Raw genomic sequence first — 230,686 nt, 5'->3', positions numbered from 1 at the left:
ATTCATAAGATGATAGTAACAAGATAATTTCTTCATATGTTACAAAATTATGCAATAGCTGTCAGTTGAAAAATATCTATTGCTAAAACTTTTGAAAGTGATTTTTTCGGAATCTCTCATCAATAAATTTTGATGTACTTTATTTAGCGTTTATAATTAAAATTTTATTTATAAAGTTATTTTTATCCTTTTAATTTTCTTAAAAAAGAAGAAAAACAAATTGAAGAGTTATTAAGAGAAATAAATTCAGAAAACGACTTAGAACATACATATTTTAAAAAACGCTCTTAAATTTAAGATATGAAAGCCAAATTTAATAGCTTTAACTTATAATTATTTTAAAAACAATAATTATAAACAATTTTTATATACTTAAGAAAAGAAGTTTAATATTAATACATTTATTTAACCATACTGATTCATGAAAATTTCTAATTTCAAATTTTGATCTCAATCAAATAATTATATTTTAAATTTACTTGGTACAAATTAGAAATGTATTTACATTACTAAACAAAATACAATTCAAACAATTATTATGAAAAAAGTGAGGCATAGAAACATTTATATTTTTTTTATTCTTAGCTATTTGATGTGCTTGAAAAATCTAAATGCGCAAAATCTTTTTTTTGAAAAAATTACAGGAAGAGAAGTAAACCCTGTGACGCAAATACATGGAATTGCTAAAGATTCTGTGGGTTACATCTGGATCGGAAGCTGGAATGGAGCTTACAGATACGATGGCAAAACATTTGACTTTTATTATCACAATCCAAATGATAAGACATCGCTTCCTAATAACCGTATCCGCAATATCTTTTCGGATAAAAAAACAGGTCTTTGGTTTTTAACTTTTGACAAAAAATATGTAAAATTCAATTACAAGCTAAATTCTTTTAAAATTATAGACTCGGTTCATGTTCCAAAATCTGTAATCAGGAATCTTGGCAGTACTTCCAATGCATTAAATAAAAATAAAATTATAGACGGAAAAAGATACTTTTTGTCCTCTCACCTCTTTACTTCACATGATCTGATCTCAGGAAAAGAACATCAGTATACAGCCAATATCAACCACCCCGGACAGTTACTGGATGATTATATAACTGATTTTTTTATTGACGATCAGAATATTATCTGGCTTGGAACCAGAGGCGGAGATATTTATAAAGCAAACCCAAACCGCAATCCTTTTGAACTGCATTACAGTTTTAGAAAAGGAAGTGACAATACCAAATTGGCAACGGTAAGAGCGGTAACAAAATATGAGGACAAAGTCTGGCTGGGGACTGATGAAGGTATTCTGATTTACAAAAACAATGAGTTAGATGCTAACAATCCATTTTATAAGTCCGGCAGCAGTATTAAGAATGTACGCAGTTTACTTAGAGACAACAAAGGCCGAATCTGGATTGGAGGAATCACCGGACTTGAATGTTATGATCCAAAAACAAACCGATGTACTGCTGTAATAAACAAAGTATTGGCTCCAAAATTAGAAACATGGTCGATTTTTACTTTAGAATCTAATGGTTCTGATTACTTGTGGACTGGTCTTTATAACGGAATAGCAAGAATTAATTTAGCCGATGACAGCATTCAGTATTTTAATCTGTCAAAAGAGATTAATCAACACAGTGTAATGGATATTTTATATGTTAATGATCATGAACTTTGGCTGGCCACTGAAGGTAATGGCATTGTTCGTGTTACAATAGACAGGAAAGGCATCGTAAAAAATGCTATTCGACTAAATTCATTTGAGAAAAATCCCAAATACAATTCTTCAGATAATATCATATTTGCATTGCATAAGGATAAACGTGGAAATGTCTGGGCCGGTTCCAGTGAAGGTCTGAATAAGATCTCTCCTTCGACCCATCCTATGCGGATTGAAAAAATACAGCTTTTTTCGGAAACGCCAAACACTTACATATCCTCTATAACCGATGACAATAAGGGGAATCTTTGGATCTCCCATAAACAGGGAATTTCGATGATTGATATTGCTTCGAATAAAATTTTAAATTATCAAAAAGAAGACCGGTTTGGCTTGTGGACATTTTCAGAAAGGGCTTTTTATAAGGATGCTTCAGGTCAGAAAATATATTTCGGGGATAAAAACGGATATGTAGCTTTTAATCCAAATGAAATTAAAACCGTAGAAGCGAATAACAAACTTGTTTTTAAATCTTTGTATTTAGCCAATGAAAAAGTGAGTCCGATGAAGCTCATTAACGGACAAAAAGTACTGTCAGAAGACCTTTCGCAAACCAAAGAAATCCAACTCGATTACGATAACCGAAGTTTTACGATAGAATTTGCCTCGCTGAATTACAACAGAACCAATAAAGAAATCTTCGAATATATGTTCGAAGGTTATGACGATAAATGGATCAAAACCAGTTCAGGCAAAGTAATTTACAACAAAATACCGCCGGGCAGCTATGTTTTTAAAGCCAGAATAATTTCACTGAATGATACTAAATCCCCAATCCAGACTTTAGAAGTAAATATTAGTGCGCCATGGTATGATACCTTATTGGCTAAAGGGCTGTTTTTACTACTAATAATAGGTTCTGTTTATTGGATTTTTAAAGAGATTTTGTACAGGGACCGTCTTAAAAACGAAATCAAATTAGCAAAACTGAATACAGAGAAACAGGAAGAATTAAATCGTGAAAAATTAGAGTTTTTTACCAATATTTCACATGATTTAAAAACGCCGCTAACACTGATTGCAGATCCGATAAAACAGTTGGAAAACAAAGATTTATCAATAAACGAGAAGACACTTTATTTTTCAATCATCAATAGAAATTTAAATTATCTGACCCGATTAATCCAGCAGATTTTAGATTTCAGGAAATCAGAAATTGGAAGATTAAAATTAAATACCAGCACACAGAATTTTAATGTATTCATCGAAGAATGCTATAATACGTTCAAATATATTGCAGATAAACGCAGTATCAATTTTAAACTTGAGACAGAAAAAACGCCTCTAAATTGCTATTTAGATTTTGAAAAAACAGATCAGATTTTAATCAATATAATATCTAATGCTTTAAAATATACACCTGACGGAGGTACTGTTTTACTTTCAGCACATTTGAATAACACAGGAACTGAATTAGAAATCACTGTTCAGGATAATGGTATAGGGATTGAATCAAAAGAACTAGAAAAAATATTTGAACCTTTTAATAATTCAGGGCCTAATCCTTTTCACGGTTATTCTTCCGGAATTGGTTTATCATTAACCAAAAGTCTTGTTGAATTTTTAAACGGAACAATTACAATTGAAAGTATTGTAGATAAAGGAACAACTGTGACTATTTCATTGCCTTTTAACGCTTCATCAGAAACGCCTGTTATCCATAATAAAGAAATATCAGTTGAAACATTAGAAGACAAATCACCTGAGGATTTAGCGTTACAGGATGAAACTTATAAACCTACTGTACTTGTGGTTGAGGATAATCCCGATGTTCAGGCTTATTTAAATAATGAATTATCAAATGAATATATCATAATTCAGGAATACAACGGAAAAAAAGGTCTTGAAACAGCCATACAGACAATTCCTGATCTTATTATTTCCGACGTTATGATGCCTGAAATGGAAGGGACTGAATTGTGCAAAGAACTTAAAATGAACGAAAATACCTGTCACATTCCAATCATTTTATTAACTGCAAAAGGATCTGATGAAAATCAGATTGAGGGTTATGAACTAGGTGCCGAAGCTTATGTAATGAAACCTTTCAGTGTTGAAGTTTTAAAAGCTCAGATTAAAAGCGTGCTGGACAACAGGCTCATTCTGCAAAATAAATTAGCCCACATCAACAGTATCAGTCAGCTACAGGTGGAATCACCGAATCTGGATAAGATTTTTATTTCTAAAACAGTTGACCTGATCAGTTCCCATATCGAAGAAACCGATTTTACTGCTGAAACACTGGCAAATGAATTAAAAATCAGCCAAAGACAATTATACAGAAAAATAAAAGCGGTCAGCGGCTGTACGGTTCATGAGTTTATTACAAAAGTGAGAATGGATCATGCTGAAAATCTTCTGAAAAATTCAGATCTCAGTATTTCACAGATTGCTTATAAAGTAGGTTTTTCAGAAGCGTCTAATTTTTCAAGAACGTTTTCGAAACATTTTGGCTGCAGCCCATCACAATATGGTAAATAGTAATTATCAGTAAGGCACTGCATCTTACATTTTACATTTTTACAGTTTATAAACTACAACAATACTAATAACTCCTATATAATATTAAATATCAAATAGATAAATAATGAAATACAGTTTCTTATCATAACCTGACATGGCAGAATATGATATGAATTGGCAATCTTTGATAGCAGAAAAACAGCGTATAAAACTAAATTTGTTAAAGCTTCTCACGGGTTTTAGCAGAAGCTTTGAAAGATTACTAATTTATTAAGAACTAAAATGAATAGAAAGTTTTTTTATCCTGTTGTCACTTTATTGCTCCTGTTTGTAAACTTTACATTTGCTCAAAAACAAAATTCCGACGGAATTAAATATAATTTCAACTATGACTGGAGGCTTTTTGCAGGTGATGATGATCAGGCAAAAAATGCAACATACAATGATACAAACTGGACGAAAGTAAATCTTCCTTATGCATGGAATCAATCAGAAGCATTCAAAGTAGATATTACAAGATTACCTACAGGTATTGCGTGGTATCGTAAAACATTTCAGCTTCCGGCAAAATTCAAAGATCAAAAAGTCTTTATCGAATTTGAAGGTGTAAGACAGATGGGCGAAATTTATGTAAACGGAAACTTTGTTGGCAGACATGAAAATGGTGCTATGGCTTTTGGTTTTGATATTACTTCCTTAATAAAGCCTTTCCCTCAGGAAAATGTAATTGCAGTTAAAACTGATAATGACTGGAAATATAAGGAGAAAGCAACAGACTCCGGATTTCAGTGGAACGACAAAAACTTCAATGCCAATTATGGCGGAATTCCGAAGAATGTTTATCTGCATATAAAATCAAATGTATACCAGACCCTTCCCTTATTTTCAGGCTTAGGTACAACTGGAACTTACGTTTATGCATCTGACATTGATATTGCAAAAAAGAAAGCAGTAATCAATGTGTCGTCACAAGTTAAAAATGAACATACAGCAGCAGTTAATGCACAATTAAAAATCAGTGTTACAGATATGAACGAAAAAGTGGTTGCTACTTTTTTAGGACAAACTGCTTCAATAAAACCTAATGAAACAAAAGATTTAAAAGCCTCCAAAGTTTTGAATGACCTGAATTTCTGGAGCTGGGGATATGGTTATTTATACAATGTCAAAAGCGAATTGGTTGTAAACAATAAAGTTGTAGATCAAACCACTATTCGCACCGGATTTCGAAAAACCAAGTTCGAAAAAGGTATGATCTGGCTAAACGATCGTGTCATTATGATGCACGGTTATGCACAGCGAACTAGTAACGAATGGCCTTCATTGGGAATGTCCGTTCCGGCTTGGATGAGCGATTACAGCAACAGCCAGATGATCGAAAGCAACGGTAATCTGGTACGCTGGATGCACATTACACCATGGAAACAGGATGTAGAATCATGCGACAGGGTTGGTTTGATTCAGGCAATGCCTGCTGGGGATTCTGAAAAAGATGTTACCGGCAGAAGATGGGAACAGCGTACCGAGTTAATGCGTGATGCCATTATTTACAACCGAAATAATCCGAGTATTTTGTTCTACGAATGTGGAAATGAAAGTATTTCTGAAGAACATATGGCAGAGATGAAAGCCATTAGAGATAAATACGACCCTAATGGAGGCCGTGCGATAGGCAGCCGTGAAATGCTGGACAGCAAAACTGCTGAATATGGCGGAGAAATGCTCTACATCAACAAAAGTGCAAGACTTCCTTTCTGGGCTACAGAATACAGCCGTGATGAAGGGCTTCGCAAATATTGGGATGAATTTACCCCGCCTTTCCATAAAGAAGGAACTGGTGGCACAACCCATACGAATGTTAACGGAACAAAAGTAGCAGATGCAAGCGCCTATAATCACAATCAGGACGCTCATGCCATAGAAAATGTAGCACGTTGGTATGACTATTATCGTGAGCGCCCGGGAACCGGAACAAGAGTTAGCTCGGGAGGCGTAAATATTATTTTTTCAGACAGTAATACGCACTTTAGAGGAGCCGAAAATTACCGAAGAAGCGGTGAAGTCGATCCGATGAGACTTCCCAAAGATGGTTTTTATGCCCATAAAGTAATGTGGGACGGATGGGTAGATATTGAGAATCCTTCAGCTCATATTATCGGCCACTGGAATTACGACAGTGCAGTTACTAAAAAAGTTTCTGTGGTATCCTCTGCTGATACGGTAGAATTGTTTCTTAATGATAAAAGCTTAGGAAAAGGCATTCAGTCTAATCAGTTTTTATTCAGTTTTGAAAATGTAAAATTTGAACCGGGAACTATTCGCGCTGTTGGGTATGACAAAACAGGCAAAAAAATCTGCGAAACGGAAATTAATACCGCTGGTAAACCTGCTGCAGTAAAACTAACTGCCATTCAAAGACCGGGAGGAACATTAGCTGATGGCAGCGATGTCGCAATTGTAGAAGTTGAAGTCGTAGATGAAAAAGGAAACCGCTGTCCGACTGCTCTCAATATGATCAATTTTGATGTTCAGGGGCAGGGCACTTTTATTGGTGGAATTGCCCAGGGACCGGATAATTACATCGGTTCGAAAAACCTTCCTGTTGAATGCGGGGTTAATCGAATTATGGTGAGAGCAGGTGAAAAACAAGGAGAAATTAAAATAAAAGCTTCTTCTGAAAATCTAAAAACGGCTAATCTGGTCATTAAAACCATTGCTCTAGATAATGCAAAACTCACCACAGTTATGCCGGATCATAAACTGCCTTCTTATACTAAAAAAGGCCCATCACCAAGTACACCTTCGTTTAAAAAGACCAGAAAACCAATTGCCATAATTGATGCTAAAACGGCTTCGAACCAGGCTGATGCTGCTAAAAGTTATGACGACAATGAGTTAACAGAATGGTCAAACAGTAAAGACGGAAGTCCGGTAATTGAATTTGAATTAGAACGTGAAGCCGTGATCAGTCAGGCAGTAATCAAATTTGCAGGATGGAGAAGCAAAAAATATCCTGTTAGAATTTTTGTAGACAATAAAGAAGTATTTAACGGTACAACGCCAACCAGTTTAGGATATGTAACGCTGGAATGCAAGCCAACAAAAGGCAAAAAAGTACGAATTGAACTGGCCGGCGCCACTAAGGACAGCAACGAAATCAATCTGGTTGAAATTACAGGAAAGGTCGATCAGGCCGGATTAAAATCAGGAGATAAAAAGAACGGTGAATTGCCAATCGTAGAAGCAGAATTTTATGAGCCTCTTGAAAAATAAAGTTTAGGACTTAAAAAAATATTCAAAAATAAAGTTTGTTTGGTTTAATTGGTTTGCTATCAGGTAACTCATACTTACCTGATAGTTTTTTTACTCATTTAAAACATGAAAAAATACAAGATCATAACTGTTATTTTATTCGTCGTTAATTTTATGTCCGGTCAGTATGAAAAGCCTCCTATTATGGGCTGGAGCAGCTGGAATCATTTTCATATTAATATTGATGAGAATATTATTAAGGCTCAGGCAGATGCTATGGTAGCAACCGGAATGATTGATGCGGGATACCAATTTATCAATATAGACGATGGTTTTTTTGGAGGAAGAGATTCAATTACTGCAAAACTCTATTGTCATCCTGTAAAATTTCCTTCAGGCATGCGGTTGTTATCTGATTACATAAGAAACAAAGGTTTAACGCCCGGAATTTATTCGGATGCTGGAAAAAACACCTGCGGTTCTAAATATGACAAAGACCCTCATGGATTTGGAGTTGGGATGTACAATCACTTAGAAAATGATGCTGCCACTTTTTTTGCAGACTGGAATTTTGATTTTATAAAAATTGACTGGTGCGGAGGAAAATGGCTTGAACTAAATGAAGAAACAGAATATACTAAAATCATAAACGGCATTCATAAAGTAAAACCAGATGCCCGTATCAACGTTTGTCGTTGGGAATATCCGGGAAAATGGGTAGAGAAAATAGCTGACTCCTGGCGGATTTCAGGAGATATCAGAGAAAATTTTGGTTCTATTAAAAAAATTATTGATTTAGCTGCCGATACTTATAAATACAGTTCACCGGGACATTATAATGATTTGGATATGCTTCAGGTAGGTCGTGGAATGAGTTATGATGAAGACAAAACCCACTTTACGATCTGGTGCCTGATGAATTCTCCCCTACTCGCCGGAAATGATTTGCGTAAAATGTCTGCAGAAACAATAGAAATCCTTACCAATAAAGAAATTATTGCTTTGAATCAGGATAAAGGATTTTATCAGGGACGACGTTTAAAAGTAATTAAAGAAAGTGGTTTAGAAATCTGGGAGAAAAAATTGGGTAAAAATCACGACGGATTAGCTATTGTATTGTATAATCCTACTGACAAAGAGATTAGATTCACTTTAAAACCGGAAACTATAGGAATTAAAAAAGATACTCTAATTAGAGATTTATGGCTGCATCAGAATTTAGGTGAATTTGGGAAATCAAAAACGTTCCATATTCCTAAGCATGGTGTTGTGGTTTTTAAAACGCTAAAATAATTATTGGAAAATGAAGAAGATACTCCGTTTTTTTGTATTCACCTTTTTAATGTGTTTTTCAATACAGGGTTTTGCAAAATCTACTGAAATTAGCAATCTTCGGGTAAATTTTATGCACAATCCTGTGGCGTTGGACAAAATGCCCTTATTCAGTTGGGAAATACGTTCTTCAAAACGTGCTGTTCTACAAACCTCTTATGAGATTTTTGTTTATGAAGGTGCTAAAGTGATCTGGGATTCCGGAATTGTAAAATCATCAGAGACTAATAATATTAAATACACAGGCAATGATTTACAATCTTCGACAACCTATACATGGAAAGTTGAAATTGTAATCAATAATTCTGAAAAAATTAAATCTGCAGAAAAAGCCTTTTTTGAAACTGGATTACTAAATTCAGGATGGAGCGGTGCAGCCTGGATTATGTATGATAATGCAGACGACACTTTTGAAAAAGAAAAACAAACGGATAAAGCGATGATGTTTCGTTCGGAGTTTGAGCTTGAAAAACCTGTAAAATCAGCCAAAATATATACGACTAGTATAGGTATTCACGATTTGTTTTTAAATGGAAAAAGAGTCGGACATCAAGCCGGGAATGGAGAAACGGTTTATGATGAATTAAAACCGGGTTGGACTGATGTGCGCAATACCGTTTTTTATCTTACTTATGATGTTACTCCTTATTTAAAAAAAGGACAAAACACAGTTGGCGCTTATGTGAGCAGTGGCTGGTCCAGCGGTGTAATTGCTCATGATCGTTATAAAAATCCTGCTCTAAGTTACAAAGCTAAACTGATTGTGGAATATGTTGGTGGTTCCCAAAAGATTATTGTAACCAATACTAAAAATTGGAAATCTTCCGTTAACGGAGCCATTCGCATGGCTGATATTTATGCTGGAGAAGATTATGATGCCCGTTATACTAATGACTGGACAAAACCTAATTTCAATACAGCCAACTGGCATTCAGTACTTGAGAACAATACTGTTTCAGCACAAACTACTGCCTACATCGGTTTGCCTGTCCGCGTTCGTAAAGATTTAAAAACTATTCCACAGTATATTACTATTTATAAGGACATACAGAAAAATGAAAGTGATTTTGGATCCGTTATCCCAACAAAACAATTAAAAAAAGTCACCTCCTTTACATTAAAAAAAGGAGAAACAGCCGTTCTTGATTTCAGACAAAATCTGGTAGGCTGGACACCTTTGACATTAAAGGGACAAGCAGGTACCAAAATCAAAATCCGTTATGCCGAAATGCTAAATGATTCGGGAAGTAAGAAACGTGGAAATGATGGCCCAAAAGGGACTTTGTATCTTAAAAATTTACGTAAAGCGCGGGCTTCCGTCAATTACATTATAGGAAGTACAATGGCAGAAAGTTATACTCCATCGATGACCTGGTTCGGATTTCGGTATGCTGAAATGACTGCCGATGCAGATGTCGAAATTAAAAATATTTACGCAGAAGTGATCAGCTCTGTTGACAAAGAACAATCGGCTATTGTCACCAATCATCCTGATGTAAACCAGCTTTTCCAGAATACGCTTTGGGGACAACGAGGTAATTTTATAAGCGTTCCTTTAGATTGCCCTCAGCGAAATGAGCGAATGGGCTGGACGGGAGACACTCAGGTTTTTGCTAATACTGCAATGTACAATCAAACGAATTTAGTTTCTTTCTACCAAAAATGGATGGGAGATGTGCGTGACGGACAAGACGAAGACGGTGCTTTTCCAAGCATTGCTCCTCAAACGTGGGGAGCTGTGGGCAAAGCGGAATCCGGCTGGGCAAATGCCGGTGTAATTGTGCCATGGATCGTGTATACTATGAGTGGAAATCAATCTGTTCTGGAAGAGAATTATCAGGCGATGACCCGTTATATGAATTTTCTTTCCACCAAATCAGAAGCAGAATTTAAATACGTTGGCGGAGGAACAAAATATGGTGACTGGTTAGCCTACAAAGAAACTAATAAACGTTTTATCAGTGTGTGTTATTATGCTTATGATGCTTTGTTAATGGCTAAAATAGCGAAGGCATTACAAAAAACATCTGATGCTGATAAATATGATACGCTATACCAAAATATTAAAGCAGAATTCAATAAACGATATGTAATTGCAAAAGGAACTTTAAGCGAAAATACCCAAACAGCCTATTTATATGCATTAAAACTGCATTTATTCAATTCAAAGGAAGAAACAGAAATTGCTACAAGTCATTTAGTGAAATTGCTGGAAGCTAACAATTACAAACTGGCAACCGGTTTTTTAGGAACAGCGATTTTAAATCAGACCCTGAGCGAAATTGGACAGAGTGATATGGCTTACAATCTTTTATTGCAACGAAATAATCCTTCGTGGCTGTACAGTGTAGATCAGGGCGCAACCACTATTTGGGAGCGATGGAATTCGTATACGATTAAAGATGGTTTTGGCGATGCCAGCATGAATTCCTTTAACCATTATGCTTATGGAGTAATAGTAGAATGGATGTATGCTTATATGGCAGGAATTAAAACAGAAGATGCAGGATTTAGAAATATTATTATTGAACCACAGCTAGATTTACGCAAAACATTTCCTCAGGGACAAAAACAAATTACCGAGGTTAAGGGAGAATATGCTTCAGTCAACGGAATGATAAAAAGCCACTGGAAGATCAAAGGCAATCAGGTAGAATATAATATTAGTGTTCCTGCTAATACTATGGCTCAGTTTATTGTGCAGAATACAATGAAAAATATTCCTAAAGAAGGAGATGGAATCCAATCCATTTCGCAAAAAGACAATAAAACAGTGATTGGTTTAGGTTCTGGTGAATATGAGTTTAAGATGAATTTAAAATAGAAAATAATCATGAAAAATATACTAAGATTATGCTTGTTCATTTTTTTTGGTGTCATTCTTAATACTTACAGTCAGACTGCCAATTCAAAACCGTATGATCTTTATTTACTCATTGGGCAATCCAATATGTCGGGACGTGGAAAAGTAGAAACAAAAGACGAAGTTATTCCGGAGAATATCCTAATGCTTGACAAAACCAATAATTGGATACCAGCCAAAGATCCGATGCATTTTGACAGAGATTATGCCGGTGTAGGTCCCGGAATAAGTTTTTCAAAAAAAATGCTTGAAGATCAAAAAAATGTAACAATAGGTTTGATCCCTTGTGCATGGGGAGGCCCCCCTATCAAAGTCTGGAAATACGGAGCAAAGTATTTTAATAATTTTCCCTACGATGAGGCTGTGGCGCGTGCCAAAATTGCGATGCAAAAAGGAACTCTAAAAGGAATTCTGTGGCATCAGGGGGAATCAGACAATGATGCTGAAAAATCGAAAATCTATTTAGAAAATTTAAAAGAACTTGTTGCTAATCTCAGAAAAGATTTAAATGTCCCTGACCTGCCATTTGTTGCCGGAGAAATTGGACGTTTTAACAAAGAAGATTACATCAACAAAATAATAAATTCACTTCCTGATCAAGTCACGAATACAGCTGTAGTTCCTTCAGAAGGGTTGACAGATAAAGGAGATCAATTACATTTTGATACACCTTCGGCTCAGGAATTGGGCAGGCGTTATGCTGTTGCGATGAAAAAATTATTTCAAAATTCTTCGAAAAAAACCTCAAAAAGAAAACCTATTGTAATTCTAACTTTTGATGATGCAGAAATCACCCATTACAATAATGTGGCTCCTTTATTGTCTGAATATGGGTATGATGCGACTTTTTTTGTATGCGAATTTCCTGCTCGAAATCCGGATGAGAAAAAGGAATACATGACCTGGAACCAGATTCAGGAACTTTATAAAAAGGGTTTTGAAATTGGAAATCATACCGGTCATCATAAAAATGTTACCAAATTAAGTCCCGAAGATATTGAGAAGGAAGTTAATTATGTCGAAGAAAAATGTGCCGAATTTAAAATCCCGAAACCAATTTCATTTGCTTATCCGGGAAATCGCTATGACAGTATTTCTCAGCGAATTTTAAAGCAAAGAGGCTATAAATATGCCAGAGCAGGCTCAAGCAAAACATACAATCCCCAAATAGATTCGATACTTGCTATACCCAGTTACACTGTAATATCTTCTGATAAACATATGGAGCGGGTAACAATGGCACTTAAAAATCTCCATGCAGGAGACATTATTGTTTTAACATTTCATGGTACTCCTGATGTGATTCATCCGGATTATTCGACAACCATAGCATCCATGAAGGAATTATTTCAGTTTATAAAAGAAAATAAATACAAAGTAATTGCAATGAGGAATTTAGAGAAAGTAATAACAGAAGGCAATTAAATTTAGTGTTAATAATAAATTTTACAGTTTATAATCTTTAAATTTTTAGAATATGGGTTGTATTACACAAAAAGATATAGCAAAAGTGTTTGGAGTGACTGCTGCAACTGTTTCTAAAGCACTTAATGACAGTTACGAGATAAGTTCAGAAACCAAAAAAAGGATTATAGATTATGCAAGGGCAAACAATTTTAAGCCTAATCCAATAGCCAAAAAACTAAAACTTGGGCACTCAAATACTATTGGTGTTATTGTGTGTTCTATTAATAATTTGTTCGTTACACAAATATTAGAGGGAATTTATGAGGCTCTGGCAGATACTTTTCACGATATCATTATCATGCAGAGCCATGAAAATATTGAGAACGAAAAAGACTGTCTGGAAGCTTTGGTTTCCCGTGGTGTTGACGGCATTATAATGGCTCCGGTAAGCGAGATTTCGAATATTGACAGAATCAGGGATATCAATGAAAATACATGCCCTGTAATATTATTTGACAGAATACAATCAGATTTGAATGTGACTAAAATTGGTGTTCAGGAAATCAAAGGCACTTTTGAAGCAACCAAACACCTTTTCAGTATTGGCAGAAATAATATATTATTTATAACTGGAGATAAATTTACAGACAGACATCCCAGACTGAAAGGATACAAAAGTGCCTATCAGAAATTTGATGTGCCGTTTAATGAAAATTATATACTAACCTGTGACCTGGCAAATCCTGATGCGATGGATGCCAAAATCACCCAGACTTTGACTGAATTAGACCATTTAAATATGATGCCGGATGCTATTTTAGGAGCAACTGATACGATTACTATCCGCACTCTTGGGGTCTTGGCAGCGATGAAGATTGAAGTCCCTAAACAAATCGCTGTCATTGGGTTTTGCAATACTGACAATGCTTCCTCTATGAATCCGTCTTTATCTACTGTACGCCAGCCTGCAACAGAAATCGGTGCATTGGCTTTAAAAAAAATGGTCGAAAAACTGAATTCACCACAAAATAGCATTCAGATGCCGGAAACAATATTATTCGACACTACAATTCAGCTTAGAAATTCCACTACTTTAGAAACAACATACAAGTATTAGATAAACTTTATCAGTTTGTAAGTTTAATCCAAAATATAAAATAAAAAAGCAGACAGTTACAGACTGCCTGCTTTTTTTAGTATCTATGTTAATTAACGTATCCTGTATTCTGCTCTAAAACAGCACCGGTATTTCGTTCAATTTCCACAAAAGGTATCGGCCATAAGTTATGGAAAGTTTCTATTCCGGTGTAATACGGATTAAATCTTGTTACCCTGTCATATAAAAGACCTAACCTTTGAAGCGTTAGCCTGCGTTTTTCCTCCATCCCTAATTCTCTCATCCTTTCATCCAGAATATAATCTATGGTTACTGCTGAAGGATCTATTTGTGAAGCATTTGCCCTCTTTCTGACAACATTAATATCTTCAGCGGCTTTATCTGGCTTACCATCTTTTAAATAGGCTTCAGCTCTCAGCAAATACGTTTCCGCGAGTCTGAACATATATTGATCTGTATAAGTTGCACCAGCTGTACCTTTTAGTGTTTTTTTGGCTAAATCGGCATAAATTCCTGTTGGATGATCGCCCGGTGTAGTAACCTTAGACTGATAAGCATAAAAATTTCTCCCAGGAACTGTAACGCCTGCAGGTGGTGCTTCTGTCGAAATGGTTTTACCAAAAAAAGCAGCCTGTGCCGGGTCATTATAAGTAAAAACCCTGACGAAGTTATGATTGGCATTCCTCATGTCATTGTTAAAATCACTCTGCCAGATCGTATTGCTGAAATATTTGGTTGAAATGGCCCAGCCAATTCCTCTTCCTCCTGTATAATCACTTACAGGATACAGAAAAGGTTTCTTTCCTCCTACAGTCAATGCCCCTATATTGGGTGCATGGTGGCGCTCCATCATAAATGATCCTATTTTATCTGACGAAATGGTTCCACCTCCCAAAACATCGGTTTCGAACTGAATAACCCATAACCCTTCCCTGTTCCCTGAAGCCCTGTTTTGATTATTTCTTCTGAACAAATCCCAATATACGTCTTTACCGGCTTCTGATGAAAAAGTTCCGAAACGATTCTGCATTAAATCGGTATTGGGATCGTCAATAACTTTGCTTGCTTCAGTTACGGCAAGTGCCGGCATGTCATTGGCGAGATAAACTTCTGATAATAAATGCGATGCGGCCAGTTTGTGCAACTCCCCATCTTTTACTTCTGTAATGCCTTTTAAATTTTCTGCTGCAAATTTTAAATCGATAATACACTGATCCAAAACTTCTTTTTTAGTAGCTCTGACAAAATCAAATTTTGAAGATGTAATTTCTGTTAAGCTTAAAGGCACCCCTCCGTAAAGATAAGCCAGTGTTCTGTAGGCCAATGCCCTGAAAAATCTCGCTTGGGCTTCAATCTTAATTTCCTGCTCATTGGTAAGTTCTATTTTTTGAAGCCTTGAAATTGCCAGATTAGCTTCTGAAACAATTTTGTAAAGGTCTGTCCAATGCGTTTCCGGAACCTTATTTCCTCCGGATGGCTGCATTACTGAGGTGTAAGGTGTCCAGCGTCTGGCATCGGGCTGTCCGTCATAAACCAGGTCTGTTCCGTAGGTATAGTCAAAAGGAAAATTGGCGTCCTTACTGTAGAACTCACTTCGTACCCTGCTGTAAAGTCCGCTGATCGTACGATTGAAGTCATCATAGTTATTAAAAGCATTGTCAGCAGCAAAAAAATCTACCGGAGTTTCTTTCAAATATTCGTCACTACAGGAAAGCAGGCAAATTGCCAGAAAAAAAGGAAAAATATGTTTGATTTTCATAATAATAATTTTAAAAAGTTACGTTCAACCCAAGTGAATAGCCCTTAAGAACAGGACGCCCGTTATCTGCAAGTCCGTTACCGGTTTCAGGATCCCAGCCTCTCCATTTTGTCCATGTCGCAAGGTTTTTACCACTTAAATACAATTGTAGGGAGCTTACTCCTAAGTTTTTAAGAATTTCTTTTGGCAAATTATACGAAAAAGAAATATCCTGCAGACGTACAAAATTCCTTGCATACAGTTTATTTGCGGATACTGCCGGAGCGTTAATATAACTTGGATTTACCCCATCCGGATTTATTGGCGACCAGAAATCGGTATTGTTAAGGAAATTAAATACCTGCGCATTCTCATCGCGTCTTCCGCCGTACGTTGGCTCATTTGCGCTTAAATAACTATTTTTGCCTCCCTGGACGGTATTAAAAAAGATGTTCAGCGAAAAATCTTTGTAGGTAAATGTGTTTAAAAGACCTGCCCTGAAATCAGGATCGGTTTTGCCTAATATTTTTCGGTCAGCCTGTGTAATCGTACCATCACCATCCTGATCAATAATTCTTCTGTTTCCTAACGAATATCCTGTGGGAATCACATCTCCAATCTGGTAAATATCGCCAACTTCATAACCATATATGCTTCCTATTGAATGTCCAATGAATAAATCACTTGCTGTAATATCATCTTCTTTTCCATCACCATCTTCGTCTAAACCGTTTAAGGATAGAATTTTGTTGGAATTATGCGAATAATTTACAGTGGTACTCCATTTAAAATCTTTTGTATCAATGTTTTTCGAGGTTAAGGTGAATTCCAGTCCTTTGTTTCTTATGTTTCCAAGGTTTACATTAATGGAATTTACACCTGAAATTGCCGGAATAGGCTGAGGGAATAACTGGTCTGTAGTTTTGGTATTATAATATTCTACGCTTCCGGTAATTCTGTTTTTAAATAATGAAAAATCTACTCCTAAATTGATCCCTCCGGTCTTTTCCCATTTCAAATCAGGTTGTTGCAGACTGTTTAATGTCTGTCCTAAAGAAGTTGATCCTCCATCGCCAAAAACATAGGCATCATAAAGGCTCATTGTAGAAAGCGAAAAATATCTTGTGGTCAAATTTCCAATAGTTCCGTAACCTCCACGAAGTTTCAGGGAATTCACTGCATTAATATTTTTGAAAAAGCCTTCTTCACTAATAACCCAACCCAGAGAAACAGACGGAAAGACTCCCCATTTATTATTTTCTGCAAAGCCTGAAAATCCATCTCTTCTGATAGTTCCCGTTACAATATATTTGTTTCTAAACTTGTAATTTACCCTTCCCATCTGGTAATTCAAAGCTTCATCCCACCCGTCCGAAGTGGTTTTTTGAATAGCAGCCAGTTCAAGACTGTTGTAGCTCAGATTCAAATTGGTAAAACCAGTACCCGTTGCTGAAGTGGATTCACTTTCCCTGTGTGTTACACCATACAGTAATGTTACATCAAGGTCATGATCGTCTGCAATTGTTTTTTTATAGGTAACAATGTTGTCAAAAGTATAATCGTATCTGGTAGAATTATTTTTATAAGCTGAACCAGTTTCTCCGGCACCATAGATATTGGAATTATAATGCCCGGTTGTCGTGTAATTATTTCCAAAATTGATCTTATAACTCAATCCTTTAACAAAAGGTATTTTTATGTCTGATGAAAAATTAGCAAAGAGATACGTGCTTTTATCATAATCGTCAATGGCAAATGTTTTAAAAGGATTGCCCAGAGTATTATTTCCTGTTGGATTTGAAACAATATTCCCTTCATCATCATAAGGGCTAAAGAGACTTGGCATTCGGATGATATTTGCTAAAGTAGGTTCTTCTCCGCTGTAATCGCTGAAAGTAGCAAAAGATTGCATAGAGACATTCCACCAATCGGTTACATCTACACCTACATTTGCTCTTACAGTTGTTCTTTTAAAAAGGTCATTCACTATATAACCAGCCTGATCTGTGTAGGAAGCAGACAATAAGTAATTTACTTTGTTTCCTCCTCCTGCAATACTTACCTTATAATCTTTGATATCTCCCGTTTTAGTACCGTTTGCCCACCAGTCATAGTCGCCTTCAATTATATTTCCGTTTGAATCTACTTCGGTTGTGTATAAATAATCTGCTAAATTGAAAGTGGGATCCGGCTGTGTATATTCTGGAGCCAGATAAGCTTTGTCCCAATACAGGTTTTTTACTTTATCAAGATAGGCTTGTCTTCCCAGAGGCCTGATATTACTTGTTGGTGTCTGTGTTGTATACGAAGTAGAGAAACTGATTTGCGGTGCTTTGTTTTTTCCGCCCTTTTTGGTCGTAATCAAAATTACCCCATTAGCACCCTGAGCACCATATACTGCTGCAGAACTGGCATCTTTCAGCACATCAATAGTCGCAACATCGTCAGGATTTATGTTGTTGATGCCTCCGGGAAAATTCACGCCGTCAACTATTACCAGTACATTACTGTTTCCTCCTAATGAAGTCTGACCTCTGACTGAAATACTCGGATTCTGCCCGGCACTGTTTACCTGTCCTACATTTAAACCTGCTACTGTTCCCTGAAGGGTTTGTGCAATACTCACATTTGGAGCCTCTCTGAAAGGTTCCAGATTGGCTCTTGAAACAGCTCCTGTAAGATCTCCCTTTTTCTGAGAACCGTAACCTACAAGAACAACCTCCTGAAGCTCATTTGGATTATCTTTTAAAATAATATTAATGGATGCTGCCTGTGTTACCATAATTTGCTGTGTCACCATTCCGATAAAGGAAATTACAAGGGTCTCACCCAGATTTGCTTCAATGGAAAACTTTCCGGTATAATCGGATTGTGCGCTTCGTTGGGAACCTTTTACAAGAACATTTACTCCGGCAATGGGCAGTCCATCCTTATCCACAATAGTTCCGTCAATCAATTTCCCCTGAGCCGAGGAAAGTGTTGGTGAGAAGCAGATGATCAACAGTAAAAGTCGGATAGCATAATATCGAACACGTTTTTTCATAAGTAGTTAATTTCGGTTAGTTAATAATAACTCAAAATTAACGTACTGAAATTCCAGACTATCCTGAGATGTACTGCAAGGCAGAAAAATCCTGAATTTCATCAAAACAACAGATTGTTAAAGCCTTATAAATACTGGTTTTACGATTGCTTAATCGTATTCGTAACTTTTTTATTACATTTAACATGAAAGAAAAATACAACTATCGCTATCCATCGGATCAGCATATTTGGCATTAAAACAGTACAATTACATTTCTAACTAATAATTAAAAACTATTTCAATATGGATTAAAGGTTCATTGGTCTCCTTGAAAAAAATGTTGCCGGATTAAAAAATGGAAATTATATAACTCTTTTATAAAATAATGTAAATATTCAAAATTGGTTATTTAACAAATTCGATAATCCCTAAATTGTCTTAAAAACATGATACGAATTGTTTTCTTTTTTTATATAATTTTTCCTGTCCTTTCCTTTTCGCAGACAATTTATGATCCTAAAGTTTCATTTGCTGTCGAAACTTATGCTTTTTTAAAAGGACAGAATGCGGCTCTTGAAAAAGTTTCTGAGGAATTTCCCCGGCTTAAACCTGTGGTTGGCGCCGCTGAAAAAAACTTATATACCGAATTCGGACGGGCTGAAAAAAACCTTAAACAATTTTTAAGTGAAGAACTTAATGATACCCAATTTGATTCATTACATAATCATATTGATTCTCTTTCAAATCATCAGCTTTCCAATCCCATTCAAAAAGAGGAATATGCGCATGAATTCCTTTTGATGGTAAAAGAGAGGTCAAATGAAAACATCAATAATGAATCGCTGTCAAAAGGTATTTTATCCTTCAAATATCACGACAAACCACATCAGGAGATTACAGATGGACATGTCGTTTTTTTTAGCACTGAAAATCATCCTAAAGCAGAGAATGCTTTTCTAAAAATCCCAATACCTAAAAGCTGGCTTGCTCAGGAAGCCTCAATGCCCGAAACGATTCAGCAGTTTACCAGTTATCACGGAAACGGCAATGAAAAAATATTAATTGTCGCATATGATCTTCCGGCAGATCTTAAGGATTTTAAACTTAGCGAAAAATCAATTCCTGCACTTTTGTCTCCTCAAACTAAACTTATTCGCACTGAATATGTAACAATAGATGGCATACCTTCTGTAATGATAGAAGCCGAAGAATCAATAGAATATAACAAAAAGAAGATGAAAATAAGAATGTTACAGTTTATGTTTGTCCAACATACAAAACTATACTGCCTGCAGGGAAGTATCGGCCCAGCTGAAGCAAACGAAGATCTAAGGCTTCAGATTAAAAAATATGAGCCGCTTTTCAGGCTTATTGCGTCAGGAACTGAACTAAACAATTAATAGCATTAAGAGAAAGTATTTTTATTTACTTCATTTGAGATCTTCTCATTCTTTCATGTGTATTTAACATATGCAGGTAAATGAATGCTGCTGAAACAAATTATCAGAAAACACAAAATACTCAATAACAAATAATTACATTTAAAATTAGACAAATTATATAAAGACATACAGTAATTATATAAAACTATTCCAATCTCTTTTATCAATTTTAATAATCATTAAAAATTCTTAATAAAGAACAACTAAAGATTATTACTATGGATAATAAAAATAATATATCGCGACGATCTGCAATTACAGGAATGGGGGCTATTTGTCTTACTACAGCTTTTACGCCTGTGTTAGGTTCTGAATCTGTCATCGATGAGAGACTTTATGCATCACTTCCGGAAGATCCTAAAACCAAATATCCGCGTCCTCCTTTTAAAGAACAAAAGCAGCCCTGGCCAGGTTTAGTAAGTAAAATGGATCCTCGTCCTGATCACGGTGAAAAAAGTTATAAAGGCTCCGGCAGGCTTAAAGGCCGTAAAGCATTAATAACGGGAGGAGATTCAGGTATGGGAAGGGCTGCCGCCATTGCTTATGCAAGAGAAGGTGCAGATGTGGCTATTAACTATTACCCTACCGAAGAGGAAGATGCCAAGGAAGTGATTCAGCTTATCAAAGCAGAAGGCAGAAAAGCAATTGCGATTCCAGGCGACCTGCGAGACGAAAACTTTTGCAAAACATTGGTTGATCAGGCAGTTAAAGCATTAGGAGGTTTGGATATTGTAATCAATAATGCAGCCAGACAGCAGACGCATGAATCGATTCTGGATATTTCGACCGAAGATTTTGATGCCACTATGAAAACCAATATCTATGCTCCATTCTGGATTATAAAGGCAGCGCTTCCGCATCTCAAACCCGGTTCGTCTATCATTGGAACCAGTTCTGTTCAGGCGTATGCCCCTACAGAAGATTTATACGATTATGCACAGACAAAAGCAGCTACTACCAATTATATAAAATCTCTTGCAAAACAGCTGGCTCCAAAAGGAATAAGAGTAAATGGCGTTGCACCCGGACCAGTCTGGACACCACTCCAGGTGAGCGGTGGAGCTACAATGGAAAAGCTAAAACAATTTGGCTCTCAGACTCCTTTGGGCAGACCAGGTCAGCCCGTGGAGCTGGCATCCATTTACGTACAGCTCGCAGCAGAAGATGCCAGTTATGCAACAGGTCAGATTTACGGTTCAAGTGGCGGAGAAGGTAATCCTTAAAAGAGAGAAAATTTTTAAGCTGAAAATTTTACAACTAATTTAAAACTTACAATTATGCCTTGGTATAACGGAGATTATCCTCCATCTTATAAAAATCAGCCTGAAGAAATTAAAGAAAAAGCTGTAGAAATAGCTAACGCTCTGCTTCTGGAGGGCGCTGAAGAAGGAATTGCGATTGCAACCGGACTTAAACAGGCACGGGAGCTCTTAAAAAATCATAGTGAGAAGAATAATCAAAAAATTATAATCATGAAAGACGATAAACAACAATCTGTAAAGAAAAGTTTAAAAGATTACGACCCAAAGGAAAATAAGAGTAATAAAAATAAAAAAAACAGCGAAGGAAAAACTATCGAAGAAGCAACAGATCCTTCCAAACTTTCTAAACTTTAATTATTAAAACACTAAAATTAAATATTATGTCAAGAGAAAACTATGATAACTACGATCAGGAAGATCTTAGTTATCACGCAGCGGATCATTCTGCCAGCGATTCGATCAATTCAGAAATTATGGAAAAAAAAGATCCTGCAATTAACCAGCATCAGGATGAGTCACATCGACACAAGCATATGCCAGAATATGAAGATAGCGATGATATATCAGCTAATAAAAAAGAAAATGATACCTCTGATCCATTCTTTCAAAAAAATGCACCAATTGCACAAGATTTAGATGAAGATCTTAAAAGTGATGATGATGATGATGATGATGATGATGCCAACAGAAGAACTTTAGATGAAGAAAAAGCCGATGAAGATGAGGAAGACTATTAATTGAAAATAATCAAGGATTATAAAAATAACCCTGAAAAAAATGATTACAATTTCTTTTCAGGGTTTTCTATTTATATTATATATCAGAATTAGTAACTGTCAAACTCTCTGCGTCTGTAAAAAGTATCATCATCGCTATCAGACTCAAAACGTGAAGTATCATCAGGATAATAGGATCTTAGTACACTCCTTTCATAGTTTCTGTCAAAATTATGATGTTGGTTATACCTGCTTGTTCTTCTAAATGTATTGTAGTCTATACTATTGGCCATTACAATTTTCGTGTCCTTATTTATACTAACTGATCCAATTGGTATTATAATGTGACTGTCTCCATCCTTATAAACAAACTCCCTCCCATTGTCATTAGCTATGGCATCGTGTACCTCATTTTTACTATCTTCTATTAATGCTTTGTCAACATTTACATCCAGATAAACAACACGCTGCATATCTTTATTGACCCAAAGATTATCAATTTTACCTATAGTACGGTTGTTGGCATCTACTATTTTCCACCCTCGGATATCAGAATAGTCCGAAGCAATCTTATAATCAGAAAGTTCGTCCAGCCTGTATAAATTTCTATCTTTTTCCATATTCATTTAATATTAAAAAATTATTTCTTCCTCAAAGTTTTATTACAGGAAGAGTTTTCAGTTCACTGTGTCTGTACTTGTTGTATTTTCAATTTCTACATTATTGCTATTATCAATTTGCGATTCATCATCTCTTAAAAACACATAATAAACAAGTCCAAAAATTAACAGGATTGCTACAATCCATGGCCATACAGGCTTTTTTTTCTCTATTTTAATTTCTGCCATAACTATTTTTTTTTTAAAATAAACATTTACTTACTTACAATAAATGTACAAATGACATAGAAGTAAGAAGTATTAAATTTCCTTCAAAATTTACACAATTCCCAGTATAGCAAAAACAATATATCCCGTACCTTAATTATTATTTAAGTCAATTGCACAAGGTGCAAAACAAAATTATATAAGCATTTTTACTAATTGTGTAAATAGGCACTGTAATGAAATTCTAAATTTGGCTAACAGATAATGTTATATTATAATTCTTAAATACTTTTATTTAGAAACAATGGAAACACCGAATTCATTAGTACATGTAATCTTAACAGGCGGCGTGGGGAGCCGACTATGGCCTTTGTCACGCAAAAGCCGTCCAAAACAATATTTAGAAATATTTGATGGAAAATCTCTTTTTGAGATGACTGTTAACCGTAACAGCCATTTAGCAGATCAGGTCATGGTTGTGGGGAATGTTGACAATCATCATTTGAGCGAAAAGGTAATGAATAAAACCAATACTAAATATCTCAATATTGTAGAAGCTACACCCAGAAATACGGCCGCAGCGATTGCATTTGCAGCATTTGCAGCAAAACCTGATGATATTTTGATTATTACACCTTCAGATCATATCATAAACGGAATGATCGATTATAATATTGCAATCGAAAATGCTGTATCGAAAGCAAAAGACGGCTTTATTGTAACTTTTGGAATCATACCAACCAAACCGGAAACAGGTTATGGATATATAGAAGCTCAGGGTGATAAGGTAGTTTCCTTTCGCGAAAAGCCAAATGAAACTACTGCAAAAGAATTTATGGCAAGGGGGAATTTTTTATGGAACAGTGGAATGTTTTGCTTTAAAGCAGGTGTCCTTTTAGATGAACTTAAAAATTTTCAGCCTGAGGTTTATGAAAAATCCAAAGCTGCCTGGGAAGCAAACCATAACGGTTTCCTTAATTTTGATTTATCAATGGAAATTCCATCCATTAGTATTGATTATGCCGTTATGGAACACAGCAAAAAAATAAAGGTAGTACCAGCCTCTTTTTCATGGTCAGATTTGGGATCATTCGAAGCTGTTTATGAGTATTTGCTGTCTGGAGATCATCCTGTTGATGAATATGGCAATATGGTTATTGGCTGCGAAAAACACACTACATTCCTGGGACTAAAGAATACTATTTTCGTCTATACGGATACGGCAAATTTGATTTTACAAAAAGAGAACTCACAAGATGTAAAGGATATTTATAGTGCATTAGAAAGACAAAATTCAATGCTGTTAAACTAAGCAAAATAGTTTCTGGCAGTTTAAAACATTACTCTTTTACTAATTGGTAAACTGAATTCAGTTGTAAGACTCAGAAAACAATCTGGTAATTTTAATGCAATAAGTTAGAAAATAAAATCAAAAAAAAACTCAAGGATAGTTTTATAAAAAGAATCAACAATAAATTATTATTCTATTATGATAAATCCTGTTACACCCTGGACTGCAACTGTACAGGCTGATATTGTCAATGGTACAGTTTTGTTTGAAACAACATTATCCCGTTACAAATTACAAATTCATAATACCGGAGACTCTATCTGGCTCACAACAGAATGGCCTGATGCCGGACGAATAACTTTTAGGCTTGCCTTCGGTATGAACAGTGATTTTGAAAAAACTTCTGTAGAAAGAAACCCAGAAAACATCGTGATTAAGGCCTCAACACGATTAGCCAGCTACACCATCACAGTATCTTTTCCCAATAGCAATCCGGCTTTATTTAGATACACTACTACTTTTAAGTGTCTCTTTTCCTTCCTGATACCTTACTGGCCTCGCGATATCGTGCCGCTTACTTTTGACGGAAGAGTTGAAAATACTTCGGGAGTTATACATGCCAAACAAGTAGGGACAAGATCCGGCAATTTATTTTTCAGCATGACAAAACCTAAAAATGGCTCGGTTTTTTATTTTCAGAATCTCACAGCAATGTCTGCATACTGTGAGGCTTCAGAAACAACTGTCAGAGAATCTGTTGGGGGTGAATGGCCGGAAATAGGATTTCAGTTTCCAATAAATAAAACCAAACCAATACCAGCGGGAATTGAATATACAATTTCTGATGCCTATGTTATATTATATGAAGACATTATTGAACAAGATGAGGCCGTTACATCAAGATTTCTTGATAGTTTGTCCGAAGTATATAAAAATATACCAAGGCCAACTCCCACTTATCAGGACTGGCAGGCAATAGCAGAAAATGTGCTTGACGATCTTAATATGAATAAAGCCTGCTGGACAATGGTAAAAAGTACATCCTTTCTGACAGCTTATGCCGGTGATTATGAAACGCCCGCAGAAATTATGGTACAGCTTGCCGTTTTGCTTCCTCTTCATGAATATTTAGAATGGTCTGGTACCAAACATCCTCTCTTTGATACTCTGAACAAAGGTCTTGCTGATTTTTATGATGAAAGGATTAAAACTGTAGTCAGATGGCATCCCGATCGTGTAGACAATCTGGATAAATCAGAAGAGCAAAAACAGGAAATGGTGATGGATTCCTGGTACCTGCACCACCCTATGCTGAACCTTTCACGTTTGGCACACAGAGGAGATAAAGTTGCAGAAAAACTTTTTTTAGACTCTGTAGATTATGTGATAAAGGTAGCTCACCATTTTAATTACGAATGGCCTGTTTTCTACAAAATGACAACACTGGAGGTAATCAAAGCCGAGACATCACCGGGTAAGGGCGGTGAAAAAGATGTACCTGGATCATATGCTCATATCATGATTATGGCTTATAAATTTACAGGGGAAAAGCGATTTTTAACTGAAGCCATAAAGGCCCTTAAAAGCTTAGAAAATCTTGGTTTTGATATTTTTTATCAGGCTAATAATACGGCTTTTACTGCCGGTGCGCTTGCCGAATTATACAGAGAAACCAATGATCAGAAATATCTTGATCTTAGCTATAGTTGTCTGGCCGGAATCTTTAAAAATGTACAGCTTTGGGAATGCGGATATGGGTACGGAAAGAATTTTCCAACCTTCTTTTCTGTATTTCCGCTAAACGATGCACCTTATACTGCCGCCTATGAAGAATTTGAAGTATTTGCAGCGCTTCATCATTATATGGAAGTAACAGAAGGTCTTGATATATTGCCGTCACTCAAAATTCTTATACCCGAGTTTATAAAATATGCTGTTGGAAGAATTGCCTACTACTACCCTCCTCTGCTACCTGCCGAAATGATAAATGAGGATGTAAAAACAGGTGAAATCCAAAAGGAATTATGGGTTCCGCTTGAAGATATACATGACGGGTGGGAAAAATCAGGCGGTGTAGGTCAGGAAGTATATGGAGCCGGAATGCCGTTTGGTGTTATTCCGAGACAATATTTTATGCTGAAAGAACTCAATACGTTCGCTTTTATCAATTATCCGGCTTTGAAATTCCGATTTGGAAAGAAAACAGTGTCTTTTCAAGTAGGCGGTGATCCTCAGTTTAATGCACAATTATTTTTTCCAAGACTTTCAAAGGCTAAAGTGCTTGCTCTTAAAGTTGAGGTCAAAAATAATGGTTCTTATAAGCTGATAAACCCAAATAAGGATTTACAATTCGATTTTCCAGGTGGCTCTATGGTTCGTATAAACTGGTAAAATACCCTTTAATTATTTACATATTAAAACAAGCCTATTAGATTCAGTGACAAAATAATTTTGCTTACATCATTAAATTTTCGATTCTGGAATATGAAATTTCAGGGTTGGCACCAGGAGCTTCAGCCACTAATGCACCTACTGCGCAGGCAAAATCAACAGCATGCTGCGGATCTTTACCAGAAAGCAACGACGTAATTAAAGCAGCCAAAAATGAATCTCCCGCTCCTACTGTATCAGCAACCTGAACTGGATAGCCTGAATTTTCGTACAGCTGTCCTTCCCACATTAATAATGCACCATGCTTCCCTCTCGTAACGCACATTGCAGTTATTGTAGTTTTTTCCGTTATGAAATTCATATTTTCTTCCAGGGTCGTAAATGATGATCCCATAGCTGCTGTAATTTCGAACAATTCTTCATCATTAAACTTAACAAAATCAGCTGAATACATTAATTTTTCAAGGATTCCATATGAATAATGAGGTTTTCGCAAATTCACGTCAAAAACTTTATAGACTTTCGTGTGTAACAATTCTTCCAAAGATTCTCTGGATATTTTGTCTCTGCAAACCAGACTGCCATAAATTAAAACATCTGCATCAGCTACTAATTTTTTGGCCACATCATTGAGTATAATTTTGTCCCAGGCGGCTGGGTAGGTTATTTCGTAGTCAGCAGAACCACTTTTGTTTAAAGTTACATTTACCACTCCAGTAGCAAAATCTTCGGTTTCCATAATACAATTGGTATCAAGACCTAACCTTTTCACCTGATCTAAAATTGCCCTTCCGTCTTTATCTTTTCCTACGCAGCTAATCATGGCCACTTCACAACCGAATGTTTTCATACGTAAAGCCACATTTAATGGAGCACCACCAATCTTTTTCTCATTTCCAAAAATATCCCACAGGACCTCTCCGTATGCCACCGCTTTAAGTTTTTTTCCGTTATTCATTCTAAAATTATTTTAATTAATCTGTCAAAATACACTTTCTCTTGTTTTAAACTCCTAAAAAAAAGTGAACCATTTTGTCATGTATAATAAAAGTAATAAAGATTGCAATCTTTTACAACTTATCCTGTATCAATTGTAATTTAGGATCTGGAATATGCGGTTGAAATAATAATTTTTAAAATCATTATTAATGAAGAAAGCCGCTGTATAGCAGCGGCTTTCTGATTAAGATTAACAAATTATAAAATATCGATCAGCCTTGGAGCCTTTTGTCTGACCTGTTCCATTTTTGGAATTGATAATAATAAAATTCCGTTTTCATAGCGGGCACTTATCTTATCCTCATCGACTACGTTTTTAGGCAATGTGAAACTACGCTGAAAAGATTGGTAGCTAAACTCCCTGCGTGTATAATTTTCTTCGTGGGTGCCGGACTCATTTTCTTTAACTGAAGAAATAACCAGTTGACTGTTGTCCAGGGTAATTTTAAAGTCTTCTTTGTTCATGCCCGGCGCTGCAACTTCTACCTCGTAATTGTCTGCAGTTTCCTTAATGTTCACTGATGGGAGCGTAGTGCTTGTTGTTGAAAAATTGTTGTTTTCCCAATTGAAAAGATCGCGGCCAAAAACATCATCAAAAAACAAACTCGGGAAAGCCGGTAAACGGTTTCCATTTCTTTTAATAAGATTCATAACAGTAATTTTTTAATTGTTATACAATAAATTTTAGAACTTGCACAAACTGTGCATTTTCAAAAAAACAAAAAATATGCCAGCGGATTATTATGACAATTTTTCACAAGATAAGTGAAAAATTGTCAGTTTAAAAAATCAATAATTCTTTGAACGCCCTATTTTACTATAAAAACAATATTAAATCTTCGCAAACTCCATTCTCAAAATGGTTTTAATAATCATGTGTAAATTTTTTCAATGGATTTTTCATATTAGTTATGTCTGACTATATTTTTATGGATTTGAATGGTATAAAAAAATTATAATTGTATTTTTTACACTAATATTTAAAAAATGATTATATTCGGCAAATAGATTAGTAAAAAATGAAAGCAGAAAGAGAGAATGCCGCAATTGATTTGCAAATAAATTCAAGTATACCTAAATATATCCAGATTGCGAATAGCATCGCTGATGATATTCTGGAAGGAAAATTTGTAATTGGTGAACGCCTTCCCTCAATAAGAACTATAAGTAACAAAAACTCTGTTTCGCGTGATACAGCAGAAAAAGCATTTAAAGAATTACGGGATCGCAGCTTGATTTATTCGGTTACAGGACTTGGCAATTTTGTAGAATCAAAAGATCCTGATTCTAATATTAATGTTTTTTTTCTTATAAATAAGCCATGCACCTATAAAATGGAAATTTATAATTCATTTGTAAGTGCCCTGGGAGAAAATGGTCAGGTAGATATGTATCTGTACTATTGCGATGAACAGCTTTTTATTAATGCCATAAAGAAAAATATAAATAATTACAATTACTTTGTCATCATGCCTCACTTCAGGGATGTTAAACAAAGCCACATCAATTATACACCAATAACAATTAAAGCTATTAATTCTATCCCGAAAGATAAATTAGTAATATTGGATAATTCCCATTCAGAGATCTCGGGAAGTTTTCCGGTAGTTTATCAGGATTTTAAATTAGATGTCATTAACGCTCTTAATGAGGGTGTAGAAAAATTAAAAAAATATGAAAAAATAATTTTGGTGTATCCTACCAAAGCTGTTTTTCCTTATCCTATTGGGCTTCTGGAAGGATTTTTAGAATTTTGCTCCGAGCATCAGTTTGAATCCCGAATTATGGAAGAAATCCCTGTCGGTTTGGAATTTGTATCAAAAGATGCCTATATTATTATTGAAGACAATGATTTGGTGAATCTGGTACAGCAAATCAAAGAAAAAAAACTTAAAATAGGAGATGATATCGGAATTATATCTTACAATGATACTCCGCTAAAAGTTTTGTTAGATATTACCGTATTAAGTAGTGATTTTATAACAATGGGACAAAAAGCTGCAGAAGCCATTCTATCTAAAGGAAAAGACAAATTTAAAAATCCATTTCTATACATTGAACGTAATTCGTTGTAAAACTGAAATCTTAGATCAAATTTGAAGCATTAAAAAAATAATAAATACTCAATAGAGTCACTTAATTTTACCTTGCTTTTTTTCCTTCATTTTATGTTCCTTCATCCTTTCATTCGCACCATCATCAATGCCCCTGCCTTCTGGAATTGGTTCGTATAGTGAACCCTGAGTATCCGGAACTTCAGGTCCTGTTTCAATTTGGTATTTATGAGACATATTCCCCCCAAACCATTCCGAAAACCTTGGAAATACATTAGCACTGAAAGATGCTGCCTGGGCCTTTGCTCCTACCGGGACTATTTTTTTAGGTCTTAATGATTTTCTTAAAACTGCATTTACTACCTTATCAGGCTCATCCATCATTGCCATTTTCGGTTCAACACCAGTGTAGTTAGCGGCATGACGCCATATTGGAGTATCAACTGCCCAGGGTTCAATGGTCACCACTTTTATTTTATCATAACCATTAAGACGCAGTTCCTGAGACAGAGCGAGATCCAAACTTCTGATTCCGGATTTGGTGGCCGAATAACTGGTTTGATACGCTAACGGAATTTCACTCATAGCAGATGCGACATTAATCAAAATACCTTTCCGCTGTATGATAAACTGTTCTACAGCTGTTCTGCTTCCATAGAAAAATCCCTTTAAGTTGACATCTATTACGCGCATCTGATCTTCCATAGGAACCTCCCAAAAGCGTCCCATTACAGTAACACCTGCCATATTAATCCATACATCAATTTTAGAAAATTCTTTTAATGCTGCATTTCTCACTCTTTGTAGATCTTCCTGTTTGCTGATATCCGTCGTAACGACAACTGCATTACCTCCTGATTTTCGTATTATAGCAGCAACTTCTTCTAAAAGATCGGTTCTGCGTGCGGCAAGAACAACGTTTGCTTTATATTTTCCGAGCTGTTCTGCTACACCACGCCCCATTCCGCTTGACGCGCCAATAATAACATATGTTTTACCAGAAATTTTCTTTTGTCCTGAAGCTCCGATTTTCCATGTTGTACAGCCTGTTATTAATAATGAAAGGAAAAATATGAGAAAGAATGATTTTAAAATCCTGAAAATAAGTTTAGTTGACATGAGCCCAGATATAAAATTAATAAATGTTAATTGGTATAGTAAGTATTAAACTACACTCAATTTATTATTAAAGCTTATAGGATTTATCTCTTAATTTGTAAAATTTCAATTTAAGTAATTTAAAATCGTGTTAATTATATAACTTTTGATAATAAAGATATAAGCGTGAATTAGATTAAAATTGCAAACTTTAAGCTTTATCATCTTTAATTATTTTTCAGTTGACTCTGCAAAAATTCAATTTATTGTTCAATTTTTTTTAGAATCTCAAAAGTCATATTAGTAAAACATAAAGAGAAGATTATGTTTATTATGAGTTGTGAATAAATTAATCTTACTAAATAAAGAGTTGTCGTTTCCAGATTAAAAACTTTTAAATAATATCCTTAACTTAACAATAAGGAACATTCTGAAATACTTGAAAATTATATTTAACACATCTAAAAACCATAAAACTAAATAAGTCTTTGTTCCGGAATTTTAAAATTACGGTTGACCGTTTATTATTACAATTAAAAATGTTAGAGTATATCAAATTGTTAAGTAGTATTATTATAAATAATATTCTAAAATTGGATTATAAATATTAGACACTTATTTTGCATCGTTAAAAATGCGTATTTAACCGTCAAAAATGCAACAGATCATTTTTATTTTGGTGATAATAAATTCACTAAATAAAATGAATTAAAGCATATCGTTTCAAATCGGATTACCAAAAAAAGCAAAGATGGAAATACCAGTAAATGAAGGAGGATATTACAAAGTACCTTTTTTAAATTCGAAAATAAAAATCACAATTGTCACGGCAATTTTATATGTCATTATTGCCAAGGCATCCGGATTTGCATTTATTCCTGATACAAACATAGCTCCCTTCTTTCCTGCAGTTGGTTTTGGCATTGCTGCCATTATTATTTTTGGAAGAAATGCCATATTTGGAGTGCTATTAGGAAGTTTTACATACTCATTATGGTTATTTGAACCTTACTTTCGAAATGCTGAAAACTTTGAGCAGCTACTAAAACCTCTGTCTTTTTGCATATTCAGGCCTTTTATTATTGGATTAAATGCTATTATAGTATCCTATTTAACACAACTTTGGACTAAAAGCAAATATCCTTTTGAAAAGGCTGTTAATGTATTGTATTTCTCTTTCTCCTGTCTGATTGGAAGTTTTATCAGTGTTTCTTTTGGTGTTATATTACTTTCTTTTACTCCTTACATAAACATGAATAATTTCACAATGATCTGGAGTAATCTTCTTATATCTAATGTTTTGGGAGCTATACTTTTTACTCCATTTGTTCTTTCGTGGTTATACACAAAAAAACAAAATACAAACTGGAAATTCAGTAAAATAGCTGAAGCTGTAATTTTGGCCTTGCTTACAGTAGCTACGTCTGTCTTCGTTTTTACTACAGAAGGTAATAATGAATCTGTTATATTTTTTTTCCTCATTTGGGGAGCATATCGATTCAATTTAAAAATCATAACCTTCATCGCTTTATTAGTAACGATTATTTCTTTATATTACACTTCCCGATATTCATTACAAACCGTTAATAATCAATGGATTTACAGCTACTTCATGTTGCAGCTTTTTCTTTTTGTAAATTTGGTTTCTATCATATTCCTGCATGGTATTCTGGAAGAAAAACGCAATAAAGCAGATAAATTAAGTGAAAGTGAACATAAGCTAAACATCGAAAAAAACATTCTGGAAGCTACCATACAAAGTCCGAATGGCATCAGCATATTTACCTTAGATACTCATTTTAATTACATAAATTTCAATTCAACTCATCAAAACAACATGAGAGAACTGTATGGCTGTGAGATTGAAATGGGCGGTAATTTATTTGAATTTGTCAGTAATCCCGAGGAACAACAACATGCAAGGGAAATTTACCAATATGTTTTAAACGGAAATATTCATACTGAAGAAGATCAGGAAGCAAATCATTTAGGAAATTACTGGAATAGCTTTATCTCTCCAATAATGGACAAGAATAATATCATTATTGGAATAAGTACAATTTCTATAAATACAACCAGACAAAAATTAAACGAGATAGAATTAGAAAAAAACAATAGTATTCTAAACCAACGTATAAAAGAAATAACATGCTTGCAGAACATTTTTGAAATCACCAGCAACAATTCCCTTTCAATGCCTGATATGATTGCCGAGTGCGTAAAAATAATTCCGGATGCATGTCAATTATCTGAAACGACGAATTGTAGAATCATTGTACAAGGGCAGGAATACATTGCCAAAGACAAAGAAACAATTTGGTATATCCGTAAAAAAATAACATTGAATAAGGAAGAATATGGCATTTTAGAAATTGGAAGCTGCATGGAAAAAGAGCATGTAGACAGCTGTTTTCCGGAAGAAAATCATCTATTGGGTGCCGTAATTAATATTTTGTCCAAATCATTTGAAAATCATGTTGCAGAAGAAAATTTAAAAATAAGTGAAGAAAAATTCCGGTCCTTTTTCGAAAACATTATGGATGTCTATTTTATGTCTACTATGGAAGGCAATCTATATGAAGTCAGTCCGTCAATCTTTAATTATTTAGGTTATACGCGACAAGAAATGCTCTCTATAAATATGGGTGATTTATATGTAAACCAAAATGACCGTAAAAAACTCATGCAGGAACTAATTGAAAAAGGAGAGGTAAAAGATTATGAAATTGAATTGATGAAGAAAAATGGCCAGACCAGTTCCTTTGCCATGACTGCAAAATTAATCTCTAACGAAAAAGAAAATGTATCACATTTTGAAGGTTCTGTGCGTAGTTTAGATGAGTGGAAACAGAACCAGTTATTAATTAGGGAACAGCATCAGAAAATTGAAAAAAGCGAGCAGGACTTCCGGATCTTATTTGAAAATGTACAGGATGTTTTTTTTAAAACGGATCTAAAAACGGATACTATATTAGATGTGAGTCCATCTTGCAGCTATTTTAATATCACAAGAGAAGAACTTATCGGGCAATCGATCTACAATATTTATCCAGATATTGAACAATTAAAACAAATGTCAGAGATAATAGCTGTAAAACATGAAATCAGAGATTATAACAATGAAATCATTATAAAAAACCAACACTATTATGTGTCCATCAACGCTAAATTGATTTGGGACAGCGAAGGCAAACCCCAATATCTAGTAGGTGCTTTAAGAAACATTACAGAAAGAAGGGTTGCTGAAGAAAATTTGAAAATAAGTGAAGAAAACTATCGATTGATTTTTGACAGCATTCATGATGTCTTTTTTAAAACAGATTTGAAAACAAAAACCATATTAGATGTAAGCCCTTCTTGCAGGTATTTCAATGGGGTAACCAGAGAAGAATTGATTGGTCAAAGAATGTCCAGCATATATAATAACAAGACCCAAATGTTATTGATGTTTAATGAAGTAGCAACGCATCGAAAAATTATTGATTTTAACAATGAAATACTAATAAAAGGCAAAATATTTTATGTATCAATCAATGCCACAATCATTTATGATGAAAATGGTGAACCGGAATTTGCAGTTGGTGCCATAAGAGATATAACAGAGCGAAGACTCGCTGAAGAAAACCTTAAGTTAAGTGAAGAAAAATTCCGGTCTATTTATGAAAGTTTTGAAGATATCTATTTCAAAAAAGATTTAAACGGAATCATTATTGAAGTCAGCCCATCAGTAGAAAAATATTTCGATTTAGACAGGGAATCCCTAATCGGAAAAAACTTTAGGGATTTCTATTATGACCGTACGGATGTTGACAAGTTACATCAAACCCTTATTCTGGAAAAAGAAGTCAGTGATTTTGAAGAACGATTTGCAAACGCTAAGGGAGAAATACTATTTTTTTCAGTAAATGCGAAGTTACGTTATAACGATAATGGTGAACCTTCCTACGTTGAAGGAACTATGCGTAACATCAATGAAAGGAAAAAAACCGAGCTGGAAATAGCATTAGCCAATGAAAAAATCAAGGAAAGTGAAAAAAAATACAGGACTATTTTTGAAAGTGTCAGGGATGTATTCTTTAAAGCATCATTAAAAGATCAAAAAATAATTGATATTAGCCCGTCATGTTCTTATTTCAATATTAAACAGGAAGAAGTTATAGGTAAAGACTTTGCTGATTTTTATTATAACCCTGAAGACAGGGAATACATACTGAAAGAATTAAAAAATGCAGGAGAAATTAAGAATTATCATGTACAAATAGTCGTTAGTTCTAAATTATATACTGTTTCAGTCAACGCCAGGATTATTTATGACGAAAACAATGAACCGGAATATATTGTTGGCTCTATCCGTGATATATCAGATAGGATTGAAGCAAAAGAAATCCTAAAAGTCAGCGAGGAAAAATTTCGTTCTATCTACGAAAATATACAGGATGTATACATGAAAACGACTATTGACGGTATCCTGCTGGATGTGAGTCCCTCATTTGAAAAGATTTTCCAGCTTCCTCGTTCAGAAATAATGGGTACTCCGGTTTTTGATTATTATTTCAACAAAAAAAACAAAGAGCTATTATTAACCAAATTACATACAGAAGGACATATTTCAGATTTTGATGTACAGCTATATGATCCGTCAGGTAATCCTTTATATTTCTCCATAAATGCCCATATTCTTTATGACAAAGAAGGAAACCCAATAAACATAGAAGGGACTATGAGAAACATCAACGAGCGAAGACAGATGCAGGATGAAATGATCTCCAAAAACAGGAAACTCGAATTTCAAAATACAGAGTTAGAGCAATTTGCTTATATCGCATCCCATGACTTACAAGAGCCTTTAATAACTGTAAGTCATTGTTCGGAATTACTGGAAGAGGAATTAGCAGGAAAACTGGATGAAGACCAGCAGCATTATTTGACCTTTATTCGCAGTTCAACTTCCCGTATGCAGTTATTAGTGAAAGGACTTTTAGATTATTCCAGAATTGGAAAAGAAAGAAAAAAAAGTATAATAGATTGCAATATTATTGTATCAGAAGTAATTTTGGATATGAAAAGCAGCATAGATGAATGCAATGCCATAATAGAATATGAGAACCTGCCAACAATTGAGGCTAATGCTACCGAAATGAGGCAATTATTTCAAAATATGATCAGTAATGCCATTAAATTCAGAAAAAAAGAAAGTAATCCAGTAGTGAAAATAACTGCTGTAATGGAAGAAAAAAAATGGGTGTTTTCAGTTGAGGATAATGGAATCGGAATCAAAAAAGAAGACCTTGAAAAGGTTTTTGTAATTTTTAAACGATTGCATAATCGTAATGAATATCAGGGAACAGGTATTGGGCTGTCTCATTGCAAAAAAATCATTGAGCATCATAATGGAAGGATTTGGGTCGAATCAAAATACAATGTAGGAAGCACTTTTAAATGGACACTGCCTTTTAACTAAAATATAACGGATTTTAGAACAATTAGTTTTTTACAAGATGGAGAAGAAATTAAACTGCGTATTATTGATAGATGATGACTTTGCTACAAATTTTATTAATAAAAAAATCATCCAGAAAGCAAATATAACAACACATATCCAAATAGCATTAAACGGAAAAGAAGCGATTGACTACTTATGCAATAAAGGAAAATTTAAATCTGAGGAAAATTTAAACCCACAACCGGAGTTGATTTTTTTGGATATTAATATGCCGGTTATGGATGGCTGGGAATTTATTAATGCCTACAAAAATCTGATACCGGATGAACAGAAGAAAAAAATTAATATCATAATGCTTACCAGTTCTTTCAATCCGGCAGACAAGGCTAAAGCGGATACCATAAAAGAAATAGCAGATTACAGGCAAAAAACGCTAAATACGGTCATACTGCAGGAAATTATGACGAAGCATTTCTCTAAAAATCCGGAAGAATAAAACTGATAGAAGTTATAAAAAAACTCTGATTTTACTAAATAGATACAGGGAATTAAAAACTTTAAGCCAGAAATAGCAGGATAGTTAACTCATATTAAATTTATAATATAGCATGATTGGACTTAATTTATAATTACATATATGTTTTATAAAACCCGCTTATTCTGCTTCAGCTTTTTTATAATATCCATTTTCACCATTTTTGGACAAAAAAAATCCTCATTAAGTCACGCACTGTATGGTTTTCAGAACCCTCAGGACAGTACACGTACAAAAGTCTGGTGGTTTCATGGTGAAACTGAAACCACCAGAGAAGGAATTACCGCAGATTTAAATACATTCAAAAAAGCGGGTGTTGGCGGTGTTGTCTATTATGACCAGAGTCACGGCAAAGCGTTAAATGCCTCGAAAGCATTTTCTAAATCATGGTGGGAAATGCTGAAATTTGCCGCAGCAGAAACAAAACGGCTGGGTTTAACATTCGAATTGCATTTGTCTAATGGGTATGTTGCAGGGGGACCATGGATTACTAATGAAACCAGCATGAAACGCCTGACAGCTGTAGAAAATTTTGTAAAGGGAGGCACACGATTTTACGGAAAACTGCCTGAACCTCAAAACAAATATAATTTTTATAAAGATGTCGCTGTTCTGGCTTTTCCAGCACAAAAAGGAGCCGGAAAAACTTCTTACACTGAAGATGTAAAGATTACATCAGGTAATGACAATATAGATATTAAAAAACTTTTTGATCCTGCTTCTGTTGCGCCGGTTAAAATTCCGAGAAATGATTCAGGGGTTTATATTAATCTGCAATTTTCTAAAGATTTTGAAGCCCGAAGCATAACCTACAAAATGCAGCCGAGAGGAAAAGCTACATCCAGTGCTACAAATGTCCCTGCGCCACCATCTCAAACGTTTACCGGCACAGGTTATCGAATTCTTCCTGATTTCGGACAATTGGAAGTTTCCCAGGATGGTATACACTACCAAAAGGTTTGCGACCTGAAGCCTATTTACAAGGCACATGAGAGCTGGAGACAAAAAACAATTTCATTTGATGCTGTAAAAGCACGCTTTTACAGACTTTATTTGCACGATTGGTGGGAAGAATCAGAAAAAAACCAGGAACTTCTTCTGAATTCAATTGTTCTGAATTCTGCTGCGAAATTAGATCACTACGAAGAAAAAGCGGGTCTTTTTTCAGAATACATAGAAGCCGACAAGACTCCTCAATATAAGGGTGAAGAAACAATTCGTTCAGCAAAAATCCTGAATATAACGGATAAAATGGATAAAGATGGGGTTCTCAATTGGGACATCCCAAAAGGAAACTGGGTAATAATGCGTTTTGCCTACGAACCTACCGGTGCGTCTACCAAACACGGCCGCGAAAACCTCATTGGCAGGGAGTGTGACAAACTTTCGGCAGAAGCAGCTACAATACACTGGAACCATTATGTAGCCGTAATAGCTGATTCCCTTCAGAGGTCTAATATTGGTCATTTATCAGGCATTGCTATGGACAGTCATGAAGCAGGAACCCAAAACTGGACAGAAAATTTCATAACTGAATTCAAAAACAGAAGAGGATATGACCCCACAGTTAATCTTCCTTCGATGATGGGATATGTTGTGGATGGGATTAAGGAATCAGATGGTTTTTTATTTGATGTAAGACGTACTATTGCGGATATGATTTCTGATAATTATTATGGAACATTTAATAATTTAGCCAAAAAGCGGAATTTGATTTTTACCGCACAAGCCATCGGAAATGCTCTCTGTATTGTTGGAGACCCTATTCAGGCCAAAAGCAAGGTTGAAAAACCACAGGGTGAATTTTGGGTCATACATCCGGATGGAAACTATGATATTAAAGAAAGTTCTTCTGCGGCACATCTATACGGCAAACAAATTGCTTCAGCCGAAGCTTATACCGATGCAAAATATTCCACTTCCCTGGCAAATTTAAAATCACTGGCAGATTATGCTTATGCTTTTGGAATAAATGAGTTTGTAATTTGTGCTTCGGCATATCAGCCATGGCTGGACAAAATGCCGGGAAGTACCGGAGGAGGCCGTCAATATGCAATAAACCGAAATAACACCTGGTGGGACTACAGCCGTTCTTTTTGGGATTTTCAGGCAAGAAGTGCTTACCTCATGCGATTAGGAAAGCCTGTTGCTGATATTTGTGTTTATTTGGGAGAAAATGCTCCTGTAAAAATTCTTACTTATCGACTTCCTGATATTCCGGGAGGTTTTGATTTTGATGCTTTTTCTACTGATGCCCTGCTTACCAGAATGGATGGCGTGAAAGGAAAAATTGTACTTCCTGATGGAGTTTCATATAAAATAATGGTATTGCCTGAAAATGGAGATATAACTCTTGATGCTTTGCGCAAAATAGCATCAATTGTTGAAAACGGAGGTGTTGTTTATGGTTCAAAACCAGTAAGATCAGGATCAGCAAAAGATATCGGTAAAGAAATGGAATACCAAAAAATTACTGATAAGTTATGGGGGAAAAACCCGGATACGAAAGGATTTAACTACGTTGGCAAAGGTAAGGTGTATTGGGGAGGCACTCTGGAACATACACTTCAATCAGCTCAGATAAAACCTGATATCGCTTTAGAAAAATCCGATTGCAAAACTGCCAAATTATATTTTGCCCACAGACAGCTGGAAGATGCTGAAATTTACTTTATTGCTAATCATAAGAACGGTGTCGAAAACAACCTTTTTACATTTGGTGCAAAAGGCAAATATGCGCAGCTTTGGAACCCCGTTTCAGGAAAACGTTATGCGCTTCCAATTGTAAAAAACAATAATAATGAACCAGCCCTGCAATTATCTTTTGCACCCCATGAGTCTTATTTCATTATATTAAGCGATACGCCGGAAAAACTGCCTCAATTAGATACAAAATTAACTGGTGAAACAACAATCATCGAAGGCTCTTGGGAAGTTTACTTTGATGAAAAAACGGGCGGTACCGGTAAAACTGTTTTTCAGAAACTTCAGGACTGGACACAATTTGATAATCCGAAAATCAAATATTATTCGGGAACTGCCATTTATAAAAAAAATGTACGGATAAATCCAAAAGCAAAAAAAATCACTATTGATCTTGGTAATCCAAATTTTGCTGCAAGGGTAAAAGTAAATGGTTCAGATGCCGGCCTTGTATGGTGTTCACCCTGGCAGCTAGATATTACGCCATTTCTTAAAAATGGTGAAAACAATTTAGAGATTTATGTTGCAAATTCTTTGGTGAACAGAATGATTTACGATTCACAGCTTCCGGAAAAAGAAAGGGTTACCTATTCTTATCCTGAAATTGTATCTCCTGCTGATCAACTGGAACCTTCGGGGTTAACAAATGTGAAATTGCTTATTGAAAAGCCTTAATAATGAATTAATAAATTCAATACATAAAGTGATTACACTTAATTAAACTCGATTATCTTTTTGGTTCCATTATTAAATTGAATTGTAACACTATTGCCAGTCTGGTCAATCGTTTTTATGGGAACTAATTCTTTGTCTTTCCAATTTTCGCCTGATTTCTTCCAAAGCATCAGGGTCGCATAAACCGCTGATTTATTTGAGTTGGAATCACTTGAAACATTTATAACCGAGCTTTCATTACTTTCAGGATGTACTCCTTTTGCATTAACAACTTCGGTTTTATCCCATCCTAAAAGCGGAATCATAGCCAATTGGTATTTTCCGTTATCGATTATAGTTACTTCATGTCCTGCCACATTTTTTTTAGTTGTAACTATTTCTTTGTCCAATTTTGGTAAAGCATAATGTCCCATACGCATCGAAACAGGTTTGTCGCTGTTATTTTTATCAACTCTTAAAATTCCGTTAGGCAAAGGAATATCTGTTAAACTGAACTTTATATTTTCATCAGTTTCCAAAATTACATTTCGGTAATAAATACCGTTTTCAAACTTCTTGAAAGTAAATAACCTAAAAGCTTCCCATTGATTATTTTTGTTTTTGATTACATAATTCATTGCTACTTCGCCCTTTTCTCCATCGGCTTGCCAAGGAAAAGCGCTGTTATAAGACAATCTGTTATAGTTTTCTGTAGATCTGAATTTTTGCCAGTCATCTTTTACCTTTTCATGACACCAAGCTCTTACTTCTGAAGCTCCGATATTCGGATAATCTGTTATCAAAATTTGTGAATCTCCCTGAAATTTATTGTAAACTTCATCTTTTTTGAATGTCGTATCCCAATCGCCATTGTTTTCTTTGGCTGTCCAAAATGAATTATTGTCCGGAACTAATAAACCCAAAAAGATTTTACCCATCCAGTACACGCTTCCGCGACAGCTGTAATTTTGAACAGCCGGCTCGAATTCGCCATAAAAACCAAGCGTAGGCACATTGTCTTTCATAAAATCCGGATGTGTGAAAAATTGTTTTATTACTCCGGATGAAATTCTGCGCATCCATCCGTAATTGGTATTGGAATCATTTTGAAATCCCGTCAGCGGAAAAGGAACTACAGCTCCGGTTCTGTAACTGATGCTTCTTCCCCACATAATCATTTCGCCATCTTTGCTAAACAAATAAGGATAATTCGCTTTTAAATCACTAAAATTTGATCCAAACTTAGAAGCAATTTCCGGATAGTATTTCTTTCCGAAAAATTCTGACCAGATATTTCCATACATCTGAAAAGCCCACATACTGTAATAGTCATAAGCAGGACTGTCATTATACCATCCATTGCCACGATAATGTTTTAAGGATTTTTCTAAATATTCGACCAATAATTTTTCATTAACATCATATCCCTGCTCTTTAAAAAAACTCAGTATAAAAATGTTGAAAAACTTCCAGTTCGAATCCACTGTTGGTCCATCACCATAACTAAGCATCGTTTTAGCCAGTTCGTCTTTTTGAGTTTGTGGCAACGGTTTCCATAAAACATCAGAATTGGTAATCAGCGAAAGTGCCAAGGCACCAAATTCAACTAAATTTTGACTTGGACCACCATTTTTAGCACGCGGCTTAATGTAAGATTTACTGGCCGGATCGATTAATTTTGTTATTTGATATCGATAATAATCGGCAACTTTTATGTTATTGATAACTAAAGACGGATTCTCTTTCAGCAAAGGCGAAGCTATAAACAGCGTCCTGCATAGCCCTTCCAATTTTTCTGTAGGAACCTGGCTTTCGTTTCCCGGATAACTTTTTCCTTCCTGTTTAGGGAACTTCATCGGATCATCCAGAGTGTGAATATAACTAAATGCTCCTTCCAGTAAATAGAGTGCAGCATCACGCCAATGTTGTTTGGTCATTCCCGTGTATGGACTGATTTTGTAATCGGGATTTTTTATCTCAAAAACATTTGCAGCATTTTCTTTATGCTGTGCAAACAAAGCTGTACTATAAAAAGTTGCTAAAAACAACATTCTTAATTTATTCATTTCCAATATTTTTGTAATTCTTAGTTCTTAACTTTTACTTTTCTTTAGCCGATTGTATCTTAACTACTGCTTTCTGTAATCCCGGAGAAGTCACTTCGAGATTGATAGCACCGGATTCATTTTTGCTTTTGATAATGACCAAAGCACGACCATTCCATGCTTTTCGGGTGTTGCTGACATACAAATCAGTATCTTTTAAATTGGCATTATCAACTCCGACAATGGTTCCTGCACCAGTCACATTAAAAGTAAGCTGATTGTCTGCGTTTGGATTTAAAACACCTTTTTCATCTGTGATTTCAATGCTTACATACACTAAATCCTGACCATCTGCTTTTATGACTTTTCGATCTGCCGATACTTTAATTTTTGAAGCCTGACCAGCTGTTTTTAATACAACCGATTCTTTTTGTTTGCCATTTTCCAGACCGACTGCTTTTAATTCACCAGCCAGATACGGAATTACAAAGGTTGCTTTAAACTCCTGTGCTTGGATTGTTTCTTTTTCGCCAATATTTTTTCCGTTTAAATACAATCTTACTTTTGGATATTTCGAATATACTTCAACTTCAATATTTTTTCCTTCGTGATTAGGCCAGGTCCAACTTTCCCAGGTTGGCCAGACTGCCCATGAAGTTAGTTTTATGGGACCGCTTTCAGGATTTGGTTCTTTAACAGCCATGTATATTTTTTCAGTATCATTGTAGAGCATGCTTCTATAGTGCGAAATGGGTTTTCTCCAGCCCATTAAATCCACATCTCCACAATAAGCGCCGTGCCAAGGGTGTAAATTCCCAGTCCAGTGTTCTCCTTCGGGCTCACCCGGATAAACGTAGCGCCCGATACCCGACTCGCCAATATAATCCATTGCTGTCCAGACAAAATCTCCTAATATATAATTGTGCTTTTGAACCAGATCCCAATTGGCAAAAGCATCTTTTGGATACGATTCGGTTTGTACAATGATTCGGGATGGTACTCTTTCATGATCGGATTCGGCATGATGCAGCTGATAATTATACCCTGCCACATCATGAGCAGCCATTAGAGGATCAAAAATATCCCAACCCTGATTCCAGGTAGTCATCGCAGAAGTAACCGGACGGGCTGGGTCAATATCTTTAATCGCTTTTGACAACAACTTTGCAGTTTCAACCGCCTCAGGTTTGGTTCTTTCAATAATTTCATTTCCGATACTCCACATAATTATCGAAGGATGATTTCGGTCTCTCAATACCATGGATTCTAGATCATGTTTCCACCATTTATCAAAAATGCTGGCATAATCATAGGTATTTTTTTTCTCTCTCCAACCATCAAAAGCTTCATCAATTACGAGCATTCCTAATCGGTCACAGGCGTCGAGAAAGGCTTCCGAAGGCGGATTATGGGAAGTTCTTAAGGCATTGAATCCGGCCTTTTTCATTAATTCTACTTTTCTTTCTTCGGCACGGTCATAAGCTGCTGCTCCCAACGCTCCATTGTCATGATGCACGCAGCCTCCGTTTAGCTTTATTTTTTTTCCGTTTAATGCAAATCCGTTTTCAGCACTAAAATCAATGGTTCTGATTCCGAAATCTGTTGTTGCTGCGTCTACGGCTTTTGAAGCCGCTATGACCACTGATTTTACACTATAAAGATTCGGCGTTTCAAGTGACCATAATTTTGGGTTTTCTACAGTAAAGATCTGCGTAATTTCTTTTTCTTCACCTGACTCTAAAGTAATTTTGCTTTCAGAAGGAGAAGCTGTTTTGTCTTTACCATGCAGGATTGAAGTTGAGACTACAAAATTTTGTAAAACTGCTGTATCGTTTTTCAAAGTCGTTTTTACCTGAATTTTTGCTTTATTGTTTTTGACTTCTAAAGTAGTCGCTGCAACACCCCAGGTTTTTACATGAACAAGAGATTTCACATTCAGCCATACATTGCGATATATTCCGGAACCGCTGTACCATCTGCAGTTTTTTTGTTGGGAATTATCAACCCTGACGGCAATTGTATTTTTTTCTCCAAACTTTAAATAAGGCGAAAGATCGTATTCGAAAGAAGTATAACCATAAGGCTGTGTTCCTATTGATTTTCCATTGATAAAAACTTCAGCATTCATATAAACACCTTCAAAATAAATAGAAACTTTATTACCAAACCATTCAGCAGGAACTGAAAATATTTTTCTGTACCATGCTTTTCCCATTGGATAAAAACCTCCGTCTCCCTCACTTGGATTATTTTTTTCTGATTTTCCTTCAATACTCCAGTCGTGTGGTAAATCTAACTTTCTCCAATTGTGATCATCAAGATTTATTGTACTGTTTTCCGGGTTATCTCCCAAAACAAATTTCCAATCCGAATTAAAACGCTGTTTTCGCTCCACAGCTTTATTTTGCGCTAAGCTTTTAGAAATTCCAATAAAAAATAGACTAATTAAGAGTAACGTTTTGATATTTTCTTTCATTGTAATCATTTATTCAGATATTTAAAAAACAAGTGTAAAAACAACACTTTCAAATATATAAATATTAATTATAAAGTTCTATTCTAAAATAGAACTTTCGTAATTTAATAAGGTTTTAATACCACTAATTTATCTCCGGACAAATCAACCTCAAATAATTTCGGAATTCTAATCGTTTTATCATGAATTTTTCTATGGCTATGGACCGACATCAACCATTTGCCTTCAAATGTTTGAAACAACATACCGTGACCAAAATTTGGTGGCGTAATTGGTTCTTTTTCCTGAATCCACGGACCATCCAGAGTACCGCTTTCAGAATAGGCTACTCCCTGCGTATAAACATCATAAATCCAGCTCGTCCAAATCATTCCTAAACGTCCTGATACTGTGTTAAACAAATAAGGACCATCGGTAACTTTATTAGGCTTATCATTACCATTAGCATCTTTTTCTCTGCTCCAGGGTGAGTCACTGGCTTTAAAAAGCAATTTTCCTTCTCCAACCGAGCCACTTAAGTCTGGTTTTAGTTCTATTTTTTCCATGGTTCCGTTTCCATTTTGAAGCCATTCGTAACAATAAACCATATAAGGTTTTCCATTTTTGTCAATCCAGAACGTCCCATCAAGTGTTGGCTTATCCGCAGGTAAATAGATATCATCTTTCATAGGCACATAAGGCCCCTCAGCTTTATTGCTGACCAAAATATGACTAGCGCGGCGTTCAATTTTATTTTCGCCAACCGTGTCTATTATTTTATCCCTATTTGTAAAAGTGGCAAAATAGTAATATTTGTTTTTGAACTGATGCAATTCGGCTGCCCAAATCATGGGGTTTGGTCCCATCCAGGAATTGGGGTCTGTTTTGGCAGCATCATACGGGCCATTCCATAATTTTAAATCCTTGCTCTTCCAAAGTAGTCCGCCAGTACCGGTCATGTAATACATACCGGTTTTCTTATCTGCTAAAATAGCCGGATCACTTAACCTAATCGAGTCCAAAGGAACAGCCTCTCTTACGGGTCTCTTTTTTTGAGCATGAACTATTGAAAAATAAAAAAAACATATACACATAGAAAAAACAAGACCTGATTTCTGTTTAAAATAATTTTGCTGCGCTTTCATTTTTTAATCTTATTAGTTTTCTCTAAAATAAGCTAAATTCCATTTATCCAGCCAATTCAAAATTGGTTTTTCTTTATTAATTTTAATTGGCAGCCAAATGTAAGTGCCGTCAATAGGATTATCCGGCTTCCAGCGGTCGGCCATGAAAATGAACTGGTCTTTTTTGCCCAGAACCGGAAAAATATAAGTGCTTTGTGAATGAAAAGTCAGTTCAGCATCTTTTCCAATGCAGGGATTTCCCAAAGATTCCCATGGTCCCCAAATGGATTTCGATTTAAAGGAACGTGCTTCGTTAGGATCCCAGCCCGTACAGCCGGAAGTGATCATATAATAGATTCCGTCTTTTTTAAAAACTGCAGGTGCTTCATTATGTCCTGCAGGTGACATTCTTGTCCATTTATCAGTAAAATCCAGATAATCATCTGTCAATTCTGAAATATGAAGTGTCAAATTTTCCTCTGATGAATGGATCAAATAGGCCTTTTCATCATCATCTACGTAAATTGTCATATCTCTCGACATCTGTCCTTTTTCAAAATCCCTGCGAACGAGCATTCCGTTTTCTATTGCTGTCAGCCACTCGGGAGTCCATGATTTCAGGTTTTTCTGGTCGGCTGAAGCTGATTTCCATTCCTCTTTAAAACCAATTGGCCAGACTCCTTTATTCGGGCGGTATGATTTTTTATACGTAAAAGGTCCTTTTGGCGAATCACTCATGGCAACTCCTGCTCTGGCGGCATCATAACCTTTTCCTTTCAATTCCAAATGAAACCACATGACGTATTTGCCTGTTTTTTTATTGAAAACCACTTTTGGACGCTCCATAATGCACCCTTTTGTTATTTCAGATTTAAGATTCTCTTCTACTTTTAGCACAATTCCTTCGTTATGCCAGTTATACAAATCTTTTGACGAATAACAGCTGACTCCTTTTAGAGCTGTATTTCCGCCCTTGCCTTCGGTTTTAAATTCTCCGTACCAATAATAGATTCCATCAACGAAAATAACACCACCGCCATGAGCATTAATGTGTACGCCATCGGTATCTTTCCACAATTTTCCCGGTTCAAAAGAATTATTTTGTCCGAAAATTAACGAGCACAGGAAACTTATAATTATTGAATATTTTAATTTCATTTTATTTCTTTTTTTGATAAACCCTGATATAGTCTATTATGTATTGTGCCGGTAAATCATCAGTTGTAAATTCACCGCCATTCATTCCTCCTACTGCCAGATTCACCAATAGATAATGAAGCTGCTGGAAAGGTTTTATCTTTTGATTTTTATATTTCATTGATTCATCGACACTAATTTCATTTAGTAACTGATCATCAACATATAATCTGATCCATTGAGCATCCCAATCCATTCTCCAGATGTGAAATTTGTCTGCCCACTCTTTATTAAAATCACTTATGTTTTTTGTTTCACTGTCCCAGACTGTTTCCTTTTTATCTGATTTCCAGCAGGCATTCGCTAATATTTTTCCTGTATAATATTCCATAATATCAATTTCACCATTTGCAGGCCAGTTCCCTTTTGTACCCAAAGTCCAAAAGGCCGGCCACATTCCTTTTCCTGTTGGAATTTTAGCCCGCATTTCGAATCGGCCATATTGCAAGGAGTGTTTCCCACGTGTAATCAAACAGGAAGACGTAACTTTTATAGAATCTCTGCTTTTAGTCCAGTCACGATGTGTTTTAGATACAAAATCCGGATTGAGCCGCTTTTCTTTTCTGGCTTCAATAATTAAAAATCCGTCTTTGCAAACAGCATTTTCTTTTTGGTACCACTGTGCTTCCTGATTTCTCACAAAGCCGGTTTCGTAGTTCCAGTTTTTTTCGTCGGGAATACCGTCTTTAGTAAATTCATCACTCCAGACTAATTCATATTCTTCTTTATATGGTTTCTCTTTAAATGAAACGAAACTATACATCATTGCTGCACTTCCCAAAACCAAAAAACGATTCATTTTAAATTTCATTTAATTATCCATTTACAATTCGGCGGTATTATTGTTTCTTAAGAAAATGGGGGATCGCTCAAAATCCCCCATCGTCCAAAAACACATTATGAAACCAAACTAACTTATTTTTATTTCTTAATAATTCTGATCGTTTTATCTGGGTAAGAATGAAGCTTTACAAAATATAATCCTGAACTATTACGCTCGAGATTCAGGTGAATTTTACCGTTTTCAATCGTATAATCCGATTCAGAAATTACCTTGCCATCTACGGTGTAAATTGTAATTTTTTGCGCATTATCTGCTTCAAGAAAACTAATATCAAATTGACCTGAGGTAGGATTTGGAAAAGCACTAATATTTTCTGCCAATCCTGCCTTCGGTTTGTTTGTTGATAACGTTGTATCGATACTTCCGTAAAATTCAAGTTCTGCTATATTGCCATAACCAGTCGGTGTGTACCAGTAAATGTATCTGTACTTTGGAGTTGCCAAACCACTGTCTGTCGCAAAAAGATCATTGGCAGGCGTTTGCGTAATCACGTGCAAAACATCGTAAACATTCAAATAGTCCTCGCTATTTGAGCCACGAATCTCGCTTCCGGGCATACGATTACCAAATCCGTTTCGGGGAACATATCTGATGTCTGTTAAACTCGCTTTTTTATCCGTTCCAAAATCATATCCTAAATAGCCAATTGCCGTTGGTCCATCCACGAAAGTGGTAATATCCTCATCAAAAGCTTTTTCGATTGTAAAACCACTATTATTATAAGATCCCTGATGACCAATTACACTGCCCGTGATTTTTTGACCCAGTGCCGGTGTAGCATTTAAAATATTTGAATCAGGGCCTTCTCCCAAGGTATTGAACGCAGAGATTTTATAGAAATAAGGATTACCGTTGACAACTGATACATCCTGATATTCATTTGCAGTAACGGTTGCGATAACCGTAAAAGGACCTGAGGCCGAAGTGGCTCTTTTTACATAAAAACCGGCATCATACATAAAATCCCATTTGAGATTAACCCTTGCATCACCGTATGCCAAAGTTGCATTTTCAACGGCAAGCGGAATTGCAAATGCCATTGTCTTAACCTGTAAAGGTGAAGAATACGTACTTTCACCGCCTGTATTTACAGCTGCCAGTTTATAGAAATAGTCTTTATTCTCCTGTAAATTGGTATCGTCGAAAGTTGTTTCTTTTAAATATACAGCTACATCTTCGTACGTTCCATTCACCGTTTCTGATCTTTTAATTGTATAGGATTCGGCTCCTGCAACAGCCGGCCATTTTAAATTAATGATGGATTTCGATAATGCCTTTCCAACGATATCCGAAGGCGTAGCGGCAATTGGAGACTGCTCAAAAACCAGTACCGCCGAGTATGCTGATTCAGTATTGTCTTTACTCACAACTTTAATTCGGTATTCTGCTTTTGAATGAACTACATCAATCTGCTTAATGATTTTATAATCTGTTGTTTCATAAAAAACAGAGAAGTCATTTTCCCCAGTTAATTTTCTTTCGAGAATATATTTATTTACTAAATCATTATTGGTGCCTGTCCAGTTTACGGTAATATTTTGATAATCTGAAGACAGCTGATAGCTCAGTGTTTCTACTTTTGTTTTCCAGGTAGGAATGTACTCTCTATTCGAACTAAAAGCTTTTGCCGAAGCATTATTGGCATAATATTCACCTGCCGGGGTTAAAACCACATAACTGGTAGCGGTACTGGAAATTACCGGAGCCGTCTGAAGCCAAACGTAATTTTGCCAGTTCGGATTTCTGGTTTTAAAAGCATCATCTATAGTGACATACATTGCCCTGGCATCCTGAACCCAGTTGTATATTGAATAACGTTCTACATAATCTGTAGTTTCAAGCAGCGTTAATATGGCAGCCAGATCATTTTTATGCTTAACGGCATTTGCATCTGTTAATAAAGTTGGTCCGTCAGGGAAATTATTGCCTGTCCAGTTGGCTCCTATATTCCATTCTGTAATCCAAAGTGGTCTTTTGTATCGGTCATAGATATTCTGCAAATCACTTTTCCACTGAGCTGCCGTTTTGTACCAGTAACAGTGAATTGCAACATAATCGATTCGGTAATTATTGGCTTCAGCCTGAGCCATAAAAGTCCCCATCCACGGATTAAACGGATCCGATGTTGCCGGAGAACCTAATCGTAATCCCGATTTCATCAATGCCGGCCAGGAAGCTATAGCTGCTTCAACCGTCATATTTGCCTGATCCGGGCGATCTGGTTCGTTGAATCCGAGAAGATGTGTATAACCTTCTTTTGTGTAAGCAGGCGTAAATGAAGGCCAGAAATTAGTCTGTCTTATCGGTACATATTCAATATTTGGCGTAGAACTCATTCCGGTATTCCAATTGTAATACCAGGTGATATTGGTTGCATCCATTGCCTCTGTGCTTCCGCCAGCCAGTCCTTTTTTATTGACTTCGTGCCATTTCATTGTTCTGATGAATGAAATTGTTCCATTTAAATTCACAGGCAAAACCGCAATTTCCAAATCCTGATTTTCTGCGATATAAACCCTGCTATATCCGCTTCCGTCTGAATTTGAAGCAAAAGTCACCATGTAGCCTTTTTTCAGTTTGAAGGATTTGATGGTATTATCAAATGAACTTAGATTATCATGAGGTGTTACGGAAGCATATTGCTGTGAAGTTCCACCAAAATTTTCTGCTGTAAAAACTTCCAGAGGCATTTCGTTTACCGAATAAGGAGCTACTACGGCCCCACTGCCATAATTGGTCACCTGAACATTTGAACCATTATCCGCCGCAACGCCATTTAACGAAATGTATTGTAAATAAGAACTAATAACCTCGCTCGGTTTTTTGTTTTCAAAATATAATCGGGCATTTGCCGAATTTAAATTCACCGTTGCATTAATCAGCGGATTGTAGGCATTTTTCAAATATAAAGAAGCGGATCCGTTCAAAACTACGCTTGATTTTGCATAAGCACCAACATTTAGGCTATTCGTAATTTCAGAGGTTATAGCAGAAGGGCTGATTACTTTTTCAGGAGCATAAGCCGTATTTTCAAAAGTTACAGAGCTCACTTCCATATCTACTGCACCGGCAGCATAATTTTTACCAATTACGATATTCGCCATTTGCTGCGTCTGGATTTTTAAATCGGCTATTCCAAAAAGGGCTTTATCACCTGTAATATTGATGTAATACATACCGGCTGCCTGAGACTGAAAAGATAAATCGCCTTTTTTCAGTTTATTGACATCACCCGTTACAAAACTTTTAGTTGAAAGTATTGTCCCTGCTCCGTTAACCAATGTTGAAACTGAAACATTCATTTGAGAACCCGGAGCTAAATTTGAAATGTACTCATACAGCCATGAAAACTGATAATCTTTTGAAGCTTCCAGTTGTACCGGAAACGAGTAAACCGAATTTTCCTGAGCGCCATCCCAACGGATATACAATAACCTTCCTGCGTAATTAGTATTATCTGATTCTAAAGCATGTCCCGTAGTTACATCCATATAACGTACTCCACTGGCAGCGTTTGCCGTATTAAAAATTGAGGAAGAAACAGAATTTGTCCAGCCATAAACAGCGGGTACCCCTGCATTATCATTCGCAAAACCATCCCAGGTATTGATTAAATTGGAAGATTTAAGTTTTAAATCTGCAATCGCCATAAGCCCGGATCCAGCGGTGATAGTAATATAAAATGTACCATCAGCAGCGGCGATAAAAGAAAAATCTCCTTTTCTTAATTTAGTTGCATTTCCTGTTACAAATGATTTAGAGGCTATAACTCCTGTTCCGTTCGCAGCAGCTGAAATGGCTACATTGATAGGAGTTCCCGGAGCCGAATTCGATACATATTCATAAATCCACGAAAATTCATATTTAATGTCTTTTTCTAATTTTACAGGATAGCTGTAGGTTGAAGTTGAATACGCACTATTATCCCAACGTATGTACATAATCCTTCCGTTGTAAGCGGTATTATCGGATTCGAATGTATGTCCTGAAGTTACATCCAGATATCTGACACCGCTTGAAGAATTAGCCGTATTCCATGGCAGACTTGCAGACGTATTTGCCCAGCCATAATCATTTGGTTTTCCAGAATTATTCCCTGTCACTCCTGCCCATCTTCCCAACAGATTATCTGACCCGTAGACCGTTGGCGTTACAGAATTATCAATTACAAAATCTAATGCTTTTGAAGTTAAAAAATGACCGTCCTGATAAATATTCACAAAACCATTTTTTACAGCATACCTGTATGTCTGCTCCTGAGCATTATCAGCAGAAGTGCTTAAATTTTCTACTGCTGATAATTCTGTAGAATGACTGAAAGTAGTTTTATCCAAAGAAGTCCGAAATCCGAGTCCAGCCGTGTTTTTAACCTCGACATCCAAACCTCTTCCCTGAGCAGCATTTACTTTTGCTTTTACCTCAAGGGTAAACTCGGTTTGATTGGATAAAGGAAAAGATATTACATCCGATGCCGCATTATTACTAAATGTTTTAGGTCCGCTTAATGCTGTTGCTAAAGTTACCTTAACAGGAAGATTAGGAGCCTGTGCCTGTATCCGGAACAGAAAGACCGATAACCCGAAAAATAAAAAGGTGTATAATTTTTTCATATGAAATCTATTTAAAAATTGTTTTAAAATTTTTGTTTTACTCTTTTAGTTAGTGACAAATTAATTTGGTGCAGAAACGAAAAGCTTCCGCGATTATTAACCGGTAAAAATGTATGATTCATGTGAATTTTAACCGGATCGAAGCAGATCTGAAATAGAAAATATCTTTCAGCCTAAAATCCAGGTTCATAAAGACCCCAGCATTATCCTTTTACAGATAATGCTTAGTGGTCGATATTTTAAAACTATTAATTGAGGGGCAAAACTTATTTTTTCTTAAATGAATGTATTGTCGTTTTAAAGCTTAAATGTTAGGTAATTTGAGCTTCTAACTTTGTGGTATTGTCACATTCAAATTGGTATTTCAGCATATTATAATACACTTTCATCGGCAACCGCATCCTGCCATTTATCCCAAACCTTAACGTTAGGATCGTAACCGTCATAACCAAAGTTCTGACTTAATTTACCTTTCGTATTGGCCGTTATAGCGCTATTTGGAATTGGCCAATAGTTGTTACGTTTGTCCATGGTATAAAACTTAGTACCATTTGGCACTACGATTCCGCTTGGGTATTTATTGTAAAGTGTGTAATGTGTAATACGCTGGTACCAGTAACTTCCTCCGGATGCATCGGTGCCAGATTGTTTATCCCAATTGCTTAAGCTGTAGGTCTGACCCCATTCATCCGGTTTTCCGCTTATGGCTAAACAATGGGAAATACGTTTTAATTCTACATTTCTCCATTCCTCCAAATAAAGCTCCCTGCCTCTTTCTGCACAAATATCCCCAATCGTTACATTAGTATACATTTGAGAAGCTCCGGCTCTTGCTCTCACAGCATTTACATCCTGTGCTGCTCCACCTGCATTTCCCTGATAAAAACGCGCCTCAGCTCTTAATAAATACGTTTCTGCTAAACGATATAAATACCAATGCGCTTTACTTCCTGTACTTGCTCCCTGAAAATCAGTTGCATTTGGATTGGTTTCATTTACAACATCATGCAGATAGATTTTATACAGCGGAAAGTCAAACCATTCACGAAGGGTGTCCCTTGATAGCAGAACACCATTATGTTTCATTCTAAAATTTTGCTGATAATATGCAGAAGTTTTATCACTGTATTTAAGATCTTCCATGTTCACCCAGTTACCAACAGTATTGTTATGTCTAAGATCCTGTTTATCTTCAATTCCATTAACAACCCACATAGGATGCTGTGAATAATAGGAAGCACTAATAGTTGCAATACCTCGCCCGAGTGCTCTTGCATAATCATATTTAACCTGATAATTGGCATTGTTTGAGGCAAAACGGGCAGCTGCCTGTTTACCATCTGGTGTCGTTAGTGTACCAGAATTCCAGTTAGGTCCAAAGATCCTCATGGAAGCAAAAGGTAAAAATGATTGTACGCCTCCGTTTGGCATTATCATAATAGCTTCTTTATTAGCAGCAATAACCTTGTTTTCAGGCCTGTGCAAATCCCAGATAACATTTCTGGTAATAGTCCACGTTTGTGGATTTCCTCCCTGATCAAATGTTCCAAAATTACTTTGCATCAGAGAATAACCTGACTGATTAATCAGGATATTGGCCTGTGCTTCTGCTTCTGCAAATTTTCCGGAAGCCAAATAACACTTAATCAATAACTGACGGCATGCTCCTTTATTCACCACACCTAAATAAGGTAGTTTTGACTGTTCCGGAACCCATTCTACAGCCTTTTCCATATCTGCCGTAATCATTTCAATAATAGCCTCTTTTTTAGTAGAATAATAGCTTTGCTTTGGAACTTCTAAAATTTTAGTAATTAAAGGTATATCTCCAAACTGATATACCAGATTAAGATAACGGTATGCCCTGTGAAAGTAAGCCTGACCGATATACTTGTTCTTAACTTCCTGAGTTAAACTGGTCACCTTATCAATGTAAGTCAATATAGTATTGGCGTGTTTAATACCGGTATATGCTTCGTCCCAGTAAAACCCAAGATAAAAATCATCATTTGTTCCCGTTTTAAAACTTCCGGTAGGCACTATAGTATTTGCAAAATCAGAAATAGTACTGGTGTTATCGGTTTTTCCATATTTTGCCATATCAGAGAAAACATATTCTGTACCAATAGGCACACTATTACCGGCATTATTATAATGAATATAATTATTACGCAATTGTTTATCAGCACTTGCTAAAACTGCCTGCAAGCCAGATTCTGTTGAAAATGTAGTTTCAGGTTCGTAAAACGATAATGGATCAGGCTCCAGAAAATCCTCTGAACAAGAAACCAACAGTGCTGAAGCTACTAAAGGCAAAAGTGTTGAGATGCTGTTTTTTATATATTTTTTCATTGTTGAATAATTATTAAAGTGAAACGTTAAAACCTAAATTAAACATTCGTGTAGCCAGTCCGCCTGTTTCCGGGTCTCCATAATACTTCCATTCTCCGGAAGCAGACCATGTTGCAGCATTCTGAACTGAAGCATAGATTTTGAAATTCCTAACATGCAGGCGGTCTAAAAGATCTTTAGGAAGTGTATAAGCCAGCGAAATATTATCTAAACGAATAAAACTGCGATCGTATAATTTTGCTGTTCCGGCTCCTGCAGGTCCTCTTGCATCAAGACGGGCCCAGTCATTCGTAGGATTGTCAATTGTCCAATACGGATTTACAAACGGATTATAGTTGTTTGTGTACAAACTACCATCATTATAAGTATTCATGTAGCGTCCGTCAAGTGATTTGTGTCCCATGTAAGAATACATATTGATTGCCAGATTCCAGTTTTTATAGAATTTAAACTCATTACGCAGCGACCAGTTAATTGGAGGAGCTGTCTGTCCCAAAAATTGCTTGTCTTTTTCATTATAAACAGGTTTTCCATTTACATCATCAGCTGTGTAGCTGTTTTCAACTTTTGGATCTCCAGGACGCTGTCCGTATTTTGCAGCTTCTTCCCACTCCTCTTTTTGCCAGATGCCGATTACTTTATAATCCCAGATTTGAGAGATTGGTCTTCCTATAAACCATCCATTGGTTTTTTCATCAGACTCTTTTTGTCCGATAACATTACCATTGGCATCCTTGATATCTTCCATATTACCATATAGTGCATTAATGATATTCTTGTTGTATGAAAAGGCAGCCATAGTAGTCCATTCAAAATTTGGATTTTTAATATTTATGGTGTTAAGAGCTATCTCAATGCCTCTGTTTTCAACTTCTCCAAGATTGGTTGCAATTGAGCCAAATCCGGTAAAACCAGGTAAACGCTGAATCATTATCATGTCATGAGTAATTGATCTGTAAACATCAATTGTACTTGTAATTCGGTCGTTTAAGAACCCAAGGTCAAGACCAATATTTGTAGCTTCTGTTTTTTCCCACTGCAAATTTGGATTTGCCATACGATCGATTCCTAAATACTTCACATCAACAATGTTTCCTGAAGCATCAATATAACCCATTGTTGCACCGGTACCAGAACTTAAGTTTGCTAAAGCTATGTAGGGATCAGAAAGCGTTCTGTTTCCGTTTTTACCCCAGGACAGACGTAATTTACCTGTACTCATAGGATTCCAATTGAACCAGCTTTCTTTATTAAAAGTCCATGCCGCTGCAACAGAAGGGTAAACTCCATACGGATCTGTAGATCCAAATGCTGAGTATCCATCGCGGCGTATCGTTCCCGTAACCATATAACGATCATCAAACGAATAGAAAAGTCTCGCCATTAATGCATCGGCTGTCTGATGCGTATCGTTGGATGTAAACGTACTGTTTGCAAGTGTTGCATTAGCAATATTATGAAACCCTAATGCATCTGAAGGCAGAATATTATTGGCATCAATACGATCTGACCATGTTCGGAGCTCTTCGGCTTCCTGAACAAAAGTGGCTATAATATGGTGTTTTTCAGCAAATGTATAATCCCATGTTAAGGTGTTATTCAGGTTCCATGTAAAATTTTTACCGTTTTCCCTGTCTACTCCTATGGTTGCAGGATTCCAGCTTTTATGACCTGATGACTGAAAATAACGATTGTAAAAAAATTGATAACGTGGTGCAACATTAAAAGAATAACTAATTCCATAAGGTAAACTTACCTTGGTATTGAAAATGGTATTCAATACCGTATATCCCCTCTCAAGGTCTATAAACTGGCGATCGTAGTAATAATTATACCCACCTATAGTTTGTCCCATTGGCTGTCTCTCATATGCACCGTTTACATCTTTAAAGTTAGAAAAAGGGCTGTTTCTTAACATATTGGCATCCCAGTAATTAGTGCCTGTACCAACAGCAATGTCTCCGTCTGTACGGTCCTGAAAATTAACATTAGCTCCAAATTCCAGCCAGCTTGTAATTTTCGCATCCACTTTCATATTAGCACGAACTGCCTCATAGTCATTACCCTGAATGGCTCCTTCTGACGTTAAATATCCCAAAGACATATAATAATTTACTTTGTCACTTGCTCCGGAAACACTTAGATTATGATCATGATTAATTCCTCTTCTAAAAGTACTGTCATACCAATTGTGTGTTTTCCCTTCTGTAAAATTTTTCAAAAGCATGGGGTCAGTAATTCCTAAACGGAGTCCCCACACTTCATTCAGACTCTTTCCTTGTGTTTGTCCAACAGGCTGATAAGCCAGCCATTGCGCTTCAGTGATGCCATATTGGTCTAATTGGCCTGGATTTGTATAGTATCCCGGTTTGCCGGCAGCTGTTCCTGTTATCCATGCTTCATAATTTCCGGTAGCTGTATTTTGACCATATGTTTTAGCAGTCTCCCAATCCTGACGATATTTTACATACCCTTCAGGAGAATATACATCACGATAAGCACTTTCATTGACAATTGTTGTGTTGGTAGTAACGTTTATGACAGGCTTACCTGTTTTTCCTCTTTTTGTCGAAATAACAATAACTCCTGCAGATGCTTTAGAACCAAATATAGCTGTTGCTGATGCATCTTTTAAAACATCAATCTGACCAACATCATCAGGATTGATTTCTGAAAGCTCTCCATAAAACTGCATTCCATCTAAAATAATAAGGGGTGAATTACGATTTGCACCATCAGGATTGTAAACAGAAGTCTGTCCACGAATCTGCAAAGACCCTCCTCCTTTTGCATCCGCAGAATATCCGACTTTTAAACCAGGAACACCTCGCAATAAATCCTGGACAGTCTGCGGATTCTGATTTGCCAGAGCTTCCGGTTTAACCTGAACAATTGATCCTGTTAAATCTTTTTTCTTCATTTTACCATATCCTACTACCACTACTTCCTCTAAAGAAGCAGCATCTTCTTTCATTTGTACCGTAATATCAGATTTGCCTTTTGCGGAAACTTCCTGTGTAACATAACCTACAAAAGAAACTACCAATATTGAGTTTTCATCACCGGCTAAACTAAATTTTCCGTCGAAATCTGTTATAGTGCTTATTTTTGTTCCTTTTATCAAGACGGAGGCACCGGGCAAAGGCAATCCTTTTTGATCTTTAACCTGTCCGCTTATACTGTTCTGCTGCTGTAGTTTTTCTAATTTCGCTACACCCCCTGAATGGGCAGTGTACGCATGTACCTGTGTCAAAGAAACCAATGCACACATTAATGTGAGTTTCTTTTTAAAATCAAATCCGGATACGCAATCAGGAGCCTTAATCTTCCTAATAAAATTTGTCATCTTTGGTTGTAATTTTGGTTAAATGATTTAGTTAAGTTATAAATCTATAGGGCCATTATGAACAATACAATTGCTTTTAAATTTGTTTTTTTAAATACAGCATTTTATTATAAGTCCAATGATTTACAAGACAAATCTAACATAACACTTACAAGCAAAGGGGGGTAATTACAGCATTATAAAAGGGGCAAATCAGCATATTATCATTTAAATCAGATATTTTTATGACTATCCTAAAAAAAATGCATTAAAAATATTTAATACACAATCATTTAAAATCACCAAAGATTTCTTGAAAATGAAAAACAAATTATTTTCGATATGAATTATACCAATTTATGGCTATTAAAAAGACATAAAAATTAAATTCTAAACTTATATAAATGCAAAAAGCTGTCTATAAAGACAGCCCTTTGCATACACTTATGATAAGTTATTTTACAAAACGAGACATTTCAGATGCTGCTAGTAAAAAAGCACCAACACCAAAATCTGCTGTAGAATTTTTATCTACTACCTGACCCGGAATCGCTTTTTCGCCAATCGGCTGAACATAACCTACCGTTCCATCTTCCTGAAGTGCGAATTTGGTTAGGTAATTCCATGATTTTTCTACCACAGGCAGATATGTTTTTTTGTCTAAAACTCCATTGTTGATTCCCCATAGAAATCCGTAGGTAAAAAATGCTGTTCCGCTGGTTTCAGGACCCGGCGCATGTTGAGGATCCAGGATACTTCTTGTCCAGTAGCCTTCTTTTTCCTGGGCTGCTGCCAAAGCTTTAGCCATGTCCTTAAAACGAGTAATGTATTCTGCCCTGTGTTTGGCTGATTTTGGTAAATCCTGAATAATTTTGGCATAACCGGCAAAAATCCAACCGTCTCCTCTCGCCCAAAAATCTTTTTTACCGTTCGCACTTTTATGTTTTGGATAAATGTATTTTGCATCACGGTAGTATAGTTTTGCCTCGTTGTCATACATAATACTATCCGAATATTGTAAATAAGAATGCAGTTTTTCCAGATACATTTCATTCCCGGTAACGTTGTACAGCTTTGTCATTACCGGCATTACCATATATAATCCGTCAACCCACCACCAGTAATCATTAGCAGAAGTACTCATTTCGTACTCCATCACTTCACGTGCCCGGGCAATTTTACGGGGATCGTTTTTTCCTGTAAAGTTGTACAGATCGATATAAGTCTGAAAACAAATCTGCCAGTCACCAAACAAAACGTGTTTGTCGGTTTCTCCGTAATTGTATTTCCATTCCGATTTATCATTTGATTTAGCTCCCATCCATTGATTTTTCTCAGCCCATGCCAGAGAGTAATCCAGATATTTTTTGTTTTTGGTCACTTTGTAAGCTTCCATGTTTCCGGTATGATAGGCCGAAACATGCCAAAAAGAATTGCCCGGTTCAGGATGTGTTTCCTGCCAGTGATTGTTAACTTTATCAATAATCGAAATCACTTCTTTTTTTGATTCTTTTATTGCAGCTGTTTTTTGGGCTGTACTTTTACAACTTAGTAATGAAGCTGTTGTTAATGCAATAAAAAATGAGTTTTTTAAATTTATCATTATATAAAAATTTGGTTTAAAATCTGTTAGTAATGTTTTTCTAAACACATAAGCGGTGTGATGGAATGTGTTTCTTTTAGATTTCTTTTTAAATTAAATCTATGTTCTATGTATTAAATATTATATCTCAAGTGTCACCCTGAGCGAAGTCGAAGGCTTTGAACCTAAAGGGGCTTCGACTCCGCTCAGTCTGACATCTGTTTTAATTACATCAATCTGATTATTTTATCATTTTTCAGCATGGTCAATCGGGATTTCCTGACCGGACCATATTTTCTTTTGTGTCCACGGCTTATACGCATCACTCCAAAAAGAATCTGTTTCCGGTAAACCCAAAACTAAAAAAGCTTCTGAACACAAATATAAACTTCCTGTAGAGATATATCCTTCGCCAATATTATTCTGATGACCATATAATCCTACCTGAAGCCAGCCATTTTTATCAAAAGTTCCTTTTGCATTTATCTGGTTATGAATCATAGCATAGAGCGCCGAACGAACCTGAGCCGGAGCAACTTCTTTTGGAAGTTCTTTCCAGAGTGCAATTTGGGATAACAGCTGAAAAGCACCAAAACGATACGCTAATGACCTGCCAATTGGTGGATAGGTTCCGTCCGGAGAAATTAATCTTTCCTGAATGGCAGCATAACGTCTGGCTCTTTTTAGCTCTGTTGTGAAATCGGTTTTGTAGTCGTTATTTTTATCTTTCAATACATTGTAAATATCCAGCTGCATTGGATGAATTACAAAACTGTTGTAATAATCCCAGTGAAAATCAGGACCGTCACCGTAAGTTCCGTCACCCAGATACCATTTTTTATGTTGTTCTAAAGCATAACTGAGGCGTTTCTGATCTTCGTCTTTATCAAATTTAATGATAGCGGCTTCTACCATTCCGGCAAAAAGCAGCCAGTTGCTTTGATACGGTTCAATTTTTCGGGATGATTTTAATGCTTTGATTACATTCTCTTTTGTAATGGCATCCAAGGGTTCCCAAAGCTGTTTTGGTGCCCGAAGCAATGCCTGTGCAAAAAAGGCAGCATCTACCAAAGGCTGTTTATCATTGACAAAATTCATAAAATCCAGACTATTCGGATCTGTCGCATTATGAATGGATTTTTGAGCCAAATCAATATATTTCGCTCTTAATTTACCTTCGGGAGTTTCGTCAGTACCCAACTCTAACCACGGAGCCATTCCGGAAAGCAGTCGGCCAAAAGCTTCCAGATACGTTACATTTGTTCTCGCATCCCAGGCACCGGGTGATCTTTCAACAGGCATTTTTACTTTCAATTCATTTTTGCTTAATGCTTCTAAAACAGGATCCCCAATTTTGACCAATGAAGACACAAAAAATTCACGAACCTTTTTAGGCGAATCCTTTTCCAGCTTTTTTGATTGTGCTTGTGAAGTCGTTATTGCTGTAAAATAGATCAATCCTGATAAAACAGTACTTTTAAAATAATTATTCATATGTCTTTTTATTTTATTAACCATTGTTTTAATTCATTATATAAAGTTCTTCGCTTTTTTTGAAAATACTCAATTCTTTTTTCCGTCAGTTCGAGTGTTTTGTTAAAAAAATGCGATAGTTTTTTTTTAACAAAATATATCGAGAACCTTAGTATCAAAAAGCTTCTCGATACAATTTTTAATCCTAAAGCTATCGCATTATGATTAAAAATCACTCGAAGTGACGAATGCGAATTTCTAAACTTAATGACATTTCAGCTAAGCCTGACAATAAATTTAAAATCAAGTCGATTTCCAGAAACTTTCATTTAAAATATATTTATTATCCTTTACGTTTTGATATTTCTTCTTAAATTCCGAAGGATTTAAATTATAAAACTGCTGAAAATGTTTCCTGAAATATTTAATATCACCAAAACCGGCAATGGAAGCCGCTTCACTGATCTGTAAATCTGTGGTAATTAATAATGTGGCTACTTTTCGTAATCGGACATTTCGGGTGAACTCAGAAACTGATTTTCCAGTAATTTTCTTGATTTTTTTATAAACCAAAGAATAACTCATTCCTAAATGTTCTGACAAATCATTTACATTAAAATTCTCCACATCCAGATTCGCATCAATGATATCTACAATTTTATCGATTAGTTTTTTGTCCTCATCAGACAGCTTTAAACTTGTCGATTTTTTTGTTACTGAATTAAGCAGGTAGTTCTGTTCGCTGTCACGTCTGGCAAATATTCCGCTGATTCGGGCTAATAAATAGTCGTTATCAAATGGTTTTGTAATGTAATCATCTGCACCTACTTCGGCACCTTTTAGCTTTACATCTTCTGAAGTTCCTCCTGTGAGTAAAATTACGGGGATATGCTTTAGCTCCTCATCAGACTTGATATGCTTGCAAAAAGCTACCCCATTCATTTCTCCCATAACCACATCAGAAATAATCAAATCGGGCATTACTTTTTTTATTACGGCTAAAGCAGCTTCTGCATTTTCTGCGACTGTAATATGATATTTTAGACTTAAAATCTTTTTTAAATAATTTCTTATCTGCACATTGTCATCAACCACCAAAATGCTTTTTGCATCTTTAACTAAATCTTTCACATTGTCAGGCTCTTCAACAGTTTTCAGTACATTTTCCTGCACTGTGGTATCTTCTAAAGCTTCTTCTAAAAATAAGGTTCTGTCACTTAAATCTTCACGAATTTCGACATCTCCAAAATGCTGTTTTCCGAGTAATAATTTAATTTCAAAAACAGATCCTCCATTTTCATTATCACGACAACTTACACTTCCGTGATGCTGCGTGATAAATTGTTTTACCAGATAAAGACCAATTCCGAATCCTTTTCGGTTATTTCTGATGTTTTTATTGGACTGATAGAACAGATTGAAAATTTTCTCCTTATCATCATCCGAAACGCCTTCTCCATTATCGGTAACATTGATGACAACCTCATTTTCTGAACATCGTAAATTAATCGTAACGGCACCATTTTCTTTTTCGGTAAATTTTAAAGCATTCGAAATTAAATTAAAAAGCGCCATCTCAATCTTTTCCCGATCTACATAAACCAGTACTTTTTCTTCAGAAATACTAAAACTGTAATCAATCTTTTTTGTTTTGGCATGCTGTACAAAACAGCTAAAAACTTCTTTGCAAAGCTCTACAATATCAATCTGACCAATTTTGAGCTTTCCGGTTTCGGTTTCGGTTTTTCTGAAAAGAAGCAGCTGATCCACCAGACTCAATAGTCTTCTCGAATTGCTGTAGACCATTTCTATGGCAGCCGGATCTATCTGCTGGTCTGTACCGTAGATTATTTCCTTTAACGGATTAATAATCATGGTTAAAGGCGACCTGAATTCATGCGAAATATTAGTAAAAAACGTTAATTTCTTTTCATTCAGTTCTTTTTCCTGCTTCGCCAGATCCTGAGAAAGCCTGACTTCGTATTTCAGTTTTTCCTGTTGGCGTTGGTATTTATCCACTACATAAATAATCAATCCGATGAGGAGAAAATAAACGAAATAAGCAAAACCGCTTCTGTACCATGGCGGTAATATGGTAACGGGCAATGAAATGGATTTTGTATTCCAGATTCCCTCTGCATTTGTAGATTTAATTTTGAGTACATAATCACCTTCTGTTATTCTGGAATAATTTGCATTCCGAATATTATCCACATAATGCCATTGCGAATCCCATCCTTCTAAAAAATAAGCATAGGATATTTTTTCAGGCAGACTGTATTCTAATGCCGCAAATTCGATATTGAGCATCGATTCGTCATAAGGCAATTTTAATTTATCAATTCCGAAAGCAGAAAAACCCGATTGATCAAAAAGCTTATTATTTACTTTTATGGAAGTTATAATAAGCTTTGGGAAGTCGTGATTCTGGTTCGTTATTTTGGTATTGATAATATTAAAACCTTTTATTCCGCCAAATACAATTTCGCCAGTAGAAAGTTTCAGTGCAGCATTATAATTAAACTGGTTACTTTGAAGTCCGTCAGCATCATGATAACTTGTTATTTTTCCGCTCGTTGCATTGTATACAAACAATCCGTTATAGGTGCTGCACCAATAGGTTTCTTTATTATCCTGAACAATATTTAAAACAGAATTATTGGGAAGTTTATTTCTCTGAGTCAAAAACTGGCTCTTAAAAGTCTTTGGATTAAAAAGCATCAAGCCTCCGCCTTCAGTACCTACGAGCATTTTTGTATCAGAATGTGAAATAATCGAACGCACCGGATATTTTACATCAATCTCTTTGCGTTTCATCGTTTTTAGATTGAGCTGGTACAATTTTGAAAAATTCCCGATCCAAAGATTACCATTTTTATCTTCTGTCATCGAAATGATTCCTCTGATTCCTGCATCCACAAAATCAAAATGATCAGCTGCTTCATTATATCGGTACAATCCTTCCTCATCCGGAGAAACTGCCCATAAAATGTTATTTTTACTTCGATAAAGCACCCAGATATTCTTTTGATTCCCATTCAGTTTAGGATTAAAAAGATTGTATTTTTTAAAGTTTCGGGTCTGGGAATTGAACAGACAAACTCCTCCTCCGTAAGTTCCAAACCACGTTCCTTTAGTATCTTTTAGGATGGCTGTAACGAAATTATTCGATAACGAATTTGGATTATTTGCATCATAAGAATAATTGGTAAATGAATTACTCCTTCTGTTCCATAAACTTACGCCGCCACCATCTGTTCCAATCCAGAGATTTTCATTATCCTGTTCTGATAATGAAAGGATAAAATCACTTGGAAGTGTGTTTTTTATTTCTTCATTTTTTGAAACTGTCGTAAAAGGGCTTTTTCTTTGTTCAATGATATTAACTCCTCCACGTAAAGTTCCAATCCAGACGCGGTTTGTATTATCCCTGAATAAGGATGAAATTGCATTGCTATTGAGTTTTTCTTCATTCAGATCTGAGTTTAGCAAAGAAAAAGTATCAGTAGCATAATTGTATTTTACAACACCGTTACCATTTGTAGCGATCCACAATTCTTTTGCATCCGGCTTGCACATCAAATCTGAAACAGGATACTGAATCTCCTGATTTTTATAAAGCTGATGTGTTTTATTTTTGACATTGTATTTTAGCAATCCCTGATCAGCCCCTACCCAAATATTTGAAAATTTATCATATAAAAGACAGCCACTGCCTAAAGTAACCGGAAAAACTACTGATAGCTTTTTCGCGGATGCATCCATCGTAACAAGTCCAACACCGGCAACAGAGCACCACAATTTACCGGATGGGTCAAAATCCATTTCCTGCACATGATAATCCCAGAGCAGTTTTCCTTTTGCATAAAGCGGAACCTGAATAATTTTTTCTTCATTTCCTCCATAATAAAGCAACCCCTTTCCTGCAGTCCCGATATACATTTTGGATTTAAAATCCCTGATTTGGTTGACTACAAAATCAATCACTTCAATTTGAGAATTTTTAGCGTTTATGTAACTTTTAGTAGTAAACTTATTTCGCAGATAATCGTAAACACTGATACCTCCTTTAGTGCCAATCCAGATTTCATTTTGAGTGCCGCAAATACTTACAATCCTGTTATTAACTAACGAATTGGTATCATTAGGTTCGTTTCTGAAACTCAAAAAATTATAACCGTCATACCTGCTGATTCCGTCGTAAGTTCCGAACCACATTAATCCCCGTTTGTCTTTGTAGACTGAAGTTACAGCATTATTAGCAAGCCCGTTTTTGATTCCGATATAGCCAATATCATATTTTTCCTGTCCGTATTTTGGAATAGCAGTTTTTACAGCCTGTGAATTAGCCATAAAGCAAACTAAAATCATTAAAAACAGAAGAGTTTTATTTTTCAAAACATTAGGGTATTTAAAGCTAAATATAACTCATTTTTACATAACGAATGACATGCTGAGTTCATTCGTGTTCTCTAAGGATAATCTTATTTGAAGGCTATTTAACTTTGAAGGGCTTCGTCTCCGCTCAGCCTGACACCGATTTAAATTACCTTCAACAATAAAATAGTATTGATAAAACTAAAAAATCAGAAAAACCTATGAGTAAATCATAGGTTTTCTTTCCACACAAACATAAACAAAAACGTCAAATTATTTGATTAATGAAATTACATACGAATAACTGTATTGCTTATCCAGTAAACGGTATGGATCATGAGGCAAACGTCCCCAGCTGTCATCACCGCCTAAGCCTCTTTGTTTGTAATCTAAGTGCAGATACACTGCTTCTTTCGAATCTAAATCCAGATCAGACGGATGGCGCTGAGCCTTCGTTTTGCCCGGATCTAAATCTTCTGTTGAAATATTCAGCGCACTAAACCCAAGAGTCTGCAATCCTTCGATTTTTATACCCTGACCTTTGTTATTTTTTAAAGTCAGCCAGCGGACATCTGTTTTATAACCACCTTCCTGAGGACGTATATAATGGCTTGTATATTGATTGATCACTTTGTCTGAATATTCACCAATAAACGAAGCGGAATTTCTGTCAGAGTAATTTTCCCATGGTCCTCTTCCGTAATAGTTCAGATTATCATAAGAACCATTTAACTTTGAACGCATTCCGAAACGAGGGATTTCAGGCAATTCTTTTCCGTTCATATCAATCGCAGCAGTTACTTTTATCGAACCATCGTTCTGAATCAGATAATTTACAGTGTAAGGAACTTCAACGCCAGCTAATTTGTAAGCCACTTTTACATGTAAGCCTTCTGAAGTATTTTTTTCCAAATTGACACTTACAACGGTTGGATTTTTTGATGCTTCTTTCCAGATTACTAATTTATCCTGCATATTGCTTCCAAAATCATTATCGGTTGGGGCACGCCAGAAATAAGGTGTTGGGAAATGGGTAAAAATAGCATTATCAGCATTTTTCAGATTGTATTTCAGGATTTCACCTTTTATCAAATCAAACTCTCCGGTAATGTTCTCTGTTTCAAAAGAAAGTACATTTGCTTTAACGCTATGTTTCAGTTTTGATGTACTTTTTGCAACGTCAATATTTTTAAACCAGGAACCTTTTCCTATTGCAAACTGTTCTCTGCCAAATTCATGCCCTTTGGCAACCAAAGGCGCATCGTATTTCGAAGCTGCGTAAACATTTAAAAAATATTCTGAACTATCATCAATTGCTCCTAAATCCAAAACCATCTTTTTACTTTCTTGAGGGGCAGCTACTACATTAAATTCGCCTGATTTTGATTTTACTCCATTTTTAATCAATTCCCATTTAAAAGTATAATCAGAAAGATTGGTAAAATTATAATGATTGGTTACCGTTAAATCAGACCCGTTACTGAACTGAAATTGAATGTTTTGATATACCTTTTTAATTTCATACAAAGCCGGTTTAGGGGTTCTGTTTGAAAATATAACGCCGTCTGCACAGCCATTTTCGTCATTTTGAAGTTTATCAGCCCCTAAATCACCACCGTAAGCCCAAAACGTTTTTCCTTCTGCATTTTTGGTTTTAATCCCCTGATCCACCCAATCCCAGATAAATCCTCCCTGCATGTGTTTGCTGCTATTGATAATATCCCAGTATTCCTGAAAATTTCCGCCGCTGTTTCCCATTGCGTGTGCATATTCACACATAATGTACGGACGTTTTTTATCGGCAGCCGCATAACTTTTCATGCTTTTAATTCCCGGATACATCGGGCATACAATATCGGTATTTCTGTTTTCCCCAGCCTGCTCAAACTGAACCGGACGTGTTGCATCTACTTGCTTTAACCAATCGTATGCATCATAGAAAACAGGACCGTTTCCACATTCATTTCCTAAAGACCAAATGATAATCGAAGGATGGTTTTTATCAAATGCAAACATTCTTTTGATACGATCCAGATGCGCTGGTGCCCATTCCGGTAAATAAGCAGGATGTTTTTTCTGATCGAACCAGTTTTGCCATTCGGCACCCATTGCATGTGATTCGATATTAGCTTCGTCCACAACATAAAAACCATACTCATCACACAAATCGTATAAATGGGTATCATGCGGATAATGACTCATTCGGATGGCATTGATATTGAATTCTTTCATTAACTTTAGATCTTTCAAGGAGGTTTTTTCATTTGGAACATGCCCGATTTCATCATCATGCTCATGAATATTGACACCTTTGACCATTACTGCTTTTCCGTTAACCAACAATTGAGCATTTTTGATTTCTACTTTTCTGAAGCCTGTTCTTTTAGAAACAATTTCAAGCGTTTTTCCTTTATCATCCAGTAATGTAATGGTATATCTGTACAGATTTGGCATTTCGGCATTCCATTTTTTTACATTTTCAATCGTGCCTGAAAAACTGATTTTTTCTTCTTTAGCGTTTACCTTTTTGCTTTCAGAATAAACTCTTTTTCCTTCTTTGTCAAATAATTCTACTTTTACAGAAGGATTTTTGATTTTATTATTTTCGAAATATTTTAAAGTGACATCCAGATTGAAAATTCCGTTTTTATATTGATTGTCCAGGTCGCTTTTTACAAAATAATCCCAAACAGTCGTTTTTGGCATTGCCTGCAAATAAACGTCACGTTCAATACCGCTCAGCCTCCAGAAATCCTGATCTTCTAAATAACTTCCGTCATGCCAGCGGAATACCTGAACCGCAATTAAGTTATCTCCTTTCTTTAAAAAAGAAGTAATATTAAACTCAGCCGGAGTTTTGGAAGCTTTGGTCATTCCGACTTCTTTTCCGTTCAGAAATACTCTGGCATAACCAGAAATTGAACCAAAATGAAGTATGATTTCTTTTTCTTTCCATGAATCTGTGACTGTAAAAGTACGTCTGTAAGTAGCTACGGGATTATAATCACCGTCTATAAATGGAGGATTTTTAGGGAAGGGATACGTAATATTCGTATAAATAGGAATGTCATAGCCCTGCAGTTCCCAGTTCGAAGGAACCTGAATGTTTTTCCAGTCTGTATCATTCAGATTTGTTGCATAAAAATCTGTTGGTCTTTGAGACGGATTTTGAACAATATTGAATTTCCAGCTTCCATTCAGACTCTTATACAGCTCTGATTTTTGAGGATTGTTGGCTTTTAATTCGGTTTCGTTACTGAATAAAAGAAAAGAACTTCTGCCCGCTTCTTTTCCCCGATCAATTATCTGAGGATTTTCCCATTCATTATTCTGGGCGTAATTATTTTGCAGGCTCAGAAATAAAGCAAGTGCTAATACAATTTTTTTCATCTATAAAATCAGGTTTAAAATTTAGTACTTCAGATTTTATTTCAATAAACTAATTCAGAAATAAAAGCAGGTTCACAAATTTATATAACGCGCTATATGGCTAAGAGGGGCGATACAATAAATTAGGAGGGACATATCAACATAAACTGTTTTTTTCAAGCCAAAGAGTCAACTGTTTTCCTGATTATTTAAATAAGAACGAAATTGAGGAACATTAAAATAAATTCATGTTTTTTCAAAAATTTCAAAACGAACGTAAAAATCTAAATTGAATTATTCATTTAACCAGAGTTAAATTAAACAGATAATAGCTTAATATTTCCTGAGTAATGCTTGTTTTTATTCTATTTATTTAAAATTGATTAGAGAAAATTGTAATACTATGTTTGGAATTACCTATTTTATTAAATAATAAAAGCTAAATAATTAAATTAGTAATTATTCTACAAAATTAATGGCAAATACATCATTTTAATTTTAAATACTAAAACGATTTAGTATGTTTGTGAATTGATTTTGAATTTGACAGCTATCATTCGAAATATAAAACAATAAAATAATTGTAAATATTTAAGATTATGAACAAAAGGAAAAAAAGTTTAATACTTATTGTAACGGTAATACTATTTTCGGGTTTTGCAGTAGCACAAAAAAAAGGTTCTTCTAAAAAAAATATCTATAAGAGTGAGATGGAACAGCTGCATACTGCAGTCGAAAGTAATTTTCATGATAGAGTTTCAGGGTATTATTTCGTGGATTTAGATCCTGCAAAAAGAGAAACTAAATTTGGCCATAAAAGAGAATACAGCTGGTTATGGGCACTTTGTGCAATGTTTGAAGCCACTAATGAAATCGAAAAAATAAATAAAAATGCTAATTTAACTGATGGTATATTAAAAAGCATGCAGCCTTATTACGATCCGGCGCCGTCTAAGCCTGGCTATGGTGAATATATTGTAAAACTGAGTCAGGGACAGCGTTATTACGATGATAACCAATGGATTGGAATAACAGCTTTAGATATCTACGAAAGAACCGCTAAGAAATCTTATTTTGATTTAGGAAAGTCAATGTATGATTTTATGATGACAGCTTCAGACAATGCACTTGGAGGCGGATTATACTGGAGGGAAAACGATTTTGAAACTAAAAACACCTGTTCAAACGGACCTGGTATTATTGTGGCACTTAAAATGTACAAAGCGACAAAGGAAAAAGTATATCTTGATAATGCATTGAAAATATACAATTGGACGAATGAAAATCTGCAGACACCTACAGGTTTATTCTATGATAATATTAAGGTAAAAGATAAAAGCATTTCAAAAACCATTTACTCTTATAATTCAGGAACAATGCTCCAGTCTAATGTTTATTTGTATGAAATAACAGGTGACAAAAAATATCTGGAAAGAGCTATTAAAATAGCAGACAGTTCTTTGGACTATTTCTACGCAGGTGACAAATTTAGAGACGGCTACTGGTTTAACGCTGTCTTATTACGCGGATATCAGCATCTTTTAAAATACAACAAAGATTTAAAATATATTTCAGGATTTAAAAAATGTCTGGACAATGTCCTGAAGGAAGACAAAAATAAAAAGGGATTATTTGAAGCAAAAGATGGTGTTTATAATTTGGTAGAACATGGCGGAATGCTGGAAATACTGGCTCGATTTGCTCATCTTGAAGGACACTACAATTTGTCCAGACAAAAATAATTTAGTTATATCCAAAACAAACATCATGAATAAATTGCGATTAATGGTTTGCCTGTCATTTATATTTCTTACATCTTTGCTCAGTTTAGATGCATTTTCCCAAAATATGGGTTCGGCTAAAAAATCTTCAATCCACAAAGAGCAAATAGGACAAGTTCAGGGAGAAGATGTTTTTCGATATAGCCTGCAAAGTAAAACCGGTATGCAGGTTGAGCTCATTAATTATGGAGCAGCAATTACAAATATTATAACACCCGATAAGTATGGCAAGATGAACAGTGTGGTACTGGGCTTCGATTCACTTTCGCAGTATGCAGGGAATGATAATTCATTGATGGGCTCTACTGTTGGCCGGGTTGCAATCGTATTTCAAACAAAAAATTCACTCTTGACGATAAAGATTACCCGCTTTCTTCTGATATTCACGGAGGTGTAAACGGATTTGATAAACGCATTTGGAAAGCCAGAGAAATATCAAAAAAGAATGAACCAGCTGTTGAAATGACTTATTTAAGCAAAGACGGTGAGGAAGGTTTCCCGGGTAATCTATTGGTCAGTGTAACTTTTACGCTCAAAAACAACAATGATCTGGTTATTGATTATAAGGCTACAACAGACAAAGCGACTCCGCTCGTGCTAACCAATCATACCTATTTCAACCTTTCAGGCGGAAAAGACAAGAAAGCATTAAATACAGAATTAACTGTTTTCGCTGATCAGTTTCTGGAATACGGAGATGGCAGTATGCCAACCGGAAATATCTCAAATGTGAAAGGAACCCCATTTGATTTTACTTCATCAAAAACTATCGGAAAGGAAATAGAAAAAGTACAGCAATATACTAACGGGTACGATGTCACTTTTGTTTTGCGTAGCCAAACTGGCAAATTAGCCTTAGCAGCAAAAGCTTTTGAACCATTAAGCGGCAGGGAATTAGAAGTATATACCACCGAGCCGGGTATAGTATTTTATTCCGGAAACTGGCTGAGTGAAAAAGTAAAAGGTCGCAACGGAATACCTTATACCAAAAATGGTGCATTTTGTCTCGAAACACAGCATTACCCAAACTCAATTAATACACCTGCGTTTCCAAATACTGTTTTACGACCGAAGGAAACTTTCAAATCTCAGACCATTTACAGATTTCTGGTTCGAAAGTAAAGAAGCATATTCAAACCAAGTAAAAATGCCAGCTCTACTACTTGTTTGTGCAGAAGTAGAAGAGTTGGCTTTCCTATGAATTGGGTCCTGAGCACATCAGAACCTTAAAGTGTAATTTATAAAATTTTAGAAGCCTCGACAAGACGCTTTAATTTTGAATGTGTAATATCAATAGGAACATGTCCAAATCCGCATTCACTGGTGAGTATTAGACGCTCAGCCGGGAAATATTCGAGGGCTGGTCTTATTCTCTCACGGATTTCTTCTACAGATTCCAGTTCATCACTACGCTGATCTATCACTCCTAAAGCTAAATCCCCTTTATAATCCCAAATATCAAACAGCTCCAGCATATTATATCCAAGTGTGCAATGTTCCAGCATGAGTTCATCAACAGGAACTCTTTTAAATGCTTCAACAAGATCAGTATATTTAGTGAAGTAAACTCGCTTTCTTCTCGGATTTCCACCGCAGACATGTAGTCCAATACGGACTTTCTGAGGGAGGGATTCAATCAGTTCAGCAAGTATTTCAGCTGCCCAAAGACTTTCTTCCGGAGATTCTGTCCACATGGGTTCGTCAAACTGTATATGTCTGCATCCCAGTTCTATGGCCTCTGCTATTTCATCCCTCAAAACATTAGCCCATGCACGGCATAAAGCCTGTGCATCCGGGTAAAGATCTTTTCTCTCATTAACGCTGAAACGATAAAGTACATGCGGTCCGGTTACTGTTAGTTTTACATCAACATCAGCAGGCGCTGCATCACGTGCAATTTTCCAGTTACGGGCTGTATCAAAACGTGAATTTTTAAGTTCTCCGATTACTCTTGGGCATTCGATTCCGAAACCGGCTGTACCGAATGTAACCTTAGGCATATCCTCAAAACTTATCCCATCGATACGCTTTTGGTAAAAATAGTACATATTCTCTCTATATCCTTCTCCATCAGTAATTGTATCAAGTCCCAAGCCAGCCTGGTCTTTTGCTGCCCACTTAATGTAATGATCAACTTCCTGCTGATTCATAACCGGGCGTTTCATGGTATCTTCTAATTTTTCCGGACGAGGGTAACTCCCCACGACTGTATTGCGAAATCCTGACATATAATATATTTAAAGTATCAATAAAATTTTTAATAACTGTTTTGCAGCTGCCTCTGACGGGCTTCCTGGATCTGAGCTCTCACCCCTTCCTCCAGAGACCTCGGAATAAATCCAATCTCTTTTTCTAAACGGCTGCTGTCACAACGATCGACTAATGATGTACGCGGAACACTTTCATCAAACTCATATTCTGCATCCGGAATAATGCTTTTAACAGTCTGCATCAGCTCTTCTGCCGTTACAGAATGACCTCCATTGTTATAGGCAAAGTGGTTGAGTTTTGGTTTAAGGGCAAGCCTCACAAACTGCTCAGCTGCATCATCAACATATATCCAGCAATCTCGCGAATCTTTCGAAAAAGGAAGTTTGGCTTTTTTACCTAATGCCGGATTTGTAGCAAACTCACAGGCCCAGAGAACTGAACCTCTCATTCGTCCATCGCCATAGACAATTGGCGGACGCATCGCAGCGATACTAATTCCTTTGTTTTTCATATATTTTTGGGCCGTAAACTCATTAAGCATTTTCATTACCCCATAAGTATAAAAATGATCGTCAGGAGAACAATAGTTTTCTTCTTTCACGGCATAATTCTCATCACCATAGGCACTATGGTTTGCTCCATAAATAGTTTCGCTGCTGGCAAAAACAAGACGTGAAAGCTTGTGCTCAGCAACCATATCAAACATATTAATCATTCCCAGCATATTAACGGATGCACCACGATGGTGATCAGCTTCTACTTCTGCACTCATTAGATATGCGAGATGAATTATATGAGTAATGCCGGGAAAATTAAGAAACACACTGTTAACCTGCTCCCTATTAGATACATCAAGATTGATAAATGATGTCTGATCTATCTGCTCCTGAATCTCAGACATCTTTGCAGAATCTTTTTTATATTTTAAAAGAGCAATCTGTTTGGTCCATTCCATATTCAGATTCAAATCGGCTACTACTACAGGGATTTTACGCTCCCACAAATTGGCTACTACACGAGCGCCAATAAATCCTGTTCCTCCGGTAACTAAAAATTTCATAAAATTATTCTGGTGTTATGTTTAGCAATCCAACAATAAATATTTTATACGATCTAATTAGGGCAAACGGAAATAAGGAAAGCAGAAAACTGAATATATACAAAAGAATACCTGAAAGCCAATTGGTTTTTGGAAGACTTATAATACATATTGATCTGACCTAAGCTCCTTATCGCGAAAGCATCGTCAATTCAAATTAGGCAGGTATCTGACTTGTAACAATTTTAAGTTACTTACAGTTGCGCGACAGTTCGTGATTTTCACACGATTCCCTTTTAAATTTACAGCTAAGTAAAACCTGATTCTATCGATAAAAGAGAAAGAAAAACTGAATACAAATTCAGTTTAATTCTCTATGCAAAGATAATTTATACACCAAAAAAAAACCATAAAATTCAATTAAATAAGACAATTAAGCTATTTAATACTTATAAATAAGCATAATTCACTTTTTTAAATGTATTTTTGACACTTAAAAAGATTTTTACGCCATGGAAGAACTGGATACTACAGACCTGCTTTTATTAAAAATATTGGGAAACAATTCGAATTACACCATCAAAGAGCTCGCTATACAGGTAAATCTTTCCCCAACCCCTGTACTGCAGCGTGTCAAAAGACTGGAAAGTAACGGGTACATCAAAAAATATATTGCTTTAATAGATCATGAAAAATTCAGTCATGGTTTTATTGTTTTCTGTAATATCAAACTGAAACAGCATGACCGTAACATAGGACACAGTTTTGTTGAAGATATAATGAAAATTGATGAAGTGGTAGAATGTTATAATATTTCAGGAGATTATGATTTTATCCTGAAAGTATTTGCTAAAGATATGAAGCATTATCAGAATTTTGTTTTTAACAAACTAGGGGCTGTAGAAAGTATTGGCAGTACCCAGAGCACTTTTGTAATGGCTGAGATTAAAAATATGCACAATATTAATGTTGAATATTGAAGCTTAGCAAAAGGCTTAAACTGAAGATTTAATTTCCTGAAATATCGAGGGAATAATTAATTATATTCGCAAGTAATACCATAAAATATAATAGTACTTATTATCATATAATGCCTGCCTTCATTTAAGAAAATTATAATAATCCAAAAATCCGTTATTGAGTCCTGTAGCTTTAATGAAAAAACTCATCTCCAAATATTTACTTTCTTTTTTAGCTCTTTTTTTTACCTCCTGTCTTTTGGCACAGCAAAATTATGCTGTTAAAAACTATCTGGTCGAAGAAGGACTTCCGCATAATGTAATCAATCAGATATTACAGGACAAAAAAGGTTTTATCTGGCTGGCAACTTATAATGGATTAAGCAAATACGACGGATATACTTTTAAAAATTACAAATCAAGACCTTCTGATAAGGTTTTTATGAAAAAAAACAGGATTGACCGAATTGTTGAAGACAAATACGGCAGAATCTGGATCAGATCTAATTCGGCTCAGTCAAATACTTATTGTTTTAACCCTGAAACCGAATCATTCTGGAGTACATCCCTTATCAAAAATCCTTCTGTTCAGGATTTTCCGCTCACTAAAATAATTTCCCAGAAATCCGGTTACGTCTGGCTTATATCTGAAACTTCAGGTTGTATTCTTGTAAAAGATGCTGCATTTAACACCGAAGTATACAATCAAAAATCCGGCAATCTGCCTGCTGCCAGCGTACGGTTTGTTTATGAAGATAAACAGCAAAATTCCTGGCTGCTGACAGACAACGGAATTACACTCATCAAAAAAAGCAAGCTCGAAAAACCGATTCATTATTTCTCAAATAAAAACACTGTTGCAAAAGCATTTCATACTGCAATTGAACTTGAGGACGAAATCTGGTTTGGTGCTTCTAATGGCAAAATAGTAAAATACTCCAAAACAGACCACACTTTCAGAACCAGCAGACTGGAAATAGATGCCAATATCACCCGTTTTGAAAAGCTAAATGACCAGACTATTCTGGCTATTAGCGATCAGAAAGGTTTTGCAACTGTTGATATTCATAACCATAACGTTCAGATTTATGATTCGAAATCGTATCCGCAATTAAAAACGGCTGATCTGGTTCCTATTTCAATAGTCCAAAACCATTTGTTCTGGTTTGTCAGGGATAATGAAAAAGGAATTTATTTATTTGATTTCAATACCCAAAAATTAAAATATTTCCTTTCTGATTTTCAGGAAACCAAAAATCGTTCGACTTCAGAACATGCCTTTGTTTTTTCAAACAAGAAAGGCGAAATCTGGGTTCAGCCCAATGGCGGAAAGTTTTCAAGATTTGACCCTGCTACTGAAAAACTGGTTCCACTGACCCCTGAGTCTTCTCACAATCAGGTAAAAAATTTCCACTGTGCCTATTTTGACAAACAAGGAAATTTATGGTACAGCTCACAAGCTTCGGGACTTACAAAAATTAGCTTCAGCAATCATAATTTCAAAACGTTTCCGTTGCTCGATTCTGAAGTACGCTGTATCTTTCAGCAAAAGAACGGCAACGTCTGGGTCAGTACCAAAGGAAACCAGCTCATCCTTCTGGATAAAAATTTAAATAAAATAGGTCATCTCTCCCCTTCCGGCAGCCTGGCAGAAAAATCGAACTGGAACAAAACAATCTACAGCATCACAGAAGATTCCAATGCTACTATCTGGATTGGAACCAGAGGTGACGGACTTTATAAATTTGTACCTGTAAAGGCTTTTAACTATAAAGCGACACATTATAAAAACGAAAAATCAAATCCGTACAGCTTATCGAATGATGATATCTATTCTGTTTATCAGGATAAAAAAAATCAGATCTGGATAGGTACACTTGACGGAATAAATCTGCTGAGCAATAATAAATTTATTCATTATAAAAACGACTGGAAATCCTATCCTAAAACTGACTTCAAAAAGGTTCGCTGTATGAGCCATTCAGGAAATTTAATTTATGCCGGAACTACAGATGGTCTGCTTGTTTTTAATCCGAATAAAATAAATGGAAAGGTACATCATTACGAAATTGAACCTAATTCGGATAAAAGCCTTAGTGGAAATGACATTATCGATATTTGTGTAACCCGAAAAAATGACATTTTTTTAGCAACCTCAGACGGTGGAATTGACAAGGTGATCCAAAAAGATGCTTTGAGTTTTCCATTACGTTTTAAAAGTTTCAAACAAGGCGATGGTTTGCCATCAGATAATATTATTTCGCTTCAGGAAGATGCTAATGGGGAAATCTGGGTGGCTGCAGATTATAATCTGACCCGTTTTAATCCGGGCAGGGAGGTTTTTGAAGTTTTTCCTCAGATAAAACTGATTACAAAAGGACAGAATTTTTCTGAAGCTACAAAATTCCGCCTTCAAAACAACGAATTGCTTTTTGGCTATGCGAATGGTATTTTGCACTTTTTTCCGGATCAGATAAAGTCAAATAGCTTCTCCCCTTATCTCGCACTAACCGATTTTAAAGTCATGAACCAAAAAGAACCGGCCAATAAACCTCTTTTTGATACTTCAATTGACAACAGCAAAGAACTTGTTCTGAAACACAATCAAAACTTCTTTAAAATTGAATTTGCTGCGCTGGATTATACAAATTCATCTAACATCAAATACGCCTATAAATTAGAAGGTTTTGATGAAAACTGGAATTATGTTCAAAATCAAAACAGTATTATCTATACAAATGTACCAAAGGGAGATTATATCTTTAAAATAAAGTCAACCAACAGTCAGGGAATCTGGGTTGAGAACAAAAGGCAGCTCCCAATCATCGTTAGACCCTCTATCTGGAACACGACTGTTTTTTATATCTTTTATGTAATTCTGATTCTCGCTATCCTGTTTCTTATCAATTATACCCTGATTACCATATACAGGTTAAAGACAAACGTAAAAGTAGAAAAACGGATGTCAGATATGAAGCAAAAATTTTTCATTGATATCTCACACGAAATCCGCACGCCCTTAACATTAATTTCCGGCCCCATTGAATATCTTATCAATGACAACAGAACACCGGAACCCGTAAAGCAGCAGCTTTCGTATGTTTCACAAAGTTCGAACCGCCTACTGAGATTAGTGAACCAAATTCTCGATCTGCGTAAATTTCAGGATGTCAGCCTTGAGGTTTCAGAAATCAATATAGCCGAATTTGTAAAAGCCATCTTCAATGATTTTGTCGAAATAGCTAAAGAGCAGCAAATCAATTTTACTTTTCATGAAGAAGCTGGCAACACCAAAATCTGGGCAGATAAAAATGGCCTGGAAAAAATAATCATGAACCTGCTGTCGAATGCTTTTAAATATACGCCAAACGGGAAATCTATTAAAGTCAGGATTACAAAAGATGAAAATCAAATTGCTATCGACATCATTGATGAAGGCATCGGAATTTCTCAGGAAAAAATAGGGAGGCTTTTTACACGCTTTGTTTCTTTTAACCAAAAACGAAGTAATCCAAGTACCGGCATTGGCTTATCGCTGGTTAAGGAACTTATCGAAAAACACAACGGTTCTTTAAATCTGATTAGCGAGCCGGATAAGGGAAGTACTTTTTCTGTATACCTCAAACTTGGCAAAGAGCATTTTCCTGAAGATGTTGTTTTCGATTTGGAAGAAAAAAATCCGGAAATACCTGATACAGAAGAAATATCGGTTCTTTCTCTTCCAAAAAACAATTCCGAAAAAATTAAAATCTTAATTGTCGAAGATGATGTCAAATTAAGGAAATTTATAACGAATATCCTCGAAAGCGACTATCAGGTTTTGGAAGCTGAAAACGGAAAAATTGGTTATCAAATGATTATGGATGAGAATCCTGATTTCATCATCAGTGATATTATGATGCCTGAAATGAATGGTATCGAACTCCTGAAAAAAATCAGGACCAATATCGAAACCAGTCACGTTCCTGTCATTCTGCTGACGGCAAAGACCACCATTGAGAGTCAGCTTGAAGGTTTGACATATGGCGCAGATGATTATATTACCAAGCCTTTCAGCGTTTCGTACTTAAAAGCCCGAATCGAAAATCTTCTGAACCAGAGAAAACGGTTACAGGAAATTTTTGGTGCTATTGAAGAAACTGAATTTAAAGAGTTCAATCCGAAGCCGCATTTGATTTCAGATCAGGATGAGGAAATTATGCTGAAAGTAATTCAGATTATTGAAGAAAACATTGATAACAACGATTTTTCCGTTGAAGACCTGGGATCGTTTGTCGGACTGAACAGAACTACTTTTTATTATAAAATCAAAAGTCTTACCGGCTACTCCCCTGTTGAATTTATACGCGATATCCGTATAAAACGTGCCGCTCAGTTAATTACCACCAACCAGCTTTTAATTAAGGAGATTGCCTATATGACGGGGTTTTCGGATATCAAATATTTCAACAAATCTTTTAAAAAGAAATATGGTGTTACACCTATGGAATATAGGAAGCAGCATAAATGATGTTTTAGTTTTGTATTATTGATATGCATGCGTTTAAGCGGGAGAATTTTAGAGTATAAAAAAAATACTAGTTCAAAATCAAAAAATTATATTATTTTTCGGTAAAAATAGAGGGTTTATGAAAACGTTTTTTTATTGTTTTTTTTCGTTACAACATCATCTACGATTTCTGCTTATTGTCAAAATAGTCAATTCTATAATGGCTTATTATCACAAATTCGTAGCAGTTATACAAATGAAAACTTAAAAGATTCTGTAAACTGCACTTATTAGCAATGATATTCGACGAGACTCATACATGGAAGTAGATCGACATGGTAGGATTAAAACACTTTTAGATCAAATTCCAGGTTTTGAATATGTATCTGATATTGATTATAACATTACAGAAGAGTACATTTATGATGACGTCGATTGGGAAATTAAAAATAATTATAGATCACCATTAAAACAATATTATCCTGTAAAAAACCACAATTTGTTACTAAAATTGAATCAAATAAAGTTCAAAAAGAAGAAACAATTGTAAAAAAACAAAGTTTTGCAAGAATATGTAGAAGAAGTATATAAATATATTTATGATAGCATCGGAAGGCTTACTGAGGAGCAGACATATTATGTGCATAGATTCGCTGAAACTATAATAGATAAAAGCATTACAAGTAAACTGTTATAAAAACGGCTGGTAAAACGAAACAAAAACCTGCAATTATAAAACCTTTCCAACTGCCTTTATCGTCTCCTATATGAATGGCAAGTTTACTTGATAAAGCTTTTTTCAACTATCAAAAAAAATGCAACTTTGAATTTTGACTAAAAAATAACCATCCTTTAAATAGCTTTAAAAGAGGTTGGAATTTTACTTTTTTAGAAATGGTTTTAAAATATTGGGAGTTGTGCAACAGCTACCGCTGTTAGGAGCTGGCTTAATTGTTAGAAAAAAGGAAATTATTACTCTCAAATAATTCTGTAATTTCACAATTTATTACTTCAAGTGTAACTATATCTATCAATATTGATGTCCTGTGAATTTCTTCAGGCAAATCATCAATTTCACGATAATTATAAAAAATTAATCTTCCATTTTCTATTCCATCATATTCTCTCACAAACTCGATTTGAGTTCCAAGTCTAGTGAAAAGAATAGTTTTGAAATTTGTTTTGAAAAAACCATAATCATAATAATAACTAATCGATTTTGAGTTGACAATCAAAACCTCTTTACCATAAATATTCCAGATTAAATATCTTAGTGGAAAGATAATTATAATCGCACTGATTATTAATACTGGAATTATTGCAGATGCAATTTCATCTTTCTCAAGGGTTGACAAAACTAATGATAAAACTCCAAGAAATATTATTAAAAAAATTGCGAGTACAATCTTTCCAATTTTACTTGAGTTGATTTTTAAAGTTGAATGAATATTTATTCCATCAAAATGTTTTTCAATCGTGTTTTTCATTAGCAGTGATTTCAAAGCATGCGCCTAACTCATTTATACCAGCCATAAAATGGCTCCAATCCATAAACTTTGAGTCCCCCTTGTGTCATAAGATTACAGATATTAATTCAGCGAATATAATAAAAATTTGACATGCTTTTACACTGACCTCTTAGAGCATGTTTAATGCTTTTAAGACTAATATTAATTTTTGGATACTCCATAAAACTAACTAAAAAAGTAAATATTTAAATATACTTTTAAAATAATTTATACCCATATATGTTTACAATATTAAAATTAAATAAACATATTAATAGACTAATAGTGCGTATTGTACACATATTTGTTTACTTAAACTATTATTTTTAAATAAATATATTTACTTTTGTATAAAATTTATTAAAAATAATATCAATGCGAAATCAGAAAAAATTACTATTAGAGCAGCTCGATAGAAAGCTACAAGTCTTCAAAGAGTCGGAAAAAGTAATTATTCCGGAAAAAGGATGGATTTACAGCATCAGGACAGCACTAAATATGACTCTTGAGCAATTAGGCACAAGAATAAATATGACTAAACAAGGCGTCAAAAAAATTGAAGAAAGAGAAGCTACAGGAGCAATAACATTAAAGTCCCTCAAAGAAGCAGGCAATGCTTTAAATATGAAATTTGTATACGGTTTTGTACCCAAAGATCAAACACTCGAAAACTTAGTTGATTATAAAGCACTCGAACTTTCAAAAAAGATTGTTCTCCGGACAAGCAACAATATGAAATTAGAAAATCAGGGGAACAGTGATGAACAGATCAGTAAAGCTATAAAAGAATTAGCCAACGAAATTAAAAGGGAAATGCGCAGATCACTATGGGATTAGAGCTTATTTATGAAGACGGCCAGACACCTTTGAGTGAAGAAGAAAAGGAAGGGCTTTTAATAAAAACAATTACTACCCATGGAGAACTGGATGAACATGAGCAACTAAATATTGAAAAAGCCATTGAATGGACTATTCGGTTAAAAACAAAAAAAGAGCAAATATTAACTGAAGATTTTATAAAAAATCTCCATAAGAGAATGTTCAACAAAGTGTGGTACTGGGCAGGTGAATTTAGAAGATCGGAAAAAAATATAGGCGTACAATGGATTATGATAGGTATTGAACTCAGACAGCTACTGGATGATACAACTTACTGGATTGACAACAATACATATCCCCCTGACGAAATAGCTATAAGATTTAAACACAGACTGGTTAATATTCATTGTTTTCCAAATGGAAACGGAAGACATTCCAGAATTATGGCAGATATAATAATTGATCTAATTTTTGGAAAAGATATTTTTACCTGGAATCATTCAAATATGGTAAAAGCGAACGAAACAAGAGCAGCATATATTAAATCTATACGAGAAGCGGATAACGGAAATATTGCACCTCTAATTAATTTTGCCCGAACATAAACAAAATTATTTTCATCTGTACAAATTCCGTTAATTTCTTTTACAGATACTCGATTACCCATGAAGCCAAAAGAGCAAAATCTTCGCTTTTAGTCCTGATTGCAGTGTTATCCTTTTCTTTTTTGCTGCCAAAAAAGAAAAGATAAAACGAAGAGCAGGAACCATGCTGCTGAAAATGCCTCAAGATTCCTGCTCCTGAAAAAAATGGATATGCTGTTATTTCAACAGATTCAGTAAAAGCTGCTGTCCTACGATATTGGCTTTGTTTTTAGCCGAAACATTGAATGTTTTCATAGAAGCGTTTTCACCGTCGCCTTCTGCTTTTTTAAGCACTTCGTTTTCTTTTATACAGCTGAAAATGTCCAGTGCACAAAAAATGATTTTTCCTCGTCCGTGCGGCATAACTGTTAAGGCAGAATAGACTTCCTGCTTATGATCAGAAACGCAGCCCACAATCGTTTCACCATTGAACATTCGGAGTCCGATTCGGTTTTTATTGTAGGTAGCAAAACACTGGTATTCCCAGTTGAACACGCAGGATTGCGGCAGGCCTTCGAACCATTTGGTTTCTTTAACAAAATAGTTTCCTCCGTACCACGATGTTCCTAAGGTTTTGAATCCCCTGTAATCAGCAGCTTCTTTTTTGGCAAAATAGGTCGACCAGGTGTCGATATCGTTAACAATAACAATCGTGTTTCCGTTGTTTACCCATTCTAATAAATCGGTTACCAAAGGATTACCGGTTTGCTGTGGTTTGAAACCGCCTATTACCAGGCAGTTTCCGGATGGTGTTCCGCTTTTATAGTTTTTGAAATGTATCTTTTCCGAATCGAAATATTTCCCAACAATTCCGGTCGTATCGGCCACTACAATATTGGAAGCGATTTTTTCTTTGTTCAGTTTTACGGCAAATAATTCGTCGCTTCCTGTCGTAATAACCGAGTTGTCTTTCGAAACTAATTCGGCTGTAATTTTCGTGTATCCTTCTGTTTGCGGTGCAAAAGTATTTTTAGCAGACAATAATTCGCCATAGGTAGTACCTCCGGTTACGGTGACAGGAATTGTTTTGGTCCAGACCATTTGTTTGTTGTCATTGGTCGCTTTCACTTTTAAATCAAATGTGCCTCTGATGTCTTTTTCGTTAACAATGAAAAAATCAATCATTGTAGAATCTTTCACCGATAAGACTTTGTTAGTGAGTTTTACAGCCACATACAAAGGTTTGTTGTAACGCGCAATCAGATCGGCATCTCCTTTTAAATTTCGGTAATTGTCGACAATACCCGAATGGTTTTCCAGTTTCATGCTTTCCCAGCCGTTTACTGCATAGCCGTCTATTGTATTGTTGATTCGTACGTTTTCAATCGTTCTTCCCTGATAATAAAAGGCTACATTCCCCATTTTTCTGGTCAGGCTGTCCACATTTGGAAAAGATTTCTGGAAATCATTTTTCTTCAGGAAATTATCATAAGCATCGTACCATTTCAAATAATCGTCACTTTCCCAGCCAATGTCTTTTCCTTTTTTCAGGATTTCTTCCCGGATTAGCTGTAATCTTGGTGGGGTCCCGATGGCACCTTCTTCACCGTAATACACAATTTCCTGTTTGTTATCAGTGAATTTTGCATACTTTTTAGGATTGCTGTACAAATTATCATGATACACTCCGGGTCCTCCGGCATGATGCTGATCAAACCAGCCGAAATTGTAAAACTGATTACTATATGGAAGCAAATGCAGTTTAAAGCGTGGATCTTTGCCCTCTTTTATTGGACCGTTACTGGAATTATACGTCTTTATTCGGGTTGGATCCAGTTTGTGTCCTGCCAGCATCTGTAGGCTGTCTCTTTTTTGTGGCTCTGCCCCTCTTTCGTTGTGCATGTTGTAAATGACCAGCGAAGGATGGCTTCTGTCGCGTTTGATCATTCTGAAGAACTTTTCGTCACGGGCAGCAAAATAAAAATCGGCCTGCTTTTTTTCCAGTTCATTTTTAGGGTTGAACTGATTCGCCGGAAACTGATTTCCACCCGGTTCCTGATAATACAAAAGCCCCATTTCATCAGCATAATCCAAAACGTTGGTCTGCCCGATAGTACGGTGAAAATTCAACATATTCAAACCAACAGCTTTGGCGTCTGCAATTTGTTTTTTTGCCAGTTCATCACTTGGTGCTATTCCGTTTACTGGCCAGAAGCCCCATGAAATTGCTGTTCTGACTACAATGCGTTTGTTATTCAGGTAAAACTGTTTATCTCCGTCAACTTCTTTGACTTCAAACCAGCGGAAACCAAATTTTTTCTCTACAGCATCTTTTAATTCTTTGTCTTTTTTGAGAGAAGCTTTCAATACATATAAAGTAGGATTATCAACATCCCAAAGGTTTGCATTATCTACTTTAATTGTAAAAGACTGCGGTATATTTTCTCCTTTCCCTGCTTCTATCGGAAAGTCTTTTTTCCAAACTAATTTTCCTGATTTTCTTTCGCTGACTTCTAATAAAACACTTCCTTTAAAAGTTGCTTCTGTGTTATTTGTCAACGAAATTTCAGCATCGATTTCGTTTAATGCTGGTTTGTTTTTGATAAAAACATCATTTACAAAAACATTGTCTGTAGCTACAAGACTTACTTTTCCGGTGATACCACCAAAACCGTGAGTTGGATTGGTACGATAGTCTCCCCACATATAATTCGAACTGTCCCTCCAGTCAAAATTTCCATTCGGATCTGTAATTCGGACCGCTATGAAATTCGATTTTCCTGCAGTTACATAATCGGTAATATCTATGTCAAAAGGAGTTCCGTTGATCAAATCGTAACCGGCCAGTTTTTCGTTTACAAAAACCTCAGCCCTGAAACGGACACTTTCGAAATGCAAAACAATTCGCTTCCCTTTCATTGACGAAGGCACTTTGACCTGTGTTGTAAACCAGGAAATACCCAAATAATTTCCCGAAACCCCAAAAGCATTTTTATTCCATCCCCAATGAAACTCTTCTACCGTCGCCGGAAGATGTACCGTTTTGCTTTCACCCTTTTGAAGTGACAGCCAGCCGCCTGTCGGAATATTTACAGGTAACTTTTTAAGATCAACCGGAGGTGCAAATAAAACATCATTTTGCCATTGTGCTATTGGATCCAGCCAGAGCTTCCAGTCGTTATTGGAGATATCCTGTACGATTCGTTGTTGCTGCGCAAATGAATTTATGACCGTTAAAGCAATAAGAAAAATTGCTGCTCTAATTTTCAGAATATTAGAATCTTTTTTCATCAATTTTGATTGTTAATTAGTTTGCTTTAAAGATATACGTTTTGCCTTTTACGGTATTGAAATCGTACAATTTGGTATCAGGAGATTTATAGCCTTTTAAGCTTGCTTTTTCAGATAGTAAAGGCTCTTTTATTGTTTCCACCTGATAAAACGGATTGGTATTTTCTTCTTTCGCTTCAGCTAAAATAACTTCTCCATTCAGTTGAATATCAGAGGCCAGACGCAGCCTGCAATTCCCTCCCAAAGCTGATTTTACGATTACTTCTTTTAATTTTCCGTTTTCCCATTTAAAAGCCAATTCAAAACCTCCTCTGGCTTTCAGACCGCTTACTTTACCATTTTTGAAATCATCCGGCAAGGCAGGAAGCAGGTAGATTGAGCCATCGTAACTTTGCAAAAGCATTTCGGTAATTCCGGCCGTACAGCCAAAATTCCCATCAATCTGAAATGGCGGATGAGCATCCAGAAGATTCGGATAAGTTCCGCCTGATTGTCCCTTACTTTCTAATGGCGCAGGGCTTAACTGGTCTTTAATCAGTTTAAAAGCCCTGTTTCCGTCTAATAAACGTGCCCACCAGTTTACTTTCCAGCCCATAGACCAGCCTGTCGATACATCGCCTCTGGATACTAATGTGTTCTTTGCTGCTTCGATAAGCTGAGGGGTTCTGAACGGTGAAATCTGTCCTGATGGAAACAAGCCGTACAAATGCGAAATATGCCTGTGATGGTCATTTAGTTTATCCCAGTCATGAAGCCATTCCTGCAATTGGGTATGCTGTCCAATCTGCATTGGAGGAAGCCTTTTTAAAGCAACGGCAACCGAATCTGCAAAGGATTTATCTGTTTCTAAAACCTTAGAAGCATTCAGAATATTAGTAAACGTATCAAAAACCAGCTGATTGTCCATCGTTGTTCCGGCAGAAACGCCAACGCTTTTCTCATACGTATTTTCAGGAGACATTGAAGGAGCTACAACAAGCCATTTATGTTCCGGTTCTTCCTGAAGTACATCAAGATAAAACTGTGCAGCACCTTTTAGAACGGGATAATATTCCTTTAAAAATTCGCGGTCACCTGTGTAAAGATAATGCTGCCACAAATGTTGGGTAAGCCACGCGCCTCCCATTGGCCAAAGACCATAAAATCCTCCATCTACAACGCCTGTCATACGCCATAAATCTGTGTTATGATGCACGTTCCAGCCACGGGCATGATACATTTCTGAGGCACTTTCTTTTCCGGTTACAGCCAAATCTTTCAGCATGCTGAATAAAGGCTGGTGCATCTCGCTCAAGTTCGTTATTTCGGCAGGCCAGTAATTCATTTCAGTATTGATGTTTACGGTGTATTTACTGTCCCAGGCCGGATTTAATTTATGATTCCAGATGCCCTGAAGATTGGCAGGCTGATTGCCCGGCTGTGAACTTGAAATGAGTAAATACCTCCCGAATTGGTAATAAAGCCCTACCAGTTGCGGATCATAAGAAGTGGCAAATTCTTTAATTCTAATATCAGTTGTTTTATTGGACTGAGGCGAATCACCTAAATATAAAGAAACCCTGTTGAAATATTTTTGATAGGCTGAAACATGGTTTTTAAAAGATTCGGCATAACTTTTCTTTGAAGCTTTAGCTAAAACAGCAGTGCTTTTCTCAGACGGATTTGCCGACAGATCTTTATAATTTTTAAAATTGGTTGCAATAGCGATACGAATGATCACCTCATCAGCCTCTTTGATTGTGAGTTTATCGGGCTCAGCAGTTAACTTTCCTCCTTTTAGAGTACAGACGGCCTGTCCGACAAATTTTATTTTGCCTGTTTTGTTATCGGCACTTCCGGTTGTTCCTTCAAAAAACAATTTATTTTCCTGAGTCCTGAAATTCCTCAACAACTGCGGACTGGTTGCTGACAGAGTAAAACTGATGCTTTTTTTTCTGTCTGAAGTTAGCTTTAGCAGAATGACATCATCTGAAAAAGAAGCCAGAACTTCTCTTTTATAAGTTACTCCGTTTGCTTTATAACTTACTGACGAAACCGCTTTTTCTATATCCAGATCACGCTTATAATCCGAATAATTTTCATGCCCCGGAAATTCGATCCATAAGCTTCCAACCGTCTGATAGGGCATTCCGTAGTTTAGATCTTTTGGAGCCTGTCTCGGAAAAGTTTTGTTTGCCAGATCCTGAGCCTCTTTGTTTTTTCCTTCAAAAAGCAGTTTTCGGATTTCTTCAATATTTGGGTAAACATTTTTCGGCACATTATTTCCAGGTTCACCTGCCCAGACCGTTTCTTCATTTAGCTGAAGCTCTTCTTTTTGCGGATTACCGAAAACCATGGCTCCCAAACGGCCATTACCAATTGGCAGGGCCTCGTTCCAGTTTGTTGCCGGTTTGTCATAATGTAATTTTAATTTTTGCTGGGCGTTGCTATGAAACATACTGATTGACAGCAATACAGAGCACGTAATAATTCTGAAATAATTCATTCTTTTTTATTTAATACAAAACCGTTGATTTCTCCATTCTTTTGGAAAACCAATAATTTACGGCTTAAGTGGTTATTAATTATTAAATTCCAAAACCGGAGTCCAGTCTTTAAAAATGGCTTTAAGTGTATAATCTTTCTTAAATTGTTCAGAAGTCAGAAAATGAGACCAGCCTACACGGGAACTGGTATTTGCACCAATACCAGTCGACAGATATTCTGCATAAAAAGTAGTTGCTTCAGCTTCTTTTTTTCCCCAGTTATGCCAGCCCTCGGCTTTAATGTGTGGTCCCATTTCGCATTTAACAAAAACTGTTTTAGCATAGTTTCTCCATGGTCTTCCTAAATAATAAGAATTATTGGGTGCATTGGTTGTCAGTTTACAATTCAGAAATACCAAGCCATAAGGATTGGTTTCGGGAGTACTCGCAGCTGTAATGTAAGAACCTCCTGCTTTTGCAAAAATTTCACATCCATCAAAAACGGCAGTTGATGCACCAAAGATAAAATCGGTTGTTCCTTCTATGTAACAGTTTTTATAATATTGCCTGCTGGCAGTGTCACGAGGATACAGCGTATCCTGAAAACCTAAAAACTTACAATTATCAAAAATCACCCTGTCACCGTCAATGCGGACCGCTACAGCCTGACCCACGGGACCTGATGCGTTTTCAAAAGTAATATTTCTGGCTTTAAAGTCATTTGCGGTCACAATAAAACTGGCCGATCCTGAAGTTCCGATATCCTTACCTTCACTATTTTTTTTAGAAGCATAATCATCATAAGTAAGAATGACTTTCTCTTTGCTTTCGCCAATTAAGGTAATGTGGTTTTTATCTTTCGGTACTTCGAGCTTTTCTTTGTAAGTACCGTTTTTAATGAAAATTTTAGTCTCTTTATTTTTTAAGGAAGCAACTGACGAAATGGCTTCCTGAACCGTTTTAAAATCGGCTGTTCCATCTGCAGCCACTACAATATCATATGATTTGACTTTTTCTATTGGATCATTTTTACTTACTATCGGTTTTGGATTATCATGTGATGAGCTGCTCATAAAAAACACAGAGGCCATTAAAAAACTTAAAATCATTCTTTATATTTATTTATCATTCGTATTCTTAAAAAAATCAAGGGCTGAAATTTACCTGTCTGAAAAAGACATCTCAACCCCTGACATAACCAAATATAGTTAACTATCAAATAACTATTCTATAAACCATGTTTAGCTTTCCAATTGCTGTACTCTGAACCTATTAAGCCATTTGGCCAGTTGCCGTACCAGGAGTATCCTACTCTTCTTTCATTTTCAATTTCTGCTAAAGTCTTTTTTGGAATTCCATCCCTTCCGCAGAATAAAGGAAGATTATTTTCCAAATCATAAAATCTTGCCCAAAGTACGCTTCCCGGAGAAGCAACAACGATAACATCCTGACCTGAAGGCTGAGAGGAATCGGTTATTTTTTTGGTCGCTATATCAAAAAGTTTAGCGCCGTTAAACCATTCAACAGCATCTTTTACAGCTTGTTTTACATCTGCTGATGGCTGCTCTACAAGCATGAGAACACGTACAATTCCCACCGATTCAGAACCACTGAAAGTAGGCAGTTCGTATGCTCTGGCTAATGCCGGCTTTAGAGTAACCTCATCGTGTTGTGCACACCAAACCGTTTTTTTGCCTTTATAAGTAATCTGAGTCTGCAAAATGATATCAATCCCTTTATTGAATGAAGTTACCGCCTTGTCTTTGTACTTCGGATTTACGAGTTCTAAATTATTTTTGCCTTTAATAATATCCCACATTACATTCATAACATTTGCAATTGCTCCGTCATTATAGGTAATTTGATGTCTGTAACCACTTTTATCCGGGTAATATTGAGGCCAGCCTCCATTGGCATACTGAGCAAGAAACAACCAGTCAATTGCTTTTTCTGCAGCCAGTAAATAATTCGGATTGTTTGTTGTTTTGTAATCGGCTAACAGCCATCTTAGTTCTGTTACGACATGCCCGTTATCTATAGTCGTATCGGTATTGTTTTTTGAAGCCAGAGCTGTAGCTTTTTGCTGTGCCGTCTGTTCAGTATTATACAGATTTAAATCAGCAACCGCTTTCCCCCATCCTCCATTGCTTCTTTGCCAAATCAGAATGCTTTCGGATCTGACTGCTGTATTGTAAACTGCCGTAACACCGGAAACCGTAATTTCAATCTGGGTGCTTTTTCCGCTTCCGTCTGTTGTTGTTGCCGTTACGACAACAGTGCCATTGAGTTTAGGAGTTAACAATCCCTCCTGACTAATTGTAGCCATTGCCTGACTTGAAGTACTCCATGTCAATGTTTTATTGGTTGCATTTGCAGGAGCTACCTGAACTGTTAATTGTAGGGGCTGACCATTGGTTATAGTAGCTGCCGGTATAGAAACACTCTCAACAAATATTGTTGGTTCTGTTATTCCGGAAACGGTATAGGTTTTTTCGGCAGTTACACCAGAGCCGTCTTTTGCCGTGGCAGTAACTTTTACAGTTCCGTTTTTTATACCTGTCAAAAGACCTGTTTCTGTAATTGCGGCAATTGCGGGATCAGAAACACTCCAGGTTACCTCTTTATTCACGGCATCATTTGGCTGTATAACCACTGTTAGCTGTTTAGGTGTACCATTCAGCGTATTGTCTCCACTGATGACAATTGTTTTTACCTGAGTCGGTTTTTTGATATCATCTGAAGAACAGGAAAACAGAAAAAGCGAACAAATTAAAATTATTGTATTTTTCATAAATTATATTATTTAATTATAAACCTCAATAAACTGATACTCTTTTATATGACCATCCGCTATTTTACTATAAATCTTTATTTTCCACGGATATTACCAAACTTAAATATTTTATAACCAAATAGAATATTATTCTTAACTAATTTGCGGTTAAAAATTACATTGCCTAACGGACAGTCATAAAAAGATATTGGTTTAAAACCATCTTGGATCTCCTGCAACTCCGGTACCTGCGAAACCAATTCCAGATTTGATACGAAAAATTCCAATTGCGTGCTCAACAAAAAAATCGGCAATATTTAAAGGAACTTCTACAATACTGGTCAAAGGTCTTATACCGATGGTTAAATCTTTGGTTTTGTAATTACCTGCATATGAAATACTGATATTGCTATACGTACCATTCGTACTATTAAGTGCCATTCCGCCATTAGGACCTGCTATAATACAATTTTGAACAGAAACCTGTACAGGATTATTATTATCAAAATTCCACAGGTGCCCCATTCCCATAGTAATGTTTACACAAGTGATATTTTTAAAATTAATGTTTGTTTTAACTCTTACATCGGCAAAACGGGTACTGATTTCCTTTAACGTACAATTTGAAACATTAATAGAACTTACAGTTCCTCCTGCACCTACATTCAGCATACCATAACCTCCTGTTTGTGAAATGTTGCAGTCATTTATATTTATATTATTCACAACACTGGCTCCGCTTACTCTGACAATAGAATTTAGGTTTATAATATGGCATCCTTCTATCTGTATATCATTGACAATTTTTACTGGCAAATCAATCAGGAAATTACCTGCTGAACTCGTAACTAAATTCTGTAATATCAGGTTATTGATTTTATCCTGAACTTTAAATCTGGTATTGTTTAATATTGATAGATGGCCGTTTTCGTCTGCAGAACCCACAAAAGCAATATTATTTACCCCTGTCGGTATAGTAATATCACCGCCAATAGTATAAGCAGTTGACGGAGCAAACTCTACTGTAATATCTTTAGCACCGCCAGCAACAAGACCTTGCAAAGTTGTACCAATACTGGCTGCAGTATCTGTAAGCAGTACATTGTAAATGGTACTATTGGCCAGACCAGTAGTTTTAACATTCAAAATTCCACGAACATTGGTGCCGTTAAAAATTTTGGCTATGTAATTTGTTCCATTTGTCAGATTGTCAAATGTTACTTTACCTGAATTTTTCTGTGAGTCCGTCAAAACAATATCCTTAACTACTACCGAAGTTTCATTATACAAAATTACATTGGTAACCTTAGGTACTGCAGGCAGTATATTCCAGTTTAAACTTACACTTGTAGAGGCAGCAGTAAATCCTTTAAAAAGCTGTTCTGCCGGAGTTGAAAAATAGATTTGATTGTATTTAGACTCTTTTCCTGTTGCTTCATCAATACTTTTCATCCTTACAGAATAACCTGTCGTACCGTCAAGTTCGTCAAATACCTGGCGGTATTCTATTTTAGCCTGATCCGAAGAATTTGCAAATGGTACTAAACTACTAGCGGAAAGCTCTACTGTTTTTACAATTTCTTTAAACTCCAGATTGTCTTTACTAAACTCAAAAACATATTTTGTCGCCGAAATTGATTTTGTAAATTTTATTTCTACAAAAGTTGGTGCAATTGCTGAAGTTTCAAAAACAATTGACTTAAAAAGCCTGTCATGATCTGCATCTACATCCCAGTCATTGTAATCTTTTTCACAGCTGAACAGGGTTATAATAAGGAGTAAAACCTTAAAAATTAATAATTTATTTTTCATATAATTAAAATTAAATTAGTGTGTTGTATGTAATTATTAAAACGGTTCTCGATACATTTTTTTTTCGCTTCTCTGCACAAAAAACACTCGAACTGACGTTTTTAATAATTACATACAATGAGTTTAAATTAGCATCATTACTTAAAATCCGTATGAGTTGGTTATTTTGCCCTTAGACTCAAAAATGTCTTCATAATAAATAGAGAAAAAGTGTCTGTAATTACAACTGTTATTTCCCTTAGAAAACTGAGCAAGGTTGGTTTGAATTTCAGATCCATTAGTCATCGTGCTTAAAAAACCTGAATAATCATAGCTGCTGTTCAATCCGGTACCCGCCAATAAAACCCTTACCGGCCAGTCTATATAATTTTTATTTGTACCAGTAAGAGGTTTCTCTGCATTTTTAGGAAACCAGCTTACACTTTTATACTCCGGTCCCGGGCTTGAAGAAAGCTCTGTGTAATAATTAAGCGAACTTTTATCGATGTATTCAGTGTCCTTTAATTTGTAATATACTGTTTTAGGAAAATCCGTTGGCAGGTACGTTTTATCAAAAATCTTTACCGTTTGTTTATTATCAAGCATCAAACACAATGTTTTTTTCATCGTCTCCATTCTGTCAGATAATAAACCCCAACGAACCAGATCCTGTTTGCGGATGCCTTCGCACCCAAACTCCCAGGCACGTTCGTTGACAATGGCTTCAAAGAAATCAGAATCATAAGCCTGAATTTTAGAAGATCCTGTTCCAAAAGCTCTTTCACGAACCTTTTCTAATGCCTGTCTTGGAGACATTCCTGCAACTGTGTTTACAGCATCTGCTCCATTTAAAGCATTTTCAGCTTCAGCAAACATCAAATAAATATCCGAATAGCGCATCAAAATCCAGTTTACACCGGTTGCAATACGCGAATTAGCCGTTTTATGCAGAGATAAATAAGAGCTTGACATCCAGTAAATTCTCCATTTGGCAAAATTTACACTCAACGGATCATTTTTCACACCTTCAACATTATCTTTTGTATAATTCAGCCAGCTCAGCGTCACATCACGACGTTTGTCTTCCGGAGTAAAAGAATAAAAATAGTAGGCCTGAGACCCCACATAAGTACCACCAAAGCCTCTGCTTCCGTACTTACTGTTACTTGCCACTTCGTATCCCATCAAAGAACCGATGTCTCCATTATTTCCAAGACCAAACGCTACTTCAAACAAATTTTCATTGTTCACATTCTGCTGTAAACCACAAACCGTTTTCCATATGTTTTCATATTGAGGATCTAAACGGTGAGGATTTGCTGTATTGCCAAGCATTTCGGCAGTCTGCAGAGCAGCTATCTGATAATAATCTCTCCAGTTTTTAACTCTTCCAACATAGTAATTACCAGTCTCAGGAATTGAAGGATGGTGTTCCAGATCTTTCCCCGGAAATGCATTCCCATCACGCAAAGACCAGCCTCCCGCAAAAAGGGCTACTCTTGCCAAAAGTCCTTTTGCAAAACCTTTTGTGATACGTTCTACGCTTGAATATTCAGCATCTGTTTTCAACCATGGTAAATAATCTACCGCTTCCTGCAGATCTTTAACCAGACTGGCATAAATAAGATCCCTGTCTACTTTTCCAATGTAAACATTTGACAAATCAGATTTAGAAGTTCCTTCTTTATAGGGTACATCGCCCCAGTTACGAACCAGTTCAAAATAAGCTAGTGATCGCATCACTAATGCTTCACCTAATAACGGTTTCATTTTAGCAGCATTACTTTCAAGAATGGGAGAATTTCTGATACCATCTACTGACGATGAAGCTAATTCTGCCAATTGAAACAATCCCTGCCATTTTGTAGTCTGATTATAAGGATCATCATAAAAGTTTCCTGCTCCCTGATCACTGGTTGTAGAATTATAAGCTGAAGAAGTAAATCCCTGATTGGTTTCAATATCCGAAAATCCCTGCCAGTTAACTGATAATTTCTGACCGTAGATATAACTGTCCGTCATCTTTCCATATACACCCATGACTGCAGCTTTTGCCATAGACTGGGTTTTAAAAACAGTCTCAGAACTCAGCTTCGAAGGTGAAGTTGTATCTAAAAAATCCTTATCACAAGAAATACAAACCAGTAAAAAAATAAGGCCCGAATAGTATAATAGTTTTTTCATGTCTTTTTTATTAAAATGTTACATTAACCCCAAAAAGGAATGTTTTTGCTTTTGGATAAGCAGACCAGTCTACTCCTGGCGTTAATGGCGTATTGCGAATACCGTCAACCTCAGGATCCTGACCTGAATATTTGGTCCAGATCATTAAATTGTTTCCTGTAAAATAACATCGTACATTTTTTACAAATCCTTCTTTTGTAATGCTTTCAGGCAACGTATAGCCTATTGTTAAACTTCCGAATCGTAAAAATGAACCATCTTCAATTGCCCAGTCTGTTAAAATGGTTGAATTAGAAAGAGGATGCCATAAACTTTTCCCCTGATTGATTTCCTGTAAGAGTTGAGGATTTGCATATTCACCAAACATGATATTGTATCCTGTTGCCGGGTCAATTGTTGTAAACCGGTTTTGGATACTCATCTCTGCACTCATATTTTGGTATCTTTTCGAACCGCTAAAAGTGGTATTGTCTATTTTATTGGCATTATAAATATCATTTCCGTAAGACCAGTTGAACATGGCTGACAAATCAAATCCTTTATAAGCCGTGCTTATAGAGAATCCTCCGGTATGTTTAGGTTGTGCCCTTCCGATTACTTTTCTGTCCTGATCCGGAGTGATTACCGTTCCGTCTCCGCTTAATTTTTTAAGTTTGATGTGCCCTGGTCCGAAATAATTTCCTGAAGTGGTTATTACTTTTGAAGCATCAGCCACACCCGGATTCAGAATCCATTTCTTTTGCACATTATCATAAGTAAAGTCATCAAACGTATAATATCCGTCTGAAACATATCCGTACATTAATCCTACAGGCTGTCCTACGATAGCTCTGTAGTCATCTCTTCCCACGGCTGGTGCCCAATTGGAAGCGGCGATCATTTCACTGGAACCGTCTAATTCTTTTACAACATTTTTATTGAAAGCTATATTAAAATTAGCAGATAATATAAAATTTTCATTTTTAACGATATCCCCTGATGCTGTAATTTCCAATCCTTTGTTTGAAGTTCTTCCAATGTTTTGGTATTGTGTATCATAACCTGAATTAGAAGGCAATGCCACTCCCAGGATTAAGTCTTTTGTATCATTTTTATAAGCATCAATAGTTACTCTTAAGCGCTGATTAAAAAAGCCTAAATCGAGTCCTATATTTGAAGATACTGTTGTTTCCCAAGTCAAATTTTCATTTTTCAATACATTTGAAGTAACAAGGGCACTTTGCGGCAGGTCGTTTATGTAATATAAATTTCTGCTGGAAGACTGAAATCCGTATTCCTGTCTCCAGTATGATCCTACTCTAGCATTTCCTACTTCACCATAACTCAAACGCATTTTGGCATTTGACAGCCATTTCGTTGTATTTTTAAGAAATGATTCATCTGATAATCTCCATGCAAATGCAGCACCGGGGAAGAATCCCTGACGATTTTCTTCTGAAAATACATTTTTTGAATCTGATCTGGCTGTTAACGTGAAAATATATCGTTCACGTAAAGTATAATTAGCACGCCCGAAAAACGAAGATGTCCTTGAAGGCTCTTTTATAGTAGTGTATGTAGGCTGTGGAGTACCGTAATTCCACATCGCCAGAACATCTTTTGCAGTAAAATCTACAGGGAAAAACTTTGAATCGTTGCGCATTTCTTCTTCCTGCGAATTATACATTTCCTGCCCGACCATTAAATCCAGTTTATGCGTATTATTTACAAAAGGAACATTATACGAAACTGTATTTTGTATCGTCCATATGTAGCCTTTTGTGTCTGTACGGCGTGCTACTGGCTGACCTCCGTTAGAACTTGCCTCACCTGTTTTATTCAGCCAGATGTTATCTGTATAGTCTCTGTTTGCGGCATAACTTCCTTTAGAAGAGACCGTCAATCCTTTTATTGGCTGCCAGTTTATTCCCGTGTTGATGGTAACATTAAATCTGTTCTGATCTTTATATTCGTTAATAATATTGTAAACAGGATCATTCAGTGAACTTAAAGCCTCTGCTGAAGTAACATCATCTGCTCCTCCCAGTGCATTTCCGGGACCTCCGTTTAAGCTGTAAACCGGAGCATATTTAATTCCGTCCCTAAGTTTGCTTCCGGAGGAAACGCTGGGTCCGGTAATAACCGTATTTGAAATTCTCGGATTAAAATCTAATGTTAGTTTTGGACTTATTTTTTTATTCAGGTTAAAACTCAGATAATCTCTTTTGTAAGCCGAATTAAGCATAATGTACTCTTCGTCATCATGAACATAATTAACCTTATATTTAAGACTCGCATCACCACCTGTAAGCCCAATATCAAAGTGTTTCTGAACTCCGGTGTTGCCATAAATTTTTTCCTGCCAGTCTGTACCTTTTTTAGATTTATAAATATCCACATCATCCCAGGCTCCATACATACTATAAAAAGAAGTACTAGGATTTGCACCCGGATCCAGTTCTTTTTGAAAATAGACATAATCATACGGAGATAATACTTCTGTTAAATTGTAAGTATTCTTAATGCCTGTATAGGCATTCATATTAATTTCTGTCTTGCCAGCTTTTCCTGATTTAGTCGTTATTAGAATAACCCCGTTTGCTCCCTGGGCTCCATAAATAGCAGTCGAAGCAGCATCTTTTAGTGTATCAATTGACTCTATGTCCCCTGGTGCAATATCATTTATATTGTTTACCTGAAAACCGTCAACAATAAACAAAGGAGAGTTATCCTGAGTAATAGAACCGCCTCCTCTTACACGTACTTTAATGGGCATATCCGGAGATCCATCTGCAATAGTTACGTTTACACCAGCCATTCTTCCTGCGATTGCCTGCAGAACTGAAGTCGCCGGAATATCCTTTAAATCATCCATGCTCACTGAGGCTACAGCTCCTGTTAAATCCTTTCGTTTTGTACTTCCATAACCGATTACAACAACTTCATTCAAATCTGTAGATGATTCTTTCATTACGATGTTTAGCGTCAGTTTACCGTCAACAGCAACTTCCTGTGTTACCAGACCTATGTAAGAAAATACTAAAACAGATTTCGCAGGTACATCCTCAATTTTAAAATTTCCGTCAAAATCAGTTGCTGATCCTGTCTTTTTACCTTTTATCACAATGGTAACTCCAGGTATTCCAAGACCTTTATCGTCTGTCACTTTTCCTGTAATGGTTATTCCTTTTTCCTGAAAAGAAGACGTTTTTTTTATGGTTACAGTTTTAGATTTGTCCCTGAAAACTACATTCTCTTCGTTAATTTTCATAGCCTTTTCTTCTTTCGCAGTAAGCGAAAAAGAAAGCAGTAAGTAAATCAGGAGTGTTACTTTGGTTTTCTTTTTAATTCCTTCAAATGAGCCATAGTTCTCCCTTGATATTCTTTTTTTCATACTTTTTGGTTGGTTTGGTTGGTTAGTAAAATTCACATTCATTGTTTTTACAGATAGTATTCCCATACTAAAACCTGCATTTTGATATCATAATTTTTTCTTCATATCGTATTTTTTTTCCATCTCTACTTGTTTTTGTTTTTTCTTCTGAAGTAAAAAACACACTAATTCATCAGCTTTTTTTTGATTTGAAACGATAGCTTCGATGTCATCTGATTGATAGCAAATATAAAATCCAGCTTATCTTAGAGAGGGGACGAAATACAATAATAGGGGGTTCAAATAACACGAAACACCTGTTTTTATTGACATTAGAAAAAAAACGCGCACAAAAACGCCTTCCTTTCAATTATAATTTACAGCAAAAAAATACCCCGGAAAAGAAGCTCCCGGGGGTAATGATAAAAATGAATTTTAAATTCTGAACTTAAACTTTATTCCTTAACCAGTTTGATTGTAGAAGTTCCTTTTTCAGATTTCACAGTAATAATGTAAACTCCTGCTGATGGAGCTATTGATCCGACCTCGGTCTGGTTTTCGCCTTCTCCGGATCCTACTTTTTGACCTGTAAGGTTGTGAATCGTATAGGTAAATTTGCCCGAAGCCATAATTGTAAAAGTCTGACTGGCAGGATTTGGATATAAAACAGCATTGGCTGAAGACGATGCATTTGAAAAATCATCGGTTGCTAAAGTTACATCTGTGGTCATTATGTTGGGTTGCGTTTGCGGAGCCATATCTACCCCCAAATAATAACCTGGATGCGGAGGCTGATTGTAAGCCGAATTTTGCCATGCAATTGCCGTTCTGTACTGAGTATCGTGCATCAAAGTATACAATCTATTGGTAGTAGGAATTTTGGTAGTGTAAATCCTGATAGAAGAATTATCATCTTTTCGAAAAATAACTTCTTCTCTCCAGTCTCCGAAGAGGTCAGCACTCAGGCATGGGGTCGCTTTAGTGGTATTGTTTGAAGAATATCCGGTTGCAGTTAACATATTACTGGTTTTACCATTAAGATAATCCCATTTGTCTATTTTATTTGAATCCAATAACTCCCGATTCAAATCAGCATCCCACCAAATTGAAAAATTCTGTGAAGGTTTTTTATTGCTGATAAGGTTTCCTTTACAGTCCATTAAATAATTTGTGGTAGTCGTAACACCTGATGCATCTTTTATTCCTGCACTGCCAAAACATTCATATCCTTTATAACGTGGATCAATATCTGCTGCATTGCAGCGGCCTACATCTGTATTTGCCGGCATTCCCCATAACGTTGTCCCAGTTTGGGCATCTAAAAAAACAAGGCCATTCGTTTTGTATTTAGCAGGTTCTTCCAGGCACTGCCATATTTCAAGTCCAGGGCGATCAGGATCCATGTCGGTCATGTGCAAAGCATCACCATGTCCCAGTGTGTTGGCGTATAATTTTGTTCCATCATCGTCAATACCGCTGGAGCCATTGAATATTTCATCTTTGCCGTCACCATCTACATCGCCTACGGTCATTTGATGATTTCCCATACCTGCCACAGCAGAATTTCCCGATGCGGCACTATCAAAAATCCACCTTTGGGAAAGGGTGTTGTTTCTCCAGTCCCAGGCCACACGTACTAATCTGGTATAATAGCCGCGACCCATTACCAAACTGGGTTTTGAACCGTCAAGATAAGCGACTGCAGCAACAAAACGTTCCGAACGGCCTCCATAACTATCACCCCATGAGGATACAGTTCCACGCGCAGGCAAATAATTAGTAGAAGCCATTGCTTTTCCTGTAAGTCCGTTGAAAACAGTTAAAAATTCAGGACCAGAAATAACTGCACCATATGTACTTGTTGAAGTTTTACTTCCATTAGGGTTTCTGTAGTCTGCTAATGCATCCCCAATAACAACTCCTGTTCCGTCTATGGTTCCGTCAGCTGTTCTGCAAGCCATTTCGGCTTTACCATCAGAATCCAGATCGTACACCATAAATTGGGTATAATGGGCACCTGCACGGATATTTTTACCTAAATCAATTCTCCATAAACGTGTCCCGTCTAAACGGTAACAATCAATATAAACATTTCCTGTAAAACCCGGTTGGGAATTGTCTTTTGAATTGGAGGGATCCCATTTTACGAAGATTTCATATTGACCGTCACCATCTACATCTCCCACGCTGCAATCGTTTACGTTATAGGTATAAGATCCGTCTACATTAGTTCCGCCTGGTGGTATCTGCATGGCAATATCCAAATACTGATTGGCCCATACTGTGGCAGTTTCAGAATCGGACACTTCGGTACCGTTAATAATCGGACGCACTGAATAAACTCCGTTGGCTGCCGTGTTATGGGTATAATTAGTTGAAGTTGTAAAAGGACTCTCAGCTATTTTAACATTATCACAATACAAATTATAACTTACGTCAGTTGGCTCTGTCCCCAGCATTCTCCAGCCCACGTAAACCTGGTTGGTGTTTAAACGTATGGCAATAAGACCGTGATTTAGTTTTTCAACAGTTCGCTGGGCATTAATCTGAATCGTTATTCCAAAGAAAAACAGGCATAGAAGCGCTGCTTTTTTCAAAAAAAAGCATGTAATTTTCTGGTTCATAAATTATTTGGTTGGTTAGATTAGTAAATTAAATCAAATATAAAATTTTGCCGGACTTTAATAAGGGGACAAAATACAATAAAAGGGAGTACAAATAGCTATATATCCTTAAAATGAAGAAATAACTCCGCGTAAAATTTTAAAAGCTGCCTTTCTATAAAATATTTACATTTCCATCATATTGATATACAAACCTGTGCGAAGTGATTTTAGGGTAGAATAATGTTTCATGCAATTTATTAAAAAAACTGTCCTACATCCTAAAACGATTTGAATCCAAACAATAAAACGGTGAAGATTGATGTTGGAAATCTAATTTTGTGAAGCAGGTAGCCGTAAAAGCTTAAAGCCAAGGAACTATATGGTACTTACCATGACAGCTGGATTTATCGCGAAATAGATTAATGATTTACAGCCTTCAGCCCTAAACTCTGTAAGCTGCCTATTTAATAAATAACAATTTTTCTTCATCGCATACTTGTAATTGTTCAAAAAACTTTATTTATCTAGTTTGCATAGATTCAAAAAACTCGAAAGCTCTTTTCTCTGCATAAGAATAGGTTGAATTTCGCATAGGAAAAGCGCAGTGTCCACCATACTTTGGAGTTTCCAGGTAAACATAGCTACTGTTCCGGGCTATACTTCTGGGATAGCATCTTTCCCCTAAAAAAGGATCATCAAGCGAATTGATAATTAAAACCGGAGTGGTAATATTTTTTAGGGAAAATTCCGGAGAAACACGCTCATAATATTCATCACGGCTGGCAAATCCATGCAATGGTGCTGTAAAATATTGGTCAACTTCATCAAAAGAAGAAATTTTATCAATCTGGTTACGATTTACAAAATCAGGAAACTGTGCTGCTTTATATTTGAGTTTTCTTTTAATATCTATTGTAAAATTCTTTAGATAAACTCTGTTAAAACCTTGTTTGAGAATAGCAGCACTTGTTGCTATATGGGTTGGTACTGAAATTGATACAGCCGCTTTTATGCGTTCATCGATCTTTGTCCAGCCAAAATAATTAAGAAGCTGAACACCTCCCATTGAAAAGCCAATCAGATAAACTTCTTCGAATCCTTTCTTTAAAACAAACTGAACCACTGTATCCAAATCGTCAACTGCACCGTGATGATAAAGTCTAGGCAAGCGATTCATTTCCCCTCCACAGCTACGGTTATTCCATGCGAAAACTGAAAAACCTTTTTGTTGAAAATAAGCTGAACAGCTATTATTGTACGTCCTGCGCGAATCACCTTCTAAACCATGACATAAAATAACTGCTTTTTTAGGATCATTTATAATAAAATCAATATTGATAAAATCTCCATCATTCAGTTCGTGTTTTTCCCTGGTATATGCAGGAACTTCAAACCTTTTAAATAAAGCGGCATAAATAGTAGAAATGTGTCTGTTTCGATGAATAACAGGAGGTAAATTATATTCTGATTGTTCAATTATTGGCATGATACAACTTTTTTATTATGCTTCATACAAATCTAAGAAATCAATCAATATGTAGTTTAATACTGTCTTTTTTATTTCACTTCAAAAATAGTGACCAAGTGAAATTGGCAAAAAAAAATCCAAACACCAGGTTGATTGGCATTTGGATTATATAAATAGTAAAATGTAAATATTTATTCCAGAATAAAACTAACGCTTACATTAGCCATTATCTCAATTTCGCCTATTGCCATAGTTTCATTAGATGGACCTGCATCTGCAGATTCTTTCATTCGCATAGCAGCATACATTGGCTGAGGATGGTATATTTGTGAATTGTCAGAAATAACAAAGGCCTTCCCTACTTTTTGTCCTAAAACAGAAACATAATCTTCTGCTTTTGCTTTAGCATCTTTCATAGCTAATTTTCTGGCCTCTGATTGATGTTGTGCTAATTTAGACGATTCAAAAGAAACTTTATCAATACGATTAATTCCCTGTTGTACTAATCCTTCCATTAATTCATCATATTTTGATAAATCTTTCAACAGAATTTCTACTGTCTGGACAGCATTATAACTGGTTTTCTTTTTTTCATAATCGTACTGCGGATTCAGTGCAACCTGTTTTGTTCTGAAATCAGCCGTTGGAATATTCAGTTTTTTGATGAATTTTAAAACAGCATCAATCTTTTCATCATTTTGTCTTTTGACATCTTTAGCATTATTTCCTTTGGTTTCAACTGTGGCAGATATTGAAACCTGATCCGGGGCTATTTTTACTTTTCCTTCTCCGTTAACATTGATTTGGGGAATTTGCTTGGTTTCCTGTCCGTAAGACATAGTCATAAACACTATTGTTAAAAATAATACTAGTTTTTTCATTTTTGTTATATTTAAAATTATTGATAAGGGCATTTCAAAAGTTGTGCCAGCATTACAATTTCCCCAATTTCGCCATAACAAAAAGTATCAAAATAGGAATCGCGAGTAAAATGGTCATCAAACTATGATCTGTCATCAATGAAGGTTCTTTTATCAAAGTAATCAAATAACCTCCTACAGCTCCTCCAAAATGCGCCGTATGACCAATATTGTCATTCTTGGCTTTCATTCCATAAATAGAATATAGTAAATATAAAATTCCGAAAAGATAGGCTGGAATCGGAATCACAAAAAAGATTCCCAACATCATATCAGGCTGTAATAAAATAGCAGAATATAAAACTCCCGTTACAGCGCCTGATGCTCCAACTGCCCTGTAGCTATAATCATTTTTATGAAAAATCATAGTAAGGAGGCTTCCAAAAATTAAGCTCCCAAAATAAACTAAAGCAAAAGAAAAAGTACCCAGCCAATTTAAGACTACCGGGGCAAAAAACCACAGTGTCAGCATATTAAATACTAAATGCATCATATCGACATGCAAAAAACCCGATGACAACATCCTGATTTGTTCCCCCGAGCGAATGCTTCCTACATGAAATTCGTATTTCCTGAAAAAATAAAGATCATTGAAGCCTTTGTAACTAATCAAAACATTTGCAATGATAATCCCTAATAAAATGATATTCATAAATAATAATTATTGTGAGTTGTAAATATAATCAATCTGCCAGAAAGGTTAGAGAATTACTAAAATTTAAAGCTGGCATTTTTTTTATTTTATCTTTGTGAAAAAAATTTAAATGCAGTTTCTTGTTTACATTTTGGCCTACCCTTTACTTTGGCTTATTTCTATACTTCCCTTTAAAATATTTTACTGGTTTTCCAATTGTGTATATGTACTTGTGTATTATGTTATTGGATACCGTAAAAAAGTGGTCCGTGCAAATCTGACACTTGCATTACCTCATTTGAACGATGCTGAAAGAAAAAAAGTTGAAAAGAAATTTTATCAGCATATGTGCGACATGTTTTTGGAAATGATCAAAACAATGAGTATTTCGCCTGAGGAAATGGAAAAAAGATTTCATGTTACCAATATAGATCTGATACTTGATTATGCAAAAAAAGGAAAAAGCGTAATATTAGTAGCCTCGCATTATGCAAGTTACGAATGGCTTTTAACCATTAATCCAAAACTGGGTTTTCAGGGAGTTGCTGTTTATAAAAAACTCGCTAATCCGTATTTTGATAGACTGATTCGAAAAATCCGTTCAAAATACAATACAGAGTTGATTCCAACTAAACAAGCAATTCCTATGATGGCGCAAAACCAGCGTGATGGGAAATTGAGTTTATATGGCTTAGCAAGTGATCAGTCACCAAAATTAGACCGTATTTTTCATTCAAACGATTTTATGGGAATTGAAGTTCCTGTTCATACCGGCGCTGAGATGCTTGCAAAAAAATACGATTTAAGCGTTATAATGGTAAAAGTAAAAAAAGTAAAAAGAGGTTATTACGAAGCCACTTTTCTTTCTCTTGCAGATAATCCAAAAGATTATGAAGATTTTAAAATTACAGAAATGTATATAAGAGAAGTAGAAAAACAAATTTATGAAGCACCGGAATATTATTTATGGACGCACAAAAGATGGAAGCATAAAAAATAAAAAAGCTCAAAAGGAATAATTTCTTTTTGAGCTTTTTTTTGAGATTCGATTTATTCTTTTACTAAATAAATTCCGTCTTCTTTAATTTCGATTAGTTTTTCTTTATACAAAGCTCCAATTGCTTTTTTAAAGGTTTTTTTACTCATTTTTAATACTGTTTTAATGTCTTCAGGATGTGAATTGTCATTTAAACGCAAAAATCCGCGGTTTGCTCTTAATTCATCTAAAATTTTCTCTGCATTCGGTTCGATACTCTGATATCCCTGTATCTGCAAAGCAACGTCAATTTTATTATCAGGACGAATGTTTTTGATATAACCACGCATTCTGTCTCCTGTTCTTATCGAATCATCGTATACTTCATCTTTATAAAGCAATCCTTTGTGCTGCTCATTGATGATAACGTTAATTCCTAATTCGGTAATGTGCGAAACTATTAAATCAACTTCTTCTCCTTTTTCTACTGTGAGGTGATCGTTTTTCAAAAATTGATTTAACTTACTTGAAGCCACCAAACGTTTTGTCTTTTCATCCATATAAAGATAAACCAGATAACGCTTTCCTTTTTCCATCGGACGGGCCTGTTCCTTAAACGGAACCAGGATATCTTTCTCCATTCCCCAATCCATAAATGCACCAACCTGATTGATATAATTTACTCTTAAAAGTGAAAATTCATTCAACAATATATAAGGCTCAAGTGTAGTCGCAACCGGACGCTGTTCATGGTCCAAATAAACAAAAACAACAAGTTCTTCGCCTATTTCAAATTCATTTGGAACGTATTTATTGGGTAATAAAATATCGTGAATTCCTTCCGGGTCTTTTTCAGGATTTCCTAAAAACAAACCCACTTTGGTATCACGTAATATGGTAAGTGTATTGTATTTTCCTATTTCAATCATATTATGAAGTTCTAAGCCAAGTCAGCTAAGTTTTAAAGTGCAAATGTACGAAGTTTGAAAATGAGTACAGCGAAAAATATGTTTATAAAAAAACGTCTCAATGACGCTCTTAATTATTAAATCAGTTCTTTAAAATATTGTTTTAATATAATATCATTTTCAGAAGTTGGCGTAAATATTTCTAAAATATTCGGAGCATCATTTTTTTCATACAATAATCTGATACTTTTCTCTAATGAATCTGTATCAGTTGCTGTAAAATAATTCATTTGATACATTTTTGCCAGGTGTTCTGCAGTTAAATGATGTGAAGTTTCAAAATAAGTATTAAAAACAGGTTTTTCCTCATGACCTGGCAAGATTCTGAAAATTCCTCCTCCACCATTATTAATCAAAATAATTTTGAAATCTTTAGGAATGTAAGCATTCCACAAAGCGTTACTGTCATATAAAAAACTAATATCACCGGTGATAAAAACGGTTTGTTTTTGACTTCCAACTGCGGCACCTATTGCAGTGGATGTACTTCCGTCGATTCCACTTGTACCTCTGTTGCAAAAAACTTCTATCGAAGAATCAATATCAATTAGCTGCGCGTACCGAATGGGTGAACTGTTACTTATCTGCAACTGACTGTTTTTGGGCAACGATGCTATTACTTTCTCAAATACTTTAAAATCTGAAAAAGGAATTTTATCTAAGTACTTTTGCTTTTTAATTTTTCGCAACTGGTAAACTTCATTGATCTGCTTAAAATAATCACTTTCTGCAAAGGCTGTTTTTGTCAGTAAATCATTGAAAAAATCATTTGGCTGCATCGCAAAATGTTTTGTCAATGCATTGAATGTATCGTAAGCACGTAGAGTATCAATATGCCAATGATGTTGTGGTTTGTATTTTCGCAGAAACCCCTTAATGCGTTTTGAAACGACCATGCCACCGAAAGTCACTAAGATTTCAGGCTCGAATTCCTTAAAATCAGCATCATCAAAAGGTGTGATTAATGTATCGATACTATTAATAAAATTAGGATGATGCAAATTAGACGTTGTTTCTGTAAGAACTACAATAGATGGATCATTAGCAAAATTTTCTATTGTTTTTTGTTCAATTGAATCACCTTCATTTACTCCAACCAAAACAAGTTTTCGTTTAGCTGAATTCCAAATTGAAACAAAATCTGCTACATTTTCGATTGATTTTGTTCCGATGATTTCATCAGAATTTGTGATTTCTGGTTTAATAGAAAGAACATCTGTTGTTTCGTACAAAGGCTCTTCAAAAGGTGCATTGATATGAACAGGCCCTTTTTGAAGAATTGCCGTTTCTATAGCTTCATTTATTTTTAAATCATTTTCGTCAGAAGCTTCTTCTGTTAAATTAGCATTGAAAACCGAATGATTCTGAAAAACGTTTTGCTGACGAATCGTTTGCCCGTCGCCAATATCAATCTTATTTTGCGGACGGTCTGCCGAAATGACAATTAATGTAATCTGACTGTAAAATGCTTCGGCTACAGCGGGATAATAATTTAATAATGCCGACCCCGATGTACAGACAATTGCCGTTGGCTTTTTTGTTTGCTGGGCAATTCCTAAAGCAAAAAAAGCAGCACAGCGCTCATCTGCTATACTGTAACATTTAAAATTAGAATTTTGGGCAAAACCAATTGTTAATGGCGCATTTCTGGATCCCGGAGAAATTATAATATTATGAATTCCTTTTGCTGAACAAATTTCGATAATGCTTTGAGCAAGCGGTATTTTGGGATAAATCATGCTAAACGGCGTATTATTTTTTTAAGAAAATCTATTACTGAAATTTTCTTTTTGCGAACACAAAGTTACAAACTTCACTTCTGATTTTACTTAAAACAACAAGATATTAAATGTATTTTATAAAAAGGAAATACATTTGCAAAACTGATTTTCGATAAGAATGAAGATCTTATTTATCTCCTTTATTATGAGCTTAACACTTAGACCCGCGACAACAAACGATTTAGGTAAAATACTGGAAATCGTAAATCATTCTATTTTGAATACAACAGCAAATTATAGCTATGAAATTCAAAATTTAGAAGTCCAGACAAAATGGTTCGAAGATAAAAAAGCTAAAAACATCCCTGTCATTGTCGCAGATTTGGACGGCGAAGTTGCCGGTTATGGAACTTATGGACAATTCCGGGAGAAAATTGGCTATCAATATACTGTTGAACATTCTGTTTATGTTGTAGATGATGTAATTGGAAAAGGCGTTGGATCAAAATTACTAACAGAATTGATTCGTTTAGCAAAAGAACAAGGCTATCACGTTATGATTGGCGCAATCGACGCTGATAATGCCGGAAGTATCGCTTTTCATGAAAAATTTGGATTTGTTAACACAGGAACAATTCGGGAAGTTGGGTATAAATTCGGTCACTGGCTTGATCTGGTTTTTATGCAATTGATTCTGAAATAATTTCATATAGAATTCAATACTTAAACACCGAAATAAATTAGAAGATAAAAATCATATCCTGAAATCCGGTTTACAAATAGTATCTTTGTGACTTTGCAAATACTATGGATTTCACCTTACTCTCATCGCCATTACAAGGATTTACCGATTTTCGTTTCAGAAATGCCCAAAACAGAATTTTTGGAGGGATTGACACTTTTTATTCCCCATACATTCGTCTGAATGGAAAATTAGTTATAAAAGCATCATATGAACGAGATTTGCTTCCTGAAAATAATATTGGTTTAGAAGTAATTCCACAGGTAATAACGAATGATGCAGATGAGTTTCTATTTGTGGCTAAATATGTCCGCGAATTGGGCTATAAAGAATTAAACTGGAATCTAGGCTGCCCTTACCCAATGGTTACCAAGTCCGGAATGGGTTCCGGTTTGATTAAAAACACCGATCAAATCAATCGTATTCTGGACAGAGCACATTCTGAAACTGATATTATTGTATCCATGAAAATGCGTTTAGGATATGATACTACTGAAGAAATTCTGGATGTTTTACCTATTTTAGATACTTATCCTCTTAAAAATATCGCTATTCATGCCCGAATTGGGAAACAATTATACAAAGGCGGTGTGCATTTGGATGCCTTTCAGCAATGTATTGACAATACCAAACATAAATTGTATTATAACGGAGACATTACTTCGGTGGCTAAATTTCATGAAATGCAGGAACGTTTCCCAACCATAGACCACTGGATGATTGGACGCGGTCTGATTTCTGATCCGTTTTTGCCCGGCATGATAAAAAATAACACTTTTGAATATCCTGAAAACAAAATGAAATTATTCAGCGAATTTCATGATACACTATATGCTATTTACAGCGAATCTTTATCCGGACAGACTCATATTTTATTGAAGATGTATCATTTATGGGAATATTTTGCAGAAACATTTTCAAATCCGCAAAAAATATTAAAACAGATAAAAAAGGCAAAAAGCATTCGGAATTATGAAGTTGCCGTTTGCTCTATTTTTAAAAACGAAAAATGAGATTTCAGTTTCCTAAAATCTCATTTCAAATAATTTATTTTCTAAAATATTATCCTTTTATCCAATTTATAACTTCAGGATCTGTAGGCAATGTTCGTGGTTTTACAACTTTTACCAATTCGCCTTTTTCATTAATTAAATATTTTTGAAAATTCCACTCTACTTCAGAGTCCTGTACGCCGTTTTTAGATTTTTGTGTAAGAAATTTATAAACTTCACACATATCATCCCCTTTTACGGAAACTTTGTCCATCATTGGAAAAGTCACACCATAATTTTGCTGGCAGAAAGCGCCAATTTCTTCATTTGTACCTGGTTCCTGTGATGCAAAATTGTTTGCCGGAAACCCTACTATTACGAAACCTTTATCTTTATATTCCTTATAAATTGCTTCAAGGTCTTTATATTGAGGAGTTAATCCACATTTTGAAGCAGTGTTTACAATCATGATTTTTTTTCCTTTTAGAGAAGAAAAATCAAAAGTATTACCTGACAAATCTTCTACTTTGTACTGGTATATAGTTTCTTTAGCCATAACATTCTCTTTTTTATCCAATTTTGATTTATTTGTCTGTGCCTGATTTTGGCAGCTAAATAAAAAGATAGCACCACACGCTATAAATAATATTTTTTTCATCGTTTATATTTTTTATAAAATTAATTAATTTCTAACTTATAAAGACATCCATGACCTATTTTTAACTAAGGGAATATTAGATAAAAGTGAAGCCTAACGTTAATCAGGCGTTAGGCTTCTACTTACAAACAAATCAAACCATGAAATTATATTAACCTTATATTTTGTCATACTAAATATTATTAAGTACGGAAGACTAAACAGTTCAGCCCTGCTCATCAAACTAAACTGTTCTGCTCCCGTCCCCAAAATTTATTTTTTAAGATTCTCTTTTAAAGTTGATGTTTCGGATGTTAAAAGTTATCATAATAAAGACATTTGAATTCAGGTTATTTACATAAGTGGTATTTGTAAATACGTAATTATCAAAACATATTTTATTTTCATTATAATAAACTTTTCATTGGAAGCCCGAAGACATCAACTATACTTCAGTTAATTTTTATTTAATGTTTTAAAATCAGAATATTTATTTGGACAATTTAAATTTTCTTATACTATTTATGTGTAATTTAATTCGTCTGCTATTAAGCTAACTAAATTATGTTATAATAGCATTTACGTAAAAGGTTTAGCTTTGGTTTTAAAAAAAGTTAAAAAAATACATTTTTTTTCAAAACCTCATATTTTACAAGACTTTCAGGCAATGAAAAAATTGAAGAATAAAAGAAAAAATAAATTATCTTTATAATGAATCCGTAAAAAGTAAATTAAACTTTGTTAAAATTTTAAAATCTAAATTTATGAGTCAGGAAGAATTATTAGCTTTAATCCACAAGAAAGACGAAAGGGCTTTTACTCACTTGTATGACATGTATTCGAAAAGTTTATTTTCGGTCATCAACATTTTAATAAAAAATCGCGAAGAATCCGAAGATGTTTTACAGGAAGTTTTCGTGAAAATCTGGAAGAACATCGATACTTATAACGAAAGTAAAGGCCGGTTCTATACCTGGATTCTCAATATTGCCCGAAATACATCTATTGATAAATTAAGATCTAAAAATTTTAATAACAGTCAAAAAAACCTTTCCTCAGATAATTTCGTACATCTGTTAGATGACAATAACAAAATCAATAATAAAATAGACGTTATTGGAATTCAGGAATTTGTAAAAAAACTAAAACCAAAATGTATCGAGATTATTGATTTGTTATTCTTTAAAGGATATACACAGCAAGAAGCTTCAGAAGAACTGGCTATGCCACTGGGAACTATCAAAACACAAAACAGAAACTGCATTAATGATTTACGTAATTATCTAAAAATCTAATGGAAGCACAAGAATATATAGAATCAGGAATTCTGGAACTTTATGTTTATGGTTTATTGACCGAAACTGAAAATCTGGAAATAGCCACATTGGCAAAAAACAATCCCGAAGTTGAGAGCGAAATTATTTCAATAGAAAAAGCTATTGTTGCTTTGTCATCCAGTTTTTCCCCTTTTCATTCGGTAGCAAATTTTGAAACAATAAAAGCCCGTTTAGAACTGAAACACGGAAAAGTAGTCGAGATGAAGTCTGTATCAAACCGAACGCAATATATTGGTTGGGCTGCAGCAATATTATTATTGTTAGGTTTGGGCTATCAGACTTTAGAACTGACAAAAACAAAAGACGCTATTACCATAATAGGTAACGAAAAAAACAAAATTGAAAGAGACTTTGCTTATCTGGACATACAAAATAAAGAAACAGAAAAAAGTCTTACAATCGTTAGGGATATTAAAAATACAAGTGTTACATTAGGTGGTCAGGCTGTTTCACCAACATCATTTGCAAAAGTGTATTGGAACAAAGAAAGTAAAACAACCTATATTGATGCTGCCGGTCTGCCAAAACCTCCAAGAGGAAAAGTTTACCAGGTTTGGGCACTTAAATTAAGTCCTACCCTGACTCCTACCAGCATTGGTTTATTGAGCAATTTTGAAGGAAATAGCCAAAAGATATTTGCAGTAGATCAGACAGTCTATGCAGAAGCATTTGGAATCACATTAGAACCTGAAGGTGGAAGCGTATCTCCTACTATGGAACAATTATATACTTTAGGAAAAGTTTAATTTCAGAAAAAATAAAACTTTTATTAATCCTCCAAATGCACAATTTGGGGATTTTTTTTTTATAAAAAGTCTCCTGAATAAATGAGGATGTAAATTTCTTACATCTATAAATCAAAAAATTAAAAGTGTTATTATTAAATTATGAAAACTTTATTTTTTTTCATAAAAAACAGGTAAATATTAATTTATTCTTATTAATACTCTCCTATACCTCCCATAACCTTAAAAATATAATATATATTCATAAATATTATACAAAAATATTTTCTATGAATTTAATTAAGTTAAATTTGTGCAATCGATTACATTAACCACTTGTAACAATTAAAAACTATTATAAACTTAGATTTTAAAAAATGAAAAAAACATTACCCCTACTTTTTTTCCTGCTCAGCTTTTCTGGTATTTTTGCACAGAACTATTACATGTCTTCACCTGAAGGTTTTGGTGCTGCTGCCACAGGTGGCGGAACTCCTACCGCTTCTAATACCGTAACGGTTACTACTTACAATGAATTAACAACAGCTCTTAGCTCAAAAACAACTGCTAATTCAGTAATTTTAGTTTCGGGTACGATAGATTGTAATTATTTTAGTGTTCAACTAAACAATAAAACAATTATTGGCTTGCCTGGAGCAAAACTTAGAAATCTACAAATTACAGTTGGAAATTCAACAACATCTGCAGCAAATTCAGGAATTTTATATATAAAATCAGGTTCAAATAATGTTATTATTAGAAATCTAATTTTTGAAGGACCTGGTGCGTATGATGTTGATGGTCGGGACAATCTTACTAACGAAGGAACAAATGTATGGATTGATCACTGTGAATTTCGGGATGGAATGGACGGAAATTTTGATATTAAAGGCAGTGCAGACAACACAACTGTTTCATGGTGTAAATTCACCTATCTAAAAGCCCCAATAGCGGGTGGATCTGGTGGATCTGCTGATCATCGGTTTTCAGATTTAATAGGATCTGGTATTACTGACTTCCCAACAGATGGAAGATTTAGCGTTACCTTAAAGAACTGTTATTGGGCTGAAGGATGTAAAGAAAGAATGCCAAGGGCAAGAAATGCGGAACTGCATATATTAAACTGTTATTACAAAACATCTGTTTCAAGTGCAAGAGCTATTGGATTAGGTGCTGGTAACCAAGGATCAACATGTTATGTTGAAAATTCTAATTTTGAACAAATAGCTACTATATCAAGTCCTGTTAATGAAGGGACAGGGACAGCAGGATTAATATTTGATAATTGTGTAAGAGGAATAAGTTCTACAGCAGTTACCGGACTGAATTATGGAACAGCACCTACAAAACCTTCTTATACCTACACTGTACTTCCTGTAGCCGAAGTAGCAGCTTACGTTTCAAATGCATCCTGTGGTGCCGGAGCTACACTTCAGGTTAGTTCAACTGGAGTAATATCAACAAATTGTCCAAATACTCTTGGAGTAAATGATAATGTAGAAAACTTAGACATTAAATATTATCCAACCCTAATTGATAACATTTTAAATATTGAATTTTCAAGTATCGAGAATGGTAAAGCAGTGATAGAAATTTTCTCTCCAAACGGCTCGAAAGTTTTTACCACTTCTAAAAATGTTACCGGTAACGAGAAATTAGAATTGAATATCGCAAATATTACAAGAGGAGTTTATATCTGCAAAGTCCAAATTGAAAACAGAGTTAAAACTTTTAAGATTTTAAAAGGATAATTCTAAACAAAATAATCATACAATTGAAACAGCAGTAAACTAAGTTTACTGCTGTTTTTTTTAATATTTATAATAGCAAACTATTAAAAATTTCCTTCTGATCCTCCTCCGCTAAAACCACCACCGCCAAACTCCATTGGTGATTCAGATGGCTTGACTTCTGGTTTCATTCCGAATGCTGATGCGATTACTAATGCTTCTGTATTTAAAAATGTATTTGAATTTGAGATTCTGTCTGTTTTGAATGTAAGCCCGCTTTCTTTTGTTCTAAGCTTTCTAATAAAAAAGAAAGAAACTGCAAACATGATTAATCCGCTTAATGTTAATGCTACTTCAATTGGCAAAACCGAGTTGTAAAACCGGAAGCTGTAAAATGAAAATGCTATTGCAAGGAAACTAATCCAGAGCATAATCCTGTCTTTGCCTTTTAATGAATAAACAAGATATAAAACCGGTACAATAAAAGTAAAAGCCCAAAAGAAAAATCCAAACGGAATTTCCGGACTTATCTCATAATAGCCTCCCATTAAACTTGCCGAAAATTCTCTAACTATTAAATAATTGCCTGACGAATAAAACAATATCAGACTGATGCTTTTTATTAAAAGGATTCCATTGTAATAATACGGTTCTGCCAGGTCTTTAGTCAATTTTCTGCATAAAAAATAAGTGCCTGCACCGAAAAACATCATGAAAAAGGGCAAAATTGCCTGTCCCGCTTCCAAATATTCAAATATCGAATATCCTAATGATAATGTCATTGCCAAATAAAAAACCAATACCGATAGCATATGAATATAACGTACAAACATTCCCAATGAAATAATTGCTACAAGAATTGAAACCGGAAGAACATTTTCTAACTTTGTAATAAATGTGACTGCAAAGCCAAAAGTCAATATTGTTCCTAAAATAAAGGCATCATCTAATCCATGATTGTAATAATCTTTTTTAGCTAAAAATTCTGACCCAATTATACCAATTATACCAAAAATAAAAGGAAAAATTTCCCAGTAATAATCTAGTCCTGAAATTGCCAGAAGGGATACAGCACTGCATATGGAAGAATATAAAAATGATCCTAACAAAAAGAAACCAATCCGTACCAGAATATTTTTATGACTATTAAGTGTCGGAAGTTCTTTTTTTATAAAATCCAGTTGTTCTTTGCCGATAAAACCAGCATTTTTTAACGAATCTGCTTCTTCAATTAAAACAGAATTTTCTAACTTATTTTTATCGAATACTATCATTCTGCTGTTTCTTTGTTAAAGTTTTTAATCAATTTTATAAACAAGATTATGGAGCCAATAAAGTATCCCGGAATCAATAGAACAAATAACATCCAAATTTCCGAAAAATCGATATTCTCAAAAACTCTGAAAAGGAAAATATTTATTCCGATATAGACGTACAAAATCATAAAAACATATAACGAAATAGCTTTCTGGTCATAACTGGCTTTATAAAAATAAAAACATGATCCTGCAAGAACTGCAGAGAAAAGAAGCCATAAACCATCATACTCATTAACCATATTACTGATTGAAGCAATACTAATCATGTGCAAGGCAAATGTTAGATAAGTTAAATTAAAATGGGTTTTAAGAGAAATCCCGGAGCTGTAAATTGTCCACAAAATCAACAACCCACCCAGAATTATAGCAGAATAACTTAACTCAAGATGAGAATAGAAATCATTATGAAATAAATCCTGAGGCGTCACAGAAAAGCCTACATAAGCAGCCAAGCCTGTAATCGCAATAGTTAACACACTTTTGTTGTCAAAATAATAGGCACAAATAAAACTGACAATTGTAGGTACCAATGTTGCCAAGCCATAATGCGTTCCAAAAGGCTTATATTGAAATTGCAGATATCCAATAAAAATGCAGGTCAGAATGTTTGCCAGAAGAACCAGATATTCCAAAACAGGACTTTCAAAAGTAGTTTCTGTCTTTTGAAAACCTTTTGAATTTTTAAAACAGAAATAAAAACAAACTACAGTAACAATCAACAAAAAAGACAAAATGGCGACGTGCCCAATAGTATCAATGTTTTGATAAATCAAAATTCCAATACCGGACGTAAAAAGCAAAACTGATAAATATAAAAACATTTTTAATTCAGTGTTTAGAGAAAAAATGCCCAGACTGCGATAACTTTTTATCTGAGCCAATTGCTCTTCGGTAATAAATTTTCTCTCAAAAAGCTTTTGAGTTGACTGCTCTTTAAATCCTGCCATATTTTAAATTTAGGTTAACTAATAAATCAAATGTATATAATTAGGTGGAAATTTGTTAATTTATGACTAATATAATTTGAACAAAAAAACCGATTTGTAATTGATACAAATCGGTTTTCATAGTTTTTTTTCAATGAAGTTAAAAAGCGGCTTTCATTTTTTCTTTTATATTTTCTAAGCACAAATTATTAATACTTCCTTCGTGTGTATGTTTGGTCTCTTTTGGAGATTTATAAGTTCCTGCTTCTAATTGTTCTGCGACAGCCTTATAGGCATCTCTAAACGGCATTCCGTCAACTACCATTTCATTTAAAGTATCAACTGTAAACAAATAATCGTATTTTTTATCTTCTAAAATCTGATCTTTTACCGTAATGTCTTTTATAGAAAAGATAGCAATATCCAGACAAGCTTTTAAATTTTGAATCGCAGGAAACAAACCTTCTTTTAAAAGTTGCAAATCTCTGTGATAACCGCTAGGAAGATTATTTGTAATTAAAGTGATTTCGTAAGGAAGCGCCTGAATCTTATTGCATTTTCCTCTGATCAATTCGAAAACATCAGGGTTTTTCTTGTGAGGCATAATGCTGGAACCTGTCGTAAGATGTGCCGGAAGACCAATAAAATCAAAGTTTTGACTCATATACAAACAAACATCCATAGCAAATTTTGACAAAGTTCCTGCAACGCTTGTCATGGCAAAAGCAACGGTTTTCTCAGCTTTTCCACGGCTCATTTGTGCTGCTACTGCGTTGTATTTTAAGGTTTCGAAACCTAATTCCTGAGTTGTAAATGTTCTGTTGATTGGAAACGAACTTCCGTAACCTGCCGCAGAACCTAGCGGATTCTGGTCAACAATTTTTGAAGCGGCATTCAGCATTATAATATCATCGATTAAACTTTCGGCATAAGCAGAAAACCACATTCCGAATGACGATGGCATTGCGATTTGCAAGTGCGTGTAACCCGGCAATAATACATTTTGATGTTTCTCAGCAGATTCCATCAACAAATCAAAAAGTGTTTTTACCTGTTCTTTTATGGCTTTTAATTCGTCTTTTAAATACAAATGAACATCTACCAGAACCTGATCATTACGGGAACGTGCTGTGTGGATTTTCTTTCCCGCATCGCCCAGTTTTACCGTTAATAAATATTCTATTTTAGAATGTACATCTTCAAAACTGTCTTCGATTTCAAAATTTCCAACCACGATATCGGCAATGATATCGTTTAAGGCATCAACCAAAGAAGTCGTTTCGTCTGCAGTTAACAAACCAATCTGGCCCAACATTTTGGCATGCGCGATTGAACCTAAAGCATCGTATTTTGCTAAAACCAAATCCAGTTCACGATCGTTTCCTACTGTGAATTGTTCGATTTGTTTATCGGTTGGTATTCCTTTTTCCCAAAGTTTCATATTGTAGATTTTTAGACTTCTTAGATTTTAGATTTACAGATAATCTGAATCTCTAAATGTCTTGATTTATACTGGTGTTTCTAGCCCCGATAGCAGTGGAAATCCTTTTGTGCCGGGGTTCGGCACAAAAGATTAGAACGGATAGCGGGATTAGCTCCTAATTACTATTATAATTTAAAGAACCCGGTTAGTATTTTGATATATAACCCGACTCCTTCTTCTATTTCGTTTACAAATATAAATTCGTCTGCTGAATGTGACCGTAAGGTTTCTCCAGGTCCCAGTTTTAATGACTGACAGCTTAAAACTGATTGATCAGAAAGCGTTGGAGAGCCATAGGTTGTTCTTCCTAAGGCAATTCCCGCTTGTACCAAACCGTGCGCAATTGGAATTGACGATGCGTTTAAATGCATGGATCTTGGTTTTACTTCGGCATTTACATTGGCCGAAACTACTTCTAAAATTTCCGAATTGGTATAGCAGTCATTTACACGGATGTCCACTACCAAATCACATTCTGAAGGAACTACATTATGCTGTTTTCCTGCGTTTATTTGAGTTACGGTCATTTTTACCGGACCTAATACTTCAGAAATTTTGTCGAATTTATAATTTTTAAACCATTCCATTACCGAAATTGATTTGTATAAGGCATTATCATCATTTTGATGTGCAGCGTGGCTTGCAGTTCCTTTTACTTTGACATCCAAAACTAAAAGACCTTTTTCAGCAACAGCCAATTGCATTAAAGTCGGTTCGCCTACAATGGCGCAATCCAGCTCCGGCAAATGTTTTAAAACACTGTTTAAACCGTTTTTTCCGCTGCTTTCTTCTTCTGCAGAAGCTACGATTACCAAGTTATGTGATAAATTTTGATTTTCGTAAAAATGTACAAACGTTGCTAATAACGAAACAAGACATCCTCCTGCGTCGTTGCTCCCTAAACCGAATAATTTACCATCTTTTTCGATAGCTTTAAACGGATCATTGGTGTAAGCCTGATTAGGCCTTACCGTATCATGGTGTGAATTCAGTAAAAGTGTTGGTTTATTTTCGTCAAAATATTTGTTGAAAGCCCACACATTATTGTTTTCTCTTTTGAAAGGAATCTCGTTTTGAGTAAACCAATTTTCTATTAAAAGAGCTGTTTGATCTTCTTCACTTGAAAATGAAGGCGTTTCAATCAGGTTTCTTAATAATTCAATTGCCTCCCGGGTAAGCGTTTCTATATCTTTCATTTTAATTAGGTACTGAGATGCTAAAATTCTGAAATTCTAAGACTGCAAAAGTCTTGGTTTCTTTGAAACTTAGCAACTTTTTCTTTTATAAAGTAATCGTTGTATGCAGAACATCTGAATTCTGAAGCATTCTGTGATGCCCAATTTTGATTTTCTGTACACCTCTTGATAAACTATTGAAACAGTTGTCCAGCTTTGGAATCATTCCGGAATGGATTACTTTCTCTTCTTTTAGTTGATTGTATAATGTTTCATTGATTTCTGTAATTACAGAGGAATCGTCTTCTGAATCCTGTAAAACACCCTGTTTTTCAAAACAATACGTAAGTGTCACATCAAAAACCTCAGATAACGCAATTGACAATTCGCTTGCAATGGTATCAGCATTTGTGTTTAATAACTGTCCGTTTTTATCGTGCGTAATCGCACAGAAAACCGGAACAATTCCGGCTTTTAACAAAGTTGCCAGCAATTTTGTATTGACTTGTTTTACATCGCCTACAAAACCATAATCAATAGTTGGATGATTTCTTTTTGTTGACTGAATTAAATTTCCATCAGCTCCGGAAAAACCGACTGCATTATTGTCTTTTGCTTGTAATTCCGCCACAATATGCTTATTAATCTGACCTGCGTAAATCATTACCACAACATCCAGCATGGGAGCATCTGTGATTCGTCGTCCTTCAATCATTTGCGGAACTAAACCAATACTTTGTGCCATTTTGGTAGCCGATTTTCCACCGCCGTGAACTAAAACTTTGTATCCTTCAATTTTAGAAAAATCAGTTAAAAACTGTTCTAATTCTACAGGATTATCGATGATGTTTCCACCTATTTTTATTACGGTTACTTTTTGCATAGCTTCTAAGGGGCTAAGATTCTAAGCTGCTAAGTTTTTAGATTCTGAATACTTAGCAGCTTAGTAACTCAGAATCTTAACTTTGAAAACTACAGCTTTTTCAGAATCTTCTGTAAAACTATTTGAGCTGAATAAGTTCTGTTATTTGCCTGTTCGATTACGATTGAATTTTCACTGTCAATTACTTCATCACTTACAATTACGTTACGACGAACCGGAAGACAATGCATAAATTTTCCCTTATTAGTTAAAGCCATTTTTTCGGCAGTAACCGTCCAGTTTGGATCACTGTTTGTTACTTTTCCGTAATCATTGAAATTGCTCCAGTTTTTTACGTAAACAAAATCTGCGTTTTCAAAAGCTTTACTTTGATCGTATTCTATTTTGCAGTCTTTTGTAATTTCTGGGCTTAATTCATAACCTTCAGGATGCGTAATAACAAAATCCATGTCTTTTTGCATCTGCATCATTTCTACGAATGAATTCGCAACTGCCTGTGGCAAAGCCCTCGGATGGGGCGCCCACGAAAGTACTACCTTCGGTTTATGTTTTGTTTTATATTCTTCCATTGTGATAGCATCTGCTAAAGACTGCAATGGATGACGTACAGCACTTTCCATATTAACAATTGGAACTGTTGCGTGTTTTAAAAATCCTGAAATAACAGTTTCTGCATAGTCTTTTTCCTTGTCAACTAAGCCTGCAAAAGCACGTATGGCGATTATATCTGCATATTGAGAAACTACTTCTGCTGCTTCCTTTATGTGTTCTGATGCACCGGAATTCATTACGGCTCCATCTTCAAATTCCAAGGTCCATCCTTCACTGCCAAAGTTCATCACCATAACATTCATTCCTAAATTTATAGCAGCTTTTTGGGTACTCAAACGAGTTCTCAGACTAGAGTTGAAAAACAACATCACTAAGGTTTTGTTCTTTCCAAGCTTCTTGTTTTTAAGCGGATTTTTTTTGATTTTGATCGCACTTTTTACCCATTTTGATAAAGAGTCGATATCTTGTATTGAAATATAGTTCATAATTTTTTAATTAATTTTGATAATGTGATAATTCAATAATTTAGATAATTGTAATATTCTCTAATTATCTAATTGACTCATTATATTATTTTTGTAAAAGGAATTTCATTGTTCAATGCTTTCAGCATAAAATTATCTTCGAGTCCATTAACAACCCATGTTTCAATATTTGCAGCTTTAGCAATAGCTGACGAATCAATTTTCGATTGCATTCCACCTGTTCCGTGAGATGATTTTGAATCGCCTATTTCCTTTTCAAGTAATTTCAAATCATTTACTAAAGAAATTGTTTCCGGATTTTTATTGTGAATTGACTCTTTCGTATAGATTCCGTTTGTATTTGTTGCAATTATCAGAATATCAACATTTAAAAGAACAGCGGTTAATGCCGCTAATTTATCATTATCTCCAAATTTAATCTCATCTGTCGCAACAGTATCATTTTCATTGATAATCGGAATATAATTGTTTTTTACTAATACATTAATCGTATTTACAATATTGACCTTAGATTGTTGTTTTTCAAAATCAGAATAAGAAAGCAGACATTGCGAAATGTGTAATCCTAAATCACTGAAATTTTCATGGTAAATCCGCATCAAATGTGGCTGACCAATAGAGGCCAGAGCCTGTTTTACAAAAACATCTTTATCATTATTGTCCAATTTCACAAATTGTTTCGCTGCTGCAATCGCTCCTGAACTCACAATAATAAATTCATATTGATCCTGTAAAGCTGCAATCTGCATCCCAATATCCTCAATTTTTCCTCTGGAAATATGATTGGTTTCTTTGGTTAAAGTATTACTTCCTATTTTTAATAAAATCCGTTTTTTAGTCATTTTCTAAGATGCTAAGGTTCTGAGATTCTAAGATTTTAAGTTTTTTTTTCAATCTAAAATCTGAAATCTACAATCTAAAATTTTCTAATTATCTAATTGTCAAATTATCTCAATTATCTAATTTGCCCGTCCCCGTAAACGTACCACTTATTTGTAACCAAATGCTGCAAACCAATTGGTCCTCTTTGGTGGAGTTTATCAGTACTGATTGCCAATTCTCCTCCTAAACCAAATTGTCCACCGTCAGTAAATCTCGTTGACACATTGTGATATACGGAAGATGCATCTACATTTTCCATAAATTCTTGTGCCAAAGACTCATTTTTAGTAATAATTGAAGCCGAATGACCACCACAGTATTTATTGATTTTAGCAATCGCTTCCTGGTTTGAATTAATAGTTCCAATTACAATTTTATAATCTAAAAATTCTTCGTACCAGATTAAATCATTTTCAATTGCCTTCACACCAGTTGCTTTTGCCACATCATCATCTCCTAAAACAATAACTTTGAATTTCTCCAGTTCAGTCACTAATTGTTTAGCAAATACTTCCCAATCTGGCAGATTCGTATCAATTAAGACTTTATCTAAAGCATTGCAAACAGATATATTTGATGTTTTTCCGTTGATAATGATTGCCATTGCTTTTTCTAAATCGGCATCAGCATTTACATACACGAAATTATTACCACGCCCGCTTACAATTACCGGGCAGGTAGCGTGTTTCTTAGTAAATTCAATTAGTTTTTCACCCCCACGAGGTACAATTAAATCTACTTTTTGCGTTGGTTTTTCGAGAAATTCCTGTGTCTGTATTCTGTCATAATTTAAGTATTCAACCCAATCAGTTGAAACTTCATTTTTTTCAAGAGCCTGATGCCAAAGACTCACAATCTTTTGATTCGAAAGCAAAGATTCTTTACCTCCTTTCAAAAGGATTTTATTTCCGGATTTAAAAGCAATTCCTCCAGCCTCGACTGTAACGTCGGGACGGGATTCGTATATGATTAAAATAGTTCCAAAAGCAGCCGTTTTATTGCTGATTTTCATTCCGTTTTCATGAGTGAAAGTAAAACGAACCTGCCCAACAGGATCTTCCTGACTGGCTAATTGCTGCAAAGAAAGAATCATGCCGTTTACTTTAGCATCATCTACCAGCAAACGCTTTTCCATTGCCAGATCTTCTCCAGAATAATTGGCTAAATCCTGTTGATTGATACTCTTTAACGATTCTCTTTCCTGCTCTAATAAACCCGCCATTGTAGTTAAAACAGCATTCCTTTTTTCGATTGGAAGTATTGTATTCATAATTTATAGTTGGTTGTTTTTTGGTTGTTTCTTTTTCAGAAACTTTATTTAAACCCGACAAACTTTGAAAACCTGTCGGGTTTATCTATTGAGAATTAGTTTTTTAATTCTTCTAAACTTTCTTTTAAAGCGACAACAAAAGTGTCAATATCTCCTTTTTTCACAGTTAAAGGCGGTAAAATTCTCAATAAATTTTTATTGTTTGCGCTTCCTGTAAAAATGTGTTTTTCGATAATTAATTTCTTTCTTAAAGCCGCAACATCAAAATCAAACTCCACTCCAAGCATCAAGCCTTTTCCTTTTACTTGTTTGATCCCTTCAACTTCTTTTATTTTTTCTAAGAAATATGCATACACTTCGTTTACATTCTTTTGTAAATCAAGCTTTTCAATTACATCTAAAACTGCAATTCCTGCTGCGCAAGACAAGTGACTTCCACCGAAAGTAGTTCCTAATAATCCGAAACTCGCTTCAAATTTTGGAGAAATCAAAATTGCTCCAACAGGGAAACCATTCCCCATTCCTTTTGCAACTGAAATAATATCAGCGTTGATTGCGTGGTGTTGGAAAGCGAAAAATTTCCCGCTTCTTCCGTATCCTGACTGTACTTCGTCTAAAATTAAAATGACATCGTGTTTTTTACATGCTTTTTCTAAAGCCTGAAAAAATTCCGTTGTTCCCTGATCTAAACCACCAACTCCCTGAATTCCTTCAATAATTACTGCTGTAACATCACCTTTTGCTAATTCAGCTTCAACCAATTCAATTTGGTTTAAAGGTAAAAATGTTACTTCTTGTTGTGCATTAATTGGCGCAACGATTTTTTTATTGTCTGTAACCGCAACGGCTGCAGAAGTTCTTCCGTGAAAAGAATTATGAAAAGCTACAACTCTGGATTTTCCGTTATGGAAAGAAGCTAATTTTAAAGCATTTTCATTCGCTTCAGCTCCGGAACTGCATAAAAACAATTCATAATCTTCTAATCCTGAAAGTTTTCCTAATTTTTGTGCCAATTCAACCTGCAAAGGATTCTGAATCGCATTAGAATAAAATCCTAAGTTGTCAATTTGGTTTTTCAATTTAGCCACATAATCCGGCTGTGTATGTCCGATGGAAATTACGCCATGTCCGCTGTATAAATCTAAATATTCTACTCCTTTATCGTCTATGATTGTACAATCAATTGCTTTTACCGGAGTAATGTCGTATAATGGGTAAACGTTGAATAAGTTCATTTTTTTATGTTAAATGTTATTTGTAAAAAGTTAGATATTGATACGCAAAGAGATATACATTTTACATCTCACTTCCAACATTTTACAATTTTAAAATCCGCTTGGTTTCAAATGTAAACCTGTGGTCTCTTCTAATCCGAACATTAAATTCATATTCTGAATCGCTTGCCCTGAAGCACCTTTGGTTAAGTTATCTATAATTGATGTTATGAGAACCCGGTTTCCTTTTTTCAATAAACTAATGATACATTTGTTCGTTTGAACCACTTGTTTCATGTTGATGTTAGTTGTTGTAACGGTTACAAAAGGTTCATTTTTATAGAACTCTTGGTATTTTTCAACTAATTGATCCAAACTATCATCGCATAATGTATAAAGCGTTGCAAAAATTCCTCTTGGAAAATCTCCTCTGTTTGGAATAAAAAGTAATTCGCTGTCAAAATCATCCTGTAACTGCACCAGGCTTTCTGAAATTTCTCCCAAATGCTGGTGTTCGAAAGCTTTGTAATGCGAGAAATTATTATTTCTCCAGCTGAAATGAGAAGTTTCTGAAAGGCTTACTCCTGCTCCTGTACTTCCTGTTGTTGCGTTGATATGAACATCATTATTCAACAAATTGTGTTTTGCTAAAGGCAATAAAGCCAACTGAATAGCTGTTGCAAAACAACCTGGATTTGCAATATAATCTGCTTTTTTAATTTCAGCCTTATTGATTTCAGGCAACCCGTAAACGAAATCTTTTCCTTCGAAATGTGCATCTTTATTCAGCCTGAAATCATTTCCTAAATCAATGATTTTAGTATGACTTGCAAACTGATTTTCTTTCAAAAATGAAATTGATTTTCCGTGACCTAAACACAAGAAAACAACATTCACATCAGGATTGATTTTATCCGTAAAATTCATCTCAATATCCCCCATCAAATCATGGTGAGCCACAGAGAGTGGTTTTCCGGCGTTTGTTGTACTGTAAACAAAATCAATGTTAACATTTGGGTGAAACATTAATATTCTGATAAGTTCACCAGCCGTGTAGCCCGAACCACCAATAATTCCGATATTAATCATGATCTAATTTGTTTACAGATGAGAAAATATTCTGAGCATTTCCTAAAATCTTAATAAATCCTTTTGCATCTTCAGATGTCCAGGCATTGTTCATTTCGCCATACTGACCGAAACCAGTATTCATCAAATCATTTTCAGATTCGATTCCGTCAAGTGAGAAATGATATGGTTTAAGCGAAACAGTTACTGTTCCATTTACAGTTTTTTGAGTATCCTGAAGGAAAGTCTCAATATTTCTCATTACTGGATCCAAAAACTGACCTTCGTGAAACAACATTCCGTACCAGTTTCCTAATTGTTCTTTCCAGTATTGCTGCCATTTTCCTAAAGTATGTTTCTCTAATAAATGGTGCGCTTTAATGATAATTAATGGTGCAGCGGCTTCAAAACCAACTCTTCCTTTAATTCCGATAATCGTATCCCCAACGTGAATATCTCTTCCAATTGCGTAAGCGTTTGCCAATTTTTCAAGCGCTACAATATTGTTTGAAGGTTTGTCTGTTTTTCCGTTTAAACCAACTAATTCTCCTTGCTCAAAATGGAGTGTAACTTTTTCTTCACCTTCTTTTTGCAATTGTGAAGGATAAGCTTCACCCGGTAATGGTTTTGCAGAAGTTAAAGTTTCCTTTCCTCCAACGCTTGTTCCCCAAAGACCTTTATTGATAGAATATTGCGCTTTTTCCCAAGAATAGCTTACTCCATTTTTTTGAAGGTATTCTACTTCTTCTTGTCTAGAAAGTTTTAAATCTCTAATTGGTGTAATGATTTCGATTTCCGGAGCGATAGTCTGGAAAATTAAATCGAAACGAATTTGGTCATTTCCTGCACCTGTACTTCCGTGTGCGATTGCGCTTGCTCCTACTTTTTTAGCATATTTTATAGCTTCAATTGCCTGGAAAACACGCTCTGCACTTACTGATAATGGGTAAGTATTGTTTTTTAATACGTTTCCGAAAATCAAATATTTTATAGCTTTATCATAATATTTGTCTACGATAGTCAAATTTGCGTGTTGTGCACTTCCTAACTCGTAAGCCCTTTTTTCAATTGCTGATAATTCTTCTGCGTCGAATCCTCCTGTGTCAACAAGAACAGTGTGAACTTCGTATCCTTTTTCATTTTTTAAATATTTCAAACAATACGAGGTATCTAATCCTCCGCTATAAGCTAATACTACTTTTTTCATTTTTTATAATTTAGGCTAATACTTTCGTATGTAGCAGTTTGATATTTCTTTTTTAATTAATTGTTTAGCTAAATAAAACAGACAAAAATTTATTTAAAAATAAAGCCTGCTTGATTTTTTTTAGTCTGCTTAAAACAGCTTCGTTAAAAGGATGTCTTGGAGGATCTTTTGGCTTGTCTTTTGGATCGTACAACATTCCTGTACAAAGACACATTTTGTTTTCTTTGCTCTGTAAAATCGGGAAATTAGTACAGGTTTTACAGCCAGCCCAAAAACTAGGATCAGTTGTTAGCTCTGAGAAAGGCACAGGTTTATACCCTAACTCAGAATTGATTTTCATTACAGCCAGACCAGTCGTGATACCAAATATTTTTGCCTCAGGATATTTTTTTAAAGAATAATCAAAAACTTTTGATTTTATCTTTTTAGCCAGGCCTAAGTTTCTGTAATCCGGATGCACAATCAAACCCGAATGAGCCACAAATTTCCCATGCTCCCAACTTTCGATATAACAAAAACCTGCAAATTTTCCATCTGCCAAAGCAATCATTGCATCGCCATTAGACATTTTTTTCTGAATGTACTCAGGAGTCCTTTTAGCAATACCGGTACCTCTTAATAAGGCCGATGATTCTATCGTATCGCAAATTTCCTGTGCGAATTTGAAGTGTTCTTCCTGAGTTACAACAATAGAGATCTTCATTTCAATAATTGAAGTTTAGCGTTAAATATTAAAACGTATTGATTAAATTGAAATCCAAAAAGCCAACTGATAATACCAGACATAACAGAAACATTATCCTTAAAATCAAAAATTTGATTAACAACAGTTTTAATTAAATAAATTCTTTGGGTATATGCTTGTCTGACAGACAATTTATGTGATTTCAAAATAGAAAATGAATATAAATAAATACACGACGAAAAACTCTTTGAATACTATATAGATAGCATCCGTACTTCGGGAGAAGTACCAGGTGAGATTGTCCGTGACAAAGAAGTTATATGTAAACTTATTTTATTCATTGGTGCAAAAGTACACTATTTTTTTATTTATAAAACTAATTTTAAAAAATCTAACATTTTTTTAATGTAATGTTGTTTTTGACAAACAAAAAAAGTCCGACAGATTTCATAAACCTGTCGGACTTAATTATTTATAAAATTTTATTTTAGTTTTTAGTAAATGGAATTACCTGCCCATTTCCTAAAACAGTCATATCAAACGCTGTTTTTGCTTCGTTAAATTTGAACTTCAAACCTGCTGCATTAGATACAAAAGTATCTTTTTCACCAACCACCGGTTCAACTGTAAACTTTGGAAAGTTTGTGATTTCCACATTAAGAATACTGTTTTTCTCCGTTAACTCAATTTTTAGAGGAGCATTTTTTGTCGAATAAATCCCTAAGTAACCATCCAGGATAATATCTTTTTCAACTTTGCCTTTACCTGCTGTCCAGACATTATTGCTTTCATTGTAATCAGGAAAAACATGATCCGGATCCAAAGTTATACTTTCAATCTCTTCAGTAGAATTATGTTTAAAAGACCAGTCCTTATTGCGTTGCCAGATTTCTACAGGTAAATTAACTCTTGTTACTTTACCGCTTTTTGTTTTTATATCCAAAACAATGGGCATTGGCATTTTGTCTAAATTTTCAACGTTAATAATAACACCTTTTGCAGGATTATTTTTAACATACTTAATTGAATTGATTCCCTGGTCAAACCTCCAGTTATTTACATACCAGCTTCTCCAGAACCAGCTTAAATCTTCACCGGCTACATTTTCCATTGACCTGAAAAAGTCATCTGGCTGCGGGTGTTTATAAGCCCATCGCTGAATGTAAGTCCTGAAGGCAGTATCAAAACGTTCTTTTCCTAAAACCTGCTCTCTTAAAAGTATCAAACCGGCACTTGGTTTAAAATAACACAACATACCAATATTTGCCTCTTTCATATTATCCGGAGAGCTCATTATCGTTTCTAAATCCGGTCTTGTAAAGGGTTCCGCCATTTCGTGTAAATCAGTTGCTGGTTCTTTATACTCTCCATTGTTAAATGCAGTGGTGCTTAATGAATTAATAAAAGTATTAAAACCTTCATCCATCCAGGCAAATAATCTCTCATTTGAACCTACAATCATTGGAAACCAAATATGCCCAAATTCATGATCAGTAACCCCCCACAAATCTTTACCTTTCGATTCCCAGCTGCAGAATACAATTCCTGGATACTCCATTCCGCCTTCATTTCCTGCAACATTTGTTGCTGCCGGATAAGGATATTCAAACCATTGTTTTGAATAATGTTCAATCGATGCTTTGACATATTCCGTAGAACGGCCCCATGCGCCATTTCCGGCACTTTCAACAGGATAAGCTGACAATGCTAAAGATTTTTTACCACTAGGCAGGTTTATTTTTGCCCCGTCTAAAATAAATGCAGAAGATGAAGCCCATGAAAAATCACGGGCATTTTTAATTTGGTAATGCCATGTTTTTTCAGCAGCTGCATTTGTATTTGCTCCTGCATTTACTTCTTCAGCAGAACGAATAGTAACTGTTTTATCACTTTGTCCGGCTTCCTTGTAACGTTTAAATTGCTCTGCAGATAATACTTGTGCACCATTCAGTAATTCTCCGGAACTCACTACATAATGATTTGCCGGCACAGTAAGTTTTACATCAAAATTACCGTATTCCAGATAAAACTCAGATGCTCCGAGATACGGTGCTGTATTCCAACCTCTGATATCATCATATACGCACATACGCGGATACCATTGTGCCATTGTGAATATTTTTCCGTTTTTGGTTTCCAATACTCCCATTCTGTCTGATCCTTCAAAAGGAGCAATAAATGAGAATTCAATTTTAATTTTTACCGAGCCACCTTTTGAGGCTAATTCCTGTGGAAGAAAAATTTGCATTCTGGTATCAGTAACTACATATTTCGCTTCAGTTTCAGTTTTTTTCTTGTCTCCGGAAATTACTTTTACCGATTTAATTTTATTTCCCCCGTCAAAAATTTGTCCCTGAGCTCCATTACGGCTTCCTGTTAAAGGCACTACTGCATTTCCACGTGAGTCATTTTTGAATAAATTCTGATCTAAATTTAGCCATAAGAAAGACAATTTATCCGGACTATTATTGGTATATGTAATTTCATCGGTACCAATTAGTTCGTTTGTAGTAGCATTTAACTTTGCCGTAATCTGATAATCTGCTCTGTTTTGCCAATATTCCACGCCTGGCTGTCCGCTTGCAGAACGGGTTGGAGTTCCATTTTTTGTGTAAAAATGTGGTGCAAAAGCATCATGATAATTGTAATTATTAACTGGATTTCCTGCTGTTGCCGGTACTTGTTGTGCCGAAACAGAAAAAATTCCTACAAACAAAGCCATTGTCAACAAGGCTTTAGCGAACTTTCTTTTCATATTTTATAGCTGTTTATGTAGCAAATTAATGAAAAAAAATACTATTTACAGAGAAAACTTAAAGCTTATATTTAATTTTAGCAAAAAATTATTAAAAAAATAATTTAAGCCATTTTCTAAAAATTAAAATTTATAAAAATTATATTTACAATTAAAAAGGATTTTATCTCACTTAAAAATACTATTTTGAATACAACCATATCAAATTCCACATTAAAAGCTTCAATCAAACATCATGGAGCTGAATTATTTTCTTTAGTTGACAACCAAAATAAGGATTATATATGGAACGGTAATCCAGATTACTGGTCAAAGCACTCTCCTGTTCTTTTCCCTATTGTGGGAAGTTTAAAAAATGAAAGCTATACATTTGAAAAAAAAGAATATAATCTCTCCAGACATGGTTTTGCCCGTGATATGGAATTTCAATTAATTGAAAAAACAGAATCGTCTGCAATATTTTCTTTATTATACAATAATGAAACTCTTGAAAAATATCCCTTTAAATTCGAATTGCAGATTATTTATAAACTTGAAGAAAACAAATTACGCATCGGTTATAAAGTAATAAATAAAGGAGAAACTAAATTACCATTTTCAATTGGTGCTCATCCGGCCTTTGCATTACCAAAAGATTTTTCAGAATACAGTATTGAATTTGAAAAAGAGGAGAAACCGGAATATTCACTTCTTGAAGATGGCTTAATTTCCAATACAACGAAAATTTTAGAAACTTCCAATAATTCGGTTTCATTAAATTACAAATTATTTGAAAATGATGCTTTGGTTTTTAAAACACTTGAATCAAATTATTTAACTATACTCGAAAATTCAAAGCCTTATATTAAAGTTGATTATAAAGATTTTCCGAATTTAGGAATCTGGACTAAGGAAAATGCTCCTTTTATATGTATTGAGCCCTGGTTTGGTTATTCTGACACATTAGAAAAATCAGGAGATCTATTTAAAAAAGAAGGAATACTGATTCTGGAAGCAAGTCAAACTTTCAACACTTTATTTGACATAGAAGTCTTTCAATAAGCAACAATAAAAAACCCATTTTGAAACATTTCAAAATGGGTTTTAGTTTTATAAAAAGAATACCGATTATCTACTCCATTCTGAAATACTATCCTTGTTCATTTTTACGTAATCCTGATTATTAGCAGCTTCTGCAGCTGTTAAAGAAATTTTAGCAGTTTCTACAGCCCCTGCCTTATCACCTTGTTTAGCCTGAATTAAGGATTTTAATCTGGTAACATAAAAAGGTTTTTCTGAACTCAGTTCTAATGCTTTGTCCACATAATCTCTAGCAAGCATTATATTGCCATTTGACTGAAATAAATATTGAGCCGCAGCATAATAATCATTCCATGTTGGACCAGCCAAAGTTTTTTGAATACTAGCTGTAGCTAATTTGGCAGTAGGAACTTCAAATTTCAAAGCGATATGAGAGTTTTCCCAGGCCATTTCTAAATAACCAGAGTTTTGATCCAGATTATTAATACCTATAGTAAAGGTTTCAACCGGTGTTGGTAATGCATCTTCCTTTACAGTTGTTCTCAAAGCCACGTATGCATCACTCCAGTTTTCCGGTAATCCCCAGTTGTCTGTAGAAAGATAAAAAATCACTTCCCAGCTTTCTATTTTGGGAATTGTATAAATGGCATATTTTCCTTTTTTTAATGTTTTACCATCAATAACAACGTCATCTCCAAAATTGATTATTGTGTTTTCATTAGCTCCTGTTCTCCATAACTTTCCAAACGGAACCAGATTACCAAAAACCGCTCTGCCTCTGGCTCCTGGTCTTGAATAGGTAACTTCTACATCTGTTAATCCAACGGTTTGTTTGATATACGCTTTTGGACTAGCCTGTGGTGTTCTTATTTGTGCTTCTGCAACAATAGGTGCCAAAACAATGGCCAATGCAATAAGTAGTTTTTTCATTTTATAAATCTGTTAGTTTTTTTTCAAAATTACGAATTCAAAAAAAGACAATAGTTAAATTTTACTTAATTCAAACACTTAATTGTGATATTTTAAAAGCATCTAATTCATTAAAATGATTAATGATCAAATTTGCTTCTGATAAATCCTGTCCTTTAGAATTCTCACTTCGGTAGCCTATACAAAAAATCCCTGCCCCTTTAGCCGCTTTTACACCATTTGTACTGTCTTCAATTATGATACAATTCTCTTTCGGAGCAACCGATAATGATGCAGCATGTACGAAGATTGCCGGATTAGGTTTCGATTGTGGAAAATCTTCACCGCTCACAATTGCAGAAAAATACTGATGCAGATTAAATCGGGTAAAAACACGATCAATAGTTACTTTTGAAGCAGATGAAGCTAAAATTAACTGAATTCCGTTAGCGTATAAATCCTTTATTAAATTCTCAACACCTTCTAATAAATATAAATCTTCTTTGGTATCAAAAGCATCATTAAAAATATTTCTTTTCCTTTGAATTAATTCCTCAACGCCATGTTCTATTGTTGGAAAAAATGCTTTTAAAGTCTGAAAGGTATTTCGGGTTGAAAATCCGGTGAATGAAGTATACATTTCTTCAGAAACTTCAATATTTAATTCTGAAAATTGTTTGTAATAAGCATAACGATGAACGGGTTCTGTATCTACAATCACGCCGTCCATATCAAAAATTACTGTTTTAATCATTTTTTTAAGTTACTAAGGGCTAAGGTCTAAGTTTTTTTATTCGGTTTTCTGTTTGTTCTAACTTTATTAAAATTTAAACTTTTGAGAAAGTTCGTATATGATTTTAAAAGGCTTTCGGAAACTAAGATTCAAAGTTTTTAAAACTTAGTCACTTAGAAACTTAGCACCTCATAAACTACTCTTTTTTAAGTAAGTGACGAATTACGGTTTCAGCGGCATGTAAGCCAAATAAAGCAGGAATATAACTATTGGTTCCGTAAAATGACTTTTTAAAGTTTTTACCGTCTGTCATTCTTAAACTCTTCTTATCCGGAATCTCAGGAGAAAAAACAACCTTTAACTTATAAATTTTTTCTGCTTTTAACCGGCGTCTAATTGTTTTTGCAAACGGGCAATAACAGGTTTTTGAAATGTCTCCAACTTTTACTTTTGAAGCCAGCATTTTTCCACCAGCTCCCATACTGCTTATAATTTTTACTTTTTTACGTTTTGCCGCAAAAATCAGATTTAGCTTCGGTGTCACACTATCAATACAGTCCAAAACATAATCAAATTCTGGGGAAACGATTTCAAAAGCGCGTTCCGGTGATAAAAATTCCTGTACGCGGGTTAACTTTAGTTTAGGATTAATATCCATCAGTCGGTCACTTACAATTTTAATTTTAGGTTCCCCAACAGTTGAATGCAAAGCAGGCAATTGTCTGTTTATATTTGTAATATCAACAACATCCCCGTCAACAATAGTCATATTCCCTACTCCAGCTCTTGCCAAAAATTCAGCTGCAAACGACCCCACACCTCCTAAACCTACAACCAAAACATTTGCATTTTGCAGGTTATCTAATCCCTCTTTTGTAAATAAAAGCTCAGCTCTTTCTGTCCACTCTGCCATATATTTGTTTGTTATTTTAGTTTATTTAATTTTTGTTTCAGAATTGGTTCTGAAACACATTTTTATAATTATTTAAGATTACAGATTGTAATTCCTCATTTTTTAATTCTTTATAATTTGAAGCTAATTCATAAACCTGTTGAATATTTTCTTCAATTGTATCTGTTTCCAAAAAGAAGCGATCAATTGGTATATTTTGAAAAACTGTTTTTAAATCCGGATTTCGTAATAAAAATTTTCCAAACGAAAGATAAAACCCTTCCTTAATAAGCTGATTCGCAATCTGATTATTCTTTGAAAAACCATGAATTATCATCGGAACCGAAATATTCAACTTCTTTTTTATTGAAATCACTTCCTGATATGCTGCAACACAATGAATAACTACTGGCTTTTTATATTTTTCTGCTAAAAATAACTGTTGCTCAAAAACACTAACCTGCTGTTCAAACGGAATTTCAATTCGTTTATCCAGACCGCACTCACCAATGGCCAGACAATTCTCTTCTTTTAATTTTTCCTCAATAATTTTTAAATGGGCATCAATTCTGTCTTCAACAATATACCATGGATGAATTCCAATCGAATAAAACGGAACAGAAGAATCAAAATCCTGAGGGTACTGATTAACCAATTCTAAAACATCAGGAGTATTTGTAAACTGATGCGTATGAAGATTGAAAAATTTCATTAATGAAACGTTTTTACACCAGCCTTAATGGCAATATTTAAATCATTCTCCAATGGAACAATTGGACATGAATATTGATGATTATAAGCACAATAAGGATTATAAGATTGATTAAAATCGATTTCAATCGTATTCCCCTTTGGAATTTCTAAATCAATATACCTTCCTCCTATATAACTCTCTTTGCCACAGGTTAAATCTGAAAAAGGTAAAAACAAATGTTTTTTATACTTATCTGATTTAGAAAGCTCCACATCCTGATAAACATTCAACTGTAATGCAACCCCATCAATCGTAAAGAAAACGGTACCATATTTAATGTATTTTGGTTTTCGGGAAGTCGATGTTTTCATTTCAAATACTTTTTCATTTTTAGCTTTTATTAATTTTGCATTCACAAAATATTTACTGCTTATTGGATAAAAATCAAGTGATTTAAACGTTTTCAAATCATTAGCCATTAATGGGCTGGTTTTAGCATCTGCATATTCCGCATTAATAGTTTTCTGAAATTTTTCAGCATTATTTTTATTGAATTTACCCTGACTATAAGTACAATTAAAAACCAATAATAAAATAAGGACGCTATTTTTCATTATAAAAATTTTGTACAAAAATAGTTTAAAACAAATAAAGCAGCAACCGCTACACGTTACAAAGTTTTCTAACTTTGTTGAAAAACAACTTCTTTTATAATGTTAAAAAACGCTTTTCACCATTACATCAACAATTTTAGAGGATTCACAAGAGAAATATGGATACTTGCTATTATTACTTTTATTAATCGTGCAGGTACAATGGTGTTGCCTTTTTTATCAAAATATTTAAAAGAAGATCTTCATTTCACTTACAATCAGGTTGGGTGGATTATGGTTGCATTTGGATTAGGGTCAATGCTGGGATCCTGGCTGGGAGGAAAATTATCCGATAAAATCGGATTTTATAAAATCATGATTTTTAGTTTGTTTACAACTGGAATTTCTATGTTTTTGATTCAATATATTACTAGCTTTTTCGGACTTTGTATAGGGATGTTTTGTTTAATGGCTATTGCAGATATGTTCAGACCAGCCATGTTTGTTTCACTTGGTGCATATGCGAAGCCAGAAAACAGAACACGTGCCTTAACATTAGTCCGTTTAGCAGTAAATTTAGGTTTTGCTTCTGGTCCGGCTTTAGGTGGTCTGATCATTATGGGAATAGGATATCAGGGACTTTTTTGGGTAGATGGACTCTCCTGTATCATTTCTATTTCAATTTTTGCTTTACTCGTAAAAGAAAAGAAAAAAGTTACATCTGAAGATAAAACTGAAAATTCATCAGAGAAAAAGTCGGTTTTTAAAGACCGGATATTTTGGGTTTTCTTATTTGTGAGTTTTGTAACCGCTATAATCTTTTTTCAGCTTTTTACCACCTTGCCTTTATATCATAACGAGAAATTTGATCTGACAGAATTCCAGACTGGGCTTTTAATGACTTTAAATGGCTTACTAATTTTTGCATTAGAAATGCCTACTGTAGGATTTTTGGAGAGAAAAGGTTCTCCGAAAATAAAAATCATTATCCTGGGTTCTTTCATCATGGCGTTAAGCTTCTTTATGTTACTGATTAATGTTTGGGCAGGAATACTCGTTATTAGTATGATTTGTATCTCTTTGGGAGAAATCCTTGCGTTTCCTTTCTCAAATGCTTTTGCTTTAAGCCGTGCCCCACGAGGTCAGGAAGGACAATATATGGCTCTTTATACCATGAGCTTTAGTCTGGCCCATATCATCAGTTCAAAAGTGGGTTTTGAAATTATTACACGATTTGGATATCAGGTTAACTGGTTTTTCATGGCCAGCATTGGTATGATAGCAACATTTTGCTGCTTATGGATTAAGAATGCACTTGTTTTAGAAAAAACTTCATAAACAAAAATAATAAAACACTTTATTTCAGATTATTACATTAAATTTAAAATAATATTTCTTCTTCTAAACCAAAAACAAACTTCTTTTTTAGTTAATTAACTATTTTTATAGTTGTATAACTAAAAAAATAGTTGTAGGTTTGATTTAAAATTAAAGTACATGCAAAAATTAACCAACAAGGAAGAGGAAATTATGCCTATTTTATGGAAGCTGAAAAAAGCATTCGTCAAAGAAGTTCAGGCAGAAATTATCGAAGACAAACCTCATTATAATACGCTTTCGACAATTATTCGTAATCTGGAAGAAAAAGGTTTTGCTGCACATAATGCTTTTGGAAATACCTATCAATATTATCCTGTAATAAGTTTAGAAGCTTACAGGAAAAAATATATAAAAACTGCTATTGATAATTATTTTAACAGTTCCTATAAAAATATGGTTTCATTTTTTGCTAAAGAAGAAAAATATCTGCAACCGAATTACGTGAAATCTTAGCTATGATAGAATCAACAACAGAAAAAAAATAATTATTTATGGAAGCACTTTTTATTTATATCGCAAAATCATCAGGCTTAGTTATATTGTTTTATTGTGCTTACCATTTTTTGTTACGTAAAGAAACTTTTTTCAATAGCAACCGCTGGTTTTTATTAGTCGGATTAATTACTTCAATAGCACTGCCTTTTTTTGTTTACACCAAAATTATATGGGTAGACCCTGCTCCAATTACTAATTTAAACCTGTCTCATCTCAATATCCTTCAAACACCTGAAAAGGAATCTTTTGAAATAAACTGGAATTATATTATTCTGCTTATATACAGTATTGGTTTTATCGCTTTCCTTCTAAAATTTGCAATAGATTTTTACAGCTTGCATGCCATTTTAAAAGGAAAAAAAATACAGCAACAGGCAGATTATAAATTTATCGATGTCAACGATAACATTTCTCCTTTTTCTTATTTCCGGAATATCGTATACAACTCATCAATGTACACGGTATCAGAATTAGAAAATATTCTTGAACATGAAAAAGTGCATAGCGATCAAAATCATACTATTGACGTATTAATTTCCAGATTTTTCTGCATGGTATTCTGGTTCAATCCAATAATATGGTTTTATAAAAAAGCGATTGTTCAAAATCTTGAATTCATTGCCGATAAAGAAGCTGCAAAAAAAATTTCAGACAAAAAATCCTATCAATACACTCTCTTAAAAATAACAACACATGAAAACTGTGTTGCAATCACCAATCATTTTTATCAATCATTAATCAAAAAACGAATCGTCATGTTAAACAAAAATCAATCAAAAAAAAGGAATTCATGGAAATATTATGCAATTCTTCCAGCACTTGTAGCTTTTGTAGTTTTATTTCAGATTGAAACTATCGCACAAGAAAAAACCTCTAATATTATCGAAAAAATAAATCCGGATGAAGTTGAAGCAATAGAGGTGTTTACAATAGAAAAAAACACTACAGATGCTGAAATACAGCAAAGAGTAAAAACATTAAAAGAAAAATTTAATATCTCTGCCTTTATTTCAAAATTAAAAAGAAACTCCAACAATGAAATTACTTCTGTTAATATTGATCTGAAGGATGAAAAAGGAGCTAAGAAATTTAAAAAATCAACAACACCAACAGGAATTGAAAAAATTGGAATCATTATTATTAAAGAGAAAAATGGAGCTATTTCATTTAATTTTGCTGATACACAGCCAACTGTAATTAACCATAAAACAGAAGCTAAAGACGTTTTAATAAAAATAAAGGATACTCAAATTTCTAATACCAACAATGATGTTAAAAGTAATTCTGATACTGATACAAACATTAGTACTAATGTTAATACAAATACTGTTGTAAAAACAAATGAAGATGTCGTAAGAATTGTAACTAAAACTGATGCAAAACCTATAATAGTCATCAATGGAAAACTTGCAAGTCCGGAATTTAATATTAATTCTATTGATCCTAATAAAATAAGCTATATGAATGTTTTGAAAGGCATGGAAGCAAAGGCAAAATACGGCGATATAGGTAATAATTCGGTCATCGAAATTGTTACCAAAGTAAAGATCGGTGCCAATGAATTTGAAGAATTACAAGCACCAAAAGCTGTAGAAGGTCATGAAAGAAAAGAATATAGTGAATGGAGAGTATCAGGACATAAAAATTCTGAAAATGTTTTGTCAATAGTTGGAGAAAACCAAAATGTTGACATTAAAAAAGTATTAATCGTAATAGATGGAAAAATTACAGATAAAACTGCTGATGATTTAGATCCACAAAATATTCAACAAATTGATGTATTAAAAAACCCTACAGCTACTAGTAAATATGGGGACAAAGGAAAAAATGGTGTAATTTTAATCACTACCAAAAAATAATTTCGAATAAACTTAAAATCAATACTCAGGTCATGCAAAAACTAACAAACAAAGAAGAAGAAATCATGCACATTTTATGGAAGCTTAAAAAAGCTTTCGTAAAAGAGATACAGGCAGAAATCACTGAAGATCAGCCTCATTACAACACGCTTTCAACAATTGTACGAAATCTCGAAGAAAAAGGATTTGTCGGACATAATGCCTTTGGAAATACACATCAATATTACCCTGTAATAAGCCTTGAAGCCTATAGCAAAAAGTATATGAAAACTGCAATTGATAATTATTTCAACAGTTCTTATAAAAATATGGTTTCATTTTTTGCCAAAGAAGAAAAAATCTCTGCAGCAGAATTACGTGAAATCTTAGCTATGATTGAAGCGCCAAAAAAAGAAGACGAAAATTAATTACTTTATGGAAGCAATTTTTATTTATATCGCAAAATCATCCGGATTAGTTGTATTGTTTTATTTTGCCTATTACTTTCTATTGCGCAAAGAGACTTTTTTTAACAGTAACAGATGGTTTTTGTTAACAGGTTTAGTAACTTCATTAATTCTGCCTTTTGTGGTTTACACAAAAATTGTCTGGATTAATCCTGTTCCAGTTTCAACTGTTAGTTATCCACAAAATTTTGTGCAGGAAGCTATTCAAGAAGAATCGTTTGAGATTAATTGGCATTATATTCTTCTTTCCATTTACTGTATTGGATTTTTGATGCTCATAATAAAATTTGCTGCTGATTTTTATAGCTTAAATTCAGTTCTGAAAGGAAAAAAAATACAACAGCTAGCTGATTTTAAATTTGTGGACGTATCTGAGAATATTGCTCCGTTTTCTTATTTTGATTACATCGTATACAACTCATCAATGTATACAGAAGCAGAATTAGAAAATATTATTGAGCATGAAAAAGTCCACAGCAATCAAAATCATACTATTGATGTATTAATTTCACGAGTATTTTGTGTGCTTTTTTGGTTCAACCCTGTCATCTGGTTATATAAAAAAGCTATTTTGCAAAACCTTGAATTTATTGCCGACAGCGAGGCTGCCAAAAAAATATCCGACAAAAAAGCCTATCAATATACGCTTTTAAAAATAACAACACACGAAAGCTGTGTTGCCATCACCAATCATTTTTATCAATCATTAATCAAAAAACGAATTGTCATGTTAAACAAAAATCAATCAAAAAAAAGGAATTCATGGAAATACTATGCAATTCTTCCCGCACTTGTCGCTTTTGTGTTTTTATTTCAGATAAAAACTGTTGCACAAGAGAAAAAAGAAGCTCAGGAAATCTCTAAAAACCCAACTGCTGTTGACGTTTACAAAATCAAAAAAAACACAACTGATCAGGAGCTAAAAGAATTTACTGAAAATTTAAAGCAAAATCACAATGTAGATGTTGTGATATCTAATCTTAAAAGAAATACCAAAAATGAATTAACTGCTATTAAAGTTGATATTCAAAAAGGAACAGGTGAAGATCAAACCATTGAGATTGAAGGTAACGAGCCAATTAAAAGCTGTGGAATTGTAATTACATCAGAAAACGGATCTAAAAAAATCAATGTAATTACAGATGGCGGAATGGACAAACCGTTAGTTGTTGGAGATAATCTTATTTTAAATGAAAAAAGCAATCCTGTCAAAGTCTGTTTAGCCTTACCAATAACACCTCCTGTTCCACCTACCCCCCCTGCATTTCCAACAGGACCGATGCCACAGGCTCCTGCACCAGATATGTCAAAAATGCCAAAACCACCCGTTCCGCCTAACAATCCAAAAGATAAAGTGGCTATGAGTAAATTTGGGAAAGAAATGGCTGAATTTGAAAAAAAAATGGAATCTTTTGAGCCGGACATGTCCGCTTATGAGAAACAAATCGAAGAAATCATGTCTAAACGTGAAGCCATTTTCGAAAAAGAAATGGAAAAATATGAAGTCGCTATGGAAAAGTTCAACGCTGACATGGAGAAATTTACTGAACAGATTGAAATAAAATATGGTAAAGATTCCAAACAGTACGAAATAAATATGAAGCAATTCGAGAAAGACATGAAAGTATTCGAGAAAAACATGAAACTTCATGAAAAAGAAATGAAAAAAATGGAAAAAGAAAGTCAGAAATCTTAAACCATCTGTCTTTGTCTTTTAAAACACAAAAAGACTTTGCCCTTAAGCAAAGTCTTTTTTTATATCTTTGAAAAAAAATTAATTTATTATGTATAAAATCTTAGCCAAAATAAATAAATTTCTTCTCCCTAGTTTTACCAAACAAGGTTTGGATATTGCAAAAGCAAAAAAATGGCAAATGGCTATTATTAGTTATCGCTATTTTGTTACTCTTCGTGCTTTAGATTAAACACTACAGATACCTTTCTGAAATTACTCTTAAATGATGATTTTGGTGCCCTGTAATAATAAAAGCAATTGCTCTTACAGAAATTGCTGTATTTGAAGCTGTCCCCATAAATAATAGCTGTTCTTCATTCAGACTTTCAAAAAAACTAATTGTCGCTTTTCTGGCATTTTCATATTCAGCTAATAAATTTTCAATCGAACGGGAATTAGCAAATGCTAATGGCACATAATCATTTTCTTCAAAACCTGGCAAAGGCGTTTGATCACCTCTGCTGATTCTTAAAGCTCGATAGGCAAAAATTCTTTCAGTATCTGCCATGTGCAGAACAATATCTTTTATTGTCCATTTTCCTTCTGCATATCGATATTCTAATTTTTCAGCCGGTATATTTTTTATAAAATTAACCAACTGAGGCAATCCATATTTTAAACCATCTAATAATGCAACATTACTATCAGTAGCATTAATATAAGTTGCATTAAAAACTGAATATTCGTTTGTTGATAAATCTGAAACTAGCATAATAAATTAGATTTAAGCCGAGTTTCTACTCGCATTTGTATTTCCAAATAAAGAGCGGGTCACAATTTTCTCATATACTTTAATTAGATCCTCGTTTTTCACTTTTTCCTTATTCAATTCGTTAATTCTCAATAATGCATATTGCTGTATCGTCAACAATGGCAACACTATACGTTCTCTAATTTGAATCGAAGCTTTACCATCAGGATAGTTTTCCATCAGCGTTTTATGACCTGCAATTTTAAGTAAAAGACGTTCTGTTTCTAAAAACTCATCATAGATGATTTGCCAAAATTCCCCAAACTCAGGATCTTTTCGCATGTAAGCAGTGAGAGGTAAAAATGATTTTGCCAATGACATCATACTATTTTCCAAAAGCGTTTTAAAGAATAATGAATTGTGATATAAATCGCTTACTTTCTCCCACTGATTGGTATCTTCAAAATGTTTTAAGGCAGAACCTACTCCAAAAAATCCTGGCACATTTTGTTTCAGCTGACTCCATGAACCCACAAAAGGAATTGCTCTTAAATCGGCAAAATCCAATTGCTCAGATTTACTTCTTTTTGAAGGACGGCTTCCAATATTAGTCTTAGAATAGTATTTTAACGTACTCATCTTTTCCAAATATGGAATAAATTTAGGATGATTTTTAAAACTTAAATATTTCTCATACCCTAAACCTGCCAATTGAGTCAAAATTGCTGTTTCTTCAACGCTTAATTCATTTTTCTCTTTACTAAAAACCTGATTGGTTACTCCGGCACTTAATAAATTTTCGATGTTGTAACGGCATGAATCCAAAGTTCCGAAATTAGAACTAATAGTCTGTCCTTGAACAGTAACCTGAATTTCGTTATTTTCAATTTTTGGCCCTAAAGACGCATAGAATTTATGTGTTTTTCCACCACCACGCGCAGGAGGTCCGCCACGTCCGTCAAAGAAAATAGCCTGTATGCCATATTTTCTGGATATTTGTGTAAGTTCAATTTTTGCCTGATAAATGCTCCAGTTCGCCATCAAATAACCGCCGTCTTTTGTTCCGTCAGAGAAACCAAGCATAATGGTTTGCTTATTGCCTCTTGATTTCAAATGTGCAGCATATTCAGGATTTGTATACAATTGCTCCATAACTGAATGAGCATTTTGTAAATCATCAACTGATTCAAAAAGCGGAATAATATCAACTGTTGGATTTTCCCAGTCGTTTAAACGAATCATCGCAAAAGTTTCCATTACATTCAACGCACTTTCATTGTTACTGATAATGTAACGATTTGCGCCAAATTCTCCATTATTTTGCTGAATAGTTTTGATAGCCTGAACTGATTCTAAAGTCAGTCTGGTAATTTCATTATCAAAATCTGCCGGATTCAGATTCCCTTTTACTTTTGATAGCACAAGTAATTTATCATCTTCAGACAAGTCGAAATAATTTTCAGGAAATATTTTTGAATCTGAATTTAGATAATAATTTACCACATCATGGAAAACAGCATTGTGAATTTTACTGTTCTGACGTATATCTAAAGTAGCAAAATGAAAACCAAACAAATTAATTTTAACTAACAAAGCCTCTAATTCATCTAAATATAAAGACTGATGCTTTTCAATAATTATAGTTCTAATTTTATTTAACTGAGTAAGTAATTCTTCTAAAGTAATATAAATTTCACCTTTAGAATAAAACACAGACCTGTAAAGTTTATATTCAAGTTCAGCAACCAAAGTATCTACACCTGAAAAAGTTAACTTTCTTTTTAGGTTTCTCATTTCAACATAATAACACTTCAAAATTGAAGTACGCAAGCGTTCAGCGACTTTCAATGTTATATCTGTTGTAACAAACGGATTACCATCACGATCTCCTCCAGGCCAGAAACCAAGTTTGATTAACTGATTCTGAATAGCAGCTCCTTCAAGAATATTTTTCTGTAAATAATGAACTATTTCCCCCGCAGTCTCATAAAATACATTTTCTAAATACCAAATTAAACTTACCGCCTCATCAAAAGGATTTGGCTTTTCATTTTGAATAAAAGGAGTTTTTCCTAACTGCGCCAACAATTGCTTGATTTTCAATAAATCATTCTGCCTGATCGCTTCAGTTAAATCATTGATGATTCCCAATACCGGTCCGGGATAAAACTGGGTAGGATGCGCCGTTAAAACAGTTCTGACATTAAAATTTTCAAGAAAATCGATTAACTCATCATCTTTTTCCTTCGCATCTGACTTCTCTTTAATATCACGAAGAGAACCGCGACCTTCCATGTTATTCACAACCGGAAAAGCAGCATCTTCAATAGCATCAAATAATACAATTTGACGTTCGATATACTGGATAAAGCGAAACATCAAATCAATTTTTTCTGTTTCTGAAGCGTTATTCAAAAATTTATTTGAAAAAAAGTCAAAAATTTCTTTTGGAGTCTCCTGTTTTTTAAACCCTGTTTCACAAGTTTCCGTAAACAAAGGAAGCAAAACCCCTGTATTGTCTATTGAATCAAAAGGTAATGTTATAAAAACACTATTATAAATATGATATTTAGAGAGAACATCCTGATTAAAACGTTCAATTTTAGGCAACGTGTACATAATCCTTTTTATAAGTTGTAATTGGTTAATTAGTCATAAAAAAACCCCAAGAAAACTTGAGGTTATATTTGTTAATATAGCATTCAAGAAAATATTACATATTTTTGAAAATAGTATGCATCAAACGCTTCTTATCATTAATACTTTCTTCTAATGAAATCATTGTTTCAGTTCTGTAAACACCTTCGATATCATCGATCATAAAGATAACTTCTTTAGCGTGTTTAGTATCCTTTGCTCTAATTTTACAGAAAATATTAAATTTCCCAGTAGTTACAGAAGCTACTGTTACGAATGGAATTTGATTAATTCGCTCTAATACAAATTTTGTTTGAGATGTATTATTAAGAAACACACCTACATAAGCAATAAATGAATACCCTAGCTTATCATAATCTAAAGCTAATGATGACCCCATTATTATTCCGGCATCTTCCATCTTTTTTACTCTGACATGTACAGTTCCTGCCGAAATCAACAATTTTTTTGCAATGTCAGTAAACGGAACTCTCGTATTGTCTATTAACATATCTAAAATCTGGTGATCTACTTCATCTAAACGAAATTTACTCATAATTCTTTAATTAATATTACTAATTTGTATTACAAAGTATAAAAATATATATAAAAAACAACAAATTCACATAAAATTTAACTTTTTATCAGTCCGTTAACAAATTTAACGTTTTCATTTAAATAAAAGTCTGCTTTTTGATCTTTTTTCGGAAAATTGGTAAAATCATCTGAGTATGCAGCGCCTTTTGCATCGTAGACATAATGTCCAAAATAATTTTCTAACTCCCCTACTTCAACTATATAAGCATTAAATTGAATCTTGCTGTCAATCAATTCTTCTTTGTATTGAGCGACAAAATTCGTAATAATTTCGATACCATCATAATTTATTTTGATATTTTTATACATAAAATCATAAAAAACCACTTTATTTTGTGAAATATTCAAATAATCATTAATCCTGTTATTAACTATATCGTTTTCGAAAAGTACTTTAAAACTTGTAATCAGTGAAAAGAATATATATTTTCTGGTAATCTCCCGAGGATAATCATTTTGAAAATGACCAGCTTCAAACAAAATTGTCGGTACTCCCAAATACTGAAAAGTATCTCCAATACAGTTAATATTAAAAGAATCATCAAAACGCCCAATCTGACCCGGAATGTATTTTTGAAGTTCATCATTCAAAGCTGCAATTAAATTAATAGCTTTAAGTCTGTTTTCATTTATATCCCGTTCCTCATTATAAGAAGGAGCTAAAAATGAAACAGTAGCAGGTTTACCTGTGTCACCTGCTCCAAAAATAGTACGCTGATCATGTAAATTAAAACAAAAGTCTGGTTTGAAATTTTCAAAAACTTCCCTCAAAACCCTGCTTTCGGGCTGAGTTAAATCCTGAGAATCCCTGTTAAGATCAACATTATTTGCATTTGCACGTGTATAGAGCGCTGCACCATCAGGATTAAGTATTGGTATGCAGTAAAAAGTAAATGCTGAAAGCATTTTTTCAGCGAATTCAGAACCATTATTCAAAACGTTAATGAAATCAAACAAGGCTTTAGTAGTCGTACTCTCATTTCCGTGCATTTGTGACCATAAATAAATACGTGTTTTTCCAGAACCAATTTCATAACCATATATAGGCTTACCTAAAACTGATTCTCCTAAAACATGTAGCCGATTATTTATATTAATTCTTTCTAATAATGGCTTAATATGTTCTAAGGTTAGATAACGACCTTCAATACACTCTTCCTTGTTTTGATTAAATAATTCTTCTAAATTCATGTTTTTTCAATTAGTTTACAAAAGTAAATATCTTTATTTTTACAATTGTAAACATTTCCAATATATCACAATTTATAATTGTAAACGATTTTTAATCTTTCAGCCGCTTTTCAGCAATAATGATATTTTTTTTAAATATTGAATACTAAAAATTTAATTATCAGTTTTTTAAAAACAATTAAGTAAAGTTTTAATTCAAATTAAAATTCAATTCACACTTGATTTTAAAACTACGAAAATAGTAATATGATTTTATTATTACATTTGTAAATAGTGATTTCATTAATAATAATTCACAATGGTAAACATAGATGATTTTGTAAAAAGACTTGAGATTTTATTGGAATATTACAGTTTAAGCGCTTCGTCTTTTGCTGATAAAATTGGCGTGCAGCGCTCAAGTATGTCTCACCTCCTTTCGGGAAGAAACAAACCCAGTTTGGATTTTGTATTAAAAATTACAGAGGTTTTTCCGGAGATTGATTTGTATTGGATATTGATTGGAAAAGGCAATTTCCCAAAAAACACCGAAGAAAATCTAAATAAAAGTGGTACTGAAAATGCCAATATATTATCCCCTGATTCTGATGAAATTTCAGAAAATGAAAACTTATTTTTAAAAACTAACATTGCCGATGAAAAAACAGAGTTCGTAAATAATGCAGATTTTAAAAATTTTAATTTAAGTACAGATGATAGTAAAATTGAAAAAATTGTGTTCTTTTATAAAAATGGTACTTTTAAAGCATTCACTCCATAATATTTCAAGACAATAAATATTACAGATATATTAAATTCAATTCCTCCAAAGAAAAATTTACAATTTTCTGATCTCTGTAACCTTTTTTCAGGTTCCTTCAAGAGCTATTCCCAAACGAAAAGTCTCTCTCTTTTTCAAAAAACAGAAGCAATCACATCTACTTCTTTAAAACGCCTGAACGATCAAGCGGCTCACCTACCACACTTATAAAATAATAACCTAACGGAAGTTAAATAACTCTTTCTTCCCGCAGTTCATTTCTAAACCTGATATATCTCTTGTAAATTCCCAGATAAAAATCACGATTACTTGAATGCAGCATTCCTTCAGAACATTTTTTTATTTCGGCATTTTCAATCCCGGCTATTTTCCAGCCCATTAGCCTTAGAAAAAGAAATTTGTACAATTGTGATATCATTAAAATTTCACATTTCGCACAAATAAAAAAAAATAATACTAAATTTGGTAAAAGTGCAACAAATGATTCAAAAAATATTTAGTTATTTAATACCAATTAAAATATTCAAAAAGAGATCAGCTCGTAGTAAAATGATTGAAGTAACCTGGGCTAATGGTGAATTAGTTTTAGACTCGGAAAACACAAACTATTCTTACGGTAGTTTACAGCGAATATTAAGATACGGTTTAAAAAATATTGGTTTTAAAACTATTCAGAAAATGAATCATATTTTGGTATTAGGTGTTGCCGGAGGAAGCGTTATAAAAACCCTAATCGACGAAATTGAATTTAAAGGTAAAATAACAGGAGTCGAAATTGATGCAGATATGATTCAGATCGCTAATGAATATTTTAATCTGTCTCAAATTAAGCAATTGGAAATTGTGATAGATGATGCCTTTGAATTTGTTCTAAAAACTAAAAGCCAGTACGATTTAATTATCATTGATGTTTTTGAAGATACAAATATGCCTAACTTTTTATTTGAGCGTTTTTTTAGTGAAAGGGTTTTTTCTATATTAAAAAGTCAGGGTTTTGTTCTTTTTAACACTATGATTCTTGACGAAAAACATAATATCCGAAATCGTAAATACATTTCAGAAATTAACCCTAAATTATATTCAACTAAAATGCTGCCTCGCGTTGAGCAGCATAACGAGTTAATTATTATTGAAAAAGTTGCTTAGTTATATGAAACCTCTTTGTTCTATATTAAAAAAAATACCACAAACAAATATTATTGATTCTACTATTGATTATTCAAAATATGTAACTTTAGATTTATCTCTAAATAACCAGAATTTAACAGGAAGAAAATCAGGAAATACAGCTGATTTCGAGGAATACATTACCGATTATTTAAAAAAGCATAATGCCGAAGTAGCATTTGGCGGTTATATCGAAGGAAGGACTTTGTACCAACGAAGCTCCATTTTTAAAAATGATTTGAATCCAGAACGCAATATCCATATTGGTCTTGATTTTTGGACAAAAGCAGGAACACCCGTTTTAGCGGCTCTTGATGGACAAGTACATAGTTTTAAAAACAATATTGGTTTAGGTGATTATGGTCCAACCATAATTTTGGAACACGAAATTCAAAATCAAAAATTTTATACTTTATACGGTCATTTATCGTTAGAAAGTATAGAAGGGATTAGTGTTGGCGATTTTTTCAAAAAAGGAGAACATCTGGCGAACATCGGAAATTCAGAAGTAAACGGAGATTATGCACCACATTTGCATTTCCAAATCATTAAAAACATAGAAGATTATTGGGGTGATTATCCTGGTGTCTGCAACACAAAAGATTTAAATTTTTACATAGAAAACTGCCCCGATCCCAATTTATTATTAAAAATAACATAAATAGTTATGAAGAAAGCAGGATTGATTATATGTTTGTTGCTATTAATAGGCTGTAAATCTAAATCAGTAAGCAGAAGTACTGAAGATCTAAAAATTAAAAAAATTTTAGAAGCCGAAATAAATTCAAATCAGCAAAATAAAGCCTATTCATTAGGAAAAAGAGTTCTTGAAACATGCAATACATCAAAGTTTAAGCCTTTTAATGAAACTGAAGTAACTAAATCAGTAATGGAGAATACAACTGAGGAGCGTTTAACTAAAACGTGCTTAAGATTCAGACAATATTATGGAAGCTTTATTGATTTGAAATTAGATGGCGTTTACAAAACCAAAGAGGAAACTATCTACCGGTATCATGCATTGTATACAAAAAAGGTTGCCAATAAAGAACTTCGCGTTTTTGTAAATGAAGATAATTTAATTTCTGCTATAAAATCAATGGACTGGGATGAAAAGTTTGATGCTAAAATTAAATAAATTAATACACTTATGACGTTAAAATTATCCTTGATTTCGTTTCTTTTGATTTCACTTCTTTCGAATGCCCAACAAACGATCAGTGTAAAAGGTTCAAAACCATTTCCAGCAACTGAAAATTATACTTTTATCTGTGAAAAATATATTCTTACCGGAGAAATTAATGTACAGATTGCAAAAACTGACAAAGGAGGAATCTTAAAATTAACAATTGCTACTGCAAATGATAAAGCCAGAATCTCGGGAGGTGTATATGTTGATTTGGTAAATGCTGACGTAATTGCATGCACAGATAAAAATGTCAAAGAGAGTGAAGAAGGAAAAACAGCCTCTTATTATTATTTTACACCAGCAGAATTTTTAAAATTAAAGAAGACAGACATAAAAGCAATTAGATTTATAATTACCGGTAATTCAAATGCATTTGGAAATCAAACTGGTTACTTTACCGCAATAAATCAAAAGAATTATTTTTCGACTGCTTTTGACAAATCCAAAAAAACTTTTGATACTGCTGCTGCAATTAGTCTCCTATAAAGATTATTTAACCAAAAATAATCTTACTTTTATAGCCTAATTTTGTTAAAATGAATTCTAACGAACAATTAATTGCTAAATTCTATACTGCGTTTGCAAATGCGGACGCCAAAACAATGAGCGAATGTTATCATCCGAAGGTTCATTTTATTGATCCTGCTTTTGGACTTTTAAAAGGAGAACAGGTTTCTAAAATGTGGGAAATGCTTCTTTTAAAAAGCAAAGGAGATATTAAAATCGAATTTTCGAACATACAAGCTGATGAAACTTCAGGATCTGCCCGCTGGATTGCTACCTATAATTTCAGCAAAACAAACAGGAAGGTAATTAATAGAATTTCGGCAGAATTTCTTTTTCAGGATGGGCTAATCATCAAACATACCGATAATTTCGATGTTTGGAAATGGTCAAAACAAGCTTTCGGAATTACAGGTTATTTATTAGGATGGACGGGTTTTTTTCAAAACAAAATAAGAGAACAAGCGCTGTTATCACTTAAAAAGTTCCAACAGCCTAAATAAAATTTTGCAATTATAAGCAAATAACCCCACTATAAAAGTGGGGTTATTTGTCATATACCTTTCTAAATTAATGCTTTAAATTTTCTAACTCCTTTGGATCATGTTTGTATTTAAACAAAATTGCAAAAGCTATCGCAATAACAAATGCATAGGCTGCAAATGAAAACCAGACACTTGGCCATTGAATTTTATTACCAATAGTAAAATAGCTTACTGTACGACCCGCCATCTCGCCACCAAGTATAGCACCAATACCATTTGTCATCAACATGAATAACCCCTGCGCACTTGACCTGATTTTACTGTCTGTTTGTTTTTCAACAAATAGCGAACCTGAAATATTAAAAAAGTCAAACGCCATTCCGTATACTATCATTGATAATATGAGGAAAATTACTCCTGAACCGGGATTTCCTATTCCAAATAAGGCAAAACGCAATACCCAGGCAACCATACTAAAAATCATTACTTGCTTAATTCCGAATCGTTTTAAGAAAAATGGAATTGTCAGGATAAAAAGAGTTTCTGAAATTTGGGATAATGAAATAATAAAAACAGAATGTTCCACTCCAAAAGTACCCTTATATTCCGGATTTGAACCAAAATCCCTTATAAAGGTGTCGCCAAACATATTTGTAATTTGTAGCGCTGCACCCAATAGCATTGCAAAAACAAAAAATATTGCCATTTTCTTTTGCTTAAAAAGTACAAAACTATCTAAGCCAAATTTACTTGTCAGGGACTGATTGCTGTTTTTGTTTTCAGCAGGGACATCCGGCAAAGTAAAACAAAAAAGTCCTGTAATAATCATAGATACGGAAGCAAAAACAAACTGAAGGGTATTTGATTTCCAATCAGTAAGATCCGTTACCCACATGGCAATTATAAAACCTACCGTTCCCCATACCCGGATTGGTGTAAACGTTTTTTGAACATCAAAACTAAATTTATTCAGAACCGCATAACTTACAGAATTATTTAATGCAATGGTCGGCATATAAAAGCAGCTCGTTGCAAAAATAATCCAGTACATTTCTGTAGAGTTAGTTGCTCTGGTAGCAAAATATATTGCAATGCCAGCAATAATGTGTGAAATTCCTAATACTTTTTGCGCGCTTAGGTACTTATCTGCAATAATACCAAGCAAAGCCGGCATAAATAAACTAGCCCATCCCATTGAGCCATATGTTCTTCCAATTGATAAACCAATACTACTTCCTTCTACAGGACCAAAAACCTGTCCCATATATCCTCCTAATGAAATCAGCCATATTCCCCAAACAAAAAACTGAAAAAAATTCATGATTGTTAGTCGTAGCTTTATACTCATAATAGTATTTGTCTTTAAATTAATGAAGCCGTAAAACTACCATTAAAAATGAAATCTACAAAGAATTACAGAGTTTTAACAACCTCGTTTACCAACTCTAAAACAGCGGCAAATTGTTCTTCTTTATTTAAATAGGAATTATCAATTTCTATAGCATCATCAGCAATTACTAAAGGAGAATCTTCACGATGGGTATCTATATAATCTCTTTCGACTACATTTTTTAAGACTTCTTCATAAGATACATTATCGCCTTTTTGCTGTAATTCATCAAATCGCCTTTGTGCACGGGTTTCAGCACTGGCTGTCATAAAAATTTTGAGTTCAGCCATTGGAAAAACTACTGTTCCAATATCTCTTCCATCCATTACAATTGCTTTATTGGTTCCCATTTCCTGCTGTTGTTCAACTAATTTTGAACGAACTTCAGAAACTTCAGCAACCTTGCTAACAAAACTGGAAACTTCGATGGTACGGATTTGTTTTTCAACATTTTCTCCATTCAGGTACATTTCTGCAAAGCCTAAATCAGAATTGTATTTAAACTCTAATTGAATTTTAGGAAGTGAATCGATTAAAGCCTTCTTGTCAAAAAAATCGGCTTTAATGAAGTTATTTTTCATGGCAAAATAAGCAACCGCACGATACATTGCTCCCGTGTCAACGTAAACATAAGCAAGTTCTCTGGCCAATTGCTTTGCTAAAGTGCTTTTTCCGGTTGATGAAAAGCCGTCAATAGCAATTGTAATATTTCTCAAAGTTGTGATTTTGGTTTAATAATTTTATTATTTATTAATAATAAATATCTAGAAGGATGTTTGATTTTGAAGAATCAATGATTTTTTCAATTCTTTTAAAAAATTGTTCATTAACCATTGGGCAGCCATGACTACGACTGATATAATGATCTTGTTCTTCGTATGGAACTGCTGAATAATGATGCAAAACGATAGCTCTTTTAAATGCATTACTATTTGTTTCTTCTAAACCATATAATCGATATGCTTTTCCGAAAATTCCACTATAATTATTTCCGATAGAATATCTTCCTAAAGAAGTAGAATTTGAATTGGGTATGTTACTAAACTTTAATTCGCCTTTTATTCCGGTTTCCGAACCACATCCATGAGCAACTAATCCCTGATCTAAAATTTTATTATTTTGTAAATCGTAAACAAAAAAACGATTTTTTCCCGAAGGAATTCTCATATCAATAAAAAAAGCAATTTTAGAGTTGTATTTAGAATTAGTATTGAGCATTGACTTCATTTCGTCAATTCGATTATTAATTCTTTCAATTTCCAGGCTATTCGGTTCATCTTTGAAATAAGGCTTTGAACTGATAAATAAGCCTGATAATACTACAACTAAAATCAAATTAAATATTTTCATATAAAAATCATTATTGAAGATTAATATTTAAACCAAAAAGACTTGTATTTGCTGCTAATGTATATTTAGAATACGAATAATTGAATTTTAATCGATTCATTTTTAAACCAAAACCTAATGAAACACCTGAAAAATTACGTTGTTCTTCAATCCTTAATTCTTCAGCTCTTCTAAAATTATACCCTAATCGAATATTGAATGCTTTTTTAGGGAAGAGTTCTACTCCAAAAACTACATGTCGTAAAGCGTTATTAAAAAAAGATACTTTTTCCTCTTCAGATGAACCATCTATATTACCTTCTCCACGTACAGGATTAGAAAAAGAAATATTCCATTGCTGCAAATTTTCTAAAGAAAGATGCCATCTAATAGGTACGTGATCCAATTCTTGTGAGACGCCTGCAATAATCTCCAATGGTAATTTTTCTTTTATACCTGAATAAGTGGTAAACTGGGTTCCTACATTTCGTATTGCTAAAGCCCAGTTTACATCATTTCTTTCGTCAATGAACAAGAAACCTAAATCTAATGCACCACCAACAGAGTTGTAGCTTTCTAAAGTTGATGTTATCAATTTAGCATTTACACCAATATGGATGTCTGTATATGGAATATTATATGCATAACCTACTGAAAGAGCCCCCTCACTTCCTGTAAAATCTGAAGTAGCCTGACCGTTCTCATCATATCCTTCGAAAGTCCCATAGTTAATATAGCTTATTCCCGCATAAAATGTCTGCAAATGCCTGTCATAAGTATAAGCATAAGAAGCAGTTCCGTAAGAAGCTTCACCGTAATAATTACCGTAATTCATTGCAAGATGATTGTCCATATCTGCATTTAATGTTGCGGGATTAAACATTACCTGATTAACATCCTCGTCGTAAATTGTAATCGATTTTCCTCCTAACGCTGCCTGTCTTGGTGAAGTTGTCAGGTTTAAAAACTGGTAGGCATATCGCCCGCCAATCTGCCCATAAGACACAGAAAAATTGATAAACAAAAAAAACAGAATATTTTTTTTCAACATGTATGTTAAGCTAGTCTGTATTAGAACGAAAAAATGAAGGTAAAATTATAATTCTGAAACATTTAAATTTTAAAATATAATTTCTATTAAATTATTTTTTCTCATTCTAAACGCAAAAGTACAAAAAGAAATTTTATGAAATGGAAAATACGTCCGCCAAAATTGTTAATTTCAACATAACATTTGAAGTTCGGATTGTATTAATTTAACAGAGATTTATTAATTATTTAGAATTAATACTGAATATCATTTAATACACGTATTAAATAACAACTATTTTTGATTTGCTCTTAAACAGTTTTAAAACTGTCAAGTTGAAGAAATTAGGAAATAAGTTTATTTTTTGTTTTTAGAAAATGATTAAACGTCATTAAAAAAAAGGGGAATGTTACAAAACTTAACCAGATAATAAATTGTCTTGCAAATATTTCAAAACAATAATTAAAAAAGAAAATAGTACTAACAAAAAGAATACAGAATACAGAATCTGATTTGCTTACCTGTGTATCAGAATATCTATCTATGTGTTCATTTTTGAGTTCACTTATTGTGTCAGAATACTTTATAAAGAAGAATATTTTCCAACTTGGCAGAAAACCAATAAGCATCATAAAATTCTGAATCATGTAAATACTTGAAATACCTAAAAGAAAATATTGCATTGCAATATAAGTTCCTTGTATTAATTCATTAGTACTTATGATATTTCCATTTGCAAAAATACCACATAAATTATCGACAGCAAAAAACATCATAATTATGGAACTCCAGATGCTTAGGATTAGTTTTTTACTATCCGATAAAAAAACTTTACTAAAAGCATTATAAAAAGAAAATAAGGAAAGTAAAATTACAATAATGATAAATGTTCGTAAGATGATATTATCAAATATTACTAAACCATTATCTATAACCCAATAAATCATAGATATCGAAAGCATTAAAGTCATACCTTCTGTCAATTGGGGAACAATTCTTCTCTCATTAAATATTAGTGAAAAACTAACATATAAAATAAAGAAAACAATAGGCCAAGCTAAAATACTTAAATTTAAAACTTGCGTAAAATCAAATTTTGAATTAGGCGAGATGTGATATAAATAAAGACCTAAAGAAAAAGTAGAAATAAAAGAAATAATTGATATTAAAACAGCTGTTTTCCAAGTTTTTGTAATCCTTTTGCTCTCAAAAATAATACCTGAGATTAATGCCAGAATATGAAGGGGAAGCAAATGTACATCTTCAGTTTCATAAAAATTAAAATCACATATGAAATACAGAATCAAAAAGAATATAAATAAAAAAAGGTAAAGATTTTGAGAAAACTTAGCAGTCAATTTTGCGCTCATATTTCTTATTTGATTAATTATCTATCCAAAAAACACCAATAGATCTAAAAAAGACTATTGGCGTACTTAAAATATATTTTACTTGAAATGTTATAATTTCAAATCATCAATATCATTGTAATGCACTTTTTGAGTGATAGTACCATTTTCTATCACCACTACACCAGGATTAGATCTTTCAATTGTTTTTAAAGCAATTGCATCACAAAAATAAAAATCGATGTTTAAACCATATTGTTTTTTAGCTTTTGCAATTATTTCGTCAGCTGAAGCGGTCATTCCAATTACCTTATATCCTTTTGATTTGGCATCAGCATTCAGTTTTTCTAACTTTTTCATTCCATCAGGATTAGATAAAGTCAAATCATAAGTTACAAAAACTAATAATTTTGGTTCTTTAAGCAATTCTTCTTTATAATCCGAACCGTCTTTGGTCATTGTGAAATCGTGAATTGGCGGTACATAACCTTCTGTGATTACTTTATCTTTACGATCAACAAAAGTCGCGCCTTCAGGAATATTCATTAAATCTTTTTCAGTAAATTCCTTATTAACACCTTTTACTTTATAGATAAAAATCATTTCAACTACAGACTTGGGTGCTCCTTCCGGAATTTCCATTCCTTTTTCTATATTAGTTCCTACCTTGTAAGGGCGAAAATCTTTAATTGGATTATGATTTAAAACCCAGACAGCCATAAAGGCGCACAAAACGACACTTAAATAAACTGCAAAATTAGTTTGTGGTGTTGAACATAATGGTTTTATTAATTTCTGATTAAAAAATAAAACCAGGATAAAGAATAATAAAACAACATCTTTTGTAAATGATTCCCAAGGTGTCAAATGCAGCGCATCGCCAAAACAGCCACAATCTTTTACCACATCAAAATAAGCGGAATAAAATGTAAGGAAAGTGAACAAAACTATCAGGACCAATAAGCTCCAGATTGTTGGTTTTGTCTTATATCCTACGAGTAACGCAACACCCAAAACCACTTCCAAAATCACTAAAAAGATTGCCAATCCTAATGCAAAAGGAGCAAGAAACGGCATGTTAAAAACGGCTTCGCTAAAATATTCAGTTAACTTATAAGAGAAACCAACCGGGTCATTCAGTTTAATTAATCCGGAAATAATAAAAAGGATGCCGACAAATATTCGGGAGAATTGGGTAATGATGTTTTTCATGGGGGAATATTTAAGTTTCAATTTCTAAATGCGGAATTCCAAAATTTTACTCAAAATTGGAATTATAATTTATTTTTGAAATTTTTATTTGTTTATGGGATTTAGGATTAAAGCAAAAACAGCATAATTTATCATATCCTGATAATTGGCATCGATGCCTTCAGAAACTAATGTTGCTCCTTTATTATCTTCAATCTGTTTTACCCTGAGAAGCTTTTGCAAAATCAAATCAGTCAATGAACTGATGCGCATTTCACGCCAGGCTTCACCATAATCATGATTTTTGGCTTCCATTAAATCTTTGGTCAATTTAACCTTAGCGTCATATAACTGAGTTGCTTTTTCAACGTCAAGATCTGGCTGTTCAACAACACCTAATTCTAACTGGATCAGCGCCATAATCGAATAATTAATAATTCCGATAAATTCGCCCTTTTCATCTTCATCGACTTTACGAATTTCATTTTCCTGTAAGCTTCTGATTCTTTGTGCCTTTATAAAAATCTGATCTGTTAATGAAGGCAGTCTCAAAATACGCCATGCACTACCGTAATCTTTCATTTTATTGATAAATAAAGTACGGCATGTCGTAATCACATTATCAAATTCAAGGGAAGTATTCTTCATTTATTGCTGTATATTTGCTAAAATTTGTTCAAAAATAAGGATTAAATTAAATAGTTTCAAGTTTCAGGTTTTCTTTGTTTAAAGTTTTTTCCAAACAAGTTGTTAATTCCGTAATCTGAAGCTTTAAACTGAAAAAAAATAAAATTCAACCAAATGTTTATTAACTGTAAAGGCTGTTTAATTGACTTGTCGATTCCGAAAGTGATGGGAATTCTGAATGTAACTCCAAATTCTTTTTTCGACGGAGGAAAATATAAAAATGGTGCAGACATTATTTCACAAGTGGAAAAAATGCTAACTGAAGGAGCTGATTTTATTGACATTGGAGCTTATTCAAGTAAACCAAGTGCTGAATTCGTTTCGGAAAAAGAAGAAATTGAACGAATTATCCCTGCAATAGAATTAATACTAAAAAATTTTCCTGATACTCTATTATCAATTGATACTTTTAGGTCTGAAGTTGCAAAAGCAAGTATAGAAAGCGGTGCGGCAATTATAAATGATATTGCTGCCGGAGAATTAGACCATAAAATGTTTGATGTGATTGCAGATTACAACGTTCCTTATATTATGATGCACATGCGTGGAAATCCGCAGACTATGCAAAGTATGACACAGTATGATGATATTGCTAAAGAAATTTTGTTTTATTTTTCTGAAAAAGTTTCTAAAGCAAGAAGTTTAGGTATTAATGATCTTATTCTGGACCCTGGATTTGGTTTTGCCAAAACAACGGATCAAAATTATCAACTCATACAAAAAATGGAACTTTTTAATTTGTTGGAGTTACCTGTTTTAGCAGGAATTTCAAGAAAATCTATGATTTATAAAACTCTTAATATCACACCGCAGGATGCTTTAAACGGAACAACATTTCTGAATACAATTGCTTTAACTAAAGGTGCAAAAATTCTTCGTGTTCATGATGTCAAGGAAGCGGTGGAATGTGTTACTTTGTTTAATAAGTTGAATTAATATTTTATGAAATACTTTATTATAATTTTCTCTTTTCTTCTTTTTTCATGTGAAGAAAAAAAAGAGGTACAGCTGCCAAAAGCCAGCATTTCAATTTTAAAAGACGTTCAGGATCATTCCCCAATCTATATCTTTTTTAAAACCGATGGAAAAGATACAATCGCTGAAGTGAACCGAAAAAACAGCATTATTTCAACCAACTGGATTTTCAATATTGACAAACGCCTGCCTTTAAAATTAGTAATCCCTGAAGTTATGAAACTACAGGAAAAGAAGCGCACTGATAGTGCGCATAAAAATGAAAAGGCGCAGAATTATTATTCTTACGCCGATTCTATTGGTAAAAATTTAGCTTTTTTACCTTTCACGAAGGTATTTTATAAAACAAATAAGCCGAAATTTGGTATTCAGATTTATTTTACAAAAACGAATTCAATACTGGTTAATGGAATTTCTGTTGAAAAATCTAATTTACAAAGTTATTTAAATAGTTTGGAGAGTGATAAACCTAATAAATTCATGTTTTCATTTGACAAAAACATAACTTTCGAAAATTATATCCAAAATAAAATATTAATTGGCAGCTTAAAATTTCATGATCATAGTTTAACAAATGAAGAGTTTATATTTTAGACTAAATTCTAATAATACCAACTTTTGCTGCGGTTTCTCTAGCCTGCGGTATCAAGGATTTCAGATTTGCAATTCTGGTAGCATCAGACGGGTGTGTACTCAAAAATTCAGGAGTTCCTGAACCGCCTGATTTAGCAGACATTCTGGTCCAGAATGCAATAGAATCATCAGGATTATATCCTGCAATTGCCATAAGAGTTAGTCCAATTTTATCAGCTTCACTTTCATGACTTCTGCTAAAAGGCAGCATCACTCCTACCTCAGATCCCAATCCATAATATTGTTGCCACATTGCCTGTTTTTCTGCACTTTGGCTTCCAGTAGCAACTGCCACACCTACAGCCCCTAATTGCTGCAATTGAGAGGCACTCATTCTTTGGGCACCATGATTTGCCAATGCATGTGAAACTTCATGCCCCATAACTGTAGCAAGACCTGATTCATTTTGAGTTATTGGCAAAATACCCGAATATACTACAATTTTACCTCCGGGTAAACACCATGCGTTAACCTCTTTATTATCAACCAGCTTATATTCCCATCGATAGTCTTTCAGATATTGTGTTTGTCCTAAATAAGTCAGATATTTCTCTGCAGCAGCTTTTATTTTTGCTCCTACAAGGCTTACTTTCTGAGCATCAGCAGTTCCTGATATTACTTTATTTTCTTTAAGAAATGTATCGTATTGTTGAAAAGAAGATGGAAATAACTCGCTATTAGAAACAAAATTAAGGTCTTTTTTTCCTGTTACAGGATTTGTTGCACAAGAGTAAACTACAAGTATTACAAAAGTTGTTATAAATAGATATTTTTTCATGATCTTATGTTTTTAATTTTACTTTTATAAAATTATTGATACTTTACATTTATCATTTTATAAAATTCATTATAAAATTAGTATAATTTTAATTTGTTTTATTAAAAAACACTTCAAGAATTTAACATATTTAATAGCAGAATTATTTAACTAATTTGTATTTTTTTTTTAGATAAAAACAGTGTTTTAAATCTATTTATATTAAATTTAACTTCTCTAAAATGGTCAAAATAAAATCATAATTTACAGATTTACAACACCATAAGATATGCCAGCTAATTTTAAATGTCCTTTACTGATTGTTTTCTTTATGTTATCGCTCTCTTTGTCTGGACAAATTGACGGAAACAGTAAAAAAACATTGTCGACGGCAAAGAAATCCCATGAGGCTGAAGAAAAAAAAACTGTTACATCTTTCTATAATTTATATAATACTGGTGAAGAAAAAAGAGCTCTAAAAAATGTAAAAACTTTTTTAAAAGAAGCGAAATATCCTGCTAATAAAGCCAGCCTTACATTATTGCAAGCTTATTATTATAATAAAAGAGCCATATTAGACTCCTCCATCTATTATACAGACCAAGCTTTAAAATTCAATACAAAAATAACTAATGATTCTTTAAAGAACAGGCTTCTTTCTTTAGGATATAATTTAATGGGAATCAATTATAAAAAGAAAGGATTATTCGAGATTAGTAAAAAATGGCATTTAAAAGGTCTTGTAACTTCTCAAAAACATAAAGAAACCAATTTATATTATACACATTTACATGGATTGGCCAGCATTTATAAGGCATTAGGAGATAACACTAATGCATTAAAATCATATAAAGAATGTCTAGAATACAAAAAAGATGATGAAATACGCTTAGGAAGCTATATTAATCTGGGTGATATTTATTCAGACTCAAAAGACTATGAAAAAGGCAATTACTATTATAATCTGGGAAAACAACTGAGTGAAAAAACAAATAATCAACAGGCAAGAGCAGTAATTGCACTGAGCATTGGAACAAATTATCAGTTACAGCAAAAAACGACTGATGCCTTAAAAATATATGATGAAGTAGTTTCGATTGCTGATAAAAACGAATTAAACCAGATTGCTTTAATTGCACGTGGTAATATTGGAGACGTTTATATCGATTTAAAAAACTTCAAGGATGCAAAAGTGATTTTTTCTGATGCACTTCAAAAAGCTATAAATTTCGGTTATTTAGACAATCAGGTTTATTTTTATGACGAACTTAAGAAAATTGCGGTTTTAGAGGAAGATTACAAAAGCGCCTTTAATTATCTGACAAAATCAACCAAGGTAAAAGATTCAGTAAATAAAATTCAGAAGATAAAAGAAATTAACGAGCTTGAAATCAAATATAAAACAGCTCAGAGAGAAAAAGAAATCAGGTTGTTGCAATTTGATAATACTACTAAGAAATTAGAACTTGAAAAACAGCAAGAAGCGATTGAAAATATGAATCTTCAGGAAGAAATTTCTCAAAAGATAACCGAAAATACGATCTTGTTTTTTCAGAATTCATCACAAAAAAAACTAAGTGAAATATCTTTGCTAAAAAAGGATCAACAACTAAAATCATTACAAATAGAGCAGGAAAAAGAAACTAAATTGCTAACTATTTTTGGTTTTCTGATAGTTTTAATACCTATTATCGGATTATTGCTCCAATATTATAAACGACTTAAAACTCAACGTTTATTAAATATCCAGCAGGCTGAAATAAGCACTCAGAACATAAATAATCTTTTAAAAGATCAGGAGTTAAAGCTAATCAAGGCCTCTATAAGCGGTCAGGATAAAGAAAGACAGCGTATTTCTCAGGAGTTACATGACAGCATTGGTGGAAATTTGGCTGCTATAAAGCTTCAGTTGAATCATTTGGTAATTTCCAGTTCACCAAAAATTAAAAACCTTACTGCCTTATTAGACGAAACCTACCAGCAGGTTAGAAACTTATCACATACATTGATTCCGAAGAAATTTACGCATCACAAATTTTGTGAAGTCTTAGAATCTTATTTTAATAATATTGGTGAAGCCAGTAATATTAAAACGGATTTCACTGCATATCCTAAAAGAGAAATAGACGCTTTACATGAAGAAATCCAGATTGAGATTTTTAAAATAATACAGGAACTTCTGACCAATACGATTAAACATGCAAAAGCTTCAAAAATGGATTTGCAGCTTAACCTTGTTGAAAATGTTCTGAATATTTTATTTGAGGACAATGGAATTGGATTTAATCCGGAAAATTACAGGCCCGGAATTGGCATTATGAATTTAGAAAACCGAATAGTCAAATTAAATGGTTCTTTTCTGATGGATTCAAAGCTTAAAAGAGGCACGATCGCAAATATAGAAATTCCTGTTTTACGATTATCAAATGCTGAAAATGAAACAACAAAAGGAATTAACGTAAAAAAACAACTTGATAATCTAACCAAATTTTAACCCCAAACTCTTTAATTAATGGAAAAATTAAAACTTATTATAGCGGATGACCATACAATGTTTCTACAAGGAATTGTTTCACTTATTGAACATGAATCCGGAATAAAAATAATTGGCAAGGCTATAAACGGTATTGAAGTTCTGAATATTTTAAAGATTCAAAGTGCAGACATGGTAATTCTTGATATCAGTATGCCGGAAATGGATGGAATTGAATTAAGTAAAATATTAAAAAAAGAATACCCTTTTATAAAAATTATAATTGTCAGTACACATAGCAATGCGAAAATAATTTCGAGATTAATCCGAATTGGTGTAAACGGCTATTTGCTAAAAAATGCAGAAAAATCAGAATTACTGCAAGCAATATATAGTGTTGCGAGTGGTAGAAATTATTTTTCTGAGGAAGTAGAAGAACAACATCAAAACAATAGCCTGAAAATTGAAAAGCAAATCTCTAATATAACTGAGTTAAGTTCACGCGAAAAAGAAATTCTGATTTTAATAGCACAAGAATACAACACGGCCGAAATAGCTGAAAAAACATTTATCAGTTTTAATACAGTTAACACGCATCGCCGTAATTTATTATCTAAACTAAATGCTAAAAATACGGCAGGGCTTGTAAAATATGCAGTTGAAAATGGTTTGGTAGATTAACCTTTACTATCTATTTTTTACGGCTAAAAATTTTAAATCAACAGATGGGGTTATTCTTGTTTATTTTAAAAAAAAATTAGGCGAGTATTATTTAATTCATTTTCATCATTATTTGAAAAGGAAAAGAAAAAATTACTGTTGCTAAATAAGGTTATTGATTTTTTCATTTTTTGTTTTAATATATTTTTTTATAACATATATTTCAGAAGTCAGTTTGTGTCTTCATCTTTTGAGCAACTAACAGATGTGATCGTTATTAGTGCAAACAAGACCGTTATAATATTCTTCATGTTGATTTTCAATTTATAATATTATTCTCTTTTGTTATTCAAAACCTTTTCCAAAACGATAATTAAATACTACCCCATAAGTATCAGGTAGTACTACATTATCGATTGATTTATTATAGGTAAATATTAGTCTTGAATTTGCGGAAAGGTGAAAACCGGCAAGGAAATTTAATGTGTTTGAAGAGCGATAACCTCCTCCGAATTCAAATTTGTTTTTGTAATTTACCAACACGTTCAAATCTACCTGCATTGGCGCACCTTCAACATATTTAGCCAAAAAACTGGGGTTTATTAAAATATCTTCAAACAAGTCGGTAAACATTCTGTAACCAAAGTAGCTGTAATAGACATTTTTTAATCTGGTATTATTTTGAGAATCAAATGTACCACTCAGTAAATTTGGTGCAGATAACCCAAAATAAATCCTGTCTCTGTTGTATAAAAAACCTACTCCAAGCGTTGGGGTAAAACTATGCACGTTTTCCTGAAATTCAGGATCATTTTCAATTCCGAGTTTTGTCAGATTCTCATCATAAATTTGTGCTCCTGCTGTAATTCCGAATGAGATGATATTAGGATCGTACGCCCACCATTTTCCATATTTATAATCTTCATGAAAAAAAATTTTATACGAATATGAAGCAAAAAAATTAGTCGTATAAGTGACACCAATCTGATTATGTGCTATACCTGCTGCCAGTCCTACATTTTCTGAACGTGTTAAAGTATTTACCGAAATATCAATATTTCTGGGACTCCCATCAACAGAATTGAAATAACCGTTTGTTGTCATGACAGCATCTGTTTTTTCATAATATCCGGCATGAGCAGGATTTATTAATACTGTATTGTAATTATAACTTGAGAAAACAGGTGTTTGCTGTGCAATAACTGTATTAAAGAATACAGTCAGAATTAAGATTGCAAAAATTATTTTAGTTTTATTTTTCATTAATTAACGTTTTAAAACAAGATATCCCTTTAATTTTTTGAAATGATGCGTTGCTGAATTAGGTTTGATTTCAAAAAAATAAGTACCCTCCGGAAGTTCATCGGCACCAAGGTTTCTCTTTTTATTCGCAAGTCCGCTGAACACATTTGTTGTGTTGTTATAACCTGTTGTCTGGAAAATCAAATCACCCCAGCTGTTATAGATATAAACTTCATTTTTTGGATATTTTGCAATGCCGTCAATTAGCCAAAAATCATTTATACCGTCATTGTTTGGAGAAAAACCATATCTGGTCTCGTCTTTTTCTTTTGGCTCTACCGAAATAATAACAGTGTCATACACCTCGCAACCTTCCTTATTGGTAAACAAAACTTTATAAGTGGTCGTTATATCCGGAGAAAAGAATGGATTAAAAACGGATGCATTGCTCACTCCTTTTGTTGGACTCCATCTAAAAGTTCCCTCTTCAGTTGCAACAGCTTCTAACTGCACAACTTCACCTTGTTTTATTTCAACATCACTTCCTGCATCAACAAGAACAACATCTGAGTTTACCTTAAACGAACATTCTGATTTATTAGAAGAAGCATCAGTAGCAGTAATGATTATCGTCATCCCATCTGTAAAAGCGCTACCTGCCGCCGGACTTTGTCTCACAATGGGTTTTGAATCCTTGTTATCAACTACTAAAACCTTTGTGGTAAAGTCAGGAACCTTAGTTGCATTGCAGGTTATTTTTTGATTTAATAAACAGGTAATTACCGGAGCTTGTGTATCTGGATCCTGAATTGTGGTGATTACAAAAGAACAACTGGATTCATTTCCGCTTTTATCTGTTACCTTCATCTGAACCGTCATACCGTTAGTAACCGATGTCCCTGCTGACGGAGTTTGAACAACTGTCAAATTCGAATCGCAATTATCTGCAACTATGATCTTATCTGTATAATCAGGAAGCATTGCTGCAGCAGCTAAAGTTTGATTTCCAATACAGGTGATTACAGGCTTCGTTACATCCGCAGAAAGATTTACCTTAAAATTGCAAGCAGAAGTATTATTTGATATGTCCTTCGCAGTAATTGTAATTGTCATTCCGTCTGTAAAAGCACTGCCTGGTAAAGGATCTTGCGTAATTACCGGTGAAGAATCACAGTTGTCGGTAGCCGTTATCATTTTGGTATAATCTGGTAAAATTGAACTACATGATAAACTTTGACTACCGATACAAGTGATTACAGGTTTTATAACATCTGCTGCAACATTCACTTTGAAACTACAGGTTGATGTATTGTTGGAAGCGTCTTTGGCAGTAATCGTAACTGTCATTCCATTTGTGAAAGCACTTCCTGATAAAGGATTTTGCGTAATCGTCGGATTACTGTCACGATTATCTGTTACAGTTACTAATTTTGTATAATCCGGAACCAAAGATGTTGTACAAATCACATTTTGATCCACTAAACAAGTTATTACAGGACTTTCTGTATCTGCATTTTCATTCACTATAAATGAGCATGTTTCTGTATTTCCAGAAGCATCTTTCACTGTCATTGTTATGGTCATTCCATTTACAAAGGCACTTCCTGCAATTGGATTTTGAGTAATTACAGGTGAAGCGTCACAATTATCTGTTACCTTTATCAGGGGTGAATAATCCGGTAAGCTGCTTCCAGTTGCTAATGTCTGATTACCAATACAAGTGATTACCGGTTTTGTAACATCTGCAGCAACATTCACTTTAAAACTGCAAGTTGATGTATTATTTGAAGCGTCTTTGGCAGTAATCGTAACTGTCATTCCATTTGTGAAAGCACTTCCGGATAAAGGATTTTGCGTAATCTTCGGATTACTGTCACGATTATCTGTTACAGTTACTAATTTTGTATAATCCGGAACTAAAGATGTTGTGCAATTCACATTTTGATCCGCTAAACAAGTTATTGCAGGACTTTCTGTATCTGCTGTTTCATTTATTACAAATGAGCATGTTCCTGTATTTCCAGAAGCATCTTTTGCTGTCATTGTTACGGTCATTCCGTTTACAAAGACACTTCCTGCAATTGGATTTTGAGTAATTACAGGTGAAGCGTCACAATTATCTGTTACCTTTATCAGGGGTGAATAGTCCGGCAAAAAGCTTCCCGTTGCTAATGTCTGATTACCAATACAGGTGATTACCGGTTTTGTAACATCTGCAGTAACATTGACTTTGAAACTACAGGTTGATGTATTGTTGGAAGCGTCTTTGGCAGTAATGATGATTGTCATTCCGTCTGTAAAAACACTTCCTGTAATCGGATTTTGTGTTACTACAGGCGACGGATCTGAATTATCGGTAACAGTAACCAGTGTCGTATAATCCGGTACGGTACTGTTGCAAGCTAATTGTTGATCAAGAGGACAAATTAAAACAGGGGCCTCGTTATCTACAATAACAGTAGTTGCAATAGTGAATTTACAAGTTTCAACATTACCACTTGCATCAGTTGCAGTAATGGTTACTTCTTGGGTTGTTCCGTTAAAAACAGTTCCTGCAGCTGGTGATTGGGTAATAATTGGGCTAACATCACAATTATCTTTTATCTCAACTATTTTGGTATAATCCGGAATTGGATCATTCACAGCCAGAACCTGATTAACAGGACATTTTTTTATAGTTGGTTTTTCTTTATCTTCAATCTTTTTCCCAAATATAACATACGAAATACCGGGATCTTCATTAGGATCAGAAGTATAAGTATTCTTTGACGCTCCAATTATAATATCATCTACAGAATCTGAATTTACATCCCCAATAAAACTTAAACTATAGTTAGACGCAGATCTCACCTTCACTTTCAGTGCTTCGGACACTGTTAGTAAATTTAAAGTTACAGAAGGGGACCAATTTGTTTTTCCATAAAGAATGTAGATATCTTGATTTAAAGGTAATAAAATGTCATCGAAACCATCATTGTTAAAATCCCCATAAGAATTATAATTATGCAAATATTCAAAATCGAAATTATTTATTTTAAAACCGTTAGTGCCATCCAGATCCTTCAAATCCACTATTGCAGAATTTGAACTTTTTCCGAAGAGGATATAACTGTTAATACCAATATCATTAAAATTGTCCCCATTAACATCCCCTAAACCTCTAACCTCAAAATATTCAGATGCTTTTAATGGTGTAGCAGAGTTTTCAATTTTAAACCCATTGGTTCCATTAATGGAAGTTGTACTTAATTTTGCAGGTAATGTAGAGGATCCATATACTACATAACGATATTTATTATCTTCTCCGGCAATAATAATATCAGAAATTCCGTCTCCATTAGTGTCACCTAATCCTGTCAGGGTTCTTCCTATATCACCTTCAATGATAAACGCATTAGAGGAATTTAAACTTTCTATACCAACAACGGCCGGAAAATTAGTGCTACGTCCAAAAATAACATAGCATTTTTTAATTCCTCCGGAACCTTCATTAGCAGATACTATTGCAATATCACTATGTGTATCATTATTAAAATCACCAATATTTGCTATAGACATTCCCAGGAATTCGTCGTATGTCTCTCCTAAAATTTTAAAACCATTTGAACCATCTAAAGTAGAAAGTGCGAAAGTCTCCGGAAAACTACTGTTTCTTCCGTAAATAAAAAAAACTCTTCCTGTATAATAGGTACTTCCATTACTTTTGTCAGAATCACTAATCATTAAATCATCTATCCCGTCTCCGTTAATATCACCCGTACCACTAACATCAGCACCAATCTCTCTGGGAACGGACATGTCATCATCTATAATTTTAAATCCATTTGTTCCGTCTAGATTTGCCAAATTTATGTTTGCAGGAAACCCTCCCGTTTTACCAAAAATCACATAACCACCTACAGATATACCTAGATAGCCTGGTGCTGAGACTAAAAAGTCTGCTATTCCGTCGCCATTAATGTCTCCGATGGGAGTCGTATTATCTCCGCTTTTTGATCCAGCTTTTTCTCCATATATTGAAAAACCGTTTTTGCCATTAAGCTCATTTGTATTGATAACAGATGTAGAACAGTCTATATCAAACCCGCCTGTTTTCAATTTGACAAGAAATGAACATGAACTTTTGTTACCTGATTTATCTTCAACTATAATATTTACATTAGTATCCGCAGTAAATAAAGTACCCGCAACTGGCGTTTGAGTAAAAATCAATTCATCAGGTTTTGTAATATCGTCACTTACATTGTCTAAAAAATGCACATAATTGGGCAACTCTGAGTTAGCAAATAACTGCTGATCTGAAGGACATGTAATACTCGGAGGCAGATCAGCACCTGAAGAATTAATCTTAAAGCTGCAAACCGATTCATTCCCTGAAGCATCTTTAACTGTTAATACAATTTCCTGAGAGGTTCCATCAAAAACAGTTCCTGCCAAAGGCAATTGCGTAATAACTGGTTTAGTATCGCAATTATCAGTTACTGTTATATCTTTCGTATAATCCGGAATTGGATCAAATTTGGTTAAAATTTTATCCGCAGGACAATTCGTAATAGTTGGTTTTTCGGTATCAGCGGTTTTTCTTCCAAACACAACATATGACATACCCGGGTTGAAATTTACTTTCAGATTATTTCCGTAGGAATCAGGACCATAACCAATAATTAAATCAGTTATACCGTCATTATTAACGTCACCAGCATAATTTGCACTATTATTAGAACTATAAGGTGCGTTGATTTCTATTTTTCCATTTGTGCTAGTATTAACCACTGCCGACCAGTTTTTTCTTCCAAATAAAACAACTGTAGTATAATAAGACTGATAAAAATAATCATCGATACCGTCTGCGTTAAAATCTCCTGCGTAGCCAAATTTATTACCAGAAGCGTTAATTGTGAAACCATTTGTACCGTCTAAATTGTTTACATCTACTACGGCTGGAAAAACGGTTTTGCCAAACAAAATATGCAGTCCGCAAATAGCCATATCATTTAAACCGTCATTATTGAGATCCCCTGCTTTTTTAATCCCTGCATAATTTAATTGAGTAGTTGAATTTTCTACAATAAAACCATTGCTTCCATTTAGCAAGGAAACGCTAAAATTTGGTGGGAAATTTGAGGAGCGCCCAAAAATCACATATTTACGATGTTGTCCTGAATTATTGGTACTTCCTATTGCCATATCTGAAATTCCGTCTCCATTAACATCTCCCAAACCCGAGACAGATAATCCAATTTCTCCTGTAACATTGTCGCCCTCAATGACAAATCCGTTTGCGCCATTAAGTTGATTCGTTCTAATTACAGCTGGGAAGCCGCTGTTTTTTCCATAAATAATATAACACTTTCCTTTTCCTCCACCTGAACCACCTGTTATTGCTGCAATATCATGATAACCGTCGCCATTTATATCTTCTACTGACGCTATACTTATACCTTCATTTTCATAATTTGTAGTTCCAATTAGTGTAAAACCATTAGTTCCGTTTAGTGCAGACAAATTAAATTCTGCAGAAAAACCAGAACTTTTTCCAAATATCACATAAGTATGTCCCACTTCAGATCCATAAGAAGAATATCGATAGGGATCACTAACCATAAAATCACCAATCCCATCACCATTTATATCCCCTGCACTACTTACATCATAACCTGTCACTGGAAAATTTGTGTTTGGAATATCATTTCGAACAGCAAAACCATTACTGCCATTTAGCAGTCCTAAATCAATATTCGGAGTAAAGCCTGAAGATTTACCGAATACCACATACGCTGCACCTTTGATTATTTTATATTCTTTTTTAACACCATACGAATGATTATAGTTTCCGGGAGCACCAATTATTAGGTCTGTAATACCATCACCATTTACATCTCCGGCGTTATTTACACTAAAACCGGCTTCACGAGTCAGCTTTTCTCCATATATAGTAAATCCGTTGACTCCATTAAGATTAGATACATTAAATGAAGTTGTTTTACAATCGATAGAAGCCGCAGCGGTTTTCAGTTTGACTAAGAAAGAGCAGGAAGAAACATTTCCAGAACCATCTTTAGCTGTTATAGTAACATTGGTATCAGCTGTAAATAAAGTACCTTGTGGTGGTGTTTGTGTAAATATCAGATCAAAACCATCTGTAAAATCATCAGACACAGTTGGTAAAAATGAAACATAATCAGGTAAGGTCGAATTAGCATATAATTCCATATTAGAAGGACACGTTATTGTTGGAGGCAAATCACTTCCTGTAGCATTAACAGCAAAAGTGCAGGTCGAAAAATTTCCTGAAGCATCTGTGGCGCGAATGGTAACCGTTATTCCACTAGTAAATGTATTTCCCGGTGCAGGAGTCTGTGTAATTGTTGGACTTACAGTACAATCATCAGTTGCTGTAACAAGATTTCTGTAATCCGGCAGCAAACTTCCCAGTGCCAATGTCTGGCTTCCCGGGCAGGTTATCGTTGGCTTGGTGGTATCTGCCGAAGCATCCACTATAAAACTGCAGGTCTGAAAATTCCCTGAAGCATCCGCAGCGCGCATTGTTACGGTCATTCCGCTGGTAAAAGTGCTACCGGCTGCAGGCGTCTGTGTGATCGTTGGGCTTGCTGTACAGTTGTCGGCTGCAGTAACCAGGCTTCTGTAATCCGGCAAAACTGAACCACAGGAAAGACTCTGATTCCCCGGACAAGTTATCGTTGGCTTGGTGGTATCTGCCGAAGCATCCACTATAAAACTGCAGGTCTGAAAATTCCCTGAAGCATCCGCAGCACGCATCGTAACGGTCATTCCGCTTGTAAAAGTGCTACCGGCTGCAGGCGTCTGTGTGATCGTTGGGCTTGCTGTACAATTGTCCGCTGCAGTAACCAGGCTTCTGTAATCCGGCAAAACTGAACCACAGGAAAGACTCTGATTCCCCGGACAAGTTATCGTTGGCTTGGTGGTATCTGCCGAAGCATCCACTATAAAACTGCAGGTCTGAAAATTCCCTGAAGCATCGGTAGCGCGCATTGTTACGGTCATTCCACTGGTAAAGGTACTTCCTGCTGCAGGTGTCTGTGTGATCGTTGGACTTGCTGTACAATTGTCCGCTGCCGTAACCAGGCTTCTGTAATCCGGCAAGACAGAACCGCACGAAAGACTTTGGTTCCCCGGACAAGTTATCGTTGGCTTAGTTGTATCTGCTGAAGCGTTTACTGTAAAACTGCAGGTCTGGAAATTCCCTGAAGCATCCGTAGCACGCATTGTTACGGTCATTCCACTGGTAAAGGTACTTCCTGCTGCAGGTGTCTGTGTGATCGTTGGGCTTGCTGTACAGTTGTCGGCTGCAGTAACCAGGCTTCTGTAATCCGGCAAAACTGAACCACAGGAAAGACTCTGATTCCCCGGACAAGTTATCGTTGGCTTGGTGGTATCTGCCGAAGCATCCACTATAAAACTGCAGGTCTGAAAATTCCCTGAAGCATCCGCAGCACGCATCGTAACGGTCATTCCGCTTGTAAAAGTGCTACCGGCTGCAGGCGTCTGTGTGATCGTTGGACTTGCTGTACAATTGTCCGCTGCAGTAACCAGGCTTCTGTAATCCGGCAAAACCGAACCGCAGGAAAGACTCTGATTCCCCGGACAAGTTATCGTTGGCTTGGTGGTATCTGCCGAAGCATCCACTATAAAACTGCAGGTCTGAAAATTCCCTGAAGCATCCGCAGCACGCATCGTAACGGTCATTCCGCTTGTAAAAGTGCTACCGGCTGCAGGCGTCTGTGTGATCGTTGGACTTGCTGTACAATTGTCCGCTGCAGTAACCAGGCTTCTGTAATCCGGCAAAACCGAACCGCAGGAAAGACTCTGATTCCCCGGACAAGTTATCGTTGGCTTGGTGGTATCAGCCGAAGCGTTTACTGTAAAACTGCAGGTCTGAAAATTCCCTGAAGCATCGGTAGCGCGCATTGTTACGGTCATTCCGCTGGTAAAAGTGCTACCAGCTGCCGGTGTCTGTGTGATGGTTGGACTTGCTGTACAATTATCGGCCGCTGTAACAAGACTTTTGTAATCAGGCAAAACACTTCCGCAGGCAAGACTCTGGTTACCCGGGCAGCTTATCGTTGGCTTAGTTGTATCTGCCGAAGCATCCACTATAAAACTGCAGGTCTGAAAATTTCCTGAAGCATCGGTAGCACGCATCGTAACGGTCATTCCGCTGGTAAAGGTACTTCCGGCAGCCGGTGTCTGTGTAACTGTCGGACTTGAAGTACAATTATCTGTGGATGTCACCAGGCTTCTGTAATCCGGCAAAACACTTCCGCAGGCAAGGCTCTGGTTACCCGGGCAGCTTATCGTTGGCTTGGTAGTATCGGCAGAAGCGTTCACTACAAAACTACAGGTCTGAAAATTTCCTGAAGCATCGGTAGCACGCATTGTTACGGTCATTCCGCTGGTAAAGGTACTTCCGGCAGCCGGTGTCTGTGTGATGGTTGGACTTGCAGTACAATTATCGGCCGCTGTAACAAGACTTTTGTAATCCGGCAAAACACTTCCACAGGCAAGGCTCTGGTTCCCCGGGCAGCTTATCGTTGGCTTGGTGGTATCTGCCGAAGCGTTGACTACAAAACTACAGGTCGAAGCATTATTTGCTGCATCCCTTAGTGTTAAAGTAACTGTCATTCCCGGAGTAAAGGCAGTACCAACATCCGGACTTTGTGATACTGTTAAACTTCCAAGACAATTATCTGACGCTGTTATCACAGTTCTGTAATCTGGTAAAACGGAACCACAGGGTAAACTTTGTGTTCCGGGACAATACACAAATACCGGACTTGTAACATCAGGGGTTGCCATTCTAACAATAAAGTTACATACTGACCTGTTACCTTGGTTTCCCGGTTTATCAAAATATTCTATTTGAATTGGAATACCATCATAAAAAGGCGTGCCTGGACCCGGGGTCATCTTATAACTCAATTTAATACTGCAATCATCATCTAAATTCATTATTGGACTGGTTGCGTAATTTGGAATTACGTCTCCACAGTTCAAAGTTAGTCCCGTAGGACATGTAAATGTTGGAGGAGTAACATCGGGAGATGAAGCAGTAACAATAATACTACATTCACTTTTGTTTCCTGCATCATCCGTTGCAGTAAATTTTATCTCCATTCCATCGTAAAAATCCGAACCCTGTCCTGGAAACTGGGTTATATCAATAGAAGTATCAATATTATCACTAACTGTTAATAAAGGAAAATAACTAGGAACCAAACTTCCGCAGGCAAGTTGTTGGTTGGGCGGACATATAAGAATCGGAGCTTCTGTATCTGCAGCAGTCTTGGAAGTTTTTGATGAGTTTTTTTTAGTATTTATTATAGTTTTTGTTGTACTATTAATGAAGTTATTCTTATTACCAATGTCAATTCTGCCATATGATGCTTCTTTTGAATTTGGCTTTGTTATATCTACATTTTTATTCTGCCCATAAGAATTGAATAATCCTGCAAACAAAATAACCATAATATGGATTTTGATATTTTCTTTTAATGCAATAGTAAAATTTCTCATTTTGGTCGTAATTTTTATACCTGCTTATTATTGGTAAAAATATATCGTGAAGAAATTTTACACATCATCATAAATAATGATTTATCATTTTTGTATTGCATGATTTTCTCATTACCAAAACCAGAAAACGGTTGTTTTAAATATTTTTCTTAAAATAAAACACATACAAAAACATTAGTTGGATGCACTAATAAAAAAGAGGCTGTCTATACTTTTTAGACAGCCTCTCTACATTAAATTGAAAAAAAATTAATCACAAAACACTTTCAATTTCTTTTTTGATTCTTTGTTTTTCCTTTTCAGGAAATTTGTAATCCGGGGTTATTTCGATTTGAAGTTCTTTATCATCTAAAATTGTCTTATTATTTTGAGAAATTAAAATTTTAATATTTTTAATATTCTCATCAATAGCCTTCTTTCCCAGCTCGTCATCCATCAAAGATTCAAAAATAGATGGTAACATTTTTATAGTTTCCAAAATATATTTTCTTTGATTTTCCGGATAATGATCAGTATCTAATAATACGTGAATCTTATTCTCTGTGATTTTTTCTAAATCTTCTTCGATTTGTTTATTAGTGCGTTTTAGTTCTAAAGTGCTCACTATTGAACGATCTTCCAGTACCATAAGAGTCTTATTTGCATCTAAAAAAGTAATTGCAGCTATCTGGGCACCAGGAATTAGTGTAATCTCAGATTTCGGATTGGAATCAGAAATTGTCAAAACCATCAACATTTTTTCCTGTCTGCTCCTGTCATAACCTATTATACTGCCTCGAATTATATTTCCTGTATGCAATATGAGTTCTAACTTAGGTAGTTTAAATTTATCCTCTGCTCTTTCTGCATAATCAGCGAGTTTTATAAACCAACCGCTAAATTCTATGAAAAGATTCTTTTTATAAGATTCAATCATTTTACAATTGCTTTTCTACATATTCTGCAATCTGGGAATCTGTTTGTGAACTAAATGAAGCCTGAACAAGCTGATGTGTTAAATACAAAGTATTATCTCTTAATTCCATGTTTACCTCATCATTATTTTCTGTATTGGTCAAATGAATAGTAGTCAATTTCTCTTTTAAAGCTTCTTTCCCCATATCATCAGCACATATTTTTTTCACAAATGATTCCAAATCATCAAAAACAATGTCTAACCTTTCTAATGGATATTGATTAAAAGCTGTAAAAGTATTCCAGTCAATATCTACTTTGATATCATACCCTGCTTTATCCTTTAATTTTGCTTCAAAAGCTGGAATTTTTTCAACTTTAATTGATTCTGCTAAACGTTTTTCTGCTAATCCCATGAGTTATTTTTTTAGTTAATTATAAATTTTATACTGCAAATCTAATCCTGAGTTTTTAAGTAACAGTCATTAGAAATAATGATTTTTCTCATTAGCTACTTAAAATTTATTAAAAAATATTCTTTGAATATCTAGGTTTATATGAGTACTTCAAATATCATTTATCTATTACAGCTCAATGACAAACAGCATTAATAATTATTTTCTTCATTCTGATTCAAATATTTATTTCAAAAAATCCTGATTATTCAAATCATATTGATGAACCAAATGGTTGTCTAAATACAAATCGACTTTATTCCCCGGTAACAGGACTATTTTCATTGGTAAAACAATTTTGTGACGAAGCCAGAAAATATATCCTATCCGTGGGCCTTTTTTCTCTTTAAACAAACTATAATCTAATGGAAACTCCTTATAAAATGAAGGATTTTTTCCGGAGGGATAATTCCTAAAAATAATTTTATCTGCAAATCTTGTTATATTGGGATAAATTTCTTCATTCAAATTAGTGTGAATATCGGTCGTAAAACCGTTGGACGTATTTTTAAAACTAATTTCTTCTATAACTGGTTCTCCGCCGGATTTATTTATTAATTCTATTTTACAGCTGCTGAAATAATTGTAATAAAAAGACGCACCAGTAATATCTTTGTATACATACCTTCCTACAACAAACAAAAACATAAATCCCAACGGAATTATAAATGCTAATTTTGGCAGGCGATTTTGAGTTAGATGAGAAACTATAGCTAAACCACACAACAGGCATGCAAAAGTTATAAACGCCGGCATAATATATTCTGAACCATTCGGACCATTACTCCCTCCATTCGGGGTTGCATGTTTCAGCGCAACATACAAGGAGGAAACAAATAAAGCAATTACGCCCGTTGCTACTAATGCGGCTGACCAATGTACAAAACGCACTAAAACCCATTGTATACCGGCAATAATAATGGTTAAAATTAACAACATACCTATCAATTCCTTAACGTCATCATTCATATTTTTAGTTTTTGTGTTTAATTATTCTCCCAATCATACTTCTTCTCCTGATATTCATCTATCCAGTCATCTGGAAATGTTTCATAAAGATTAATTAGTAATTGTTTATTTTCTTCGGTATTTTGAAAATCTTTATAAAAAGTTCCTAAAACCCAAACCAAATGACCGGATAATTCTTCTTGTTTATGAAGCTTTAAGAGTGTCTTTTTTGATTCTTTTTCCTCACTCAAAAGCAGTAATAATACACAAGCAAAAAAATAGAAATTAGCTCCTGTATTTTGATGAAATTCATTAGCAGTAAATAACAAAACTGCTTTTCTGACTCTTTCTAAAAGCAATTTATTTTCAAGAAAAACAATGAATTTTTCTTTGTTTTTTCTCATGCTGAAAAGATCAACGTAAGAATTCGCTTTCCCAATAAAATCTCTAATTTCAGAATAATCCTTATAACTGGATTTATATATAAAATCCTGATCATTTTCATTTAAAACTTCAAATAACAAAAAAGCTATTTGTCTGTTCATATCACAAACCTGATATTTTGATTCTTCTAAATCAGGCAACAACAGAGTCATGGCTTTTTGGAGATATGGATAATTAATTTCATCTATTTTGTATAAATTACCTAACCTAAGCGTGTGATAAAGAGTTTTTATAATATCATTCTCATCAAAACCTTTCATTTTGGTTTTTAGGATTTTAGCAATTTCATAATGTGCCATATAATAAAACCTCCCCTGAAAGTGATATTGTTTAGCAACATCTTCGCTTTCTATAAAATGGCGAATAGTTGCTTTTTTATCAGCTAAAACTCTACGGAAATCCATTTTGTCATAAATTTCCCTTTGTTCGTGCAATACTTTCTCTGATTGTTGTTCAAAATCAATATTTGATGCAGACATAAACTTCTGATAATTTAATCCCCTTGTTTCAACTTTAAAAACTCTGTATCAGTACCGTAATACCTTTGATTATCATAGAACCTAATAGTGCAACTGGTAAAAAATAAACAGGTAAAAGCATTATCATACCTCCATCTCCTGAATAAGGCCGGCCATAACGCCCGCAAATATAAATTGAGAAATACCAATAAATAAAGAAACATGCAGACGATAAAAACCAATGCGAAACGAAATACCAATAGCCCTCTGAAAAAAATGAATATAGAAAGTTTATTAGCAGGCATATAGCAAACAAATAGATTCCGGCTTTGATTATTGCAGTTTCTGAAAATCTGGAAATCAACATTATTACTGTCAACAAAATACCATTAAACAGCAATTGACAGTATACATAATTAAGTGACGATAATATTTCTGTTACATCATTCATAGTCATTCCAACTAACGTTTAGCCATGGTGAATTTTTATTACTAAGCAAAAAAGTGATGTTATTTTTAGTTTCCCTCATAGTTACTTCATTGTAGTTGTCCCTTTTCCAGAATTGTGCGCCAACTAAATAAGACAATCCAAAACTTTCCCATGAATCAAAAGATTTTTTAATAAGATTACCGTTTTCTTTCAATAAATTCCAGGTTTCTTCTTCAGTAATAAATCCATTGTAAAAAGCATGTCTGATAACCCAGGCACAGCGCCCATAATGCCATGCAAAATCACTGTTGTTTAAGTCGTATTGGTAATTCCGTGTCATATCAGTGAGGTTTCTTAATTCCATCATATTATTTCCAAAATACTTTGTTTTATCAAATTCTGATTCACTCAAAAATTCCCAGCTGTTTTGTACTGGTTCGAAAGTTTTTTTTGTGTGCAGATATTTTATTGTATCACTCAAATCTGCAATATTTTTTGTATCCCAATCGCGTAAGAGACATTGTTTACTATCCTCAAGTAATGCCTCAGTACCATAAATATGATGTGGCAGCAAGGTGTCATGAAACTCTTTATTGAGTTGTGTAAGCATAGCTGAAGTAGCTATGAGCCATAATTGCGATTTGCTTAAATTTGTAGGATTTTCGAATTTGTAATAGGTTGTAATGGTGCTCATCGTGTTATTTTAAATTTTCTGAAAGGTTGAAAGCGTTTATAAAATCCTGAGAATTATCTATTAATTCTTTCCATTCATCCGGGAACATCCATCCAAATTCAATACACATCTTATGGTACTTCAGAGCTTCATACTGATTTCCTTCTTCTAAATAAAAATTAGCAAAATGATGTGTAAGCCAGACATGCCCTGGTTGTGGGGTTTTAATAAAATCAAGGTAAATAGTTCCAAAAGCCACTAGGTATGATTTCATATTTTTTTCGAGACAGGCCTGAAAATTTACAAGCAGATTATTCGCCAGCCAGTCAACAGGCGGATTATCCATTTGCAGATAACATTTGATACAACTTAATGCCCATTGCATTTTTTTCTCATCATTACCCTGCACACTATATGCATAAGAAATATAAAAACAGGACAAACGTACAGAAGGATCATCAGGCTGTTTTTGCAGCACTTCAAGCGTAGGCATTTCCAGTAAATGAATAAGCTTTTCATATTGCTGCAATCCATGCAAACATTCCGGTAATAATTGAAATTTACATTTTTCCAGAAGCGGCCAGTTGTACTCTTTTACATTTTCCAAAATACACTGGAGATAGTCTAATCCTTTATCGTAATTCCCAGTTTTATAACATAAATTGGCAGCCCAATACATCGATCTGGAACCATTATCGTTTGTCCAGAAGCTATCCGGTTTTGGATACTTGTCGTATAATTCGAGCATATCATTTACATAAGCCGCATTATGATGCTCAGTTTCGATTTTATCCATGTAATAAGATAAACTGGTTGTAAAATAAAAGAAATATTTAGGATCAAATTCATTGTTGCGGCAAATACTCAACAGCCATTTTGCTCCGTTATGGGCGTTTCTGTACTGCTGCAGTGAATAAGTACAATCACAGTATATTTCATTGACGATTACATTGTATTTATTGTAAAGTAAATAAATGTTGGCGTATTCTAGCGCTTCAGAATGTATTCCTAGTATTGATGTCACCCTTGCCAGGTTATAGTAATTGCTTATTTTGTCAGGATTTATTTCTTTAGCCTTTAATAAAAAATCATATGCTTTTTCATGATTATTATCGGCAAAATAAAACATTCCCATCTGGTAGTTAGCCATCGAGTCATTAGGATTCTCTCTGTAATACTCAAAAATAAAATCCTTTTCTGACTGAATTTCTGAGAAATAGAGCAAATCATGGAGATAATGTTCCTTTATTTTTCGAATTATTTCTTTGTCTTTCGTTAGTGACAAGGCTTCAATAAGTTCTTCTTTATTTTTTTCGCCTGTTACTAAAAATGTTTCTACATCATTTGAATAAAGCAATAATGCTCTTATGTCGCCATCTTGTTTTGGAGCTTCATCTGCAAAAACACGAACCTCATCAAACATTTCTTTTTCGATGAGCGTACTGATAATGTTCACGTAATACTGCTTGTGATTATCTTTCGGATCATGCTCGCTAATACAGAAATCAATATATTTTCGGCTAGCAATCGCTGCGGAGGTAACATATTGCATATTTAGCGGATTAATCTTTTTGAGGTTTTCAAATATAATAAGTGCAGCTCTTGGACTTTCTAACTGCAGATAACATTTCCCTAACAGAAACAAGCATTTAGCATGATTTGGTATTAATTTTAAAGTCTCAATTATTTTTTCTTTAAACTGTTCCGGCTCGTAAAAATGAGAAAAAAATTTTGCCCGAATGTAAAGCAATTGTTCATCATCTGGAAAAGCCGTTAAGGCACTATGAAGCGTATTTTGAAAAATATCTGTAATATTTTCTACTTTTTCTACAAAAACGGCTTTGTATAAAATGTTCAGCTCCCGCTGCCATATCAATAATGGTTTTATCTCTGCGGGCAAACCGTCAGAAAGCGCATTGAAAGCCTGAGGCAGTAAATTATTACGATAATAATTAGAGGAATTCATTAACCGTTTATAAATATCATCCAGCTGTGACCCAGAAAACTGGCCTGTATTGATGACATCGGCATGCAAGTCAAGTTCTAAATTTCCCGCGCTCAACAAATGATGCACAAATCCGTATTGCTGCCAGAATTCCTTATTTTCTTCATTTTTTGTTTTAGGAAAAAAAAATCCGAAAGGAAAAGTATCGTCGATTAAAAACAATACATCAGATTTCAGAAAAGGTTTTGCGTTTAGAAAATCAGCAGCGGGTTGTAAATAATTTTCAAGTTCGTTGCCCCTGAATGCTTTTAAAGAATCTAATACCGCTTTCCATAAGAATTTATTAAAGCGTGTCGCCGGATTATCATACAGTATTTCAAAATATCTGATTAATCCTTCGGGAGTACCATAATCTTCAGCATTGAAATCTTTGATTATTTCACGGTATTCATCAGTAATTACAATTTCATCGTCTGTAGCTATACTATCGGTATTTTTAATAAGTCTCTGCGAACAATGTATGTAGTTGAAAATTTTTTCAATGTCTATTTCAAAATCTAAATCGGATATTTTATTGATTAAGGCATTTTTTATTTCCGTTTTGTCCGAAACTGTATTTACCCCTAAAAATTGCTGGTCTGTCATTGTGAAGATTTTATATTAATCCAGTTGATGTAAACAGACAAATATAATTCCGGCATATTTTTTTACCCTCATTACTTATAGTGAAATTTGGTTTTATGATAGTAAATTATTTAATTCTAATAATTTAGATTTTTATCTTTATCACAGAAAATGAATAAATATCATAAACTCAAAGTAAATAGTAAACTAAATTTTATGAAAGATAAAACAGATGCAGACAAATTACATATGAAACTGTCAGATCTTGCTGCTCAGTATCGTTCATCATTAGAAGGAAGTGCGGAACATTATGAGTCACTTAAAGAATATTATGAAGTCTTCCATGAATTAGTTAAACAATCCGGAGGAATAGTAGGATTAGATCCTGATGCAGAATTACCGGACAGGCTTATGCCAAAAGAATATGTGGAGTATTGGTTAAAATAATCAGTCATCAATATCAATTGTCATTCTAATTAAATTAATGAAAACCTTATTTTTCACCATTCACTCCATCCCATCTTTCCGGAGAAATAAGTTTTATGCCTTTAATATCAGACTGTATTAATTTTTCTTTTAAATCCTGATTAACTAAAATCAATCTGGTAAAATGTTTTAATCGAAAAATAGGTTTATCATAAAAACATTTTTTAAGCACCAGGTTTTCTATTGCATAAATAACCGGAGTTGTATCCTCTACTATATCCGCATCTATTTGTGAATGTTCAAAATCAATACAATCTTCTAAACCTGTAATATTGGCTATATAAAACCTATCCAATGCTGGGATACCTACCATTAATCACTTATTGTTTGAAATATAGAGCTTCATTTTTTTATAAAAAGCTTCTTCGTTACATTTTTCAAAATCACGTGCCATTACCAAAAAGTTTTCTGATTTGGTAAATGATTTTGAAAAATCGAAATGCATCAATCGCTTGCAAACTCTTAAATAAGTATCAAAAACCTGTTTTTCCCATAATTCGCATGCTTCTTCATTCTGCCACGGAATATTTTCTCCGTACGAAGTTGTAATCAGATAATTGGACTGAATATCAACTGGATAAAAATCAATATCAATCGGATTAGGTTCATCATTCTCAGAGAAATACTGCATATCGGGTGCATTGTAAAGTTTATACAACTCATTATCCTCAAAATTGCCCTTTATTTCTGAAGTTACACCAAAAGCAATTGTTGGCGGAAAAGGCCCCTGCATAGTATATTCAAACAATATACAATAAACAGGTTCTTCTATCTTTATTTTTTCAAGAATCTGGTCTGCTATATTCTCTACCAAAAATGCTTCTAATTTTTCTAAAACTTCTTCAATATTTTTAGTCGAAACTGTGGTATCAAACAAAATACGAACCCTTCCGTCTGAAGCTGTTTCTGTAATCATTACTAAATTTTGGTGAGTATCAAAAGTCAATTCACCGATGCAATGATGATTGTGTTCAGGCCATTCGAGTTTATATTTTTTGATGATTTCGTTTTCCAGGGTATAAGTTTTAAGCGAAATACCATACTCTGTACACTCTATAAACTGATGAGGCATTCCGTTTTTTAAATAGAGATAACTCAGATTGGTTGCTTTTACAGTTTCTTTATTTTGATATACCGAAAAACTTTTGTGATACTCTTCTGTGTATACATAAAGGGTACTATAAAAAACCCCGTCGCCATAATGTTCTCTTTTAAGATAAGCTTTCCTGTTTTCAAAATTGATTTTGTATTCGTAAAGATCGTCCGTTTCCGGATCAAAATCTTCTTCTGATTCAATTGTCAGTTTTGCATCAGGAGCTAAAACTTCATTGGTAAGCTCTGCAAAATAAGGCTGAATATCAAACAAATTATATTTTGACTGAATCGTAATCAGATTTTCATCTGCTAGTACATCGATCTCTTTTTCTATAAACGTATCAGCAATATGATCAAATTCTTCCTGTATTTTGGCGTATAATTTATTGTACATGTTTATTCCGTATCAAATGGTGGTCTGTTCCTAATTTCTTCCTTGCGTTTTTCCCAATAAACTGTTAACGCTTCATTTGACATTTTATTTAGTTTTTCCCAACTTAATTCAGGATTATAGTAATAATTTTCTTCCACCTCTTCTATAAATAAAATAGTTTCATCTAAAAATGCTTTCAGCTGATTGTATTGTGAATCTTTAAATTGTTTAAAAAGATCCAGAAAAGTAGCTTTAGCACATAGTTCATGTAAAATCAGACTTTTTGTAGCCTGCAAGATTGCTTCTGCTTCATTACCTTCCAATAATGCAATACATGTTAACATTCCATAAGGATAACTGTAAAAACCTTCAGACTGAACCTCTATCTCTTCAGCAACACTTTTGAGTTCGCTCAGGGATGGTTTGTTTATATTACCTGAATAAGTGTAACAAAATTCTAAATATTCTGCATACCTGAGGTTTAAGGATGGATTAGATTTTACTTTTTCAATATTATTTTCAAACATTAATCTTGCCTGTATAATAGCATCATCAGCCAGTGACTGCTGATTATTTTGCAGATAAATTCCGGCAATTTCCCTAAGAATAGTAACAATGTAAAATATTTCCAGAAAATTATTTTCATCCGTTTTTAATGCTTGTTCATATAAAGAAATTGCCTTTTCTAAAAAGTCAACCCGACTCATGTTAGTTCCGGTTTTGCTGAAAAACTCTGCACATTCATATAAACCTGTACGGGAAATTTCTTCCGGCATATATGCTAAAGCCTTTTCTGCCCACTGAAAAGCAGCGTTTTCCGGAAAAACGTTTTCAATTTTTTTCCATTGCATAAATTCTTTCATGTCCTGATAACCAAGAGCTATTTTATAAGCAAGAACGCTTCCTCTTTCTTTTTCCAGTTTCTTAATTTCGATATTGAACCTGTTTAATTCCTCGGTTTGCATTCTGCTTATGTCATCTTTTTCAAAAGGATAATACAATAATTCCAAAAACGATACCCATGATGCTTTTTCCGGATTAAAAACTATTGCTTTTTTAATTTCTACAATCGAATTTTCCCAATACAATAAAGCATTTTCGGGTTCTCTTTCTATCATCATTCTATAAATCAGATATGCAAGACGATGGATTTCGAGTTTATCTTCCGGATGAGAAATCAAATAATTATCATAGGCTTCCAGAGTTTCCCTGAATAAAGGAAATACCGTTTCTGATTTATTCATACATGCGGTTTCAAATACTATATGCAAGGCATAGCTGCGGTTTTTCCATCTTTTTTCGTCATGTAAAATTTCCATCTTTTCTACCATTGGCAGCAAACACTGAATGCCTTTTTCAGTTAGCTTGTCGCTGTTATAATCATAATACATTTTCCAGAATAAACTATCGTATCCGTTTATTGCCAGGTCTTCTTTTTCTAATTTGGAAGAATGGGTGCTTTTGGTTTGTTCAAATAATTTATCCAGTCCGTTGACGTCATAATTGGTGACATATTTATCTATTTCTTCATGAAAAACAGAAATTACATATGGCTTTTCCAGAAAATCATTTGTTACTTCGGTATGTCTCAGAAAAAGCATATAATTTTGATCGGGATTGACCTGAAAATAATCCTCATCGATATAATAGTACTTAAAATAAGGTTCTTTTTGACCCGGATTTTTTTCATCGCGGAGCGTTTCAATACAATCCTGTAGCGCTTCTAAAGTAGAAATTCCAAAATAAGAATCTAATTGATGACTGATGTCTGTATTTTCGATTACGACAAAAGGAAATGTCTCCATTTCAATTTCAAAAAAAGAGGCTTTTGCGTATACTTCGTCAGACAAACTCTCCATATACGCTAAATATTGTTCTTCATAAAGGCAGATTGCTACAAGCCATGACTGTGTTTCCTCTGTAATTTTTATAATATACATTTTATTTATTTTTTTGATCAGGGTATTTTTTTATATTCTCAAGTAATTTTTCTCCGTTCTTCTCATTTAATAAAGCATTTTGTACATTGAGGGGCAATGTATTAAAATACTTCTCTGTCATGCCCTGAGGAAGATCTGCGAAAGAATCAGTATTTGTAGAATTTCGTACTACAAAAACACCTCCGCCCAAACGGTTACTGCCACCATTTTGAGCTGATTCCATAAATACGAGGGAATTTTGGGTTCTGATATTTTTTGGCAATTGAAAAGTTCGAAGCCCTAAATTATAAGCCGGAACAAAACTTATTTTTGGTACTTCTAAGATTTTAATCCTGAAGGTTTCTCCTCTTGCCCTAAATCGGACATAAGCCGTACCCACTGACTCTCCCAGTGTATAAATTGGAATACAGCCATATCTTGCAACGCCCTGTAATCCTTCAGAAAACTCTTTTCTATAGTTCACAATAGTAAATTCACGATTGAAACCTGTTCTCCAATGTACAAACGGATTGGTATTAGTGGTTTCTAATCTGATCATTTCGATTTCCGGCTCAGATGGCGGAAAAGTCTCTTTATTTGAAATATCCGGCAGATAGTAATCATCAAAATCATTGACCGTCCTATCTTCGTAAAAACGGCGGATCATCCGACTGTCCCTGACTCCTGACAGCAGAATTTCAACCTTTCCGCCTTTTTTGAAAATCACGCCTGCTTCGTGAATCTGATCCCCCAGAAGCCGAAGATTAATATATTCTATGTATTCTGATGAAGTGTATAGTTGTATAAAAAGTTTTTCAAAATCCCTGCGTCCAAGATCTAAGGCTGCGTTATATATCTGATCGTAAGGAAGCTCTTTTGTTCTCCCCGTTTCTAATAAAGGAATATATGAAGCAGGCCCGTAAAAACAGCCACTTCTGTTAGAAAATGACAAAGACGTTTGCAGAACAGTAAGATTGTTTCCTGTTTCATCCAGTAAGGCATATGCTTTTCCATCGGACTTATTTTCATTTTGATATTCTCTAAAATCTCCGGTTTCATCAACATCCGAATAAACCAAGTATTGTTTTAAGGACGGAATATAAAAATAACGAGGATAATAGATCCGTCCACGAAGAACAGGAGCTAGTTCATATTTTTTGGAACTGCTTAAGATCGTATTACGAAATAAGTATTTGTATTTTGCTATTTTTTTGTTTGTTACTATAAAAAACAATCCTAACAATAAAAATGGAATTAATATATACCAATTTAATAATTCAATCATTTTAGTCTTGTATCCAATTATATAATCATTCATAAAATATTCCTAATTCTGAATCACCTGTTTTCTCTATTGCCCTCAAAGTAAAAATATTGTCCGTGTCGTTTCCAAGAGCTAGTTCGGTATCATTCCGTTTTCCAAACATCCATATCATGCGATTTTGTGTATCCGGAATTTCTGTTTGTACTTCAAGTCTGTAAATAGCTTCAAGAAAAACTTCTTTCGTAATTGGACAATCCAGCTGATTGAGCCTGTCTCTTAAAATGGGGAGTGCATTTTTTACATCCAGATCTGCAAGCGCGGCAGCAACAAAAGACAGATTTTCGGTTCGTTTGTAATTGCTCAAATAATCAAGTGCTCTTGTTTTATCCTTTTTAAGAATGCAAAAAGCATAAAACATTTTCATAATATGCTCCCGTTCATTAATATCATATTGATTCGATACCGCATCATCTAAAATATCCTGAATTTCTTTTATATCTCCTTCATAACTAAGTATACTAAGCGCAATGGATAATGTTCCTCTTTCAAGATTAAGCTCATAAAATTCCTCTTCTAGACCTAAAAATTCTTTATATAATAATGGCGCAAGTCTTTTTTCACCGAGCATTCCGGCTGTTCTTACCAATGCTCCAAATGCAACACTGTTCACCATTACCGAACTTTCGTATCCATCGTTCCATATTTTGTCTTGTTCAGTTTTGAAATTGTATGCTTCTTTTCTCAATGTGTCAAAACTATTCTCAATAAAGGAAATTATTCCTGACCTTAACTCAGGAAAATTTGCATAGTTGATTAAGTTATATATGTGTTTTGTTTTAGTGTCATAGTATTGAAGTGTTAGCTGCTTTTGCGCCATTTTTAATGTTTCATTAAATAGTTGTTGAGTCTCATTCATTAGTATTGCTTACTATATTTGTTTTTTTATACTCATTTTTTTGGTTCGTGCTAATTATGTTTTTACATAAAAAGCACATCTTTTGAACAACTGTTTCAGGATCGACTTTTAATTGGTTTATAAGCTATGGCCAAATTGGTTTTGTGTAGATTCCATTTTAAAAAATTAAACATTTACACATTTAAACTAAGTACATGCATCGGCCATCTTTCATGACGCTTAATGAAAAGATGAAATGATTTTCCTGTATCTATTTTAATCGGATTTGCCTCAAGAGCTTTTTGATGAGCTTGTCTGATGAGTGTTATTAATTTCAGATGAAATAGTTCATCATACGCACTTGTTACCGTGTCTAAGTCCACTTCAATATCTGCTTTTGAATTCAGATCGTAATATTCATTGAATTTACCTGAAAATTCTACAGCTAATTTTTCGTACCAGACATTCATTACCGGATCCAGACAAAACCCTCCGAAGCTATCGTTGATTTGCTCATTTAATTCCGGCTCCATTTCAAAACCATCATGACCATCTATTGAAAGCAGATCTGTATTGCCCGGTTTGCCATCAAAAATGCACTCTCTATAGGCATATCCTTCATATGCATGAATATTATTTACTTCTCCTCCGTCATAAAACCATTCATATACCAATGCCTGAGCATTATTCTCATTTATAAAATTTTGTAAATCTGTAATGTCGGGAGCAAACTCTTTAATTGCATTCGAAACGTTAATGTTTTCTAATGCGTCATAAACAGTTTCCGGCATCACAGGAAGTTTTGCCCCTTTCTCTTCAATTAATTCTTTTAGCCATTTTTTTATGGCCTGTTCTCTTTCTGAAATTCTTATTGCTGCTGTATTGTCCATATTTTGAATTTATTTAGTGTTTATTTTTCAGATCATCGAAATGAACATTTATAGTATACGCTTTATTCCAAATTTGATTTTTTTATATTCTTCATTAATTGGACTGTGTTTATTTTCAGGACTGTCGATAAGTATTACATCTTTATAAAAAAATTTGACTCCTCCATTTAAATAAAGATGCAGGTATAAAGGTTTGGTTTCCCTGCCCCTAAATACTTTAAATTTATCTATCGAACATTTTTTTTGTTCCTCAATAAATTTTTCAAAAGGAAAAGGAATTTCTACTGCATAATATTTATTCTCAACATAGGAAAACCATGATAATAGAACAGTATTTGCATGAAAAGGAATCTGAACCATTTCTCTGTATCCTTCTTTATTAGCATAATAATGTCTGGATTTTGCTTTCATTGCCATAAATTCTTTTTGAGAATATGACCTTATGTTATTCGTAATTTTTATATCAGAAGATTTTCTGTTTAATGTATTGACAAACTGAATATTATCTACAGCTAAAAAAAAATCCAAATCATGATTAACAGCCAGAAGGATATTTATAAATTCAAGATCCTGATATTTTTTTGCAAAATAATATTGCCCAAATTTTAAGATATAATACAGCAGCGGGACACCAAACAAAATCATTAGCCAGCTATAAAAATGAAAAATGTTGAATTCATTCTTTTTTTGATATAAAATCAGTAAATAGAATCCGAAATCAGCTATTAATAAAACAATAAATATGATTATAAACGAACAAAACCAGAAAACGCCGGAGCTTAAAAATACTGAATCATTATTATTAAAAGCCGGGAGATATTTTTTTACACCTTTATGAAAGTAATTTGCGGTTAAGGCAACAAAAGCATTAAAAATTATTGCGCTTTCCGTACCTAAAAAATATAAGACAGGATAAGAAATGTAAGATGCTATTACCAATGGCAAAACAATATTGGCAAGCAATTCTTCAAAATTACAATGGACTGGTTTTACTTCTTTATATAATTTATATCTTTTCATAGGAGATATTCATAATAAGCCAAATGTATTGTTATTGAATTTCTCAAACATCACTATTTGTAGTGATTTTCTATGAATAACGTAGTCCTTTACTTTGTAAAATAGCATTTAATGTTGCAGACTGATGCCCTAATTCTTTAGATTTTTCTGCTGCTTCAAATGCTTTTTTAGGATTGTTTAGCTTACAATAGATTTCGGCAAGATTGCAGACATACATTCCGTCTTTTGGATTGCTGAGAATTGCTTTTTCAAAATATTCCAATGAATCATCATACTTAGATTCCTGATCATATAAACAGCCGTAATTATTGTACATATGTGCCAAAGCTGCCGGTTCATGCTGGGTTTTGGCAATAAAAAAATCTTTTTTGGCATAGCAGGCTTCAAATCCTTCTTTATACCATAACAACCTTACTTCCAAAAAATAAGCAAAACCATATCTCGGATCAATTGCTTTAATTGTGTCGCATTTTTCCTGTGCCCGATCATATTGTTTGCTCCAGACTAAATCCCAGGCTTCACTATATAACGCTCTTTTTTGCTGATCTTCATCAATATCAAGCAAATGATCTGTCATATCTTGTTTACGGTCTTTTTTAATATAAATTTTCCAATTAGTAAAGAGTATAAATTTGTCTCCAACTCTAATTGTGAATTTCAAACCTGTTTCTGACAAGTCTTCAAAAACAAGTTCAAACAAAACAGGAATTTCTTCATTTCCGGCAGTGAGCTCTAATATCAAACGATAAAGTTCCTGAGTATTGATGTATAATGCCAGCCAGTCATATAAATAATTCCCTCTGTAAACAATTCCGAGTTCTTTTGGCAGAAACCTTAATTTTATTGTTTCCAGTTCTGCAAATTCAGTTTTATATTTACTAAATGACACGTCTCTTACATCCGGATAATTATTTCCTTTAAGCCCTGAAACAGTCATACTCCACAGCATCTGTTTGTTTTTTATTAGAAAACGTTCCTGGACTCCTCCTGAAGTTCTGATTTTTTCTACTAAATCTGAAAAAGCTTTTGAGTCACGATAATAATCATGTGAATCGCGATGGAATTCTATTTTTTTATTTCGTTCCTCCTTTGAAATGGCAGTCGGAATGCTTTCCGCTAGATCAATTACAACCTCATCAGCATTAAAAATGCGGATCCCGCCATTAGCATGAATGTGAAGATTAAGCGGTTTTGATTTTTTGCCTCTCAAAACTTCCGAAACATTTGTGGGATATTTTTCCTGTTCGATAACAAGTTTTTCAAAAGGAAAAGGCAATTCGATATCATAATACTTATCTTCAATAACAGAATACCAGGACATAAAAAGTACGTCTGCATCAAAAGGCAGATGTATTAAACCACCAAAAACATCTTTTTCCAGATAGTTCCGAACGCTGTTTTCATTCATTTTCTTAAGTTCTGCTTCAGAATAAAAACAGTTAGGCTTTTCTAATTTGATATCCGACATGGTACGATTTGCAGTGTTCACAAACTGTATCGTATCAATAACGGTAAGCAATTCCCTGTCGTGATGCACCGTTAGATATACTTTTATATAGGTTACTGCCATTGAAGTTTCCTTAATATAATAGCGGCTATACTGAAAAATATAATATAAAAGGGGGCTGCCTAAAACAATTGAAAGCCATAAATAAAAGTACAATTTATTAAAAACGTCTGTTTTTTGATAAATAACCATCGCATAAACTCCATAATCAATAAATAAAAAGAAACCTGTAGTAAGAGCAACCCGAATTAAAAAATCTAAGGTTATAGCTGTGGATGATTTACCAAAATAATAGAAATAAAAATTTCCAATAAATGAAATAATTACATTAAAAAGAACGGTAACGACAATACCAAAAAAGTATAACAATCCATAGCTAATAAGAGAAGCCATCACAATCACCGCTATAGGGAAAGCAAATTCCGGACTAAAATATACTTCCTCTGTCTTTTTATAAGCACTGTAATTTTTTTTCATTTTTTTCAATTATTTGATTTCAGAATAATGTTCCGGATTTTCAAATTTAGGTTTTTGCATTGGTTCATAAGAAGCCTGGATTTCAGTCTTTACTAATCCTGTAGTTTTATTCACTGCGTATTTACCAAAAGAATATGGATTCCTGATATCAATAAAATAATCTTCTTTTCTCTCGTAAATGGTGTTTTCAAAACTAGTCGAAAATACTCCAAAATTTTTCTTTACAAAAGCAATTGCCTTTTTGTCATTTTTGGTTTCGATATAAAATTCAGATTTAAAAAAGTCATCAAAAGGCGAAATTTCATTAGTACTTAAATTCACCGTTATGTCATATGAAAAACGTTTTTCAGGATCAGTTCCAAATGGCATATATCGTATAATTCTTTTAAATTCAACCAATGTGTTTTTAGTATCCGCCGAAACTACAGTTTCATAATCATTAAAATCCAATTTTAATAAGGACTGCCTTTTATTTAGTAAGGCAACAGCCATATCAATAATTTCTTTTTTTGAAGTTTCATCTCCTTCAAAAAAAATTATCTTTTCTTCACGATAATAAATAGATTCAAGTACAGGTTTTACCTGAGCAACAGAATATGTACCTTCAATCAAACCTGATTTAAAACCTGTTTTTTTATTTATAAAGAACTTACTGAAAGAAGTTTTACTGCTGTTGCTTACCCAGTAATGGTCTTCATTTTCAGTGATGGTAATTTCTGAATTTGAATGTTTTGGAAAATCTGCCTTCTTTTTAATAAAATCCAGCTGCATTTTATCTGTTTCCGTAGGAATGTAAAAAATATAGCTGTATCCTGAATCAAATGGCAAAACTTGTCTGCTAATGAGATTTACTGTTATATCATAATATTGATATGGTTCAGCATTTAATGGAATAAACCGGATATATCTTCTAAATTTTACTATTATTTCTTTACTGTTTTGCCAGGCTGAACTTTCAAAATCATCAGAATCAATTACTATTGAAGGCTGTTTTTCTTTTAGAATTTCTAAAGCTATCTCAAGAAGTTCTGCTTTCTTTTTTGTTTTTAAATTCTCCATGGTATATTTTTTAGAAGGCTGAGCCAAACAAATAACTGTGTTTAAAACCAAAACGGCTTTCATCATAAAAATTATGATTCTTTTACCTTCTCTAGCCAAATTATACTTCATTATTTCTCTTCAATAGCTTCTAAGAATCAGTGTCCTTCCAAAATCTGATTGCTGTTATTTTATTAAGATCTGTGAGTTCTGAAAAATCAAATTTTTCTTTTGATAAATCTATCAGCAGTTAATTCTTTCCATAATCTTTTATAAATTATCATCATCCGTTTCATATACAGTTTCCTCAACAGCCTGTTTTTGCATGGCTCGTTTTACAAAAACATTATCATTTTCAGCACCAAGTGCCCGCTGTGTCGGAGTCAGGTGTCCGTTGAGCCAAATTATTCTGTCTTCAAGGTTTACAGGAATATAATCTGACTCCAGTCTTTGGATCGCTTCCTTATAAATCTCCCACATCACAGGATGCCTTTCCTCCTTTTGTCTTTCAATAAATGATGGAAGTGCCTGTTTAAAACCTAAATCTGTTAAAACAAAAACAGCGAACATTGGATTACTGTTCGTTTGGAAATAACTGAATGCTTCGGCTGTATTTTTTTCGAAAAACCATTTTGCATATAAAGTTTGTTTAACAAATGTATTTTCCTGATAATGCTCTCCGGTCTTTATAATAAAATCATTTATGACACTGATATCAAATGCAGTTTGAAAATATGTTAGCTGCATTGCCATAAAACCTGAAGCCTGTTTCATTTCGTAACTTCTTTTCTGTTTACTACTAAAAGTGTAAATTTCAAAAACCAAATCAGCAAACTGCTCTCTGTCTGCTTGCTTAAATGAAGAAATTGCCTGAACTAATTCTAACAATGTGTCAGCATCTGGATCCTTATTTGCTTTTTGTCCGTATTCAATTTTTTCTTTTGCATACGTTTTAGCATATTCAAAAGCAGTTTTAAAAAAGGAAAGAACAGCATTTTTAAACTTTGGATTATAATATGCTTCTACCAATGCAAAAAGAGATTGGCTGTTTACATATAACTGCTGAAAAAACAAAAAATCTCCACCCTTTAAAAAATCTGTTCCATAGTTTAAAACTTTTTGAAAAGCTTCTTCATTATCCAGCGCGATCATAACATCATAGCGTCTGTCAACATCATAATCTGCTATTTCAATAATTTCATTCCGGAGTTTTTTACTTCCTGAAATTTTGTATTCCCCGATGGCCTGATTGATGTAATGCCCGATCAGCCGACTGATATAGGATGCAAAAGAATAGTAATCATCGGTGTAGTCACGATAAGAATACGATCTTATTTTATCTACTATCAATTTATATCCATTGGGATGATTTTTTGCAAACTCCGCTATTTGCTGCGTAATTATTTTTTCAAAATCTTTCATGTTATTGCTGTTGTGCTTTTAAAATTAATTCTTTCAAAGTTTCTAAACTCAATAAGACTTTTTGGCAAATCATTTTAGAATCTTCGTATTGGGTATATTTATATTGCTCTTGTTTTTCTTTTTCGATCAAAAATCCTCTCAACGGATTTCCTTTTTCATCCAGATATAGAAGTGCATTGGTAGTGATGCGCTTATCCAGGTCCAATACAAGTGAATAATCATTGCTGTCCTGATTCGAAAAATATGGAATGGGCTGATTGTTCATCATTAAAAAAACTCTGGAGATTAAATTTGAATTAGGGCCGTAAGCTTCATTATACAGCTCTTTATTCGTTTCCAAATTATGATTCTGAGACCTCAAAACAGTGTTATCATTGAAGAAAAAATAGGATATAAAACCCGGCAGGGGCTTTATTGGCTGAGAAATATCAGCATAACTGAAACTATATTTTGTGATGAGTTTATTTTCGACTTCATAAAACACATTTCCATTTTTAGAATCCTGAAATTCAACTGTGATACTTCTAAACTTATTGTCTATTGCCTCATCCGCTACATTTGGCATACTTTCTTTATAAATAGTATAACCGTTTGGTAAAAACTTAAGTTTAATCAATTCGGCATAATGCATCGCCATGATCCAGAAATCTACATTTGTAATCTTTCCATCTTTATAATATTCCGAAGCCAAAAGATGCGCATCATCTAAACGGAATTCTTCCCGGTGAAGCAATCCGTTTTGCGGCTTATCATCCTGATATATTGTTTTGGTAAATTTTATATTAAATTCCTGTCCCTCGTTATTTATTAAATCAAGAAGAGAACAGGTAAACTGAAATTTTAAGGTTCCATTTTCATAATAATCAATCTGTGGAATTTCCAATTCATTTTTATAAACAAAATAGCCCTCAAAAGGTTTTCCTTCTTTATATTTTCCAGCCAATTCTTTTTTGCCATCTACAAAATAGCGGTAATTTGTTGCTTCTATTAAATTTCCTTCTTTGTACAAATGCTTATATTCTACTGTTTCATTATAAGAAGTATGAATTAATTCACCCTCGCGTTTTCCTACGCTATTCAGTTTTTCCTGATCGTATTCGTATTCCATATTTTTAATTTGAGCGTTCATAATGATATTTCCAAAAAGCAAAAAGAGTAAAATGACATTGTTCATTTGAAATGGATGTTAAAAAGGATTGTTTATTCTGACAGACCATATATAACCGTTATTTCGATCCCGAAAGTAATCTGCGTTTCCAAGAATGATGATTTCCTCTAAATCTTCAAGTCTTTCACTTTGAGGAAAAATTTCTTTGATTTGCAGGTAGCGGTTATGGAATTCCGGGGTATCCTGAATCATTAATTCGAAACCGTCTTTATCAAAATTGAGATACTTTATGCTTTGGTGCCAGATTCCTTCCGAAAAGTGATTAAAAAGTATAAAAATGCCGGTGCCCTTCCCCACCAGCAGAGTTTCTCCAATCAACAGGCAGTTGTTATCAATACCCGGAATGAGTGTGTGAATTTTATAAATTTGAGAGAAATTCAGGAGAATCTTTTTAAAAGACAAAATGGTTCCGCCTGCAGTTACTCTTCCAAACAAAGGTTCTGAAAAACCCGTACCTGAATTCGTTTGGTCTGATCCTGAAAACCATACACCATCCTGAATAGTTTTACCATTTTGGGCTTTAAAAAACGGAGCCATTTTATGGATGGGCTGTAGATTTTCGGATCCAAAATGTCCCAAACCCTGATTCCAGATTAATTCGTTATAGTTATTATATTTAGAAATACCATAATCCTCGGTAACGAAATAATTTTCTGAATCTGAATCCGGAATATGAAACGCAATCTTTTTAGGATTGGACTGATCTATATCCTCATCACTCAAACCCGAACTTTCAATGATTATTTTACTTTGCCATTGCACCGGAACATAATCATCATGACTTCCGCATGGCACACATTGATACCAGCTTCCGCTGATTAAAAAAGAATCGCCTTCGTCTTTTTGTATACTATGTATTTCTGTCGAATATCCTTTATCTAATAGTTTGGAATATATAAGGATGTTCTCTTTAAATAAGGCTAATACCGCACAAGAATACAAGCCCGAATATTTACTTCCAAGCAGATAAAAGCCATTATCAAGGTTATAGATACAATTCCATTTCAAATTTTTTGAAAATTTACATATCTTATTGATTTCTAATTTATTAAAAACAATAATCTGCTGAGATAATGATTTATATTCTTCTGTTTTCCAAACGTTTAAAAGCACAGCATAATCAACACCTGAGGCACTCACTCCTGCAATTTCTGCATGGTGGATATCCTTAAATTTTCTTTTTAAATTTATTGACCTGACTGATATGTCTAACTTCTTTACCAATGCTAATTGATGATGATTTTTCTTGTTGCTGCTTTGTTATCTTTTTCCAGAACAATAAAATAAGTTCCTTTTGATAATTGGGAAAAATCGATTACATGTTCTTCATTATTAGTTAAAATGACAACTGTTTTTTGCAATTGCCCCAACATATCGTAAACTGAAATTTTATCAAAAACAGCATTTCTTATATTCAATAATCCGTGAGAAGGATTTGGATAAACAACCGTTTTTTCAAAAGGTAAGTCAACTGTTCCAAGCGTACAGCTTTCTGAATATCCCATAGATGTATCTTTTTTAGAACCCCAGTTGGTATTCGAATAATTTTGATTGTCTACTAAAATACAGGTCAAATCCGGATTGTTCCTGAAATTAGGATAATTAGAATAGGAATATGCAATTTTTGCATTGTTGGTATTCTTTAAATTAAGACTGGTCAGTTTATTATTCTCACATTTTAAAAACTCTACCTCCTTATTTTGAGAAAGATCCAAGGTGGTCAATAGATTATCACTGCATTCTAATCTATTCAGTCCCGATAGCATTGAAACATCCAAAGCTGTAACCTGATTGTTGGTCAGCATTACATACATTAAGGAACTATTCTTTCTAAAATCTAAGGAAGTTAATTTATTAAAATTGCAAAGCAACGATTCCAGTTTGCCATTTTTAGAAATATCAAGCGAAGTGAGCTGATTAGAAGAACAGGACAAATTTTTCAGCAATAAATTATGCGAAATATCCAAACCCGATAATTCATTCGTTGCGCAGGCCAGATAAGTTAATACTTCGCAACCCGTAACATCAAGGTTTTTCAGTTTATTTGTAGCTGTTACTAAATAATTTAACTGATGATTATTGGAAATATTTAAAGCAGTTAACTGATTTTTAGAACAATCTAACCTGTTTAATAAAATATTCGCTGAAATATCTAAACTGGATAAATTATTATTGTAGCAGGATAAAATTTTAAGCTTTGCAGATTTTGATACATCCAAAACGCTCAATAAATTTCCATGACACAGCAATTCTTCCAATTCTCCGTTGAGAGGCAATGAAAGGCTTGTAAGTTTATTAGAAACACATTGCAGTTTTTTCAGTTCATTATTTGCGGCTGTATTTAGTGTAGTTAAATTATTTCTGGAACAATCTAAATAGCTTAAACTTATATTTTTGGAAACATTCAGACTGGTTAAAGTGTTGCTGTAACATTGCAAGGTTGTAAGATTAATATTTTTCGAAAGATCCAGGTTTTGCAATGAATTAAAATAACAATATAGCTCTTTAAGGGCAATAAAACCCTGGATTCCGGTTAAATCCGAAATATTACTGTTATCAACTGACAAAGACGTTACTTCGGTTATGGATGAAGTTAAAACCCTTGAATCAGGATTTCCGCTGTCGATTCCTAAAGAAATAAGTTTCTTTTCAAAATTAAGATCCGGAATACTTGTATACTGCGCATAATTTGAAAGACCAAAACAAAGGAAAAAAGTGAGTAAAATATTTTTCATGAAGTAAAAATTAGGAGAGGGCTTATATTAGTTTATAATAAATCAAACCGACTTAAAGGTTCAGTCATTATTTTATAGCTGAAAGCAAATTTAATTTTTACCCAAACCAAAGGAATCACTATAAATAATGATTTTATATCTTACAAAAAAGAGCTGCCTAAAATTATTCAGACAGCCCTTTTTGCATAAAAACTTAAACGTTCTAATCCTTAATCAGTTTTGACACATAGGTATTTTTATCACTTCTTACTTTGACAAAATAAAGTCCCTGAGGTAAACCTGACACATTGATTTTTTCAATACTGCTCTGAGATGCAAAAGATTGCTTTTTAACTACTTTTCCTGTTGAATCTGAAATAATGACCTCAGAAATTGCTTCATTCAAAGCAGAAACAGTCAATTCATTCGCGACAGGATTAGGATAAAGCTGAACATTATCTTTGATTTCTGCATCCGGATCATCAATTGTTGAGGTATCATCCGTTTTTCCCGGTTTTAAACCATTTAGGATAGCATCAATAATTTCTGCTTTCTGCTCTTCAGTAATACCGGCAGTATTAGCTGATTTAGACGTGGTATTAAAGGTCAATTGGTAGGTAAAACCACTGTCATAACAGTCACATTCCGGCGTGTACATTCCAATGATATACAATTTATTATTTGCAAAAGTATAACCAGGGAAAGTCGTAGTCAGATCCCATGTTGTTGGCGATGAAGTTCCTGCAAAAGGAGGCAGATTACTTCCGGCATTGTTTCCGTGGGCAAAAGTGCTCCAGTTAATCACGATAGAAGGATATGAAGTCACCTCGGCTATATACCAATGGTACTTTCTGCAATTACCTTTTATACTGTCGTCTGACGTTGTAATACCATTAACCGATGCAATAATCGCATTATTGGTTCCATTGTGCTGCACTGTGATTGCAAGCCCCGGATTGCCTAAAGTCCCTACATAAATATCATCAATCGCTAAGTCATTTCCATCCCCATTACCCGTTTCATCAAGATAAATCCGAACGGTTTCACTGGTGCCTGTTGCTGTGAAAACTACATCTGCATTCTGCCAGTCACAAGCATTCGTTGTTGCCACATTTATTGTAAATAAGGCTGAACTGGTGGATCCCGCTTCTATTTTAACTTTTGGAAAAATATCAAAAGTACATTGTTTCATATTTTTGAAATTAGCACAAAAACGATATTTTTCTCCTCTTCTTAATCCTGTTATGGTTTGTTCCCAAATTACAGAAGAACCCGTTTGCTGTGTTTTTCCGTTCACTGTCAAATAATTATCATTTGAAGCATAGGTTACAGGATCGGCACAAAACGAATGATCGGTTACTATTGCCCCAAAAGCTGCTGCAGTATTCGTTACATTATATTGTCCCGGATAAGTAGTTGCGTCCAGAGTGTAAGTACTGGAGAAACCTGTATTTCCGGCTTCAAAATTACCATTCACAACCAAATTTTCTGAATCACAGCAATAGGCTCCTAAATTATTGATACAAAAACAGATATCATTATCAAAACCTGAATTTTGTCCATATTGAACCCCTAAAACAGGGTTAGCAGAATACTGGACAACTGTTTGTACATTTCCGTTTAAGTCAACTAAATTAAAAGTGAGTTTTGCTACTACATCATAACAGGTTCCCGGTGTCTGGTTTGGGAAATCAGTTGCCGCTACATCAACTGTATAATTGGAGCCTAAAACCGTGTTGGCAGCTATGGTATTCAGTAATGTTCCGTTTTGATAAATCTCAAAACTAATCTGAACATTGGTTGCCGCAGCAGGAACAGTAAATGTGCCATTAAAAGTTTGTTTCGGATTTATACAATCGTGTCCTTTTAAATCTAATTTAATATCTCCTTCAGTACTTCTGCAGGTGGTACACGTATCATCAATATAGGTATATCCATTATGAGCACTCTTAGAACAATCAGCGTTAATAAACATGACCACCACTTCTCTTCCAATATGGCTGGACAGGTCCAAATATGCACAACGCCAGTCTCTATAATACTGGGGTCGTGCAGAAGGAGAATTAGTCGCACTGATAAAAGGATTAGACGGGGCGGCAATATCTACCATTTTATCAACAGTTACCCCGGTCATATCAACTGCTTCTGCAATAAAAAAGACTTCAGTACCATTTACAGTCCCATCTGCATTTGAGTGACTTCTGTCCATTACCATAGCGTATTGAAAATAATATTTTGCATTTGCTGCTGTTACCACAAAACGCTTGGCAATCCCTTCTGACCCATAACCTGCCTGATCATTTCCTAAACGAATAGATTGTGTACCGGAAGAACCAGGTGCTGTCTTAGACATTGAAAAAGAAGGGGACGAAGCCAATAAAAGGGCATCTGTACCTGCTGTTTCAATTGAAGTGAAATTCTGCCCGTATGCAGTACCCGTAAGAGGCAATGCAGAAACGCCCGGATTCAGTGTCAGGCCATTTTCAATTGGAAGTGTTGTAATTCCGTGTTTCAGGCTCAAGCCCGTCCAGCCGCTATAACCGCTTTCAAATCCCGAATTAATACAAGGCTCTTTAGACAATTTTATATTTTGCAAAATAGACTGAATCTGTGTAGAAGATTTGATCGAAGGTTCAGATTGATTTTTAATAAATTCTTCAATATTTCTGGCTTTAACTTCTTTGGTCCAGCTTAGATCATATTCATATTCCAGTTTAACATTTCTGACTGTTATTAATGTATCCTTATATTTTTGTGCAAAAACAGACCCGGATATTAAAATGAACAATCCCGTAATTAGATGTACAATTGTTTTCATAATAAAAATATTTTGAGGTTAATAAAATTGTATATACACACTTATATCAAATTCCTCCTACAATTGTTACCTCTCAAAATTCAAAATAAAAAAATGCCTCTCCAGAAACCTGGAAAGGCATTTAGAATATTATAAAAACATCTTCTATTTTGTAAGCAGTAATTCTCTGTATTTAGTTAAAGTCCACGTTTCATCATCAACCAATAATTCAAGTTTATCACAATGATTACGGATATCTTCAAAATAAGGCTTTACTTTATTGCAATAGGCTTCAGCCATTTTTTGGGCATCTGTTAAATTATTTGCTGTTTTTCTTTCATTCGTCATCGCCTCAACCTTTGAATTGATACCTTCTATATGACCTGATATTTCTTTAATCAGAATGATTTGTTCTTTGGCAATAGTTTCGAATTCTTTTCCAAAAATTTCTTTTAATCCTTTTACGTTTTCAATCAGGGTATTTTGATAACGAATTGCGGTTGGAATCACATGATTTCTGGCAATATCACCTAAAACCCTGCCTTCAATTTGAATTTTTTTAGTGTATTCTTCTAATTCGATTTCATAACGTGCTTCAGCTTCAACGTGATTTAAAATTCCTAATTCTGCAAATAAATCCAAAGCTTGCTTAGAAACTTTAGCTTTAATTGCTTCCGGAGTAGTTTTAAAATTGCTTAAACCTCTTTTAGCTGCTTCCTTTTCCCATGCATCGCTATAACCGTCCCCCTCAAAAAGTATTTTTTTAGACAGCTTGATATATTCTCTTAAAACATTGAAAATAGCCTCGTCTTTTTTCAAACCTTTAGTATCAATTAGAGCATCAACTTCGATTTTAAAATCTTTTAATTGTTTCGCTACAATAGCATTCAAGGTTGTCATTGCATTCGAACAATTTGAATTTGAACCAACTGCCCTGAATTCGAATTTATTTCCTGTAAAAGCAAAAGGAGATGTTCTGTTTCTGTCTGTATTATCCAAGAGAACATCCGGAATTTTACCCACAACGTTCAGTTTTAAGTCGGTTTTTTCTTCAGGAGATAATTTTCCTGTAGTTACACTTTCCAGTTCCGTTAGAACTTTCGTTAACTGCTCTCCAATAAATACTGAAATAATAGCCGGCGGTGCTTCGTTTGCCCCTAATCTGTGATCGTTACTTGCTGTAGCGATAGATGCTCTCAACAAAGTCTCATAATCGTTAACTGCTTTTATAGTATTAATAAAGAACGTCAAAAACTGTAAATTGCTCATTGGCGTTTTACTCGGACTCAATAAGTTAACTCCGGTATCAGTCGCCAGTGACCAGTTATTATGTTTACCTGAACCGTTTACACCTTTAAAAGGTTTTTCATGAAATAAAACTTTAAAGTCATGACGCTCCGCTACTTTTTGCATTACATCCATCAATAAAGAGTTATGATCTACAGCCAGATTGGTTTCTTCAAAAATTGGTGCCAGCTCAAACTGATTCGGCGCTACTTCGTTATGACGCGTTTTTACCGGAATTCCCAACAACATACACTCCTGCTCTAAGTCTCTCATATACGTTAAAGCACGGGTTGGAATAGAACCGAAATAATGGTCATCTAATTGTTGTCCTTTTGCAGAAGTATGCCCTAATAAAGTTCTTCCCGTCATCATTAAATCAGGACGTGAATTTGCCAGAGCTTTATCAATCAAAAAATACTCCTGCTCCCAGCCTAAAGTAGCCGTTACCTTTTTTACATTTTTATCAAAATATCTGCAGACTTCTGTAGCAGCCTCATCAATAGCTGATAAAGCTCTTAGTAACGGAATTTTATTATCTAAAGCTTCACCTGTATAGGCAATAAATACAGTTGGAATACACAAAGTCGTTCCGTAAATAAAAGCTGGAGAAGTTGGGTCCCATGCCGTATATCCTCGTGCTTCAAATGTATTTCTGATTCCGCCATTCGGGAAACTTGATGCATCCGGTTCCTGCTGTACCAATTGTGCTCCTCCAAATTTCTCTACAGGATCACTGCCGTCATATGAAGTTTCAAAAAAAGCATCGTGTTTTTCTGCTGTCGTTCCGGTTAATGGCTGAAACCAATGTGTATAATGTGTAACACCTTTTGCCAAAGCCCATTCTTTCATTCCCATGGCGATATAATCGGCCAGCTTTCGGTCTATTTTAGTTCCGTGCTGAATGGCATCCCTTACCCCTTTAAATGCATCTGAAGTCAAATACTGCTTCATTGCCTTCTCATTAAAAACATTTGCCCCGAAAATAGTTGACTTTCTGTCAATTTCCTCAAAATGTACAGGCTTTCTTGATGAAGCTTCCTGCAAGGCCTGAAAACGTAATGTTGACATGTATATAATTTTAAAATTCGTAATAATTTTGATTAAAATAAAGAGGAACAAATATAAAGAATAAAAAAGCCTTTTTTAACTATAACTTTTAGATTTTTGAAAAGCATTTTAGCAATAAAAGACACATTTTGTAAAGAATTCCGAAATGGATTTAAAAAAATATAACAAAACATACGAATAATACTAAAGAAACAAACAATTTTTCATAATTGAAGTAGAAATTAATTCAAAAAACCCATATGTTTATTACGAATTTATTTTTAAAACATTAAAAAATTGCTATTTTTTAAATATACCCCATACAAAATTGCGCTTATGTAAAAAATTATATCTATCGAAACAAAATGCACCCCCTAATTTTTATGGCTTAAAAAATAAATCTATATTTGACCCAGCGAAAAAAACAAAAAAAATTAATTTATATTATTATGGCTAAAATTAAGTTAGAGTACATTTGGTTAGATGGATATGAACCAACTCAAAATCTTAGAAGTAAAACTAAAGTTGAAGAGCACGAAAATTTCAAAGGAACATTAGAAGAACTTGGAAACTGGTCATTTGATGGTTCATCAACAAGACAAGCTGAAGGTGGATCTTCTGACTGTTTATTAGTTCCTGTTGCAATTTATCCTGACCCAACTCGTATCAACGGATGGTTAGTAATGTGTGAAGTTATGTTTGCTGACGGAACACCACACCCTTCTAACGGTAGAGCTACTATTGATGATGATAATGATGATTTCTGGTTTGGTTTCGAACAAGAATATTTCATTATGGATACTAAAACTTTATTGCCATTAGGTTTCCCTGTTGGAGGTTACCCAGCGCCACAAGGTATGTACTACTGTTCTGTAGGTGGAAAAAACACTCACGGAAGAAAATTAGTAGAAGAGCATGCTGATTTATGTATAGCTGCCGGAATCAACTTTGAAGGTATTAACCAGGAGGTTGCTTGTGGACAATGGGAATTCCAATTATTCGCTAAAGGTGCTAAAAAAGCAGGTGATGAAATCTGGGTTGCACGTTACTTATTAGATCGTTTGACTGAGAAATACGGTTACTATATTGAGTACCACCCAAAACCACTAGGAGATACAGACTGGAACGGTTCAGGTATGCATGCTAACTTCTCTAATAATGTGTTAAGAACATGTGGAGATCAGGCAACTTACGAAAGAATCTGTGAAGCTTTCCGTCCTGTAACTGCTGAACATATCGCTGTTTACGGAGCTTACAACGAGCAACGTTTAACTGGTAAGCACGAAACTGCTTCTATCCACGATTTCTCTTACGGAGTTTCAGACAGAGGATGTTCTATCAGAATTCCTTTGATGACTGTTCAAAAAGGATGGAAAGGATGGTTGGAAGACAGAAGACCAGCTTCAAACGGAGATCCATACAAAATTGCTGCAAGAATTATCAAAACTGTTAACTCAGCGCTATAATTCAAAGCTTAATTTATATTCTAAAAGTGCCATCGTAATTGATGGCACTTTTTTTTTCTAAAGCAAAATATAATCATTTACAATAGCTGACAAACAAAAAAGCTTTAACAATCTCCATTAAATGAAGGCTTTTAGTTAAAATTCCCGAAGTTAAGTTTAACCTAATTCCTTTCTTAAGTTAAATTTCAAGACTTATCTTTGTGTAAACCCTTAAAAAAATAACAAATTATGATAGTCTGGATCATTTTTTTACTGGCCGTAGTTTTTATTCTTGCCTTAGATTTAGGAGTCTTCAATAAAACACCTCATATTATCAGTACCAAAGAGGCAAGCAAATGGACGTTGGTTTGGGTTACGCTATCCTTTCTTTTCTCAGGAGTGATTTACTGGCTTTACAGTACAGAATATATTGCAAATCCTGACAAACTTGAACCTGCAGTGGCTGCAATGAAATTCATTACAGGTTATCTGATTGAACTATCGCTTAGCATTGATAATATTTTTGTAATTGCTATTGTTTTTGCATCATTCAAAATTCCGCAAAAATACCAGCATCGGGTTTTATTCTGGGGAATCCTGGGCGCAATTGTTTTCCGTGGTCTGATGATTTTCTTTGGTGTAATGTTAATCAATAAATTTAGCTGGACTACTTATGTATTTGGAATTTTCCTGATTTTTACCGCTATAAAAATGCTTTTCTCCGGTGAGGACGAAGATTTCCAGCCGAAAGATTCCTTCATTTACAAGACACTGGGAAAAATAATGCCAATAACTTCAGAAACAGATGGCGAGAAATTTTTTATTGCTACTAAAACTGCAAAGAAAGCCGCAACCCCATTATTTGTTGCCCTGATTGTAATTGAAGTTATGGATGTTCTGTTTGCTGTTGACAGCGTTCCGGCTATTCTGGCCATTACATCTGACCCATTTTTAGTATTCAGCTCTAATATTTTTGCCATTTTAGGATTGCGTTCTATGTATTTCTTTTTAGCCAATATGCTGGCCAAATTCAGTTATCTGGAATATAGCCTGGTCGCTATTTTAGCTTTTGTTGGGTTAAAAATGCTGCTGCACGATTATATTCACGTTCCGGAATGGGCTTCTTTAGGATTTATTGCACTTTCACTACTGGTTGGAATTTTGGTTTCATTAAAATTCGGAGAAGAAAAAGTACTAACTGATTCAGAGGAAGAATAATTTGTCATGAAAAATTGTAGTATGAAAAAAGAAATCATGTGATTTCTTTTTTCATACTGATAACGACTATAATATTTTAATCCTTATTTTTTAATACTATAATAAGCATTCCTTACAATTGGAATACCTGATCCGGTGATTCCCTCTAAAGCCACTTTTATTTTGGTTTCCACTTTTGTATTGTAATAATTTACATTAGCATTTCCTGCTTTATCAGGATGAACATATGGATTCCAGTAAAGCGTATTTCTTACAGCCGATTTAGTATCCTCTGAAGAAATTTTTTCCAGATCTGGCGAATAGAAAACACGAGCCATATAAAAGCCGTCTACCTCTTGTTGTATAGAATGGGAATATTCATTTTTAAGCCTGTTTCCTGAACTTGGTTTGGTGTAAATTGCAATAATACCATTACTGCTCTCATCTCCAAAATACAGTTTTGCCTGACTTCCTTTTATAGCGTCTATTTTTTCTATATCTGCCAGATAAATAGCATCTACTTCTTCTTTAAAAGCAGTCATTCCATTTATGATAAAAAGCGGCGGCGCTTCATAACGTGTAAAACGAACAGTATCATCAAAAGACACAACCCCTGATATTTTTTGCTGAATAAGCTCATAAATATTGGTAAACAAACTTATATCCTTATCTACAGTATAACTCGCATCAGGAATTCCAAAATAAGAAATTGATCTGGATTTCTTTTTTCCTGTAATACTGACTTCATCCAGAATATTTTCGGGTTTTACTCCAAAAGCTGTATATTTTTTAAAGACGTTTTCAGCAATTAGTTTTGTTGGTTCATCCCAGTTAATGGGTTCATTTTTAAAATCTACAGTCATAGGAGATCGCTCAAAAGAATCTACTATTATTTCACCTGTATACTTTCCTTTTTCATTTCTGGAATTTAATGACATTTTCGTTTTTCCGGAAAACATGATATTTTCAAATTTAAAACTTCCTGTAGAATCAGTAAACGTCTTAAAATTATTCATATGTTTTTTATTCATCAAAACCATTCCTATTCTTTGATTCACTTTTGCCTTACTGCCAAAAAGCTGCTTAACCCTGCCGGTTATTGTAAAACCTTTTTCGGCTGTATACTTAATATTATCAGTGGATTTTGGTGTAGTTTTCCATACAAAATCACGCCAGCCTTGCGTTAAAAGTAAATTCTCTAAATGATCAAGTCGTTTTAAATTGGCAGCATCAAAATAATATCCCGGATTGTGTACCTTACCCCTAATATCTGATTCCATCAAAAAATATGAACTAATGTTTGTTCCGAAATCTTTCTCTTCTGTCACGCCATTCATATCGGTTACACTTAATGAAAAACTGGCAGATTTGGCGACACCTGCTTTAGATTTTGAAATTACGTTTATTGCAGCTTCTTCATTGGGCTGATAACTTGTTTTGTCTGTTAATAGCTGAACGTCTAAATCCTGATCTTTTTCAATATAAATTAAACGCTCGCTAAGGGGTTTTGAATTGCTGTCGTATAAAGTTATGTGACTTATACCTTCGGGAGTAATATCTTTAGGGAGTTCAAAAGACACAACTGTTTGTATAACTGTTTGCGGGCTTTCAAAATAAGTGATGCCTTTTGCTTTACAAACAACTGCAAGCACTGTATTTGGACTTTGTAACAAGGTTTCTTCATTAGTAATTATTGATATAATACTTTTGCCCCTTAACACCCTGTAACTTAATAAATAGCCTGACTTAGTAACTTGTGGAAGTTCTGTTCTCAGTTCTGGCCTGTCGGGAAACTTAGTTTTGGCGTAATAATTTTTTCCTGCAATGGGAATTATCTGAAATTTCCCCATGCCATCATGAGTACTTGAAAAAGAAGTAACCAATTCATTATTGGAATCAAAAATTTCTCCCGTAACATTTATTGGATTTCCTTTGGCATCAACAGCCTTAAAACCTACTACACTTGCCACATTTTGTAAAAGCGAACCGCCTTCAGGGAAGAAATCAACTTTGAAATTATTTTGTTTGCTGATTTCTGTGATCTTTACGTCTGAAATACTATTTTGAGTTTTATTAGGTTTGGAATGTGCTTCAAAAACATCTATGATTTCAATATTCTTTTTAAATACCAAATCTTCACCAAAGTTTCTGTTCCAATTGGTATAAGCACGTAACTGGTAAACCCCGGGTTTTACACCTAAAGAATCAGATAAGTGAAAATCGCCATTGCCTAAACCCATTTCTAAATTGGTCTTGTTTCTGGCAATGATTTTAGCATCTGACGAAATTAATTCTACATATAAAATATTGCTGTTATCAAAGAGCAAATTGTTGTACGCACGGACAGTGTAGGCTTTATAATACAAATCATCTCCAATAAAATAACGGGAATTGTCTGTATGAAGATATATTTTTTCTATTTCAGGAATTGTTTTGTTGTCTTGGGCCTGTAAGCAGCTACATACAGCAATAAGCAATAAAAAATCAACGAACCTGTACTTTTTTTTCTGAGTAAAAAATTTTAACATTTTAAGATATACATTTTTATTAGAGCATTAAAAAAGCTAAAAATATATAAAAATCTTATTAATTTAACCTAAAATACAAAATAATAAAATTATAGAAATTATTTAACTGAAGTATTTTGGAAGCCAAATCTATGGAATAAAAAAAAAAGGAAATCGTAAGATTTCCTTTTTATGCTTTCAAACTAATCATTAGTTTAATTTTTTAACGTTGCTATCATCAATATTATACTTTTTAATAACTGCATTGTAATCCGAATAATCTGGTTTATTAGCCGATTTTGCTGTCCCTGTAGGGGATCCCGGTACAATTACAATTCTAAAAGTCTGATTATTTAAGTATGAAGGAGTTAATGATAAATCATAATTTCCTCGAGCATAAATAGTAAAATCTTCTCTACTAAAATCAAAATCGTAATCAAGCTCTCTAGTAGCAGAAGGATAAAGTGTTCTAGGAATTAATTGCCAAATTGGAGTATTAGCATCAATAGTTCCAGCCAATCTGTATATCAAAATAACATCATCTTCAAAAAGCACAGGATCAAGTTTTTCGTATATATTATATCCATCTGTTGCATTATAACCGAAATTTACATTTTGAAGTTCAAAAACTTCACTAATAGTATCATAGTCAACATCATTATCATCATCCGAACAACCAGAAAATGCAAATAATCCAACAACTGCGAAAAGGGTCAATATCTTTTTCATAATTTTTTATTTTTAAAGTTTATATATTAAAGGTAGCCCAAAAATCAAACCAAAAAAAACACTTTGGCCATTTCTCTGCTAAAAAACCTATTATTTTTTTGCAACTTCCTGATTTTTAAGCAATATTTTACTAAAAAATAATACATGATAAGGCAACGAATTTTCCCAATATTCCCAGGTGTGCGCTCCGGGGCGTTCAGTATAATCGTGTTCTACCTTATTATATAGCAATCTTCTGTGTAATTCTCTATTAGGTTCAATTAAAAAATCATCAACGCCACAATCAATAATCAATGGCAGTCTATTGGCTTTCATTTTATCTATCATATTTAAAACCGCGTGCTGCTCATACATTTTTATATCATTACTCTTATCCCCAAAAACAGGTTCAATCAATTTAAGAACCTGAGCAGCAGAATCCCGATTTAGCATTCCACTCATATCAACAGCACCACTCATGCTTCCGGCAGCACAAAATAAATCAGGATTTCTGGCAGACAAGTACAACGCACCATGACCTCCCATTGAAAGCCCCGTTATGACACGCCCATTTTTATTCGCAATGGTTCTGTATGTTTTATCTACTTTCTGGATCACTTCTTTAGTTACAAAAGTTTCAAACTGGCTTCCTGTATTGACAGGACTGTCGATATAAAAACTAAACGTTTCACCTTCAGGCATTACAATAATCAAATTATATTGGTCTGCCAGATTTTTTACAAGTTCTTTATTTGGCGTATTCTTCAGCCAGTCACCAAAATGTCCGTAAGCTCCGTGCAATAAATACATTACAGGAAATGTCGTTTTGCTTTTAGCATACGAATTTGGCAACACAATGGCAGCTTTATAGGTTTTATTCATGGCAGCACTGGAGACTTCTAAGGTATCTACTTTTGCTGCATAAGACATTCCTGAAGATGACAGGATTAACAGTAACATTAAAATTTTTAAATTTCTCATAAGTGGTTTTGAATAGTTATAATGTAAATATACCTTTTCATTATTAAATAAAAAAACCGGCAAGTTTACAACAAGCCGGTAATTAAGAAAGTTTTGAAAGCTTACATTATTGAGGTTCTGTGCTCCTGTCTGTATTCTGAAGCGCTTTTGCCTGTATACTGTTTAAACGACTTACTGAAATGACTAAAGTTATTAAATCCGCTTTCATAACAAACTTCATTTATGCTAATAGGTTTTTCGGCCAGAAGTTTAGATGCATGAACCAGACGATATTCATTTACGAATTCGGTAAATGTTTTATTGGATATTTTTTTAAAATAACGACAAAAAGACGGTGTTGTCATACTTACCATTTTAGAAACTTCGTCTACTGAAATAGGTTCCTGAAAATGATCTTTTACATAACTAAACACTACATTTATCCGGTCATTGTCGGGCATTTGCATTTCCAGTAAAAATCCATCTGCATTTAGAACGGTATATTCTTCAGAAGAGGCTAAATCTTTTAGAATACTTAAAAGAGTCAGGAAACGCTCAAACGGAGATTTGTTCTCCATCAATTCCATCCTTGTTCCGATTATTTTTTTTGTTTCTCCACCAAACGCAATTCCTGCTTTGGCCTGTTCAAGGAGCTGTTGAATTTTTTTCATTTCGGGGATTCCAAAAAACTCATTTCCTAAAAAGTCAGGTTTAAAATGAATTACAGTTTCATCAGTATTACCTGTTTTTTCATTGGTAAATCCGCAATGCGGCAAATTAGATCCTATGAGAATGAGAGAACCGTTTGTATAATATGAAATATGACTTCCTATTTGCCTCTTACCTGCCCCGCCATTTACAAAAACAATTTCGATTTCAGGATGGTAATGCATCAAATGCGATTTGCTGTTCGTTTTTTGAGCATGTTTAGTATAAGTAAACGAGCTTCCGTAAGAGTTTGATATTATTTCAAGAGCTGGGGCAATTGGTTTCATTTCGTAATGATTAAATAATAAGAGCAAATTTAACAAAAATACCTAAAATAATTCAAATTTTAACCTACAACGCTTTCGCTACTAAGAATAACGCATAGAAATCAACAACAAACTGAAATATTTTAACAGGACAAAATTAGACCTTAAATTCAAAAAAAAGGTTATTAAAAGGTTTTAAAATTTTAATCATCTGGTTTGTTCAATAGTAAATTAAAAACATATTGAAGTAAAATCTAACACATAGCTTTAAAATACTTTTTTTATTAAATATACAAATAACATCATAAGTCAGCTCCTACAAGATTAATAAATATTAATTTTTTTCTGACATAAATAACGAATACTTCATAAAATCTTTTAAACGATTTAGACATTCACAACAGAACATTCTATTTAAAGAATATTAACAAATTCAAAAAAACTTTGAGAATAATTCAAATTTTAACATATAACGGTTTCGTAAATGAGAATACAGCACATATATCTGCAAATACTGTTGTGCACTTTATCGTAGGATCAGAGTAATTTAGCAATATCAAATTAGAAGAAATAATCTAAAAAATATATCATGAAAAAGACGTTAAAATTAAGTTTAGTATGTGCAGTACTTTTTGGAACAAGTACTTACGCAATCGACGGAAATGGAGATTTTGCTCTTCATGTAATAAAAGGAAACGGTAGTGAAGTAACTTTTGCATTAAATAATGTAAAAAAAGCATACTTATCAATCTATGATCAGGATGGTACACTTATTTATTCTGAAAATGCTTCTGGAGAAAGAGGTATCTTAAGAACTTTCAGTTTTGAAGAATTTCCGGCAGGAACTTATTTCTTACAAGTAGAAGACAGTGTAAAAACTACAAAACATGAAATTACAATAAAAAACAATGTTGCTGTTATATCCAGAAAAGCAGTTTCATCAATTTATAAAGCAGGTTCTTCTGCAAACAATACAAGCGTAGCAGTACGCTAAAAAAGTTTATGCTTTTCATAGTATAAAAATGAGGTTAGATAGTTAGTAAAGTTTAAAACTTAACGGTTTTTGAAACAGCTCTTGGTGGTTCTTGAGCTGTTTTTTTTATTTATATTCTTTAGACGCAAGATTGCATCCTACTCAAATTATTATAATTAGAAAGATTAAAAAACAGTTATTAAACAAGATTCAGAATAGATTTTAGTTTTAAATAATAGTTACCAAATTAACTAAATAAATAATAATAATTTCACATTTTAACCTATATCGGTTTCGTAAATGAGAATTTAGCATATAAATATGAAAAATCAGTTGTGAGAAATTATATATTTCTGAAGTAATTTAGCATCAGAGAATTAGAACTATTAATCAAAAAACTATTATCATGAAAAAGATTTCAAAATTAAGTTTAATAGTTGCTGTACTTTTCGGAACAAGTACTTATGCAATCGACGGTAATGAAGGCTTTAATCTTCATGTACTAAAAGCGAATGGAAACCTAATCACTTTTGCACTAAACAAAGTTACAAAAGCAAAATTAGCAATCTATGATCAGGATGGAACATTAATTTATTCTGAAAATGCTTCAGGTAAAGATGGAATTTTAAGAACATTCAGCCTGGAAGAATTTCCGGAAGGAACTTACTTTTTAGAAGCTGAAGACAGCATCAAAAAAGTAAGACATGAAATTACTGTTGCAAATAATAAAACAGTTTTATCATCTAAAGCAATTTCATCAGTTTACAAAACAGATTTTGCCAAAAGTGCAGATGTTGCTGCTAAGTAAACAGTACAATTTCAAAATTTGTATAAAATGGTCAGAATGGGTTAGAAAATTATAACACAATGTTTTCAAGAACAGCTCTTTGTCGTTAAAGGGGCTGTTTTTTTTATGCTCACTTTTTTCAAAACTGTTTCCCCGGTTATAACTTATTTAATTTTCATTCTAAGTAATGTGTCCTTAATTTTAAATAACTTAATTTTTGTTAATTCAGCACATGAACTAAAAATCCAGAAGAATAATTTTCTGGAATAAATTTTAATCTGTTTACTCAATTTTACTCATTTTATCAATAAAATTATGTTTAAGAATTAAAAAAGTAAAACATTTTAAACACATTCATAGTATAAATTTATTATTATCATTTTTTTTTCTCATATAAATTACGACATTCTAATTAAAACATTTTATTGAATTATAGATTCGCAATTCAAGTCGAAATATTGAAAAATTATATACATATTCATAAAAACACCAAGAATAATTCAAATTTTAACATATAACGGTTTCGTAAATGAGAATATAGCACATATATCAGAAAATATAGTTGTACAATTTTCTATATTGCTGAAGTAATTTAGCAGTGTAGATTTAGAACAATAATTAAAAAAATATAATCATGAAAAATATCTTAAAATTAAGTTTAGTAGTTGCATTACTTTTTTCAGGAATCAATACATATGCAATTGATGGTAATGAAGATTATATCCTTCATGTAATTAAAGAAAATGGTAACGAAGTTACTTTTGGATTAAACAAGGTAACAGAAGCAAAATTAGAAATATACGACCAGGATGGCACTGTAATTTATTCTGAAACTGCTACAGGTAAGGACGGAATTCTAAAAAAAATCAGATTTGAAAATTTCCCTGAAGGATCTTATATCTTAAAAGTAGAAGATAAAGTAAAAACAACAAAACATGAAATTACTATTGCTTATAATAAAATAGTTTTATCATCTAAAGCAATTTCAACAGTTTATAAAACAGAGAATGCTGCAAAAAGTACAAGCGTAGCAGTACGCTAAAAAAGTTTATGCTTTCATAAAGTATAAAAATGAGGTTAGATAGTTAGTAAAGTTTAAAACCTAACGGTTTTTAAAACAGCTCTTGGTGGTTCTTGAGCTGTTTTTTTTATGAATTTATTTTAAGGCAAATTTCAGCAAAATATAAAATAAACCTATCGATTACCTTACCTGTAATTCTTTTGAATACTTTGTTAAATAATAATCAAATTAACATTAACGATAGAGATAATTCAAATTTTAACCTATAACGGTTTCGTAAATGAGAATATAGCATATATATCAGAAAACACAGTTGTGCAGTTTGCTGTACTATTGAAGTAATTTAGCAGTATAGAATTAGAACAAACAATTAAAAAAATAAAGCCATGAAAAAGATGTTAAAATTAAGTTTAGTAGCAGCAGTACTTTTTTCAGGAATCAGTACATATGCAATTGATGGTAATGAAGATTCATCCCTTCATGTAATTAAAGGAGAAGGCAGCAAAGTAACTTTTGGATTAAACAATGTTACAAAAGCCAAATTATCAATCTATGATAAAGAAGGAACCCTAATTTATTCTGAAAATGCCTCAGGCAAAAACGGAATTTTAAAAACTTTCAGCTTCGAGGAATTTCCATCAGGAACTTATTTCTTAGAAGTAGAAGACAGCGTAAAAACAACAAAACATGAGATTACAATAAAAGGTGATATTACAGTTATATCAGCAAAAGCAATTTCATCAGTTTACAAAGCAGGATTTTCTGCTAAAAGTACAAGCGTAGCAGTACGCTAAAAAGTTTATACTTTTCATAGTATAAAATGAGGTTAGATAGTTAGTAAAGTTTAAAACTTAACGGTTTTTAAAACAGCTCCTGGTGGTTCTTGAGCTGTTTTTTTTTGTTATATATTCTCACATTTAAAAAAATTAAAAGTCAAAATCAAAAAATATTTAACAAAATATTACTTAAAAAACACAAATCGTTGAATGTTAAAATATTAAAAATTGTTCAAAAAAATAAATCCAGACTCTTACTAAAACCGTATATGCATTAACAAAAACACACAAATACTTTTAATTCAACAACTTAGTGTTAATAAAAAAAAGAATAAAAATTTTGAAATTAAACAACTATTTGTAGTTTTGTCAATACCACGAAAAGAAAATTAAAATTAAAAATTAAAAAAAAGAGATGAAACAAATTTTAAGACTGAGCTTTGTTGTAGCTGTATTTTTAACAACACTAAGTACGTATGCAGGTAATGAAAAAGGAGATTATATTTTGTATATAAAAACCGGAAATGGAAAAGTAGTAACCTTTACATTAAATGCTGATGAAAAATCAAATTTTTCAATCCTTGACGAAAAACAAAATTTACTTTACACAGGAGAATTTTCTGCTAATGAATTAGAAGTTTCAAAAACCTTAAGCCTTGAAACGTATCCTGCCGGAACTTATTACCTAAAAGTTTTGGAAAACAACAAAGTGGTAAACCATAAAATTACCGTTTCTACAAAAAAATCAAAAACAATTGCGTTAGACCAGTCAGTAAACGAAAGTCCTGCTTTTCGTCGCTAATCATATTTTGCCCCCTAATATAAAAACAGCTCCTCCCCAAGGGCTGTTTTTTTATTTATTACCTTTCCGTAACCCATATCCAATTTTTACAAGTTGCCAAAAAAGGTTAACTTCTGATGGAATCACTATTTTTTGAAATTCTTTGTAAAAGCAATAATGCACAAAAGCATACGTATAATCTAAGATATCAATAGCTGTGCAAGTTTGCCTGAATTCCGGCCGTAATTCACTACTGTTGGCAAAACAAACATTTCCGGATTCTTTTTCGCTTGAAAGTAGCAAACCTAAATGATCTGTAAATAATTTAATAATTTCACTATTTAGTACAACCGCTTCAGGAGTTGATTGATTAAAAAGAGTTTCAATAGTAAAATAATTTTTGTTCGTATCCTTTAAAAGTTTTAAAACAACATTCTCTACATCATTATCATCAGAAAACTGAGGAATTTCCTCTACTCTCAAATTGTTTATTTTATTCGAATACTCCTGGATAGTCATGATAAAGCTGGTTTAATCTATAAAGTTTATACCATATAATTTTCATTAGACATTTTTCTGCATTAAAAATGTCTGGAAACTTTTAGATAACACACCATAAATAGTTAAAATTCATAAAAAAAGCATCCAAAAAACACATATATCACTGATTTAGATATATTTGCAAAAACAAAAACAAAAAAAAATACCACAAACGATTCTCTTAAACCGATGCTTATGCAAAAAAGACTTGTTATTTTAATATTAGGGACTATTTTTTCATTCAGCGCTGCTGCCCAAAATGATAAAGTCTTTATTACGGACAAAGTAAGCGACGCATATGCTTATGTTGATGTAATGAAAACGTATGAAAGAATTGCCGCAAAAGGCTATAAGTCGGTAGATTTATTTCAAAAATTAGGAGATTCCTCTTTTTCACATTACAAACTGGAAAAAGCGGCCGAATGGTATGGCAAACTTTTTTCACTGACTTTAGACTTAGCCCCAGAATATTATTATCGTTACGCTGAATCGTTGCGGTTTATTTGCGAAAACGAAAAGGCTGATGCTGTTCTTGAAAAGCTGAAACTGGTTAAGAAGAAGGTTTGATTTTTTATAAAAAAGAAAAACCTCCTAAATCTGAGGTTTTCTTTAAAATCTACATATTCCTTCTATACTGCCCACCAACTTCAAACAAGGCCGAAGTAATCTGTCCTAACGAACAAACCTTTGTAGCTTCCATCAAATAATCAAATAAATTTTCGTTTTTAATGGCGGCTTCCTGTAGTTGGAGCAAATGTTCATTTACTTTTGCTTCGTGAACTTTATGTAAATTGTCCAGCATTGTAATCTGGTATTGTTTTTCTTCTTCGGTGGCACGGATAACCTCAGCCGGAATTACTGTTGGCGATCCTTTTGAACTCAGGAAAGTATTCACACCTACAATTGGAAAATCTCCGCTGTGTTTTAAGGTTTCGTAATACAAACTTTCTTCCTGAATTTTAGAACGCTGGTACATGGTTTCCATTGCACCTAAAACACCGCCTCTTTCTGTTATTCGATCAAACTCCTGCAACACAGCTTCTTCAACTAAATCTGTTAATTCTTCGATGATGAAGGATCCCTGAATTGGGTTTTCGTTTTTCGCTAAACCTAATTCTTTATTAATAATCAGCTGAATCGCCATTGCTCTACGCACCGATTCTTCTGTTGGCGTGGTAATCGCTTCGTCGTAAGCGTTGGTATGCAATGAATTACAGTTGTCGTAAATCGCATACAAAGCCTGCAAAGTTGTTCTGATATCATTGAAATCAATTTCCTGTGCGTGCAGCGAACGTCCGGAAGTCTGAATATGGTATTTCAGCATTTGGGCTCTTTCGTTGGCTCCGTATTTCAGTTTCATGGCTTTTGCCCAGATTTTACGGGCTACACGACCAATTACCGAATATTCAGGATCTATTCCGTTGGAGAAAAAGAACGATAAATTGGGTCCAAAATCGTTGATGCTCATACCGCGGCTCAAATAATATTCCACGTAAGTAAAACCATTTGAAAGCGTAAACGCCAATTGCGTAATGGGATTTGCTCCTGCCTCTGCTATATGATAACCGGAAATCGAAACCGAATAGAAATTACGAACATTCTTATTGATAAAATATTCCTGAACGTCGCCCATTAACCGCAGGGCAAATTCGGTAGAGAAAATACAGGTGTTCTGCGCCTGATCTTCTTTTAAAATATCTGCCTGAACGGTTCCCCGAACCTGAGATAAGGTCCTGCTTTTAATTTCGTTATAAATATCCAAAGGCAAAACCTGATCACCCGTAATACCCAAAAGCATTAATCCCAAACCGTTGTTCCCCTCTGGTAAATCGCCCTGGTAATGCGGGTGCTCTACTCCTTTTTCTTTATATATTTTGTTGATTTTTGCTTCAACTTCTTTTTCTAAATAATTGTCTTTGATGTATAATTCACATTGCTGATCAATTGCAGCATTCATAAAAAAGCCTAATAACATTGGCGCAGGCCCATTGATGGTCATACTTACGGAAGTCAAAGCATGAACCAAATCGAAACCTGAATAGAGTTTTTTAGCATCGTCCAGACAGCAGATGGAAACTCCCGCATTTCCAATTTTTCCATAAATATCAGGACGCAAATCCGGATCGTTTCCATACAAAGTCACACTGTCAAAAGCCGTAGAAAGACGTTTTGCAGGCATTCCCGCACTTACATAATGGAAACGCTTGTTGGTTCTTTCGGGTCCGCCCTCCCCGGCAAACATTCTTGAAGGATCTTCGCCTTCACGTTTAAACGGATATAATCCAGAAGCGAAAGGAAATTCTCCGGGAACATTTTCCTGTAAATTCCAACGTAGAATATCGCCCCAGCCTTCATATTTAGGCAAAGCAATTTTTGGAATTTGCAAATGCGATAAACTTTCAGAATGTGTCGCGATTTTAATTTCTTTATCACGAACCTTGAAACTGTAAACCGGATTTTTGTATTTCGTTATTTTATCTGTCCAATTCAGAATAATTTCCCAATTGTACGGGTCTAAATCCATTTTTACTTTATCGAATTGATTGAGTAAAAGATTTAAGAAAATTCGGTTTTCGTCGTGTTCTGCAATTCCGCCTGGTAAAACAGACGAATCTTCTATTCCTGCTTTTGTAATCTGAGGCACTTTACCAGAAACAGATTCTATCGTTTTAAAGATACCGTATAATTTTTGAGCGACTTTTTGCTGTGCAATTGCAGTTTCATCATAACTTCTGTTATTCTCGGCAATTTCAGATAAATATCGTGTTCTTCCTGGCGGTATCACGAATATCTTTTCGCTCATTTCTTTGGTGATTTCAAAAGTCGATTTTAAGTCAGAATCGGTTTTTTCTGCCACTTTATCCATAATCGCTTTATACAGCGTGTTCATTCCCGGATCGTTGAACTGGGAAGCAATCGTTCCAAAAACAGGCATTTCATCAGGATTTTTATCCCAAAGATTATGATTTCTTTGATATTGTTTTTTAACGTCACGCAAAGCATCAAGTGCGCCACGTTTATCAAATTTATTTAACGCAACTAAATCCGCAAAATCAAGCATATCGATTTTTTCGAGTTGTGTTGCTGCACCAAATTCGGGTGTCATTACATATAAGGAAACGTCTGAATGATCCATAATTTCGGTATCCGACTGACCGATTCCTGAAGTTTCCAGAATAATCAAATCGTATTTTGCCGCTTTTAAAACCTCGATAGCCTCTGAAACATATTTTGATAAAGCCAGATTAGACTGACGTGTTGCCAGCGAACGCATATAAACTCTCGGATTATTAATCGCATTCATACGGATCCTGTCTCCTAAAAGTGCGCCACCGGTTTTTCTCTTGGAAGGGTCCACAGAAATTAATCCAATCGTTTTTTCAGGGAAATCAATTAAAAAACGGCGAACCAATTCGTCTACCAAAGACGATTTTCCTGCTCCACCCGTTCCTGTAATTCCTAAAACCGGGATTTTAGAATTAACATTTATTTCGTGAATTGTTTCAAAAGCCGATTCTGCTATTTCCGGAAAATTTTCTGCAGCCGAAATTAAACGTGCAATTGCGGTTGGTACTTTATTTTCGATATGGTCAATTTCTCCGTTCAGTTTATCTCCAATGGGAAAATCGGCACGTTCAACCAGGTCATTAATCATTCCTTGTAGACCTAAAGAGCGGCCATCATCAGGGGAGTAAATTCTTGTAATACCATATTCATGTAATTCATCGATCTCGCTGGGAAGAATTACTCCGCCTCCGCCTCCGAAGATTTTAATGTGACCTGCGCCTTTTTCGCGAAGCAGATCATACATATATTTAAAGTATTCATTGTGTCCTCCCTGATAGGAAGTCATTGCAATAGCATTTACATCTTCCTGAATAGCCGTATTAACTACTTCTTCAACACTTCGATCATGACCTAAATGAATTACTTCAACACCCGTTGACTGAATAATTCGGCGCATAATATTAATAGCGGCATCGTGTCCGTCAAATAATGAAGCGGCAGTAACAATTCGCACTTTATTTTTAGGAATATATGTTTTTTGAAGTTCCATTTTATGAATATGATAATTTTATAGCGCAATTTACAAAATATTTTATCAATTCAATGAAACGATAATTTTATGTCAGTCAAAAATATTAGTATTGGAAACATAGAGATTACTATCGTCCAAAAATATATTTAAGGAAAACAAAATAAAACATTGATTTTAAATGAATTACTTTACTTGTGAAGTAAAAAGGATTCCGGTCGTCTGAGCTATAAGATTAAAAACTCCTTTTTATTTTTGATAAAAATTCATGAGTGACCCCTAAATAAGAAGACAGGTTTTTATTATTTATTTTTTGGGTCTTTTGGGGATATTTTTTCACAAACTCAATATAACGCTGTTTCGAGGTTTTATTTAACACATCAAGAAGCCTTTCCTGTATGGCAATATTAGCCCTTTCTACCATGAGGATATGAAACTGAATCAATTTTGGAACCTGTTTAAACAACAATGCTTTGTTCGATTTATTGATGACCAGTATCTCACTGTCTTCTATTGCCTTGATATTGTATTTTGTCAATTTTTGGTAATAGAAACTTTCCAGATCGCACATCCATTCGTTCTCAAAAGAAAAGAAAATCACACTTTCTGTTCCGTTTTCATTCAAAATATAGGTTTTAAACCCCCCTTTCAGGATAAAACCTTCGTAAGCATTATTAGAATCCTGAATTTGCAGAAATTCATTCTTTTTTAATTTGATGAATTCTGTTTTTTCAAGTATCAAGCCCCACTCTTCATCTGTAAGAGTGATTTTTCTTTCAATATTCTGCCTTAGTTCTTCGTACATACTTTTAATTATTTCTTAATTAAAATTTCTAAATTTCTAAAATTTGGGAGTGAATTTAAATAATGTAATCGATTACGCAAAAATATAAAAATTATATTATACTCAAATTAAATATGTAAAAAAAATTAAATATTCAATTTAATTACAAAATCATTGAACAAGTTCAATATTTCTGTAAGAATTAATAAACATCTTTGCAATACTATAAAATGTAATAATAACCAAACAAAAACTATCATGACATTTAAAACCAAATTTACTATTTCGCTATTTGCGATTGTTTTAAGCTTTGCAAGCTGTAACACTGAAGACGTTGCTGAGCAAAATACTGATGCTTTAAGTAAAAATCAGACCGCTTCTCCTTCGACTTCTAAAGTAGGAGTTTGTTCTGAAGTTCCGGGATGGGCTTCTCAAAACGGAGGAACAACAGGTGGAGGCACCTCTTCTGAAACCACAGTAACTAATTACTCTCAATTAAAGTCAGCTATTGAAAATAGCTCGGTAAAAGTAATCAAAGTTACCGGTACGATTACCGTATCAGCAAGATTGTCGCTACAAGACCAGACTGGCAAAACCATTTACGGAACCAGTGGAGCAAAATTAGTTTCAACAAACCAGACAAAAGATGGTTCCGGTATTCTAAGTGTAAAAAGATGTAAAAACCTGATTATCAGAAATCTTGTTTTCGAAGGTCCGGGAGCATACGATACTGACGGATGGGATAATGCGATTCTTGATGACTGCCAGAATGTATGGGTGGACCACTGTGAATTCAGAGATGGTGTTGACGGAAATTTTGACATCAAAAACAAATCTGATTACATAACCGTTTCGTATACGAAATTCACTTACCTTAAAGCTCCAAGAGCCGGAGGCTCAGGAGGATCTGACGATCACAGGTATTCTAACTTAATTGGTTCAAGCGATGGTGCTACTGCAGATCGTGGAAAATTAAGAATTACATTTGCACGTTGCTGGTGGGCTAGCGGATGTAAAGAAAGAATGCCAAGAGTACGTTTTGGAAAAGTTCATATCATCAACAGCTATTTCAATAGTTCTGTTAGCAACAAATGTATTGCAGCAGGATTTGAAGCAAACATTCGTGTTGAAAACAATGTTTTTGAAAACGTTAAAAACCCTATTGATTTAATGACCGGCCTTACTGCTGTAACAGTTACATCAGGAAACGTTTTCACTAACACAAGCGGAAACAAGGCAGGAAAAAATACAGCTTTTACACCTCCGTACACTGTTGTACCGCTTTCTACATCAGCTATTAAGAGCGATATTACTGCTAATGCCGGAGCTACATTTTCTGGTAATATTTGCGGATCTTTCTAAGTATAAAAAAAATTATTAAAGAAAAGCTATCCAAATTGGGTAGCTTTTTTTTGTTTTTTAGTTCTAATAAGCCGCTTCTGAAAACCAAAATTTTCTAAAATAGCCCCGATGGGAACGATATCCCGCGCTTTTTTTGCGCGGAATTTAGTGGACAGCGGGACAAAAGTTAATTATGAAACAAAATGTTTGTGCTCCTGGAATAAAATTGTGGCTTTGTTTTTGAAAAGTAGTATTTTTGAAACTTATAAAACCCCATCAATGAAAAAGATTTTATTATTAGCTATTACATTTTCACTTACATCTTGTGCTCAGGTACAACAAACACTAAATCAATTACCTCAATTATCCTCTCAGATTCCGGGAGTTGGCGGTGTAGATATTGCTTCAGGTTTGAAAGAAGCTTTAAACAAAGGAATTACGCAACAAGTAAGCAAACTGACCGCCGTTGATGGTTTCTATAAGAATGAAGCCGTGAAAATTTTAATGCCGGCAGAATTACAAAAAGTAGATGCTACTTTACGAAAAATAGGTCTTGGTTCATTGGCAGATGAAGGAATTAAAGTATTGAACCGTGCGGCTGAAGACGCTGTAAAAGAAGCTACTCCTATATTTGTTTCGGCTGTTAAAAACATGACTTTTACGGATGCCAAAAATATTTTATTAGGCAATGACAGTGCTGCAACAACTTATTTACAAGGCAGTACAACTACAGCTTTGTACGGAAAATTTAATCCTGTAATTAAAAGTTCGTTTGAAAAAGTAGGAGCTGATGTTATCTGGACAAAAATTATCAACAAATACAATACAATTCCGCTGGTGAAAAAAGTAAATCCTGATCTTACTGATTACACAACTAATCAGGCTTTAGCAGGCGTTTTTAAAATGATTGCCGTAGAAGAAAAAGAAATCCGCAACAACATTAGCGCAAGAACAACACCTTTGTTAAAAAGTGTTTTTGCTATGCAGGATAACAAATAAGCCATTAACCGATTAACCAAAAAATTATAATGCAAAAAATAACTATCCTGATTCATTGCAAGGATCAAAAAGGGATTATTGCTGCAGTAACAGCTTTTATTGCAAAAGTAGAAGGAAATATTACCTACATCGATCAGCATGTTGATACGGAACAAAATGTGTTTTTTATGCGATTGGAATGTGATTTGACAAATCATCAAATAAGTATCGAGGCCATAAAAAAAGATTTTAGCCAAACCATTGCTGCTGATTTTGATATGTCATGGGATTTGTATAATCAGGAACAGAAACCTAAAATGGCATTGTTTGTTTCTAAGTATGACCATTGTTTGTTTGATATTTTGGGCCGCTACAGTGCAGATGAACTAAATGTTGAAATTCCGGTAATCATCAGTAATCACAATGATTTACGTTCTATTGCTGAACGCTTTGACATTCCGTTTCATTGTGTTCCTTTTACAAAAGACAATAAGGAAGAAGGTGAAGCCAAACAAATTGAATTGTTAAAGAAATACCAGATTAATTTTATCGTTCTGGCACGTTACATGCAAATTATTACCCCTGGTTTAATTTCACTTTACGAAAATAAGATTATCAATATTCACCACTCCTTCTTACCGGCTTTCCCTGGAGCGAAACCTTACCACTCAGCTTTTAAAAGAGGAGTAAAAATTATTGGTGCCACGAGTCATTACGTAACAGAAGAATTAGACGAAGGTCCGATTATTGAGCAGGATATTGCACGTGTTTCTCATATCCATTCTGTTGAAGACTTTATTATGAAAGGACGTGATCTGGAGCGAATTGTTCTGGCACGAGCCATAAAACTGCATGCTGAACGCAAAACAATGGTTTACAGCAACAAAACAGTTGTTTTTTCTTAAAACCAAAGACATATAAAATTAAAGAAGCCGTTTCAAATAATACGAAACGGCTTTTTCTTTGGAAAATATTTTGATATTATCTCTTAATCACACGGATTGTTTTTCTGTTACCTCCCTGAATTGCAATAACATTGTACACACCGGTTGCATAATTACCTCCAATTGTCTGACTACTAACTTCAGAAATATCATTGAATTCAAAGCTATCAACTAACCTTCCATTCATATCATAAACGTTTATTTCAATTTTATCAGTACTTATTGAGGCTATATCTAACTGAAAAGTTGAACTTACAGGAACCGGATAAGCTACTACTTTAAACGAAACATTTATTTCTGAAGGATTTTCAACACCTAAACTAGGGCTTGTTTTAACAAAAACACCCGGAGAACCAATTTCAGTACTGCTGTTAGCTGCAACAAATGCTCCGTTAGTACCTGCTGCACTCAATTGCGTAACCGCTTTAGTTATGGTTGTAAGTCCGTCTGTATTATCAAATGTTTTGAAAGTACCAGTTGATGAAGCCCCAAACAATACAGAAGCTACTGGCGTACTGCTTACTCCGTTGTATAAATTTACCTGATCTCCACTTCCACTTAAACCAATACCAGATCCTGTATAGTTTCCGATTTTTAAACCTGCTGGCGGATTAGCACCAAACCAGTTCGTTAAAAAAGCTGTAGTTTTTACGGCTAAATCATTCGTTTCAATAAAAATTACAGATTCTCCCGGAGCAATACTTGTAATTCCGTTTAATGCTACAGCTGCTGCAGGCGACTGTGAATTATCATCTACTTTCCATCCTGTAATATCAACTGCTACAGCTTTAGTATTCGTAATTTCGAACCAGTCAGCTCCTACAGGACTGTCACCACTTGACCAGGGAGCTACTTCAGAGATAAATAATTTCCCTGTAGTTCCCGGAGAACCGATTTGATTAGCATCATTTTTGGCAGCAAAAGCATCATTAACACTAACCTGACTTAATGTTGAAATCGTAGCGTTGTTAAGACTTGCTGCGTTATTAAATGTTACATTGGTAGTTGATGTTCCAAAAATAACATTTGCTTTCAAATTTCCACTCGCATCAAATAAATTTACCTGATCGCCTCCTGAACTTAAGCCTATTGAACCTCCTGTGTAACTTCCTACCTGTAAACCTGCCGGTACATTGCTTCCAAACCAGGTTGATTTGAAATTAGCAATGACAGTAGCATTATTTACAGCAGTTGTCTCTAAGAAAATTACAGATTCTCCCGGTTTAATGGTGGTGATACCATTTAAAGCTAAAGCTGAAGAAAATGCTTTAGAATCGTCGTCTACTTTCCATCCGGTAATATCAAGATCAGTTGTTCCGTTGTTCGTTATTTCAAACCAATCAGCGCCAACAGAAGCGTTGCTGCTGGACCACGGCGCTACTTCTGTAATACTAACTGTTGCAATTGGTGCTACTTCATTAGCCACATCTGTAACTGATAAGGTAAAGTTAACAGAAGCATCAGGAGTAGAACCTACGGTTGTATCATCTACATTTACAGTAACAGCATAACTCGTTTTAGTTTCATAATCCAATACTGTTCCTGCTTTAATATATAATCCTGCACCAATGATTTGAAAAGAACCTGCATCTGCACCTGATAATGATAAGGTATTTGTTCCTAATCCGTCATCGGTAACCAAAATATCTGAAATTTTAACTGCTGGTGTAGTGGTGGTATTCTCTAAAACAGAATTTGTTGTGTTAGCTAAAGCAACAGCTGTTGGCGCCTGATTTGGCAAAGCAGAAGGGGCATAAACCCAAAGCTGCGGATGGTCAATGTCTCCACCTCCATTTTCATTTACGATATATAAATTACCATTACGGTCCATAGTCATTCCTTCATGCTGCTGATTAGCTGCATCTAAAGGATTCCCCGGATCTGATACGATAGTTAAAGTACTTGAAATTATACCGTTTGGGTCTATATTTACCACTTTGGCATTTTCCTGGCTTAAAACCAATAAATTATTATACAAAGGCTGACCATTTAGCGCCGGTAAATTCGATAAAGCAAAAACATCCGCAACATCAGAAAAACCTAACAAAGCAGGATCGAAAAGATTTACAGAATTATCTGTTGTAGCAGAACCGTTAGTCGCAGTCCCGGCATTAAAATCGATTCCGGTCTGAAAAATCCCCATTGGAGATATCTCTTTTAAAACAATATAGCCATTAGTCAACGGATCATATGAAAGGCCTTCTGTTCCTGTGTTATTAACAAACGTCCCTAATTTTACGGTTTTCGCATTGCTTCTCGTAAGCGTAGTTCCGGCGGCATAAGTAAATAAAACGACTTGTCTGTCGCGTTCTTCTGTCATTACAAACTGACCATTACCTATATAAGTAATTCCTTCAGAATCATAGAAATCAGTACCCTGAGGACTGCTTCCCTGAGCCAAAGTCATCGTATCGATAAATTGTCCTGTTAGTGAAACCTGAGTAACAGAAGTAGTTCCATCTCCCACAATAAAAAGTGTATTGGTATCCCAATTGTATGTAACCCCGGAAGCTTCCTGAGCCAATAAATTATTTGTTGGATGAGCTGTCCTTGTTGGCTCCGGTAAATCGTATCGTCCCACTCTAACGTAAGTCGAAAGATCTATAGTCTGAGCGATACTATTTTGATTAAACGCTAATATTGCCATAATCGAAAATAATCCTGTTCTTAGATTATAAAATAATTCGGGTTTAAAAGCGATTAAAAAATTGTTTGATTTTAATAGTAAAGATTTTATCATATTAGTAAATTTTAATTTCACACAAATCTATTTAACAGCAAAATTTTGAATTTAATGGAATGGTTACTTTATGATTAACTCTTTGTATTTATCAATTAAGTGAATGTTATGAAACAAGTAAGCACAAAAAAACCGCCTCAGATTATGAGGCGGTTTCTATAATTATCAGGAAAAATTTATTTTCCTTTTCGTCTTTTTCGTTCTGCTTTAATCATTGATAATTCGCGACTCGTTTGTCCAGCTACAGAAGTGTTTTCTTCAGCACGGCGAATTAAGTACGGCATCACGTCTTTTACTGGTCCAAATGGCAGATACTTAGCAACATTATAGCCATTTTCGGCAAGATTGTAACTGATGTTATCGCTCATTCCATATAATTGTCCGAACCAGATTCTGTTATCATTTTTTAAAATTCCTCTTCCCTGCATTAATTCCATCAGTTTATAAGAACTCAATTCGTTATGAGTTCCCGCAAAAATTGACATTGTATCAAGATGCTCTAACATATAAAGTACAGCTGCATCATAATTCTCATCAGTAGCTTCTTTAGAAACACAAATTGGCGAAACATATCCTTTTTCTTCGGCCCTTTTATTTTCTTTTTCCATATAGGCACCACGCACTAATTTCATTCCAATATAAAAGCCTTCTTTTTTGGCAACCTCATGCAATTTTTTCAAATAATCCAAACGATCCCAGCGGTACATTTGCAATGTATTGAAAACAATAGCTTTTTCTTTATTGTATTTTCGCATCATTTCGGTTACCAAATCATCTGCCGCGTCCTGCATCCAGCTTTCCTCTCCATCAATAAGTAACGCTACATCTTTATTATGTGCTTCACTGCAAACTTTATCAAAACGAGCCACAACCCTGTCCCACTCTGCTTGCTCAACAGAAGTCAAAACTTGTTTTTCACCTAACTTCTCATACAATTCAAAACGCCCTAAACCAGTTGGTTTAAAAACCGCAAAAGGAATAGCAAGACGTTCTTTAGCAAATTCAATTGTTCTTAAAGTCATTTCTAAAGCGGCATCAAACTGCTCTTCTTCTTCTTTTCCTTCAACTGAATAATCCAAAACAGATGAAACGCCTTTTGTAAACATTTTGTCTACTACAGTAAGACAATCATCCTCATTCACACCTCCGCAGAAATGATCGAATACAGTAGCGCGAATAAGACCTTCGACAGGAAGATGTGCTTTAATAGCAAAATTAGTAACAGCAGTTCCGATTCTCACTAAAGGTTCGCTGTCAATCATTTTAAAAAGAAAGTAAGCCCTGTCAAGCTCTGTATCACTTTTTAACGAAAAGGCAACCTGAGTATTGTCGAATATTTTTTCCATTAAGTTTAGTTTTGAGGCAAAGATAAAGAGTGTTTTGAATATTATTTAACAAAATCCAGATATTTTTAAAAATTCATAACACTATAATATTAGTTAAAATTAACTGATGGATTCTGGTTTAAAACAATAAAAGAAAAATTCAGAACTTAAAGAGTAAATAAATTTCTTAAAACTTAATCAAGTAAATTTTTAAAGATTATAAAAACTCATTTTAAAACAAATTAGAATCAGTATTTGAATATTATTTAGTTAAAAATGCCTTATTTTGCGGATTCAATTAACCGAAGAATTATGCAGTCTATTCAAGCAAATAATTATTTAGTACATTTTAACCAAAATGCATACGAAGCTTTAAACAACCATTTAAAAGAGAATAAATACTCTAATATATTTGTCATTGTTGATGACAAAACAAATGAGTATTGTTTACCTAAATTTTTACCTTTATTAGAAACCGATTTAACAATCGAAATTATCGAATTTGAATCAGGCGAAGCCAATAAAAATATAGAAACGTGTATTGAGGTATGGAATGTTCTTACTGAATTAGGTGCAGACAGAAAATCGCTTGTGATTAATCTTGGCGGAGGTGTTGTAACAGATTTAGGAGGTTTTGTCGCTTCTACATTTAAACGCGGGGTAAATTTTATCAATATACCAACTACTTTATTATCTATGGTAGATGCTTCTGTTGGAGGAAAAACAGGAGTTGATTTAGGAAATCTTAAAAATCAGATTGGCGTAATTAATGTACCTCAAATGGTTTTAATTGACACGCAGTATCTCGAAACTTTACCACAAAGTGAAATGCGATCCGGTCTTGCAGAAATGCTGAAACATGGTCTTATTTATGACGAGGCATACTGGAAACAGTTTTTAAATCTACAATCAATAGATTACGCAGATTTTGATGAACTGATTTACCGCTCTGTTGAAATTAAAAATGACATTGTAATTCAGGATCCAACAGAAAAAAACATTCGTAAAGCATTAAATTTCGGACATACTTTAGGACATGCTATCGAGGGTTATTTTTTAGAAAGTGAACACAAAACAACATTGCTGCATGGTGAAGCTATTGCTGTCGGTATGATTTTGGAAAGTTATATTTCTTTACACAAAAACCTTATTTCAGCTGAAGAATATACAGAAATCAAAACGGCAATTAAAGGCATTTATGATGATGTAAAATTTGAGGAAGAAGACATAGATCCTATATTAGAGTTGCTTATTCATGACAAAAAAAATGAGTATGGTTTAATTCAGTTTGCACTTATTGAAGGCATCGGGAAGATCAAAATTAATCAATCTGTTGAAAATAAATTAATTCTGGATGCGTTTCAGGATTATAAGTCTTAAAGTTTTTTTAAGGAAAAGCGTTGCATTAGGTATATATTATTTTTTACATTTGCCACAATGAAAACAAACAGCAGACAAAGACATTTCAGCTCTTACAGAAACCGCCTCAATAGTTCTTTATTAAGGATGTTGAACCGTTTTTACAATAGCAGAAGTCCGTTTTGTCTGGACGTTTTTTTATGTTCAAAGGCAGAGCACGAAAAACTGGAAATTGTATTTGCCAATATCAGGGTTTGAATTTAAGATTTAGAGACGTTACTAAATTAAAATACATTCTAAATATTGGACTAAATGAATACAAAATATTCTGATTTAATCAACCAAACCTATTATTTTCCTCAGGAAGAGTTCAAACTGAACAAAGACAACTTATTGTTTCATAATATCGATTTGATGAAATTGGTAGAACAATATGGTACTCCTTTAAAATTCACTTATCTCCCACAGATTTCTGAAAACATCAACAAGGCAAAAGCCTGGTTCAGAAAATCAATGGAGAAAAATAAATACGAAGCAAAATACTACTACTGTTATTGCACAAAAAGCTCTCATTTTGAATACATTATGAATGAGGCATTCAAAAACAATATTCACGTAGAAACTTCATCTGCTTTTGACATTAACATTGTAGAGAATTTACTTGAAAATGGTAAAATCAATAAAAGTACTTATGTAATCTGCAACGGATTCAAAAGAGACGAATACATTACCAATATTGCAAGACTGATCAATAATGGGCATAAAAATACCATTCCTATTATTGATAACTACGAAGAACTTGATTTACTTCAGGGAGAAATAAAAGGTAAATTCAAAATCGGAATTCGTATTGCTGCTGAGGAAGAGCCAAAATTTGAGTTTTATACGTCAAGATTAGGTATCGGATATAAAAACATCGTTTCTTTTTACAAAAAACAAATTCAGGAAAATGATAAATTAGAGCTTAAAATGCTTCACTTTTTTATTAACACCGGAATAAACGATACAGCATACTATTGGAATGAGCTGGTAAAATGTATCAAAGTATACATTGCACTTAAGAGAGAATGCCCTACCCTTGACGGCCTGAACATCGGAGGCGGTTTCCCTATTAAAAACTCACTTGCATTCGAATACGATTACCAATATATGATTGATGAAATTATCAATCAGATCAAAATTGCCTGTGACGAAGCTGAAGTTGATGTACCTAATATTTTTACAGAATTCGGATCATTCACTGTAGGCGAAAGCGGTGGTGCCATTTATCAGATTTTATATCAGAAACAACAAAACGACAGGGAAAAATGGAACATGATTGACTCTTCCTTCATTACCACATTACCTGATACCTGGGCTATAAACAAACGTTTTATTATGCTCGCGGTAAACCGTTGGAATGATACTTACGAACGGGTTTTATTAGGTGGTCTGACTTGTGACAGTGATGATTATTACAACTCAGAACAGAATATGAACGCCATTTATTTACCTAAATATAATAAAGAAAAACCATTATATATTGGTTTCTTCAATACAGGGGCGTATCAGGAAACCATTGGAGGATACGGAGGTTTACACCACTGTCTGATTCCACAGCCTAAACATATTTTGATTGATCGGGACGAAAACGGAATTTTAGCAACTGAAGTTTTCTCAGAACAGCAAACTTCTGATGATGTTTTAAAAATTTTAGGATACACTAAAAAAGCATAAAAAAAATCTGCAAATTAAAAGTTAATCGCTATAAAATTATTAATTTGCAGTATCCCCAAAAAGGTTAAACTTTTAATTCAAAAAAAACAAAAAACAAAAAAAACAAAAAAATGAAAGGACCAATCAGTCAGTTTATTGAAAAACATTACTTACACTTTAACTCTGCTGCCCTGGTTGATGCTGCAAAAGCCTACGAACAGCAATTGGCAAACGGAGCTAAAATGCTGGTAAGTATGGCTGGCGCAATGAGTACTGCAGAAATTGGTAAAATTTTTGCCGAAATAATCAGACAGGACAAGGTTCAGATTATTTCATGTACCGGAGCTAACTTAGAAGAAGACATCATGAACTTAGTAGCACACTCTCATTATGAAAGAGTGCCAAACTATCGTGATTTAACCCCGGAAGATGAATGGGCCTTACTTGAAAGAGGATTAAATCGTGTCACCGACACTTGTATCCCTGAGCATGAAGCTTTCCGTCGTTTACAAAAACACATTTATAAAATCTGGAAAGATGCAGATGAAAAAGGAGAACGCTATTTTCCGCATGAATTCATGTATAAAATGCTACTATCCGGCGTTTTGGAAGAATACTACGAAATTGATTTAAAGGACAGCTGGATGTACGCTGCTGCTGAGAAAAATTTACCTATTATCGTTCCCGGATGGGAAGATAGTACAATGGGTAACATTTTTGCATCATACGTAATTAAAGGAGATTTGAAAGCCTCTACGATGAAATCTGGTATTGAATATATGACATTCCTTGCTGACTGGTATACCAAAAACAGTGAAAACGGAATTGGTTTCTTCCAAATCGGTGGTGGTATCGCAGGAGACTTCCCTATTTGTGTAGTTCCAATGCTCTACCAAGACATGGAAATGCATGATGTTCCGTTTTGGAGTTATTTCTGTCAGATTTCTGATTCAACAACCAGTTATGGATCGTATTCAGGAGCAGTTCCAAACGAAAAAATTACTTGGGGTAAATTAGACATCAACACCCCTAAATTTATTATTGAGTCGGATGCTACAATTGTTGCTCCGTTAATTTTTGCTTATTTATTAGATTTATAGGATATTTATGAAAAGAGTTATAGTAGACTACGCCAAACTTACCAACGAAATTTTAAATCTTTTGGTAGAGAAATTTCCTGACGGTTATGATGATTCGGATGTTATTCGTTTCAGAAATGCTAAAAACGAATTAGTCGAAGCTGTTGAAGTTCGTACTGAAGACACTATTTATTTAGTAAAAATTAGTACTAAACTTGCTGACAGAATCGAAAATTATGATGAAGACGATGATATGGATCTTGATGTTGACACAATCGAACCAGTAAAAGGACTTGATCTTGATGACGATAGTGATGATGACGATGATGATGACAATCAGGATAAACCTGATGCGGATGGTGGAGATGGAGATGACGATGATGACGATGATGATGACAAAGACGATATCGGTGACGAAGATGATGATGAAGACGATGAAGATTAATTCATTGACTAGTCCTGAATAATTGATACAGATTATTAGACAAATATATTTAATTAAACACCTGTAAGAACTTTTTTTGCAG

At 34.3% G+C, this 230,686-nt stretch carries 161 protein-coding genes, 2 pseudogenes and 1 riboswitch (1 of these 164 cut by a window edge); of the genes and pseudogenes, 63 read left to right on the top strand and 100 right to left on the bottom strand.

What is annotated here, in order from left to right:
- A protein-coding gene (locus tag GXM16_RS16955; RefSeq protein WP_163395733.1) for a DUF1826 domain-containing protein crosses the window boundary here: on the bottom strand, positions 1 to 6 show its start. Its footprint begins 693 nt before the window's first position; 6 of the gene's 699 nt are visible here — the first part of the coding sequence; its start codon is at positions 4 to 6; its stop codon lies beyond the left edge, outside the window.
- 592 nt (positions 7 to 598) lie between these two features.
- On the opposite strand from GXM16_RS16955, the gene GXM16_RS16950 reads away from it, so the two are divergent.
- From GXM16_RS16950 to GXM16_RS16925, 6 genes are all read left to right on the top strand, one after another.
- Positions 599 to 4,201, top strand: coding sequence for a hybrid sensor histidine kinase/response regulator transcription factor (locus tag GXM16_RS16950; protein ID WP_163395680.1), 3,603 nt, complete (start codon positions 599 to 601; stop codon positions 4,199 to 4,201).
- A gap of 264 nt (positions 4,202 to 4,465) precedes the next feature.
- Positions 4,466 to 7,456: a glycoside hydrolase family 2 protein gene (locus GXM16_RS16945; RefSeq protein WP_163395679.1), complete on the top strand. Its 2,991-nt coding sequence runs from the start codon at positions 4,466 to 4,468 to the stop codon at positions 7,454 to 7,456.
- A gap of 105 nt (positions 7,457 to 7,561) precedes the next feature.
- Positions 7,562 to 8,728 (top strand): glycoside hydrolase family 27 protein, encoded by a 1,167-nt coding sequence (locus GXM16_RS16940; RefSeq protein ID WP_163395678.1) that lies wholly within the window; start codon positions 7,562 to 7,564, stop codon positions 8,726 to 8,728.
- 10 nt (positions 8,729 to 8,738) lie between these two features.
- Entirely contained in the window at positions 8,739 to 11,591 is a 2,853-nt protein-coding gene (locus GXM16_RS16935; protein ID WP_163395677.1) for an alpha-L-rhamnosidase, read from the top strand.
- Between the two features lie 9 nt (positions 11,592 to 11,600).
- Positions 11,601 to 13,055 carry a sialate O-acetylesterase gene (locus GXM16_RS16930; protein WP_163395676.1) on the top strand — a complete coding sequence of 485 codons (1,455 nt, stop codon included), beginning with the start codon at positions 11,601 to 11,603 and terminating at the stop codon, positions 13,053 to 13,055.
- Between the two features lie 52 nt (positions 13,056 to 13,107).
- Positions 13,108 to 14,154 (top strand): LacI family DNA-binding transcriptional regulator, encoded by a 1,047-nt coding sequence (locus GXM16_RS16925; RefSeq protein WP_163395675.1) that lies wholly within the window; start codon positions 13,108 to 13,110, stop codon positions 14,152 to 14,154.
- An 88-nt stretch (positions 14,155 to 14,242) separates the two neighbouring features.
- Here GXM16_RS16925 and GXM16_RS16920 read toward each other — a convergent pair whose 3' ends face one another.
- Positions 14,243 to 15,913 (bottom strand): RagB/SusD family nutrient uptake outer membrane protein, encoded by a 1,671-nt coding sequence (locus tag GXM16_RS16920; RefSeq protein ID WP_163395674.1) that lies wholly within the window; start codon positions 15,911 to 15,913, stop codon positions 14,243 to 14,245.
- 10 nt (positions 15,914 to 15,923) lie between these two features.
- A complete protein-coding gene (locus tag GXM16_RS16915; RefSeq protein WP_163395673.1) occupies positions 15,924 to 18,935 on the bottom strand; it encodes a SusC/RagA family TonB-linked outer membrane protein in 3,012 nt (1,003 codons plus the stop codon).
- 428 nt (positions 18,936 to 19,363) lie between these two features.
- On the opposite strand from GXM16_RS16915, the gene GXM16_RS16910 reads away from it, so the two are divergent.
- The 4 genes from GXM16_RS16910 to GXM16_RS16895 all read left to right on the top strand — a co-directional run bounded on the left by GXM16_RS16910 (position 19,364) and on the right by GXM16_RS16895 (position 22,358).
- Positions 19,364 to 20,317, top strand: a complete 954-nt coding sequence (locus GXM16_RS16910) for a hypothetical protein (RefSeq protein ID WP_163395672.1) — start codon at positions 19,364 to 19,366, stop codon at positions 20,315 to 20,317.
- 260 nt (positions 20,318 to 20,577) lie between these two features.
- Positions 20,578 to 21,582, top strand: coding sequence for an SDR family oxidoreductase (locus tag GXM16_RS16905; protein ID WP_163395671.1), 1,005 nt, complete (start codon positions 20,578 to 20,580; stop codon positions 21,580 to 21,582).
- Between the two features lie 54 nt (positions 21,583 to 21,636).
- Positions 21,637 to 21,975: a DUF2188 domain-containing protein gene (locus GXM16_RS16900; RefSeq protein ID WP_163395527.1), complete on the top strand. Its 339-nt coding sequence runs from the start codon at positions 21,637 to 21,639 to the stop codon at positions 21,973 to 21,975.
- 26 nt (positions 21,976 to 22,001) lie between these two features.
- Positions 22,002 to 22,358 (top strand): hypothetical protein, encoded by a 357-nt coding sequence (locus GXM16_RS16895; RefSeq protein WP_163395670.1) that lies wholly within the window; start codon positions 22,002 to 22,004, stop codon positions 22,356 to 22,358.
- Positions 22,359 to 22,447: 89 nt separating this feature from the next.
- On the opposite strand, the gene GXM16_RS16890 is transcribed toward GXM16_RS16895, so the two are convergent.
- Entirely contained in the window at positions 22,448 to 22,957 is a 510-nt protein-coding gene (locus GXM16_RS16890) for a PRC-barrel domain-containing protein (protein WP_163395669.1), read from the bottom strand.
- A gap of 57 nt (positions 22,958 to 23,014) precedes the next feature.
- Positions 23,015 to 23,185 (bottom strand): hypothetical protein, encoded by a 171-nt coding sequence (locus GXM16_RS22690; RefSeq protein WP_167519876.1) that lies wholly within the window; start codon positions 23,183 to 23,185, stop codon positions 23,015 to 23,017.
- Positions 23,186 to 23,468: 283 nt separating this feature from the next.
- On the opposite strand from GXM16_RS22690, the gene GXM16_RS16885 reads away from it, so the two are divergent.
- Positions 23,469 to 24,476 carry a mannose-1-phosphate guanylyltransferase gene (locus GXM16_RS16885; protein WP_163395668.1) on the top strand — a complete coding sequence of 336 codons (1,008 nt, stop codon included), beginning with the start codon at positions 23,469 to 23,471 and terminating at the stop codon, positions 24,474 to 24,476.
- Positions 24,477 to 24,653: 177 nt separating this feature from the next.
- A complete protein-coding gene (locus GXM16_RS16880) occupies positions 24,654 to 26,846 on the top strand; it encodes a hypothetical protein (RefSeq protein WP_163395667.1) in 2,193 nt (730 codons plus the stop codon).
- Positions 26,847 to 26,910: 64 nt separating this feature from the next.
- Here the strand turns inward: GXM16_RS16880 and GXM16_RS16875 are convergent, their stop codons facing one another.
- Complete coding sequence (locus GXM16_RS16875; RefSeq protein ID WP_163395666.1) at positions 26,911 to 27,804, bottom strand: carbohydrate kinase family protein; 894 nt, start codon at positions 27,802 to 27,804, stop codon at positions 26,911 to 26,913.
- A 239-nt stretch (positions 27,805 to 28,043) separates the two neighbouring features.
- Positions 28,044 to 28,496: an Hsp20/alpha crystallin family protein gene (locus tag GXM16_RS16870; protein ID WP_163395665.1), complete on the bottom strand. Its 453-nt coding sequence runs from the start codon at positions 28,494 to 28,496 to the stop codon at positions 28,044 to 28,046.
- Positions 28,497 to 28,864: 368 nt separating this feature from the next.
- Between GXM16_RS16870 and GXM16_RS16865 the strand changes: the two genes are divergently transcribed.
- Complete coding sequence (locus GXM16_RS16865) at positions 28,865 to 29,920, top strand: GntR family transcriptional regulator (RefSeq protein ID WP_163395664.1); 1,056 nt, start codon at positions 28,865 to 28,867, stop codon at positions 29,918 to 29,920.
- Between the two features lie 57 nt (positions 29,921 to 29,977).
- Here GXM16_RS16865 and GXM16_RS16860 read toward each other — a convergent pair whose 3' ends face one another.
- Positions 29,978 to 31,018: an SDR family NAD(P)-dependent oxidoreductase gene (locus tag GXM16_RS16860; RefSeq protein ID WP_163395663.1), complete on the bottom strand. Its 1,041-nt coding sequence runs from the start codon at positions 31,016 to 31,018 to the stop codon at positions 29,978 to 29,980.
- A 730-nt stretch (positions 31,019 to 31,748) separates the two neighbouring features.
- Here GXM16_RS16860 and GXM16_RS16855 point away from each other — a divergent pair.
- The 3 genes from GXM16_RS16855 (at position 31,749) to GXM16_RS16845 (ending at position 40,353) form a co-directional block, all read left to right on the top strand.
- The gene (locus tag GXM16_RS16855; protein WP_163395662.1) at positions 31,749 to 36,458 is read left to right on the top strand and encodes a PAS domain S-box protein; all 4,710 of its coding nucleotides are present in this window, start codon (positions 31,749 to 31,751) and stop codon (positions 36,456 to 36,458) included.
- Positions 36,459 to 36,495: 37 nt separating this feature from the next.
- The gene (locus GXM16_RS16850; RefSeq protein ID WP_163395661.1) at positions 36,496 to 36,936 is read left to right on the top strand and encodes a response regulator; all 441 of its coding nucleotides are present in this window, start codon (positions 36,496 to 36,498) and stop codon (positions 36,934 to 36,936) included.
- Positions 36,937 to 37,077: 141 nt separating this feature from the next.
- The gene (locus GXM16_RS16845; protein WP_163395660.1) at positions 37,078 to 40,353 is read left to right on the top strand and encodes a glycosyl hydrolase; all 3,276 of its coding nucleotides are present in this window, start codon (positions 37,078 to 37,080) and stop codon (positions 40,351 to 40,353) included.
- A gap of 38 nt (positions 40,354 to 40,391) precedes the next feature.
- Here GXM16_RS16845 and GXM16_RS16840 read toward each other — a convergent pair whose 3' ends face one another.
- From GXM16_RS16840 to lacZ, 12 genes are all read right to left on the bottom strand, one after another.
- A complete protein-coding gene (locus GXM16_RS16840) occupies positions 40,392 to 42,398 on the bottom strand; it encodes a DUF2264 domain-containing protein (protein WP_163395659.1) in 2,007 nt (668 codons plus the stop codon).
- A 34-nt stretch (positions 42,399 to 42,432) separates the two neighbouring features.
- Entirely contained in the window at positions 42,433 to 44,862 is a 2,430-nt protein-coding gene (locus GXM16_RS16835) for a glycoside hydrolase family 2 TIM barrel-domain containing protein (RefSeq protein WP_208797392.1), read from the bottom strand.
- Between the two features lie 95 nt (positions 44,863 to 44,957).
- On the bottom strand, positions 44,958 to 45,977 hold the full coding sequence (locus GXM16_RS16830; protein WP_229684370.1) for a glycoside hydrolase family 43 protein: 1,020 nt from the start codon (positions 45,975 to 45,977) through the stop codon (positions 44,958 to 44,960).
- Positions 45,978 to 45,989: 12 nt separating this feature from the next.
- Positions 45,990 to 47,114, bottom strand: coding sequence for a glycoside hydrolase family 43 protein (locus GXM16_RS16825; protein ID WP_163395658.1), 1,125 nt, complete (start codon positions 47,112 to 47,114; stop codon positions 45,990 to 45,992).
- Position 47,115: 1 nt separating this feature from the next.
- Positions 47,116 to 47,952, bottom strand: a complete 837-nt coding sequence (locus tag GXM16_RS16820) for a glycoside hydrolase family 16 protein (RefSeq protein ID WP_163395657.1) — start codon at positions 47,950 to 47,952, stop codon at positions 47,116 to 47,118.
- A gap of 122 nt (positions 47,953 to 48,074) precedes the next feature.
- Positions 48,075 to 52,607, bottom strand: a complete 4,533-nt coding sequence (locus tag GXM16_RS16815) for a glycosyl hydrolase (protein WP_163395656.1) — start codon at positions 52,605 to 52,607, stop codon at positions 48,075 to 48,077.
- 372 nt (positions 52,608 to 52,979) lie between these two features.
- Positions 52,980 to 54,959: a RagB/SusD family nutrient uptake outer membrane protein gene (locus GXM16_RS16810; protein ID WP_163395655.1), complete on the bottom strand. Its 1,980-nt coding sequence runs from the start codon at positions 54,957 to 54,959 to the stop codon at positions 52,980 to 52,982.
- Between the two features lie 13 nt (positions 54,960 to 54,972).
- On the bottom strand, positions 54,973 to 58,305 hold the full coding sequence (locus GXM16_RS16805) for a SusC/RagA family TonB-linked outer membrane protein (RefSeq protein ID WP_163395654.1): 3,333 nt from the start codon (positions 58,303 to 58,305) through the stop codon (positions 54,973 to 54,975).
- Between the two features lie 433 nt (positions 58,306 to 58,738).
- Positions 58,739 to 59,887, bottom strand: coding sequence for a glycoside hydrolase family 88/105 protein (locus GXM16_RS16800; protein ID WP_163395653.1), 1,149 nt, complete (start codon positions 59,885 to 59,887; stop codon positions 58,739 to 58,741).
- Between the two features lie 228 nt (positions 59,888 to 60,115).
- Positions 60,116 to 61,360: a DUF2264 domain-containing protein gene (locus GXM16_RS16795; RefSeq protein ID WP_163395652.1), complete on the bottom strand. Its 1,245-nt coding sequence runs from the start codon at positions 61,358 to 61,360 to the stop codon at positions 60,116 to 60,118.
- Positions 61,361 to 61,642: 282 nt separating this feature from the next.
- Positions 61,643 to 65,737, bottom strand: a complete 4,095-nt coding sequence (locus tag GXM16_RS16790) for a hybrid sensor histidine kinase/response regulator transcription factor (protein ID WP_163395651.1) — start codon at positions 65,735 to 65,737, stop codon at positions 61,643 to 61,645.
- Between the two features lie 252 nt (positions 65,738 to 65,989).
- Positions 65,990 to 69,106, bottom strand: a complete 3,117-nt coding sequence (gene lacZ / locus GXM16_RS16785) for a beta-galactosidase, LacZ type (RefSeq protein WP_163395650.1) — start codon at positions 69,104 to 69,106, stop codon at positions 65,990 to 65,992.
- Between the two features lie 578 nt (positions 69,107 to 69,684).
- Here lacZ and GXM16_RS16780 point away from each other — a divergent pair.
- Together GXM16_RS16780 and GXM16_RS16770 are read left to right on the top strand one after the other, a co-directional pair.
- The gene (locus tag GXM16_RS16780; RefSeq protein WP_163395649.1) at positions 69,685 to 70,827 is read left to right on the top strand and encodes a glycoside hydrolase family 76 protein; all 1,143 of its coding nucleotides are present in this window, start codon (positions 69,685 to 69,687) and stop codon (positions 70,825 to 70,827) included.
- A pseudogene (locus tag GXM16_RS16770) lies at positions 70,754 to 71,988 on the top strand (aldose epimerase family protein). The gene GXM16_RS16780 and the pseudogene GXM16_RS16770 overlap by 74 nt, the downstream one beginning before the upstream one ends.
- Before the next feature lie 116 nt (positions 71,989 to 72,104).
- Here the strand turns inward: GXM16_RS16770 and GXM16_RS16765 are convergent.
- A complete protein-coding gene (locus GXM16_RS16765) occupies positions 72,105 to 73,094 on the bottom strand; it encodes a cobalamin-independent methionine synthase II family protein (protein ID WP_163395647.1) in 990 nt (329 codons plus the stop codon).
- 29 nt (positions 73,095 to 73,123) lie between these two features.
- Positions 73,124 to 74,137, bottom strand: a complete 1,014-nt coding sequence (locus GXM16_RS16760) for an NAD-dependent epimerase/dehydratase family protein (protein WP_163395646.1) — start codon at positions 74,135 to 74,137, stop codon at positions 73,124 to 73,126.
- Between the two features lie 182 nt (positions 74,138 to 74,319).
- Positions 74,320 to 74,454, bottom strand: a riboswitch (cobalamin riboswitch).
- Between the two features lie 174 nt (positions 74,455 to 74,628).
- Here GXM16_RS16760 and GXM16_RS16755 point away from each other — a divergent pair.
- The 3 genes from GXM16_RS16755 to GXM16_RS16745 all read left to right on the top strand — a co-directional run bounded on the left by GXM16_RS16755 (position 74,629) and on the right by GXM16_RS16745 (position 80,114).
- Positions 74,629 to 75,096 (top strand): Lrp/AsnC family transcriptional regulator, encoded by a 468-nt coding sequence (locus GXM16_RS16755; protein ID WP_163395645.1) that lies wholly within the window; start codon positions 74,629 to 74,631, stop codon positions 75,094 to 75,096.
- A 175-nt stretch (positions 75,097 to 75,271) separates the two neighbouring features.
- On the top strand, positions 75,272 to 79,585 hold the full coding sequence (locus GXM16_RS16750) for a hybrid sensor histidine kinase/response regulator transcription factor (RefSeq protein ID WP_163395644.1): 4,314 nt from the start codon (positions 75,272 to 75,274) through the stop codon (positions 79,583 to 79,585).
- Positions 79,586 to 79,883: 298 nt separating this feature from the next.
- Complete coding sequence (locus tag GXM16_RS16745) at positions 79,884 to 80,114, top strand: hypothetical protein (protein ID WP_163395643.1); 231 nt, start codon at positions 79,884 to 79,886, stop codon at positions 80,112 to 80,114.
- Between the two features lie 397 nt (positions 80,115 to 80,511).
- On the opposite strand, the gene GXM16_RS16740 is transcribed toward GXM16_RS16745, so the two are convergent.
- A complete protein-coding gene (locus tag GXM16_RS16740; RefSeq protein WP_163395642.1) occupies positions 80,512 to 81,051 on the bottom strand; it encodes a hypothetical protein in 540 nt (179 codons plus the stop codon).
- A gap of 396 nt (positions 81,052 to 81,447) precedes the next feature.
- Between GXM16_RS16740 and GXM16_RS16735 the strand changes: the two genes are divergently transcribed.
- Together GXM16_RS16735 and GXM16_RS16730 are read left to right on the top strand one after the other, a co-directional pair.
- Complete coding sequence (locus GXM16_RS16735) at positions 81,448 to 81,909, top strand: mobile mystery protein A (RefSeq protein ID WP_163395641.1); 462 nt, start codon at positions 81,448 to 81,450, stop codon at positions 81,907 to 81,909.
- Positions 81,900 to 82,496 (top strand): mobile mystery protein B, encoded by a 597-nt coding sequence (locus tag GXM16_RS16730; protein ID WP_163395640.1) that lies wholly within the window; start codon positions 81,900 to 81,902, stop codon positions 82,494 to 82,496. Before GXM16_RS16735 ends, GXM16_RS16730 begins: the two co-directional genes overlap by 10 nt.
- A 216-nt stretch (positions 82,497 to 82,712) precedes the next feature.
- Here GXM16_RS16730 and GXM16_RS16725 read toward each other — a convergent pair whose 3' ends face one another.
- The 11 genes from GXM16_RS16725 to GXM16_RS16675 form a co-directional block, all read right to left on the bottom strand.
- A complete protein-coding gene (locus tag GXM16_RS16725) occupies positions 82,713 to 85,766 on the bottom strand; it encodes a glycoside hydrolase family 2 protein (RefSeq protein ID WP_163395639.1) in 3,054 nt (1,017 codons plus the stop codon).
- A 16-nt stretch (positions 85,767 to 85,782) separates the two neighbouring features.
- The gene (locus GXM16_RS16720) at positions 85,783 to 88,251 is read right to left on the bottom strand and encodes a glycoside hydrolase family 95 protein (RefSeq protein ID WP_163395638.1); all 2,469 of its coding nucleotides are present in this window, start codon (positions 88,249 to 88,251) and stop codon (positions 85,783 to 85,785) included.
- 75 nt (positions 88,252 to 88,326) lie between these two features.
- The gene (locus tag GXM16_RS16715; RefSeq protein ID WP_208797391.1) at positions 88,327 to 89,340 is read right to left on the bottom strand and encodes a pectinesterase family protein; all 1,014 of its coding nucleotides are present in this window, start codon (positions 89,338 to 89,340) and stop codon (positions 88,327 to 88,329) included.
- 119 nt (positions 89,341 to 89,459) lie between these two features.
- Positions 89,460 to 91,022 carry a pectate lyase gene (gene pelA, locus GXM16_RS16710; RefSeq protein ID WP_163395637.1) on the bottom strand — a complete coding sequence of 521 codons (1,563 nt, stop codon included), beginning with the start codon at positions 91,020 to 91,022 and terminating at the stop codon, positions 89,460 to 89,462.
- 195 nt (positions 91,023 to 91,217) lie between these two features.
- The gene (locus tag GXM16_RS16705; protein WP_163395636.1) at positions 91,218 to 92,816 is read right to left on the bottom strand and encodes a DUF4957 domain-containing protein; all 1,599 of its coding nucleotides are present in this window, start codon (positions 92,814 to 92,816) and stop codon (positions 91,218 to 91,220) included.
- Positions 92,817 to 92,957: 141 nt separating this feature from the next.
- Positions 92,958 to 94,979: a RagB/SusD family nutrient uptake outer membrane protein gene (locus tag GXM16_RS16700; RefSeq protein ID WP_163395635.1), complete on the bottom strand. Its 2,022-nt coding sequence runs from the start codon at positions 94,977 to 94,979 to the stop codon at positions 92,958 to 92,960.
- A gap of 10 nt (positions 94,980 to 94,989) precedes the next feature.
- Positions 94,990 to 98,352, bottom strand: a complete 3,363-nt coding sequence (locus GXM16_RS16695; RefSeq protein WP_208797390.1) for a SusC/RagA family TonB-linked outer membrane protein — start codon at positions 98,350 to 98,352, stop codon at positions 94,990 to 94,992.
- A gap of 434 nt (positions 98,353 to 98,786) precedes the next feature.
- Positions 98,787 to 100,955, bottom strand: coding sequence for a rhamnogalacturonan lyase family protein (locus GXM16_RS16690; RefSeq protein WP_163395634.1), 2,169 nt, complete (start codon positions 100,953 to 100,955; stop codon positions 98,787 to 98,789).
- A gap of 502 nt (positions 100,956 to 101,457) precedes the next feature.
- A complete protein-coding gene (locus tag GXM16_RS16685) occupies positions 101,458 to 102,423 on the bottom strand; it encodes a YheT family hydrolase (RefSeq protein WP_163395633.1) in 966 nt (321 codons plus the stop codon).
- A 173-nt stretch (positions 102,424 to 102,596) separates the two neighbouring features.
- Positions 102,597 to 103,286, bottom strand: coding sequence for an SIMPL domain-containing protein (locus tag GXM16_RS16680; RefSeq protein ID WP_163395632.1), 690 nt, complete (start codon positions 103,284 to 103,286; stop codon positions 102,597 to 102,599).
- Positions 103,287 to 103,338: 52 nt separating this feature from the next.
- Complete coding sequence (locus GXM16_RS16675; protein WP_163395631.1) at positions 103,339 to 103,977, bottom strand: rhomboid family intramembrane serine protease; 639 nt, start codon at positions 103,975 to 103,977, stop codon at positions 103,339 to 103,341.
- Positions 103,978 to 104,089: 112 nt separating this feature from the next.
- On the opposite strand from GXM16_RS16675, the gene GXM16_RS16670 reads away from it, so the two are divergent.
- Positions 104,090 to 104,959, top strand: coding sequence for a lysophospholipid acyltransferase family protein (locus GXM16_RS16670; RefSeq protein WP_163395630.1), 870 nt, complete (start codon positions 104,090 to 104,092; stop codon positions 104,957 to 104,959).
- A 50-nt stretch (positions 104,960 to 105,009) separates the two neighbouring features.
- Here the strand turns inward: GXM16_RS16670 and GXM16_RS16665 are convergent, their stop codons facing one another.
- Positions 105,010 to 105,864, bottom strand: a complete 855-nt coding sequence (locus GXM16_RS16665) for a CvfB family protein (RefSeq protein ID WP_163395629.1) — start codon at positions 105,862 to 105,864, stop codon at positions 105,010 to 105,012.
- A 116-nt stretch (positions 105,865 to 105,980) separates the two neighbouring features.
- The gene (menD, locus tag GXM16_RS16660) at positions 105,981 to 107,642 is read right to left on the bottom strand and encodes a 2-succinyl-5-enolpyruvyl-6-hydroxy-3-cyclohexene-1-carboxylic-acid synthase (protein WP_163395628.1); all 1,662 of its coding nucleotides are present in this window, start codon (positions 107,640 to 107,642) and stop codon (positions 105,981 to 105,983) included.
- A gap of 187 nt (positions 107,643 to 107,829) precedes the next feature.
- Between menD and GXM16_RS16655 the strand changes: the two genes are divergently transcribed.
- Positions 107,830 to 108,327, top strand: coding sequence for a GNAT family N-acetyltransferase (locus GXM16_RS16655; protein WP_163395627.1), 498 nt, complete (start codon positions 107,830 to 107,832; stop codon positions 108,325 to 108,327).
- Between the two features lie 104 nt (positions 108,328 to 108,431).
- Positions 108,432 to 109,379, top strand: coding sequence for a tRNA dihydrouridine synthase (locus tag GXM16_RS16650; protein ID WP_163395626.1), 948 nt, complete (start codon positions 108,432 to 108,434; stop codon positions 109,377 to 109,379).
- A gap of 49 nt (positions 109,380 to 109,428) precedes the next feature.
- On the opposite strand, the gene GXM16_RS16645 is transcribed toward GXM16_RS16650, so the two are convergent.
- The gene (locus GXM16_RS16645) at positions 109,429 to 110,016 is read right to left on the bottom strand and encodes a glutathione peroxidase (RefSeq protein WP_163395625.1); all 588 of its coding nucleotides are present in this window, start codon (positions 110,014 to 110,016) and stop codon (positions 109,429 to 109,431) included.
- A gap of 743 nt (positions 110,017 to 110,759) precedes the next feature.
- On the opposite strand from GXM16_RS16645, the gene GXM16_RS16640 reads away from it, so the two are divergent.
- The 3 genes from GXM16_RS16640 (at position 110,760) to GXM16_RS16630 (ending at position 113,808) form a co-directional block, all read left to right on the top strand.
- A complete protein-coding gene (locus GXM16_RS16640) occupies positions 110,760 to 111,290 on the top strand; it encodes an RNA polymerase sigma factor (RefSeq protein WP_163395624.1) in 531 nt (176 codons plus the stop codon).
- On the top strand, positions 111,290 to 112,078 hold the full coding sequence (locus GXM16_RS16635) for an anti-sigma factor (protein ID WP_163395623.1): 789 nt from the start codon (positions 111,290 to 111,292) through the stop codon (positions 112,076 to 112,078). The genes GXM16_RS16640 and GXM16_RS16635 overlap by 1 nt, the downstream gene beginning before the upstream one ends.
- A 356-nt stretch (positions 112,079 to 112,434) precedes the next feature.
- Positions 112,435 to 113,808: a pectate lyase family protein gene (locus tag GXM16_RS16630; protein WP_163395622.1), complete on the top strand. Its 1,374-nt coding sequence runs from the start codon at positions 112,435 to 112,437 to the stop codon at positions 113,806 to 113,808.
- An 83-nt stretch (positions 113,809 to 113,891) separates the two neighbouring features.
- Here GXM16_RS16630 and GXM16_RS16625 read toward each other — a convergent pair whose 3' ends face one another.
- The 13 genes from GXM16_RS16625 to GXM16_RS16565 form a co-directional block, all read right to left on the bottom strand.
- Positions 113,892 to 115,061 (bottom strand): hypothetical protein, encoded by a 1,170-nt coding sequence (locus GXM16_RS16625; protein WP_163395621.1) that lies wholly within the window; start codon positions 115,059 to 115,061, stop codon positions 113,892 to 113,894.
- Positions 115,058 to 116,053, bottom strand: a complete 996-nt coding sequence (locus GXM16_RS16620) for a DUF2157 domain-containing protein (protein ID WP_163395620.1) — start codon at positions 116,051 to 116,053, stop codon at positions 115,058 to 115,060. The genes GXM16_RS16625 and GXM16_RS16620 overlap by 4 nt, the downstream gene beginning before the upstream one ends.
- 139 nt (positions 116,054 to 116,192) lie before the next feature.
- Positions 116,193 to 117,473 carry an argininosuccinate lyase gene (gene argH / locus GXM16_RS16615; RefSeq protein ID WP_163395619.1) on the bottom strand — a complete coding sequence of 427 codons (1,281 nt, stop codon included), beginning with the start codon at positions 117,471 to 117,473 and terminating at the stop codon, positions 116,193 to 116,195.
- Positions 117,474 to 117,640: 167 nt separating this feature from the next.
- Positions 117,641 to 118,711, bottom strand: a complete 1,071-nt coding sequence (locus GXM16_RS16610; protein ID WP_163395618.1) for a M20 family metallo-hydrolase — start codon at positions 118,709 to 118,711, stop codon at positions 117,641 to 117,643.
- A gap of 85 nt (positions 118,712 to 118,796) precedes the next feature.
- Entirely contained in the window at positions 118,797 to 119,573 is a 777-nt protein-coding gene (gene argB / locus GXM16_RS16605; RefSeq protein ID WP_163395617.1) for an acetylglutamate kinase, read from the bottom strand.
- Positions 119,574 to 119,662: 89 nt separating this feature from the next.
- Positions 119,663 to 120,610 carry an N-acetylornithine carbamoyltransferase gene (locus tag GXM16_RS16600; protein WP_163395616.1) on the bottom strand — a complete coding sequence of 316 codons (948 nt, stop codon included), beginning with the start codon at positions 120,608 to 120,610 and terminating at the stop codon, positions 119,663 to 119,665.
- Between the two features lie 80 nt (positions 120,611 to 120,690).
- A complete protein-coding gene (gene proB / locus GXM16_RS16595) occupies positions 120,691 to 121,452 on the bottom strand; it encodes a glutamate 5-kinase (protein WP_163395615.1) in 762 nt (253 codons plus the stop codon).
- Between the two features lie 113 nt (positions 121,453 to 121,565).
- Entirely contained in the window at positions 121,566 to 122,762 is a 1,197-nt protein-coding gene (locus GXM16_RS16590; RefSeq protein ID WP_163395614.1) for a glutamate-5-semialdehyde dehydrogenase, read from the bottom strand.
- 95 nt (positions 122,763 to 122,857) lie between these two features.
- Positions 122,858 to 123,997, bottom strand: coding sequence for an aspartate aminotransferase family protein (locus tag GXM16_RS16585; RefSeq protein WP_163395613.1), 1,140 nt, complete (start codon positions 123,995 to 123,997; stop codon positions 122,858 to 122,860).
- A gap of 90 nt (positions 123,998 to 124,087) precedes the next feature.
- Positions 124,088 to 125,065 (bottom strand): N-acetyl-gamma-glutamyl-phosphate reductase, encoded by a 978-nt coding sequence (gene argC / locus GXM16_RS16580; RefSeq protein ID WP_163395612.1) that lies wholly within the window; start codon positions 125,063 to 125,065, stop codon positions 124,088 to 124,090.
- Positions 125,058 to 126,251 (bottom strand): argininosuccinate synthase, encoded by a 1,194-nt coding sequence (locus GXM16_RS16575; RefSeq protein WP_163395611.1) that lies wholly within the window; start codon positions 126,249 to 126,251, stop codon positions 125,058 to 125,060. The genes argC and GXM16_RS16575 overlap by 8 nt, the downstream gene beginning before the upstream one ends.
- Before the next feature lie 64 nt (positions 126,252 to 126,315).
- On the bottom strand, positions 126,316 to 126,954 hold the full coding sequence (locus GXM16_RS16570; RefSeq protein WP_163395610.1) for a GNAT family N-acetyltransferase: 639 nt from the start codon (positions 126,952 to 126,954) through the stop codon (positions 126,316 to 126,318).
- 469 nt (positions 126,955 to 127,423) lie between these two features.
- Complete coding sequence (locus GXM16_RS16565; RefSeq protein ID WP_163395609.1) at positions 127,424 to 129,691, bottom strand: M1 family metallopeptidase; 2,268 nt, start codon at positions 129,689 to 129,691, stop codon at positions 127,424 to 127,426.
- Between the two features lie 186 nt (positions 129,692 to 129,877).
- Between GXM16_RS16565 and GXM16_RS16560 the strand changes: the two genes are divergently transcribed.
- A complete protein-coding gene (locus GXM16_RS16560; RefSeq protein WP_163395608.1) occupies positions 129,878 to 130,732 on the top strand; it encodes an aldose 1-epimerase family protein in 855 nt (284 codons plus the stop codon).
- A gap of 66 nt (positions 130,733 to 130,798) precedes the next feature.
- Here GXM16_RS16560 and GXM16_RS16555 read toward each other — a convergent pair whose 3' ends face one another.
- The 5 genes from GXM16_RS16555 to GXM16_RS16535 form a co-directional block, all read right to left on the bottom strand.
- A complete protein-coding gene (locus GXM16_RS16555) occupies positions 130,799 to 131,641 on the bottom strand; it encodes a DUF2911 domain-containing protein (protein WP_163395607.1) in 843 nt (280 codons plus the stop codon).
- 70 nt (positions 131,642 to 131,711) lie between these two features.
- Positions 131,712 to 132,374, bottom strand: coding sequence for an HAD family hydrolase (locus GXM16_RS16550; protein WP_163395606.1), 663 nt, complete (start codon positions 132,372 to 132,374; stop codon positions 131,712 to 131,714).
- A gap of 175 nt (positions 132,375 to 132,549) precedes the next feature.
- Positions 132,550 to 133,266 carry a tRNA threonylcarbamoyladenosine dehydratase gene (locus GXM16_RS16545; RefSeq protein WP_163395605.1) on the bottom strand — a complete coding sequence of 239 codons (717 nt, stop codon included), beginning with the start codon at positions 133,264 to 133,266 and terminating at the stop codon, positions 132,550 to 132,552.
- 37 nt (positions 133,267 to 133,303) lie between these two features.
- Entirely contained in the window at positions 133,304 to 133,957 is a 654-nt protein-coding gene (locus GXM16_RS16540; RefSeq protein WP_163395604.1) for a TatD family hydrolase, read from the bottom strand.
- Positions 133,957 to 134,553, bottom strand: a complete 597-nt coding sequence (locus tag GXM16_RS16535) for a DUF1684 domain-containing protein (RefSeq protein ID WP_163395603.1) — start codon at positions 134,551 to 134,553, stop codon at positions 133,957 to 133,959. The genes GXM16_RS16540 and GXM16_RS16535 overlap by 1 nt, the downstream gene beginning before the upstream one ends.
- A 99-nt stretch (positions 134,554 to 134,652) precedes the next feature.
- Between GXM16_RS16535 and GXM16_RS16530 the strand changes: the two genes are divergently transcribed.
- The 6 genes and pseudogenes from GXM16_RS16530 (at position 134,653) to GXM16_RS16505 (ending at position 140,637) form a co-directional block, all read left to right on the top strand.
- Complete coding sequence (locus GXM16_RS16530; protein WP_163395602.1) at positions 134,653 to 135,870, top strand: MDR family MFS transporter; 1,218 nt, start codon at positions 134,653 to 134,655, stop codon at positions 135,868 to 135,870.
- 159 nt (positions 135,871 to 136,029) lie between these two features.
- Positions 136,030 to 136,397: pseudogene (locus GXM16_RS16525) on the top strand (BlaI/MecI/CopY family transcriptional regulator).
- A gap of 6 nt (positions 136,398 to 136,403) precedes the next feature.
- Complete coding sequence (locus tag GXM16_RS16520) at positions 136,404 to 138,266, top strand: M56 family metallopeptidase (RefSeq protein ID WP_163395601.1); 1,863 nt, start codon at positions 136,404 to 136,406, stop codon at positions 138,264 to 138,266.
- A 32-nt stretch (positions 138,267 to 138,298) separates the two neighbouring features.
- The gene (locus GXM16_RS16515; RefSeq protein ID WP_163395600.1) at positions 138,299 to 138,673 is read left to right on the top strand and encodes a BlaI/MecI/CopY family transcriptional regulator; all 375 of its coding nucleotides are present in this window, start codon (positions 138,299 to 138,301) and stop codon (positions 138,671 to 138,673) included.
- Positions 138,674 to 138,680: 7 nt separating this feature from the next.
- A complete protein-coding gene (locus GXM16_RS16510; protein ID WP_163395599.1) occupies positions 138,681 to 140,408 on the top strand; it encodes a M56 family metallopeptidase in 1,728 nt (575 codons plus the stop codon).
- Positions 140,409 to 140,496: 88 nt separating this feature from the next.
- The gene (locus GXM16_RS16505) at positions 140,497 to 140,637 is read left to right on the top strand and encodes an SsrA-binding protein (RefSeq protein WP_163395598.1); all 141 of its coding nucleotides are present in this window, start codon (positions 140,497 to 140,499) and stop codon (positions 140,635 to 140,637) included.
- A gap of 3 nt (positions 140,638 to 140,640) precedes the next feature.
- Here GXM16_RS16505 and GXM16_RS16500 read toward each other — a convergent pair whose 3' ends face one another.
- The 4 genes from GXM16_RS16500 to GXM16_RS16485 all read right to left on the bottom strand — a co-directional run bounded on the left by GXM16_RS16500 (position 140,641) and on the right by GXM16_RS16485 (position 145,563).
- Complete coding sequence (locus tag GXM16_RS16500) at positions 140,641 to 141,159, bottom strand: DinB family protein (RefSeq protein ID WP_163395597.1); 519 nt, start codon at positions 141,157 to 141,159, stop codon at positions 140,641 to 140,643.
- Positions 141,160 to 141,171: 12 nt separating this feature from the next.
- Positions 141,172 to 143,757 carry a phosphoenolpyruvate carboxylase gene (locus GXM16_RS16495; RefSeq protein ID WP_163395596.1) on the bottom strand — a complete coding sequence of 862 codons (2,586 nt, stop codon included), beginning with the start codon at positions 143,755 to 143,757 and terminating at the stop codon, positions 141,172 to 141,174.
- 94 nt (positions 143,758 to 143,851) lie between these two features.
- Positions 143,852 to 144,331 carry an Lrp/AsnC family transcriptional regulator gene (locus tag GXM16_RS16490; protein ID WP_007805990.1) on the bottom strand — a complete coding sequence of 160 codons (480 nt, stop codon included), beginning with the start codon at positions 144,329 to 144,331 and terminating at the stop codon, positions 143,852 to 143,854.
- Between the two features lie 77 nt (positions 144,332 to 144,408).
- The gene (locus tag GXM16_RS16485; protein WP_163395595.1) at positions 144,409 to 145,563 is read right to left on the bottom strand and encodes a M14 family metallopeptidase; all 1,155 of its coding nucleotides are present in this window, start codon (positions 145,561 to 145,563) and stop codon (positions 144,409 to 144,411) included.
- A gap of 298 nt (positions 145,564 to 145,861) precedes the next feature.
- On the opposite strand from GXM16_RS16485, the gene GXM16_RS16480 reads away from it, so the two are divergent.
- The gene (locus tag GXM16_RS16480) at positions 145,862 to 146,323 is read left to right on the top strand and encodes a helix-turn-helix transcriptional regulator (RefSeq protein ID WP_163395594.1); all 462 of its coding nucleotides are present in this window, start codon (positions 145,862 to 145,864) and stop codon (positions 146,321 to 146,323) included.
- A 229-nt stretch (positions 146,324 to 146,552) separates the two neighbouring features.
- On the opposite strand, the gene GXM16_RS16475 is transcribed toward GXM16_RS16480, so the two are convergent.
- The gene (locus GXM16_RS16475) at positions 146,553 to 146,741 is read right to left on the bottom strand and encodes a lysophospholipid acyltransferase family protein (protein WP_163395593.1); all 189 of its coding nucleotides are present in this window, start codon (positions 146,739 to 146,741) and stop codon (positions 146,553 to 146,555) included.
- Positions 146,742 to 146,803: 62 nt separating this feature from the next.
- Between GXM16_RS16475 and GXM16_RS16470 the strand changes: the two genes are divergently transcribed.
- Genes GXM16_RS16470 through GXM16_RS16450 form a run of 5 tightly spaced genes read left to right on the top strand, consistent with a single transcriptional unit; the run spans position 146,804 to position 149,686 of the window.
- Positions 146,804 to 147,469: a spermidine synthase gene (locus GXM16_RS16470; protein WP_163395592.1), complete on the top strand. Its 666-nt coding sequence runs from the start codon at positions 146,804 to 146,806 to the stop codon at positions 147,467 to 147,469.
- A gap of 4 nt (positions 147,470 to 147,473) precedes the next feature.
- The gene (locus GXM16_RS16465; protein ID WP_163395591.1) at positions 147,474 to 148,151 is read left to right on the top strand and encodes a peptidoglycan DD-metalloendopeptidase family protein; all 678 of its coding nucleotides are present in this window, start codon (positions 147,474 to 147,476) and stop codon (positions 148,149 to 148,151) included.
- 6 nt (positions 148,152 to 148,157) lie between these two features.
- Positions 148,158 to 148,628, top strand: a complete 471-nt coding sequence (locus GXM16_RS16460; RefSeq protein ID WP_163395590.1) for a hypothetical protein — start codon at positions 148,158 to 148,160, stop codon at positions 148,626 to 148,628.
- Positions 148,629 to 148,640: 12 nt separating this feature from the next.
- Complete coding sequence (locus GXM16_RS16455; protein ID WP_163395589.1) at positions 148,641 to 149,165, top strand: hypothetical protein; 525 nt, start codon at positions 148,641 to 148,643, stop codon at positions 149,163 to 149,165.
- 50 nt (positions 149,166 to 149,215) lie between these two features.
- Positions 149,216 to 149,686: a nuclear transport factor 2 family protein gene (locus GXM16_RS16450; protein ID WP_163395588.1), complete on the top strand. Its 471-nt coding sequence runs from the start codon at positions 149,216 to 149,218 to the stop codon at positions 149,684 to 149,686.
- 67 nt (positions 149,687 to 149,753) lie between these two features.
- Here GXM16_RS16450 and GXM16_RS16445 read toward each other — a convergent pair whose 3' ends face one another.
- The 7 genes from GXM16_RS16445 to GXM16_RS16415 all read right to left on the bottom strand — a co-directional run bounded on the left by GXM16_RS16445 (position 149,754) and on the right by GXM16_RS16415 (position 156,605).
- Positions 149,754 to 151,016 (bottom strand): nucleoside permease, encoded by a 1,263-nt coding sequence (locus GXM16_RS16445; protein WP_163395587.1) that lies wholly within the window; start codon positions 151,014 to 151,016, stop codon positions 149,754 to 149,756.
- A 65-nt stretch (positions 151,017 to 151,081) separates the two neighbouring features.
- Entirely contained in the window at positions 151,082 to 151,774 is a 693-nt protein-coding gene (gene cmk / locus GXM16_RS16440; protein ID WP_163395586.1) for a (d)CMP kinase, read from the bottom strand.
- 34 nt (positions 151,775 to 151,808) lie between these two features.
- Positions 151,809 to 152,408 (bottom strand): murein L,D-transpeptidase catalytic domain-containing protein, encoded by a 600-nt coding sequence (locus GXM16_RS16435; protein ID WP_163395585.1) that lies wholly within the window; start codon positions 152,406 to 152,408, stop codon positions 151,809 to 151,811.
- Between the two features lie 10 nt (positions 152,409 to 152,418).
- Positions 152,419 to 153,438, bottom strand: a complete 1,020-nt coding sequence (porQ, locus tag GXM16_RS16430) for a type IX secretion system protein PorQ (RefSeq protein ID WP_163395584.1) — start codon at positions 153,436 to 153,438, stop codon at positions 152,419 to 152,421.
- Positions 153,439 to 153,761: 323 nt separating this feature from the next.
- The gene (locus GXM16_RS16425) at positions 153,762 to 154,787 is read right to left on the bottom strand and encodes a hypothetical protein (protein ID WP_163395583.1); all 1,026 of its coding nucleotides are present in this window, start codon (positions 154,785 to 154,787) and stop codon (positions 153,762 to 153,764) included.
- 90 nt (positions 154,788 to 154,877) lie between these two features.
- Positions 154,878 to 155,978: a BT_3928 family protein gene (locus GXM16_RS16420; RefSeq protein WP_163395582.1), complete on the bottom strand. Its 1,101-nt coding sequence runs from the start codon at positions 155,976 to 155,978 to the stop codon at positions 154,878 to 154,880.
- 84 nt (positions 155,979 to 156,062) lie between these two features.
- Positions 156,063 to 156,605: a DUF1599 domain-containing protein gene (locus tag GXM16_RS16415; protein ID WP_163395581.1), complete on the bottom strand. Its 543-nt coding sequence runs from the start codon at positions 156,603 to 156,605 to the stop codon at positions 156,063 to 156,065.
- 153 nt (positions 156,606 to 156,758) lie between these two features.
- Here GXM16_RS16415 and folP point away from each other — a divergent pair, with 153 nt between their 5' ends.
- Positions 156,759 to 157,580 carry a dihydropteroate synthase gene (folP, locus tag GXM16_RS16410; protein WP_163395580.1) on the top strand — a complete coding sequence of 274 codons (822 nt, stop codon included), beginning with the start codon at positions 156,759 to 156,761 and terminating at the stop codon, positions 157,578 to 157,580.
- 6 nt (positions 157,581 to 157,586) lie between these two features.
- The gene (locus GXM16_RS16405) at positions 157,587 to 158,213 is read left to right on the top strand and encodes a hypothetical protein (protein WP_163395579.1); all 627 of its coding nucleotides are present in this window, start codon (positions 157,587 to 157,589) and stop codon (positions 158,211 to 158,213) included.
- 1 nt (position 158,214) lies between these two features.
- Here the strand turns inward: GXM16_RS16405 and GXM16_RS16400 are convergent, their stop codons facing one another.
- Complete coding sequence (locus tag GXM16_RS16400; protein WP_163395578.1) at positions 158,215 to 159,030, bottom strand: M48 family metallopeptidase; 816 nt, start codon at positions 159,028 to 159,030, stop codon at positions 158,215 to 158,217.
- 268 nt (positions 159,031 to 159,298) lie between these two features.
- Between GXM16_RS16400 and GXM16_RS16395 the strand changes: the two genes are divergently transcribed.
- Together GXM16_RS16395 and GXM16_RS16390 are read left to right on the top strand one after the other, a co-directional pair.
- On the top strand, positions 159,299 to 161,503 hold the full coding sequence (locus tag GXM16_RS16395) for a tetratricopeptide repeat-containing sensor histidine kinase (protein WP_163395577.1): 2,205 nt from the start codon (positions 159,299 to 159,301) through the stop codon (positions 161,501 to 161,503).
- An 18-nt stretch (positions 161,504 to 161,521) separates the two neighbouring features.
- Positions 161,522 to 162,163, top strand: a complete 642-nt coding sequence (locus GXM16_RS16390; protein WP_163395576.1) for a response regulator — start codon at positions 161,522 to 161,524, stop codon at positions 162,161 to 162,163.
- 324 nt (positions 162,164 to 162,487) lie between these two features.
- On the opposite strand, the gene GXM16_RS16385 is transcribed toward GXM16_RS16390, so the two are convergent.
- The 8 genes from GXM16_RS16385 to GXM16_RS16350 all read right to left on the bottom strand — a co-directional run bounded on the left by GXM16_RS16385 (position 162,488) and on the right by GXM16_RS16350 (position 179,831).
- Positions 162,488 to 163,405, bottom strand: a complete 918-nt coding sequence (locus tag GXM16_RS16385; protein WP_163395575.1) for a PorP/SprF family type IX secretion system membrane protein — start codon at positions 163,403 to 163,405, stop codon at positions 162,488 to 162,490.
- Between the two features lie 3 nt (positions 163,406 to 163,408).
- Positions 163,409 to 172,939 (bottom strand): HYR domain-containing protein, encoded by a 9,531-nt coding sequence (locus tag GXM16_RS16380; protein WP_163395574.1) that lies wholly within the window; start codon positions 172,937 to 172,939, stop codon positions 163,409 to 163,411.
- Between the two features lie 253 nt (positions 172,940 to 173,192).
- Positions 173,193 to 173,855, bottom strand: a complete 663-nt coding sequence (locus GXM16_RS16375; RefSeq protein WP_163395573.1) for a hypothetical protein — start codon at positions 173,853 to 173,855, stop codon at positions 173,193 to 173,195.
- A gap of 1 nt (position 173,856) precedes the next feature.
- Positions 173,857 to 174,249 (bottom strand): hypothetical protein, encoded by a 393-nt coding sequence (locus tag GXM16_RS16370; protein WP_163395572.1) that lies wholly within the window; start codon positions 174,247 to 174,249, stop codon positions 173,857 to 173,859.
- Between the two features lie 225 nt (positions 174,250 to 174,474).
- Positions 174,475 to 175,257, bottom strand: a complete 783-nt coding sequence (locus GXM16_RS16365) for a hypothetical protein (protein ID WP_163395571.1) — start codon at positions 175,255 to 175,257, stop codon at positions 174,475 to 174,477.
- 17 nt (positions 175,258 to 175,274) lie between these two features.
- Positions 175,275 to 176,159: a hypothetical protein gene (locus tag GXM16_RS16360; protein ID WP_163395570.1), complete on the bottom strand. Its 885-nt coding sequence runs from the start codon at positions 176,157 to 176,159 to the stop codon at positions 175,275 to 175,277.
- Positions 176,160 to 176,581: 422 nt separating this feature from the next.
- Positions 176,582 to 177,262: a DUF1266 domain-containing protein gene (locus GXM16_RS16355; protein WP_163395569.1), complete on the bottom strand. Its 681-nt coding sequence runs from the start codon at positions 177,260 to 177,262 to the stop codon at positions 176,582 to 176,584.
- A 4-nt stretch (positions 177,263 to 177,266) separates the two neighbouring features.
- On the bottom strand, positions 177,267 to 179,831 hold the full coding sequence (locus tag GXM16_RS16350) for a tetratricopeptide repeat protein (protein ID WP_163395568.1): 2,565 nt from the start codon (positions 179,829 to 179,831) through the stop codon (positions 177,267 to 177,269).
- Between the two features lie 228 nt (positions 179,832 to 180,059).
- Between GXM16_RS16350 and GXM16_RS16345 the strand changes: the two genes are divergently transcribed.
- A complete protein-coding gene (locus GXM16_RS16345) occupies positions 180,060 to 180,257 on the top strand; it encodes a hypothetical protein (protein WP_163395567.1) in 198 nt (65 codons plus the stop codon).
- A gap of 46 nt (positions 180,258 to 180,303) precedes the next feature.
- Here GXM16_RS16345 and GXM16_RS16340 read toward each other — a convergent pair whose 3' ends face one another.
- From GXM16_RS16340 to GXM16_RS16270, 15 genes are all read right to left on the bottom strand, one after another.
- Positions 180,304 to 180,609: an Imm43 family immunity protein gene (locus tag GXM16_RS16340; RefSeq protein WP_163395566.1), complete on the bottom strand. Its 306-nt coding sequence runs from the start codon at positions 180,607 to 180,609 to the stop codon at positions 180,304 to 180,306.
- Positions 180,610 to 180,612: 3 nt separating this feature from the next.
- Positions 180,613 to 181,785, bottom strand: a complete 1,173-nt coding sequence (locus tag GXM16_RS16335) for a hypothetical protein (RefSeq protein ID WP_163395565.1) — start codon at positions 181,783 to 181,785, stop codon at positions 180,613 to 180,615.
- 2 nt (positions 181,786 to 181,787) lie between these two features.
- Positions 181,788 to 183,704, bottom strand: a complete 1,917-nt coding sequence (locus GXM16_RS16330) for a hypothetical protein (RefSeq protein WP_163395564.1) — start codon at positions 183,702 to 183,704, stop codon at positions 181,788 to 181,790.
- A gap of 1 nt (position 183,705) precedes the next feature.
- On the bottom strand, positions 183,706 to 185,001 hold the full coding sequence (locus GXM16_RS16325; protein WP_163395563.1) for a leucine-rich repeat domain-containing protein: 1,296 nt from the start codon (positions 184,999 to 185,001) through the stop codon (positions 183,706 to 183,708).
- A complete protein-coding gene (locus tag GXM16_RS22735) occupies positions 184,994 to 185,824 on the bottom strand; it encodes a hypothetical protein (protein ID WP_208797389.1) in 831 nt (276 codons plus the stop codon). Before GXM16_RS22735 ends, GXM16_RS16325 begins: the two co-directional genes overlap by 8 nt.
- A gap of 212 nt (positions 185,825 to 186,036) precedes the next feature.
- The gene (locus tag GXM16_RS16315) at positions 186,037 to 186,732 is read right to left on the bottom strand and encodes a hypothetical protein (RefSeq protein ID WP_163395562.1); all 696 of its coding nucleotides are present in this window, start codon (positions 186,730 to 186,732) and stop codon (positions 186,037 to 186,039) included.
- Positions 186,733 to 186,780: 48 nt separating this feature from the next.
- Positions 186,781 to 187,752, bottom strand: a complete 972-nt coding sequence (locus tag GXM16_RS16310; RefSeq protein WP_163395561.1) for a hypothetical protein — start codon at positions 187,750 to 187,752, stop codon at positions 186,781 to 186,783.
- A gap of 70 nt (positions 187,753 to 187,822) precedes the next feature.
- A complete protein-coding gene (locus GXM16_RS16305) occupies positions 187,823 to 189,736 on the bottom strand; it encodes a tetratricopeptide repeat protein (RefSeq protein ID WP_163395560.1) in 1,914 nt (637 codons plus the stop codon).
- Positions 189,737 to 189,745: 9 nt separating this feature from the next.
- Positions 189,746 to 190,795, bottom strand: coding sequence for a hypothetical protein (locus GXM16_RS16300; protein ID WP_163395559.1), 1,050 nt, complete (start codon positions 190,793 to 190,795; stop codon positions 189,746 to 189,748).
- Positions 190,796 to 191,044: 249 nt separating this feature from the next.
- The gene (locus tag GXM16_RS16295; RefSeq protein WP_163395558.1) at positions 191,045 to 192,196 is read right to left on the bottom strand and encodes a hypothetical protein; all 1,152 of its coding nucleotides are present in this window, start codon (positions 192,194 to 192,196) and stop codon (positions 191,045 to 191,047) included.
- A 1-nt stretch (position 192,197) separates the two neighbouring features.
- Positions 192,198 to 193,370 carry a hypothetical protein gene (locus GXM16_RS16290; protein ID WP_163395557.1) on the bottom strand — a complete coding sequence of 391 codons (1,173 nt, stop codon included), beginning with the start codon at positions 193,368 to 193,370 and terminating at the stop codon, positions 192,198 to 192,200.
- Positions 193,371 to 193,382: 12 nt separating this feature from the next.
- Positions 193,383 to 194,588 (bottom strand): hypothetical protein, encoded by a 1,206-nt coding sequence (locus tag GXM16_RS16285; protein ID WP_163395556.1) that lies wholly within the window; start codon positions 194,586 to 194,588, stop codon positions 193,383 to 193,385.
- 2 nt (positions 194,589 to 194,590) lie between these two features.
- Entirely contained in the window at positions 194,591 to 196,099 is a 1,509-nt protein-coding gene (locus GXM16_RS16280) for a T9SS type A sorting domain-containing protein (protein ID WP_163395555.1), read from the bottom strand.
- A gap of 202 nt (positions 196,100 to 196,301) precedes the next feature.
- On the bottom strand, positions 196,302 to 198,896 hold the full coding sequence (locus GXM16_RS16275) for a T9SS type A sorting domain-containing protein (protein WP_163395554.1): 2,595 nt from the start codon (positions 198,894 to 198,896) through the stop codon (positions 196,302 to 196,304).
- A 144-nt stretch (positions 198,897 to 199,040) separates the two neighbouring features.
- The gene (locus GXM16_RS16270; protein WP_163395553.1) at positions 199,041 to 201,230 is read right to left on the bottom strand and encodes a glutamine synthetase III family protein; all 2,190 of its coding nucleotides are present in this window, start codon (positions 201,228 to 201,230) and stop codon (positions 199,041 to 199,043) included.
- A 428-nt stretch (positions 201,231 to 201,658) separates the two neighbouring features.
- On the opposite strand from GXM16_RS16270, the gene GXM16_RS16265 reads away from it, so the two are divergent.
- Both GXM16_RS16265 and GXM16_RS16260 read left to right on the top strand, forming a co-directional pair.
- Positions 201,659 to 202,675 carry a glutamine synthetase beta-grasp domain-containing protein gene (locus tag GXM16_RS16265; RefSeq protein WP_163395552.1) on the top strand — a complete coding sequence of 339 codons (1,017 nt, stop codon included), beginning with the start codon at positions 201,659 to 201,661 and terminating at the stop codon, positions 202,673 to 202,675.
- A gap of 228 nt (positions 202,676 to 202,903) precedes the next feature.
- On the top strand, positions 202,904 to 203,872 hold the full coding sequence (locus GXM16_RS16260) for a TerC family protein (protein WP_163395551.1): 969 nt from the start codon (positions 202,904 to 202,906) through the stop codon (positions 203,870 to 203,872).
- Between the two features lie 83 nt (positions 203,873 to 203,955).
- On the opposite strand, the gene GXM16_RS16255 is transcribed toward GXM16_RS16260, so the two are convergent.
- The 4 genes from GXM16_RS16255 to GXM16_RS16240 form a co-directional block, all read right to left on the bottom strand.
- Complete coding sequence (locus GXM16_RS16255) at positions 203,956 to 206,379, bottom strand: TonB-dependent receptor (RefSeq protein ID WP_163395550.1); 2,424 nt, start codon at positions 206,377 to 206,379, stop codon at positions 203,956 to 203,958.
- Positions 206,380 to 206,568: 189 nt separating this feature from the next.
- Complete coding sequence (locus tag GXM16_RS16250; RefSeq protein WP_163395549.1) at positions 206,569 to 207,087, bottom strand: hypothetical protein; 519 nt, start codon at positions 207,085 to 207,087, stop codon at positions 206,569 to 206,571.
- Positions 207,088 to 207,177: 90 nt separating this feature from the next.
- Positions 207,178 to 208,047 carry an alpha/beta hydrolase gene (locus GXM16_RS16245; protein ID WP_163395548.1) on the bottom strand — a complete coding sequence of 290 codons (870 nt, stop codon included), beginning with the start codon at positions 208,045 to 208,047 and terminating at the stop codon, positions 207,178 to 207,180.
- Positions 208,048 to 208,148: 101 nt separating this feature from the next.
- Entirely contained in the window at positions 208,149 to 209,021 is an 873-nt protein-coding gene (locus GXM16_RS16240; RefSeq protein WP_163395547.1) for an AraC family transcriptional regulator, read from the bottom strand.
- Between the two features lie 568 nt (positions 209,022 to 209,589).
- On the opposite strand from GXM16_RS16240, the gene GXM16_RS16235 reads away from it, so the two are divergent.
- From GXM16_RS16235 to GXM16_RS16215, 5 genes are all read left to right on the top strand, one after another.
- On the top strand, positions 209,590 to 209,994 hold the full coding sequence (locus GXM16_RS16235; RefSeq protein ID WP_163395546.1) for a T9SS type A sorting domain-containing protein: 405 nt from the start codon (positions 209,590 to 209,592) through the stop codon (positions 209,992 to 209,994).
- A 385-nt stretch (positions 209,995 to 210,379) separates the two neighbouring features.
- Complete coding sequence (locus tag GXM16_RS16230; RefSeq protein ID WP_163395545.1) at positions 210,380 to 210,781, top strand: secretion protein; 402 nt, start codon at positions 210,380 to 210,382, stop codon at positions 210,779 to 210,781.
- Between the two features lie 613 nt (positions 210,782 to 211,394).
- On the top strand, positions 211,395 to 211,802 hold the full coding sequence (locus GXM16_RS16225; protein WP_163395544.1) for a T9SS type A sorting domain-containing protein: 408 nt from the start codon (positions 211,395 to 211,397) through the stop codon (positions 211,800 to 211,802).
- A gap of 365 nt (positions 211,803 to 212,167) precedes the next feature.
- A complete protein-coding gene (locus GXM16_RS16220) occupies positions 212,168 to 212,575 on the top strand; it encodes a T9SS type A sorting domain-containing protein (protein ID WP_163395543.1) in 408 nt (135 codons plus the stop codon).
- A gap of 397 nt (positions 212,576 to 212,972) precedes the next feature.
- Positions 212,973 to 213,359 carry a secretion protein gene (locus GXM16_RS16215; RefSeq protein WP_163395542.1) on the top strand — a complete coding sequence of 129 codons (387 nt, stop codon included), beginning with the start codon at positions 212,973 to 212,975 and terminating at the stop codon, positions 213,357 to 213,359.
- A 51-nt stretch (positions 213,360 to 213,410) separates the two neighbouring features.
- Here the strand turns inward: GXM16_RS16215 and GXM16_RS16210 are convergent, their stop codons facing one another.
- Entirely contained in the window at positions 213,411 to 213,857 is a 447-nt protein-coding gene (locus tag GXM16_RS16210; protein ID WP_163395541.1) for a hypothetical protein, read from the bottom strand.
- Positions 213,858 to 214,073: 216 nt separating this feature from the next.
- On the opposite strand from GXM16_RS16210, the gene GXM16_RS16205 reads away from it, so the two are divergent.
- The gene (locus GXM16_RS16205; RefSeq protein ID WP_163395540.1) at positions 214,074 to 214,445 is read left to right on the top strand and encodes a flagellar motor protein MotB; all 372 of its coding nucleotides are present in this window, start codon (positions 214,074 to 214,076) and stop codon (positions 214,443 to 214,445) included.
- Between the two features lie 49 nt (positions 214,446 to 214,494).
- On the opposite strand, the gene GXM16_RS16200 is transcribed toward GXM16_RS16205, so the two are convergent.
- Positions 214,495 to 217,935 (bottom strand): methylmalonyl-CoA mutase family protein, encoded by a 3,441-nt coding sequence (locus GXM16_RS16200; protein ID WP_163395539.1) that lies wholly within the window; start codon positions 217,933 to 217,935, stop codon positions 214,495 to 214,497.
- 214 nt (positions 217,936 to 218,149) lie between these two features.
- Positions 218,150 to 218,719, bottom strand: a complete 570-nt coding sequence (locus tag GXM16_RS16195; protein ID WP_163395538.1) for a Crp/Fnr family transcriptional regulator — start codon at positions 218,717 to 218,719, stop codon at positions 218,150 to 218,152.
- Between the two features lie 237 nt (positions 218,720 to 218,956).
- Here GXM16_RS16195 and GXM16_RS16190 point away from each other — a divergent pair, with 237 nt between their 5' ends.
- From GXM16_RS16190 to purU, 3 genes are all read left to right on the top strand, one after another.
- Positions 218,957 to 220,060, top strand: a complete 1,104-nt coding sequence (locus GXM16_RS16190) for a pectate lyase family protein (protein ID WP_163395537.1) — start codon at positions 218,957 to 218,959, stop codon at positions 220,058 to 220,060.
- Between the two features lie 258 nt (positions 220,061 to 220,318).
- Positions 220,319 to 221,038, top strand: a complete 720-nt coding sequence (locus GXM16_RS16185) for a DUF4197 domain-containing protein (protein ID WP_163395536.1) — start codon at positions 220,319 to 220,321, stop codon at positions 221,036 to 221,038.
- 29 nt (positions 221,039 to 221,067) lie between these two features.
- Complete coding sequence (gene purU, locus GXM16_RS16180) at positions 221,068 to 221,922, top strand: formyltetrahydrofolate deformylase (RefSeq protein WP_163395535.1); 855 nt, start codon at positions 221,068 to 221,070, stop codon at positions 221,920 to 221,922.
- A gap of 76 nt (positions 221,923 to 221,998) precedes the next feature.
- Here purU and GXM16_RS16175 read toward each other — a convergent pair whose 3' ends face one another.
- Positions 221,999 to 224,701: an SdiA-regulated domain-containing protein gene (locus GXM16_RS16175; protein WP_163395534.1), complete on the bottom strand. Its 2,703-nt coding sequence runs from the start codon at positions 224,699 to 224,701 to the stop codon at positions 221,999 to 222,001.
- A 176-nt stretch (positions 224,702 to 224,877) separates the two neighbouring features.
- On the bottom strand, positions 224,878 to 226,047 hold the full coding sequence (locus GXM16_RS16170; RefSeq protein ID WP_163395533.1) for a proline dehydrogenase family protein: 1,170 nt from the start codon (positions 226,045 to 226,047) through the stop codon (positions 224,878 to 224,880).
- Between the two features lie 291 nt (positions 226,048 to 226,338).
- Here GXM16_RS16170 and aroB point away from each other — a divergent pair, with 291 nt between their 5' ends.
- From aroB to GXM16_RS16145, 5 genes are all read left to right on the top strand, one after another.
- On the top strand, positions 226,339 to 227,406 hold the full coding sequence (gene aroB, locus GXM16_RS16165; RefSeq protein ID WP_163395532.1) for a 3-dehydroquinate synthase: 1,068 nt from the start codon (positions 226,339 to 226,341) through the stop codon (positions 227,404 to 227,406).
- A 57-nt stretch (positions 227,407 to 227,463) separates the two neighbouring features.
- Positions 227,464 to 227,643 (top strand): hypothetical protein, encoded by a 180-nt coding sequence (locus GXM16_RS16160; protein ID WP_163395531.1) that lies wholly within the window; start codon positions 227,464 to 227,466, stop codon positions 227,641 to 227,643.
- A 54-nt stretch (positions 227,644 to 227,697) separates the two neighbouring features.
- Positions 227,698 to 229,101, top strand: coding sequence for a type III PLP-dependent enzyme domain-containing protein (locus GXM16_RS16155; protein WP_163395530.1), 1,404 nt, complete (start codon positions 227,698 to 227,700; stop codon positions 229,099 to 229,101).
- A 110-nt stretch (positions 229,102 to 229,211) separates the two neighbouring features.
- Entirely contained in the window at positions 229,212 to 230,180 is a 969-nt protein-coding gene (locus GXM16_RS16150; RefSeq protein WP_163395529.1) for a deoxyhypusine synthase family protein, read from the top strand.
- A 7-nt stretch (positions 230,181 to 230,187) separates the two neighbouring features.
- Positions 230,188 to 230,604, top strand: a complete 417-nt coding sequence (locus GXM16_RS16145; RefSeq protein ID WP_163395528.1) for a DNA primase — start codon at positions 230,188 to 230,190, stop codon at positions 230,602 to 230,604.
- Positions 230,605 to 230,686 lie beyond the last annotated feature (82 nt).

The sequence above is a fragment of the Flavobacterium limi genome (assembly GCF_010645075.1).
GTDB lineage: Bacteria > Bacteroidota > Bacteroidia > Flavobacteriales > Flavobacteriaceae > Flavobacterium > Flavobacterium limi.
Note: the sequence above shows the minus strand (reverse complement) of the source record. Positions and strands in the feature narration are given on the sequence as shown.

What these genes read in the sequence shown, in the direction of transcription:
- GXM16_RS16945 (WP_163395679.1), top strand. Translation starts at nt 4,466, where the DNA reads ATGAATAGAAAGTTTTTTTATCCTGTTGTCACTTTATTGCTCCTGTTT.
- GXM16_RS16940 (WP_163395678.1), top strand. Translation starts at nt 7,562, where the DNA reads ATGAAAAAATACAAGATCATAACTGTTATTTTATTCGTCGTTAATTTT.
- GXM16_RS16935 (WP_163395677.1), top strand. Translation starts at nt 8,739, where the DNA reads ATGAAGAAGATACTCCGTTTTTTTGTATTCACCTTTTTAATGTGTTTT.
- GXM16_RS16930 (WP_163395676.1), top strand. Translation starts at nt 11,601, where the DNA reads ATGAAAAATATACTAAGATTATGCTTGTTCATTTTTTTTGGTGTCATT.
- GXM16_RS16925 (WP_163395675.1), top strand. Translation starts at nt 13,108, where the DNA reads ATGGGTTGTATTACACAAAAAGATATAGCAAAAGTGTTTGGAGTGACT.
- GXM16_RS16920 (WP_163395674.1), bottom strand. Translation starts at nt 15,913, where the DNA reads ATGAAAATCAAACATATTTTTCCTTTTTTTCTGGCAATTTGCCTGCTT.
- GXM16_RS16915 (WP_163395673.1), bottom strand. Translation starts at nt 18,935, where the DNA reads ATGAAAAAACGTGTTCGATATTATGCTATCCGACTTTTACTGTTGATC.
- GXM16_RS16910 (WP_163395672.1), top strand. Translation starts at nt 19,364, where the DNA reads ATGATACGAATTGTTTTCTTTTTTTATATAATTTTTCCTGTCCTTTCC.
- GXM16_RS16905 (WP_163395671.1), top strand. Translation starts at nt 20,578, where the DNA reads ATGGATAATAAAAATAATATATCGCGACGATCTGCAATTACAGGAATG.
- GXM16_RS16900 (WP_163395527.1), top strand. Translation starts at nt 21,637, where the DNA reads ATGCCTTGGTATAACGGAGATTATCCTCCATCTTATAAAAATCAGCCT.
- GXM16_RS16895 (WP_163395670.1), top strand. Translation starts at nt 22,002, where the DNA reads ATGTCAAGAGAAAACTATGATAACTACGATCAGGAAGATCTTAGTTAT.
- GXM16_RS16890 (WP_163395669.1), bottom strand. Translation starts at nt 22,957, where the DNA reads ATGGAAAAAGATAGAAATTTATACAGGCTGGACGAACTTTCTGATTAT.
- GXM16_RS22690 (WP_167519876.1), bottom strand. Translation starts at nt 23,185, where the DNA reads ATGGCAGAAATTAAAATAGAGAAAAAAAAGCCTGTATGGCCATGGATT.
- GXM16_RS16885 (WP_163395668.1), top strand. Translation starts at nt 23,469, where the DNA reads ATGGAAACACCGAATTCATTAGTACATGTAATCTTAACAGGCGGCGTG.
- GXM16_RS16880 (WP_163395667.1), top strand. Translation starts at nt 24,654, where the DNA reads ATGATAAATCCTGTTACACCCTGGACTGCAACTGTACAGGCTGATATT.
- GXM16_RS16875 (WP_163395666.1), bottom strand. Translation starts at nt 27,804, where the DNA reads ATGAATAACGGAAAAAAACTTAAAGCGGTGGCATACGGAGAGGTCCTG.
- GXM16_RS16870 (WP_163395665.1), bottom strand. Translation starts at nt 28,496, where the DNA reads ATGAATCTTATTAAAAGAAATGGAAACCGTTTACCGGCTTTCCCGAGT.
- GXM16_RS16865 (WP_163395664.1), top strand. Translation starts at nt 28,865, where the DNA reads ATGAAAGCAGAAAGAGAGAATGCCGCAATTGATTTGCAAATAAATTCA.
- GXM16_RS16860 (WP_163395663.1), bottom strand. Translation starts at nt 31,018, where the DNA reads ATGTCAACTAAACTTATTTTCAGGATTTTAAAATCATTCTTTCTCATA.
- GXM16_RS16855 (WP_163395662.1), top strand. Translation starts at nt 31,749, where the DNA reads ATGGAAATACCAGTAAATGAAGGAGGATATTACAAAGTACCTTTTTTA.
- GXM16_RS16850 (WP_163395661.1), top strand. Translation starts at nt 36,496, where the DNA reads ATGGAGAAGAAATTAAACTGCGTATTATTGATAGATGATGACTTTGCT.
- GXM16_RS16845 (WP_163395660.1), top strand. Translation starts at nt 37,078, where the DNA reads ATGTTTTATAAAACCCGCTTATTCTGCTTCAGCTTTTTTATAATATCC.
- GXM16_RS16840 (WP_163395659.1), bottom strand. Translation starts at nt 42,398, where the DNA reads ATGAATAAATTAAGAATGTTGTTTTTAGCAACTTTTTATAGTACAGCT.
- GXM16_RS16835 (WP_208797392.1), bottom strand. Translation starts at nt 44,862, where the DNA reads ATGATTACAATGAAAGAAAATATCAAAACGTTACTCTTAATTAGTCTA.
- GXM16_RS16830 (WP_229684370.1), bottom strand. Translation starts at nt 45,977, where the DNA reads ATGAAAGCGCAGCAAAATTATTTTAAACAGAAATCAGGTCTTGTTTTT.
- GXM16_RS16825 (WP_163395658.1), bottom strand. Translation starts at nt 47,114, where the DNA reads ATGAAATTAAAATATTCAATAATTATAAGTTTCCTGTGCTCGTTAATT.
- GXM16_RS16820 (WP_163395657.1), bottom strand. Translation starts at nt 47,952, where the DNA reads ATGAATCGTTTTTTGGTTTTGGGAAGTGCAGCAATGATGTATAGTTTC.
- GXM16_RS16815 (WP_163395656.1), bottom strand. Translation starts at nt 52,607, where the DNA reads ATGAAAAAATTATACACCTTTTTATTTTTCGGGTTATCGGTCTTTCTG.
- GXM16_RS16810 (WP_163395655.1), bottom strand. Translation starts at nt 54,959, where the DNA reads ATGAAAAAATATATAAAAAACAGCATCTCAACACTTTTGCCTTTAGTA.
- GXM16_RS16805 (WP_163395654.1), bottom strand. Translation starts at nt 58,305, where the DNA reads ATGACAAATTTTATTAGGAAGATTAAGGCTCCTGATTGCGTATCCGGA.
- GXM16_RS16800 (WP_163395653.1), bottom strand. Translation starts at nt 59,887, where the DNA reads ATGATAAATTTAAAAAACTCATTTTTTATTGCATTAACAACAGCTTCA.
- GXM16_RS16795 (WP_163395652.1), bottom strand. Translation starts at nt 61,360, where the DNA reads ATGAATAATTATTTTAAAAGTACTGTTTTATCAGGATTGATCTATTTT.
- lacZ (WP_163395650.1), bottom strand. Translation starts at nt 69,106, where the DNA reads ATGAAAAAAATTGTATTAGCACTTGCTTTATTTCTGAGCCTGCAAAAT.
- GXM16_RS16780 (WP_163395649.1), top strand. Translation starts at nt 69,685, where the DNA reads ATGAACAAAAGGAAAAAAAGTTTAATACTTATTGTAACGGTAATACTA.
- GXM16_RS16765 (WP_163395647.1), bottom strand. Translation starts at nt 73,094, where the DNA reads ATGTCAGGATTTCGCAATACAGTCGTGGGGAGTTACCCTCGTCCGGAA.
- GXM16_RS16760 (WP_163395646.1), bottom strand. Translation starts at nt 74,137, where the DNA reads ATGAAATTTTTAGTTACCGGAGGAACAGGATTTATTGGCGCTCGTGTA.
- GXM16_RS16755 (WP_163395645.1), top strand. Translation starts at nt 74,629, where the DNA reads ATGGAAGAACTGGATACTACAGACCTGCTTTTATTAAAAATATTGGGA.
- GXM16_RS16750 (WP_163395644.1), top strand. Translation starts at nt 75,272, where the DNA reads ATGAAAAAACTCATCTCCAAATATTTACTTTCTTTTTTAGCTCTTTTT.
- GXM16_RS16745 (WP_163395643.1), top strand. Translation starts at nt 79,884, where the DNA reads ATGGAAGTAGATCGACATGGTAGGATTAAAACACTTTTAGATCAAATT.
- GXM16_RS16740 (WP_163395642.1), bottom strand. Translation starts at nt 81,051, where the DNA reads ATGAAAAACACGATTGAAAAACATTTTGATGGAATAAATATTCATTCA.
- GXM16_RS16735 (WP_163395641.1), top strand. Translation starts at nt 81,448, where the DNA reads ATGCGAAATCAGAAAAAATTACTATTAGAGCAGCTCGATAGAAAGCTA.
- GXM16_RS16730 (WP_163395640.1), top strand. Translation starts at nt 81,900, where the DNA reads ATGGGATTAGAGCTTATTTATGAAGACGGCCAGACACCTTTGAGTGAA.
- GXM16_RS16725 (WP_163395639.1), bottom strand. Translation starts at nt 85,766, where the DNA reads ATGAAAAAAGATTCTAATATTCTGAAAATTAGAGCAGCAATTTTTCTT.
- GXM16_RS16720 (WP_163395638.1), bottom strand. Translation starts at nt 88,251, where the DNA reads ATGAATTATTTCAGAATTATTACGTGCTCTGTATTGCTGTCAATCAGT.
- GXM16_RS16715 (WP_208797391.1), bottom strand. Translation starts at nt 89,340, where the DNA reads ATGATTTTAAGTTTTTTAATGGCCTCTGTGTTTTTTATGAGCAGCTCA.
- pelA (WP_163395637.1), bottom strand. Translation starts at nt 91,022, where the DNA reads ATGAAAAATACAATAATTTTAATTTGTTCGCTTTTTCTGTTTTCCTGT.
- GXM16_RS16705 (WP_163395636.1), bottom strand. Translation starts at nt 92,816, where the DNA reads ATGAAAAATAAATTATTAATTTTTAAGGTTTTACTCCTTATTATAACC.
- GXM16_RS16700 (WP_163395635.1), bottom strand. Translation starts at nt 94,979, where the DNA reads ATGAAAAAACTATTATACTATTCGGGCCTTATTTTTTTACTGGTTTGT.
- GXM16_RS16695 (WP_208797390.1), bottom strand. Translation starts at nt 98,352, where the DNA reads ATGAAAAAAAGAATATCAAGGGAGAACTATGGCTCATTTGAAGGAATT.
- GXM16_RS16690 (WP_163395634.1), bottom strand. Translation starts at nt 100,955, where the DNA reads ATGAACCAGAAAATTACATGCTTTTTTTTGAAAAAAGCAGCGCTTCTA.
- GXM16_RS16685 (WP_163395633.1), bottom strand. Translation starts at nt 102,423, where the DNA reads ATGCCAATAATTGAACAATCAGAATATAATTTACCTCCTGTTATTCAT.
- GXM16_RS16680 (WP_163395632.1), bottom strand. Translation starts at nt 103,286, where the DNA reads ATGAAAAAACTAGTATTATTTTTAACAATAGTGTTTATGACTATGTCT.
- GXM16_RS16675 (WP_163395631.1), bottom strand. Translation starts at nt 103,977, where the DNA reads ATGAATATCATTTTATTAGGGATTATCATTGCAAATGTTTTGATTAGT.
- GXM16_RS16670 (WP_163395630.1), top strand. Translation starts at nt 104,090, where the DNA reads ATGCAGTTTCTTGTTTACATTTTGGCCTACCCTTTACTTTGGCTTATT.
- GXM16_RS16665 (WP_163395629.1), bottom strand. Translation starts at nt 105,864, where the DNA reads ATGATTGAAATAGGAAAATACAATACACTTACCATATTACGTGATACC.
- menD (WP_163395628.1), bottom strand. Translation starts at nt 107,642, where the DNA reads ATGATTTATCCCAAAATACCGCTTGCTCAAAGCATTATCGAAATTTGT.
- GXM16_RS16655 (WP_163395627.1), top strand. Translation starts at nt 107,830, where the DNA reads ATGAGCTTAACACTTAGACCCGCGACAACAAACGATTTAGGTAAAATA.
- GXM16_RS16650 (WP_163395626.1), top strand. Translation starts at nt 108,432, where the DNA reads ATGGATTTCACCTTACTCTCATCGCCATTACAAGGATTTACCGATTTT.
- GXM16_RS16645 (WP_163395625.1), bottom strand. Translation starts at nt 110,016, where the DNA reads ATGAAAAAAATATTATTTATAGCGTGTGGTGCTATCTTTTTATTTAGC.
- GXM16_RS16640 (WP_163395624.1), top strand. Translation starts at nt 110,760, where the DNA reads ATGAGTCAGGAAGAATTATTAGCTTTAATCCACAAGAAAGACGAAAGG.
- GXM16_RS16635 (WP_163395623.1), top strand. Translation starts at nt 111,290, where the DNA reads ATGGAAGCACAAGAATATATAGAATCAGGAATTCTGGAACTTTATGTT.
- GXM16_RS16630 (WP_163395622.1), top strand. Translation starts at nt 112,435, where the DNA reads ATGAAAAAAACATTACCCCTACTTTTTTTCCTGCTCAGCTTTTCTGGT.
- GXM16_RS16625 (WP_163395621.1), bottom strand. Translation starts at nt 115,061, where the DNA reads ATGATAGTATTCGATAAAAATAAGTTAGAAAATTCTGTTTTAATTGAA.
- GXM16_RS16620 (WP_163395620.1), bottom strand. Translation starts at nt 116,053, where the DNA reads ATGGCAGGATTTAAAGAGCAGTCAACTCAAAAGCTTTTTGAGAGAAAA.
- argH (WP_163395619.1), bottom strand. Translation starts at nt 117,473, where the DNA reads ATGAAACTTTGGGAAAAAGGAATACCAACCGATAAACAAATCGAACAA.
- GXM16_RS16610 (WP_163395618.1), bottom strand. Translation starts at nt 118,711, where the DNA reads ATGAAAGATATAGAAACGCTTACCCGGGAGGCAATTGAATTATTAAGA.
- argB (WP_163395617.1), bottom strand. Translation starts at nt 119,573, where the DNA reads ATGCAAAAAGTAACCGTAATAAAAATAGGTGGAAACATCATCGATAAT.
- GXM16_RS16600 (WP_163395616.1), bottom strand. Translation starts at nt 120,610, where the DNA reads ATGAACTATATTTCAATACAAGATATCGACTCTTTATCAAAATGGGTA.
- proB (WP_163395615.1), bottom strand. Translation starts at nt 121,452, where the DNA reads ATGACTAAAAAACGGATTTTATTAAAAATAGGAAGTAATACTTTAACC.
- GXM16_RS16590 (WP_163395614.1), bottom strand. Translation starts at nt 122,762, where the DNA reads ATGAATACAATACTTCCAATCGAAAAAAGGAATGCTGTTTTAACTACA.
- GXM16_RS16585 (WP_163395613.1), bottom strand. Translation starts at nt 123,997, where the DNA reads ATGAACTTATTCAACGTTTACCCATTATACGACATTACTCCGGTAAAA.
- argC (WP_163395612.1), bottom strand. Translation starts at nt 125,065, where the DNA reads ATGATTAATATCGGAATTATTGGTGGTTCGGGCTACACGGCTGGTGAA.
- GXM16_RS16575 (WP_163395611.1), bottom strand. Translation starts at nt 126,251, where the DNA reads ATGAAAAAAGTAGTATTAGCTTATAGCGGAGGATTAGATACCTCGTAT.
- GXM16_RS16570 (WP_163395610.1), bottom strand. Translation starts at nt 126,954, where the DNA reads ATGAAGATCTCTATTGTTGTAACTCAGGAAGAACACTTCAAATTCGCA.
- GXM16_RS16565 (WP_163395609.1), bottom strand. Translation starts at nt 129,691, where the DNA reads ATGAAAAGAAAGTTCGCTAAAGCCTTGTTGACAATGGCTTTGTTTGTA.
- GXM16_RS16555 (WP_163395607.1), bottom strand. Translation starts at nt 131,641, where the DNA reads ATGAAAAAACTACTTATTGCATTGGCCATTGTTTTGGCACCTATTGTT.
- GXM16_RS16550 (WP_163395606.1), bottom strand. Translation starts at nt 132,374, where the DNA reads ATGATTAAAACAGTAATTTTTGATATGGACGGCGTGATTGTAGATACA.
- GXM16_RS16545 (WP_163395605.1), bottom strand. Translation starts at nt 133,266, where the DNA reads ATGGCAGAGTGGACAGAAAGAGCTGAGCTTTTATTTACAAAAGAGGGA.
- GXM16_RS16540 (WP_163395604.1), bottom strand. Translation starts at nt 133,957, where the DNA reads ATGAAATTTTTCAATCTTCATACGCATCAGTTTACAAATACTCCTGAT.
- GXM16_RS16535 (WP_163395603.1), bottom strand. Translation starts at nt 134,553, where the DNA reads ATGAAAAATAGCGTCCTTATTTTATTATTGGTTTTTAATTGTACTTAT.
- GXM16_RS16530 (WP_163395602.1), top strand. Translation starts at nt 134,653, where the DNA reads ATGTTAAAAAACGCTTTTCACCATTACATCAACAATTTTAGAGGATTC.
- GXM16_RS16520 (WP_163395601.1), top strand. Translation starts at nt 136,404, where the DNA reads ATGGAAGCACTTTTTATTTATATCGCAAAATCATCAGGCTTAGTTATA.
- GXM16_RS16515 (WP_163395600.1), top strand. Translation starts at nt 138,299, where the DNA reads ATGCAAAAACTAACAAACAAAGAAGAAGAAATCATGCACATTTTATGG.
- GXM16_RS16510 (WP_163395599.1), top strand. Translation starts at nt 138,681, where the DNA reads ATGGAAGCAATTTTTATTTATATCGCAAAATCATCCGGATTAGTTGTA.
- GXM16_RS16505 (WP_163395598.1), top strand. Translation starts at nt 140,497, where the DNA reads ATGTATAAAATCTTAGCCAAAATAAATAAATTTCTTCTCCCTAGTTTT.
- GXM16_RS16500 (WP_163395597.1), bottom strand. Translation starts at nt 141,159, where the DNA reads ATGCTAGTTTCAGATTTATCAACAAACGAATATTCAGTTTTTAATGCA.
- GXM16_RS16495 (WP_163395596.1), bottom strand. Translation starts at nt 143,757, where the DNA reads ATGTACACGTTGCCTAAAATTGAACGTTTTAATCAGGATGTTCTCTCT.
- GXM16_RS16490 (WP_007805990.1), bottom strand. Translation starts at nt 144,331, where the DNA reads ATGAGTAAATTTCGTTTAGATGAAGTAGATCACCAGATTTTAGATATG.
- GXM16_RS16485 (WP_163395595.1), bottom strand. Translation starts at nt 145,563, where the DNA reads ATGAATTTAGAAGAATTATTTAATCAAAACAAGGAAGAGTGTATTGAA.
- GXM16_RS16480 (WP_163395594.1), top strand. Translation starts at nt 145,862, where the DNA reads ATGGTAAACATAGATGATTTTGTAAAAAGACTTGAGATTTTATTGGAA.
- GXM16_RS16475 (WP_163395593.1), bottom strand. Translation starts at nt 146,741, where the DNA reads ATGATATCACAATTGTACAAATTTCTTTTTCTAAGGCTAATGGGCTGG.
- GXM16_RS16470 (WP_163395592.1), top strand. Translation starts at nt 146,804, where the DNA reads ATGATTCAAAAAATATTTAGTTATTTAATACCAATTAAAATATTCAAA.
- GXM16_RS16465 (WP_163395591.1), top strand. Translation starts at nt 147,474, where the DNA reads ATGAAACCTCTTTGTTCTATATTAAAAAAAATACCACAAACAAATATT.
- GXM16_RS16460 (WP_163395590.1), top strand. Translation starts at nt 148,158, where the DNA reads ATGAAGAAAGCAGGATTGATTATATGTTTGTTGCTATTAATAGGCTGT.
- GXM16_RS16455 (WP_163395589.1), top strand. Translation starts at nt 148,641, where the DNA reads ATGACGTTAAAATTATCCTTGATTTCGTTTCTTTTGATTTCACTTCTT.
- GXM16_RS16450 (WP_163395588.1), top strand. Translation starts at nt 149,216, where the DNA reads ATGAATTCTAACGAACAATTAATTGCTAAATTCTATACTGCGTTTGCA.
- GXM16_RS16445 (WP_163395587.1), bottom strand. Translation starts at nt 151,016, where the DNA reads ATGAGTATAAAGCTACGACTAACAATCATGAATTTTTTTCAGTTTTTT.
- GXM16_RS16435 (WP_163395585.1), bottom strand. Translation starts at nt 152,408, where the DNA reads ATGAAAATATTTAATTTGATTTTAGTTGTAGTATTATCAGGCTTATTT.
- porQ (WP_163395584.1), bottom strand. Translation starts at nt 153,438, where the DNA reads ATGTTGAAAAAAAATATTCTGTTTTTTTTGTTTATCAATTTTTCTGTG.
- GXM16_RS16425 (WP_163395583.1), bottom strand. Translation starts at nt 154,787, where the DNA reads ATGAGCGCAAAATTGACTGCTAAGTTTTCTCAAAATCTTTACCTTTTT.
- GXM16_RS16420 (WP_163395582.1), bottom strand. Translation starts at nt 155,978, where the DNA reads ATGAAAAACATCATTACCCAATTCTCCCGAATATTTGTCGGCATCCTT.
- GXM16_RS16415 (WP_163395581.1), bottom strand. Translation starts at nt 156,605, where the DNA reads ATGAAGAATACTTCCCTTGAATTTGATAATGTGATTACGACATGCCGT.
- folP (WP_163395580.1), top strand. Translation starts at nt 156,759, where the DNA reads ATGTTTATTAACTGTAAAGGCTGTTTAATTGACTTGTCGATTCCGAAA.
- GXM16_RS16405 (WP_163395579.1), top strand. Translation starts at nt 157,587, where the DNA reads ATGAAATACTTTATTATAATTTTCTCTTTTCTTCTTTTTTCATGTGAA.
- GXM16_RS16400 (WP_163395578.1), bottom strand. Translation starts at nt 159,030, where the DNA reads ATGAAAAAATATCTATTTATAACAACTTTTGTAATACTTGTAGTTTAC.
- GXM16_RS16395 (WP_163395577.1), top strand. Translation starts at nt 159,299, where the DNA reads ATGCCAGCTAATTTTAAATGTCCTTTACTGATTGTTTTCTTTATGTTA.
- GXM16_RS16390 (WP_163395576.1), top strand. Translation starts at nt 161,522, where the DNA reads ATGGAAAAATTAAAACTTATTATAGCGGATGACCATACAATGTTTCTA.
- GXM16_RS16385 (WP_163395575.1), bottom strand. Translation starts at nt 163,405, where the DNA reads ATGAAAAATAAAACTAAAATAATTTTTGCAATCTTAATTCTGACTGTA.
- GXM16_RS16380 (WP_163395574.1), bottom strand. Translation starts at nt 172,939, where the DNA reads ATGAGAAATTTTACTATTGCATTAAAAGAAAATATCAAAATCCATATT.
- GXM16_RS16375 (WP_163395573.1), bottom strand. Translation starts at nt 173,855, where the DNA reads ATGATTGAATCTTATAAAAAGAATCTTTTCATAGAATTTAGCGGTTGG.
- GXM16_RS16370 (WP_163395572.1), bottom strand. Translation starts at nt 174,249, where the DNA reads ATGGGATTAGCAGAAAAACGTTTAGCAGAATCAATTAAAGTTGAAAAA.
- GXM16_RS16365 (WP_163395571.1), bottom strand. Translation starts at nt 175,257, where the DNA reads ATGAATGATGACGTTAAGGAATTGATAGGTATGTTGTTAATTTTAACC.
- GXM16_RS16360 (WP_163395570.1), bottom strand. Translation starts at nt 176,159, where the DNA reads ATGTCTGCATCAAATATTGATTTTGAACAACAATCAGAGAAAGTATTG.
- GXM16_RS16355 (WP_163395569.1), bottom strand. Translation starts at nt 177,262, where the DNA reads ATGAGCACCATTACAACCTATTACAAATTCGAAAATCCTACAAATTTA.
- GXM16_RS16350 (WP_163395568.1), bottom strand. Translation starts at nt 179,831, where the DNA reads ATGACAGACCAGCAATTTTTAGGGGTAAATACAGTTTCGGACAAAACG.
- GXM16_RS16345 (WP_163395567.1), top strand. Translation starts at nt 180,060, where the DNA reads ATGAAACTGTCAGATCTTGCTGCTCAGTATCGTTCATCATTAGAAGGA.
- GXM16_RS16340 (WP_163395566.1), bottom strand. Translation starts at nt 180,609, where the DNA reads ATGGTAGGTATCCCAGCATTGGATAGGTTTTATATAGCCAATATTACA.
- GXM16_RS16335 (WP_163395565.1), bottom strand. Translation starts at nt 181,785, where the DNA reads ATGTACAATAAATTATACGCCAAAATACAGGAAGAATTTGATCATATT.
- GXM16_RS16330 (WP_163395564.1), bottom strand. Translation starts at nt 183,704, where the DNA reads ATGTATATTATAAAAATTACAGAGGAAACACAGTCATGGCTTGTAGCA.
- GXM16_RS16325 (WP_163395563.1), bottom strand. Translation starts at nt 185,001, where the DNA reads ATGAATGATTATATAATTGGATACAAGACTAAAATGATTGAATTATTA.
- GXM16_RS22735 (WP_208797389.1), bottom strand. Translation starts at nt 185,824, where the DNA reads ATGGCGCAAAAGCAGCTAACACTTCAATACTATGACACTAAAACAAAA.
- GXM16_RS16315 (WP_163395562.1), bottom strand. Translation starts at nt 186,732, where the DNA reads ATGGACAATACAGCAGCAATAAGAATTTCAGAAAGAGAACAGGCCATA.
- GXM16_RS16310 (WP_163395561.1), bottom strand. Translation starts at nt 187,752, where the DNA reads ATGAAAAGATATAAATTATATAAAGAAGTAAAACCAGTCCATTGTAAT.
- GXM16_RS16305 (WP_163395560.1), bottom strand. Translation starts at nt 189,736, where the DNA reads ATGAAAAAAAATTACAGTGCTTATAAAAAGACAGAGGAAGTATATTTT.
- GXM16_RS16300 (WP_163395559.1), bottom strand. Translation starts at nt 190,795, where the DNA reads ATGGAGAATTTAAAAACAAAAAAGAAAGCAGAACTTCTTGAGATAGCT.
- GXM16_RS16295 (WP_163395558.1), bottom strand. Translation starts at nt 192,196, where the DNA reads ATGAAAGATTTTGAAAAAATAATTACGCAGCAAATAGCGGAGTTTGCA.
- GXM16_RS16290 (WP_163395557.1), bottom strand. Translation starts at nt 193,370, where the DNA reads ATGAACAATGTCATTTTACTCTTTTTGCTTTTTGGAAATATCATTATG.
- GXM16_RS16280 (WP_163395555.1), bottom strand. Translation starts at nt 196,099, where the DNA reads ATGAAAAATATTTTACTCACTTTTTTCCTTTGTTTTGGTCTTTCAAAT.
- GXM16_RS16275 (WP_163395554.1), bottom strand. Translation starts at nt 198,896, where the DNA reads ATGAAAACAATTGTACATCTAATTACGGGATTGTTCATTTTAATATCC.
- GXM16_RS16270 (WP_163395553.1), bottom strand. Translation starts at nt 201,230, where the DNA reads ATGTCAACATTACGTTTTCAGGCCTTGCAGGAAGCTTCATCAAGAAAG.
- GXM16_RS16265 (WP_163395552.1), top strand. Translation starts at nt 201,659, where the DNA reads ATGGCTAAAATTAAGTTAGAGTACATTTGGTTAGATGGATATGAACCA.
- GXM16_RS16260 (WP_163395551.1), top strand. Translation starts at nt 202,904, where the DNA reads ATGATAGTCTGGATCATTTTTTTACTGGCCGTAGTTTTTATTCTTGCC.
- GXM16_RS16255 (WP_163395550.1), bottom strand. Translation starts at nt 206,379, where the DNA reads ATGTTAAAATTTTTTACTCAGAAAAAAAAGTACAGGTTCGTTGATTTT.
- GXM16_RS16250 (WP_163395549.1), bottom strand. Translation starts at nt 207,087, where the DNA reads ATGAAAAAGATATTGACCCTTTTCGCAGTTGTTGGATTATTTGCATTT.
- GXM16_RS16245 (WP_163395548.1), bottom strand. Translation starts at nt 208,047, where the DNA reads ATGAGAAATTTAAAAATTTTAATGTTACTGTTAATCCTGTCATCTTCA.
- GXM16_RS16240 (WP_163395547.1), bottom strand. Translation starts at nt 209,021, where the DNA reads ATGAAACCAATTGCCCCAGCTCTTGAAATAATATCAAACTCTTACGGA.
- GXM16_RS16235 (WP_163395546.1), top strand. Translation starts at nt 209,590, where the DNA reads ATGAAAAAGACGTTAAAATTAAGTTTAGTATGTGCAGTACTTTTTGGA.
- GXM16_RS16230 (WP_163395545.1), top strand. Translation starts at nt 210,380, where the DNA reads ATGAAAAAGATTTCAAAATTAAGTTTAATAGTTGCTGTACTTTTCGGA.
- GXM16_RS16225 (WP_163395544.1), top strand. Translation starts at nt 211,395, where the DNA reads ATGAAAAATATCTTAAAATTAAGTTTAGTAGTTGCATTACTTTTTTCA.
- GXM16_RS16220 (WP_163395543.1), top strand. Translation starts at nt 212,168, where the DNA reads ATGAAAAAGATGTTAAAATTAAGTTTAGTAGCAGCAGTACTTTTTTCA.
- GXM16_RS16215 (WP_163395542.1), top strand. Translation starts at nt 212,973, where the DNA reads ATGAAACAAATTTTAAGACTGAGCTTTGTTGTAGCTGTATTTTTAACA.
- GXM16_RS16210 (WP_163395541.1), bottom strand. Translation starts at nt 213,857, where the DNA reads ATGACTATCCAGGAGTATTCGAATAAAATAAACAATTTGAGAGTAGAG.
- GXM16_RS16205 (WP_163395540.1), top strand. Translation starts at nt 214,074, where the DNA reads ATGCAAAAAAGACTTGTTATTTTAATATTAGGGACTATTTTTTCATTC.
- GXM16_RS16200 (WP_163395539.1), bottom strand. Translation starts at nt 217,935, where the DNA reads ATGGAACTTCAAAAAACATATATTCCTAAAAATAAAGTGCGAATTGTT.
- GXM16_RS16195 (WP_163395538.1), bottom strand. Translation starts at nt 218,719, where the DNA reads ATGTACGAAGAACTAAGGCAGAATATTGAAAGAAAAATCACTCTTACA.
- GXM16_RS16190 (WP_163395537.1), top strand. Translation starts at nt 218,957, where the DNA reads ATGACATTTAAAACCAAATTTACTATTTCGCTATTTGCGATTGTTTTA.
- GXM16_RS16185 (WP_163395536.1), top strand. Translation starts at nt 220,319, where the DNA reads ATGAAAAAGATTTTATTATTAGCTATTACATTTTCACTTACATCTTGT.
- purU (WP_163395535.1), top strand. Translation starts at nt 221,068, where the DNA reads ATGCAAAAAATAACTATCCTGATTCATTGCAAGGATCAAAAAGGGATT.
- GXM16_RS16175 (WP_163395534.1), bottom strand. Translation starts at nt 224,701, where the DNA reads ATGATAAAATCTTTACTATTAAAATCAAACAATTTTTTAATCGCTTTT.
- GXM16_RS16170 (WP_163395533.1), bottom strand. Translation starts at nt 226,047, where the DNA reads ATGGAAAAAATATTCGACAATACTCAGGTTGCCTTTTCGTTAAAAAGT.
- aroB (WP_163395532.1), top strand. Translation starts at nt 226,339, where the DNA reads ATGCAGTCTATTCAAGCAAATAATTATTTAGTACATTTTAACCAAAAT.
- GXM16_RS16160 (WP_163395531.1), top strand. Translation starts at nt 227,464, where the DNA reads ATGAAAACAAACAGCAGACAAAGACATTTCAGCTCTTACAGAAACCGC.
- GXM16_RS16155 (WP_163395530.1), top strand. Translation starts at nt 227,698, where the DNA reads ATGAATACAAAATATTCTGATTTAATCAACCAAACCTATTATTTTCCT.
- GXM16_RS16150 (WP_163395529.1), top strand. Translation starts at nt 229,212, where the DNA reads ATGAAAGGACCAATCAGTCAGTTTATTGAAAAACATTACTTACACTTT.
- GXM16_RS16145 (WP_163395528.1), top strand. Translation starts at nt 230,188, where the DNA reads ATGAAAAGAGTTATAGTAGACTACGCCAAACTTACCAACGAAATTTTA.